This is a genomic window from Streptomyces glaucosporus (assembly GCF_039533345.1).
In the GTDB taxonomy this organism is placed as follows: Bacteria; Actinomycetota; Actinomycetes; order Streptomycetales; family Streptomycetaceae; genus Streptomyces; species Streptomyces glaucosporus.
In genome coordinates, this window is the sequence record NZ_BAAATJ010000001.1 from 1 (window position 1) to 229,826 (window position 229,826).

At 73.8% G+C, this 229,826-nt stretch carries 193 protein-coding genes, 7 tRNA genes, 1 other RNA gene and 3 pseudogenes (1 of these 204 running past the window's edge); 89 read left to right on the forward strand and 115 right to left on the reverse strand.

The genetic code is table 11. The annotated features are described in order from the left end of the window. Together ABD358_RS00005 and ABD358_RS00010 are read right to left on the reverse strand one after the other, a co-directional pair. Positions 1-456: carboxyl transferase domain-containing protein (locus ABD358_RS00005; protein WP_344628662.1), on the reverse strand; the 456-nt coding region annotated here is incomplete at its 3' end. 66 nt (positions 457-522) lie between these two features. Next, entirely contained in the window at positions 523-1,317 is a 795-nt protein-coding gene (locus ABD358_RS00010) for an AfsR/SARP family transcriptional regulator (protein ID WP_344628663.1), read from the reverse strand. Positions 1,318-1,557: 240 nt separating this feature from the next. On the opposite strand from ABD358_RS00010, the gene ABD358_RS00015 reads away from it, so the two are divergent. The 4 genes from ABD358_RS00015 (at position 1,558) to ABD358_RS00030 (ending at position 6,270) form a co-directional block, all read left to right on the forward strand. After that, positions 1,558-1,914, forward strand: coding sequence for a hypothetical protein (locus tag ABD358_RS00015; protein WP_344628664.1), 357 nt, complete (start codon positions 1,558-1,560; stop codon positions 1,912-1,914). Positions 1,915-1,918: 4 nt separating this feature from the next. Further along, a complete protein-coding gene (locus ABD358_RS00020) occupies positions 1,919-4,246 on the forward strand; it encodes a TOMM precursor leader peptide-binding protein (protein ID WP_344628665.1) in 2,328 nt (775 codons plus the stop codon). A gap of 218 nt (positions 4,247-4,464) precedes the next feature. Further along, complete coding sequence (locus ABD358_RS00025) at positions 4,465-5,607, forward strand: sensor histidine kinase (protein ID WP_344628666.1); 1,143 nt, start codon at positions 4,465-4,467, stop codon at positions 5,605-5,607. Between the two features lie 51 nt (positions 5,608-5,658). Next, on the forward strand, positions 5,659-6,270 hold the full coding sequence (locus ABD358_RS00030) for a response regulator transcription factor (protein WP_344629035.1): 612 nt from the start codon (positions 5,659-5,661) through the stop codon (positions 6,268-6,270). A 21-nt stretch (positions 6,271-6,291) separates the two neighbouring features. Here the strand turns inward: ABD358_RS00030 and ABD358_RS00035 are convergent, their stop codons facing one another. From ABD358_RS00035 to cimA, 9 genes are all read right to left on the reverse strand, one after another. Next, the gene (locus ABD358_RS00035; protein WP_344628667.1) at positions 6,292-7,140 is read right to left on the reverse strand and encodes a 4'-phosphopantetheinyl transferase family protein; all 849 of its coding nucleotides are present in this window, start codon (positions 7,138-7,140) and stop codon (positions 6,292-6,294) included. 1 nt (position 7,141) lies between these two features. Continuing rightward, positions 7,142-8,383, reverse strand: a complete 1,242-nt coding sequence (locus ABD358_RS00040) for an acyltransferase domain-containing protein (RefSeq protein WP_344628668.1) — start codon at positions 8,381-8,383, stop codon at positions 7,142-7,144. 45 nt (positions 8,384-8,428) lie between these two features. Further along, entirely contained in the window at positions 8,429-10,177 is a 1,749-nt protein-coding gene (locus tag ABD358_RS00045) for an acyl-CoA dehydrogenase family protein (protein ID WP_344628669.1), read from the reverse strand. Beyond that, positions 10,177-11,937, reverse strand: a complete 1,761-nt coding sequence (locus tag ABD358_RS00050) for a fatty acyl-AMP ligase (RefSeq protein WP_344628670.1) — start codon at positions 11,935-11,937, stop codon at positions 10,177-10,179. The genes ABD358_RS00045 and ABD358_RS00050 overlap by 1 nt, the downstream gene beginning before the upstream one ends. Positions 11,938-12,058: 121 nt before the next feature. Further along, the gene (locus tag ABD358_RS00055; RefSeq protein WP_344628671.1) at positions 12,059-12,277 is read right to left on the reverse strand and encodes an acyl-CoA carboxylase subunit epsilon; all 219 of its coding nucleotides are present in this window, start codon (positions 12,275-12,277) and stop codon (positions 12,059-12,061) included. Between the two features lie 133 nt (positions 12,278-12,410). Beyond that, positions 12,411-13,043 carry an antibiotic biosynthesis monooxygenase family protein gene (locus tag ABD358_RS00060; RefSeq protein WP_344628672.1) on the reverse strand — a complete coding sequence of 211 codons (633 nt, stop codon included), beginning with the start codon at positions 13,041-13,043 and terminating at the stop codon, positions 12,411-12,413. Continuing rightward, positions 13,030-14,034, reverse strand: a complete 1,005-nt coding sequence (locus ABD358_RS00065) for an aromatase/cyclase (protein ID WP_344628673.1) — start codon at positions 14,032-14,034, stop codon at positions 13,030-13,032. Before ABD358_RS00065 ends, ABD358_RS00060 begins: the two co-directional genes overlap by 14 nt. Positions 14,035-14,164: 130 nt before the next feature. Next, positions 14,165-15,193 carry a ketoacyl-ACP synthase III family protein gene (locus ABD358_RS00070; RefSeq protein WP_344628674.1) on the reverse strand — a complete coding sequence of 343 codons (1,029 nt, stop codon included), beginning with the start codon at positions 15,191-15,193 and terminating at the stop codon, positions 14,165-14,167. A gap of 70 nt (positions 15,194-15,263) precedes the next feature. Continuing rightward, positions 15,264-16,913 (reverse strand): citramalate synthase, encoded by a 1,650-nt coding sequence (cimA, locus tag ABD358_RS00075; protein ID WP_344628675.1) that lies wholly within the window; start codon positions 16,911-16,913, stop codon positions 15,264-15,266. A gap of 160 nt (positions 16,914-17,073) precedes the next feature. Between cimA and ABD358_RS00080 the strand changes: the two genes are divergently transcribed. The 3 genes from ABD358_RS00080 to ABD358_RS00090 all read left to right on the forward strand — a co-directional run bounded on the left by ABD358_RS00080 (position 17,074) and on the right by ABD358_RS00090 (position 20,787). After that, positions 17,074-18,198, forward strand: coding sequence for a winged helix DNA-binding domain-containing protein (locus tag ABD358_RS00080; protein ID WP_344628676.1), 1,125 nt, complete (start codon positions 17,074-17,076; stop codon positions 18,196-18,198). 97 nt (positions 18,199-18,295) lie between these two features. Then, a complete protein-coding gene (locus tag ABD358_RS00085) occupies positions 18,296-19,318 on the forward strand; it encodes a zinc-binding dehydrogenase (RefSeq protein WP_344628677.1) in 1,023 nt (340 codons plus the stop codon). Between the two features lie 17 nt (positions 19,319-19,335). Beyond that, positions 19,336-20,787, forward strand: coding sequence for an alpha/beta fold hydrolase (locus tag ABD358_RS00090; protein ID WP_344628678.1), 1,452 nt, complete (start codon positions 19,336-19,338; stop codon positions 20,785-20,787). A gap of 107 nt (positions 20,788-20,894) precedes the next feature. Here ABD358_RS00090 and ABD358_RS00095 read toward each other — a convergent pair whose 3' ends face one another. From ABD358_RS00095 to ABD358_RS00105, 3 genes are all read right to left on the reverse strand, one after another. After that, complete coding sequence (locus tag ABD358_RS00095) at positions 20,895-22,916, reverse strand: amino acid adenylation domain-containing protein (RefSeq protein ID WP_344628679.1); 2,022 nt, start codon at positions 22,914-22,916, stop codon at positions 20,895-20,897. A 64-nt stretch (positions 22,917-22,980) separates the two neighbouring features. Further along, positions 22,981-24,057: an ornithine cyclodeaminase family protein gene (locus tag ABD358_RS00100; RefSeq protein ID WP_344628680.1), complete on the reverse strand. Its 1,077-nt coding sequence runs from the start codon at positions 24,055-24,057 to the stop codon at positions 22,981-22,983. Positions 24,058-24,255: 198 nt separating this feature from the next. After that, complete coding sequence (locus tag ABD358_RS00105) at positions 24,256-25,815, reverse strand: MFS transporter (RefSeq protein ID WP_344628681.1); 1,560 nt, start codon at positions 25,813-25,815, stop codon at positions 24,256-24,258. Positions 25,816-25,968: 153 nt separating this feature from the next. On the opposite strand from ABD358_RS00105, the gene ABD358_RS00110 reads away from it, so the two are divergent. Then, positions 25,969-27,003, forward strand: coding sequence for a ketoacyl-ACP synthase III family protein (locus ABD358_RS00110; RefSeq protein WP_344628682.1), 1,035 nt, complete (start codon positions 25,969-25,971; stop codon positions 27,001-27,003). Between the two features lie 80 nt (positions 27,004-27,083). Then, entirely contained in the window at positions 27,084-27,908 is an 825-nt protein-coding gene (locus tag ABD358_RS00115) for a 2OG-Fe(II)-dependent halogenase WelO5 family protein (RefSeq protein ID WP_344628683.1), read from the forward strand. Between the two features lie 98 nt (positions 27,909-28,006). On the opposite strand, the gene ABD358_RS00120 is transcribed toward ABD358_RS00115, so the two are convergent. From ABD358_RS00120 to ABD358_RS00130, 3 genes are all read right to left on the reverse strand, one after another. Then, the gene (locus ABD358_RS00120) at positions 28,007-28,471 is read right to left on the reverse strand and encodes a hypothetical protein (RefSeq protein ID WP_344628684.1); all 465 of its coding nucleotides are present in this window, start codon (positions 28,469-28,471) and stop codon (positions 28,007-28,009) included. 115 nt (positions 28,472-28,586) lie between these two features. Next, positions 28,587-29,708, reverse strand: coding sequence for an epoxide hydrolase family protein (locus tag ABD358_RS00125; RefSeq protein ID WP_344628685.1), 1,122 nt, complete (start codon positions 29,706-29,708; stop codon positions 28,587-28,589). Positions 29,709-29,789: 81 nt separating this feature from the next. Next, positions 29,790-30,950, reverse strand: coding sequence for a CaiB/BaiF CoA transferase family protein (locus tag ABD358_RS00130; protein WP_344628686.1), 1,161 nt, complete (start codon positions 30,948-30,950; stop codon positions 29,790-29,792). A gap of 215 nt (positions 30,951-31,165) precedes the next feature. Here ABD358_RS00130 and ABD358_RS00135 point away from each other — a divergent pair, with 215 nt between their 5' ends. From ABD358_RS00135 to ABD358_RS00145, 3 genes are read left to right on the forward strand one after another with little or no spacing between them, the layout of a single operon-like run. Further along, positions 31,166-32,389 (forward strand): cytochrome P450, encoded by a 1,224-nt coding sequence (locus ABD358_RS00135; RefSeq protein WP_344628687.1) that lies wholly within the window; start codon positions 31,166-31,168, stop codon positions 32,387-32,389. Between the two features lie 54 nt (positions 32,390-32,443). Continuing rightward, positions 32,444-32,767, forward strand: coding sequence for a 2Fe-2S iron-sulfur cluster-binding protein (locus ABD358_RS00140; protein WP_344628688.1), 324 nt, complete (start codon positions 32,444-32,446; stop codon positions 32,765-32,767). Continuing rightward, a complete protein-coding gene (locus ABD358_RS00145; protein ID WP_344628689.1) occupies positions 32,767-34,017 on the forward strand; it encodes an NAD(P)/FAD-dependent oxidoreductase in 1,251 nt (416 codons plus the stop codon). The genes ABD358_RS00140 and ABD358_RS00145 overlap by 1 nt, the downstream gene beginning before the upstream one ends. 77 nt (positions 34,018-34,094) lie before the next feature. Here ABD358_RS00145 and ABD358_RS00150 read toward each other — a convergent pair whose 3' ends face one another. Both ABD358_RS00150 and ABD358_RS00155 read right to left on the reverse strand, forming a co-directional pair. Beyond that, the gene (locus ABD358_RS00150; RefSeq protein WP_344628690.1) at positions 34,095-35,219 is read right to left on the reverse strand and encodes an acyl-CoA dehydrogenase family protein; all 1,125 of its coding nucleotides are present in this window, start codon (positions 35,217-35,219) and stop codon (positions 34,095-34,097) included. Beyond that, entirely contained in the window at positions 35,216-35,698 is a 483-nt protein-coding gene (locus tag ABD358_RS00155) for an SRPBCC domain-containing protein (protein WP_344628691.1), read from the reverse strand. Before ABD358_RS00155 ends, ABD358_RS00150 begins: the two co-directional genes overlap by 4 nt. A 204-nt stretch (positions 35,699-35,902) precedes the next feature. Between ABD358_RS00155 and ABD358_RS00160 the strand changes: the two genes are divergently transcribed. The 4 genes from ABD358_RS00160 to ABD358_RS00175 all read left to right on the forward strand — a co-directional run bounded on the left by ABD358_RS00160 (position 35,903) and on the right by ABD358_RS00175 (position 38,449). Then, entirely contained in the window at positions 35,903-36,688 is a 786-nt protein-coding gene (locus tag ABD358_RS00160; protein ID WP_344628692.1) for an SDR family NAD(P)-dependent oxidoreductase, read from the forward strand. 81 nt (positions 36,689-36,769) lie between these two features. Next, positions 36,770-37,282, forward strand: coding sequence for a flavin reductase family protein (locus tag ABD358_RS00165; protein ID WP_344628693.1), 513 nt, complete (start codon positions 36,770-36,772; stop codon positions 37,280-37,282). A 34-nt stretch (positions 37,283-37,316) separates the two neighbouring features. Beyond that, on the forward strand, positions 37,317-38,273 hold the full coding sequence (locus tag ABD358_RS00170; RefSeq protein WP_344628694.1) for an MBL fold metallo-hydrolase: 957 nt from the start codon (positions 37,317-37,319) through the stop codon (positions 38,271-38,273). Positions 38,274-38,308: 35 nt separating this feature from the next. Then, positions 38,309-38,449, forward strand: coding sequence for a hypothetical protein (locus tag ABD358_RS00175; RefSeq protein WP_344628695.1), 141 nt, complete (start codon positions 38,309-38,311; stop codon positions 38,447-38,449). An 81-nt stretch (positions 38,450-38,530) separates the two neighbouring features. On the opposite strand, the gene ABD358_RS00180 is transcribed toward ABD358_RS00175, so the two are convergent. From ABD358_RS00180 to ABD358_RS00195, 4 genes are all read right to left on the reverse strand, one after another. Then, positions 38,531-38,989 (reverse strand): nuclear transport factor 2 family protein, encoded by a 459-nt coding sequence (locus ABD358_RS00180; protein ID WP_344628696.1) that lies wholly within the window; start codon positions 38,987-38,989, stop codon positions 38,531-38,533. Positions 38,990-39,062: 73 nt separating this feature from the next. Then, the gene (locus ABD358_RS00185) at positions 39,063-39,644 is read right to left on the reverse strand and encodes an SRPBCC family protein (RefSeq protein ID WP_344628697.1); all 582 of its coding nucleotides are present in this window, start codon (positions 39,642-39,644) and stop codon (positions 39,063-39,065) included. Between the two features lie 179 nt (positions 39,645-39,823). Beyond that, positions 39,824-42,610, reverse strand: coding sequence for a helix-turn-helix transcriptional regulator (locus ABD358_RS00190; protein WP_344628698.1), 2,787 nt, complete (start codon positions 42,608-42,610; stop codon positions 39,824-39,826). A gap of 212 nt (positions 42,611-42,822) precedes the next feature. Beyond that, positions 42,823-44,595, reverse strand: coding sequence for a S8 family peptidase (locus tag ABD358_RS00195; protein WP_425576216.1), 1,773 nt, complete (start codon positions 44,593-44,595; stop codon positions 42,823-42,825). Positions 44,596-45,234: 639 nt separating this feature from the next. Here ABD358_RS00195 and ABD358_RS00200 point away from each other — a divergent pair. The 4 genes from ABD358_RS00200 (at position 45,235) to ABD358_RS00215 (ending at position 48,384) form a co-directional block, all read left to right on the forward strand. Continuing rightward, complete coding sequence (locus ABD358_RS00200) at positions 45,235-45,420, forward strand: hypothetical protein (RefSeq protein ID WP_344628699.1); 186 nt, start codon at positions 45,235-45,237, stop codon at positions 45,418-45,420. A 116-nt stretch (positions 45,421-45,536) separates the two neighbouring features. Further along, a complete protein-coding gene (locus ABD358_RS00205) occupies positions 45,537-46,295 on the forward strand; it encodes a hypothetical protein (RefSeq protein WP_344628700.1) in 759 nt (252 codons plus the stop codon). Continuing rightward, positions 46,292-47,236 carry a DUF6895 family protein gene (locus ABD358_RS00210; RefSeq protein WP_344628701.1) on the forward strand — a complete coding sequence of 315 codons (945 nt, stop codon included), beginning with the start codon at positions 46,292-46,294 and terminating at the stop codon, positions 47,234-47,236. Before ABD358_RS00205 ends, ABD358_RS00210 begins: the two co-directional genes overlap by 4 nt. After that, positions 47,233-48,384: a serine hydrolase domain-containing protein gene (locus ABD358_RS00215; protein ID WP_344628702.1), complete on the forward strand. Its 1,152-nt coding sequence runs from the start codon at positions 47,233-47,235 to the stop codon at positions 48,382-48,384. Before ABD358_RS00210 ends, ABD358_RS00215 begins: the two co-directional genes overlap by 4 nt. Positions 48,385-49,029: 645 nt before the next feature. Here ABD358_RS00215 and lanKC read toward each other — a convergent pair. The 8 genes from lanKC to ABD358_RS00255 form a co-directional block, all read right to left on the reverse strand. Further along, complete coding sequence (lanKC, locus tag ABD358_RS00220; RefSeq protein WP_344628703.1) at positions 49,030-51,648, reverse strand: class III lanthionine synthetase LanKC; 2,619 nt, start codon at positions 51,646-51,648, stop codon at positions 49,030-49,032. A gap of 198 nt (positions 51,649-51,846) precedes the next feature. Continuing rightward, positions 51,847-52,518: a flavoprotein gene (locus ABD358_RS00225; protein WP_344628704.1), complete on the reverse strand. Its 672-nt coding sequence runs from the start codon at positions 52,516-52,518 to the stop codon at positions 51,847-51,849. Between the two features lie 15 nt (positions 52,519-52,533). Continuing rightward, positions 52,534-53,931, reverse strand: coding sequence for an MFS transporter (locus tag ABD358_RS00230; RefSeq protein ID WP_344628705.1), 1,398 nt, complete (start codon positions 53,929-53,931; stop codon positions 52,534-52,536). A gap of 51 nt (positions 53,932-53,982) precedes the next feature. Further along, entirely contained in the window at positions 53,983-54,546 is a 564-nt protein-coding gene (locus tag ABD358_RS00235) for a MaoC family dehydratase (RefSeq protein ID WP_344628706.1), read from the reverse strand. After that, a complete protein-coding gene (gene fabI, locus ABD358_RS00240) occupies positions 54,530-55,297 on the reverse strand; it encodes an enoyl-ACP reductase FabI (RefSeq protein WP_344628707.1) in 768 nt (255 codons plus the stop codon). The genes ABD358_RS00235 and fabI overlap by 17 nt, the downstream gene beginning before the upstream one ends. Further along, a complete protein-coding gene (locus ABD358_RS00245) occupies positions 55,294-55,995 on the reverse strand; it encodes a beta-ketoacyl-ACP reductase (protein ID WP_344628708.1) in 702 nt (233 codons plus the stop codon). The genes fabI and ABD358_RS00245 overlap by 4 nt, the downstream gene beginning before the upstream one ends. After that, positions 55,992-61,754, reverse strand: a complete 5,763-nt coding sequence (locus ABD358_RS00250) for an SDR family NAD(P)-dependent oxidoreductase (RefSeq protein WP_344628709.1) — start codon at positions 61,752-61,754, stop codon at positions 55,992-55,994. Before ABD358_RS00250 ends, ABD358_RS00245 begins: the two co-directional genes overlap by 4 nt. Continuing rightward, positions 61,735-62,394 carry a GNAT family N-acetyltransferase gene (locus tag ABD358_RS00255; RefSeq protein ID WP_344628710.1) on the reverse strand — a complete coding sequence of 220 codons (660 nt, stop codon included), beginning with the start codon at positions 62,392-62,394 and terminating at the stop codon, positions 61,735-61,737. The genes ABD358_RS00250 and ABD358_RS00255 overlap by 20 nt, the downstream gene beginning before the upstream one ends. Before the next feature lie 525 nt (positions 62,395-62,919). Here ABD358_RS00255 and ABD358_RS00260 point away from each other — a divergent pair. From ABD358_RS00260 to ABD358_RS00300, 9 genes are all read left to right on the forward strand, one after another. After that, positions 62,920-64,362: a class I adenylate-forming enzyme family protein gene (locus tag ABD358_RS00260; protein ID WP_344628711.1), complete on the forward strand. Its 1,443-nt coding sequence runs from the start codon at positions 62,920-62,922 to the stop codon at positions 64,360-64,362. Then, positions 64,359-65,651: a beta-ketoacyl-ACP synthase II gene (gene fabF / locus ABD358_RS00265; protein WP_344628712.1), complete on the forward strand. Its 1,293-nt coding sequence runs from the start codon at positions 64,359-64,361 to the stop codon at positions 65,649-65,651. The genes ABD358_RS00260 and fabF overlap by 4 nt, the downstream gene beginning before the upstream one ends. Positions 65,652-65,676: 25 nt before the next feature. Further along, entirely contained in the window at positions 65,677-66,621 is a 945-nt protein-coding gene (locus ABD358_RS00270) for a phytanoyl-CoA dioxygenase family protein (RefSeq protein WP_344628713.1), read from the forward strand. Between the two features lie 92 nt (positions 66,622-66,713). Beyond that, the gene (locus tag ABD358_RS00275; protein WP_344628714.1) at positions 66,714-68,000 is read left to right on the forward strand and encodes an aldehyde dehydrogenase family protein; all 1,287 of its coding nucleotides are present in this window, start codon (positions 66,714-66,716) and stop codon (positions 67,998-68,000) included. Beyond that, complete coding sequence (locus ABD358_RS00280; protein WP_344628715.1) at positions 67,997-69,703, forward strand: thiamine pyrophosphate-binding protein; 1,707 nt, start codon at positions 67,997-67,999, stop codon at positions 69,701-69,703. The genes ABD358_RS00275 and ABD358_RS00280 overlap by 4 nt, the downstream gene beginning before the upstream one ends. Positions 69,704-69,783: 80 nt before the next feature. Beyond that, complete coding sequence (locus ABD358_RS00285; protein WP_344628716.1) at positions 69,784-70,902, forward strand: glycoside hydrolase family 5 protein; 1,119 nt, start codon at positions 69,784-69,786, stop codon at positions 70,900-70,902. Positions 70,903-70,961: 59 nt separating this feature from the next. Beyond that, positions 70,962-72,743, forward strand: a complete 1,782-nt coding sequence (locus ABD358_RS00290; RefSeq protein WP_344628717.1) for a fatty acyl-AMP ligase — start codon at positions 70,962-70,964, stop codon at positions 72,741-72,743. Between the two features lie 109 nt (positions 72,744-72,852). Further along, entirely contained in the window at positions 72,853-73,092 is a 240-nt protein-coding gene (locus tag ABD358_RS00295) for an acyl carrier protein (RefSeq protein ID WP_344628718.1), read from the forward strand. 45 nt (positions 73,093-73,137) lie between these two features. Then, complete coding sequence (locus ABD358_RS00300; protein WP_344628719.1) at positions 73,138-75,306, forward strand: prolyl oligopeptidase family serine peptidase; 2,169 nt, start codon at positions 73,138-73,140, stop codon at positions 75,304-75,306. Between the two features lie 84 nt (positions 75,307-75,390). On the opposite strand, the gene ABD358_RS00305 is transcribed toward ABD358_RS00300, so the two are convergent. The 5 genes from ABD358_RS00305 to ABD358_RS00325 all read right to left on the reverse strand — a co-directional run bounded on the left by ABD358_RS00305 (position 75,391) and on the right by ABD358_RS00325 (position 80,138). Next, the gene (locus tag ABD358_RS00305; RefSeq protein ID WP_344628720.1) at positions 75,391-76,095 is read right to left on the reverse strand and encodes a GAP family protein; all 705 of its coding nucleotides are present in this window, start codon (positions 76,093-76,095) and stop codon (positions 75,391-75,393) included. Then, complete coding sequence (locus ABD358_RS00310; RefSeq protein ID WP_344628721.1) at positions 76,092-76,724, reverse strand: TetR/AcrR family transcriptional regulator; 633 nt, start codon at positions 76,722-76,724, stop codon at positions 76,092-76,094. The genes ABD358_RS00305 and ABD358_RS00310 overlap by 4 nt, the downstream gene beginning before the upstream one ends. 80 nt (positions 76,725-76,804) lie before the next feature. After that, on the reverse strand, positions 76,805-78,034 hold the full coding sequence (locus ABD358_RS00315) for a cytochrome P450 (RefSeq protein ID WP_344628722.1): 1,230 nt from the start codon (positions 78,032-78,034) through the stop codon (positions 76,805-76,807). Between the two features lie 44 nt (positions 78,035-78,078). Beyond that, on the reverse strand, positions 78,079-79,146 hold the full coding sequence (locus tag ABD358_RS00320; protein ID WP_344628723.1) for an IS701 family transposase: 1,068 nt from the start codon (positions 79,144-79,146) through the stop codon (positions 78,079-78,081). A gap of 326 nt (positions 79,147-79,472) precedes the next feature. After that, a complete protein-coding gene (locus tag ABD358_RS00325) occupies positions 79,473-80,138 on the reverse strand; it encodes a LuxR C-terminal-related transcriptional regulator (RefSeq protein ID WP_344628724.1) in 666 nt (221 codons plus the stop codon). Between the two features lie 178 nt (positions 80,139-80,316). Between ABD358_RS00325 and ABD358_RS00330 the strand changes: the two genes are divergently transcribed. After that, positions 80,317-80,586: a hypothetical protein gene (locus ABD358_RS00330; RefSeq protein ID WP_344628725.1), complete on the forward strand. Its 270-nt coding sequence runs from the start codon at positions 80,317-80,319 to the stop codon at positions 80,584-80,586. A gap of 10 nt (positions 80,587-80,596) precedes the next feature. Here ABD358_RS00330 and ABD358_RS00335 read toward each other — a convergent pair whose 3' ends face one another. From ABD358_RS00335 to ABD358_RS00345, 3 genes are all read right to left on the reverse strand, one after another. Further along, positions 80,597-83,596: an AfsR/SARP family transcriptional regulator gene (locus ABD358_RS00335; RefSeq protein WP_344628726.1), complete on the reverse strand. Its 3,000-nt coding sequence runs from the start codon at positions 83,594-83,596 to the stop codon at positions 80,597-80,599. A gap of 1,215 nt (positions 83,597-84,811) precedes the next feature. After that, positions 84,812-85,492, reverse strand: a complete 681-nt coding sequence (locus ABD358_RS00340) for an enoyl-CoA hydratase-related protein (RefSeq protein WP_344628727.1) — start codon at positions 85,490-85,492, stop codon at positions 84,812-84,814. Positions 85,493-85,577: 85 nt separating this feature from the next. Then, the gene (locus ABD358_RS00345) at positions 85,578-86,399 is read right to left on the reverse strand and encodes an MmyB family transcriptional regulator (protein ID WP_344628728.1); all 822 of its coding nucleotides are present in this window, start codon (positions 86,397-86,399) and stop codon (positions 85,578-85,580) included. A gap of 117 nt (positions 86,400-86,516) precedes the next feature. Here ABD358_RS00345 and ABD358_RS00350 point away from each other — a divergent pair, with 117 nt between their 5' ends. Then, positions 86,517-86,963, forward strand: coding sequence for a hypothetical protein (locus tag ABD358_RS00350; RefSeq protein WP_344628729.1), 447 nt, complete (start codon positions 86,517-86,519; stop codon positions 86,961-86,963). 152 nt (positions 86,964-87,115) lie between these two features. Beyond that, on the forward strand, positions 87,116-88,444 hold the full coding sequence (locus ABD358_RS00355) for a PP2C family protein-serine/threonine phosphatase (RefSeq protein ID WP_344628730.1): 1,329 nt from the start codon (positions 87,116-87,118) through the stop codon (positions 88,442-88,444). A 51-nt stretch (positions 88,445-88,495) separates the two neighbouring features. On the opposite strand, the gene ABD358_RS00360 is transcribed toward ABD358_RS00355, so the two are convergent. After that, positions 88,496-89,965 (reverse strand): DUF6882 domain-containing protein, encoded by a 1,470-nt coding sequence (locus tag ABD358_RS00360; RefSeq protein WP_344628731.1) that lies wholly within the window; start codon positions 89,963-89,965, stop codon positions 88,496-88,498. 165 nt (positions 89,966-90,130) lie between these two features. Between ABD358_RS00360 and ABD358_RS00365 the strand changes: the two genes are divergently transcribed. Continuing rightward, on the forward strand, positions 90,131-90,619 hold the full coding sequence (locus ABD358_RS00365) for a hypothetical protein (RefSeq protein WP_344628732.1): 489 nt from the start codon (positions 90,131-90,133) through the stop codon (positions 90,617-90,619). A 12-nt stretch (positions 90,620-90,631) separates the two neighbouring features. On the opposite strand, the gene ABD358_RS00370 is transcribed toward ABD358_RS00365, so the two are convergent. Together ABD358_RS00370 and ABD358_RS00375 are read right to left on the reverse strand one after the other, a co-directional pair. Further along, positions 90,632-91,240 (reverse strand): MarR family winged helix-turn-helix transcriptional regulator, encoded by a 609-nt coding sequence (locus tag ABD358_RS00370; RefSeq protein ID WP_425576201.1) that lies wholly within the window; start codon positions 91,238-91,240, stop codon positions 90,632-90,634. A gap of 29 nt (positions 91,241-91,269) precedes the next feature. Then, the gene (locus ABD358_RS00375; RefSeq protein ID WP_344628733.1) at positions 91,270-93,009 is read right to left on the reverse strand and encodes an FUSC family protein; all 1,740 of its coding nucleotides are present in this window, start codon (positions 93,007-93,009) and stop codon (positions 91,270-91,272) included. A gap of 67 nt (positions 93,010-93,076) precedes the next feature. Here ABD358_RS00375 and ABD358_RS00380 point away from each other — a divergent pair, with 67 nt between their 5' ends. Then, positions 93,077-93,736, forward strand: a complete 660-nt coding sequence (locus ABD358_RS00380) for a class I SAM-dependent methyltransferase (RefSeq protein WP_344628734.1) — start codon at positions 93,077-93,079, stop codon at positions 93,734-93,736. A gap of 23 nt (positions 93,737-93,759) precedes the next feature. Here ABD358_RS00380 and ABD358_RS00385 read toward each other — a convergent pair whose 3' ends face one another. From ABD358_RS00385 to ABD358_RS00395, 3 genes are all read right to left on the reverse strand, one after another. Further along, the gene (locus ABD358_RS00385; protein ID WP_344628735.1) at positions 93,760-94,428 is read right to left on the reverse strand and encodes a lytic polysaccharide monooxygenase auxiliary activity family 9 protein; all 669 of its coding nucleotides are present in this window, start codon (positions 94,426-94,428) and stop codon (positions 93,760-93,762) included. 181 nt (positions 94,429-94,609) lie between these two features. Beyond that, positions 94,610-94,927 (reverse strand): YciI family protein, encoded by a 318-nt coding sequence (locus ABD358_RS00390; RefSeq protein WP_344628736.1) that lies wholly within the window; start codon positions 94,925-94,927, stop codon positions 94,610-94,612. Between the two features lie 29 nt (positions 94,928-94,956). Then, positions 94,957-96,462 (reverse strand): AAA family ATPase, encoded by a 1,506-nt coding sequence (locus ABD358_RS00395; RefSeq protein ID WP_344628737.1) that lies wholly within the window; start codon positions 96,460-96,462, stop codon positions 94,957-94,959. 154 nt (positions 96,463-96,616) lie between these two features. Here ABD358_RS00395 and ABD358_RS00400 point away from each other — a divergent pair, with 154 nt between their 5' ends. The 3 genes from ABD358_RS00400 (at position 96,617) to ABD358_RS00410 (ending at position 99,185) form a co-directional block, all read left to right on the forward strand. Then, positions 96,617-97,054: an archease gene (locus tag ABD358_RS00400; RefSeq protein ID WP_344628738.1), complete on the forward strand. Its 438-nt coding sequence runs from the start codon at positions 96,617-96,619 to the stop codon at positions 97,052-97,054. A 230-nt stretch (positions 97,055-97,284) separates the two neighbouring features. Beyond that, positions 97,285-97,725 carry a DUF2267 domain-containing protein gene (locus tag ABD358_RS00405; RefSeq protein ID WP_344628739.1) on the forward strand — a complete coding sequence of 147 codons (441 nt, stop codon included), beginning with the start codon at positions 97,285-97,287 and terminating at the stop codon, positions 97,723-97,725. Between the two features lie 35 nt (positions 97,726-97,760). Then, positions 97,761-99,185 (forward strand): RtcB family protein, encoded by a 1,425-nt coding sequence (locus tag ABD358_RS00410; protein ID WP_344628740.1) that lies wholly within the window; start codon positions 97,761-97,763, stop codon positions 99,183-99,185. 112 nt (positions 99,186-99,297) lie between these two features. Here the strand turns inward: ABD358_RS00410 and ABD358_RS00415 are convergent. The 5 genes from ABD358_RS00415 to topA form a co-directional block, all read right to left on the reverse strand. Then, positions 99,298-99,371 (reverse strand) — tRNA-Thr (locus ABD358_RS00415). An 88-nt stretch (positions 99,372-99,459) separates the two neighbouring features. After that, a complete protein-coding gene (locus ABD358_RS00420) occupies positions 99,460-101,067 on the reverse strand; it encodes an alpha/beta hydrolase (RefSeq protein ID WP_344628741.1) in 1,608 nt (535 codons plus the stop codon). A 66-nt stretch (positions 101,068-101,133) separates the two neighbouring features. Next, positions 101,134-102,342, reverse strand: a complete 1,209-nt coding sequence (locus ABD358_RS00425) for a DNA polymerase III subunit delta' (protein ID WP_344628742.1) — start codon at positions 102,340-102,342, stop codon at positions 101,134-101,136. Positions 102,343-102,444: 102 nt separating this feature from the next. Next, positions 102,445-105,609, reverse strand: a complete 3,165-nt coding sequence (gene tmk, locus ABD358_RS00430; RefSeq protein WP_344628743.1) for a dTMP kinase — start codon at positions 105,607-105,609, stop codon at positions 102,445-102,447. Positions 105,610-105,725: 116 nt separating this feature from the next. Then, complete coding sequence (gene topA, locus ABD358_RS00435) at positions 105,726-108,554, reverse strand: type I DNA topoisomerase (RefSeq protein ID WP_344628744.1); 2,829 nt, start codon at positions 108,552-108,554, stop codon at positions 105,726-105,728. Positions 108,555-108,805: 251 nt separating this feature from the next. Here topA and ABD358_RS00440 point away from each other — a divergent pair, with 251 nt between their 5' ends. The 3 genes from ABD358_RS00440 (at position 108,806) to ABD358_RS00450 (ending at position 110,067) form a co-directional block, all read left to right on the forward strand. Next, a complete protein-coding gene (locus ABD358_RS00440) occupies positions 108,806-109,216 on the forward strand; it encodes a TM2 domain-containing protein (RefSeq protein WP_344628745.1) in 411 nt (136 codons plus the stop codon). A gap of 14 nt (positions 109,217-109,230) precedes the next feature. Continuing rightward, positions 109,231-109,635, forward strand: a complete 405-nt coding sequence (locus tag ABD358_RS00445) for a DUF2752 domain-containing protein (RefSeq protein WP_344629038.1) — start codon at positions 109,231-109,233, stop codon at positions 109,633-109,635. A gap of 186 nt (positions 109,636-109,821) precedes the next feature. Continuing rightward, positions 109,822-110,067 (forward strand): TM2 domain-containing protein, encoded by a 246-nt coding sequence (locus tag ABD358_RS00450; protein WP_344628746.1) that lies wholly within the window; start codon positions 109,822-109,824, stop codon positions 110,065-110,067. Positions 110,068-110,213: 146 nt separating this feature from the next. Here the strand turns inward: ABD358_RS00450 and ABD358_RS00455 are convergent, their stop codons facing one another. From ABD358_RS00455 to bldG, 6 genes are all read right to left on the reverse strand, one after another. Continuing rightward, a complete protein-coding gene (locus tag ABD358_RS00455; protein WP_344628747.1) occupies positions 110,214-110,411 on the reverse strand; it encodes a hypothetical protein in 198 nt (65 codons plus the stop codon). Positions 110,412-110,524: 113 nt separating this feature from the next. Then, positions 110,525-112,099, reverse strand: coding sequence for a DUF7059 domain-containing protein (locus ABD358_RS00460; RefSeq protein WP_344628748.1), 1,575 nt, complete (start codon positions 112,097-112,099; stop codon positions 110,525-110,527). Positions 112,100-112,159: 60 nt separating this feature from the next. Beyond that, positions 112,160-112,750 carry a small secreted protein gene (locus ABD358_RS00465; protein ID WP_344628749.1) on the reverse strand — a complete coding sequence of 197 codons (591 nt, stop codon included), beginning with the start codon at positions 112,748-112,750 and terminating at the stop codon, positions 112,160-112,162. A 200-nt stretch (positions 112,751-112,950) separates the two neighbouring features. Next, positions 112,951-115,389 (reverse strand): sodium-translocating pyrophosphatase, encoded by a 2,439-nt coding sequence (locus ABD358_RS00470; protein WP_344628750.1) that lies wholly within the window; start codon positions 115,387-115,389, stop codon positions 112,951-112,953. Positions 115,390-115,666: 277 nt separating this feature from the next. Beyond that, a complete protein-coding gene (locus tag ABD358_RS00475; RefSeq protein WP_344628751.1) occupies positions 115,667-116,101 on the reverse strand; it encodes an ATP-binding protein in 435 nt (144 codons plus the stop codon). A 146-nt stretch (positions 116,102-116,247) separates the two neighbouring features. Next, a complete protein-coding gene (gene bldG, locus ABD358_RS00480) occupies positions 116,248-116,589 on the reverse strand; it encodes an anti-sigma factor antagonist BldG (RefSeq protein ID WP_093657489.1) in 342 nt (113 codons plus the stop codon). Positions 116,590-116,820: 231 nt separating this feature from the next. On the opposite strand from bldG, the gene ABD358_RS00485 reads away from it, so the two are divergent. Beyond that, entirely contained in the window at positions 116,821-119,238 is a 2,418-nt protein-coding gene (locus ABD358_RS00485; protein ID WP_425576217.1) for a DEAD/DEAH box helicase, read from the forward strand. Here the strand turns inward: ABD358_RS00485 and ABD358_RS00490 are convergent. The 7 genes from ABD358_RS00490 to ssd form a co-directional block, all read right to left on the reverse strand. Then, positions 119,162-119,515, reverse strand: coding sequence for an Rv3654c family TadE-like protein (locus ABD358_RS00490; RefSeq protein WP_344628752.1), 354 nt, complete (start codon positions 119,513-119,515; stop codon positions 119,162-119,164). The genes ABD358_RS00485 and ABD358_RS00490 overlap by 77 nt on opposite strands. Then, positions 119,499-119,876: a TadE family type IV pilus minor pilin gene (locus ABD358_RS00495; RefSeq protein WP_344628753.1), complete on the reverse strand. Its 378-nt coding sequence runs from the start codon at positions 119,874-119,876 to the stop codon at positions 119,499-119,501. Before ABD358_RS00495 ends, ABD358_RS00490 begins: the two co-directional genes overlap by 17 nt. Next, positions 119,863-120,072, reverse strand: a complete 210-nt coding sequence (locus ABD358_RS00500) for a DUF4244 domain-containing protein (protein WP_425576202.1) — start codon at positions 120,070-120,072, stop codon at positions 119,863-119,865. The genes ABD358_RS00495 and ABD358_RS00500 overlap by 14 nt, the downstream gene beginning before the upstream one ends. 136 nt (positions 120,073-120,208) lie before the next feature. Beyond that, a complete protein-coding gene (locus ABD358_RS00505) occupies positions 120,209-120,823 on the reverse strand; it encodes a type II secretion system F family protein (RefSeq protein WP_344628754.1) in 615 nt (204 codons plus the stop codon). Between the two features lie 203 nt (positions 120,824-121,026). Next, the gene (locus ABD358_RS00510; protein ID WP_344628755.1) at positions 121,027-121,932 is read right to left on the reverse strand and encodes a type II secretion system F family protein; all 906 of its coding nucleotides are present in this window, start codon (positions 121,930-121,932) and stop codon (positions 121,027-121,029) included. Then, positions 121,929-123,143: a TadA family conjugal transfer-associated ATPase gene (locus tag ABD358_RS00515; RefSeq protein ID WP_344628756.1), complete on the reverse strand. Its 1,215-nt coding sequence runs from the start codon at positions 123,141-123,143 to the stop codon at positions 121,929-121,931. Before ABD358_RS00515 ends, ABD358_RS00510 begins: the two co-directional genes overlap by 4 nt. Next, complete coding sequence (ssd, locus tag ABD358_RS00520) at positions 123,140-124,243, reverse strand: septum site-determining protein Ssd (protein ID WP_344628757.1); 1,104 nt, start codon at positions 124,241-124,243, stop codon at positions 123,140-123,142. Before ssd ends, ABD358_RS00515 begins: the two co-directional genes overlap by 4 nt. A gap of 439 nt (positions 124,244-124,682) precedes the next feature. On the opposite strand from ssd, the gene ABD358_RS00525 reads away from it, so the two are divergent. Beyond that, complete coding sequence (locus tag ABD358_RS00525; protein ID WP_344628758.1) at positions 124,683-125,531, forward strand: HAD family hydrolase; 849 nt, start codon at positions 124,683-124,685, stop codon at positions 125,529-125,531. Positions 125,532-125,975: 444 nt separating this feature from the next. On the opposite strand, the gene ABD358_RS00530 is transcribed toward ABD358_RS00525, so the two are convergent. Continuing rightward, the gene (locus ABD358_RS00530; RefSeq protein ID WP_344628759.1) at positions 125,976-126,824 is read right to left on the reverse strand and encodes a Fic family protein; all 849 of its coding nucleotides are present in this window, start codon (positions 126,822-126,824) and stop codon (positions 125,976-125,978) included. 104 nt (positions 126,825-126,928) lie between these two features. Here ABD358_RS00530 and ABD358_RS00535 point away from each other — a divergent pair, with 104 nt between their 5' ends. Next, positions 126,929-127,933, forward strand: a complete 1,005-nt coding sequence (locus tag ABD358_RS00535) for an ATP-binding protein (RefSeq protein ID WP_344628760.1) — start codon at positions 126,929-126,931, stop codon at positions 127,931-127,933. A gap of 131 nt (positions 127,934-128,064) precedes the next feature. Here ABD358_RS00535 and ABD358_RS00540 read toward each other — a convergent pair whose 3' ends face one another. Beyond that, positions 128,065-129,333 (reverse strand): polysaccharide deacetylase family protein, encoded by a 1,269-nt coding sequence (locus ABD358_RS00540; RefSeq protein WP_344628761.1) that lies wholly within the window; start codon positions 129,331-129,333, stop codon positions 128,065-128,067. 250 nt (positions 129,334-129,583) lie between these two features. Here ABD358_RS00540 and ABD358_RS00545 point away from each other — a divergent pair, with 250 nt between their 5' ends. The 5 genes from ABD358_RS00545 to ABD358_RS00565 all read left to right on the forward strand — a co-directional run bounded on the left by ABD358_RS00545 (position 129,584) and on the right by ABD358_RS00565 (position 136,159). After that, positions 129,584-131,974 carry a SulP family inorganic anion transporter gene (locus ABD358_RS00545; protein ID WP_344628762.1) on the forward strand — a complete coding sequence of 797 codons (2,391 nt, stop codon included), beginning with the start codon at positions 129,584-129,586 and terminating at the stop codon, positions 131,972-131,974. Positions 131,975-132,175: 201 nt separating this feature from the next. Next, the gene (gene acs / locus ABD358_RS00550) at positions 132,176-134,140 is read left to right on the forward strand and encodes an acetate--CoA ligase (RefSeq protein ID WP_344628763.1); all 1,965 of its coding nucleotides are present in this window, start codon (positions 132,176-132,178) and stop codon (positions 134,138-134,140) included. Positions 134,141-134,461: 321 nt separating this feature from the next. After that, positions 134,462-134,923, forward strand: coding sequence for a phage holin family protein (locus ABD358_RS00555; RefSeq protein ID WP_344628764.1), 462 nt, complete (start codon positions 134,462-134,464; stop codon positions 134,921-134,923). Positions 134,924-134,946: 23 nt separating this feature from the next. Then, complete coding sequence (locus tag ABD358_RS00560; RefSeq protein WP_344629041.1) at positions 134,947-135,891, forward strand: alpha/beta fold hydrolase; 945 nt, start codon at positions 134,947-134,949, stop codon at positions 135,889-135,891. Positions 135,892-135,973: 82 nt separating this feature from the next. Next, entirely contained in the window at positions 135,974-136,159 is a 186-nt protein-coding gene (locus ABD358_RS00565; protein ID WP_344628765.1) for a hypothetical protein, read from the forward strand. A gap of 45 nt (positions 136,160-136,204) precedes the next feature. Here ABD358_RS00565 and ABD358_RS00570 read toward each other — a convergent pair whose 3' ends face one another. From ABD358_RS00570 to nth, 3 genes are read right to left on the reverse strand one after another with little or no spacing between them, the layout of a single operon-like run. Beyond that, a complete protein-coding gene (locus ABD358_RS00570; protein WP_344629042.1) occupies positions 136,205-137,404 on the reverse strand; it encodes a MarP family serine protease in 1,200 nt (399 codons plus the stop codon). 13 nt (positions 137,405-137,417) lie between these two features. Continuing rightward, a complete protein-coding gene (locus ABD358_RS00575; protein ID WP_344628766.1) occupies positions 137,418-138,137 on the reverse strand; it encodes an NUDIX hydrolase in 720 nt (239 codons plus the stop codon). Positions 138,138-138,142: 5 nt separating this feature from the next. Further along, positions 138,143-138,967: an endonuclease III gene (nth, locus tag ABD358_RS00580; protein WP_344629043.1), complete on the reverse strand. Its 825-nt coding sequence runs from the start codon at positions 138,965-138,967 to the stop codon at positions 138,143-138,145. A 262-nt stretch (positions 138,968-139,229) separates the two neighbouring features. On the opposite strand from nth, the gene ABD358_RS00585 reads away from it, so the two are divergent. After that, the gene (locus ABD358_RS00585; protein WP_031509240.1) at positions 139,230-139,904 is read left to right on the forward strand and encodes a Crp/Fnr family transcriptional regulator; all 675 of its coding nucleotides are present in this window, start codon (positions 139,230-139,232) and stop codon (positions 139,902-139,904) included. Positions 139,905-139,954: 50 nt separating this feature from the next. On the opposite strand, the gene ABD358_RS00590 is transcribed toward ABD358_RS00585, so the two are convergent. The 4 genes from ABD358_RS00590 to sp36 all read right to left on the reverse strand — a co-directional run bounded on the left by ABD358_RS00590 (position 139,955) and on the right by sp36 (position 142,474). Continuing rightward, complete coding sequence (locus ABD358_RS00590) at positions 139,955-140,785, reverse strand: MBL fold metallo-hydrolase (RefSeq protein ID WP_344628767.1); 831 nt, start codon at positions 140,783-140,785, stop codon at positions 139,955-139,957. Continuing rightward, positions 140,782-141,756, reverse strand: a complete 975-nt coding sequence (locus tag ABD358_RS00595) for an NUDIX hydrolase (protein WP_344628768.1) — start codon at positions 141,754-141,756, stop codon at positions 140,782-140,784. The genes ABD358_RS00590 and ABD358_RS00595 overlap by 4 nt, the downstream gene beginning before the upstream one ends. A gap of 101 nt (positions 141,757-141,857) precedes the next feature. Next, complete coding sequence (locus ABD358_RS00600; protein ID WP_344628769.1) at positions 141,858-142,322, reverse strand: RidA family protein; 465 nt, start codon at positions 142,320-142,322, stop codon at positions 141,858-141,860. Continuing rightward, complete coding sequence (sp36, locus tag ABD358_RS00605) at positions 142,319-142,474, reverse strand: Sp36 family protein (protein WP_344628770.1); 156 nt, start codon at positions 142,472-142,474, stop codon at positions 142,319-142,321. Before sp36 ends, ABD358_RS00600 begins: the two co-directional genes overlap by 4 nt. Before the next feature lie 114 nt (positions 142,475-142,588). On the opposite strand from sp36, the gene bagA reads away from it, so the two are divergent. Together bagA and bagB are read left to right on the forward strand one after the other, a co-directional pair. Continuing rightward, positions 142,589-143,566, forward strand: a complete 978-nt coding sequence (gene bagA, locus ABD358_RS00610; RefSeq protein WP_344628771.1) for an ATPase BagA — start codon at positions 142,589-142,591, stop codon at positions 143,564-143,566. Beyond that, positions 143,563-144,906 carry an ATPase BagB gene (gene bagB / locus ABD358_RS00615; RefSeq protein WP_425576203.1) on the forward strand — a complete coding sequence of 448 codons (1,344 nt, stop codon included), beginning with the start codon at positions 143,563-143,565 and terminating at the stop codon, positions 144,904-144,906. The genes bagA and bagB overlap by 4 nt, the downstream gene beginning before the upstream one ends. A gap of 238 nt (positions 144,907-145,144) precedes the next feature. On the opposite strand, the gene ABD358_RS00620 is transcribed toward bagB, so the two are convergent. Next, the gene (locus ABD358_RS00620) at positions 145,145-145,504 is read right to left on the reverse strand and encodes a WhiB family transcriptional regulator (RefSeq protein WP_344628772.1); all 360 of its coding nucleotides are present in this window, start codon (positions 145,502-145,504) and stop codon (positions 145,145-145,147) included. 395 nt (positions 145,505-145,899) lie between these two features. On the opposite strand from ABD358_RS00620, the gene ABD358_RS00625 reads away from it, so the two are divergent. Next, positions 145,900-148,293, forward strand: coding sequence for a transglycosylase domain-containing protein (locus ABD358_RS00625; protein WP_344628773.1), 2,394 nt, complete (start codon positions 145,900-145,902; stop codon positions 148,291-148,293). Between the two features lie 91 nt (positions 148,294-148,384). Here ABD358_RS00625 and ABD358_RS00630 read toward each other — a convergent pair whose 3' ends face one another. Further along, positions 148,385-148,849: a GatB/YqeY domain-containing protein gene (locus ABD358_RS00630; protein WP_344628774.1), complete on the reverse strand. Its 465-nt coding sequence runs from the start codon at positions 148,847-148,849 to the stop codon at positions 148,385-148,387. Positions 148,850-148,944: 95 nt separating this feature from the next. On the opposite strand from ABD358_RS00630, the gene ABD358_RS00635 reads away from it, so the two are divergent. After that, complete coding sequence (locus tag ABD358_RS00635; RefSeq protein WP_344628775.1) at positions 148,945-149,886, forward strand: metallophosphoesterase; 942 nt, start codon at positions 148,945-148,947, stop codon at positions 149,884-149,886. Between the two features lie 85 nt (positions 149,887-149,971). Then, a tRNA-Pro gene (locus ABD358_RS00640) sits at positions 149,972-150,045 on the forward strand. 366 nt (positions 150,046-150,411) lie between these two features. Here the strand turns inward: ABD358_RS00640 and ABD358_RS00645 are convergent. The 8 genes from ABD358_RS00645 to ABD358_RS00680 form a co-directional block, all read right to left on the reverse strand. Next, the gene (locus ABD358_RS00645; RefSeq protein ID WP_344628776.1) at positions 150,412-151,143 is read right to left on the reverse strand and encodes a hypothetical protein; all 732 of its coding nucleotides are present in this window, start codon (positions 151,141-151,143) and stop codon (positions 150,412-150,414) included. A 59-nt stretch (positions 151,144-151,202) separates the two neighbouring features. Continuing rightward, positions 151,203-151,742 (reverse strand): SigE family RNA polymerase sigma factor, encoded by a 540-nt coding sequence (locus ABD358_RS00650; protein WP_344628777.1) that lies wholly within the window; start codon positions 151,740-151,742, stop codon positions 151,203-151,205. Between the two features lie 88 nt (positions 151,743-151,830). Beyond that, positions 151,831-152,445, reverse strand: coding sequence for a hypothetical protein (locus ABD358_RS00655; protein ID WP_344628778.1), 615 nt, complete (start codon positions 152,443-152,445; stop codon positions 151,831-151,833). Positions 152,446-152,588: 143 nt separating this feature from the next. Next, positions 152,589-153,455 carry an SURF1 family protein gene (locus ABD358_RS00660; RefSeq protein WP_344628779.1) on the reverse strand — a complete coding sequence of 289 codons (867 nt, stop codon included), beginning with the start codon at positions 153,453-153,455 and terminating at the stop codon, positions 152,589-152,591. A gap of 144 nt (positions 153,456-153,599) precedes the next feature. Continuing rightward, positions 153,600-154,829 (reverse strand): hypothetical protein, encoded by a 1,230-nt coding sequence (locus ABD358_RS00665; RefSeq protein ID WP_344628780.1) that lies wholly within the window; start codon positions 154,827-154,829, stop codon positions 153,600-153,602. Beyond that, positions 154,826-155,401, reverse strand: a complete 576-nt coding sequence (locus ABD358_RS00670) for a SigE family RNA polymerase sigma factor (protein WP_344628781.1) — start codon at positions 155,399-155,401, stop codon at positions 154,826-154,828. Before ABD358_RS00670 ends, ABD358_RS00665 begins: the two co-directional genes overlap by 4 nt. A 460-nt stretch (positions 155,402-155,861) precedes the next feature. Beyond that, on the reverse strand, positions 155,862-156,962 hold the full coding sequence (locus ABD358_RS00675; protein ID WP_344628782.1) for an aspartate-semialdehyde dehydrogenase: 1,101 nt from the start codon (positions 156,960-156,962) through the stop codon (positions 155,862-155,864). Further along, positions 156,959-158,230 carry an aspartate kinase gene (locus tag ABD358_RS00680; RefSeq protein WP_344628783.1) on the reverse strand — a complete coding sequence of 424 codons (1,272 nt, stop codon included), beginning with the start codon at positions 158,228-158,230 and terminating at the stop codon, positions 156,959-156,961. Before ABD358_RS00680 ends, ABD358_RS00675 begins: the two co-directional genes overlap by 4 nt. A gap of 473 nt (positions 158,231-158,703) precedes the next feature. Between ABD358_RS00680 and ABD358_RS00685 the strand changes: the two genes are divergently transcribed. The 3 genes from ABD358_RS00685 (at position 158,704) to ABD358_RS00695 (ending at position 160,921) form a co-directional block, all read left to right on the forward strand. Then, positions 158,704-158,973: a WGxxGxxG family protein gene (locus ABD358_RS00685; protein WP_344628784.1), complete on the forward strand. Its 270-nt coding sequence runs from the start codon at positions 158,704-158,706 to the stop codon at positions 158,971-158,973. Between the two features lie 308 nt (positions 158,974-159,281). After that, positions 159,282-159,755 carry a hypothetical protein gene (locus tag ABD358_RS00690; RefSeq protein WP_344628785.1) on the forward strand — a complete coding sequence of 158 codons (474 nt, stop codon included), beginning with the start codon at positions 159,282-159,284 and terminating at the stop codon, positions 159,753-159,755. Beyond that, positions 159,752-160,921 (forward strand): zinc-dependent alcohol dehydrogenase, encoded by a 1,170-nt coding sequence (locus ABD358_RS00695; protein WP_344628786.1) that lies wholly within the window; start codon positions 159,752-159,754, stop codon positions 160,919-160,921. Before ABD358_RS00690 ends, ABD358_RS00695 begins: the two co-directional genes overlap by 4 nt. Positions 160,922-160,949: 28 nt before the next feature. Here the strand turns inward: ABD358_RS00695 and ABD358_RS00700 are convergent, their stop codons facing one another. Then, positions 160,950-161,396, reverse strand: coding sequence for an HGxxPAAW family protein (locus tag ABD358_RS00700; RefSeq protein WP_344628787.1), 447 nt, complete (start codon positions 161,394-161,396; stop codon positions 160,950-160,952). Positions 161,397-161,470: 74 nt separating this feature from the next. Here ABD358_RS00700 and ABD358_RS00705 point away from each other — a divergent pair, with 74 nt between their 5' ends. From ABD358_RS00705 to ABD358_RS00725, 5 genes are all read left to right on the forward strand, one after another. Then, a complete protein-coding gene (locus tag ABD358_RS00705) occupies positions 161,471-161,959 on the forward strand; it encodes a MarR family winged helix-turn-helix transcriptional regulator (protein WP_344628788.1) in 489 nt (162 codons plus the stop codon). 138 nt (positions 161,960-162,097) lie between these two features. Then, positions 162,098-162,463, forward strand: coding sequence for a YciI family protein (locus tag ABD358_RS00710; RefSeq protein ID WP_344628789.1), 366 nt, complete (start codon positions 162,098-162,100; stop codon positions 162,461-162,463). Further along, positions 162,460-163,731 carry an RNA polymerase sigma factor gene (locus ABD358_RS00715; RefSeq protein WP_344628790.1) on the forward strand — a complete coding sequence of 424 codons (1,272 nt, stop codon included), beginning with the start codon at positions 162,460-162,462 and terminating at the stop codon, positions 163,729-163,731. Before ABD358_RS00710 ends, ABD358_RS00715 begins: the two co-directional genes overlap by 4 nt. 463 nt (positions 163,732-164,194) lie before the next feature. Beyond that, positions 164,195-164,446, forward strand: a complete 252-nt coding sequence (locus ABD358_RS00720; protein ID WP_344628791.1) for a hypothetical protein — start codon at positions 164,195-164,197, stop codon at positions 164,444-164,446. 139 nt (positions 164,447-164,585) lie between these two features. Then, entirely contained in the window at positions 164,586-165,335 is a 750-nt protein-coding gene (locus tag ABD358_RS00725) for a phosphotransferase (protein ID WP_344628792.1), read from the forward strand. On the opposite strand, the gene ABD358_RS00730 is transcribed toward ABD358_RS00725, so the two are convergent. The 7 genes from ABD358_RS00730 to ffs form a co-directional block, all read right to left on the reverse strand. Then, the gene (locus ABD358_RS00730; RefSeq protein WP_344628793.1) at positions 165,299-165,649 is read right to left on the reverse strand and encodes a hypothetical protein; all 351 of its coding nucleotides are present in this window, start codon (positions 165,647-165,649) and stop codon (positions 165,299-165,301) included. The genes ABD358_RS00725 and ABD358_RS00730 overlap by 37 nt on opposite strands. Before the next feature lie 212 nt (positions 165,650-165,861). Then, complete coding sequence (locus tag ABD358_RS00735; protein WP_344628794.1) at positions 165,862-167,223, reverse strand: FG-GAP-like repeat-containing protein; 1,362 nt, start codon at positions 167,221-167,223, stop codon at positions 165,862-165,864. 248 nt (positions 167,224-167,471) lie between these two features. Continuing rightward, on the reverse strand, positions 167,472-168,143 hold the full coding sequence (locus ABD358_RS00740) for a DUF5063 domain-containing protein (protein WP_344628795.1): 672 nt from the start codon (positions 168,141-168,143) through the stop codon (positions 167,472-167,474). Continuing rightward, a complete protein-coding gene (gene recR / locus ABD358_RS00745) occupies positions 168,136-168,735 on the reverse strand; it encodes a recombination mediator RecR (protein WP_344628796.1) in 600 nt (199 codons plus the stop codon). The genes ABD358_RS00740 and recR overlap by 8 nt, the downstream gene beginning before the upstream one ends. Before the next feature lie 140 nt (positions 168,736-168,875). Continuing rightward, positions 168,876-169,211, reverse strand: coding sequence for a YbaB/EbfC family nucleoid-associated protein (locus tag ABD358_RS00750; protein ID WP_344628797.1), 336 nt, complete (start codon positions 169,209-169,211; stop codon positions 168,876-168,878). Positions 169,212-169,384: 173 nt separating this feature from the next. Beyond that, positions 169,385-171,529: a DNA polymerase III subunit gamma and tau gene (locus tag ABD358_RS00755; protein ID WP_344628798.1), complete on the reverse strand. Its 2,145-nt coding sequence runs from the start codon at positions 171,527-171,529 to the stop codon at positions 169,385-169,387. A 43-nt stretch (positions 171,530-171,572) separates the two neighbouring features. Beyond that, positions 171,573-171,669: signal recognition particle sRNA small type (gene ffs, locus ABD358_RS00760), an RNA gene on the reverse strand. A 107-nt stretch (positions 171,670-171,776) separates the two neighbouring features. Here ffs and ABD358_RS00765 point away from each other — a divergent pair. Beyond that, positions 171,777-171,864: transfer RNA gene (locus ABD358_RS00765), tRNA-Ser, on the forward strand. Between the two features lie 206 nt (positions 171,865-172,070). Here the strand turns inward: ABD358_RS00765 and ABD358_RS00770 are convergent. The 7 genes and pseudogenes from ABD358_RS00770 to ABD358_RS00805 all read right to left on the reverse strand — a co-directional run. Then, positions 172,071-172,379 (reverse strand): annotated as a pseudogene (locus ABD358_RS00770) (aminotransferase class IV); the annotation flags it as partial. A gap of 63 nt (positions 172,380-172,442) precedes the next feature. Next, positions 172,443-172,856: a PIN domain-containing protein gene (locus ABD358_RS00775; RefSeq protein ID WP_344628799.1), complete on the reverse strand. Its 414-nt coding sequence runs from the start codon at positions 172,854-172,856 to the stop codon at positions 172,443-172,445. After that, positions 172,838-173,122 (reverse strand): hypothetical protein, encoded by a 285-nt coding sequence (locus ABD358_RS00780; RefSeq protein WP_344628800.1) that lies wholly within the window; start codon positions 173,120-173,122, stop codon positions 172,838-172,840. The genes ABD358_RS00775 and ABD358_RS00780 overlap by 19 nt, the downstream gene beginning before the upstream one ends. 300 nt (positions 173,123-173,422) lie before the next feature. Then, positions 173,423-177,331: an FG-GAP-like repeat-containing protein gene (locus ABD358_RS00785; protein WP_344628801.1), complete on the reverse strand. Its 3,909-nt coding sequence runs from the start codon at positions 177,329-177,331 to the stop codon at positions 173,423-173,425. Positions 177,332-178,060: 729 nt separating this feature from the next. Next, on the reverse strand, positions 178,061-179,398 hold the full coding sequence (locus ABD358_RS00795; protein ID WP_344628802.1) for an FtsX-like permease family protein: 1,338 nt from the start codon (positions 179,396-179,398) through the stop codon (positions 178,061-178,063). 3 nt (positions 179,399-179,401) lie between these two features. Beyond that, positions 179,402-180,226, reverse strand: a complete 825-nt coding sequence (locus tag ABD358_RS00800) for an ABC transporter ATP-binding protein (protein ID WP_344628803.1) — start codon at positions 180,224-180,226, stop codon at positions 179,402-179,404. A gap of 190 nt (positions 180,227-180,416) precedes the next feature. Next, the gene (locus ABD358_RS00805) at positions 180,417-181,013 is read right to left on the reverse strand and encodes a TetR family transcriptional regulator C-terminal domain-containing protein (protein ID WP_344629045.1); all 597 of its coding nucleotides are present in this window, start codon (positions 181,011-181,013) and stop codon (positions 180,417-180,419) included. Between the two features lie 243 nt (positions 181,014-181,256). On the opposite strand from ABD358_RS00805, the gene ABD358_RS00810 reads away from it, so the two are divergent. Continuing rightward, positions 181,257-183,845 (forward strand): beta-glucosidase family protein, encoded by a 2,589-nt coding sequence (locus tag ABD358_RS00810; protein WP_344628804.1) that lies wholly within the window; start codon positions 181,257-181,259, stop codon positions 183,843-183,845. Positions 183,846-183,928: 83 nt separating this feature from the next. Continuing rightward, a complete protein-coding gene (locus tag ABD358_RS00815) occupies positions 183,929-185,848 on the forward strand; it encodes an RICIN domain-containing protein (protein ID WP_344628805.1) in 1,920 nt (639 codons plus the stop codon). A gap of 80 nt (positions 185,849-185,928) precedes the next feature. Here ABD358_RS00815 and ABD358_RS00820 read toward each other — a convergent pair whose 3' ends face one another. Both ABD358_RS00820 and ABD358_RS00825 read right to left on the reverse strand, forming a co-directional pair. Then, positions 185,929-187,566, reverse strand: a complete 1,638-nt coding sequence (locus ABD358_RS00820; RefSeq protein WP_344628806.1) for a cation:proton antiporter — start codon at positions 187,564-187,566, stop codon at positions 185,929-185,931. Between the two features lie 64 nt (positions 187,567-187,630). Further along, on the reverse strand, positions 187,631-188,482 hold the full coding sequence (locus ABD358_RS00825; RefSeq protein WP_344628807.1) for a universal stress protein: 852 nt from the start codon (positions 188,480-188,482) through the stop codon (positions 187,631-187,633). 228 nt (positions 188,483-188,710) lie between these two features. Between ABD358_RS00825 and ABD358_RS00830 the strand changes: the two genes are divergently transcribed. After that, the gene (locus ABD358_RS00830; RefSeq protein WP_344628808.1) at positions 188,711-189,850 is read left to right on the forward strand and encodes a glutathione-independent formaldehyde dehydrogenase; all 1,140 of its coding nucleotides are present in this window, start codon (positions 188,711-188,713) and stop codon (positions 189,848-189,850) included. A 273-nt stretch (positions 189,851-190,123) separates the two neighbouring features. Beyond that, a complete protein-coding gene (locus ABD358_RS00835) occupies positions 190,124-192,502 on the forward strand; it encodes a rhamnogalacturonan lyase (protein ID WP_344628809.1) in 2,379 nt (792 codons plus the stop codon). A 29-nt stretch (positions 192,503-192,531) separates the two neighbouring features. Here ABD358_RS00835 and ABD358_RS00840 read toward each other — a convergent pair whose 3' ends face one another. Further along, entirely contained in the window at positions 192,532-193,365 is an 834-nt protein-coding gene (locus tag ABD358_RS00840; RefSeq protein ID WP_344628810.1) for a patatin-like phospholipase family protein, read from the reverse strand. Positions 193,366-193,546: 181 nt separating this feature from the next. Between ABD358_RS00840 and ABD358_RS00845 the strand changes: the two genes are divergently transcribed. From ABD358_RS00845 to ABD358_RS00860, 4 genes are all read left to right on the forward strand, one after another. Continuing rightward, on the forward strand, positions 193,547-194,794 hold the full coding sequence (locus tag ABD358_RS00845) for an FAD-binding protein (protein WP_344628811.1): 1,248 nt from the start codon (positions 193,547-193,549) through the stop codon (positions 194,792-194,794). Positions 194,795-195,115: 321 nt separating this feature from the next. Beyond that, positions 195,116-196,687 (forward strand): M28 family metallopeptidase, encoded by a 1,572-nt coding sequence (locus ABD358_RS00850; protein WP_344628812.1) that lies wholly within the window; start codon positions 195,116-195,118, stop codon positions 196,685-196,687. Positions 196,688-196,944: 257 nt separating this feature from the next. After that, positions 196,945-197,241 (forward strand): type II toxin-antitoxin system VapB family antitoxin, encoded by a 297-nt coding sequence (locus ABD358_RS00855; protein WP_031508611.1) that lies wholly within the window; start codon positions 196,945-196,947, stop codon positions 197,239-197,241. A 114-nt stretch (positions 197,242-197,355) separates the two neighbouring features. Next, positions 197,356-198,036 carry a LytR C-terminal domain-containing protein gene (locus tag ABD358_RS00860; RefSeq protein ID WP_344628813.1) on the forward strand — a complete coding sequence of 227 codons (681 nt, stop codon included), beginning with the start codon at positions 197,356-197,358 and terminating at the stop codon, positions 198,034-198,036. 43 nt (positions 198,037-198,079) lie between these two features. On the opposite strand, the gene upp is transcribed toward ABD358_RS00860, so the two are convergent. Further along, a complete protein-coding gene (gene upp, locus ABD358_RS00865) occupies positions 198,080-198,715 on the reverse strand; it encodes a uracil phosphoribosyltransferase (RefSeq protein WP_344628814.1) in 636 nt (211 codons plus the stop codon). 95 nt (positions 198,716-198,810) lie between these two features. Here upp and ABD358_RS00870 point away from each other — a divergent pair, with 95 nt between their 5' ends. From ABD358_RS00870 to ABD358_RS00900, 7 genes are all read left to right on the forward strand, one after another. Beyond that, positions 198,811-199,125: a hypothetical protein gene (locus tag ABD358_RS00870; RefSeq protein ID WP_344628815.1), complete on the forward strand. Its 315-nt coding sequence runs from the start codon at positions 198,811-198,813 to the stop codon at positions 199,123-199,125. A gap of 129 nt (positions 199,126-199,254) precedes the next feature. Next, positions 199,255-199,797 (forward strand): tRNA adenosine deaminase-associated protein, encoded by a 543-nt coding sequence (locus tag ABD358_RS00875; RefSeq protein ID WP_344628816.1) that lies wholly within the window; start codon positions 199,255-199,257, stop codon positions 199,795-199,797. A 156-nt stretch (positions 199,798-199,953) separates the two neighbouring features. Then, the gene (gene tadA, locus ABD358_RS00880) at positions 199,954-200,451 is read left to right on the forward strand and encodes a tRNA adenosine(34) deaminase TadA (RefSeq protein WP_344629046.1); all 498 of its coding nucleotides are present in this window, start codon (positions 199,954-199,956) and stop codon (positions 200,449-200,451) included. Between the two features lie 10 nt (positions 200,452-200,461). Further along, positions 200,462-200,548: transfer RNA gene (locus ABD358_RS00885), tRNA-Ser, on the forward strand. Positions 200,549-200,762: 214 nt separating this feature from the next. Continuing rightward, entirely contained in the window at positions 200,763-200,948 is a 186-nt protein-coding gene (locus ABD358_RS00890; protein ID WP_344628817.1) for a hypothetical protein, read from the forward strand. Between the two features lie 194 nt (positions 200,949-201,142). Beyond that, complete coding sequence (locus ABD358_RS00895; RefSeq protein ID WP_344628818.1) at positions 201,143-201,961, forward strand: RNA polymerase sigma factor SigF; 819 nt, start codon at positions 201,143-201,145, stop codon at positions 201,959-201,961. Positions 201,962-202,163: 202 nt separating this feature from the next. After that, on the forward strand, positions 202,164-203,015 hold the full coding sequence (locus ABD358_RS00900) for an RNA polymerase sigma factor SigF (RefSeq protein WP_344628819.1): 852 nt from the start codon (positions 202,164-202,166) through the stop codon (positions 203,013-203,015). 176 nt (positions 203,016-203,191) lie between these two features. On the opposite strand, the gene ABD358_RS00905 is transcribed toward ABD358_RS00900, so the two are convergent. After that, positions 203,192-203,398 (reverse strand): hypothetical protein, encoded by a 207-nt coding sequence (locus ABD358_RS00905; RefSeq protein WP_344629047.1) that lies wholly within the window; start codon positions 203,396-203,398, stop codon positions 203,192-203,194. Positions 203,399-203,610: 212 nt separating this feature from the next. Here ABD358_RS00905 and ABD358_RS00910 point away from each other — a divergent pair, with 212 nt between their 5' ends. From ABD358_RS00910 to ABD358_RS00920, 3 genes and pseudogenes are all read left to right on the forward strand, one after another. Next, a complete protein-coding gene (locus ABD358_RS00910) occupies positions 203,611-204,108 on the forward strand; it encodes a MarR family winged helix-turn-helix transcriptional regulator (protein ID WP_344628820.1) in 498 nt (165 codons plus the stop codon). Between the two features lie 214 nt (positions 204,109-204,322). Continuing rightward, positions 204,323-205,861: pseudogene (locus ABD358_RS00915) on the forward strand (MDR family MFS transporter); the annotation flags it as partial. 200 nt (positions 205,862-206,061) lie between these two features. Then, positions 206,062-206,472, forward strand: coding sequence for a hypothetical protein (locus ABD358_RS00920; protein WP_344628822.1), 411 nt, complete (start codon positions 206,062-206,064; stop codon positions 206,470-206,472). A gap of 115 nt (positions 206,473-206,587) precedes the next feature. On the opposite strand, the gene ABD358_RS00925 is transcribed toward ABD358_RS00920, so the two are convergent. Together ABD358_RS00925 and ABD358_RS00930 are read right to left on the reverse strand one after the other, a co-directional pair. Beyond that, positions 206,588-206,660 (reverse strand) — tRNA-Arg (locus ABD358_RS00925). 285 nt (positions 206,661-206,945) lie between these two features. Then, positions 206,946-207,035 (reverse strand) — tRNA-Ser (locus ABD358_RS00930). 249 nt (positions 207,036-207,284) lie between these two features. Between ABD358_RS00930 and ABD358_RS00935 the strand changes: the two genes are divergently transcribed. Together ABD358_RS00935 and ABD358_RS00940 are read left to right on the forward strand one after the other, a co-directional pair. Further along, positions 207,285-207,743, forward strand: a complete 459-nt coding sequence (locus ABD358_RS00935; RefSeq protein WP_344628823.1) for an SSI family serine proteinase inhibitor — start codon at positions 207,285-207,287, stop codon at positions 207,741-207,743. 187 nt (positions 207,744-207,930) lie between these two features. Further along, entirely contained in the window at positions 207,931-211,713 is a 3,783-nt protein-coding gene (locus ABD358_RS00940) for a response regulator (RefSeq protein WP_344628824.1), read from the forward strand. 95 nt (positions 211,714-211,808) lie between these two features. On the opposite strand, the gene ABD358_RS00945 is transcribed toward ABD358_RS00940, so the two are convergent. The 7 genes and pseudogenes from ABD358_RS00945 to ABD358_RS00975 all read right to left on the reverse strand — a co-directional run bounded on the left by ABD358_RS00945 (position 211,809) and on the right by ABD358_RS00975 (position 219,946). Further along, positions 211,809-213,461 (reverse strand): long-chain fatty acid--CoA ligase, encoded by a 1,653-nt coding sequence (locus ABD358_RS00945; protein ID WP_344628825.1) that lies wholly within the window; start codon positions 213,459-213,461, stop codon positions 211,809-211,811. 309 nt (positions 213,462-213,770) lie between these two features. Further along, positions 213,771-214,283, reverse strand: a pseudogene (locus ABD358_RS00950) (SigE family RNA polymerase sigma factor); the annotation flags it as partial. Between the two features lie 602 nt (positions 214,284-214,885). Then, entirely contained in the window at positions 214,886-216,037 is a 1,152-nt protein-coding gene (locus tag ABD358_RS00955) for an LAETG motif-containing sortase-dependent surface protein (RefSeq protein WP_344628826.1), read from the reverse strand. Positions 216,038-216,844: 807 nt separating this feature from the next. Beyond that, complete coding sequence (locus ABD358_RS00960) at positions 216,845-218,023, reverse strand: tyrosine-type recombinase/integrase (protein ID WP_344628827.1); 1,179 nt, start codon at positions 218,021-218,023, stop codon at positions 216,845-216,847. Continuing rightward, complete coding sequence (locus tag ABD358_RS00965; protein WP_344628828.1) at positions 218,023-218,232, reverse strand: excisionase family DNA-binding protein; 210 nt, start codon at positions 218,230-218,232, stop codon at positions 218,023-218,025. The genes ABD358_RS00960 and ABD358_RS00965 overlap by 1 nt, the downstream gene beginning before the upstream one ends. Next, positions 218,217-219,620, reverse strand: coding sequence for a replication initiator protein RepSA (repSA, locus tag ABD358_RS00970; RefSeq protein ID WP_344628829.1), 1,404 nt, complete (start codon positions 219,618-219,620; stop codon positions 218,217-218,219). Before repSA ends, ABD358_RS00965 begins: the two co-directional genes overlap by 16 nt. Positions 219,621-219,646: 26 nt before the next feature. Continuing rightward, on the reverse strand, positions 219,647-219,946 hold the full coding sequence (locus ABD358_RS00975) for a hypothetical protein (RefSeq protein WP_344628830.1): 300 nt from the start codon (positions 219,944-219,946) through the stop codon (positions 219,647-219,649). A gap of 188 nt (positions 219,947-220,134) precedes the next feature. On the opposite strand from ABD358_RS00975, the gene ABD358_RS00980 reads away from it, so the two are divergent. Together ABD358_RS00980 and ABD358_RS00985 are read left to right on the forward strand one after the other, a co-directional pair. Next, positions 220,135-220,920 carry a GntR family transcriptional regulator gene (locus tag ABD358_RS00980; protein WP_344628831.1) on the forward strand — a complete coding sequence of 262 codons (786 nt, stop codon included), beginning with the start codon at positions 220,135-220,137 and terminating at the stop codon, positions 220,918-220,920. After that, positions 220,917-221,417: a GNAT family N-acetyltransferase gene (locus tag ABD358_RS00985; RefSeq protein ID WP_344628832.1), complete on the forward strand. Its 501-nt coding sequence runs from the start codon at positions 220,917-220,919 to the stop codon at positions 221,415-221,417. Before ABD358_RS00980 ends, ABD358_RS00985 begins: the two co-directional genes overlap by 4 nt. 461 nt (positions 221,418-221,878) lie before the next feature. Here the strand turns inward: ABD358_RS00985 and ABD358_RS00990 are convergent. Together ABD358_RS00990 and ABD358_RS00995 are read right to left on the reverse strand one after the other, a co-directional pair. Further along, positions 221,879-221,965 (reverse strand) — tRNA-Ser (locus ABD358_RS00990). 47 nt (positions 221,966-222,012) lie between these two features. Continuing rightward, complete coding sequence (locus tag ABD358_RS00995) at positions 222,013-223,728, reverse strand: S1C family serine protease (RefSeq protein ID WP_344628833.1); 1,716 nt, start codon at positions 223,726-223,728, stop codon at positions 222,013-222,015. A 189-nt stretch (positions 223,729-223,917) separates the two neighbouring features. Between ABD358_RS00995 and ABD358_RS01000 the strand changes: the two genes are divergently transcribed. From ABD358_RS01000 to ABD358_RS01010, 3 genes are all read left to right on the forward strand, one after another. After that, positions 223,918-224,766 carry a glycerophosphodiester phosphodiesterase family protein gene (locus ABD358_RS01000; protein WP_344628834.1) on the forward strand — a complete coding sequence of 283 codons (849 nt, stop codon included), beginning with the start codon at positions 223,918-223,920 and terminating at the stop codon, positions 224,764-224,766. Between the two features lie 47 nt (positions 224,767-224,813). After that, positions 224,814-225,392 carry an ATP-binding protein gene (locus ABD358_RS01005; RefSeq protein ID WP_344628835.1) on the forward strand — a complete coding sequence of 193 codons (579 nt, stop codon included), beginning with the start codon at positions 224,814-224,816 and terminating at the stop codon, positions 225,390-225,392. Positions 225,393-225,489: 97 nt separating this feature from the next. Continuing rightward, positions 225,490-226,455: a DUF5926 family protein gene (locus ABD358_RS01010; protein WP_344628836.1), complete on the forward strand. Its 966-nt coding sequence runs from the start codon at positions 225,490-225,492 to the stop codon at positions 226,453-226,455. Positions 226,456-226,683: 228 nt separating this feature from the next. On the opposite strand, the gene ABD358_RS01015 is transcribed toward ABD358_RS01010, so the two are convergent. After that, a complete protein-coding gene (locus ABD358_RS01015; RefSeq protein ID WP_344628837.1) occupies positions 226,684-227,256 on the reverse strand; it encodes a hypothetical protein in 573 nt (190 codons plus the stop codon). Positions 227,257-227,441: 185 nt separating this feature from the next. Continuing rightward, the gene (locus tag ABD358_RS01020; protein ID WP_344628838.1) at positions 227,442-228,125 is read right to left on the reverse strand and encodes a bifunctional DNA primase/polymerase; all 684 of its coding nucleotides are present in this window, start codon (positions 228,123-228,125) and stop codon (positions 227,442-227,444) included. A 583-nt stretch (positions 228,126-228,708) separates the two neighbouring features. On the opposite strand from ABD358_RS01020, the gene ABD358_RS01025 reads away from it, so the two are divergent. Continuing rightward, positions 228,709-229,826 carry the 5' portion of a PP2C family protein-serine/threonine phosphatase gene (locus tag ABD358_RS01025; protein ID WP_344628839.1) on the forward strand. It continues 514 nt past the right edge of the window, so the window shows 1,118 of its 1,632 coding nt (coding positions 1-1,118); it begins with the start codon at positions 228,709-228,711; the stop codon falls past the right edge of the window.

Genomic DNA, 229,826 nt, shown 5'->3' on the forward strand with positions numbered 1-229,826 from the left:
CGCGCCGGCCGCCAGGGCCATGTCCATGATCTTGTGGATCTTCTGCGCGTGGGCCTCGCCCAGCGCCCCGCCGAAGATCCGGAAGTCGTGGGCGTAGGCGAACACGGTGCGGCCGTGGACGGTTCCCCAGCCGGTGACCACGCCGTCACCGTGAGGCTTGCGGTCCTCCAGGCCGAAGCCGGTGGCGCGGTGCCGCCGCAGCGGCTCCACTTCGGTGAAGGTGCCCTCGTCGAAGAGGGAGTCCAGCCGCTCGCGGGCGGTGAGCTTGCCCTTGGCGTGCTGTCTGCGGGTGGCCTCCGGGTCCGGTCCCCGTCCCACCTCCTCCTTGAGCCGGTGCAGTTCGGCGGTGGCCCGGCGCAGATCGGGGCCGGGCAGCGGGGCCGCTGCCCCTTCCGGCACCGGTTCCCGTTCCGCTGCCGGCGTCTGTGTGCTCGTGAGGTCGTCGAGGATCGTCATCGGCCGAACGTAGGAACGGAACCTCGAAGTCGGCTGGAGGGCCGTACGACCCGGCCGGTCCTCCGGTCAGCGGCCCGCGCGCACCGCGGCGTCCAGTTGCGGGTCGCCGGAGAGCACGGCCTGGTGCAACCGCTGGAGTTTCGGCGAGGGCTCCATGCCCAGTTCCTCGATGAGCGTTCCACGCAGCCGCTGGTACGCCTCCAGGGCCCGCCAGGAGTTGCCCGAGCGGTGCAGGGCCACCATCAGCTGGGCGCAGAAGTTCTCGTGCATCGGGTGACGGGCGGACAGCACCCGCAGTTCGGGTACGAGTTCGGTGTGCCGGCCCAGCCGCAGGTCGGCGTCGATGCGCCGCTCCAGGGCGGCCATCCTGTCCTCCTCCATGCGCAGGACCTCCAGTTCGAGGACGCTGCCCACCCGGACGTCCACCAGGGCGGGCCCGTGCCACATGGCCAGGGCGCGGCCCAGCAGTTCGGAGGCGACGCGGTCGTCGCCGGCGTCGTAGGCGGCCCGGCCGGAGGCGGCGAGCTGCTCGAACTCCTGGACGTCCACCTGGCCGGGCTGGACCTGGAGGAGGTAGCCGCCGTGCTGGGTGACCAGGACGTCCTTGGCCTCGCGCGTCGGGTCGTCCTCCAGCGCCACCGCGATCCTGCGGCGCAGCTGGAGGATGTAGGTCTGCAGGGTGGTGGCGGCGCTGCGCGGGACGTTCTCCCCCCAGATCTCCTCCATCAGGGTGGGCACGGTCACCACGTGGTCGGCCTGGAGCGCGAGGAGGGCGAGGATCTGCCTCGGCTTGGCGGCGCTCGGAACGATCGACACTCCCCGTTCCACCGCGGTGAGCGGTCCCAGAACTCTGATCTCCATGGTGTGCTCTCCCCTTGTCGAGCCGTACCCGCCGGCGGTCCGGCCAGCGGTCCTTCCCGGAGCATTGAGCGAGGCTCGCACGGCACAGGAGCGGGGCACAGTGAACCGCTCACGAGCGCAATCGTGAAAATGTCATGCCCCGGTGATGACTTCCGCACTGGGCGCGGCGACGGCACGGCTCGCAGAATTCTGAACCACACGGATCGAACGCACAGTCGTTTGAGACAACAGGGGGTTCCCATGGGAAGCAACGCGTCCGCGGCCGCCGTCCGCCACGACACCGGGGAGGACCACAGATTCGCCGAACTGGCGGCACGGGCCGGCCTCGAGCCCGAGCTGGGCAGGCGCTACGCGGCCGACCCGGTCTCGGTCCTCTCCGAGTTCGGGCTGTCGGCGGCCGAGGCGCCCTACGGCGACGTTCCGGCCCCCTCCGCGGTCCTCGTGGATTTCGGCCCGTTCGCGTCCGAGCCGGTCTACATGGACGGTCCGGTGACGGTCGAGGACCTGGACGGCGTCGACGCGTACGGTTCCATGGTGCGGGCCTGCCTCACCTGCTGGCGCACCGAGTCCTCCTCCCTGCACGCGCAGGGTCGGTGAACGCGTGAGACGTTGCGAAGAGGCTGCCGGGGACGGCCCCTTCGTGGGTTTCCGCCAGCACCTCCGGGTCGAGGTGGTGCCCGGCGAAGCGGTGTACCTGCTCTCCCCTCGCGGGGTCAGGGCGCTGCACGGCAGGCAGGCGGAGGCCATCGCCCCGCTGCTGGACGGCACCCGCACCCTGAACGAGGTGCTGCGCGAGGTCCGGTCCCGGGTCTCCCCCGTGGAGGCCGGCCGGATCATCGGGGAACTGGCGCGGGTCAACCTCGTCGGTTACCGGCACGCCCCGCGGGAGGGGTCGGACGTGTCGGCGGCCGCCTACTGGGAGCTGGCCGGGCTGGACGGCGGCACCGCGGACGCGGCACTGGCCCGCACGACCGTGCGGCTGATCACCGTGGGCGGAGTGGACGGCCGTGAGGCGCGGGCGGCCTGCGAGGAGTCCGGCCTGCGGGTGCTGGGGCCGGCCGACGGCCCGGAGCCGGTCGGGCCGGGGGACGGGGGGAGCGGCGGGAACGTCTTCTCGCTGGTGCTCTGCGACGACTACCTGGCCCCGGACCTGGGGCCCGTGGACGCCTGGCACCGCGAGCGGCGGCTGCCCTGGCTGCTGGCCAGGCCGTACGGCGACGAGCCGTGGGCGGGCCCGGTGTTCCGGCCGGGCGAGGGGGCCTGCTGGTCCTGCCTGGCGCACCGGGTGCGCGCCCACCGCCGGGCGGAGATCCCGCTCCAGCGGGCCATCGGCACCAGCGCTCCCCTGCCCCGTCCGGTCGCCTCCCTGGCGGCCGGACGGGGGATGGGGCTGCGGATGGCCGTGCTGGAGGCGGCCAAGTGGCTGGCCGGGCTGCGCAACGCCGAGCAGGACTCCGTGTGCGTCCTGGACACCCTCAGCCTGCGCACCGGCCACCACCCGGTGCGCCGCCGCCCCCAGTGCCCCGAGTGCGGCGACCCGGGGCTGGTCGCCGAGCGCGGTCGGCGGCCGGTCGTCCTGGTCTCCCGGCCGAAGGCCGCGGGGGGCGGGAGCAACGATCGCGCCCTGACGCCGGAGCAGGTTCTGGAGCGGTACGGCCATCTGGTCGGCCCGGTCACGGGGGTGGTGCGGGAGGTCAGGCGGGACACCCGCCTGCCCGAGGGCGTCAACTGCTACGTGTCGGGCCACAACCTGGCCCTGGGCGCGCGTACGCTCGCCGAACTGCGCGGCGGCCTGCGCACGCTGAGCGGCGGCAAGGGCGTCACCCCGCTGGAGGCCGAGGTGGGGGCGCTGTGCGAGGCGGTGGAACGTTACTCCGCCACCCGGCAGGGCGACGAGCCGACGGTGTTCGACACCCTGGAGGGCCTCGGGGAGCAGGCGATCCACCCCAACGCGTGCCAGCTCTTCGACGAGCGGCAGTTCCGGGACCGGGAACGCTGGAACGCCTCCGTCTCCGCCTTCCACCAGGTGTGCGCGCCCTTCGCCGCCGACCGGCCGGTGGAGTGGACGCCGGTGTGGTCCCTGACCGCCGGAACGCACCGGCTGCTCCCCACCTCCATGCTGTACTTCGGTCACGACGCCGCCCCCGACGGGTCCCTGCCGTGCGCCGACTCCAACGGGAACGCCGCGGGAAGCAGCCTGGAGGACGCCGTCGTCCAGGGCTTCCTGGAACTGGTGGAGCGCGACGCGGTGGCCCTGTGGTGGTACAACCGCACCCGCCAGCCCGCCGTGGACCTGGACGCCTTCGACGAGCCGTGGCTCGCCGGTGTCCGGGACGCCTACGCCCGCATGCACCGCGAGCTGTGGGTCCTGGACCTCACCGCGGACTTCGGGATTCCCGTGATGGCGGCGGTGTCCCGGCGCACGGACAAACCGGCGGAGGACATCACCCTGGGGTTCGGCGCGCACTTCGACCCCCGGCTGGCGCTGCGCCGCGCCCTGACGGAGATGGGGCAGCTGACGGCCGCGGTGGCCGGCGTGGGGAGGGACGGGCCGGGGTACGGTGACGCACTCCCCGACCTGTTGTCCTGGTGGACCGGAGCCACCATAAGAAACCAGCCATATTTGGTCGCGGACCAGTCAACGCCCCCACTGGCTCCGGGAGATTACGGCCACACCCCCCGCCGCGACCTGCACGACGACGTGGAAGCGGCGCGGAAGCTCGTCGAGCAGCGGGGGATGGAACTCCTCGTACTCGATCAAACACGCCCTGACGTGGGAATTCCGGTGGTCCGGGCGATCGTGCCCGGTCTGCGCCACTTCTGGGCCCGTTTCGCCCCCGGGCGCCTGTTCGACATACCGGTGACACTCGGCCGCCTCGACCGCCCCACGCGCTACGAGAATCTGAATCCGATTCCGCTCTTCGTCTGATTTCGGACGCCGACCCTCTCCTGTGGCCACTCAGAACCGTTGGCCAATACGATGCGGACGATCCGCGGTCCACATCACGGTTTTCGTCGAGGAGCAGCCTGGTGCACAGCAAACCGGACAGCGCCTCCTCTCTCCGGGTTCCCGCGACCGCGGGAACCCGGACGCCGTCTCCCCCCGCGGGGGAGGGTCACGAACCGCCCGCACCGACCCTGGCCAGGGTGATCACCGTGGCCACCGTGGTGTACTACGCCGCGATCGTGGTGCTCAACGTCCTGTGGAGCAAGGCGGAGTCCGGTGAGGTGCTGGTCTGCGTCGCGTGTGTGGCCGTGCTCTTCGTCGTCCAGCTCCTGCACGTCTCCCCCCGCGCTCGTCGGTGGCCCATGCGCCGCCGCTGCGCGACGCTCACCGTACAGGCCGTCCTGACCTACCTGCCGTTCCTGCTGTTCGGCGTCAACTGGGGCACCATGGCCGGCCCGCTGGCCGGTTCGCTGCTCCTGCTGCTCCCCGGGAGGTTCGCCTGGCCGCTGTACGGGCTGATCGCGGGCAGCATGGTCGCCGTGACCGTCTCGTCCGGCCTCGACTGGGTGATGGTCTCCTACATGACGGCCGGGTCCATGATGGCCGGGCTGATCATCTACGGGATGGCCCGGCTGAGCGACCTCATCGCCGAAGTCCACGCGTCCCGCGCGGAGATGGCCCGGATGGCGGTCACCGAGGAGCGGCTGCGGTTCGCCCGGGACCTGCACGACCTGCTGGGGTACAGCCTCTCGGCCATCACGCTCAAGAGCGAGCTGACCTACCGCCTGGTGGCCACCCGGCCCGACCGGGCCCGTGAGGAGATCGCCTCCGTCCTGGAGGTGTCCCGGCAGGCCCTGGCGGACGTGCGGCTGGTCGCCAGCGGCTACCGCGACATGTCGCTGGAGGCCGAGGCGGAGTCGGCGGCCGCCATCCTCGCCGCGGCCGACATCCGGGCCGAGACGGCCGTCTCCTGCGGCCGGCTGCACCCGGTCACGGACACCGTGCTGGCGACCGCCCTGCGGGAGGGCGTCACCAACATCCTCCGCCACAGCAAGGCCCAGACGTGCCTGATCTCCGTGAGCGTGGAGGAGGAGACGGTACGGCTCCGCCTGGTGAACGACGGGGTGGCGGGCCAGCGGCCGGACCGCTCCTCGCACAGCGGCAGCGGACTGGGCAACCTCCGCACCCGGCTGACCTCGATAGGCGGCCGGGTGGACGCGGGCGTTCGGGGGGACGACCGCTTCGAACTCGTCGCGGAGGCTCCTGTACACCCGGCGGTGACCGAGAAGCAACAGCAGGGGAGCACCCTGGGGGCGGCGGACACGGCGAGATCCGCGGCCTGACGCGGAGGGCCCGGCACACGCGCCGGACATGACTTGGTTGGGGGGCCAGTGCTGTCGGTGAAGATCCTGCTCGCCGAAGACGTCCATATGATCAGGGGGGCGCTGATCGCACTGCTGGAGCTGGAGCCCGACTTCGAGGTCGTCGCCGCGGTCGACCGCGGCGACCGCATCGTGGACGCCGCTCTGCGGACCCGGCCCGACGTGGCCGTCATCGACGTGGACCTCCCCGGCATCGACGGCCTCACCGCGGCGGCCCGGCTGCACGAGGAACTCCCCGCCTGCCGGACGCTGATCCTCACCAGCCTCAGCCGTCCCGGCACCCTGCGCCGGGCGCTGGCCGCGCAGGTCACCGGGTTCCTCCTGAAGGACGCGCCCCCGGACCGGCTCGCCCACTCCGTCCGGGCCGTCGCGCAGGGGCAGCGCGTCATCGACCCCCAACTGGCCCTCTCCGCCTGGGACTCCCCCGAGAACCCGCTCTCGCCGCGGGAACTGGAGGTGCTGCGGCTCGCCGCGCGGGGCGCCGACGCCGCCGAGATCGCCGGCACCCTCTACCTGTCCAAGGGAACCGTCCGCAACTATCTGACGACCATCGTCGCCAAGCTCAACGCCCGCAACCGCATCGACGCCGTACGGATAGCCGAGGAGGCCGGCTGGATCCCCTGACCCGCCCCGGCCGGCCGCCCGTCACCCCGGGCCGCCGCCCGCCGTGCCGAGCAGCGCGTCCAGCAGGCCGGTGTCCAGCGTGGTCCGCACCGACAGGTCGGCGGTGTCGCCGAAACCCGCGTCGTACACGGCGGCGCTGACCACGTACCGGCCGTCCACCCCATGGGTGCCGAACGCCCATCCGGTGCCGTCGACCGGCGTGCCGTCGGGCCGCACCAGCCGGGCCCGGCCGGCGTCCAGGGCGAAGCCGAACTCGGTGAACCGGAACCGCAGTCCCTGGCCGAGCGCCTTGCTGTACGCCTCCTTCAGGGTCCACAGCCTCACCAGGGTGTCGTTGCGCGCGTCCGCCCCGTCCGCGTCCAGCCGGGCCAGCTCGTACGGGGTGTACGCCTGGGACTCCGAGCCGGTGCCCGCCATCCGCCGGTCCACCAGTTCCACGTCCACCCCGATCCGCCCCTTGCGGGTGACGCCGACGACCACCATCTCCTCGGTGTGGCTGAGGCTGACGTCGATCTGGTCGCAGCCGCGCACGTAGGGACGCCCGCCCGGCTGGTACGCCAGGTCCACCTGGTCGGCCGCCGTGTCGATCACCGCGGCGACGACGTGCCTCAGCAGGATCCGTGAGGCCGCGAACCGCTCCCGGGTGAGCGGGTGCGACAGCACCTGGTAGCGGCGCCAGTCCCGGCCCAGCAGCGGGGGCAGCTCCGCCTCCCCGCCAAGGAAGCGCCAGTCGGGCAGCCGTCCGGCCACCACCACGGTCCCCGTCCGCGACAGCTCCCCGCGCACACGCTCCCAGGGGCCCGCGGGACCCGGCACCGCCACGGGGGCGGGAACCGTCCCGGGGGCCTCCACCTCCGTGAAGTCCGCCACCTCAGTCCTCCGCCAGGGGGACGGAGAGCGGTCCGGCATCGAGAGCGGAGAGCACGCCGGCGAGGTCCACGGCGTTGGACTCCGGGCCCCGGCACGCGGCCAGGCACACCGGCCCCCGGTCTCCCCCCATGCGGCGCAGGAAGGGGGTGAGGACCACCTTGGGGCCGATCTCCACGACGTGGGAGGGGGTCTGCTGGGCGAGCATCTGGCGGGCGGCGTCGGCGAACCGCACCGTGGAGGTGATCTGCCGGGTCCAGTAGGGCTCGTAGAGGGGCTCGCCCGTGTACCCGCCGCGCACCGTGGAGTAGAAGGGCACCCGCGGCGCGCCGCCGGGCAGCCGCCGCACCACCGTCCCGAACCGGGGCAGGACCGGCTCCATCAGCGGGGAGTGGAAGGCGTGGGTGACGTTCAGCATCGCGGCGGCGATGCCGCGCGCGGCCAGCTTCTCCTGGACCCGCTCCAGCCCGGCGATCTCGCCGGACAGCACGGTGGCCTTCGCCGCGTTGACCGCCCCGATGCTCACCCCGGGCTCGTCGGACAGCAGGTCCGCCGCCTCGTACGCGGGGGCGCAGGTGGCCATCATCCCGCCGCCCGAGGGCAGGTACTGCATGAACGCACCGCGCAGGGACACCAGTTGGGCGGCGGCGGACAGCGGCAGCGCCCCGGCCGCGACGGCCGCGGCGAACTCGCCGATGCCGTGCCCCAGCACCGCCACCGGCCGCACCCCCGACTCCTCCAGCGTGCGGGTCAGCGCGTACTCGACGGCGAACAGCGCGGGCTGGGTGAACGCCGTCTGGTGGATCCGCGGGTCGCCGCTGAGGATCAGGTCGACGACCGACGTCCCCGTGTAGGGAAGCAGCGCGTCGGCCGCCTCGTCCAGGTGGGTGCGGTAGCCCGTGGAGTGCAGGTACAGCCCCGCGGTCATGCCGGGGTGCTGAGAGCCCTGGCCGGTGAACACGAAGGCCGCCCGCACCCGGCCGTCCCCGCCGGGCCTGGGGTCCCGCAGGGCGAGGTACCGGGCCAGCGCGCGCACGGTCGGGTACGCCCAGATGTCGGTGGGGTCGATCAGCGGGCCGAACTCCTCCTCGATGTCGCCGTAGAGGCTGAGCGCGGCCACGGAGTCCAGCCCGTGCTCGACGAACGACGCGGCCTCCTCGACCGGCCGGCCGAGGTAATGGGCCAGTCTTTCCGTCAGCCAGTCTGCGTACGCCTGCTCGCGTACCCTGCGAGGCAGTACGGACATCTCTCGCTCCTTTTCAGCGGCTCGGGGGAGGGGCGCGGCGGCGGGTCAGGCCAGGGCCGTGCCGTAGAGGTCGTAGCTGCGCCGCCCGTGCAGACGTGCCAGCACCTCGGCGAGCACCCGCCGCTCGCAGGCGACGGGACGGTCCGGCAGGGACAGGCCGAGGCGCCGGCACAGGCGGTACAGGGCGGCCGTGGGCCAGGCGGGGTCGGCGAGGAAGACGCCCGCGGCGGTGCCGTCCGGTCCGTCGGCGGCGCCGGACCGCTGCTCGCGCCACACGCCCAGGCAGGCGGCGGCGGCCAGCACCAGGGCGTACCGGTCCGCCAGCGCGAAGCTGCGCGGGTCGACCAGGGCCGCCCGGTCACCGGGCTCGATCCCCGCGAACACCCCGCGCAGTTCGTCCAGTTCCGCCACCAGGGCACGGATGAGGTGCCGCAGCGCCTCCCGGCACCCCGGCGTGTCGCCGGGCAGGTCCTCGGTGCCCAGCAGGCCGTCGGTGGCCACCAGGGTCGCGGCGAGCGGGTCGCCGTCGCCCAGCAGCGCCGGGCGGCCCAGGTCCAACGGCGGGAGGTCCTCGTGGAGCCGGAACAGCGCGGCCGGGGCCTCGGCGTCGGAGAACCAGGCGTTCCGGGCGAAGAACGGGAGCTGCGGCAGGAGGCTGATCTGGCGGCCGGCGCTGCCCGCGTGGCCCAGCGAGGTGACCGGCAGGTCGCGCAGCTGCTTGCCGAACATCGCGTACGCCCCGTCCGAGGCGAAGGTCTCCTCGCCCAGCACCGCGGACATCTCGTCCATCGACTCGGTGACGATCCTCGGGGCGAGGTAGGCGGCCGCGGCGGCGTACGCGCTGGTCTGCCGGGGCAGCAGATGCAGGCCGCGCGTGGCCACCAGGGCGAGGCAGTCGCTCAGCAGCAGGTCCAGGAAGGCCCCGGTGAGGACGTCCCGCACGTGCTGGACGTCCAGCGACGAGCGCCCGTCGGCGCGGCGGCGGACCGCGAACCGGGCCACGGTGCGCAGCGCGGTGTCCGCCCCGGCCAGCACGATGGACGGGATGAGGCCGCGGATGACCAGCGAGGAGCGCAGGGACACCTCGTAGCCGTCCCCGAGCCCGCCCACCAGCGCCCCGCCCGGCACCGGGCAGTCGACGGCCCGCAGGCCCCCGAACTCGGCGCTGCGCATCCCGTTGGTGGAGCGCCGGGCGAGATCGGTCAGCCTGCCGGGCGGCAGCGTCCTGCGGTCGAGCAGCAGCACCGAGTGGCTGCGTCCGCCGGGGTCCTCCGACGTCCGGGCGAAGACCACCAGCCCGTCGGCGCGGGAGGCGTTGGCGATCACCGCCTTCCTGCCGTCGAGGAGGAAGCCGCCGCCCGCGGGCCGGGCGGTGAACTCGTCGCGGACGAAGTCGTTGCCGTGGGCCATCTCGTGCCGCACGACGGCGACGCGGCGGCCGTCCAGCAGGTGGCCGGCCACCTCGGCGCGCTGCCCGGCGTCGCCGGCGATCCAGACGGGGGCCGCCGCGAAGAAGCAGTTGAGGCCGTGCCCGAAGCCGACCGAGGCGTCCCGGCGGAAGACGGGGCGCAGCACCCGGCCGAGGGTGTCCATCCGCGACAGCCTGCCGCCCAGCTCCACGGGGACGAACTCGGCGTTGAAGCCGTGGGCGTCGAGGACCTTCTCCGCCTCGGCGAGCACGTCGCCGGCCGCATCGGCGGCCAGCAGGGCGTCCTGCCCCAGCGGGTTGCCGGGATCCTCCAGCGGGCCGAAGGCGCGCTCCAGCGCGGCGGCGCGGTCCTCGGTCGTCTCCATCACCGCTCCCCGGCCGTCATCAGTTCCCTCACCTCGGGCAGGAGTTCCTGGTGCAGCGGGCGCAGCTCGCCGCGGAGGAACAGCCCGCGCATCGCGGAGCGCTCCACCTTGCCGCTGGTGGTGCGGCGCACCGTGCCGGGACGCACCAGCAGCACCCCGCCCGGCCGCACTTCGAACTCCTCGACCAGGCGGTTGCCCACGGCGGCCGCGAGCCGGGCCAGGTCGATGTCGTAGCGGCCCCGGGCGCGCAGCTCCTGGACGACGACGACCCGGTCCCGCTCGCCGGGCACCGCGAACGCCGTCGCGGCCCCGAACAGGCTGCTGACCTGCTGCACCGTGCGTTCCAGGTCCTGTGGGTAGAGGTTGCGGCCGGCCACCACGATCATGTCCTTGAGCCGTCCGGTGACGTACAGCCCGCCCTGGTCGACGGTGCCCAGGTCGCCGGTGCGCAGCCAGCCGCCCTCGCCGTCGGCGGTGCGGCCGTCGAAGGTCAGCGCGGTCTCCGCGGGCCGGCCCCAGTAGCCGCGGGCGACCCCGGGGCCGCGCAGCCAGATCTCCCCGATCCTTCCGTCGGGCAGTGCCTCTCCGCTGCCGGGGTCGGTGATCCGCAGCTCGCAGCCGGCGACGGACCCGCAGGAGACCAGGGTCCGCTCCGGTTTCCCGGGGGACGGCGGACGCAGCTCGTCGCGCTCCAGGGCCGCGGCGTCCACGGTCAGGTGCGCGGGCGCGTCCCCGTCCCCGCTCCGGCGGGCGGCGCCGGCCACCAGCAGGGTCGCCTCGGCGAGCCCGTAGCAGGGGGTGATCGCCTCGGGCCGCAGCCCGGCCGGGGCGAACCGCTCGGCGAAGGCGCGCAGGGTCTCGGCCCGCACCGGCTCGCCGCCGCTGACGGCGGTCTCCCAGCCGGACAGGTCCAGGCCCGCGATCTGCTCGTCGGTGATCCGGCGCAGGCACAGGTCGTACGCGAAGTCGGGGGCGCCGCTGACGCTGACTCCGTACCGGGAGATCGCCTCCAGCCAGCGGACCGGCCGCTTGACGAACGCGGTGGGGTCGAGCAGCACGGAGGTGCCGCCCAGCCACAGCGGGTGCAGGAGCTGGCCGACGAGTCCCATGTCGTGGTGGAAGGGCAGCCAGCCGCCGAGCCGGGCGCCGGGGCGGGTGCGCAGCGCGCGGCCGATCGCCTCCTGGTTGGCCAGGATGTTGCCGTGGGTGACCATCACGCCGCGGGGTTCGCGGGTGGAGCCGGAGGTGTACTGGAGGAGGGCCACGGTGTCGGCGTCCAGATCGGGCGGGGTCCAGTCCGGCGCTCCGGGGACGGCGTCCGCGGCCAGGCAGGGAATGCTCCCGTAACCGGTGCGGGCCAGCAGCCGGGAGACCTCCGGGGCCTCGGCGGAGTCGCTGACGACGATGCTCACGGCCGCGTCCCGGACGATGCCCGCCACCCGCTCCTCGTGGTGCCGCCGCCCCCCGACCGGCGGCACGGGGATCGCCACGGCACCCGCGTACAGGCAGCCCAGGAGGCTGACGGCGAACAGCCGGCGGGACGACTGGAGGATCAGCACCCGCTCGCCCGCGGCGCCGTGCGCCTGGAGCCATCCGGCGAGGCGCTTGGCGGCGCCGTCCAGCTCCCGGTAGGCGACCGTCTCCGCGGCGGGCACGCCGGCCGGCGTGCCCGTCCCGGACAGCAGGACGAGCGCCTCCCGGTCGGGCGATTCCGCGGCCCTGTCCAGAATGAGCTCGGTGAAGTTCCGGTAACCGCTCATCGCCTCCCCCTCGCGTGTCGTCGCGGCCGCCGGGTTCTCGGCGTCCGCTCCTGTGACTCCTCCGGGAAGGTACGAACACCCTCTCGAACCGGGCTCGACAACGTCCGGACCGTCTCCCGCCTCACGGGTGTGACCAGGCCCTGGGCGAGCGGTAGCCGGGCCGGCCGGCGCGCCAGCCGGCGCGCGGCGCGGGGCCTTCCGGGCCGGGCCCGCCGCCGGGGTCGTCGGCGGGGTCGTTCCGCAGCAGGGCCAGCAGCACGGCGGTGACCGCGGCCAGCTCCAGGTCGTCCGGTGCACCGCGGACCACGGTCAGCAGGGTGGGGCGCGTCTCGTCGGGCATGGGGCAAGGCTGTGCCCCGACGGTCGAGCCGCGCTCGCGCGCGGGACGCGGGAGGAGCACCGGGGCCCCGGGGGTGCGGGAACACCGTGCGGGGCGGGCCCCGTAGGGTCCCGCCCCGCCGTGGTCTCCGCGCTCAGCCGGCGATGCCCCGCTCGTAGGCGATGTGCCGGGTGCGCTCGACGCCGACCCTGGCGACCCGCCTCAGCGCTTCGAGGGCCTCGCGGTGGCCGCGGCCGGTGAGGGCGCGGTCGCAGGAGGAGGTGTCGCGCCACCACGCCAGGCCCAGGTAGCGCTGCGGCCGCAGGGTGGATCTCAGCAGGTCGAAGCCGCCGAAGCCCCCGGTGCCGGCGAAGTACCGGGAGAGCTCTTGGACGTTCTTCTCGAACTCCTGGCACCCGCCCAGGACCGTGCACGGCAGCAGCACCACGTTCTCGTGTCCCGTCAGGGCCTCCCCCACCAGCATCCGGTCCACGCTCACCGCCTGGTCGGCCTCGGTGTCCACCATCGGCTCCAGCGTCCGCACGTGGTCCAGGAACGTCTCGGTGTGGGCGGTCTCGATGAACCCCTTCAGGCTGCGCCAGTGCCCCACGTGGACGTAGGTGCGCGGGGGTTCCACCAGCCGTACGGTCACCAGGTACGCGAAGCCTTTCCGGCGGCGCAGGTACTGGGAGTGCGCGCGGAACTCCTGCTCGAAGTCCTCGGGGTCCCCCTTGACGGTGAACCGGTTGACGATCGTCAGGGGACCGCTGAGGTCACGGTCGGGCATGGAGGTTCTCCGCGAACTGCTTGGCGTGGCGCAGGGTCGTGGTGCTGTTGGCGCCCAGGGCCTGCCGGACCTTGGCGCGTGCCTCGGCGAGCGTGGCCCGGGGGCCGAGGAGCCGGCGGACGCCCTCCGGGTCGAGGGTGACGGTGTGCCAGGAGGTGGCGCGCACTCCCTTCCCATGGGGTTCTATCACCCACCGGCCGGTGTGTCCGCTCATCACCACCGGAACCCTGAGCTGCTTGTAGACGATGGTGTGCCGGTCGGGGAAGCACACCCGCACGGACATGGTGTTGTGGAGGGACCCGTCGGGGCTGCGGGTGTCCATGTCCATCCGCTGGACGGTGGATCCGCCCCCGTCGGAGGGGGCTTCGGCGAGGTCGATCCGGGCGACGTGCGGCAGTCGCGCGGGCCACAGGTCGGCGCGGTCGAGGAAGGCGAAGACGTCCTCGGCCGAGCCGTCGATGTCCACCGAGTCGCTGAAGGTGAAGCGGATCTCGTCCTCGCCGGGGCCGGCCTCGGCGGAGTTCCGCAGGGCCGCCAGCTCGGCGCGGCTGTTGCGGTCGATCGCCTGCTCGATCAGGGCGACCGCCTCGGGGTCGTCGTCCACGGCGGTGTAGTCGTGCAGCAGGACGACGCGGCTGCCGCCGTCGTCGTCGGACTCGATCCGCCACTCCCCGCCCATCGACGCCACCGGGTGGGCGGACACCACCTGGCGGAAGGAGACCGTGCGGGTGCGGGCGTTGAGGATGCGGTGCGAGGTCCAGGAGCGGACCTGGTCGCCCGCCGTGGCCCAGATCCGCAGGAGCTGCTCGTCGGACTCCTCCTTCAGCACCTCGACGTGGACGGTGGGCCCGAAGACCTGCGGCCACGCGGAGACGTCGGCGACCAGCCCGTAGACGGTGTCGGCGGGCGCGCCGACGACGACCGTGTGCTCCGTGACACGGGTCCGGGGGGCTTCGGCGGTTCCGGCGACGGCGGTAGCGGAGTTCGGCACCACAGCGGATCTTCCCTTCGGTCGCGCCGCTCGCACGGCGCCTGTTGTCAGGTTGTCGGAGAGCGCTCGAGCCGGACTGGAGCGCCGGACGAGGTGTTCGGTGCCCGTGGTCGGCGCACGGGCGGGACCGTCAGGCCGGGCCGGGACGGTCCAGGATCTCCACCACCGCCGAGCCCCAGCTGTAGCCGGCGCCGACGCCGATCAGGAGGCAGCGGTCGCCGGGCTTCGCCCGGCCCGAGACGATCAGGTGGTCCAGGCTCGCGAACTGGTCGCCCGCGCCCAGGTGTCCGACCGTGCGGCTCCAGTCCCAGACCGTGCGGGCCGGGTCGATGCCGAACGGCTGGTGGTAGATGGACCGCAGCCGGCGCCGTCCGAAGTGCGGCAGGACCACCCAGTCGGCGTCGGCCAGTTCCATGTCGGCGTCGGCCAGTGCTTGTTTGATCACGGTCTGCTGCCCGGCGTGGGCCCGGGTGACGGCGTACGACATGCCCACCCGGGCCACGAAGGACCGCTTGGCCTCCTCGAAGTCGACCGGGATGCGGTGCGAGAAGGGGGCCTTCCCGAACGGCTCGTCGCCCCGGTGCAGCGGTTCCAGTTCGGGGTCGGCGAACATCGCCAGGGAGCGCAGCCGGGCGTACCCGCCGCGCCGGGAGAGCACCAGCGCGGTGGCCCCGTCGGCGTACGGGGTGCCCGGGTCGGTGTGCCAGCGGTCGATGCCGGGTTCGCAGAACCGGTCGGCGGTGGTCAGCAGCGCGTCGCAGCGGCCGGGCACGGCCGTGAGGTAGGAGTGGGCGAGGTCCAGGGCGGCCATGCCGCCGTTGGACATCTGCCGGATCTCCAGGGCCGGGCAGGTGTTGCCGAGCGTCTCGCGCTGGATGTAGGAGGCGACGGGCCACAGGTCCTGGCCCTGGTGGTAGGTGTCGGCGTGGAGGATCAGGTCGATGTCCCCGCCGGCGCTGCCGGCCCGTTCCAGGGCGGTGCGGGCGGCGTGCACCGCCATCTCGGCGGCGGACTCGCCGGGCGAGTACGCCACCGAGACCATGTCCGTGGCCGCGGCGATCCGGGCCGGGCAGTCGCCCGCCTCCACGGCGTCGGCGATCCGCAGGGACGAGGGAAGCCGCACTCCGGTCCCCCGTATGAAGATGTCTTCCACTCGCACAGCCACTCCCTGTGTCGTCGCGGTGTCGTGGGCGGTGTCGTCGGCGGTGTCGTCGGCGGGGCGCTGAGGGTCAGCCCGCGGCCGCCGTCGCGGGGGCCGCGGCGCGCCGGCCGGTCCGGTGGTCGGCCCCGCGCTCGGTCAGCAGGACGTAGCGGACCGCGTCCAGCAGCGCCCGCCAGGACGCGGTGACGGTGTTGCCGTCCACGCCGACGGTGCCCCAGCGGCGGCGTCCGTCGGTGAAGGTGATCAGGACACGGGCGGCGGCCGCGCTGCCCGGTCCTCCGTCCGCACCGCTTCCCAGCACCCGGACCTGGTAGTCGACCAGTTCCAGCCGGGACAGCTCGGGGAAGAACGTGTCGAGCGCCTGGTGCAGCGCCCGGTCCAGGGCGTTGACGGGCCCGTTGCCGGTGCCGGTCGCGGAGAGCGGCGCCCCGTCGACCCGCAGCCGCACCGACCCCTCGGTGCGCACCCCGCCGCCGGCCCGCCGTTCGACGCCGACCTTCCACGCGTCCACCTCGAAGGGCTGGTCGAGGTCGCCGCCGGTCAGCTCCTCCAGCAGCAGCAGTTCGAAGGACGCGTCGGCGGACTCGAAGCTGTAGCCGCGGTTCTCCAGCTCCTTGACCCGGGCCGCGGCACGCGCCACCGGCTCGGACCCGGCCGAGACCTCGTAGCCCAGCTCGCGGGCCTTCAGCTCGATGGAGGACCGCCCGCCCATGTCGGAGACCAGGGTGCGCATGGCGTTGCCCACCCGCGCGGGGTCGATGTGCTGGTACAGGTCGGGGTCGACGCGCAGGGCGGACGCGTGCAGCCCGGCCTTGTGCGCGAAGGCGGAGGCGCCGACGTACGGGGCCGCCGGGTGGGCGTGGACCCCGGTCAGCTCGCCGATGGCGCGTCCGGTCTCCGCCATCCGCCCCAGCCGCTCGACGGGCACCACGTCGGTGCGGCCCCGCTTGAGGACCAGGTTGGCGGCGACGGTGAACAGGTTGGCGTTGCCGCACCTCTCCCCGTAGCCGTGGGCGGTGCCCTGGACGTGGTCGGCCCCGGCGTCCACCGCGGCCAGGGTGTTGGCGACCGCGCAGCCTGAGTCGTCGTGGCAGTGGATGCCCAGCCGCGCACCGGTCGCCGCGAGGGTGTCCGCGACGACGGCGCCGACCCCGTCCGGCAGCGAGCCGCCGTTGGTGTCGCACAGCACCACGGCCTCGGCGCCGGCCTCGGCGGCGGTGCGGACCACCTCCAGGGCGTACTCGCGGTTGAGCAGCCAGCCGTCGAAGTAGTGCTCGGCGTCCACGAACACCCGCCGCCCGGCCCGCACCAGGTGCCGCACGGTGCCGGCGATCATGGCGAGGTTCTCGGCGAGCGTGGTGCGCAGGGCGAGCTCCACGTGCCGGGTGTGGCTCTTGGCCACCAGGGTCACCACGGGCGTCTCGGCCTCCAGCAGCGCCCGCACCTGCGGGTCGGTGGTGACCAGGGTGTCCGGCTTGCGGGTGGCGCCGAAGGCCGCCAGCTCCGCGGTGCGCAGGTCCAGTTCCGTGCGCGCCCGGCGGAAGAACTCCGTGTCCCTGGGGATCGCGCCGGGCCAGCCGCCCTCGATGAAGCCCGCCCCGAACGCGTCCAGGTGGCGCGCGACGGCGAGCTTGTCCTCGACCGTCAGCACCAGGCCCTCCTGCTGCGTTCCGTCGCGCAGGGTCGTGTCGTAGAGCTGGAAGCGCCGCTCGGCCATCGTCCCTCCCTCCTTCGTGCCGCCGGTCGCCGGACGGCGCCGCGGGAGGTGCCACCGTCCGGCGACCGGCTGGAGGAACACTCGAGAACGGGTCGTCCTCGAGGAGCGGTCCGGTCCGGGCGGTGAGCGGGCGGGGCCGGTGCGGATAGGCTGGTCCGCCATGCCCACTCATACGACACCGCCCCCGGTGCTCGGCCGACGGGCGCTCAACCGCGCCCTGCTGGCACGTCAGTTACTGCTCGAACCGGCGGACCTGTCCGCCCTGGAGGCGATGGAGCACCTGGTCGGCCTGCAGGCGCAGTCCCCCAAGGCCCCCTACGTCGGCCTCTGGACACGACTGAGGGACTTCCGCCACGGCGAGCTGTCCGAGCTGCTGACCTCCCGGAAGGCGGTCCGCATCGCCCTGATGCGCGGAACGGTCCACCTGGTCAGCGCCCGTGACTGCCTGACGCTGCGTCCCCTGGTCCAGCCGCTGTTCGACCGCGATGTGCTCCCCGTCTACGGTCGGCAGCTCGCCGGCCTGGCGCCCCGCGAGGTCGCCGACGCGGGCCTGGCCCTGCTCGCGGACGGGCCGCGCAGCGCCGCGGAGCTGGGGAAGCTGCTGCAGGAGCGGTGGCCCGACCGGCCGCCGTCCGTACTGGCCAATGTGTTCCGCTTCGTGGAGGCCCTGGTGCAGACCCCGCCCCGCGGGGTCTGGGGATCCTCCGGGCAGCCCGTCTACGCCCGCGCCGAGGACTGGCTGGGCAGCCCCCTGGACGGCGGCGCGTCGCCGCGCTCCATGGTCCTGCGCTACCTGGCCGCCTTCGGTCCGGCCACCGTCCAGGACATCCAGGCCTGGTCGGGGCTCACCCAGCTGAGGGAGGTCACCGAGGAGCTCCGCCCCGGGCTGCGGATCGCGCGGACCGAGGAGGGCGCCGAACTCCTGGACGTCCCCGGCGCTCCGCTCCCCGATCCCGACACGCCCGTGCCGCCGCGCTTCGTCGCCGAGTTCGACAACCTGATCCTCTCCCACGCCGACCGGTCCAGGGTCATCAGCGACAGCGCCCGCAAGGCGATATACACCAAGAACGCCCAGATCCCGGGAACGTTCCTGGTGGACGGCTTCGTGCACGGCAAGTGGAAGATCACGCAGCAGCGGCGCGCCGCGACCCTGACCCTCACCCCCTTCGCGCCCCTGCGGAAGGAGGACGCGGACGCGCTGACCGCCGCCGGCGCCGAGCTGCTCGCCTTCGCCGCCGACCGGGCCGAGACCTTCGACGTCCGCATCGAACGGCCGCCGGCCTGATCCTCCGGCCGGGTCGCTCCCCCGCTGGTCGAGCGTCGCTCAAGCGCCTCGCGGAACACTCGGAACGCATCCTCATTCCGACCAGGAGGCCCGATCCATGACCACCGAAGCCATCCCCACCACTTCCCGGGAAGTACGGCTGGCGTCCCACCTCGACGGGGAGCTCTCGGAGAAGAACTTCGAGTTCGCCGAGGCGCCGGTCCGCGAGCCCGGGGACGGAGAGCTGGTCGTACGCAATGACTACCTCCAGGTCAGCGCGGTGATGCAGGACCTGATGAAGCAGGACGCCGAACTGCCCATGCCGCTGTTCCAGGTCGGCGAGGCCCTGTGGGGATCGGCCGTCGGCACCGTGGTGCGCTCCAACAGCCCGGACTTCGCGCCGGGTGACGTGGTGGCGAGCACCGACGGCTGGCGGGAGTTCTCCACCGGCCCGGCCGAGAACTTCTTCAAGCTCGACACCAGCCTCTACCCGAGCCCGGTGCACTACCTGTGCCAGGGCCCGACGGCCTACCACGGCATGGTGGACATCGCCGAGGTCGGCGAGGGCGACGTGGTCTTCGTCTCGGGCGCGGCCGGCGGTGTGGGCTCGCTCGCGGGCCAGATCGCCAAGTGCCGCGGCGCCAAGCGGGTCATCGGCAGCGCCGGCAGCAAGGCGAAGGTCGACTACCTGGTCAACGAGCTCGGCTACGACGCCGCCTTCGACTACCACGACGGCCCGGTCCTGGACCGGCTGCGCGAGCTGGCGCCCGAGGGGATCAACGTCTTCTTCGACGTGGTGGGCGGCGAGCAGTTCGAGGCGGCCGTCCAGGCGGCGGCGCATGGTGCCCGCTTCGCCCTCTGCGGCGCCCTCGCCGGCCAGGTCGGCGACAGCCTCGGCGGTTTCCCCCGCCTGGACATCATGACCTCCATCGTCCGGGAGATCTCCATCCGCCCGTTCGCCACGTACCACACCCCCGAGCAGATCTGGGCGTGGAACCAGCACTTCAGCACCTGGCTGCGGGAGGGGAAGTTCGTCTTCCCGCACACGGTCGTCGAGGGCGGTCTCGGCGAGGCCCCCAACGCCCTGATGGCGATGCTGGCCGGCAAGTACACCGGCAACGTCGTGGTCAAGATCTCCTAGGGCCGGAGGGGCTTGCCATGCCGACGCCACAGCCCACCGAAGAGCTGGACGCGTTCACGTCCCAGCCGCTCCAGTGGTCACCGAGCGACACCGGGGAGGGGCTCGAACTCGCTTCTGTCGAAGTGCCCCTGGACTACGCCGATCCCGGCGGCCGGCGCATCTCGATCGCGATCAGCAGGCGCCGGGCGGCGGACCCCGCCCGGCGGCGGGGCGTCCTGCTGTCGGTCCACGGCGGTCCGGGCGGCGACAACGGCCACGGCCGGATGATGCCGGTCGAGCTCCACCGGACCACCCCGCTGAACGAGGTCTACGACCTGATCGGTTTCGACCCGCGCGGCACCGGCGCCTCCACCCGGCTGGACGGCGAGGACACTCCCGCACGGGCCGTCTTCGACTCCCGGCCCCCGGACTCCGCGTTCGCCGTCCTCACCGAGGACATGCGGGCCCGCGAGGAGGGGTGCCGGCGTGCCGGGGGCGAGCTGCGCCCGCACATCAGCACCCGCAACACCGCTCGCGACATGGACCTGATCCGCGCCCTCCTCGGCGAGGAGCGGATCAGCTTCGTCGGCTACGCCTACGGCACGCTCGTCGGCGCGGTCTACGGGACCATGTTCCCCGCGCGTCTGGACCGCAGCGTGCTGGACTCCTCCGTCCACCCCGGCTGGGACTGGCGGCGGCAGTTCATGGCCCAGGCCCGCGCCGTGCGGGAGAGCGTCGACGCGTGGGCGGCGTGGGCCGGCGAGCGCAACAGCCGCTACGGCCTGGGCACCGACGCAGCGCAGGTGCTGGCCTCCGTCGAGGAGACCGCGGCGCTGCTGGCCGGCCGCACCCCGGACGCGTCGCTGCGCACCGCCTTCGACGGGATCATGGGCACCCTCGCCCCGCTGCGACCGCGCTGGGACGTACTGGCCCTGCTCGTCGGCGACCTGCACAAGGCCGCCGCCTCGGGAAGCACCGAGCAGGCGCGGCAGTTGCTCGCGGGGCAGTCGGCCTGGCGCCCCGGCTCGGCCGCCGGCCAGGTGCGGGAGGCCGTGCTGGAGGCGGTGACCTGCGAGACCGACTGGCCCTCGGACCTGGAGGTCTACTACCGGGACATGCGGCGCTTCCGGGACGAGTGCCCCTACGGCTACGGCGTGCTGCGCGCCCAGCCGTGGGTGGGGACGTTCCGCACGTTCACCCCGGCCGAGGAGGCCACCCGGGTGCGGCGCGAGGGGTATCCGGCCGGTCTGGTGGTCCAGGCCGACGGGGATCCGCTGGACCACCACGAGGGCGCCACCGCCATGGCCGAGCGGCTGGGGCACCGGCTGGTCCTCGTGGTCGACTCCGGAGCCCACGAGATCTACGGCTTCGGCGGCAACCCCGTCGTGGACGAGCACGTCAACCGCTACCTGCTGGACGGCGTCCTGCCCGACGGGCCGGTCCGCTGCCCGGGCGACCCGCGGCCGGACGTGCCGCCGGACGGCGCGTAGCCGGGCGGGACCGCCCCGCGGGGCACGGAGGAGACACCGGGGCCGCCACGCTTGAAGCGTGGCGGCCCCGGTGTCGTGCTGCCCGGCCCCCGGCGGGGGCACGGGCGTCAGGAGGGCGGTCCGTCCAGGAGGGCGGCGAGGGTCGCGGGGGTCGGCGACTCGTACACGCGCCGGATGGGGATCCGGCAGCCCAGCACCGCCCGGATGCGGGCGGTCAGCCGGCCGGCCATCAGCGAGTGCCCGCCGAGTTCGAAGAAGTGGTCGTCCACCCCGACGGCCCGTACCCTCAGCACCTCGGCGAACAGTTCGCACAGCACCCGCTCGCGGTCCGTCCGCGCCTCCCGGCCCGCGGACGCGCCGGCGGAGGGGGTGTCCTCGGGTGCCGGGAGGGCCCGGCGGTCCACCTTGCCGTTCGGGGCGAGCGGGAACTCCGGCAGGAGCACCACGGCGGAGGGGACCATGTACTCCGGCAGCGACCCGGCCGCGTGCCGCCGCACCGAGGCGGCGTCGGCCCCGCCGACCACGTAGGCCACCAGCCGCGGCCCCCCGGGGCGGTCGTTCCTGGCGACGACGGCCGCCTGGGCCACCTCCGGGTGGCTCACCAGCACCGCCTCGACCTCTCCCGGCTCGACGCGGAAACCGCGGATCTTCACCTGGTCGTCGGTGCGGCCGATGAACTCCGCGTGGCCGTCGGCGTTCCACCGTCCCAGGTCCCCGGTGCGGTACATGCGGCTGCCGGGCGGTCCCATGGGGTCCGCCACGAAACGGGCGGCGGTCAGATCGGGGCGGTTCCGGTATCCGCGCGACACCTGCGGCCCGGCGATGTACAGCTCCCCGGCCTCTCCGGGGGCGACGGGCCTCAGCTCCTCGTCCAGGACGCGGACGGGCACGTCCGGGATCGACGGTCCCAGCGGCGCGGAGGCCGGCCAGTCGGCCGGGTCGTCGGGGGCCGTGTGGAAAGTGGCGACGTGCACCTCGGCCGGCCCGTAGACGTTGTGCAGGCGGAAGGGCGAGCGCAGCGCGAAGTCCCTGATCTGTCCCTCGACGTTCAGGGCCTCGCCGCCCTGGTAGACGTCCGTCAGCGTGGCGAGGTCGCTGCCGCTCTCCTGCGCCGCCGCCAGCACGGCCTCGATCGCGGCCGTGGGTGCGTACAGCTCGTTCACCCGGTGGCGGTCGATCCACTCGACCAGCCCGGCCGGGTCGCGGCGCAGGTCGTCGGTGGGAATCACCAGGGTCTTGCCCGCGACGAGCGTGCCCAGGATCTCCTGCACCGAGAAGTCGAAGCCGATGGCGGTGAACTGGGCGGTGCGGGTCCCCGGTCCGCCGGGGAGCGCTGCCCGGTGCCAGACCAGCAGGTGGGTCAGGCCCCGGCAGGGCATGGCTATCCCTTTGGGGCGGCCGGTCGAACCGGAGGTGTAGACCACATAGGCCGGGTGCCCGGCCAGAAGGGGCCCCGTACGGTCCTCGTCCCGCGGGTCGTGGCCGGGCCGCTCCCCCACCTCCCGCCGCACGGCCGGGTCGTCCAGCAGGACCAGACCCGTGCCGGGCGAGTCCCCCGGCATCCCGGCGGCCGTTTCCGCCGTGGCGATCACGCAGGCCGGCCGCGCGTCCCGCAGCAGGTACTCGATCCGCTCGGCAGGGTACGCGGTGTCCACCGGCAGGTACGCGGCCCCGGCCTTCAGAACGGCGAGCAGCGCGACGATCAGGTCGGCCGACCTGGGCAGGACGAGGGCGACCACGCTCTCCGGGCCCACCCCGCGGGCGGCGAGGTGGTGCGCCAGCCGGTTGGCGGCGGTGTTGAGCTCGCCGTAGGTCAGCCGTGCGTCGGCGGACTCCAGGGCCGGGGCGCCGGGGGTGCGGGCCGCCTGCTCCTCGAACAGGCCGCACGGCAGTTCCCCGGGCGCGGGCGGAACCGTGCCCGCCGCACCGTCCGCCTCGCGGACCAGGCTCCGGGGCCGCGGGTCGCTCCACCGGTCCTCGACGTACCGCAGGCACGCGGCCCGGGTGTCCGGGCCGAAGGCCGTCCGCCATCCGGCGGGAACGGCGAACCCCGCCGGCCACAGCGAGTACTGGCCCTCCTCGTTGACCAGCGCCCGGTGCGGCGCGGCGGTGTCGTCGAACGGATTCATCTCATCTCCCCCTGTGGGGGCCCGAAACACAGGCCGGGGGCCCGCCGGGCCCCCGGCCCGGGAGTCAGACCGTGATTGCGATCCTGTCGCCGCCGAAGGCGGGGACGGCCTGGGACGAGTAAGGGTTCAGCGCGTCCTCGGGGTGGTACTCCAGGTCGACGCCGGTGCCCGCGCCGGTCTCCGCCGCGGCCTCCAGCAGCACGTCGAGCACCAGGTGGTCCTCCAGTGCGATGCCGGTGGAGTCGAAGACGGTCGTGGTGTCCCGCAGGGCCGCGGCCGTCCCGGGCTCCGCGCACAGCCGGGCGAGGCTCGGTCCCAGCGCGTCGGCGGCCAGGCGCTGGCACTCGCCCTCGCGCAGGGCCTGCTCCGGGTGGTCGGGGCAGACCACGGCGCGTTCCAGCAGGCCCTGCGGGAGTTCCGTCTTGCCCACCAGGTCGGCGCCGACGGCGTTGACGTGCAGGTGCTCGCGCCCGGGGACGTCGGGGAGCACCGGGCCCCGGCCCACGCCGACCGAGGTCGCCGTGGTGATGACGTCCGCCCGCGCGGCGATGTCCGCCGGGGTGGCGGGCTCGACGTCGAGGCCGAGGAAGGACACGCGCCGGGCGAAGGACCGCAGGTGCTCCGGCTCGGTGTCCCAGGCCAGGACCCGCTCCACCGGCAGGACCAGGCTCAGCGCGTGGAGCTGGGTGACGGCCTGGGCTCCGGTGCCGACGAGGCCGACCGTACGGCTGTCCGGGCGGGCCAGGGCACGGGTGGCGACCGCCGATGCCGCGCCCGTGCGGATCGCCGTGGGCAGCACGCCGTCGGCGACGGCGACCAGGCGCCCGGTGGTGTCGTCGAAGCGGGTGAGCGTCCCCAGGATCGTCGGCAGCCCGAACAGCCGGGGATTGCCCGGGCTGTAGGCGACCGTCTTGATCGTGACGCTCTCCCCCTCGGCCCGGTGGGGCATCCACTCGATGATGCCGGGCGCCGGCACGGGTCTCAGGAAACCGTCCCGCAGCGGTGACAGCTCCCCTCCCTCCAGATGCACCTGGCGGAATCCCTCGGTCAACCGGTCGATGACCCTGTTCATGATCTCGGACCGGCCGATCTCGTCGAGTATCCGGCGTATGTCGGCCTGGGTTATCAGGAGCGTTTCCATCGGGTTCCCCTCGTTGATCGTGCCCGGTCGTCGTGTGAGTGGTCGTGTGAGTGGCCGTGCGGGGGCGGGTGGCCGTGTGCTGACCGTGTTCCGCCCGGCCGGTGCCACTGCGCCGCCGGGCCCGTGTGCGGGCCCGGCGGCCGGATGCCGGTGTACGGCGGCCGGATGCCTGTGTACGGCTCCGTGGTTCCGGTGGGGTCAGTGCTTCTCCAGGACGGCGGCCCTGCCGACGGGCCCGCCCTCGCCGTCCTCTCGGTCCCCTCCGTCCCCCTCGCCGGACGGGGCCTCCTCCGCGGGGACGCCGTGCCCGCCCTCGCCGCGGATGCCGCGCGGCAGCGCGAAGGCGGCGAGGAGACTGGCGACCAGCACGAAGGCGCAGGTCAGGAAGGCCAGCCCGAAGCCGGAGGCCAGGGCGCTCTCGGTCAGCTCCCGCGTCGGCGCCCGTCCGGCCATCTCCTCCTCGGTACGGGAGTTGGCCACCGCCACCAGGACGGCCAGGCCGGCGGCGCCGCCGAGCGTCTCGGTCGTGGTGAGCAGCCCGGAGGACAGCCCCTGCTGGTGGGAGGGGAGGTCGGAGGTCGCCGCGGTCGTCACCGAGGTCATCACCATGCCCACGCCGAAGCCGAACAGCAGGCTCGGGCCGAGCAGGTCCGCGGCGAACGCGGCGTTCTCGTCGGCGCGAGAGAACCACAGCAGGCCGGCGACGGCCAGCGACAGGCCGGTCAGCAGCACGGGCCGGGGGCCGATGCGGCCCACCAGGACGGAGATGCCGCCGGCGCCGACGAACACGCTGAGCGACAGGGGCAGGTAGGCGACGCCCGTCTCCAGCGGCGTGTAGCCGAGGACCATCTGGAACAGCAGGGTGAGGAAGTAGAAGGTGCCGGCGAGCGCGGCGCCGACGCCCAGCATCACCAGGTTCGCCAGTGACAGGGAGCGGTGACGGAACACCCCCAGGGGGATCAGCGGCTGCCGTGCGATCCTCGCCTGGTCGTACAGGAAGAAGGCGATCAGTGCCGCGGAGAGGCCCAGGACGGTGACGATCCGCGCCGATCCCCAACCGTAGCTCTCGCCCTCTGCGATGCCGTACACCAGGGTCACCAGGCCGAACGTCACCGACAGGGCTCCCAGGACGTCCAGCTTCCGCTCACCGGGAGCGCGGGTCTCGGGCACGGACCGGGCGATCATCAGGTAGAGGGCGATGCCGACCGGCACGTTGATCAGCAGGACCCAGCGCCAGCTCGTCCACTCGGTGATGATGCCGCCGAGGATGACGCCCAGAGCGCCGCCGCCGCCGGCCACCGCGCCCCACAGGCCGAAGGCCCGGGCCCGGGCCTCCGGCTCGGTGAAGGTCGTGCCCAGCACGGTCAGGGTCGCCGGGGCCATGATCGCGGCGCCCAGCCCCTGGAGAGCGCGGGCCAGGATCAGGGTGGTGGCGTCGTAGGAGAGACCGCCGGCCAGGCTGGCCGCGGTGAACAGGACGACGCCGACCAGGAAGAGCCTGCGCCGTCCGAACAGGTCGGCCATCCGGCCCGCCAGGAGCAGGAACCCGGCCGTCGGGATCATGAAGGCGTTGATCACCCACTGCAGCGAGTGCTGGTCGAATTCGAGGGCCTCGCTGATGACCGGGAGCGCGACGTTCAGGATCGAGGCGTCCAGCATCACCATGAGCTGGCCCAGGCAACACGCCGTCAGGATCATTCCCGTACGCAGCGGAACCGGCTCGCCGGACGGCCCGTCCTGCGCCGTTCGAAAACTCATGGTGGCTTCCCCTTCGTCATGTCGGCGGCCAAATGCTCCCGAAAGCTCCTGGACTGCCGCTGGAGGCCGGCTCGACCTGCTCCGTCAAGCGGGACTTGAGGGGGAGGCGGGTTAATCGCACGGGTACGGACACGCCGAGCAGAGGAGATATCCGTGCGTTGGGAGAGCCTGTACGTGGCGGGCCTGGCGGCCCACCTTCCACGGCGGGTGGAGACCGCCGCGAAAGCCGTGGCCGAGGGCCGCTACGACGAGCGGGAGTGCGCGGCCAACGGGATCAGGCAGGTCAGGGTCTCGGACGACGGCGAGACGGGCCCGGTGATGGCCGCCGCGGCCGGCCGGGAGGCGGTGCGGCGCTCCGGGCGCCGGCCCGGTGACTTCGGCCCGGTGTTCCACGCCTACGTCGGCCACCAGGGGCAGGACCTGTGGACCCCGGCCAGCTACGTGCGCGGCGAGACCGTCGGCGGCCACGGCCTGGCCCTGGAGGTGCGCCAGGGGTCGAACGGCGGGCTGGCCTCGGTCGAGCTGGCCGCCGCCCACCTGGCCGTCCACCCGGACACCGATGCGCTGGTCACCACCGGCGACGCCTTCCGGCTGCCGTACTTCGACCGCTGGACGTCGGACCGGCAGCAGCCGCACGGGGACGGGGCCGGGGCTCTCGTGCTCTCCTCCCGCGGCGGATTCGCCCGGCTCCGGGCGACCGCGTCCTACGGCGACCCGTCCCTGGAGGTCCTCTACCGCGGCGGGCGGTGGACCGACGCTCCCTTCGAGGACGGCAAGCCGCTGCGGTTGGGGGAGCGCCAGGAGGAGTACCTCATGCGGGAGGAGGACGCGTTCGACAGGGTCGGGCAGCGCATCGCCGAGGGGTCCCGGAAAGTGCTCGCGACAGCCCTGGACGACGCGGGGATCGAACTCTCCGACGCACGCTTCTTCGTCCACCCCAACATCGCGGAGTCGGTCGTCGAGTACTCCTTCTACGAGTACGGCCTGGGGGTCGAGAGGTCCCGTACGACCTACGACTGGGGCCAGGACTTCGGGCACATGGGCGCCGGCGACGAGTTGATCGGCATGAACCACGTCGTGGAGGAGCGCGACCCCCGTCCCGGGGACTTCCTGGTGGCCATGGGAGTGGGCGCCGGATTCGTGTGGACGGTCGCGGTCCTGGAGTTCCTGGAGACACCCCGCTGGTGACCGGGTCCCGGCGGGCTGTGCCCCGCCGGGCCGGGGAGCGGAACGGGAAGCGGAGACAACGGAGAGCAGGGAGTACCAGCATGCAGACAGCACTGCGCGAGCGCTACGTCTACGACGGCAGCACGGAGGCCATGACGGTCCACACGCTGTTCGAGCCGGTGGTCACCGGAGAACTCACCCGCGGCGATCTGGTCCGGCTGGCCGCGGGAGTCGCGGGAGCGGTCCAGGTGAAGGGCTTCTTCACCCCCGAGGAGTGCCGGGCGATCGTCGAGGCCGCCGAGAACCACGAGATGGGCAGCTACAACTTCACCCCCCGGATGGCCAAGCTCGGGCCCGCCGCCTACGACTACTACAAGACCGGTTCCCTGGGCGACGCCTACTTCGCGCAGGTGGCCGAGGACACCGTGGTCCGCGCCACGCTGATGGACGGACGCGACCCGCTCGCGGCGGCCCTGGAGCGGCTCTCGCGGGCCTGGGGCGGCCCGGTCGCCCCGGCCAGGTCCGGTGGCCGCGAGCTGTTCGCCGGCATCATCCGGGAGATCAACAACGGCGCCCGTACGCACTTCGACGAGATCGCCCGCGAGTGCCCCGCCGCGCTCGACCTCCCGCCGGTGGCCCAGCTCGCCTTCAACTGCCACCTCACCGTTCCCGAGGGGGGCGGCGAGCCGGTGGTCCACCGCCGCCGGTGGCGGCCCTCCGACGAGGAGCACCGCGACGGCTACGGCTACCGGGCCGAGCTGGCGGAGGGCGAGCCGTCCGTCCGGCTCCAGCCGGAGGTGGGGGACGCCGTCCTGTTCGATCCCCGCAACTTCCACAGTGTCGGCCCCATCACGGGCGGGCGCCGCGTCACCCTGTCCTTCTTCATCGGCGTGACGGGTGACGGTTCGCTGTCCGTGTGGTCCTGACCCTTCCCCGGCCGCGCGGACCGCGCGGCCGGGACGCCGAAGGGGGCCGGCCCGGGAGTTCCGCACTCCCGGGCCGGCCCCTTTTCCCGGTCGGCCCGTCAGCAGCGGGGGGTGGTGCTCACGCGCTTGACCGAGACCTTGGCCTCCACACTCGCGAGGTAGGTGCCCGCCCCGTCGTACACCCGGGAGGTGCCGGAGCTGTCGACCGCATCGCTCTGCTGGATGGCCTTCTGGTTGACGTCCACGTAGCCCACGGTGGTGCCGTCGGACTCGTACAGCCTCTCCACGATGCGGTAGGTGAAGGTGCCGTCGCCCGTCTGGTTCCATATGCCCAGACCCTGGCCACCGCCGCCCGATCCGTCGCCGGAGGACAGGCACACCAGACCGCCCTTGTGGAAGGACAAGGTGACCTGGCCGGACCCGTCGCCGTGATTGACGGTCCCCTCCCAGGTGCCGACCGGGGTGGTGGCGGTGGCGCCGGCGGTTGCGGCCCCCGGGGCCATCATGCCGACGGTCGCTGCCAGTCCCAGGACCGACAACACGTTCCGGACCTTCCTGTTCATGCTGCTCCCCGTTCTCTCTTTTCGGCGGCGCCGGTTCTCTCCCGGCACCTGTTTCACATGGGGGTCGGCCGCGGCGGGAGCCGCGGTGTGGGGCATTGGTGTCCTGCGCCGTCCCTCAGCGCAGGGCGCGGCGGAACGTGCGCAGTTCGGCGGCCAGGACCTCGGGCCTCTCCAGGGCCGGGAAGTGGCCGCCGTCCTCCAGGTCGCGCCAGTAGCGCAGGTCGGTGAAGCGCTCGCGGGCCCATGCCCGGGGCAGCCAGGCGTCCTTGGGGAACACCGAGCACCCGGTGGGCACGTCCGTCGGGCGCATCGGCTCCTTGTCGAAGCTCTCCCAGAACAGCCGGGCCGACGAGGTGCCGGTGCCGGTGAGCCAGTACGTGGTGACGATGTCCAGCAGCCGGTCGCGCGGCACCGCCTTCTCCAGGTCGCCGTCGTGGTCGGCCCACTCCCAGAACCTGTCGACGATCCAGGCGAGCTGGGCGGCCGGCGAGTCGGCCAGCCCGTAGCCCAGGGTCTGCGGGCGTGTTCCCTGGATGGCGGCGTAGCCGGACCGGTTCTTCCCGAACCCGGCCATGCGCGCCATGGCCGCCCGGTCCCGCTCGTCCAGCTCGACCTCCCTCTCCGGCGGCCTGGCCAGGGGCATGGTGAGGTGGATGCCCGCCAGGTGCTCGGCGTCGGTGCTGCCCAGCGCGGCCGAGACCCACGATCCCCAGTCGCCGCCGTGGGCGATGTACCGGTCGTGGCCGAGGCGGGCCATCAGCTCGGCCCAGGCCTCGGCGGTGCGCTGCACCGTCCAGCCGACGGCGTCCGGACGGTCGCTGAATCCGTGGCCGGGCAGCGAGGGGCACACGACGTCGAAGGCGTCCGCCGGGTCCTCGGGGTCGGTGAGCGCGGTGATGACGTCGAGGAACTCCACGACCGAGCTGGGCCAGCCGTGGGTCAGCAGCAGCGGCGTACTCCCCGGGTGGGGGGAACGCACGTGCAGGAAGTGGATGCCCACGCCGCCGATCACGGTGCGGAACTGCGGCAGCGCGTTCAGCCGTGCCTCGGTGGCCCGCCAGTCGTACTCCTCGGCCCAGTACCGGCACAGCTCGCGCATCCGGTCCAGCGGGACCCCCTGGGACCAGTCGTCCACGGTCTCCGCGTCCGGCCAGCGAGTTCCGGCCAGTCGTCGCCTCAGGTCGTCGAGGTCCTCCTGCGGGACCTCCACCCGGTAGGGCTCGAGCACTGCGCTCACTCCTCCCACCTCCTTCCTGCCGCGGCCTTCCCGCTGCGGCCCTCTCGCGGCGTCTCGTCACGGGGAAGCTAGAAGGGGTGGCTACAGCCCCGGTCGAGTCGCCCAGGACGGCAGCAGCCGCGCGATCTCGTCCTCGGACAGTCCGGTTTCGGCCAGGACCTCCCGGGTGTGCTCCCCGCAGCACGGCGCCGGGCCCGGCGGGCGGGCCTCCGTCCGGCCGAACCGGGGCGCGGGCGCGGCCTGGAGCAGCCCGCCGTCCGCGCGGTACGTGCCCCGCTCCCGGTTGTGGGGGTGCCCGGCCGCCTCCGCCAGGCTCAGCACGGGGGTCACACACGCCTCGGTGCCGTCGAAGACCTCCGTCCACTCCTCCCGCGTCCTGGTCGCGAAGCGGCGTGCGAACTCCCTCCGCAGCACGGGCCAGTTGCCCGGGTCCCCGCGGTCGGGAAGGTCCTGCTGATCCAGTCCGAGCCCTGCCAGGAAAGCCAGGTAGAAACGCTCCTCCAGGGCTCCGACCGCCATGTGGCCGCCGCCGGCGCACGCGTACACGTCGTAGAAGGGGGCGCCCGTGTCGAGCAGGTTGCCGCCCCGCTCCGGACGCCACTGCCCGGCGCCGGCCATCGCGGCCAGCATGCCGAGCAGCGAGGCGGTGCCGTCCACGATGGCGGCGTCCACGACCTGGCCGAGCCCGGACCGCTGCCGCTCGTACAGTGCGGCCAGGACGCCCACCGCCAGCGGCAGTCCGCCGCCGGCGAAGTCGCCGAGGAGGTTCAGGGGCGGTACGGGCGGGCCGCCGGCCCGCCCGACGGCGTGCAGCGCGCCGGTCAGCGCGATGTAGTTGATGTCGTGCCCGGGGGCGGAGGCCAGCGGACCGGTCTGCCCCCAGCCGGTCATCCTGGCGTACACCAGGCGCGGATTGCGGGCGCGGCACTCCTCCGGCCCGACGCCCAGCCGCTCGGCGACCCCCGGGCGGAAACCCTCCACCAGGACGTCGGACCGCTCCACGAGCCGCAGCAGCGCCTCGACGGCCGAGGGGTCCTTCAGGTCCAGGGCCACCGAGCGGCGGCCCCGGTCGAGCACTCTGTGCCAGCTCCCGAACGAGCGGGTGCCGTCGGGCCGGTCGACCCGGACCACCTCGGCTCCCAGGTCGGCCAGCATCATGCAGGCGAAGGGCGCGGGGCCGATGGCGGCCAGTTCCAGGACCCGCAGCCCGCTCAGCGGTCCGCCGCCGGTTTCCGTCGTCATGGCCGGGACGCTAGGAACCGTTTCTGCAGCAATCCTTGAGCCGGCCTCGCACCCCCGCCGCGGCGAGCACGGCGCGCGGAGACCGTCCGCCGGAATTCGACCTGTGCCCTAGCCGCCGTTCCTAGCCTCGGCCCACCCGTCTTCACGCCGCCGCCCGTCACCGCGACGGGACAGCGAGAAGGCCGTCAGCCAGCTGATCAGCAGGAGGAACACGGATGACCACCAGCGCGATCGAAACCGGCGGCGAAGCCGAGACCAAGACCTTCCCGTACCAGCGCGCCTGCCCCTTCAGCCCGCCGCCCGAGTACGCCGAGATGACCCAGGAGGACGTCTCCCAGGTCACTCTGACGGGCTCCGGCCTGCGCATCTGGACGGTCACCGGCTACCACACCATTCGCCAGCTGCTGACCGATCCCAGGGTCAGCGCCTCGCGCAAGCACGCGAACTTCCCCTTCTACTTCATCGCCCCGCCCGAGTTCCGCACCGAGACGTCGTTCATCGGCTACGACGGCCAGGACCACGTCAACACCCGCCGCAAGGCCGCCCTCACCTTCACCAACCGGCAGGTGCAGAAGCTGCGTCCGCGGATCGAGGAGATCGTCGACGAGCACATCGACAAGATGCTCGCGATGTCCCCGCCCGTCGACATGCACCGGGTGTTCTCGCTGGCCGTGCCGATGACCGTCATCTGCGAACTCCTGGGCATCCCGCAGGACAAGCACGACTTCTTCATCAAGCACGGCACCGCCCTGCTGGGCGGCCACAGCACGGCCGAGGAGCGCAAGGCGGCCATCGTCGAGGTCAACGCCTATGTCCACGACCTCATCCAGCTCAAGAAGCGCGAGCCGGGTCAGGACCTGCTCAGCAGGGCGATGGCCGACTACGCCTCCTCGGGCGAGGAGTACACCGACCGCGACCTGTTCAACATGGTCCGGCTGCTGATGAACGGCGGCCACGAGACGACCGCGAGCCAGATATCCCTGGGCACCGCGTGCCTCCTGGAGAACCCGGACCAGCTCGAGCAGCTCAAGGCCGACCCGGCCCTGGTCAAGCCCGCCGTCGAAGAACTGATCCGGATCGCCACCATCGGCGACACCGCCGTTCCCCGCGTCGCCATGGAGGACATCGAGATCGGCGGCAAGGTCATCCGCAAGGGCGACGGCATCCTCTGCCTGGGCATGGCGGCCAACCGGGACCCGGAGGTCTTCCCGGAGCCCGACAAGGTCATCCTCAGCCGCGGCAGCCGCAAGCACATGGGGTTCGGCCACGGCGTGCACCACTGCATCGGTGCGGACCTGGCCCGCCTGGAGCTGGAGATCGTGTGGAGCAAGCTGTTCCGCCGCATCCCGACGCTCCGGCTGGCCAAGCCCTTCCTGGAGATCCCCCGCAAGGAGGGCGCGGTCATCTACGGCCTGTGGGAGCTGCCGGTCACCTGGTGACCCGCGGCGGTCCCGTCCCGTCAGCGACAGTCCGACGACTCCGAGGAGAGCGCCATGGCCAAGATCACCTACAAACACCCCGACGGCACCGAAACCGTGGTCGACGTCCCGTCCCCGAACACGGTGATGCGCGGGGCGAAGACGAACAACATCGCCGGCATCGAGGCCCAGTGCGGCGGGTCGGCCCAGTGCGGCACCTGCCACGTCTACATCGACGAGGCCAACACCCTGCCGCTGCCGCCGATGCACGAATCCGAGGACGACGTGCTGTACGGGACGGCGTGCCCCCGCCGTCCCAACAGCCGGCTGAGCTGCCAGCTGCCGGTCACCGACGAGATCGACGGCTTGGTGGTGCACCTGCCGGAGGCTCAGTCCTGATGGCCGCGCCGTCCGTCGTCATCGTCGGAGCGGGACAGGCCGGCGCGGACACGGCCGCGGCTCTGCGGAGCCGCGGCTTCTCCGGCCGCATCGCCCTGGTGGGTGAGGAGGAGGCACTCCCCTACCGGCGCCCTCCCCTGTCCAAGGGCTACCTCGGCGGCACCGCGGAGGCCGGGGACCTGGAGTTGCTGCCCCTCTCCTCCTACGGGGACCAGGGGATCGACCTGGTGCTCGGCGACCGTGCCGTGCGGATCGATCCCGAGGAGCGGTCCGTCGTGCTGGACTCGGGCTCCCGGCTGTCCTACGACCGGCTCGTCCTGGCCACCGGCGCCCGCCCCCGCCGGCTCCCGGTGCCCGGCGCCGGCCTGGCCGGAGTCATGACCCTGCGCGGCCTGGCCGACGCCGCCGCCCTGCGGGAGGCCCTGCGGGAGGGAGGGCACCTGCTGGTCGTCGGCGGCGGCTTCGTCGGACTCGAACTGGCCGCCACCGCGCGCAAGCTGGGACTGGACGCCACGGTTGTCGAGGTGGGGCCGCGGCTGATGGCCCGCGCCCTGAGTCCCGGGATGTCGGACCACCTGCGCGCGGAGCACGTCCGGCAGGGCGTCCGGATCCTCCTCCGCCGCGAGGTGGCGGCCCTCCACGGCGACGCCTCCGGGCACGTGCGGGTGGCGGAGCTGGACGGCGGGGAGCGCGTTCCGGCAGACCTGGTGGTGTTCGGTGTCGGGGTGCGGCCCAACGTCGAGCTCGCCGCCGCGGCCGGCCTGGAGGTCGGCGGCGGGATCCTCGTCGACCGGTGGCTGCGCACCAGCGACCCGGCGATCCACGCGATCGGGGACTGCGCCCGCTTCCCCAGTGCGCGCTACGGCCGGCAACTGCGGCTGGAATCGGTGCAGAACGCGTCCGACCAGGCCCGCTGCGCGGCCGCGGCGATCTGCGGGGACCCCGAGCCGTACGAGGCCGTTCCGTGGTTCTGGACGGAGCAGTACGCGCTCAGGCTGCAGATCGCGGGAATCACCGGCGGTCACGACCTCGCGGTGACCGTGGGGGATCCCGGCGGGGGCCGCTTCTCGGTGCTGTGCTTCCGTGAGGGGAGGCTGCTGGGCGCCGAGTCGGTCAACCGGCCGGCGGACCACATGATCGTCCGCCGTCTCCTCTCGGCGGAGGGCGTCCCTTCCCTCTCCCCCGAGGAGGCGGCACGGCCCGGCTTCGACCTGAAGGAGTACCGGAGCAGGCAGGAACAGCCCGTCTGAGGCCGCCGGGCGGCCCGCCGGAACGCGGAGGGGCCGGGATCCGATCGGATCCCGGCCCCTCCGCGTTCCGCCCGCGCCTACGCCTCCGCCGGGCCGAGCAGCGCCGTCGCGAAGCTGCCGCGCGCCGAGGTGTCGTACTGCAGCGCCACGTGGCTCGCCGCCACGGTCACGTCCCGCCAGAAGCGCTGGAGGGGCTGCGCCGGCGCCAGGCCGCCGGTTCCGGCCCCGTGGACCAGCAGGTCCGCGGCCTCGGTGAGGAGTTCGGCGGCAGTGGCGGCGTTCCGCTCGCTGTGCGCCAGCACCTCCCGGGTGAAGGCGTTCCCGTCGGCGACGGCGGCGTTCCGCTCGACGAGGAGTCTGGCGGCGTCGATCCGTCCGGAGGCGCGGACCAGTCTCGTCTCCGCCGTCGGTGTGCGCCGCCTGCCGGTCAGCGTGGCGGCGAAGGCGTCCAGCGCCCCGGTCGCGGCGCCCGCCGCCGGGGCGACGAAGGCCAGCCCCGCGGCGGCCGGCAGCGGAACGTTGTGAACGGCCCCGGTGGAGTGGGCGTTGCGCCCGGAGAGCACCTCCGCGCGGTCGAAGGACAGGTGCGCGGGCACCGGGACGTCCTCGACCACCACGGTGTGGCTGCCGGTGGCGCGCATGCCGATGCTGTCCCAGGTGGGGTGCACCGTGCACGCCTCCCTGCGCACCGCGAAGAAGCGCATCGCGGGCGGCCCCCCGGCGGCGGGCACCGCCCCGCACAGCAGGACCCAGTCGGCGTGCTCGACGCCGCTGACGTAGCCCCAGCTGCCGCTCAGCCGCCAGCCGCCCTCCACGGCCACGGCCCGGCCCATGGGGGGCAGTCCGGCGGCGACGACCGCGTCGGGACCGTCCCCCCAGACCTCCAGCTGGCCCTCCCGCGGGAGGTGGGCGGCGAGCCGCGCCGAGTGGGCGGTGAGCGAGGCGATCCAGGCGGTGGCCGGGCATCCCCGGCCGACCGTGAGGACGGCCCGGGTCAGCTCGCCGAACGACCCCTCGGTCCCGCCCCACACGGCGGGCACGAAGTGGCGGGCGAACCCGTGCGAGCGCACCGCGGCGACGACCTCGGGCGCGAGTCCGCCCCTGCGGTCCGCCTCGGCCGCGTGCCCGGCCGCGAGTTCGCGCAGTTCCTCCGCTCCCGCCGCCACCCCGGCGGTGGTGCGGGTCCCGGTCCCGGCGGTCACCGCTCGACGGCCTTCGCGAACAGCTCGAGCGTCTCACCCGGGCTGGGGCCGTCCAGCGCACGGTGGATCGCCTGCGCGTCCGGGCCGTGCTTGTGCAGCTTCACATGGGCCAGCTCGACCCTGGTGGAGGTCCCGTCGACGGGGGTGATCGTCACCTCGATCTCACTGGCGCGCTCGTCGTCGGGAATGGACCGCCAGCGGCCGTCGATCCGCCAGGTCATGGAGAGCCGGTAGGGGGGCTCCCAGGTGAGGACGCGACCCCAGTCGATCTCGTTCCCCTCGGCGTCCCACTCGTAGTAGCGCCCGCCCACGCCCGGCTCGAAGGCGAGCCCGACGCGCTCGTTCTCCAGCAGGACGTGCGTGGGCGGCCACCAGTCCGCGGGCCGCTCGGTGAAGACCTTGAAGCAGTGCTCGGGCGTGGCCGCCACCGTCACCGACTTCCGTACGTCCGGGACTGACTGCTCGGGCTGCTCGGGCATGAGGCCTCCTCGCTGCGTGTCTTGCTCACATCGGACGTCCATCACCGTCGCGGCCCGGCCTCGACAAGATGTCGAGCCCGGCTCGAAGTGCCGTGCGGGGACGCCGGAGTCGCGGGACGGATTCGAGGGGGAATCGAGATCCCCGCAAGGAGCAGCGGTCACGGTCGTCGGCACCCAAGCCCCTCACGGAGACGGGAGAGCACGATGACAGACGCGGAACGACGGGTCGCCTTCGTCACCGGCGCCACCAGCGGTATCGGCCTGGCCGTGACCGAGCTGCTGGCCCGGCAGGGCGTGGCGGTATTCGGCGTGGCACGCTCCGAGGAGAGCGTGAAGGCCCTGGTGAAGCGGCTCCGCGCGGAGGGCGCGGAGGTGTCCGGCACGGTGTGCGACGTCTCCTCGACCGAGCAGGTGCGCGAGGCCGTGGCGGCGGCGGTGCGGGAGTACGGCCGCATCGACATCCTGGTCAACAACGCCGGCCGGGGCGGCGGCGGGGTCACCGCCGAGATCGACGACGCCCTCTGGCTCGACGTGATCGACACCAACCTCAACGGCACCTTCCGCGTCACCCGCGAGGTCCTCGCGAGCGGACGGATGCGGGAGAACGGCTGGGGCCGGATCGTCAACATCGCCTCCACCGGCGGCAAGCAGGGAGTGGAGCTCGCCGCGCCGTACTCCGCCTCCAAGCACGGCGTCGTGGGCTTCACCAAGGCCGTGGGCAAGGAGCTGGCCAGGAGCGGCATCACCGTGAACGCCGTCTGCCCCGGCTACGTCGAGACCCCCATGGCCCAGCGCGTCCGCCAGGGCTACGCGGGCCACTGGGGCGTGACGGAGGAGGAGGTCCTGGAGAAGTTCCAGGCCAAGATCCCGCTGGGCCGCTACTCGACGCCCGAGGAGGTCGCCGGTCTGGTCGGCTACCTCGTCTCCGACACCGCCGCGTCCATCACCGCGCAGGCGCTCAACGTCTGCGGCGGCCTCGGCAACTACTGACCCGGCCGCCGCAGCCCATCCGCCGACCAGCCAACGACAGCGCGCACCGGACACCGGGCGCAGAGACGGAGCCGGGAGACCATGACGAACACGGGCACCACACTGCTTGCCGAGCCCGACGCCGACTCCTTCCGCACGGCGATGGGGTGCCTCCCCACCGGCGTCGCGTTGCTGACGCAGGGCAGCGGGGACACCGCGTCCGTGATGACCCTCAACAGCCTGACGTCGGTGTCCCTCGACCCCCTGCTGCTGCTCGTCTCCGTCGGGAAGGACGGCAGGATGCGGTCGCTGGTGCCCGCGGGCGGCGGTTTCGCCGTGAACGTGCTGGCCGAGGAGCACCGGGAGCTCTCCGGGGAGTTCGCCCGGGCGGACCGGCCGGCGGGCGAGGAGGCGATGCGGCGCATCGGCGCGGTCGAGGGGATCACGGGCAACGCGGTCGTCCCCTCGGCCGCGGCCTCCTTCGAGTGCCTGCTGCACGCCGAGCACGAGGCGGGCGACCACGTGCTGTTCGTCGGGCGGGTCGTGGCGGTGCGCCACTCCTCCTGCGCCCGCCCGCTGCTGTTCCACCGCGGCCGGTACACCTCGCTCGGCTGAGCCCCGGCCCCCGACACGTACGGACGGAGAACCGATGACCACGCCCACGACAACGCCTCCGAGCGCCGTCTCCCCCGCCGCCCCGCCGTCCCTGGAGGAGGTCGCCGGCGGCGTGTACGCCTTCGTCCAGCCGCCGGGCGGCTGGTGCCTGAACAACGCCGGGCTCATAACGGGCCGGCGCGGCGGCGAGGGCCCGCCCGTGCTGGTCGACACCGCCGCCACCGAGGCCCGCGCCCGGCGGCTGCGCGAGGAGGTCGAGCGGATCGTCCCGGGCGGTCCGGGCGTGGTCGTCAACACGCACTTCCACGGCGACCACACCTTCGGCAACGGCCAGTTCGCGCCGCGTGCGGTGGTCGTCGCGCACGAGGGCACCCGCGCCGACAGCGCCGAGGCGGGACACGGCCTGTGCGGGCTGTGGCCGGACGTGGAGTGGGGCGAGGTCCCGCTGGTCCTGCCGACGCTGACGTTCCGCGACGGACTCGTCCTCCACGCGGGCGGGCTGCGGGTGGAGCTGCTCCACCTGGGGCCCGCGCACACCGCGAACGACGTGGTGGCCTGGGTGCCGGAGCGCGGTGTGCTGTTCACCGGCGACCTGGTCTGGTCGGGGGTGACCCCGTTCGTGCTGATGGGTTCGGTCTCCGGCTCGCTGCGGGCCCTGGAGGAGATGCGGGCCCTCGCCCCCCGTGTGGTGGTTCCCGGCCACGGCCCGGTGGGCGGCCCGGAGCTGCTGGACCGCACCGGGGCGTACCTGCGCCGGCTGGCGCGGGTGGCCGAGGAGGGCGTGCGGGACGGCCTGACGCCGCTGGAGACGGCCCTGCGCGCCGGTCCGGGCGAGTTCGCCGGCCTGCTCGATCCGGAACGCCTGGCCGCCAACCTCCACCGGGCCTTCGCCGAGCTGCGCGGGCTGCCGCCCGGGGAGCGGATCGACGTGGCCGCCGCCTTCGGGGACATGGTCGGGTACCACGGAGGACTGCCGGACTGCCATGCCTGAACCGGCGTGCCCGGTCCGGAGGGGAGGAGAGCACGATGATCACCGATGTGCGGGAGCGTGAGCCCCTGGAGCACGACCTGTGGAACCTGTGGAGGCTGTGGAGTCTGCCGGTTCCCCTGCTGGCCGGAGAGGAGGACGACCCGTCGGAGCCGCACATCTGGCGGGGTATCGACTGACGGCCACGGTGCACCGGCACGGCGGCGCCGGCCCCCCCGGAACCGGTTCCGGGGGGGCCGGCGCCGCCGTGCCGGGCGCGGTCAGGACGCGGGGGGCGCGACGGGGGTGTCGCGGTGGATGACCCGCTCCCGGGTGAGCAGTTCGCCGTCGCGCCGCACCAGCACGTCCTCGACGGTGAAGGTCGGCTGGAAGGACACCCTGCCCTCCCGGTCCGTCTGGGTGACGAGCGTGTAGTACGACACCCGCAGGGTGTCCTCGTCGCGGGGGTCGGTCTCGATCAGGAGGTGGTCGAACCAGTGGCGGACGGCGATGTCCCGGTAGCGCGGGAGGTTCGCCCGCATGCCCGCGACCATCGCCTCACGGCCCTGCGCCCTCTCCCCGTTGGCGTGCACCACCACGCCGTCGTCGGTGAAGGTGTCCGCGAAGCCCTCGATGTCCAGGGCGTCCACGCGCCGCATCTGCCGCGCGTAGAACGTCTGCACCTCCGCGTAGAGGTCCCCGGTGACCTTGTTCCTCGTTGCCTGGACCGCCTGAGACACGGTGACTCCCTTCGGTGACGGCCTGCCGCCGGTGGCCGGCGGCACGATCGCGTCAACGGTGCCGTGCCGGGCTTCAGCCCTGCTGGAGACCGGCTCGTACGGCGTCCCGTCCCCGGGGGGAGGGCGGGGCGCCGTACGGGCGGTCGGCGGCGCAGAGCCGGGGGGCGGGGGCGTCCGCGGGCTGCCGGACCGGGCCCGGCGGCGTCCCCGCCGGCCGTCCGGCGCCGGTCAGCGTCTCGTACAGCGCCTGCGCGTCGGCCGGCAGGTCCCGCCGCCAGCCGCAGGCCACCACCGGCCACAGCAGCAGCAGCGCCCCGGACAGGTACGAGGTCACCCCCACCTCCACCCGGCAGGCGTCTCCCAGAGGCCGCAGCCGGAAGTCGAACCGCGGCACCTGCGTGCCCAGCGGCGTCCACATCCGCTGCCCGGTGAACCCCACCCGCACCGGCGGCTCGTACACCGTCCGGACCAGCCGGTGCTCGCGCCGCCGTCCGGGGAAACGGTAGCGGTACGCGTGTCCGGCGGGGGCGTCGCCGTCCGGGCGGATTGACATCACCCCCGAGTGCCAGGCGGCCAGGTTGCGTCCGTCCGCGAGGAAGGGGAACACCTCCTCGGCCGGCAGCGGCATGGACACGTGCACCTGCACCTGCGGCATCCGGCACCTCCAGCGAGCGCGAGCACGGCACCGGCCGCACGGCCGGCCAGGCGTCCGCGTCCCGTCCGGGCGTACCTCCTGGGAACCAGCCTGGTGCCGTCGGCTGCCGCTGTCCTGCCGGCGTGGGCCGTACGGCCCATCCGCCACCCGCCCGGTCCTGCGGGCGCGTCGGCGGGACGTCAGCGGGAGCGGAGCGCCACCGCGAGCTGTGCGCGGCCCCGGATGTCGAGCTTCTGGTAGATGCGGGTCAGCCGCGCCTCGACGGTCTTCACGCTGATGAACAGCTTGGCGGCCGCCTCCTGGTTGCTCGCCCCCTCGCCGACGAGCAGGGCGAGCTGCCGCTCCGCCTCGGTGAGCGCGGCGATCCCCTCTCCCCCGGGGGAGGCGGCGGCGCCCCGGACCGGCGTCTCCGAGGCCAGCCGGTGCCAGGGCCTGGCTCCCGTGCGGGTGAAGATCTCCGCCGCCTCGCGCAGGGCCGCCTGCGCCGCCGCGCGGCGACGGCGGCGGCGTTCGACCCGTGCCAGCGCCAGCAGGGCGCGGCCGGCCTCCAGGGGCAGCCCGTGGCCGGTGAAGCGTCCGGCGACCTCCCGCAGCAGCTCCGCCCCGGCCGCCAGGTCCCCGGCGGCCGCCAGGTACTGGGCGTGGACGCGGTCCAGGCCCGTCAGGACGGTGGTGCGGTTCAGCCGCCGCGCCACCGGCCTCACCCGTTCCAGGAGTTCGGCGGCCTTCTCGGGGGCGCCCGCGGCCACGTACGCCTCGGCGAGTTCCTCGTGCCAGCGCAGCACGGACGGGTCGGTGGTGACGGCGGTGACCGGCAGGGCCAGGATGCGTTCGAGCGTCTCGACGGCCCCGGCCGCCTCGCCAGTGACCAGCTGCACCCGGCCCAGGGCGTAGAGGCCGCAGTGGAGGAAGACCTGGTCGCCCTCCTCCTCGGAGGCCCGGATGCTGCGGCGGGCGTAGTCGGCGGCGCTCAGGAAGCTGCCGCCGGCGGTCTCGGCCAGCGCGGAGCAGTACCACAGCGGGCCGGGCGAGATGCCCGCGCCCAGGGCGATGCCCACCGCGCGGCGGGCGTGGCCGAGGGCCGCGGTGCACTGGCCCCGGCGGATCTCCACCTCGGCCAGGGTGCGCAGCGTGTCCACCAGGTCCTCGGTGCGGCCGAAGCGCTCCACGTCGGGCAGGAGCCTCAGCAGTCCGGCGTGGGCCTCGTCGAGCCGGTCGTCGAACAGGGCGTGGCGCAGGGCGAGCAGCCGGGGGGCGTTGCGCAGCGCGGGCGGGAGCCCGGTGACGTCCAGGGCGGCGGCCTGCTCGGTGTGGTGCGCGGCGTCGGGCTCCCCGAGGATGCGGCTGGTGCGGGCCCGGGCCGTCATCGCCAGGACGACGGCCTCCTGGTCGCCGGCGGCCACGGCCAGGCGGTGGGCCTCCTCGGCGGTGGTGCGGGCGGCGGTGGCGTCGCCGTCCGCCAGCAGCTGCTTCCACAGCAGCCGGACCAGCACGCACGCGCGCAGCGCCGGGTCGTCGCCGGCGTCGGCCAGGGCGTGGGCGTAGGTCTCGTCGAGGTCGGTGAGTCCCTGGAAGGCGGTGTCGAGGATGGCGAGCCGGGCCTGGAGGCGGGCGCCGGTCGGGGCGTCGCGGGCGAGGATGGCGTCGGCGGCCCGTTTGGACAGGTCGGGGCGGGCGGCTCGGGCGGCGTCGGCGGCGGCCTCGACGAGCCGGTCCAGTTCCTCCCGGGGCCGGTCGGCGGGGGTGTGCTCGGCGGCGAGGAGGCCGAGTTCGGCGGCGAGGGCGTGGTCTCCGCGGCGCCGGCAGGTCTCCGCGGCCCCGGCGAGCTCGCCGGCGAGCGGGGCCGCGGCCGTGCCGGGGGCGGAGGGGTCGGCGGCCAGCGCCCGGTGGCGTACGGCCTGGACGGGGTCGCCGACCGCCGAGGCGAGGGCGGTGTGGCAGGCGGCCCGCTCGGACCAGTCGGCCTCGGCCGCCAGGGTGGCGGCCACCACGCCGGCGGTGAAGGCGACGGCGCCGTCCTCGCCCACGGTGACCAGCCCGGCCCGCTCGGCCGCGGCGAGGTCTGCCTCGGCCGAGGGACGGCCGGCCCTGCGCAGGACGGTCGTGGTGGGCCGGGCCGCGAGGGCGGCGAGCAGCAGGGTGGGGTGCGCCTCCTCGGGCACGCCGGCCAGCATGTGCCGGGCGGCGGCCCGTGCCTCGCCGCCGAGCGGCAGCGCGTCGGCGTGGTGGACGAAGGTGCGGGTGCCGGCCAGGGAGCGGCCGATGGCCAGGGCGAGGCGCGGGTTGCCGCCGCTGGCCCGGTGGATGCGGCCGGCGAGCCGGGCGGGGAGTCCGTGGTCGACCATGAGCGCGGCGATGTCGCCGGATCTGAGCGGGGGGACCGGGACGACGCGGGGGCCGAGGTGCCCGAAGAGCGTCTCCGCGTGGAGGGGGCTGGTGTGCTGCCGCTCGGCGGCCAGGGCGCGGACGCCGGGCGGCGCCTTGTGGAGGGCGAAGCGGAGCAGGGCGGCGCTGTCGGGGTCCAGCCACTGGGCGTTGTCCACCACGACCAGGACGGGTCCGGCGGCGGCGAGGACGCGCAGGACCTGGGCCACGGCCAGTCGGAGGGCGACGAGGTCCGGTCCGGTTCCGGGGGGCTCGGTCTCGCGGCGGGCCACGGCGACCGCGGCGCGCTGCGGGCGGGACAGGTCCCGCACGGCCTCCTCGGGGACGTCGTCCAGCAGGGCGGCGGCGCCCGCGCCGGGGATCGCGCGGTCCGCCTCCTCGGGGGCCAGCCACAGGACGGTCTCCCCGCGGGCGCGGCGGTCGTCCTGCCGTGCCACGGCGGCCACCAGGGCCGTCTTGCCGATGCCCGGGGGGCCGGTGAGGGCGATCCTGCCGTGGTCGCGCAGCGCGTCCTCCAGCTGGTCCAGCAGATCGCCGCGCCCGACCAGCGCCGGGTGGGGGACTCCTCTCTCCAGGCCCATACACCGCCTCCGGTCGTGTACCTGCCCCGCTCCGGCGAGGATACGGACGGGTAGCCCCGTGGTCGACGGCCGTCCGGTACGCGGTCGGTTCCCCCGGCGGCGGTCCGCCGGGAAAGCCGGCCGGGCCCGCCGGCGGGTGCAGCGCCGGCGGGCCCGGGCCCGGCCGCGGTGTGGGGGGCGGCCGGGGGATCCCCGGTGGGGGCGGGGACCGGTCAGAAGGTCAGGCTCCAGGAGTCGATGTATCCGGTGTCGCCGGCCTGGACGTCCTTGACGCGGAGCTTCCAGGTGCCGTTCGCCGCCACCGAGGAGGCGTCGACGGTGTAGGTGGCGATCACGTTGTCGGCGCTGTCCCAGCCCGACCCCTTGAGGTTGGCGGTGCGGCCGTCGGGGGCGATCAGGTCGATCACCAGGTCGCCGCGGTAGGTGTGCTTGATGTCGACGGAGACCTTCAGGTCCGCCGGGGCGTTGCCGCTGCGGCCGCTCACCGTGATCGGGGAGGTGACGCCGGTGGTGTTGTCGTCCGGGATGGAGACGTTGGCGCTGTTGGTGTAGGTGCCGCCGGCCGGGGGCTCCTCGCCGCTGTCGCCGCCGGCCGCGGCCGTGACCGTCGCGGTGGCGTCGGCCAGGCCGGCGCCGCAGCCGCCGCTGCACGTGCCGGGCAGGGTGCGGGCGTTCGACTTGATCAGCTGCTCGATCCGGGCGGGGGTGAGCGCGGGGTCCTGGGAGACCATCAGCGCGGCCAGGCCGGCGATGTGCGGGGCGGCCATGCTGGTGCCCTGGTAGTACCCGTAGCTCTCGCCGCTCGGCACGGTGGTGCCGCTGTCGATCGTGGAGAGGATGCCGTTGGTCCGGGTCGCGGTCTCGCCGCCGGGGGCGGCGATGTCGACGACCGTGCCGTAGTTGGAGTAGCTCGCCCGGTTGCCCTGGCGGTCGCTCGCGGCCACGGTGATGACGTTGTTGCAGCTCGCCGGAACGAAGTTGGCGGCGTTGGCGTTGCTGTTGCCCGCCGCGACGACGACCGCGGTGCCGCGCCCCACCGCGCCGTTGATGGCGTTCTGGTAGGTGCTGGAGCAGGTGCCGCTGCCGCCCAGGCTCATGTTGATGACGTCGGCGGGCGTGGGGTTGGCCGGGACGCCGGGGACGGTGCCGCCGGAGGCCCAGGTGATGGCGTCGGCGATGTCGGCGGTGGTGCCGCCGCACTTGGCGAGCACGCGGACGGGCTGGATCCGGGCGTCGTACGCGATGCCCGCGATGCCCTTGCCGTTGTTCGTCGCGGCGGCGATGGTGCCCGCGACGTGGGTGCCGTGCCAGGAGGACGGGCTGTCGTAACTGACGCCGCACTCACCGGCGTTGAACCAGTCGCCCTCGTCGGCCGGGTTGCTGTCGCGGCCGTTGCCGTCGCGGGCCTCGGCGGCGCTGGAGACGAAGTCGTAGCCGGGGACGATGTTGGCGGCCAGGTCGGAGTGGGCGACGTAGCCGGTGTCGAGGACGGCCACGACGGCGCCCCGGCCGGTGGACTTGTCCCAGGCGCCGGGGACGCGCATGCCGGCGGTGGACTCGAAGAGGTCCCACTGGCTGCCGTAGTGGGTGTCGTTCGGCGTGGCCATCGCGTACACGCGGGTGTTGGGCTCGGCGTAGGCGACGTCCGGGTCGGCCTCGAAGGCCTTCACGATCTCGTCGATCTCGGCCCGGGTGGTCCTGCCCTCCACCTCGTACAGGGCCGCTCCCGTGGCCAGGCGGCGCTCGAACCGCAGTTCCTGGCCGGTCTTCTTCCCCTTGGCGCCGGCTTCGGCCTTGGCCGCGGTCTTGGAGTCGGCGGCCTCGGCCCGCTCCTTGTAGGCGACGATCACGCCGTCGGCGGGCATCTCGGGCAGTTCGCCGGTCTTCTGCTGCCCGGCCCCGGGAGCGGTCTCCCCGGCCGGGGGCGCGGCGACCGCCACGGTGGCGGTGGCGGCTCCGGCCACCAGGGTGGCGGTCGCCGTCAGCACGGTTATCAGTCTTCGCCTCGAGGACTTCAAGGGTGGTCCTTTCACGGACTGCCCGGGCGGAGCCGGGCAGTGGGGGGTCTTGCACCGCAGTGGGGTCGCGGGGCCGGTGTCCCCGGGGGACCGAGCACGACTTCAGGTCCGCCCCGGGAACACCGGTGCGCCGACCATAGGAATCCGCCGACCGCCCCCGATACCGGGAAAACCCTTGTCTGCCCTCTCCCGTGCGCGGCCGCCCCCCGTGTCGCGGCGGGGAACGGGGGGTGAGCGCCGGGGGAAACCGGGAGGAATCCCCGGGGCGCCGCGTCCCTGCCCCCGGCCGGTTCCGGACCGTCCCGGGCCGGCCGGGACGGCCCCCGCCCCGACCACCGGGCAGGCAAGGCAAAAGAGTGACCGTACTGGCACATACGGGTTAATTCGTGCATGATTTTTTCGCTTCCGGCGCGGACGCGGCGGCCCTCCCCGGCCCCATTTCTCCGGCTTCCCCGGGCCCCGAACCGGCACAGCACAGATTCCCGGGATGCGCAAACGCGAACAAATGATCACGTGCGGGCCCGCAGACCCTTCCGTAGCGTCGATCACGAAGCCGCTCGCACGGGCGGTGCCAACGCACCGAGCAGCCATTTCAGGAGGACTCTGATGCTCGCTTACGCAACCACCGGAACCACTCTCGCTCCCGCCGACATGGCCGAGCGGCACGCGGTCACCGACCTGATGACCGTCCAGGAGGCCCCGATCAGCGACGCCCCGGTGTGGGCGCCCGAGGCGATCGGCATCCTGCTGCTCGCGCTCCTGCTCTCCCCCAGGGAGCCCAAGGAGAAGTAGGCCCGCCACGGCCTCGCCGCGGAAGCGCGGCGGACCACGGCAGAACGCATCAGTAAGCAACAGAACACGACAGAACGGCATGTCATGACAGACCGATCCAGAGAGGTGGGTCGCTGATGCCGGCTCCGGACGTCTCGCCGCGCACGGCATACGCCGCGGCGGTGGAGAGTCTGGCCGTCCGCGTCCTCGGTGCCCTGCGGGGCACCGGGGACGCGGTGGCGGTGGCCGCCCATGTGGACGGCGCCCCCGACCCCAAGGCGGCCCTGGCCGCCGTCCGGGTGCTGGGGCCCGATCTCTTCGCCCCCGCCCTGTTCGGCCCGGGCTCCCTCGGACCCGCCGACGTCCGGGCGGTGGCCGAGTCCTTCCGGGTCTTCCCTCCCGCACCGGACGCCACCCCCGAGGCGGCATGGCGCGACCGGACCACCTCCCTGCTCCTGGCCCGGTACGGCGGCGACGACCTGCCGGCGGTTCCCGCTCCGGAGGAGTCCGCGGAGGACCGAGGCGACGGGCACGACGGGCGCGGCGGGAGAACGGACGCCTCCTGGCGGGCCTGGTCCCTGCGCATGGCGCAGCTCTCCCCCCTCGCCCTGCCGGACGTCGACGGCCCCGTCCACGAGGCGGCGGTCCGGCGGTCCCGTGCCCTGGCGCGGGGCGCGGCCCGTGCGATGCTGCGCCGCGACTACCCGGTCGCGGCCTGCCTGGCGCGCTGGCTCGCCTGGGCCCGGTGGCGCGGGGCGCGGCCGGACCTCGACGTGGCGGCCATGGTGCGGCACATCGAACTGCACGGCGCGGGCGGGGCGCGCACCGCCCTGGACACCGCGATCGCCCGTCGCCTGCTGGAGGACACGAAGCGGCCGGGAGGCCCGACACCATGACCGCATTCCCCGCGGGATCCCCCGCGAACGCCCCGGCGCCGGCCCCCGTGCGGGAGTCGGCGCGCCTGGTCGCCACCCGCGCCCTCGGCTGGCTGCGCGGCCACTGCGAGCTGGGCACCCTGCCCCCCGGCACCACGGCGGAGCTCGCCCACCCCGACAGCATCTACAAGCCGCTGGGCGAGACGGCCCTCGCCGCCTCCCTGGTGCTGCGCGACGGCACCCCTCCCGGGGAGGCCAGAACCGCCCGCGAACTGCTCGACTTCGCCTGGTGGGAGCTGCGCGGCGGCGACATGCTCTACGAGCGCCAGCTCCGGTACATGATGATGACCGACCCGCTGGAGCTGTACACGCACTTCGTCCGCGCGGGCTACCGGCACGAGCGCCTGGACGCGCTGCTGGAGCACCTGGCCGGGCTGGTCACGGTGTACGCCGTCGAGCAGGTGCCCAACCGGCGGCTGGCCATCGCCAACGCCTCCCGTCTGATGGGCATCGACCGCGGCATCGACTGGGAGCGCCTCGTCGGCGCCACCTGGCTGGGCAACACCCCCGAGCCCTGGGTCATCGACTGGATGACGGCCTACTCCGTGACCCACACGGTCTTCCACATCACCGACTGGGGCGCCCGGCCCGGGGACCTGCCGCCGCACATCGAGGACCACCTCCAGCTGTGGCTGCCGGTGTGGCTGGACGTGTGGCGGGAGGTCGAGGAGTGGGACCTCTTCGCCGAGCTGCTGATCGTCGGCGCCTGCCTGCGGGAGCCGTACCTCGACCCGGACGCGTGGGACGCGCTGGCGTCCGCGCAGCACGGGGACGGGCTGCTGCCCAGGGACGGCAAGGAGGTCGGCGAGGACCCGGCCCAGCGGTTCCGGGACCACCACCACCCCACCGTCGTCGCCGCCGTCGCCGGCACCCTGGCGCTCTCCCGCGCCGCCGGACGGTGACCGCCCCCACCGCCGCCGGGCCGGAATCCGGTTCCGGGTCGGCGGCGCCGGGAATCGACGGCATCCTGGAGACGGTCGCCACCGCCGCGCCTGGCCCGGCGGTGGCGGTCGTCGTGCTGCGGGGGGACGAGTCGGCGGTGCTGTGCCGCGGCGCGTCCCCCGGCACCCGCTTCGAGCTCGGCTCGGTGACCAAGACGTTCACCGCCCTGCTGCTGGCCGAGATGGCGGCGCGGGGCGAGGTGCGCCTCGACGCCCCGATCGGCGAGCACCTTCCCGCGGACCTCCTGCCGGAGGGCCACGGCGACCGGATCACCCTCACGCACCTGGCCACCCACACCTCGGGGCTGCCCAGGCTGCCGCCGGGGCTGATGCGCATGGCCCTGCCCCGCTGGTACACCAACCCCTACGAGACCTTCACCCCCGACCACCTGCTGCGCGCGCTCCCCCGCACCCGGGTGCGCCGCCCGCCCGGCACGCGGGTGCGCTACTCCAACTTCGGGGTCGGGCTGCTGGGCCGCCTGCTGGCCGACGCCGCGGGGGCGGACTACGGCGACGTCCTCGCCGCCCGGGTGCTGGAGCCGCTGGGGCTGGAGGACACCACCTGCGATCCCGCGCTCCCCCAGGCCACCGGCCACCTGCGCGGACGTCCCCGCCCGCCCTGGCTCATCCCCGGCCTGCCCGGCGCGGGCGCGCTGCGCTCCAGCGCCCGCGACATGGGCCGCTGCCTGGCGGCCCTCCTCTCCCCTCCCGCGGACGCCGGCGACACGCTGCGCGCCGCGCTGCACGAGGTCACCCGGCCGCGCGTCACCGAGCCCGGCGGCGACCAGGTGTGCCTGGTGTGGAAGCGGCGCACGGTCCCCGCGGACGACGGCGGCACCCACGGGCTGCTGTTCCACTCGGGCGGCACGCGCGGCTTCACCTCGTTCGCCGGGTTCTCCCCCTCCGCCCGCACGGCCCTGGCCGCCCTCGGCAACGGGTCGCCCACCCTGCGCGGCACGTTCATCCGCGCCGCGTACCGCGCCCTGCGCGGGCTGACGGCCGCGGCGCCCTCGCGCCGTCCGGCCGGTCCCTCGGACGGTGGTTCCGCGGACGGTGGTTCCGCGGCGGGGTCCCGGCGGCCGGCCGGACGCGCCGGCCCCGCCTCGTAGGCGAAGGCCGCGGCCCGGACGCGGTCGCGCCGCCCCCGCCGGGGAGCGCGCCTCCGGCGCGGTTCCCGGGGGCCGTCCGCCGGGAGGGCCCCGGCGCCGGTTCGGACGGCGGTGGCTGCGGAACAATGAAAGGAGCGGGTGTGAGGCGGTACTGGCGCCTCACACCCGCGGCCTTTCCTGCTCACACAGGGCTTCAGCAAGTGGCGCTGAGGGTGCTCGCCGGGAGCTCCGTCTCGTCACCGGAGGTCTCCAGGCCCTGCAGGTCCAGGATCTGGTCCATGTCGCACCTCCTCTCACTGTGGCTCTGCGTGCCGGGGCGGCACTGTGGGCAAGGGGCTCAGCAGGTCAGGCTCGCGGTGGACGCCGGGAGCTCCGTCTCGTCACCCGAGGTCTCCAGGCCCTGCAGGTCCAGGATCTGGTCCATGTCGCACCTCCTTCCGCGGTGTGCTCGTGTGGTGCGCGGTGACACCGGTGGTCAGGGGATTCAGCAGGTCAGGCTCGCGGTGGACGCCGGGAGCTCCGTCTCGTCACCCGAGGTCTCCAGGCCCTGCAGGTCCAGGATCTGGTCCATGTCGCACCTCCTTCCGTCGTTCCGCGGTGAACCGGGCGAGAACCGGGCGCCCCGAGGGGGCCCGGACCCACGGTCTAGGGATCCGTGGGGGTCGTGGGACCGCCGGCCGCCGACGGCCGGTCGGTGAAGAAGGGCAGGAAGGCGCCCTGGGGGCCCATCACCGCCCGGGTGGTGAGGAGGACGCCCGCCGTGCCGGTGGCGAGGTCCATGGAGAGCTTCAGCGAGAAGTGGCCGGGGAAGGCCAGGTGGCCCTCGTAGGAGAGCGCGTACCAGTCGAGCCGGTCCAGGTGGCGCCGCACGGCTCCGTCCCTGGCCAGGGACGGGTCCCGGCGTGCCGGGCGTTCCAGGGCCGCGACGAGTCCGGCGCGGCCGTTGAACAGCTGCGGCTGCAGGACCAGTTCCGGCGCGCAGGCGGCCAGGAGGGCGGGCAGTTGCTCCCGCAGCCGGGCGTCCTCCCGCACGGCCAGCACCTCGTCCGCGACCAGGGCTATGCCGGCGCTTCCGACGTCGAGGTAGGCGAGGGTCCGCACCTTCGGGTCCTCCACCTGGAGGGAGCCGGAGGCGGTGGTGACGCAGTGGTCGAGGTCCCGGTGGAGGGCGGAGACGGCCAGGTCGAGGTGGGCCGGGTCCCGCCGCGCCCGGTACAGGCGGAGGAAGAACAGCGCCGCTCCGGACCAGCCGCGCATCAGCCCCGCCTTGACCGGGGGCGTCTTCCCGCCGGTGCCGGCGGCGCCGGGCGAGGCGTGCCACGGCCCGGCGAGCGGGCGGCCCGCGCGGAGCGCCTCGTCGAGCAGTTCGGCGATGCGGGCGATGTCCTCGTCGAAGTCGGAGGTCGCCCAGCGGTCCGCCAGGTGGAGGTAGTTGAGGCCGATGCCGGCCAGGCCGTCGTACAGCCCGATGCCGCGCACCCCGCGCGAGGGTTCCACGGCCCGCTCGACCGCCTCCCGGGCGGCGTCGGTGTGTCCGAGGTGGTCCAGGACGTGGGCGACGCCGTGCGCGCCGTCGTAGAAGCCCTGTCGGGGCCCGGGGGTGCGGGCCGCCTCCAGCAGCCACTCCCGGTGCTCGTCGCGGATCGGGAAACCGGTGGTGGACAGGGCCCACAGCACGCCCGCCGCACCGTGGGCGAAGGTCGCGCCGCCGAGCGTGAACTGCTCGGAGTCGCCGGGGAAGAGCCGGTCGGTGCGGCTCGGGTCGGCGGAGGCGACGATGCCCGCGGCCATCGACTCGGCGGCTTCCGGGCCGTACGCGGCGGGCAGGTCCGGCGTTCCGGAGTCCGCACCCGCGTCCGCGAGCAGGATCTCCCGCACCGGGTCGAGGTAGCCCTCCGGGAGCGGGAAGCGCTCGGCGACGAAGTCCAGTTGCCGGCCGGTCTTGGAGCGGTCGAGGGCGCGCAGCTTCTCGAAGGGGAAGAAGAGGGCGAGCTTGAGGGAGGCCATGCAGTAGTGGTCGATGGCGACGCCGCGCCGGCCGCACCGGGCCGAGAAGCCCATGGTGCCGAGCGCCGGCACGTGTTCGTCGTCCGAGGCGTCGAAGGACGCCTCGTAGTCGATCAGGGTGACGTCGCCGTCCGGGAGGACGATGACGTTGCCGTAGTGCAGGTCGCCGAAGGCGAGGCCGCGGGCGTGGAATCCGGCCAGGATCCGCTCGACGCGGTCGAGGATGGCCACGGCCTTCCCGGCGTACGCGGCGTAGTCGGCCGGAGCGGGGTCCTCGGAGACGAGCATGGGGTGGTTGCGGGCCATCCACACCCACAGACTCGTCCCCTCGACGTGTTCCATCACCATGAACTCGTGGCCGTCCACGGTGAGGTGGTCCAGCAGCTCGGGAACGCCCTCCGCGCCGGCCAGGAGCTCCAGGGCCCACTTCTCCCTGCGCAGCCGCCGCACCGCGTCCTCGGACTTCATGTCGAGGGCCGCGTGGGGGCGCGCCTCCTTGAGCACACAGGTCCTCCCGTCGCTGTTCCGCTCCGCCAGGTAGACGCCTCCGGCATTGGAGAAGTGCAGCGCCCTGAGAACCCGGTAAGGGAATTCCGTCCGCGTTTTCCTCCGCTCCATCGCCTCCTTGACGAAAGGCGGGACCGGGGCCCATTCGGGGACGGTGAAGACCGGGCGGCGCAGATCCGGGGCCAGGGTCCCGTCGGGTTTCACCAGGGCGGGTACGACGGCCCCCTCGTCGTCGACGCAGAAACGCTCGACGAAGGCCCCGTACCGCAGGTACAGCGGGCTGTCCGGCCACTGGAGGTCGCTCAGGATCCGAGGGCCGGTGATGCCGTCGAGTTCCTTCGACAGATCCCGCAGGACCGTCAGCAGCCGGTCGTCGTCCTCGGGGTAGACGGTGATCAGCTTCCCGCTGGCGGACCGCGGCGCGTACTTGCTGTTGTGCGCCAGGTACACCTCGGGGCCGGCGAGGTGCTTGAAGCGGACCCCCTCGCGGACGCAGTAGTCCCACACGATGCCGCAGGCCCGGTCGGCCTGGTCGGAGCGGGCCGAGACGTGGATCTTCCAGCCCTGCTCGGGCAGGGTGTGCGCGGGGGGCGTCAGATGGGTCCAGCTCCCCCGCACCGTCCGGGTCCAGCCGGCCGGCACGGGGCGGAGGGCGACCTCGAAGGGCGCCGAGCCACGGTCCCAGCGGCCGGGCACCTCGAAGAAGAGAGGGTCGGCGTAACAGTAGACCTGGCGATCTCCGGTGGCCACGAAATCCCCCGTTTGTCCAGTGGGTTCCGACAGGGCAACAGATTGGAAAGAGCCGAGAAGACTCCCGCGGAATTACCCCGGATTCATCACCGGATAATTCCCCCGGCGGGATCTCCTGGCAAATCATTGCTTACCCGATGGCGACGGTCAACACCTTTCCAGGGTTTTCCCGAGCCTTTTCACCGCCTATTACGGCACTTATTCGAGCGCCTCTTCCGAGGGTTCTTCCGACACCTCTCCCGACACATCTTCCGGGGCTCCCCGCGACGCCTCGTCCGGAAGTGTCCGGCGTATGCGCTCCAGCTCGCCCAGCACCGTCCACAGGGGCGCCGACGCACGGGCCTCCCGCCGTCCGGTCGTCACGCTGCGCGCGGCCTGTGTGGGCGCGACGGAGACGTTCGGCCGCTCGGCGAGCGTCCCGAGGTGCCGCGTGTAGACCGGGTTCTCCTCCACCCGCGGCGGCAGGGACGGCGCCAGCACCACGGGCGCGGCGGTGCTGTGCACCGTCAGCAGGCTGGGACTGTCCGCCAGGCCCAGCGCGGCGCGCGACACGTAGTGCAGGGAGGCCGGGTAGACGGCCACCGAGTCGGCCCACTCGGCGAGTTCGGCGTGGAGCGCGGTGGGGCGCGGCTCGGCCGGCCACTCGTCGGTGATCGCCTGGTGGGAGGTGAGTGCCGACAGCGCCTGGAGCGTGGTGAAGCGCTGGGCGCTCCGGGTGGCCACGACCCTGGTCTCCACCCGGGGGTAGTGGGTGCGCAGCCAGGTCAGCCAGTAGGGCAGGTGGACGGCGTTGACGGCTCCGGTGACGATCATCAGCAGCCTGCGGCCGCCGAACTCCGGCCTCGTGTCCACGGCCGGTTCTCCGGTCATGTGCGCTCTCCTCTCTCACCGGCTTCCCCGACGGGCTGTGTCATCGGTGTCATCGGGTGCCGTCGGGTGCCGTCGGGTCTCATCGGGTGCCGTACGGCCCCGGCCGGTCCGCTCCCCGGGGCGTGGGGCGCGGTGCGGACCGGCCGGGGGGTCGGGGGTGTCCAGGCCCCGCAGGGAGGGGGCCACGAGGGCGGCGACGGAGACCGGGACCAGCGTCGAGGCGAAGACGGCCATGGCCGGTCCGGCCCCCAGGCGGTCGATCAGCGGTCCGCCCAGGAGGTAGCCGACCGGGCCGGCCGCGCAGGTCGCCGCCGTGAGGACGCTGAGCACCCGGCCGAGCGCCTCGGACGGCACCCGGTTCTGGATCGCGGTGTTGGCGACGGGCGTGATCGGCCCGGCGACCAGGCCGATCGCGGTGCCCAGCAGCAGCAGGGGCACCGTGGACGGCAGCGTCGCCAGCGCCAGCAGCAGGACGGTCGAGGCGACGACCGCGCCCGCGAAGGCCCTGCGCCTGCTCAGCCGGTCGCCCAGCGCCCCGTAGGCCAGGGAGCCCAGGATCCCCCCGGCGGACATGCACAGCAGCAGAAGGCCCAGGACCTCGGGCTCGCCCCGCACCTGGAAGTACCGCGGGAGCGCGATGTTCTGCGTCGGCAGCGATCCGACGCTGAAGCCGAAGGTCAGCAGGACCAGCAGGCGCAGCAGCGGGTCGCGTCCGACGACGACGAACCCCTCCACCGCGTACCGCAATCCGCCGGCGGGTCCCGCCGTGCTCCCCGGCGCCGGCTCCTCCCCTTCCCGCCCGGCGTCCGCGGACCGCAGGAAGGACATGACGACCGCGGCCAGCCCGGACAGGACCGTGGCCGCGCACAGCGTCCAGCCGACCCCCGCCGTGCCCAGCAGCAGCCCGGCGAGCCCCGGTCCGCAGGTGACCGCCAGTCCGACCGCGGCCGAGTAGAGGGCGTTGGCCCGTTGGGCCGGGACGCCCCCCTCCCGCGCGCACCGGTTCACCAGCGCCAGCTTCGCGGTGATCCCGGACTGGTCGAGGGCGGCGCCTGCGACGACCAGCGCCACCAGCAACGGCAGCGGGAGCCGCTGCTGGAGGTGGAGCACGGCGACCAGGAGCACCGAACCGGCGGAGAGGGCGTCCGAGACGATCGAGGACGGGCGGCGGCCCATCCGGTCGACGACGATCCCGCCGAAGGCGATGCCGGCCAGCAGCGGGAGGGAACCGGCGGCGGCCACCAGCCCCGCGGACGAGGCCCGGCCGGTCTCCTCCAGGACGAGCCAGGGCATGGCGACCGCCGTCACGGCGTTCCCCGCCCCCGAGCACAGCGCGGCCGTCAGCAGGAGGGCGAGACCGCCGGGGCGCCGGGCGGAGCGCACGCGGGTCCCGCGTGACGTCTCTGCGGCCATGGCAACCTCGGGTTGTCTCGGTGGCGGTACGGGCGGGAAGGGGCGGTGGGCTCAGGGCACGGGTTCGGGCCGGGGGTCCGGCGGGGCCTCCACCGGGCCGTCCTCGGGCAGCCTCGCGTCGGGAGCCGCCTGGTAGAGACGGGCGTGGTCGACGGTGCAGGCGGGCCGGCTCTCGCCCTCGACCATCACGGACACCGCGAGGACGGCCTCCAGGAAGTCGCGCGGCCGGGTGCGGACGCTCTTGATGTGCGCCAGGGCCCGGACCCGCGAGCCGACCGGCACCGGCGTGTGGAAGCGGACCCGGTCGACCCGGTAGTTCAGGCCGAGGGCCGTCCAGCGCAGGTCGAGCAGGGTGGACGTGAGGTGCGGGACGAGCGCCAGGGTGTAGAAGCCGTGGGCCACCGGAACCCCGTACGGTCCCGAGGCGGCCCGCTCCTCGTCCAGGTGGATCCACTGCCAGTCGTGGGTGGCGTCCGCGAAGCGGCGCACGTCCTCGGCCGTCACCTCGTGCCAGGGGCTCGGGCCGAGTTCCCGGCCGATCCTCTCCTCGTACCAGCGGGCGATGTCGGGCAGCGTCGCGGGGGGACGCCCCTCCGGTTCAGAAGCCCATCGCATGGACGCCTCCGTCGACGTGGACGATCTCGCCGGTCGTGGCGGTGAACCAGTCGGACAGCAGGGCCACGCACGCCCTCGCCACCGGCGTGACGTCGTTCTCGTTCCAGCCCAGCGGCGCCCGGTCGGCCCAGGAGCCGTCCTGCTCGTCCGGGGCGTCGGAGATCCGGCTCGCCGCGAGGGTGTTCAGCGGTCCGGCGGCGACCAGGTTCACCCTGATCCCCCGGGGACCCAGGTAGCGGGCGAGGTAGCGGGCCGTGGACTCCAGCCCGGCCTTGGCGACGCCCATCCAGTCGTAGTCCGGCCAGGAGACGGAGGCGTCGAAGTCGAGCCCGACCACCGAGCCCCCGTCCCTCATCATCGGGAGCACCGCGCCCACCAGCGCCTTGAGGGAGTAGGCGGAGGTGTGCACCGCGGTGGCGACGTCCTCCCAGGGCGTCTCCATGAACCGGCCGCCGAGCGCGGTGGGCGGGGCGTAGGCGATGGAGTGCAGCACTCCGTCGAAGTGGTCGCCGTGCTCCGCGAGGCGGTCCGCCAGGGTCCGCAGGTGTTCGGCGTCCGTCACGTCCAGCTCCACGACGGGAGGGGGGTCGGGCAGCCGTTCCGCGATCCGGCGCACCAGGCGCGGCCGGTAGCCCGTCAGGACCACCTCGGCACCGGCCAGTTGGGCCTCCCGGGCGGTGTGGAAGGCGATGGACGAGGTGGTGATCACCCCGGTGACCAGGATCCTCTTTCCCGCGAGCAGCATCGTCACCCTCCCAGGCAGAGGCCGCCGTCGACGGGCAGGACCGTGCCGGTCACGTAGCTCGCCGCGTCCGATGCCAGGAAGGCCACCACCTCGGCGACCTCCTCGGGGGTGCCCTGGCGCCCGAGCGGCACCTGGGAGGGCATGGCCTCGCGCACCTTCTCGGGCAGCGCGGCGGTCATGTCGGTGTCGATCCAGCCCGGCGCCACGGTGTTGACCGTGATCCCGCGCGAACTCAGCTCCAGCGCCAGCGAGCGGGCCAGGCCCACCAGTCCGGCCTTGGCCGAGGCGTAGTTGGTCTGCCCGGCCGAGCCGGTCAGGCCGGACACCGAGGACACCATGACGATCCGCCCGTGGCGCCCGCGCATCATGTCGCGCACGACGTGGCGCGTGACGCGGTAGACGCCCGTCAGGTTGGTGTCCAGCACGTCCGTGAAGTCCGGCTCGGACATGACGGCGAAGGCGCGGTCGCGGGTGATGCCGGCGTTGGCCACCAGCACCTCGATCGGGCCCAGTTCCTCCCGGACCCTCTTGACGGCGAGGTCCACCGACTCCGGGTCGCGGACGTCGCACGGTACGGCGAGGAATCCGGCGGGCGGTTCGCTGCGGTAGGTGACGGCCACCCGCATGCCCGCCGCGGCCAGGCGCCTCGCCACGGCCAGGCCGATTCCGCGGTTGCCGCCGGTCACCAGTGCCACACGGCTCATGACGCGGCCTCCTCCTTCTCCGCTCGCTCCGGGGTCCGGGACGGGTTGGTCTGCAGGAACGCGGCCAGCGAGGCCACGGTGGGGTGCCGGTGGAGATCGCGCGGGCCGAGGTCGAGGGCGAGCGCCGTGCGCAGCCGGCGCAGGACGACCAGGCTCATCAGCGAGTCCATGCCGGCCGCGAACAGGTTCTGCCGGGTGCGCACCGCCTCCGGTTCGCAGCCCATGGCCGCGGCCACCTCGCGTCGGACGAGGTCCTCCAGTTCACGGCGGGTGCGCGGGGCGGGGCGGTCCGCGGGGGCCGGCGCCCGGCCCGTCTCCCGTCCCCGGCCGGGGGCGGGGGCGGGGTCCGGTCCGGTGTGCGCCGCGCGGCCGTCCGCCGGGGGCGTGCCGCCGTCCCGCAGGAGGTCGTCCAGGAGCGGCGAGCGGACCGCCGTGGAGAGCGCGTCGTCCACCGCGGGCCAGTCGGCGTCGGCGACGACGTGGTACTCCCGGCCGTCCGCCAGCAGCGGGCGGACGGCGGCCAGCGCCCTTCGGCCCGGCATCAGCCGCAGCCCCGAGGCACGCACGGTGTCCTCCTCGGGCGTTCCGGCGAGGCCCTCCCCGCAGGGACCGAGGACGAGCACCCGCACCGGCAGCCCTCGCCGGTTCCACGCCCGGCCGAGCGCGTCCAGGTAGCAGCTTCCCGCCGCGTAGTGCGCCAGTCCGCCGGAGCCGAGCAGGCCGGTGGTGGAGGAGACGCAGACGACGTCCTCCGCCCCGTGGTCGGCGGCCAGCCGGGTCAGCAGGGCGGTTCCCGCGACCTTGGCGCGGAACATCCCGTCGATGTGCGCACGCGTCATCTCCCGGACCGGGACGACGCTGCGCGCGAACGCGGCGTGGTGGACGGCCCGCAGCGGGGGCAGGTCGTTCCCGAACCGCGCGAACAGCTCCTCCATGGCCTCCTGGTCGGCCACGTCGGCGGTGACGCGGACGACCCTCACCCCCGCCGGCAGACCGGCCGCCCCGGCCCCGTCCGGCGCCCCGGGGGCGGGGCGGCGGGAGAGGAGGACCAGGCAGCGGGCGCCCATCGCGACGAGCTGCCGGACCAGATGCGGGCCGAGCGCCCCGGTGGCCCCCACCACGAGGTGGCTGCCCTCGCCGATGCCGGGCGCGGCCCGGCGCGGGGCGGGCGCCGCGTCCGGTTCCGGGGCGTGGCGCACCAGGCGCGGTACGAGGCGCTCCCCGGCCCGGTAGGCGCTCTGGTCGCCCGGCGGGGCGCCGCGCACGGCCGCGTGCACCGCGCCGGCCCACGCGCCGGGGTCCGCGGGGTCGAGGTCGACCAGTGAGCCCCACAGGCCGGGGTGTTCCAGGGCCACGCTCCGGCCCAGACCCCACAGCACGGCCTGCGCCGGGTGCAGCGTGTCCTCCCGGCCGGTGTGCTGGGCGCCGCAGGTGAGGAAGTGGAGCCGCGCGGACCGCGTCCCGGACGGGTCGAACGAGTCGAGGGCGCGGACGACGGTGACGGCGGAGGCGGTCAGCGCGGTCGCGGCGCCGGCGGAGCTGCCCCTGACGGCGAGTCCGGCGGCGAACAGCACGCGGTCGGCGGGGCCGGCGTCCAGCGCGTTCCCCAGCCGCCGCGTCCACTCCTCGACGGCTCCGTCGCCGCCGTCGTGCGGAGGGGCGGGGACCACGCGGCAGGTCACGCCCCGGTCCCGCAATCCGGCGATCAGGGCCGGGTGCTCCCCGACGACGACCCAGTCCTCCCCGTCCTGCGGGGCCCCGGCCCCGGCCGTGGCTCCGTCCCGGGGGCCGGCGGGACGCCAGACGAGGTCCAGCGACCACTCGGGCGGCGGGGCCGCGAGGTCGTCGGACCCGGCGGCGTTCCTGTTGGCGTCCCCGGCGGCGTTCCCGTTGGCGACGCGGGCCAGCCGCACCCCGGCGAGTTCCGCCACCGGGGTGTCGTCGCACCACAGCACGCAGTCCCCCTCGACGCCGTCGGCCGCGCACCGGTCCGGGACGACCGTGGCCGTCGCCCGGGTGACGGGCCCGGCGCCGGCGACGGTCCGCAGCGATCCGATGCCGGCCACCGTGAAGGACGTGTGGGGGAAGAGGCCGGCGGCGGCCGCTCCCAGCGTCTCCAGGGCGCCGGTGAGCAGCGCCGGGTGCACCGTGAACCGCGGGTCGCCGCCGCCCCCGGGCAGGCGCAGGACGGCCTCGGCCCTTCCGGAACCGGCGCGCAGCTCCCGTACGGTGCGCAGTCCGCCGCCGAACACCACCCCGTCGCGTTCGGCGGCCGCGTAGTGCTCCTCGGCGGTGACCGTGGTCGCGGCGAGGGGCTCGGCCGCCCCCGGGGCGGGGGACGACGGGGCGGCGTGGATCCGGGCGGAGGCGCACTGCTGCCACTCGCCGGCGCCGGCCGTGCGGGCGAACACCTGAACCGTCGCGGCGGGGGCGCCCGCATCGGTCCGGCACACGGTCTGCAGGAGGAGCGGTTCCCCGGCGGGCGGGGCCACGGGGGTGTGGAGGGCCAGGTCGCGGACCACGGGGTGGCGGAACCCCGTGGCGCGGCCGGCCGCCAGCGCCAGTTCGGCGTGGACGCCCGCGGGCAGCGTGCGCTCCCCGGCCACCTCGTGGTCGGCGAGCCAGGGGAGGTCCGCCGTGGTGAGCGCGGCCTCCCAGACGACCGTGCCGGGGCGGTCCGCCGGTTCGGTCCGCCGCCCCAGCAGGGGGTGTTCGTGGGGGGCGGCGGAAGCGGGGGCGGGGGCGGGGGTCCGGTCGAGCCAGTACGAGCGGTCGTGGTCCCAGTGGCGCGGCGGCAGCGACAGCAGCTCACCGCCGATCCACACCCGGTCCCAGTCGATGCGGTGTCCGTGGCAGTGGAGCAGCGCCGCGCCCTCGGCGAGGACGTCCACGGGGTGTTCGTCGCGCCGGAGCGTCGGCCGGACCACCGCGTCCGTGAGGTCGAGGGAGTTCAGCGTGTCCCGGACCGGTCTGACGAGCACCGGGTGCGGGCTCACCTCGACGAAGACCTCGTGCCCGTCCTCGGCCGCCGCGCGGACGGCGTCGGCCAGCATCACCGGCTGCCGGAGGTTGTCGACCCAGTACCGGGCGTCCATGCGTTCCTCCCGGCCGGCGGCGACCGTGGAGTACAGGGGGATCCTCGGCGGGCGGGGGCGCAGGTCGGCCAGTTCTGCGGCCAGTTCGCCGAGGATGCCGTCGACCTGCGGGGAGTGCGAGGCGACGTCGACCTTGACGGGCATCCCGTCGACCCCTCGCTCCTCCCACTCCGCCAGCAGGGACTCCACGGCCCCGCGGTCGCCGGAGACGACGGTGTCGCCGGGGCTCAGCCGCACGGCCACCGTCACCGCGGAGGCCAGCCCCCGCTCGGCGACGAACTCCTCGACCTCCTCGGACGGGGCCGCGACCACCGCCATGGCCCCCCGCCCCGCCAGGCGCCTCATCAGCCGGGAGCGCCGGCAGGTCACCCGCGCGCCGTCCTCAGGAGACAGCGCGCCGCTGACGACGGCGGCGGCGGCCTCCCCCATGGAGTGGCCGATCACCGCCACGGGTTCGACGCCGCGCGCCCGCCAGGCGGCGGCCAGCGCCACCTGGACGGCGAACAGCACCGGCTGCACCACGTCGATCGCCTCCAGCGCGCCCTCGTCCGGGTCGGCCAGCAGCTCCCGCACGGAGAAGCCGGCCTCCTTCCGCACGAACGCGTCCAGCTCGTCCAGCGCCTCCGCGAACGCGGGGTCGCCGGTGAGCAGTTCACGTGCCATCCCGGCCCACTGGGAGCCCTGGCCGGAGAAGACGAAGACCGGGCGGGCGGTGTCGCGGACCGCGCCGGTGACGACGCCCGGCCCCTCCTCCCCGGCGGCCAGCAGGCCGAGGCGCTCCAGCAGCCGGTCGGTGTCGCGGGCGACGACGGCGCCGCGCAGCGGGCCGTGCGAGCGGCGGACCGTGGTGGTGTGCGCCAGGCTCGCCGGCGACACCTCCTCGCGGTGCTCGGCCAGCCAGTCGCGGAGCCGCCCGGCCTCGGCGCGGTACGCCCGGGGGGAGCTGCCGTCCACGGTGACGACGACGCACCGGTCGTCCGGTCCGTCCCCGTCCGCCGCGGCCCGCGGGCACGCCGGCTCCGGCGCGGGCCCGGTGCGCGGCGCCTCCTCCAGGACGACGTGCGCGTTGGCGCCGCCGAAGCCGAAGGCGCTCACACCGGCCGTGCGGCGTCCGGGGCCGGAGGGCCAGGGCGTCCGCTCCGTCACCACGCGGATCGGCGCGTCGGCGGGTACGGCCGGGTTGAGCGAGGCGAAGTTGAGGTTTGGCGGTATCTCGCCGTGGTGCAGGGCGAGCGCGGTCTTGATGAACCCGGCGATCCCGGCCGCCGCCTCCAGGTGGCCGAGGTTCGTCTTGACCGCGCCGAGCAGCAGCGGGCGGTCCGGGTCGCGTCCGGCGCCGGTGACGGTGGTGACCGCGCCGATCTCGATGGGATCGCCGACCGCGGTGCCGGTGCCGTGCGCCTCCAGGTAGTCCACGGCGCCGGGGTCGACGCCCGCGTTCTCGTAGGCGACGCGGAGCAGTTCGGCCTGCGCGACCGGGCTCGGCGCCATCAGGCCGTTGGAGCGGCCGTTGTGGTTGACGGCGCTGCCGCGGACCACCGCCAGGACGCGGTCGCCGTCCCGCAGGGCGTCGGAGAGCCGTTTGAGCACCACGATGCCGCTGCCCTCGGCCCGCCCGTACCCGTGCGCCCCGGCGTCGAAGGTGCGGCAGCGGCCGTCCGGGGAGAGGACGCCCGCCTCCTCGAAGGCGACGGACACGGCGGGGGTGAGGAGGGCGTTCACCCCTCCCGCCAGGGCGATCTCGCACTCCCCGGCACGCAGGCTCTGGCAGGCGAGGTGGACGGCGACCAGCGAGGCGGAGCAGGCGGTGTCGACCAGCATGCTCGGCCCCCGGGAGCCGAGCAGGTACGAGAGCCGACTGGCGATGACGCCCATGGAGGCGCCGGTGGCGCTCCAGCCGCCCATGTCGTGGAGGTCCTCGGGGGCGTAGTCGGCGCCGGCCGCGCCGAGGAAGACGCCGGCCCGGCGTCCCTCCAGCGTGTGCGGGGGGACACCGGCGTGTTCCAGGGCCTCCCAGGCGACCTCCAGCACGAGGCGCTGCTGGGGGTCGGTCGTCTCCGCCTCTCGGGGGGAGACGCCGAAGAAGGCCGCGTCGAACCGGTCGATCCCGTCCAGGAAACCGCCCAGGCCCGCCGCGCCGGCCCTGATCCGGTCCCCGTCCGGCACGTCGGCCCAGCGTCCTTCGGGGACGCGGCGGATGCCGTCGCCGCCGTCGAGGAGGAACCGCCAGAACTCGTCCGGTCCGCGCACCCCGCCGGGGAAGCGGCATCCGACCCCGACGACGGCGACGGGTTCCGGGTCGGAGCCGTCGCCCGCGGCGGGCCCGGGGACGGTTTCCGCGTCGGAGGCGGGCCCGGGGGCGGTTTCCGCGTCGGAGGCGGGCCCGGGGGCGGTTTCCGCGTCGGAGGCGTCGTCGGCCTCGGAGGCCTCGGCGGCCAGCCGGCCCGCCAGCGCCGAGACGGTCGGGAAGCCGTAGGCGATGTCGACCGGCAGGTCCAGACCGAGGAGTTCGCCGAGCTCCCCGGACAGGGAGACCAGCTTCACCGAGGAGAGCCCGTATTCCCCGAAAGGCCGGTCGGTGTCCACCGAATTCCTGGGGACGTCCGCGTTCCGGGCCACCCAGTCGATGACCCAGTCGCGCAGCTCACGCTCCCGCGTTCCCATGGCGGCCACCTCCCGCGAACACGGACGAAGGGTCGGCGGAGAGTTCCGCGACCCGCTTTTCGAGCATCTCTCTGGCGGCTTTCTTGTCGTCTCCGGGAACAAGGTCGCGGGGCTGGACTCCCAGACCGTCGAGAAGCTCGTAGTACTCGTGCCGGAGTATCGATCCGACCAATGCGTCATGGTATTCGCCGTCGATGAAGAAGAAGTCCCGCAGAACTCCTTCCAACCGGATCGGGCCGTTGACGAATATCTGCACCATCTGCTTGTTGAACAGCCCCGTCATCAGGTGCACGCGGTGCGCGTTGCGCTGGTGGAAGAGGAGCTCCAGCAGCAGGTTCACGGATTCCACGCCGTAGCCCAGGCCCCACAGGTCGGGGGAGCCGACGACGTTGCCGACCTCGTAGCTGCCGGGGTAGGCGAGCTGCTGCCAGCTCACCCCGCCCACCGGCTCTCCGGAACCGTCCACGACCATCAGGTAGTTGAGGCCGTGCTTGGCCACGAGAGCCTCCATGTCCTCGGCGGTCAGGAACATCTGCCCGCCGGAGGAGTAGGTTGCCGCGACCGAGGACGACCACCGGGCGATGAGCTCGTAATCCTGCCTGCCCCTTATCGGGCGCAGCGAGACAAACTCTCCTTGCATTTCCCCACCCTTGTGATGCGGGAGCGGCGATGGCTCAGGCCGGAAATCCGTGTGTTTTCGGATGGCGCGTCTCCGTGGAGCCGCCGCCGGCCGGTCTTCGGGGAGCCGACGGGCAGCAGCGGTTCGGGGCACAGGAAAGCACGCCGGTCCGGTGGCCTGTCAAGCGGCGGGGAGCGCGGCGTACACGGATTCCCGGCAAGTGCCGTACTATCCGCACCGCGGAAGCGGATACCCACCCCCCGAGGCGCCCGTATTCACGGGTTCGGGGCTTTCTCCCGCCCTCAAGTGCCGTAGTCTCCGCGAATTCCCGTCACGAGTGTCGATGAATTGCGACCGGATCCGTTAGCGTCCCGGCCCAGGGACCGGCCGCGCACCGACAGGGCCGGTTTCCCGAATCGAACCGACGCTCCGGGGCGCCCCTGCCGCGCTCCGTCGAGCCGCTCCCGCAGACAGGGGCGTTGATCGCCGAGATGGAGATGACGTGCTGCCAGTGACGCGATGCGCCGCACCGGTCGGGTGCCACCCATGAGCTCCCTCGCCGAACACACCGCGCGGCCGACCGGGGCGCCGATCCGCCCGGACGCGTACGCCCGGCGGGCGGCCGAGGTCCTCCACGGCCTGGGGGTCCGGCCGGAGCACCGCGTGGCCCTCCACGCGGGCAACTCCGCCGAGTACGTGTGGGCCCTGCTGGGCCTGATGCGGCTGGGCGCGGGCGTGGTCCTCCTCGACCACCTCAGGTCCGCCCGGTCCGCCCAGGAGGCGGCGGCCCGGGTCCGCGCCGACCGGCTGCTCCGCGCGGACGTGTCGCCCGGGGACCCGGCGGGCCCGGTTCCCGTGCTCTCCCTCGCCGAGGTGGCGGACCGGGTGTACGAGCGGGACCCGGCGCCCCCGGCCGCCCCGCTCCCCCTCGACGCCTGGGAGGCCCGCGAGGACGCGCTGATCGCCTGGTCGTCCGGTTCCACCGGGGAGCCGAAGGCGATCGTGCGGTCCGGCCGCTCCGTCCTGGAGAACACCCGCCGCACGGTGGCGCGCATGGGCTACCGCGACTCGGACGTGCTGGCCCCCCTGCTGCCCTTCTCCCACCAGTACGGGTTCTCCCTCGTGCTGATCGCGCAGGTGACGGGGTGCGGCCTGCTGACGGCCCCCTACACCCGGCTCGACCGGGCCCTGGAGGCGGTCGGCGCGTACGCGGCGACGGTCGTGGACGCCACCCCCTCGGCCTTCCGCTCGCTGCTGAGGCTGCTGGAGCGGCGGCCCGCGCTGGCGGACGGGCTGCGCGGCGTGCGGATGTGGTGCACCGGCGGAGCGCCGCTGGACGACCGCCTGGCCCGCGACTTCCGCGCCGCGGTGGGCCTGCCGCTGCTGGACGGGTACGGCAGCACCGAACTCGGCAACGTGGCGCTGGCCGGCCCCGGCGCGCCCGGGGACTGCCTGCCGCTGGACGGCGTGGAGGTGTCGGTGCGCGACGAGGCCGGCCGCGCGCTCCCGCCCGGCCGGCCCGGCGAGGTGTGGGTCCGCACCCCCGATGTGATGCGGGGGCTCCTGGGGCCGGACGGGACGCTGTCGGAGCCGGCGGCCCCCGGTGAGTTCCGCACCCGCGACCTGGGCGTCCTCGACGCCCGGGGCGGCCTGCGGGTGCTGGGCCGGATGTCGGCGACGACCCGTCACGGCTACACGCTCTACCCCGCCCACCTGGCCCGCAAGGCCGAGCGGTGCGGCAGACCGGTCCACGTGGTGCCGGTCCGCGACGTGCGCGGCGGCTCCCGGCTGGTCTTCCTGGTGGAGGACCCGCGGCAGCGCCCCGCGAGCACCTGGTTCGCCGAGTTCGGGAAGGTCCTGGAGCCCTACGAGATGCCCAACCTCGTCCTGGTGCTCCCGGGCTTCCCGACGAACGGCAACAGCAAGACCGACGTGCCGGCGCTCGAGGAGCGGGCCCGACGGGCCCTGGCGAAAGGAGTTCACCAGTGAGCAGTGGGACGCCCCCGCGGGGCGGGGAGAGAGACGGGAGCCGGGGCCGGACCCGGGTCGTCGTCACCGGCCGCGGGGTCGTCTCCCCGCTCGGCGGAAGCTGGTCCGAGACCTGGGCCGCCCTGCTGGAGGGGCGCAGCGGCATCGGCCCGCTCACCGGGATGGAGACGGACGACCTCCCGGTGCGCATCGGCGGCGAGATCAAGGACTTCGACCCCGAGGCGTACCTCCCGCGCAAGACCGCCCGCCGGCTGGACCGCTCGGTGCAGCTGGCCATCGCCGCCGCCGACCAGGCCGTCCGGGACTCGGGGCTGGAGGTCACCCCGGAGTCGGCGACCCGTACGGCCGTGGTGCTCGGCTCCGCCAGCGGGCCGACGCGCACGGCCACGGCGGCGCACGAGGCGATGGTCACGCGCGGGCCGCGCGCGGTCAGCCCGTTCTTCTTCGCCGTCAGCGGCGTCGACAGCGCGGCGGGCGAGGTGTCCTTGCGCTTCGGCCTCCAGGGTCCGTCGACGTGCATGACCACCGCCTGCGCCACCGGCAGCACCTGCCTGGGCGAGGCGATGCGGATGATCCGCTTCGGTCTCGCGGACGTCGTGATCGCCGGCGGGGTCGACGACTCCCTCACCCGCATCGACGTCAACGGGGCGGCGATGACCCAGGCGCTCTCCCGCCGCAACGACGACCCCCAGAGGGCCTGCCGGCCCTTCGACACGGCACGCGACGGCTTCGTCATGAGCGCCGGCGCCGGTGTCGTGGTGTTGGAGAGCGAGGAGCACGCCCTGCGCCGGGGCGCCACGATCCACGGCGAGCTGGCGGGCTACGGCGCCACCACCGACGCCTTCCACGTGACCGCCCCGCACCCGGAGGGCATGCCGGCGCAGCGCGCCGCGCTCCAGGCCCTGGCGGAGGCGGGCCTGACCCCCGAGGACGTCGACTACGTCAACGCGCACGGCACCGGCACGCCGAAGAACGACAGCACCGAGATCAAGGTGATCCGGGGCGTCTTCGGCGACCGCGCCACGGAGATCCCGATCAGCTCGATCAAGAGCATGACGGGTCACATGCTCGGCGCGTCCGGCGCCGTCGAGGCCATCACCGCGCTGGAAGTGATCAAGACCGGCGAGGTCCCCCCGACCATCAACTGCGACGACCCGGAGGACCCCGAACTGGACTTCGTGCCGCACAAGGCGCGGACGCACCACGTGGACGTGGCCGTGAGCAACTCCTTCGGCTTCGGAGGGCACAACGCCGTGCTCGTGCTGCGGCGTTGGCAGCCGGCCGACTGATCAGCGACTGGATGGGATGGAAACAGTGGAGACAGTCCCCGCGGACACGGACGTGACCACCGCCGACCGCACGGCGCCGGGCGGCGCCGCCGGCGCCGGACCGGGTTCCGCCCCGGCCGTACCCGTCTTCCGGGCGCCCTACGACTGGCCCGCCATCGAGGAGTGCGTGCGCACCACGGGGGCGGCCATCGTGCCGGGGCTCGTCGACCGCTCCCTCGTCGACGCCTTCAACCGGGAACTCGACGAGTGGCTGGAGCGCAACCCCCGGCAGGCCGGTTCCAACACCGGCTCCGAGCTGTACGACAAGTTCCTCGGCCGCAAGACGCTGCGGGTGCACGGCGTCCCCGGCAAGATCAGGGCGTCCCACCCCCTGATCACGCACCCCGAGATCGTCGCCTGCATGCGGCGGATGATGAGCCACTGGTCCAACGAGATCCTGCTGAGCGTCGCCGAGCTGATCCAGATCGGTCCGCGGGAGTCGGCGCAGCTGATCCACCGCGACACCGGCTCCTGGTGGCCCCACCTGCCGCGGGAGGAGCACCCGTGGAACGTCAGCGCGATGGTGGCGCTGACGCCCTTCACCCACGAGACCGGGGCGACCCGCGTGGTGCCCGGGAGCTGCCGCTGGCCGCTGGACCGGCGTCCGCGCGGCGAGCAGATCGCGCGGGCGGTCATGGACCCGGGCGACGCCCTGATCTTCCGCGGCGACGTGCTGCACGGCGGCGGCGCGAACAAGACCAGGGACCAGGCCCGCCGCGGGCTGGCGCTGAGCTACTGCGCGGGCTGGCTGCGCCCGGTGGACAACAACATGCTGGCGGTCCCGCCGCGCATGGCCGCGGACCTCGACGACGAGCTGCTGGCCCTCCTGGGCTACGTCGCCCACGACGCGACCCACGTCGACGGCGGTCTGGTCGGCATGTACGACAACGGGGACCCGCTGGGCGCCCTGCGCCGCGGCGAACTCGGCTAGCGGTCCGGGCCCGTCGCGCCCGCCGGCCCGGGCCCGCGCGCCGTTCCCCGAGACGCCGTCCGACAGCAGGTGATCCGAGTTGAGGAGGAGACGTGTCCGAATCACCGGCAGACATGCCGCCGCCGCGCGGAACCGCGGCCGCGGTGATGGGACCGCCGGAAGGCGGTGAGGCCCCGCTCCGCGTCCGGGACGACCGGTTCGCGGAGGACTCCGCCGAGGTGCTGTGGCGCAACCGCGGGGAACTGGTCGACACACTGGTGACGATCGCCACGAGAACCGCGGCCGTCGACGAGATCGGGAACTCGCTGTCCGCGCTGCGCGGGGCCGGGCGGGAACTCGCCGCCCACCGGCCGCGCGCCATCGGCGAGTTGGGGGTCTTCCTGCCCTCGAACAACATCCTCTACTCGTACGTGCTGTTCGGGCTGATCCCGGCCCTGTACTCCGAGCGGATCGTGATGCGGCCGTCCCAGCGGGTCGCGGAGCAGGCCCGGGAGATCCACCGGATCATCGCCTCCGACCCCCTCTTCCGGGGGCGGCTGCCCGTCGAGATGGTCTCCGTGACCCAGCGGCAGTTCCTCGACCGGTGCGCCCGGTCCGAGGCGGTGGTCTTCAACGGACGCCCCGAGAACGCCTTCGACGTGGGGGGCCGGTTGTCGGACCGCACGCTCTTCCTGGCCTTCGGCTCCGGGCCCAACCCGGTCGTCGCGGGGCCGGAGTGCGACGTCAAGCGCGTCGCCGAGGACGTCCTGCGCACCCGCATGTACAACTCCGGCCAGGACTGCCTCTGCCCCGACGTCGTCTTCGCCCACGACGACGTGGCCGACGACCTGGTGACGGCGCTGCGGGAGGGTCTGGCCGCCGTGTCCGTCGGCCCCCTCGACGACCCGCGGACCACGGTGGCCCCGCTGAGCTACCCGGACGCGGTGGAGCAGACGGCCGGGTTCCTCGGCGCCCACGCCGGCCGGGTGGTCGCCGGCGGCCGGGTGGACCTCGCGACCGGGCTGGTCGAGCCCACCGTGCTGGACCTGCCCTGGGACCCGTCGTTCTCCCCGCCGGAGTTCTTCGCTCCTGTCGTCTGCGTGATGCGGTACTCCGCCGGGGAGGACGTCGCCCGCTGGCTGGACTCCCCGGCCGAGCGCCGACGCGGGATGTACGTCTCGGTGTACGGCGAGGACGCGGTGCGCGGTGCCCGCGCGGGCACCAGCGTGGTGCTGGAGGAGCGGACCGCGCTGGACGCGGAGAACGGCAACGAGCCCCTGGGCGGGTACGGGCCGGAGGCCAGTCACGTCCGGACGGGCGGGGCCACGGTGGCCCGGCCGCTGCTGCTGTCGGCGGAGCTCGGACCGGGCCGGGACCGGATCGCGGGGGAGCGCTGGTGAACGCGGTGAACCAGGCGGGCCCGGCGGCCCCCCGCACCCCGGGCCGTCCCGCCCGGGCCGGCTGCTGGCAGGCGGTGGCGCACACCCTCGCGGACGCCGGCGTGCGCATGGTGCTGGGCCTGCCCTCCGACGATCCCGGTCTGGTGGACGCCGCCTGCGCCCTGCCCGACCTGGAGGTGCGGATCGTCGGCGACCAGCGGATCGCCTCCTGCGCCGCCGCCGGATACGCGGTGGCCCGGCGGGAGCCGGTCGTCCTGGCCCTGAACTCGGGCCCCTCGTTCGCCAACGCCGTGGCCGGCCTGCTGGAGGCGGCGTCGCTGTCCGTCCCGCTGGTGGTGATCACCACCCGCGTCCCGGCGGAGCACATCGGGCAGGGCGCGTTCCAGTACCTGGAGCAGCGGCGCATGGTGGAGTCCCTGGCCGGCTGGACCCACCTGGTCGAGCGGCCGGAGCAGCTCGTGTGGGCCGTCCGCCGCGCCGTCCGGCTGGCCGTGGACGGCGGCCCCGCCCTGACCGTGCTGGAGATCGCCGACGAGGTGACGCGCTGCGAGGTGGAGCTGCCCCCGGCCGGTCCCCCGGTGCTCCCCCTGCGTTCGCTGCCGCCGGCGGCCGACCTCGACGCCGCGGCGTCCGCGCTGCGCGCCGCGCGCCGTCCCCTCGTCGTGGCGGGCGGGGGCACCCGCTGGTCGGACGTGCGCGGCCTGGGGGCCCTCGCCGACCTGCTCGCCTGCCCGGTGTTCACCACCGCCGCCGGACGCGGCGCCCTCGACGAGAACCACGAGCGGGCCTTCGGTCTCCTCGGCCTCTACACCACCCCGCCGGCCGGTGAACTCCTGGACGGCGCGGACACCCTGCTGCTCCTCGGCAGCCGGCTGGAGGAGACGGCCCGGATGGGCTGGGACTCCTGGCGGACCGCGCGGGTCGTCCAGGTCGATCCGCGGGCCGCCGCCTTCGGGGAGGGCTGCCCGGTGGAGTTCCCCCTGCTGGGCGACGCGGGCCTGGTCGTCGACGAACTCGTGGCCCGGCTCGCCGCCGAGCCGCCCGAGCCGGACGCCGCGTGGTCCGCGCTCCAGCGGCGCGTCGCCGGCGCCCAGTTCGAGCACGCCGCCGCGGACTTCGCGGCCTCCCCGGTGCGCGCGGTGCTGCGCGCCGCGGGGCGGGAACTGGGCGACGGGTTCACCCTGGTCCAGGAGAACGGGCTGCACGACATCTGGAGCTACCACTACCCGGTGCTCGCCCTCGGCCGGGAGTCCGCGGTGGTCTGCCCCGGCGAGCAGACCCTGATGGGTTTCGGTCTCGGCGCCGCGCTCGGTGCCGCGCTGGCCCGCCCGGACCGGCCGACGCTGCTGGTCACCGGCGACAGCGCCTTCCGGATGAGCGTGGGGGCGCTCGACGCCCTGCGCCGGCACGGCCTGGGCGTGATCGTGGTGGTCCTCGACAACGGGGGCTTCGGCTGGCCCCGGCGGCTGCGCGCCGGGCGGCCGGACGGCGTCCTGGCCACCACCGTCTGGGAGGCCGCCGCGCCCCCGGAGGAGATCGCGACCGCCTTCGGCGGCACGGGGGCCGTCGTCGACGGTCCGGAAGCACTGGCCGGGACGCTGCGGCAGGCCGCCGAACAGGCCCGGAAGGGGCGGTTCTCGGTCGTCCGCGTGCCGGTGCCGGACGACGACGTGCCGCTGGGGATCCGGGCCGCCGGCCACTGACCGCGCGGTTCCCCGCGGGACGGCCCGTTCGGTCGCCGGCGGCGGGAGGACCGGGAGATTCGAAGACCAGGAGGGACGCGATGGCGACAGGCCGCACCGCTCTGCCCCGGTGGCGGGGCTTCAACCTTCACCAGATGTTCTCGACCAGCTCCCGCTGGAACGAGCTGATGCCCATGGACGACCACCGGGTCAGCGAGGACGACTTCCGCTGGATGAGCGAGTGGGGGTTCGACTTCGCCCGGGTTCCGTTCTCCTACCTCCTCTTCGTCGGGGACGGGGAGCGCCGGCACTACCCCGAGGAGCGGCTGGCCATCCTGGACCGCGTCGTGGAGTACGGCGAGACCCACGGCGTGCACGTCTCGCTGAACCTGTGGCGGGCCCCGGGCCACACCAACTTCGGGTACCCGTACAACGAGCCGGAGCCCGGCACCCTGTGGGCGGACGACCCCTTCCGCTCCCGCGACCTGTTCGTCCACCTCTGGAAGGTCCTGGCCGAGCGCTACCGGGGCGTGCCCTCCGAGCGGCTGAGCTTCGACATCGTCAACGAGCCGCCGGCCACCGCGCTCGTGCCGGCCCTCGGGGACGACGACATCCTCGCGGTGTACGCCGCGGCGGTCGACGCGATCCGGGCCGTGGACCCCGACCGGCTGGTCCTCGTGGAGGGCCTGGACTGGGCCTACACCCCGGTCCCCGCCCAGTGGTGCGCCGAGCGCGGCGTGGCGCAGAGCCTCCACGCGTTCGCGCCGCTCGCCCTGTCCCACCACCGCTGCGAGTACTCCCCCCAGGGGCTGGACCTGACCGGCAATCCGCCCGCCTGGCCGATGGACCTGCCGCCCGCCCCCGGCGGGGCGGACGGGGCCGCCGAGCGGCTGATGCGGGAGCGGGGCGTCATCGGCGAGGCGCGCTGGGACCGCGACCGGCTCGCCGCCTCGCTCCGGCCCTGGCTCGACCTCGCCGACGCCGGGATCGGGGTGCACGCGGGCGAGACCGGCGCCCACAACAAGGTGCCGCACCACGTGGTGCTGCCCTGGCTGGACGACCTGCTGGGCCTGCTGACCGACCACGGCATCGGCTACGCGCTGTGGAACCTCCGCGGCCCGTTCGGAGTGCTCGACTCCGGCCGCTCCGACGTCGCGTACGAGGACTGGCACGGCCGGCTGCTGGACCGCGAGATGCTCCGCCTCCTGCAGAAGCACTGACACCGGCGCCGGCCGGCACCGACACAGACCACCGCACGGGAACCGAGAGGAGTTCAGCAGTGCAGACCGACACCGACCCGGCCGCCGTCGACGTGCGCGCGGACGGACTGGTGGCAAGGGTCCGGGAACTGGCCCGCACCTCCGGAGACGATCCGGCCGTCTCCTTCGCGGACTACGCGCGGGACCCCGACGGCCGGATCCGGACGATGACCTACGCCGAACTGGACCGCCGGGCCCGCGCGGTGGCCGCCGCCCTGCAGGCACGGGCCCCGGAGGGGTCCCGGGTCGCGGTGGTGTGCCCGCACGAGATCTCGTACGTGCTGGCCTTCCTGGGGTGCCTCTACGCGGGGCTGGTGGCCGTGCCGCTGCCCGCGCCCGACGTCCACCGCACCCGCGACCGGATCGGCTCCGTCCTGGCGGACGCCGAACCGGCGCTGGTGCTCACCACGGAGCGGACCGCGGACCGCGTCACCCCGCTGCTGGACGCGCTCCCCGAACGCCCCCGGCTCCTGGTCATCGACGAGCTCGCCGAGGAGGACGCCCGGCACTGGCGGGAGCCGCGGATCTCCGCCGGCTCCCTGGCGTACCTGCAGTACACCTCGGGGTCCACCGGCGCTCCCAGCGGGGTCCGCGTCACCCACGGCAATCTGGCCGCCAACGTGTGGCAGATCGCGAACGTCACCGTCTACCTCAAGCCGCGCAGCGCCATCGTCAGCTGGGTCCCGTTCTTCCACGACATGGGTCTGGTCATGGGGCTGGCCGTGCCGCTGGCCGCGGGCGTCCACTCGGTGCACCTGGGCCCGACCGACTTCATCCAGTCGCCCTACCGCTGGCTGCGGCTCGTCAGCGACTTCCGGGCGGTCTGGACCGGAGGGCCCAACTTCGCCTACGAGCTGTGCGTCGACCGGGTCTCCGAGGCGCAGAAGCGCACCCTGGACCTGAGCTGCCTGGAGGGCCTGGTCAACGGCAGCGAGACGGTGCGGCCGCACAGCATGGACCGGTTCAACCGGGCCTTCGCCTCCTGCGGGCTCCGCGAGGGGCTCGACGGCCCGTCCTACGGACTGGCGGAGGCGACGCTGGGCGTCACCGGACCGCCCGCCGAGAACAAGCCCGACCTGGTGCACTCCTTCGACCGCGCGGCGCTCGCGGACGGCAGGGTCGAGCCCCGCCCGGACGGCGCCCCGGCGAGCCGCCGGATGGTGGCCTGCGGGGTGCCCCTGGAGGACGTCCACATCAGGATCGTCGACCCGAACAGCCGCGTGGAGGCCGGGGAGGGCAGGGTCGGCGAGATCTGGGTCCAGGGCCCCAACGTCGCCGACGGCTACTGGCGCCGCCCCGAGCGCACCGAGGAGGTCTTCCGGGCCCGCTGCACCGGGCGCGACGGGGAGCCGGTGCTGGGGGAGTGGCTGCGCACCGGCGACCTGGGCTTCCTCCACGAGGGCCAGCTGTTCATCGCCGGGCGGCTGAAGGACCTGGTCATCGTCGGCGGCGGGAACCACGATCCCGCCGATGTGGAGGCCACCGTGCAGTCCGCGCTGGAGCCGCACGGCCTGGGCTCCGGGGGGACGGCGGTCTTCTCCGTCGACGCCGACGGCGGCGAGCGGGTCGTCGCGGTCGTCGAGATCAGGCGCCAGGAGGGCGTCGACGCGGACCGGGTCCGGGCCGACGTGCGCCGCGCGGTCTCCGACGGGCACGGCATCGCGCTGAGCGACGTCGTGCTGACCCCCTGGGGGGGCATCCCCCGCACCAGCAGCCGAAAGGTCCAGCGCGGCCTGTGCCGCGACCACTACGTGCGCGGCGAGTTGACCGCCCTCGGCGCGCAGCCCGTCGCAGCCCCGTGACGGGCCCCACCGCGCGGTCGTCCGGCAGTTCCGGCGCTCGAGGAACCTCGAAGCCGCCCACGTCCACGCAACCGTCCACATCCACGAAACCGTCGAGGAGAGAGTCGTCATGACCAACGAAGAAGTCTTCCGGAACCTCGCCATCGTCATCTCGGACGTGGCCTCCGTCGACCTGGAGGACATCGCTCCGGAGAAGTCCTTCATGGAGGACCTGGACATCGACTCCCTGGAGCTGGTGGAGCTCGGGGTGACGGTGGAGGAGAAGTTCTCCGTGAAGATCCCGGACGACGCGCTCGGCAGCCTGAAGACGGTCGGCGCCATGGCGGACTTCATCGCCGGGCAGCTGTAGGGGCCGCACGGGACCGCGGCCGGCACACGAGGGACGGGAGAGAGGATGGGAGAACCGATTCGTCCGGCGGAACCCCTCGCCCCGCGGGAGGACACGGTGGACCGCCTGTTCGGGCACCTGGTCGCGGACCCCTACCGCTGGCTGGAGGACGCATCCTCCGAGCGGACCGCGAAGTGGCTCCGCTTCCAGGAGGAGCGGTTCGACGCCGCCGTGCGCTCGCGCGGCGAGCGCCGGTCCTGGGAGAGGCTGGTGCGGTCGCTGGCCGGCGCGGGGGCGACCGACAGTCCCGTCTGGCGGGCGGACCGCTGCTTCTTCGAGGACCTGCGTCCCGGCCGGGAGCATCCGGTGCTGTGCGTCGCCGGCCCGGACGGGACGGCGCGGATCCTGGTCGACCCGGCGCGGCTCGCCCCCTCCGGCCGCACCGTCCTCGGTGCCTGGTCGCCGTCCCCCGACGGCTCCCTGCTGGCCTGCCAGCTGTCCTCCGACGGCCTGGAGGAGCCCCGTCTCCACGTGTTCGACGTGGAGACGGGGGACCTCGTCGAGGACCCGGTGGACCGCACCCGCGGCCCGGCGCCCGTCTGGGTGCCGGGCCGGTCCGGCTACTACTACGTGCGGCGGCCCGCGTCCGCCGGCGGGCCCGGGCTCCGGCGGCGGGTGCACTGGCACCGGCTCGGCACCGACCCGGACACGGACCCCGTCGTCTTCGAGGAGGAGACGGAGGGGAGCGTGTCGTACGGGCTGTCGGTCGACGAGCGCGGACACCGGCTGGCCCTCAGCGTCCGCTCCGGCGACCGGCCGGGCACCCGGCTGTGGCTCGCGGACCTGGCCCGCGGCCCGCTGGAGGCGCCCTCCTTCCGCCCGGTGCGGGCCGGCGAGGGCGCCGACTCCTCCCTGTGGGTCGACAGGGAGGGGACGGCCTGGGTGCTGACCGGCCACGGCGCCGACGGGCGGCGCCTGTGCGTCCTCGACCCCCGCGACCCCGACTCCGGCCTGCGCCAGGTGATCGGCGAGCGGGCCGGCGCGGTGCTCCAGGAGGTGGTGCCGGTCGACGGCCCGGACGACCGTCCGCTGCTCCTCGTCCTCTGGTCGCGGGAGGCGTGCGGCGAACTCACGCTGCACGACCGCGTGACGGGCAGCCTCGTGGACCGGGTCGCGCTGCCGGGGGCCGGGACGGTCTCCCGGCTGTCCGTGCGGCCCGGCGGCGGCCGGGAGGCCTGGTTCTGCTACACGGACTACGTCACGCCCCGGCACGTCCTGCGGTACGACGCGTCCGACGGCACGGTGGCCCCGTGGCCGGTTCCCGGCCGCGGCACCGGCCCGGTGCCGGACGGGGCGGCGGACGGCCGGGCGGCGGGGGTGACCACCCTGCGCGTCGAGTACCCCTCGAACGACGGGGTGCTGGTGACCATGGCCCTGGTCGTCCCGGACGACGCGCCGGACGGCACGGGCACGGGGGACGCCGTCCCGGGCCGGCCCCGCCCCGTGCTGATGCGCGGCTACGGCGGGTTCGGCGTCCAGGCGCGTCCGTACCACGGGCCGGAGGTCCTGGCCTGGGTCCGGTCGGGCGGCGTCTTCGCCGAGCCGCACATCCGCGGCGGCGGCGAGCGGGGGGAGAGCTGGCACCGCGCGGGCGCGCGGGAGTCCAAGCAGCAGTCCATCGACGACTTCCACGCGGCGGCCCGGTGGCTGGTCCGGCACGGTTGGACGACGCCCGACCGGCTGGCCGTCACCGGCACCTCCAACGGCGGTCTGCTGGTGTGCGCCGCCGCGGTGCAGCACCCGGAGCTGTACGGGGCGGTGAGCAGCGCGGCCCCGCTGCTCGACATGGTCCGCTACGAGCGGTTCGGGCTGGGCCCGGCCTGGGTGCACGAGTACGGCAGCGCGAGCGTCCCGGAGGAGTTGGACTGGCTGCTGGCCTACTCGCCGTACCACAACGTGTGCGAGGGCCTGCGGTACCCGGCCGTGCTCCTCTCGGCCTTCGACAACGACACCCGGGTCGATCCGCTGCACGCCCGCAAGATGTGCGCGGCCCTCCAGCACGCCGCCGTGAACCCCGGCGACGTGCTGCTGCGCCGGGAGGACCTGGGGCACGGCGCGCGGTCGCAGAGCAGCGCGATCGGGTTCGCCGCCGACGTGCTGACCTTCCTCGCGGCCGTCACCGGGCTGGAGCCCGCGACGCCGCCGGAGGCCGGACCCGGGGGCGCCGGGGGCTGAGGCGCCGCCTTCGGGGCCGCGCGCCGGACACGGCGACGGGCACCGGCCGGATCGGCCGGTGCCCGTCGCCGTGTCCGGCGCGCGTCAGACGCCGAACGCCTCCGGGAACCACAGCCGCGCGGCCGCGTCCCGCGCGACGAGGAACCCGACGATGGCCAGCACCCAGCCCGTGGCGCCGCCCGCCTTCTTCGAGACCCAGGCGTTCATGCGCTCCAGCAGCGGCTCCACCCGCGCCCGGGCCATCACCCGGGCGCCCAGCAGCGCCAGGGCCGGCACCACCATGACGGCGCAGTAGCCGGCCAGCAGCGCCACGACCGCGGCGCCGTCGAGACCGGAGGTGGTCAGCATGCCGATGGCGCCGAGGTACGGGAGCATGGTCGCCACCTCGACCAGCCCGGCCAGCAGCGCCAGCCCCACCATCCACCGGGCGGAGGAGCGGGCGCCGGCGCGCTCCTTCCACCGTCCGACGCCGCCGTCGCCCTTGCGCCGCTTGGGGTCGAAGCGGAAGCTCAGCGCGAACAGGCCGATGCCGAGGACGAGTTGGACCCACAGGGCGGCCTCGCCGTCCAGCGCCTCGCCGGCCGCGGAGAACAGCGTGCCGGCGCCGAGCACGACGAGCAGGCCGACGCCGAAGTAGAAGACCGCGATGGTGGTCAGGTAGACGAGGACCTTGCCGGCGTTGAACCGTGAGGGCGACAGCAGCAGCCACACGGGGATGAACAGGGTCCCCAGGCTGGTGCTGTCCAGCAGGGCCAGGCCGGCCAGCGACAGCAGCAACGCAGTGCTCAACGGTGTTCTCCTTGGTGGGGGTCGGGCTCGTCGTCGATGAGGCGGTCGAGGTACCGACGCAGCAGGTCCCGCACCCGCTCGGCGCTCATCAGCTCCGGCTCGACGGCACGCTGGACGGCCAGGCCGTCGGCGAAGGCGGCGAGCGCGAGCGCCTCGGCCTCGACGTCCCGGTCCGGGGGGAGCAGGCCGAGGCGCCGGGCGTGGGCGAGGGTCTCCCGGCACCGGTCGCGGATCTCGCGGGCGCCGGCCGCGTGGAGCTCCCGCAGCGCCGGGTGGAAAGCGGCACGGGCGAGGAAGGCCAGCCAGATCCTGGCTTCGGAGCCGGTCCCCTCGTCCGCTCCGGTGAGCACACCGAGCGCGAGCAGGAGCTGTTCCTTGAGACCGGCCCGGCGGTGGTCCTCCAGCACGGCCGCGATCCGGGCGTTCGTCAGCTCGCCGAGGTGGCGCACGGCGAAGAGCAGCAGTTCGTCCTTGCTGCGGAAGTACGTCTGCACCAGTCCGGTGGTGGCGCCGAGTTCGCGTGCGATGCGCGGGATGCTCGCGGCCTCCAGCCCCTCGGCCTCCACCACGCGCAGCAGGGCCCCGGCCACCTGACGACGTCGTTCCGCAGGGTCGGCATGACGTGGCACTCCGTTAGATTAAAGTCTTAATCCAACGGGGGTCAACGGCGTGGTCCCCGGCTCCGGGCGCCCCCTTCCGGGCCCGTCCCTCACGCCTCTCCACCGGTCCGCCCCTTCTCGAAGACCACGGGCAGGCTCCGCAGCGAGAGGATCCCGCCGAAGGGGTCGTACGCCTCGCGGGGAGCACCGTCCCCCTGCACGGTGACGCGCACACCGCGGTCCAGGAGCGCGTTCAGCGCGACGCGCGCCTCCATCCGGGCCAGCGGAGCGCCCAGGCAGAAGTGCACCCCGTGCCCGTATCCGAGGTGGGGGTTGGGTGTGCGCGTGATGTCGAACCGCTCCGGGGAGGCGAACACCGCCCCGTCGAAGTTGGCCGACGTCAGCCACACCACGACCACCGCGTCGGCCGGTATCCGATGCCCGGCCAGCTCGGTGTCGACGGCGCACCTGCGCACCACCCGCGAGAAGGGCGGCCGGTAGCGGACGACCTCCTCGATCGCCGAGGGCAGCAGGGACCGGTCGGCCGCCAGCCGCCCGACCACGTCGGGGAACTCGTCGAGGCACTGCGCCGCGCTGGTCAGCAGCGAGGTGGTGGTCACGTGGCCGCCCATCACGAAGAGCGTCACCACGCCGACGATCTCCTCGTCGCTCAGCCGCTCGCCGTCCACCTCCGCCCCGACCAGGCCGCTGATCAGGTCCGTGCCGGGCGTCTCGCGCCGCCGGCGCATCTCCGCGCGGAGGAAGCCGTCCACCTCCCCGGCGGTCCGGCCGATCTCCGCGAGGACCTCCGGCGACACGTCCAGGCCCGTGCGGTTCTGCGACAGCAGCCGGTCGGACCAGGTCCGCAGCTTCTCCCGGTGCTCCGGCTCCATGCCCAGCAGCTCGGCGATGACCTGCGTGGTCAGCCGGGACGCGAAGACCTCCATGTAGTCCACCACCTCGCCGGCCGGGACCTCGTCGAGGATCTCCTCCGCCAGCCGCGCGACCCTGGGCTCCAGGAGCGCGACGCTGCGCGGGGTGAACGCCCTGCCCACCAGGTTGCGGAACTTCCGGTGCCGTGGCGGGTCCATCAGCGCGAAGTTGCCGGTGGAGAAGATGGACAGCTCCTCCTCCGGCGCGGGGAACTCGCTGGAGAAGGTCTCGTGCGCGGTGACGACGTGCTTGGCCTCCTCGTACCCGAAGACGTGCCACACGCCCACCGCCTCGTCGAAGACCACCGTCTCGCCGGCCGCTCTCATCCGGTCGCCCCAGGCGAACAGTTCGTCGAACGGGCCCGTGGGCGGTGCGGTGGGGGCGGGGGACGGGGAGGGTCCGGACATGTCGGTCTCCTTGGGTCGCGTGGGGTGGACTGGACCGGCGCGGGTCAGGCGGGCACGTCGACGGCCCGGGGGCGCCCTCCCGGCGCGAACGACCGGAAGGCGTGGGCGAGGAGCGACAGGGTCGTGTGCCGGTACCAGCCGGTGACCGTGCGCACCTGGTACTCGTGCAGCCCGGCGTCGCTTCTGAGCGCGTCGAGGCACCGCCGTGCCGTCGCCTGCGCCCGCACCGCGCGGATGAATTCCGGGATGGCCGTGCCGGCCGGCCCGGAGCAGAGGAAGGACGCGGGCCGCTCGGACGGCGCCGGGTGGTGCGTCAGCAGCCACAGGGCGCGTTCGCCGGACGTCCTGCGCAGCCGTACGGTCTGCCAGGGAAGCGTGTTCAGGCCGGGCCCGGAGCCCCTCCGCCCCGGGGCGCGGAGGGGCTCGCCCGCCGTCCCCCGCGGCGCCAGCGCCGCCGCGTCGTCCGGCCGCAGTCTCAGGACGTAGGGCACGTTCAGGCCGTCCAGCCAGGTCCGCAGCTCCTCGTCCCACAGGTCGTCGTCGGGGACGGACACCCAGGGGGACCGCAGGCCGGACTCGAGCGCCCGGGCGATCATCCGCCGGCTCAGTCCCGCCTTCGCGGTGTACCCGGACCCCTCCGGGACCCCGTGGACTATGCCGGGGGTCCCACGGTCCAGCCATTCCCGGGGGAGATAGAGCTCCCGGTCGACGATTCCGGCGCCGCGTGCCGAGACGTGCCCGAGGAAGAGGCCGATCTGGCAGTTCTGCATGCGCCCGTGGCGGCTGGAGTACTGCCAGGCGACGCCCGCCGAGTGCCTGCCCTTCTTGACGAAGACCTCAGGGGAGACGACGAGCACTCCGTCACTCCCCTCCTCCCGGGTGTGCCGCATGACGTAGGTGCGCAGGTCGTCCCGGACGGCGTGCGGGTCCCACTTCGCGGTGCGCAGCAGCCGCTGCATCCCGTCGGGCCCCACCTCGCGCGCGTGGGAGGCGAGGGCGAAGGCGTTCTTGCGCTGGGCGTGGGACAGCAGTCCCTCCATGTACGCCACCACGCGCCGGCGCGGTTCCGCCCGGACGAACCGGTGCGAGATCAGTTCCGCTATCTCCTCCACACGCGCTCGCCTCCATTCCGCTCTCACTGGTCGGCCACAGGAATCACACCAGCGGAGGGGGGCCCACGCGATACGGAGGAAGAGGGAAAGGGGGGTAACCCTTGGGACTACGCCGGATCACCCCTCCCGACGACTCCGGCGGGTCCCGCGCGGTGCCCGCGGCGCGTTCCGGTTCGGGTCCGGTGCCCTCCGGGCCGGGCGGGCCCGCCCGGTGCGAGGGCGTCCGCGCGGGCGCCGGGACACGAAAGGGCCGCCGGTCACGGGGACCGGCGGCCGGCCCGGGAACCCCCGGGAGGGCTTCCCCGGGGCTTCCGGGGGACCGGGGCTCAGCCGGGCAGGGTGGCCCGGCCGTTCCAGCCGTCCCTGACGGCGAGGGCGGCCTCCACCCGGCTGTGCAGCCCGAGTTTCGCGAGCAACCGGCTGACGTGCGTCTTCACCGTGTTCTCGGACACCATGAGCTGCTGCGCGATCCGCGCGTTCGGCAGCCCCTGGCCGATGAAGGCGAGCACCTGCCGCTCACGGGGGGTCAGCAGGGCGGAGATCCGGTCGTCGGACGGTTCCGCCTCCCGGGCCGTCCGACGGCTGATCACCCGGGTGAGCGGTCTGATGATGGTCGGGTCCATGAACCCGTTCCCGCCGGCGATGAGCCGCACGGCGTTGTGCAGTTCCCGTGCCGTCGAGTCCATCGGCACGAACCCGACCGCTCCCGCCTCCAGCGCGCGCAGCAGCCTGCCGTCGAGCCGGGGCGGGGTGAGCAGGAGGACGTCGGCGGGTGTCCCGATCGTTTCCCTGATCGCCTCCGGTTCGCAGAACTCCCCGCTGCCGCCGTCCATCACCACGATGTCGGGACGGCAGAGCGCGGTGAGCCTCGTCATCTGGTGGCGGGTGGCCGCCTGCGCCACAACGGCCATGTCGCCCGCCGTCTGAAGGATCTGCACGATTCCCGTACGCGTGAGCCCCTCGGCATGCGCGACCAGCAGCTTGATCGTCATCCCCCGGTACCGCCTCTGCACATCGAACCTCAGATCGACACGGCCCAGACCCTAGCGACCGTCGATTTTCGGCCTCTTTTCGCGGCCTCCGGAAATCGAAAGCGAAGCAAAACAGGGCCGAAAGAGGACTTCGCTAGATTGCCGATCAAGGCCCGGCACCACCCACGAGGAGGACGTGATGCGCAGAACATGCGCCGCATTGGCCGTCGTCGGCAGCACCGTACTGCTGAGTCTGTCGCTCTCCGCCGGTTCCGCCGCCGCCCACGGCGGCGAGCCGGAACGTCCGCACGACCTGCCCTGGACCCTGCCGCTCCCCGACCTGCCCGCGCTCCCCCTGCCGGATCTTCCGGACATCGGCCCGGTGGACGTGGACGTCGACCTGGATCTGGACGTGGAGCTGGAGCCGGGCCCGGGGAAGGGGCTCGACGACCTTCCCTGGACGCGCTGAGCGCCGGGCCTCACCCGTCGAGCGCACCCGCCAGCAGGCTCGGGGGGACGGGCTCCCCCGGGCCGAATCCGCGGAGCACCTCCAGGAGCCGGCCGGTGCGCTCCGCCCACAGGCAGGCGGCCAGCGCGCGGAACTCCGCCCCGGCCGCCTCCAGCCGCTCCCGCGCCCCCTCCCCGCCCCGGACGGCCAGCGCGCAGGCCAGGTCCACGGTGACGCGGGCCTGCAGGAACCTGTCCTCCACGTCCCGCGCCGCCGACAGCGCCTCGGCGAGGGACGCCTCCGCCTCCACGGGGAGGCTCCGTCGCCACCGCGCCTCGCCCAGCACCCGCAGCCCGTGCGCCTCTCCGAGGCGATCCCCCTGCGCACGGGTCAGTTCGACCACCCGGTGGCCGGTCCGCTCGGCGTCCGACCACTCGCCCGCCCTGAGCAGCGCCTCGGAGAGCCGGTAGAGGTTCTGCGTCTCGCCGCGCAGCGAGTCGGCCTCGCGGCTGATCACGATGGCCTCGCGGGTCAGTGTGATGCTCAACTGCACGTCGCCGCGCTCCAGTTCGATCTGGGCGAGCAGTCCCAGGGCGTGCGCGCGCCCGGCGAGGTCCTCGGTGCCGGCGAACAGGCCGAGGGCCTCGCGGCAGTGCCGCGCCGCCCGGTCGAGATCGCCCGTGAACCGGGCGCACAGGGCGAGGTTGCGCAGCGTGATGGCACAGCCGTGCGTGTCGCCGGTCTTCTCCAGGGCGACCATCGCGTCCCGCAGGAACGATTCCGCCTCCTGGTGCCGCCGCTGGTAGAGCGCAGCCGCGCCCAGTGAGCGCAGCATGGTCCCGATGCCCGCCACGTCATCGGCCTCGCGGGCCGCCTCCAGCGCGCACTCGGCCACTCCCCGCCAGTCCTCGGGGTGGTCGCGCATCTCGTAGAGCGGTATGGCGCGGACCGCCAGGGCCCAGGCGGTCGCGGTGCGTCCGGACTGTGCGCACTGCCGGACCACGTCGGTGATGGCGAGCCGTTCGGACTCGAACCACTCGATGGGGTCGGGCACCAGCGCCTCGACGCGGTGGTCGGGGAGCTTCGCCACGAGGGTGTCCCGGAGCGGGGCGAGGTGCCCCCGTCCGCTCAGCCGCTCGTGCGCGTGGTCGGCCAGGGCGAGCCACATGCCGAACGCGCGGTCCAGGGCCGCCTCCCGCTCGGCCGGTGAGTCCTCCTCCTGGGCCCGCTCCCAGGCGAACAGCCGCAGCAGGTTCTGGAAGCGGAAGCGGGGCAGAGCGCTCGGAGGTCCGGGCTCCACTTCCAGCAGCTGCGCGTTGACCAGTTGTTCCATCAGGTCCTCGGCCTGCTCGACGTCCATGTCGAGCACCGCGGCCCCCACCCAGGCGGAGAAATCGGGTACGGCGAGGAGTCCGAGGCGGCGGTACATCCGGGCGGCGGCGAGCGGCAGTTCCCGGTAGCTGAGCCGGAAACCGGCCCGTACACCGCCGTGGTTGGGGCTCAGCAGGTCCAGCCGCCGGTGCCGGTCCTCCAGCCGGCTCACCAGCTGGGCCAGGGAGCGGTGCGGTTTGGTGGCCAGCTGCGCGCCGGCGATGCGCAGGGCGAGCGGCAGCCGGCCGCACAGGGTGACGAGGCGTTCCGCCATGTCGGGGTCCGCCGTGATGCGTCCGTGTCCGATGGTCGCGGCGAGCATCCGGACCGCCTCGTCGGGGGCGAGGGGCTTGAGGCCGATCCGCACCACCGCGTAGTCCCCGCAGAGGTACTCGAGCGAGTCCCTGCTGGTGACGAGCACGCAGCAGTCGCCGTCGCCCGGCAGCAGCGGCAGCACCTGGGCGAGCGACCGCACGTTGTCCAGCACGATCAGCGCCCGTCTGCCGTCCAGCACGCTGCGGTAGTAGGCGGCCCTCTCCTGGAGGTCGTCCGGGATCTGGGAGCTGGGCACGCCCAGGGCGCGCAGGAACCGCTCCAGGGCGCTCATCGGCGAGACGGGCTCCTCGTGCTCGTGGTAGCCGCGCATGTCGATGAAGAGGTTGCCGTCCGGGAAGTTCTGCGCGACGCGGTTGGCCCAGTGCACGGCCAGCGCCGTCTTGCCCACGCCGCTCACCCCGCTGAGCACCGCGATGGCCGGCGGCCGCTGCCCCTCCAGGACGTGCAGGAGCCGGTCCAGGGTGGCGATCTCCTCGGCGCGTCCGGTGAACGAGGCGGGCGAGGCCGGGAGCTGGGCGGGCGCGGCGGTGACGGTCGCCGCCGTACCGGTCCCGGGGTGCTGCCATCCGCTCGCGTCGGTCTCGTCGGACTCCTGCAGGATGCGGCGGTGGAGTTCCTGGAGCGCCTGTCCGAGCTCGATCCCCAGTTCCTCGATGAACACCCGGCGGCCCTCCCGGTAGGTCTCCAGGGCGTCGCCGCGCCGGCCGGAGCGCCTCTGGGCCTCCATGAGGTGGAGCCGGGCCTGTTCCCGCAGGGGGTACTTCTTGACGAGGTCGGTGAGCCTGGACACCACGGGGCGGTACTGGCCGAGCTGCAGTTGCAGCGCCGCGTACTCCTCGCTCACGTCGAGCCACGTCTCCGTCAGCCGGGCGGTGGCCTGTTCGACGCGGCCTCCGGAGAGACCGTCGAGGGCCGGGCCGTACCACATGGCGAGGGCCTGCTCGAAGGTCTGCGCCGCCTCGCCGAGCCGTCCCTCCCGCGCCTGGCGCCTGGCCTCGGCGGCCAGCGTCTCCATCTCCAGCAGGTCGAGCCGGTGGTCGCCCAGGTGGAGGATGTATCCGTTGGGCACGGTCTCTATCAGGGTGCCGGTGACGCCCGCGTCCCGGAAGATCCGGCGGAGCGCGGTCATGCAGATCGCTATCTGGTTACGGGCGGTCGCCGGCGGGGCGCCCTGCCAGACGGCCTCCGTCAGGGCCTCCACGGACACGGCCCGGTCCGGTGCGAGCAGCAGCATCGCCAGTACGGTGCGCTGCCGCGTGCCGCCCAGCCGGATGCGCTCTCCGTCCACCTCTGCCTGAAGCGGTCCGAGCACCTTGAAGGACAAGCGACACAACAGAAGTCCCCCCTGCCTCCAGCGGTCCACCGACCTCCACGGGTTCGAGACCCTGAGGGCTCCCCGAGGGACCGCATAGAGTTCGTCAAGAAATGGTCATGAATCGCCGACTTTCCGCATGACTTGACCAGGGGTCATGGACAATGCGCCGCCTGATCGCGCCAATCTTCACATGCACCGACGTCTCCCGCTTCACACGCTCCACACAACCTGCCAGATGACTGGCCCTGAGCCAATCATCGTTTTGTAAACGGATGATCACAGTCCGTGTGCACGCCGCGTGATTCCGGGTCCACTCCCCGGTTCTCCCTTGCACTTGCCGCTCTCCAAGTGCCGTGAATTCAACGGGAGTTCACTTGGGCGGACGTCCTGACGCCCCGTTGTCCGCCGCCGCCGTCCGGTTCCGCCGCGCCCCCGCTCCGGAGCTCCCCGGCACCCGGTGGCCGAAAGTCGACGTCCTGTCAACTTGCTTGCGTACTAGGGAAGTTGCTCCGGCTACCCGCCGGCCCCGGCACGGTGCCCGGCCTTCGCTTCGAGCGGACGGACCGACGGTCCACGGCCACGTCGGCCCGGAGCCGGCGCCCGGAGTCCGGACGCCGGCCCGGTGGCGCCCATCCGCCCGGCCGCGCGCCGATGTCCGCGGGGGAGATCCGGGCCAGGTGGTAGTCCAGCACCGCCTGCGCGTCCGCCGGTGAGCGGCGTCCGCGGAGGATGTCCACGCCCAGCCCCGTGACCCCCGCCACCAGCGGGTCGGCTCGTGCCGCCGGTCGATGCCCGGCGCCGTGCGCCCGGCCGCCCGGCCCGCCTCGACGATGTCCGCGACGAGCCGCTCCAGCGGCTGCCCGGCGGAGAGGAGGACCGCCGCGAGCGACGGACCGGTCAGGCTGCGGGCGTGGTACGCCTCGAACACCCGGAGGGCGAAGGTCTCCGCGGGCGCGGGACGGCGGCGACCGTCCCCGCCGGTCCGCCGGCCGAAGCGGACGCTGTGGAACCCGCCCTCCTGCCTCGCGGTTCCGCCCTCCGCGACCCGGTCGCCGCACAGCGCGCCGACCGTGTACCGCGCCGGGGGCCCCGGCCGCCGAGCGGCCGGCACGCTGGGCGGGCGGCAAGCGGACCGCCCGGGCGCGGCGGCCCGGACCACCCGAGCCGCCGCGCAACGGAACACACCGGGTGCCGGGCCGCCGGGCCTCCCGGCGGCCCGGCGGCTCAGCCGCCGAAGGAGAGCGGGATGTCCTTGTCGCGCAGCGCCTCGACGGCCGGCCCGTACATCCGGGTCTTGATCGTGCCGAGGGTGGCGCTCGCCTTGGACGTCAGCGATCCGGCGATCTCCAGGGCCGTGGCGCGGACGGCGTCCTCGGCCACCGCGCGGTCCACGATCCCCGCGGCGAGGGCGTCCCGGCCGCCGTAGCGGCGGGCGGTGACCATGGCCTCGTGGGCGGTCTGCGGGGCCAGGCGGGCCTGGATGAGCGCGGACATGCCCGGCGTGAAGGGGATGTGGATGTCGGCCTCGGGCAGGCACCAGTAGCCGCGGTCCTCGCGCATCACGCGGAAGTCGTGGGCCAGGGAGAACATCGCGCCGGCCGCGAAGGTGTGCCCCTGGAGGGCGGCCACGGTGACCACGGGCAGGGTCAGCGTCCGCGCCAGCAGCTCGTGGACGCTCGCGGCGTAGTCGTGGGCCCGGTCGGCGTGGGCGAAGAGCCAGTCGAGGTCGAGACCGTTGGAGTAGAACTTGCCGGTCGCCGTCGTGACCAGGGCGCGGGCGCCCTCGGCCCGCTCCACCTCGTCCAGGTGGGCGTTGACCGCGGCGATCCAGTCCGGGTGGAAGCGGTTCTCGCTGTCTCCGAGGTCGAGGACGAAGACGTCGTCCTGGCGCTCCAGTGTGGGCATGAGCAGCTCCTTCGGGCGGGGGGACGGCACCCGTCCGCTCGCCGCGGACAAGAACCTACCGGACAGTAACCATACGGGCGGCATCCTACCCAGCGGCCCCGGACTCCGCCCCCAGTGCGCGGAGGGACCGCTCGGTGAACTCGTCCAGGGGGTAGAACAGCTCGATCGCCAGCTCCGAGAGCGTCACATCGGCCGGGGCTCCGAACGTGGCCATGGTGCTGAACATCGACAGCTCGCCCAGCGGGGTGCGGACCCGCAGCGGCACCTGCACCGGACCCGGCGGGGCCGCCGGGTCCCCGCCGGTTCCCTCCTCGCCGGGAAGGGCCGGGTACCGGCGCACCTCCTCGTACAGGGCGCGCAGCTCCGCGTCGCCGGTGGCGTTGACCTGGCGGAGCAGCCGCTCCAGGAACAGGGACCGGACCTGGGCGAGGTTGGCCAGGCGCGGCGCCAGCCCCTCGGGGTGGAGCGTCAGGCGGAACACGTTCGGCCGCGGCTCCAGCAGGCGGGGCGGGACGCCCGTCATGAGGACGGACATGGCCCGGTTGCCGGTCACCACGTCCCAGCGGCGGTCGACCACCACCGCCGGGTACGGCTCGTGGGCGGTCAGCATCGTCTCCAGCGCGGCGCGGACCGACGCCATGCCCTCGTCGTCCAGGCCGCTCTCCCGGTACTCCGGCGCGTGGCCGGCGGCCAGCAGCAGGGTGTTGCGCTCGCGCAGGGGGACGTCCAGGGCCGCGGACAGGCGGAGCACCATCGCCCGGCTCGGGCGGGCGCGGCCGGTCTCCACGCAGGACAGGTGGCGCGGCGAGGTGTCCGCCAGGTGGGCCAGGTCGAGCTGGCTGAGCCTGCGGCGGCGGCGCCACTCCCGCAGCAGGGCCCCCACGCGCGACGTCCGTTCCGCGTCCATGGCCGGGAGGGTAGCCGTCCGGCGGTCGCGGCGGCCATGACCCCGGAGGTCATTGAGTCCATGCCCCCGGCGGTGCCACCGTGGCCGCGACCGCCCCCACGGAGCGAGGAGACCCGTATGAGCGCCCGTACGACCACCGCACCCGCCGCCCGGCGTCCGGCCGGGGAAGGCCCCGCACCGGACGCCCTGCTGCGCACCGTCCTGCGGGTCGACGGGTGGAGCACCGCCCTCTTCGGCGTCGTCCTGCTGGCCGGGGGCGGGCTGCTGGACGGCCCGCTGGGCCTGCCCCTCGCCTGGTCCGTCCCGTTCGGGGTCGCCATGCTGGGCGGGGCCGCCGCGCTGGGTCTGATCGCCGGATACCCGCGGATCCCGCCGCGCCTGTCCGCGGCCGTCGTCGCGGGCAACGCGCTGTCCTGCGCGGCCCTGCTGATCCTCACGTTCTCGGGCGCGCTGCCGCTCACCGGCCCGGGCACCGCGTTCATGCTGACCGGAGCGGCGGTGGTCGCGGTCTACGCCGGGCTGGAGTACGCGGGACGGCGCCGGCTGGAGGACGCCGGGCTCTGACGCGCGGCCGGCGAGGGGACGCGCACACCCCGGCGGGACGCGCGCACCCCGGCTGGAGGTGCATAGCCCCGCCCGGACGAGGAACCGGTCCACTCGACCCTCCGGCACACCACGCCGGGCAGCCGCCCGGCCGGCAGGAACGAGGAGACCCCATGGGGCGGAGCCAGGATCCGGCGGAGGAGCGGCGCCTGCCCGACACCCGCCCGGACGCCGGGACGGAGGCGGTCGACGACCGGCTCCGCACGCTGGTGCGCGCCCAGGAACGGCTGCGGAGCCTGCTGGACGCCGTCATGTCCATCAGCCGGGAACTGGAGCTCCCCGTGGTGCTGCGCCGCATCGTCGCCGCCGCGATGGAGCTGGTCGACGCCCGCTACGGGGCGCTCGGCGTGCTGGACGAGGAGAAGAGGGAGCTGGCGCAGTTCATCCCCGTGGGGCTGGGCGAGGACGAGGAGGCGGCGCTGGAGGGCGTCGAACTGCCCCGGGGGCACGGCCTGCTCGGACACCTGATCCGCAACCCCGAGCCCCTGCGGGTGGAGAGCATCTCCGCCCACCCCCACTCGACCGGCTTCCCACCCGGACACCCGCCCATGCGCACCCTGCTCGGCGTCGCGATCAGCGTGCGGGGCGAGATCTACGGGGACCTGTACCTGTCGGACAAGCGGAGCGGACGGCCCTTCGACGCGCTGGACGAGGACATCGTCGTCGCCCTGGCCGGCGCCGCGGGGGTGGCCATCGAGAACGCGCGGCTGTTCGAGCAGGTCCGCGCCGGCGCCGAGAACTTCCAGCGCATGCTGCTCCCCCGGCTGCCCGACCTGCGCCCGTTCACCGGCGCCGCCGTCTACCGTCCGGCGGCCGCCCCCGCGCAGCTCGGCGGCGACTGGTACGACGCCATCCTGCTGCCCGACGACGCCTGCGCCGCCGTCATCGGCGACGTCGTCGGGCACGACCTGAGGGCCGCGGCCACCATGGCCCAGACCCGCAACATGCTCCGCGCGCTGCTCTACGACCGGCGCAGCCCGCCCAGCCTGGTCCTCGCCCGGCTCGACCAGACCCTCCACGCGGTCGCCGACAGCTCCGTGACCACCGCCTGCCTCACCCGTGTCGAACCCGGCGACGGGGGCTGGACGCTGCGCTGGAGCACCGCCGGGCACCTGCCGCCCCTGCTGGTCAGTCCGGACGGCCGGGCGGAGTACCTCCACGCCGACCCCGGCCTCCCCCTCGGCGTCGACCCCGGGCAGCCCCGGCCCGACCACACCCGCCCCCTGCCGGAGGACAGCACCGTGGTCCTCTTCACCGACGGGCTGGTCGAGCACCCCGCCCGGCCCATCGACGCGTGCATGGACGAGCTCGCCCGGACCGCCGCCGCCCACGCCGGCCTGCCCCCGGACGAGCTGTGCCGCGCCCTGGCCGACAACCACACCGGCGACGGCCACGACGACATCGCCGTCCTCGCCCTGCGCGTCCCCGCCCGCCGGCCCTGACCCCGCGCGGCGGGACCGGGGACGCACCGGGGGCACACCGGGGACACGCGGTCACGGCTGCGGCGCCGCCAGCATCCCCCAGGAGGTGTCCGTGACGGTGCCGTCCGGCGCGAAGAACACCCGCACCTCGTACAGGCCCGCCACACCGCTGAGGAAGTCCGGCTCGCCGTGGTGCCACACCTGCATGCCCGCCCGCTCGAAGTAGGCCGCGGCCGCCTCGCGCATCACCCGGGGACGGTCCTCCGGCGGGGTGAGACCCTGGAGCCAGCCCGCGCCCGCCCGGATCTCCTCGGCGGCGGCCTCGGGATCGACGGCCGGAACGGGCAGGCGCGGGTCCGCGACGGCCAGGAACCGGTTGCCGAGCGAGGTGAGGACCAGGCCGGAGACGCGGGCGCCGGCGCGGGCCAGGGACACCGCGACGGACTCGGGCGCCGCGTACGGGGACAGGTCGAAGCGGTCGGTCAGCTCGGGCAGGACGGCGCCGTCCGGCAGCCCGGCCGCCCGGCGCAGCGCCTCGCGGACGTCCTCGGTCCCCGGAGCCCACTCGAACCAGCGCTCCTCCAGGTCGTACCGGGCCAGCGGACGGCATGCCAGCCCGCCGCCGGGGAAGAGCAGCTGCCCCGTCGCCCCGTCCCACGCCGGGGCGCGGCCGTCGAAGGCCAGGTACCGGCCGGCGTACTCGACCATCCCCCGCGTCTCACGGAGCGAGAAGGCGATCTCGCGCGCCACCACCGGCAGCAGCGCCGCCGGGAACAGCAGGCTGGGGGCCCGGGGATCGGGCCTCGGGTCGACCAGCCGCTGCTCGGGCCCGGCCGCGGAGACCGGGACCCCGCCGTCCGGGCCGGTGACCTCCACCGCCGTGACCCCGCCGCCGTCCAGCCACACCGTGACGCGGTCGCCGTGGGGCAGCGTCCCCACCACCGTTCCCGGCCCGTACTCGGGCTCGACGCCGTGCCGGGCGAACCAGCCCTCCACCGCCTTCAGCGGCGGGCCGGGCAGCATCGCGGGCCCGCTCCGCAGCGCGTGGGCCAGACGCGCGGGACGCGGCTCGGCCCGCGGCACGGCGGGGTCGTCGACGACGAGGAAGGCCCAGCCCCGCTCGTTGACGGCCGTCACCGCGGCGCCGCGCCCGTCGAGCAGCCCCATGCAGATCAGCAGCAGGTGGTCGGCGGCCAGCCGGGCGTCGGGGAAGCCGTTGAGGTCCAGCAGGGGCTTGGTGAGTTCGGGGATCCCCTGGCGCTCGCCGATCGCCCGCAGTTCGCGCGAGGCGACGGCGCCCGGGGTGTCGGCTATGCCGTTGTTGGCCCAGGCCCACAGCCAGGTGCCATCGGCGGCGTAGCTGGCGACGAGCTGACCGGACAGGGCCAGGCCGGCCCGCCCGACCATGGGGACCTCCAGGTCGAACCGGGTCGGACCGCGCGGTACGAGCCGGTCGAACAGGTCGATCTGTTCGACGGTCCAGGCGAGGTTGGGGCGGGCCAGCGCGAGCAGTTCACCGCTGAAGGAGTCGGGGAGCGTCATGGTGGCAATCATGGTCGGGTACCGGTGTACAAAGATCGGGACTCGTCCACAACTATCGCCGGTTCCACGCGGATCGGGCTCCTCCGGCCGGTCCCGCGCCGGTTCCGCGCCGGTCCCGCGGCCTCCGGCGGAAGACCCGGGCGGCGCACCGGTAGGGTGCGCGGCGTGGAGCGTCTGTACGAGGCCGCCGTCCGGCTGGCGCTCGGCGAGCAGCCCGCCGAGGAGCTGCCCATGGTGGCGGCCGGGGCCCTGGCGCGCGGTGTGGACGGTCCCGCGCTGCGCGCCCTGGCCGGGCTGTCGCGGCACGACCCGTCGGTCGAGCTCTTCCGGGAGGCGATGGACGAGCTGGGCGCACCCGTCCCCGCACCCCGGGAGGCCCGGCTGTGGCGGATGCGGCGGACCGCGGAGGCCGCCGTCGCGGGGCGGCGCGGCCCGCGTCCGGCGAGCGACGAGATCTACTGGAGCGCCTGCCGGCTGGACCGCTCCCCCTTCGCCGTGGAGGTGACCGACCGCTTCCTCGGCCTGTGCCTCGCGTGGGACGAGCACCCCGCGGAGAGACCCGCCGTCGAGGAGGCCATGCGGGAGGCGTTCCGCGACCTCCTGCGCCGCCTCCCGCCCGGCCCGGGGCCCGGGCACGGCAGGGCGGCCGGGTGACCGGGCGGGCCGTCAGCCCCGCAGTCCGCCGAGCCGTCCCTCCAGCAGCACCAGCAGCTCGGAGAGGATGGCCGAGAGCTCGGACCGCTGCGCGTCGGTGAGGCCGGACAGCAGCTCGGCCTCGTACGCGAGCTGCGCGGGCAGCAGCCGGTCGATGAGTTCACGGCCCCCGGCGGTGAGCGAGAGCTCGGAGACGCGGCGGTCCCGGGCGCTGGTGCGGCGCGCCACGAGTCCCCGCTCCTCCAGCAGGCGGAGCCGCTTGGTGACCGCCGCGCCCGACGCGAACGTCTCGCGGGCGATCTGCCCCGGCGTCATCTCGCGGTCCTCCCGCCGCAGCGTGACGAGGACGTCGAACTCCGGCCGCGTCAGCCCCTCCCGGACCAGCGGCGCCTCCTCCGCCTGCTGGAGGAGGGCGACACAGCGGTTGAGGCGGCCGACCACGGCCATGGGCGCCGTGTCGAAATCGGGGCGGACCCGCCGCCACTGCGCCAGGACACGCGCGACGATGTCCCCGGCGCCCGCCCCGGCCTCCGCTCCGGCGCCGTCCCTCGCACCGTCCCCCGCACCCTCCCCGGCGCCGTGCCTCGCGTCCCCGGCGTCCCTGCCGTCCTCCGCCGCCACGTGGTGCTCCTCCCGGTCCGTGTCCGCGGTCAATTCTGCCGCCCGGCCGGGACCGGCACGCGGGGAGCGTCCAGCCGGCGCCGCAGCTCCGCGAGCGCCAGGTGCCCCTCCCGCTCGGCGGCTGCGACCCGCTCCCGGGGCAGGGGGCGCAGCCACCACTCGCCCGAGGCGGTCTCCGCCGCGTCGCGCAGCTCCACCAGTGCGGTCGCGAGCCGGCCGGCGGCCCGGACCGCCTCCCGCCTCGCCCCGGGGGCGCCGGTGATCGGGCGGCGGGCGTCCTCGCACGCCCGCTCCACCTGCCGCACGGCCTCCTCCAGCCGCCCGCCGGTACGGCGGTTGGCCACCGCCAGGCACACCAGCAGCCCCAGGGCCGCGCCCAGCAGGGTGTCGACCAGCCGGTCGCCGATCAGCTCCCCGGCCGGGCGCCTCTGCCCGAACTCGGTCAGCAGCAGCGCCAGGGAGGTGACGCAGACGGTGCCGAGCCAGTAGTTCCGGGGGATGAGGGCCTCGGCCCCGACCTGCGCCAGGGCCACCAGCAGGATCAGGGCCAGGTCGCCGGTCCGCAACAGCGGCAGCACCAGGGCGAAGACCAGCAGCCCGGGAAGGGTGCCGAGGACGCGCTGCGCGGCGCGCTGCCAGGACAGGACGGTGTTCGCCTGGAAGACGGACGCCGCCACCACCACCGCCCAGTACGGGTGGCCGACGCCCAGCGCCAGCGACGCCCAGCCCGCCAGGGCGCAGCCGACGGCCACCCGCAGGCCGATCGGCAGCAGCGGGGAACCGGGGCGCAGCCGCCCCAGCACGGCCCGCGCGCCGCGCGGCCGGTGCGCGGCCCGCTCGACGGCGGCGCGGGCCGGCTCGCCGTCCCGCACGGGGGCGAGCGCCGCCCGGGGCAGCGGCCGGTTCCTGCGCAGGTCGTGCGCCCAGACGGCCAGACGTCCGGCCTCCGCCTCGGCCGCCGGGCCCGCCGGGTCGTCCACCGTCAACGACTCGGCGTGCGCCAGGAGGCGTTCGAGGCCGGCGCGGGACGCGGCCGGGGACCGTCCGCCGGCCAGGAAGAGCGTGTGCCACGCGGCGTCGGCCGCGGCGGCGGCCTGCCGGCGGGCCCGCCGCCGGGCCGCGGCGTCCCCGGCGGGCGTGCGCAGCAGCGCGGCCGCGGCCTCCAGCGCCCGCGCGGTGGCGATGCGCTCCGGCCCGTGGGGCCGCACCAGGCCGGGCGCCATGCCGACCAGCCAGGCCACCACGCCGCCGGCCAGCGCCAGCGCCAGGTGGAACGGCACGTCGGGCAGCCGCTCGGGGAGGAAGAAGCCGGATGCGGCGACGAAGGTGAAAATCAGGTTGCCGGGCGGCCCGATGCGCGTGGCGTCGCAGAGCACCTTGTGCACGGCGGCGACCAGCGCGGCGCCCAGCACCAGCAGCGGGCCCGAGTCGGTCAGCGCCGCGGCGGTCAGCGCCGTGCCGAAGCCCGCGAGCATGCCGGCGACCACCCACGCCAGCGTCCTCGCCCGGGCGGCGTACGGGAGGCCGTGGGCGTACAGCGCGCACATCGAGCCGGCGGAGACGTAGAGGGCCAGGTCGAGGTGGCCGACGGCGAGCAGCACGAGCTGGGGGACGGCCAGGGCGGTGGCCGCGCTGAACGCCGGTTTGTGCCAGACGTCGCTCCCCTTGTTCAGCCGTAGGACGCCGCGTACGGGCAGGGGGCGTATGCGCCCGCCGGACGGGACCGGCGCCCCCGCGGGCGCTTCCAGGACGGCCTCACAGTACTTCACCCGTAAAATGTTAACGCATGTTTTACCAGTAAAATGAGTGCGCGGGCCCATGTGCCACGATCGCGCCATGCCGTTCGACCACAACGACCACTACCACCGGCTGCTGCTGCGCCAACTGCCCCACGGCTGCCGCACGGCCCTGGACGTCGGCTGCGGCACCGGGCGCTTCGCGCGGCGGCTCGCGGAGCGGGGCATCGAGGTCGACGCGATCGACCCCTCGGCGGAGGTGATCGACGCCGCCCGCGCGCTGTCGCCCGGCCCCGGCGGCGGCCGTCCCGCGCCGCGCTTCCGCCGGGCGGACGTCACCCGCACCGTCCTGCCCCGGGAGCACTACGACTTCGTGTCCTGCCTGGCGAGCCTCCACCACATGCCGTTCGGCACGGTCGCCGCGCTCCGGGACGCCCTGGCGCCCGGCGGCGTCCTGGCCGTCCTGGGGTGCTATCCGGAGGTCTCCGCCGCGGACCGGGCCTGGAGTCTGGCCGCCGTGCCGGCCAACGCGGCGGCCAGACTCGCGGTCGCGGTCGGCGAGCGGGTCCGGCCGTCCCGCGGCGGACCCGGCCGTTTCACCGGCGTCCGGACGCCTTCCGTCCGGGCGCCGGTGAAGCGGCCGGAGATGCCGCTGGAGGAGGTGCGGCGGGAGGCCGCCGCCCTGCTTCCCGGCTCGACCCTGCGCAGGCTCCTCTTCTGGAGGTACCTGCTGGTCTACCGCAAGCCCGGCGGCCGCTGAGACGGGCCGCCGGGCGCGGCGGCTCAGGAGAAGTTCACGTCGCTGCAGATGTAGTACACCTGGTCCGCGTGCGAGGCCTTCCAGATCGTGTACACGACGTGGTGGCCACTGCGGCCGGGAGCGCTGACGGGCACCTTGATGTCGGAGGCGGGCGCGTAGCGGCCGGTCGTCTTGATCAGCTCCAGGTCGCCCCAGCCCAGCCGCTGGGTGGTGGGGTCGAAGCCCTGCCGGGTGACGTAGATCTGGAGGTAGTCCGCGCCGTGGAGGGCCTGGTCGCGCAGGTGCACGGTGAAGTCGCGGCCGACGTTCGTCTTCTTCCACGGGCCGGGGACGTCCATCGACTTGTAGCGGCCGTCCGCGGTGTGGCCCGCGCTGCAGAGCTGCCCGTCCGGGACGAACGCCCGGTGGTTGCCGCCGACGTTGTCCCGGTACAGGCCGTTCCAGTTCCACATGGCGTTGGTGTCGTCCTGCCACGCCTGCCAGCACATGGGGTCCTGCTCCCGCATGGCCGGGTTCTGGAAGTCGCTGCCCCAGCGGGCCCAGCAGCCGTAGTTCCGGGACGCGGGGTCGATGACCGACCCGTGGGCGGACGCGGTGTCGGTCCAGGGCATCAGCCCGACCACGACGGCGGCCAGCACGGCGAGCGCCCGGAGCGCCCACCGGGGCGCTAAGGCATGATCATGACAATACATGGGGGGATCTCCTGCTCGTCCAAGAATGCGGGGGGACACCTGGGAGCGCTCCCAGGTACTACGGGCGCGTTACCCGCACCCATACCGCCTAAACACATTCGACAGGAATTCGACAGAAATCCACGCCACGGATCACTCCGGTGCCACCGGAAGCCGCACCCGGAGCGGACGGGCGCGGCCCTCACCCCCGAACGCGGCTCGCGTCCGCTCCCAGTAGGTCCGCCAGGGCCGGGTGGACGCGGCCCGGGTCGATCGTCGTGATCACGTAACGCGCGACGCCCGCCACCGTGAACGGGTCCTCGGCGGCGATCCGCTCGGCCGTCGCCCGGTCGACGCCGCACGCCACGATCGCGCCCCCTCGGTCGGCGGGCACCGTCTGCCCGGAGGCCAGGAACACGCCCTTCCCGTGCCAGTGCTCCAGGTACTCCACGTGCGCGGCGACGAACGGCGCCGCCGCCTCCTCCGACTCCGTGTACTCCACTGTCATCAGGTGCAGCATCCGCCCACCTTAAGCAGGCGATTCCCGCCCTACCGCCCCCGGTAGAGACGGTCGGGGCCGACGAGCACCACGTCCCCCCTCGCCTCCGCCTCCCGGAGCGCGGGGGTGAAGCCCGCGCCGCCGTAGCAGGCGGGCCGGGCGCGGGCGGTGTCCTCTCCGCGGGCGGCGAGGAGGTCGAGGAGCCGGCGGAGCCGCTCCAGGTGGGGCAGGTCCATGGTCTCGTTCCAGCATGCCGAGCCGACCGACAGCAGCGCCCCGGGCCGGTCGCCCGTACGGGCACCGCGCACCACGACCTCCGCGTCGGCGGCGGCGCCCGGCTCCGGGCGGGACAGCGAGCCGTGGGACGCCGTGAAGGGCTCCGCGCCGAAGGTGTCCGGGGCCGCGAACCCCACGGCCCACTCGCGGCAGACCTGGGCGAAGTGCGGTGCCGCCACCGCCGTGTCGAAGAGGGCGCGCGCCCGCCGCCAGACGTCGGCGGCGTCCTCCTGCTCCAGCTCCGAGCGCCGCGGCCAGACGACCGCGTGCTCGAAGGCGAGCAGCGGCTCGGCGATCCGGAGCCGGGTCAGGCCGGGGCGGAAGGCGTCGGGTTCGCAGCTCAGCAGGGCGCGTGCCCGCAGCAGTTCCAGGCAGCGGGAGACGTCGGCCAGGCCGGTGTCCAGGTGGCCGGCGACGCCGCCGGCGGTGGTGCGGCCCAGGGCCACGGCCGCGAGCGCGGAGTGGCACAGCGCGCGGTCCGGGTGGTCCGTCTCCTCCTGGAGGAGGTGCTGCGCCTCCCAGAAGACCGGTGTGCGGGGATCCAGGACCGTCCTGCACACCCAGGCGTCGAAGTCGTCCGGACCGGCCGGCGCGTCGCCCCGGACGAGGTCCCGCCGGTACGCGGGGGTGCCTCCCGCGATCGCGTGGACGCGGAGCGCCAGGCGGGGGTCGCCGATGCCCCAGAACTCCGCGGCCCGCCGGAAGTCCAGCGGGCGCACCTCCAGTTCCAGGTCCGCGAGCCCGTGCAGCGGCGAGGGACGGCTGAACAGCCGGCGCATCACCGGCAGGTCGCTGCCGCACAGCAGCAGGCGCGCGCGGTTGCCACGCCCCTCGTCGCGTAGGCGCCGGTAGGCGCCGTGGACGGCGGAGGGCAGCGCGGGGCACTGCCGCACCAGGTGCGGGAACTCGTCGACGACGACCGGCAGCGGGCGCCGGTCCCCCAGTGCCAGCAGGGCGTCGACGGCCTCCTCCCAGGTCCGGGGGCGGTCCGTCGAGGCCGTGCCGGTGTGGAGGGCGAGCCGGTCGCCCAGGCGGTTCAGGGACTCCGCGCCGGCCGCCTCCTGCGCACCGAAGTAGAAGCCGTCCAGGGACCTGGTGAGCGCTTCCAGCAGGTACGTCTTCCCCTGCCGGAGCCGTCCCGTCACGACGCCGAGGCCGGGCGCGGGCCGGGGGTCGCGGGTGAACACGGTGAGGGCCTCCCACTCGGTGTCGCGGTCGAAGACCGCGGCCGGTTTCGCCGTGTCCGGCCCGGTGCGCCGGAGGACGTCGGTTCGCGACATGGGCCGCTCCCCTCGCTCGGTGTCCCTTCCCCGTGTCCCTCTCCTTCCACCATCGCACCGCAGCGCGCCGCACGGCGCGCTGCGCGGACGGCCCCGCGGGGCGACGATGGGGGCACGGGCCGCAGAGGCGGGAGTCCCGCGGAGGTGCTGGACCATGACGCGACCGGAACGCGCTGCTCCGCGCGGCGGGCACCGCGGTGTGCCGCACACCGCCGACGTCCGGGTGGAGGCGTGGGCCCCGACCCGCGAGGAGTGCCTGGCGCAGGCCCTGCGCGGGGCCTGCGAGACGTTCCTGGACCTGGCGGACGCGCGGGCCGTCCGCCGACGGGACGTCGAGGTGCGGGCGGACACGGACGAGGACCTGCTGGTGGCCCTGCTCGACGAGGTCGTGTACCGGCTCGACGCCGACGGGGAGGTGCCGGTCGGCGTGGATCTGGAGCCCGTTCCCGGCGGCCTGCGGGCCGGGCTGGACATGGCCGACGCCGACACGCTCCCGGTGACGGGGGCCGCGCCGAAGGCGGTCACGCTGCACGGGCTGCGCTTCGCGGGCGGCCCGGAGGGTTGGGCGTGTTCGGTGACGCTCGACGTCTGAGACCTCCGGCAGGCAGCCGGTGCCGTGACCGGCGGAGCGGTCGGCCCCGGCACTTCGCGGACGGCCGGGACCTCGCGGACCGCTCCGGCTGCCGCTCTCCCCCGCCCGCAATACCCTGGACAGCAGAGCGGGGCAAAAGTCTGCATTCCACGCATACGGAACATGCGGGCCGTGTTCCCGGTGCGCCGGCCGCTCGACGTCCCACAACCTCATCCCGCGGGGGAGACACCATGTCCACCACGCACACGGCCGAGTTCGAGCACGTCATCCACACGGCGAACATCTGGGTGAAGGCGGTGGCGGAAGCCCTGGGAACGGAGGACCGGCACCTCGCCCACCGGGCCCTGCGCGCCTGGCTGCACACCCTCCGCGACCGGCTCACCGTCGACGTCGCGGCACATTTCGCCGCACAGCTCCCCGAGCTGATGCGCGGCATCTACTACGACGGCTGGGTCCCCAGCAACGCGCCGGTCAAGTACGACCGCGAAGCCTATGTGAACCGCTTCGCCCACGAGGCGAAGATCGACGCCGGGGACGTCCCCCGGGTCGTCCCGGCGGTCACCGCCGTCGTCCGCGAGCACGTCTCGCCCGGCCAGCTCGAAAGGGCCCTCGACCAACTGCCGCACGACGTCCGCGCCCTGCACGAGCGGGCCCCGGTCCCGGCGGGCTGAACAAGCCCGCCCGACGGACCGGGTGGAGGGACACCGTGGACATCTCCCTGGTGGAGGAGACCCCGTTCCGCTTCCGCATCGAGCCGCGCGGCCCGATGCGGGTGCCCGGAGTGGTGTTCGCGACGTCCGCCCTGCTGCCGCAGGCGGCGAGCGGTGAGGCGCTGGAGCAGGTGGCGAACGTGGCCACCCTGCCCGGCGTCGTCCGCGCGTCCTACGCCATGCCCGACGTCCACTGGGGGTACGGCTTCCCCATCGGCGGGGTGGCGGCCACGGACGCCGACGACGGCGGCGTGGTCTCGCCCGGCGGGGTGGGCTTCGACATCTCCTGCGGCGTCCGGCTGCTCGCCGCCGACATCGACCGCGACGGGCTCGGCCCCCATCTGCGGAAACTGATGGACGTCCTCGGCGACACCATCCCGCGCGGCATGGGCCGCGGCGGCCTGTGGAAGCTCTCCGGCCCCGCGGAGATGGAGGAGCTGCTGGTGGGCGGCGCCCGGTACGCCGTCGAGCACGGCCACGGCGTACCGCGCGACCTGGCCTTCTGCGAGGACGAGGGGACGCTGGAGGACGCCGACCCGTCCCAGGTCGGGGAACGCGCCGTGGAGCGGGGACTCCAGCAGGTGGGCAGCCTGGGCTCGGGCAACCACTTCCTGGAGGTGCAGGCCGTGGACCGGGTCCACGACGAGAGGGTCGCGTCCGCCTTCGGCCTCCGCCCCGGCCGGGTGTGCGTGATGATCCACTGCGGCTCGCGGGGCCTGGGCCATCAGGTGTGCACCGACCACGTCCGCGTCATGGACCGCTCACTGCACCGGTACGGCATCTCCCTGCCCGACCGGCAGCTCGCCTGCGCCCCGGTCGACTCCCCCGAGGGGCGGGCGTACCTGGGCGCGATGGCCGCCGCCGCCAACTACGGCCGCGCCAACCGGCAGTTGCTCACCGAAGCCGTGCGCCGGGCGTTCGCCACCGCGACGGGCGCGGGGGTGGACCTGGTCTACGACGTCTCCCACAACATGGCGAAGATCGAGACCCACCGGGTGGACGGCGCGTCGCGCAGGCTCTGCGTCCACCGCAAGGGCGCCACCCTGGCCCTGCCGCCCGGCGACCCGGACCTGCCGGAGGAGCTCTCCGAGGCCGGGCAGCCGGTCCTGGTCCCCGGCACCATGGGCACCGCCTCGTACGTACTGGTCGGCGAGAGGGAGAACGACGCGTTCCACTCCGCCTGCCACGGCGCGGGGCGGGTCTGGAGCCGCCACCAGGCCCTGCGCGAGGTCCGCGGGGAAGCCCTCCGCGACGCCCTGGAGTCCCGGGGCATCGCCGTCCGCCCCTCCTCCTGGCGCGGTCTCGCCGAGGAGACGCCCGAGGCGTACAAGGACGTCGACGCCGTCGCCGCCGCCACCGAGGGCGCCGGCCTGGCCCGCCTGGTCGCCCGTCTGGTGCCGGTCGGCGTCGTCAAGGGCTGACGACCACCGGCCCCGCCGCTTCCGGCACCGCCCCCGTCGGGGCGGCATCCACCGATCAGCTTCCGGAAACGGCGAAACCCCGTTGACCTGGGTCAACGGGGTTTCCGTACCGAGCCGCCTGAGGGAATCGAACCCTCGACCTACGCATTACGAGTGCGTCGCTCTGGCCGACTGAGCTAAGGCGGCAGTGCGTGCGGCGAGCCGCAGCGCGGTTAAGTCTACACAGTGCGCGGGGGTGCGCCGTACCGGATTCGGGTCCGGGCCCGCGCCCGGGTCAGGAGCACTTCGTTCCGTCCTTCGGCACCACGCCCCGGAGCAGGTAGCCGTTGACCGCCGAGTCGATGCAGTCGCTGCCGCGCACGTACGCCGTGTGGCCGTCGCCGTCGTACGTCAGGAGGGTCGCCGAGGAGAGCTGGGCGGCCAGGCCCTCGGACCACTTGTAGGGGGTGGCCGGGTCGCGGGTGGTGCCGACGACCAGGATGGGGGCCGCGCCCTTCGCCTCGATGCGGCGGGGTTCGCCGGTGGGCTCCTGCTGCCAGTAGGTGCAGTTCAGGGCGGCCCAGGCGAAGTTGCGGCCGAAGACCGGGGAGGCCCGCCGGAAGTCGGCGACGGCCCTCTTCGCCTCGGCCGGCCCCTCGAAGGGGGCGGGGAGGTCGAGGCAGTTCACGGCGGCGTTGGCGTACATGATGTTGCCGTAGGAGCCGTTAGCGTCCCGCTGGTAGTAGTCGTCGGCCAGCGAGAGGAGTTCCGCCCCGTCGCCGTCCTCCATGGCGGCGGTGAGGGCCGAGCGCAGCTTCGGCCAGTAGTACTCCGTGTACATGGCGTTCAGCACGCCCACGGTGCCCAGCGACTCGGTCAGTTCGCGCGGCTGGCCGGTCTTCAGCGGCCGGGTGTCCAGCCGTTCCAGGAAGTCGCCCAGGCGCCGTCCGGCGTCCTTGGCGTTCTCGGTGCCCAGCGGGCAGTCCCGCCGTTCCACGCAGTCCTCGGCGAAGGCGGTGAAGGCGGTGTCGAAGCCCTCGGTCTGCTCGCGGTTGAGCTGTTCGGAGGTGAGGGAGGGGTCCATCGCGCCGTCCAGGACGAGCCGGCCGACGCGGGACGGGAAGAGCCCGGCGTAGGTGGCGCCGAGGTAGGTGCCGTAGGAGGCCCCGACGTAGGTGAGCCTGTCGTCGCCGAGCACCTCCCGCAGGACGTCCATGTCGCGGGCGGCCTCGACGGTCGAGACGTGGCCGAGCAGTTCGCCCGCCCTCTTCTCGCAACCCTTGGCGAACTCCTCGAACGCGGTGGTCAGCTTCTTGATCTCGCCCTGGTCGTCCGGGGTGACGTCGGTCCGGGTGTAGGAGTCCATCTCCTTGTCGCTCAGGCACTCGATGGGCTCGCTGCGCCCCACCCCGCGCGGGTCCATGCCCACGATGTCGTACCGGGCGCGCACCGGGGCCGGGTAGCCGACGCCCGCCGAGAGCTGGACGTACTCGACCGCGGAACTGCCGGGGCCGCCCGGATTGACGTGGAGGGAGCCCAGTCTCCCGCCCGGCCCGGAGGCCCTCTTCCGGGTGACGGCCAGATGGAGGTCCTCGTCCCGGTCCGGGGCGGCGTAGTCCAGCGGCACCCTCAGCCTGCCGCACTGGAAACCGGGGACACCGCAGTCCTTCCAGGTCAGCTTCTGCTCGTAGTACGGCTTGAGGTTCGCCGGGATCTTCTCCGGCAGCGGCTCCAGCGGCGCCACGTCCCGGGCCGCGCGGTCGTCCGAGAGCCTCGGCGACGGATCGGCGGCGCCGGTGCTGCTTCCCGGGTCCGGCTCGTCCGGACCGGAGCAGCCCGACAGCAACAGCGCGACCGTCGCGAGCGCGACGCCGCCGGTACGGAGCAGACGCCTGGTGTCCATGTCCCGGAGCGTATACGGACCGGGCCCGCGGGGACGCGAGCCTCCGCCGAAGGGGAGACCGGCGCGTCAGCCCGCGCGGAGCGCCACCGCCATCGCCTCCACGGCCAGCAGCGGCGCCACGTTGCGCTCGATGGCGCGGCGGCATTCCAGCACGGCCTCCATGCGCCGCAGCGTCTGCTCCGGCCTGGTGGTGGCGGCGATCCGCTCCACCGCGTCCCGGACGTCCTCGTTGGCGATGGCGACCGAGGAGCCGAGCTGCCGGGCCAGCACGTCCCGGTAGAAGGCGGTGAGATCGATCAGGGCGAGGTCGAGGGAGTCGCGCTGGGCACGGGTGGCGCGGCTCTTCTGCCGCTTCTCCAGCTCCTTCATCACGCCCGCCGTGCCGCGCGGCAGGCGGCCGCCCTCGGACGCGCCGAGCGCGGCGCGCATCTCCTCCGTCTCCTTGGCGTCCACCTCCTCGACGGCCTCCCTGGCGTCCTCGCCCGCGGCGTCGATCAGCTCCTGCGCGGCCCGCAGCGCGTCCCCGACCTGCTCGATGCGGGTGGGGAGCTTCAGCACGGCGGCGCGGCGGGCGCGGGCCCGCTCGTCGGTGGCCAGGCGGCGGGCACGGTCGATGTGGCCCTGGGTGGCGCGGGCGGCGGTGGCGGCCACGTCCGGCTCGATCCCGTCGCGGCGGATCAGCATGTCGGCGACGGCGTCCACCGGCGGGGTGCGCAGGACGAGGTGGCGGCAGCGGGAGCGGATCGTCGGCAGGACGTCGTCGGCGGAGGGCGCGCACAGCAGCCACACCGTGCGGGGGGCGGGCTCCTCGACGGTCTTGAGGAGGACGTTCGCCGCGCTCTCGGTGAGCCGGTCGGCCTCCTCCAGAACGACCACCTGCCAGCGTCCCCCGGACGGGGAGAGCTGGGTGCGGCGCACCAGGTCGCGGGTGACGTCGGCGCCGAGACTGAGCTGGTTGGTGCGGACGATCTCGACGTCGGCGTGCGTGCCGATCAGGGCCGTGTGGCAGCCGTCGCAGAAGCCGCAGCCGGGCGCGCCGCCCAGCGCGCGGTCGGGGCTGACGCACTGCAGGGCGGCGGCGAAGGCGCGGGCGGCCGTGTCCAGACCGGAGCCGGGGGGGCCGGTGAACAGCCAGGCGTGGGTCATCGCCGAGCCGGACAGTGCGGGCTCGGCGCCGGACGCGGCGGCCGTGACGTAGGCGTCCGCGTCACGGGCGGCGGCCATGAGCTGCTCCACGACCCTGTCCTGCCCGATCAGGTCGTCCCACACGGCCATGGCTCCACCGCCCTTCCCTCCGCGTCGTGCCGGTGCCGTTCATTGTTCCGCACGCCACCGACAGCCTCCGGCCGAGGCGGGTTCCGGGGCGCCCGTCCGGGGTCAGCCCCGGTGCCCGCGCCGGTCCTCGTCCTCGTCCCCGGTCTCGTCCCCCGCCCACTCGGCGCGGGGGCCGAGCAGCTCGTCGGCGAGGGTGGGCAGGTCGTCCATCGGCGTCTCCTCCGCCCACTCGGGGCGGCGCCGGGGACGGCCCCGCTCGTCGACCTGCGGCAGCTCGCGCGTCTTCTCCTCGTCGCCCGGCACGTCCGCGCCGGCGCCGGGCTCCTCCGGGCGGTACAGCCACGGCATCCGGTTCGCCGGATCGTCGTCCCGGACGGGGCCGCCGGGCGCCGCGGGCCGGGCCTGCGGCAGGACGGCCGTCTCCTCGGCGTCCGGGTCGGACGGCGGGACGGGCGGCTGGGGGTGCGGGAGGACGACCGTGTCCTCCGCGTCCGGCGAGACCTGCGGCAGGACGGCGGTCTCCTCCTCGTCGCCCGGGTGCTCGTCCTTGCGGAGGGAGTAGCGCGGGTCGGGCCGGCCGCCCGCCTGGTCGCCGGGGTGCTCGTCCTTGCGGAGCGAGAGCCTGCGCTGCTGCTGCTCCTCCTCGGCCACCCTGCGGGCCTGCTCGGCCCGGAGCAGCGCCTCCTCGGCCCTGCGCTGCTTCTCCAGGCGGCGTTCCTCGGCCTCGGCCCGCAGCCGGGCCTCCTCCTCGGCGAGGCGGCGCCGGCGCTCCTCCTCCTCACGGCGGGCCCGTTCCTCGGCCTCACGGCGGGCGCGCTCCTCCTCCGCCATCCTGCGCGCCTCCTCGGCGCGGCGGCGGGCCTCCTCGGCCTGGCGCAGCTCCTCGCGGCGGCGGGCCTCTTCCTCCTCGCGCCGGCGGCGCTCCTCCTCCTCGGCGCGGAGCCGGGCCAGCTGCTCCTGGCGCTCGCGCTCCAGGCGCTCCTCCTCGGCCTTGCGCGCGGCCTCCTCCTCCGCGCGGCGGCGGGCCTCCTCCTCGGCGCGGCGGCGGGCCTCCTCGCGGGCGGCGATCTCGGCCTCGGACAGCGGCAGCATCTGGTCGAGCCGGTGGCGCACGACCGTGGTGATCGCCTCGGGCTCCAGGCCGGCGTCCACCACCAGGTAGCGGGTGGGGTCGGAGGCGGCCAGGGCGAGGAAGCCCGCGCGGACCCGCCGGTGGAACTCGGCGGACTCCGACTCCAGCCGGTCGGGCGCCTCGGTGAACCGCTCGCGGGCGGTCTCGGGCGAGATGTCCAGCAGCACGGTCAGGTGCGGGACGAGCCCCTCGGTGGCCCAGCGGGAGATGCGGGCGACCTCCGTCGGCGACAGGTCGCGTCCGGCGCCCTGGTAGGCGACGGAGGAGTCGATGTAGCGGTCGGAGATGACGACCGCGCCGCGTTCCAGGGCGGGCCGCACCACCGACTCGACGTGCTCGGCGCGGTCGGCCGCGTAGAGCAGGGCCTCGGCGCGGTGCGACAGCCCGGCCGAGGAGACGTCGAGCAGGATCGAGCGCAGCCGCTTGCCGATGGGGGTGGCGCCCGGCTCGCGGGTGACCACGACCTCGTGGCCCTTGGCGCGGATCCACTCCGCCAGCGCCTCCACCTGCGTGGACTTGCCCGCGCCGTCGCCGCCCTCCAGGGCGATGAAGAAACCGTTCGGCGCCGGGGCGGGACGTGGCTCGGAACCGCCGCCCAGCGCCTCGCGCAGGTCGCGCCGGAGCGGCACGCCCTGCCGGTCGTCGAGACGGACCAGGACCAGGGCCGCCACCGGCAGCAGCAGCGCGCCCACGAGCATCAGGGTGAAGGCCGCGCCGCCGTGGGCGAAGACGAAGTCGCCGCTGACGACGCGGTGCGGGCCGATGAGGGCCGCCAGCACGGGCGCGACGACGGCGGCGAGCGCGATGCCGACCCGGACGACCGCATGCAGGTGGTCGGTCATCCGGGCGCGGCGGGCCTCCTCGGTCTCCTCGTCCAGCAGGGTGTGCCCGGTGTTCGCGGCGGCCCCCGCGGCCAGGCCCGTGAGGAGGAACAGCAGCAGGACGGTCGTGGTGTCGGGGGTCAGCCCGGCCGCGAGCAGCGCCAGGCCGGTCAGCGCCGTGGCCAGGGCGAGCATGCGGCGCCGGGAGAAGGCGGGCAGTATGCGCGGCGCCCGGCGGACGCCGGCGGCGGTGCCGCCGGTGAGCGCGAGGACGAACAGGCCGAACAGGACCGGCCCGCCGCCGAGGTCGGCGGCGTGCAGCACGGCCAGCGCCACGGCCGCGGCGACGGCGGCGGCGACGCAGGCGCAGGTGAGGACGAGCAGCGGGACGGCCCCGGTGCGCCCCTTGTCCACCGCCTTGCGGGCGCCCTTGTCACCCGTCTCCGCCGGGGAGGCGCCGGTGCGTGGCCGGCGCAGCCCCTCCAGCGGGGAGCGGGGGCGCGGGGTGTCGCCGCCGGGTAGACGCATGAAGTACAGCAGGCAGGCCGACGCGGCGAACAGTCCCGCGGACGCGTACGACGCCAGGGCCGCCTGGTGGGTGGTGAACCACTCGACGCCCGTGCCCAGCAGGTTGCTCACCAGGGTGACCGCGACCAGCGCCGCGGCGGCCAGCGGGACGGCGGCGAAGCCCGTCCGCAGCCACAGGCGGCGCAGCGCGTCGTGGTGGTCCGGCAGGGGGCGCACGGCGGCGCCCTCGGGCGGCGGGGCGGGGAGGAGGGTGGGTGCGGCGCTGTCCTTGGCCACGGCCCGGAAGCGTTCGGCGACGCCGACGAGGAAGACGGTGACCAGCAGGAACGCGAACGCCTTGTCCGGGGTCCAGTCGATCCACAGCGGCGCGACGGCCATCAGCGCCAGCCGGACCCCGTCCGTTCCGATCATGGTCCAGCGGCGGTCGAGCGCGCCGGAGGAATCGGCGGTGAGGGAGGACAGCGGACCCAGCAGGACGGCGCCGAACAGGAGGGTGGCCAGCAGCCGGACGCCGAGGACGGCGGCCACGGCGAGGGCCACGCCGCGGTAGCCGCCGCCGAGGACGGGGTCGCCTCCGGTGGCGGGCACGACGACGGCCGTCTGGAGCACCAGGAGGACCAGGACGAGCAGGGCGAGGGCGTCACCGACGCCGGCGGTGAGCTGTGCGCCCCACAGCCTCCGCAGGGGGGCATGCCTCAGCAGGGCCCGTACGGCGCGCTCGCGGGAGTCCGCGGCCAGGGCGTCGGAGGTGGGGGTCACGACCGGTGGCTGCTCTGCACGCGTCATTCCGCCAGCCTAGCGGGCAGGACCACGGGAACGGCGGACCGCTCCGAACAGGCGAGCGATGTCGCCGCGCGGAGCGGTCCGCCGTGTTCACTTCCTCACGGTGCGTTCTCCGCGGCTCACTCCGCGGTCTTCCTGGCGGTGGTCTTCGCCGCGGTCTTCTTCGCGGCTGTCTTTGCGGCGGTCTTCTTGGCCGCGGTCTTGGCGGTGGCCTTCGCGGCGGTCTTCTTCGCCGCCGTCTTCTTGGCCGCCGCCTTCTTCGCGGTCTTCTTCGCCGGGCCCTTGGCGCGCTTCTCCGCGAGCAGCTCGTACCCGCGCTCCGGCGTGATCGTCTCCACGTCGTCGTCGCGGCGCAGCGTCGCGTTGGTCTCCCCGTCGGTGACGTACGGGCCGAAGCGTCCGTCCTTCACCACCACCGGGCGTCCGCTGACGGGGTCGGTGCCCAGTTCCTTCAGCGGCGGCTTGGCCGCGGCCCGGCCGCGCTGCTTGGGCTGCGCGTAGACGGCCAGCGCCTCGTCGAGGGTGATCGTGAAGATCTGGTCCTCGCTCTGCAGCGACCGCGAGTCGGCGCCCTTCTTCAGATAGGGGCCGTAGCGGCCGTTCTGCGCGGTGATCTCCTCACCGGTCTGCGGGTCGGCGCCGACCACGCGCGGCAGGGAGAGCAGCTTCAGGGCCTCGTCGAGGGTGACGGTCTCCAGGGACATCGACTTGAACAGGGAGGCCGTGCGCGGCTTGACCGCGTTCTTCCCCGTCTTCGGCGTCCCCTCGGGCAGCACCTCGGTGACATAGGGCCCGTAGCGGCCCGCCTTGGCGACGATGGTGCGGCCCGTCTCCGGGTCGGCGCCCAGCTCGACCTCGCCGCTGGGCTTGGCCAGCAGCTCCTTGGCGTACTCCACCGTCAGCTCGTCCGGCGGCAGGTCGCCGGGCACGTCGGCGCGGCGGCCGGGCTCGCCGTCGGAGCCGACCTCCTCCACGTAGGGCCCGTAGCGGCCGACGCGCAGCACGATGCCGTCCCCGACGGGGAAGGAGGAGACGCCGCGGGCGTCGATCGCGCCGAGGTCGGAGACCAGGTCCTTCAGGCCGCCGAGGTGGTCGCCGTCGCCGTTCCCGGCCGCGGCGGCGTCGCCGGAGCGCGGGTCGTCGGTGCCGAAGTAGAAGCGGCGCAGCCACGGCACGGCCTCGGCCTCGCCGGCGGCGATGCGGTCGAGGTCGTCCTCCATCTTCGCGGTGAAGTCGTAGTCGACCAGGCGGCCGAAGTGCTTCTCCAGCAGGCCGACGACGGCGAAGGAGAGGAAGGACGGGACGAGCGCCGTGCCCTTCTTGAAGACGTAGCCGCGGTCGAGGATGGTGCTGATGATCGACGCGTACGTCGAGGGGCGCCCGATCTCGCGCTCCTCCAGCTCCTTGACCAGGGTGGCCTCGGTGTAGCGGGCCGGGGGCTTGGTGGCGTGGCCGTCCACCGAGATCTCGGTGGCGGACAGCGGGTCGCCCTCGGCGACCTGCGGCAGCCTGCGCTCGCGGTCGTCGAGGTCGGCGCCGGGGTCGTCGACGGACTCGACGTACGCCTTGAGGAAACCGTGGAAGTCGATGATCTTGCCGGAGGCGCTGAACTCCGCGTCCCGGCCGTCCGCGCCGCGGCCCCCGACCTTCACGGTGACGGACTTGCCGGTGGCGTCCTTCATCTGGGAGGCCACCGTCCGCTTCCAGATCAGTTCGTACAGCTTGAACTGGTCGCCGGTCAGCCCCGTCTCCGCGGGGGTGCGGAAGCGGTCGCCGGAGGGGCGGATCGCCTCGTGCGCCTCCTGCGCGTTCTTGACCTTGCTCGCGTAGACGCGGGGGCGGTCGGGCAGGTAGTCGGCGCCGTAGAGCTGGGCGACCTGGGCCCGGGCGGCGGCGACCGCCGTGTCGGAGAGGGTGGTGGAGTCGGTGCGCATGTAGGTGATGAAGCCGTTCTCGTACAGCTTCTGCGCCACCTGCATGGTCACCTTCGCGCTGAAGCCGAGCTTGCGGCTCGCCTCCTGCTGGAGGGTGGTCGTACGGAAGGGCGCGTAGGGCGACCGACGGTAGGGCTTGGACTCCACCGAGCGGACGGCGAAGTCGGCGCCCTCCAGCGCGGCGGCCAGCGCGCGGGCCGCGGCCTCGTCCAGGTGGAGCGTCTGCCCCCTGCCGCCGTCCTTGAGCCGCCCGTCCGGGCCGAAGTCGCGGCCCTGCGCGACACGGCGGCCGTCCACCGCGGTCAGCCGGGCGGCGAAGGAGGACGGATCGGCGCCGGCGGTCCCGCGGCCGGTGGAGAACGTGCCGGTCAGGTCCCAGTACTCGGCGGTCCGGAACGCGATGCGCTCGCGCTCGCGCTCGACGACCAGCCGGGTGGCGACGGACTGCACGCGGCCCGCCGAGAGCCTGGGCATGACCTTCTTCCACAGCACCGGCGAGACCTCGTAGCCGTAGAGCCGGTCGAGGATGCGACGGGTCTCCTGGGCGTCGACCAGCCGCTGGTTCAGCTCGCGGGTGTTGGAGACGGCCGCGCGGATGGCGTCCTTGGTGATCTCGTTGAAGACCATCCGGCGGACCGGGACCTTGGGTTTGAGCACCTCCTGGAGGTGCCAGGCGATGGCCTCGCCCTCGCGGTCCTCGTCGGTGGCCAGGTAGAGCTCGTCGGACTCCGCCAGAAGCTGCTTGAGCTTCTTCACCTGGTCCTTCTTGTCGCTGTTGACGACGTACAGCGGCTCGAAATCGTGGTCGACGTTGACGCCGAGCCGGGCCCACGGCTCGCCCTTGTACTTGGCCGGGACCTCGGCGGCCCCGTTCGGCAGGTCGCGGATGTGCCCGACACTGGCCTCGACCACGTAGCCAGGACCGAGGTAGCCCTTGATCGTCTTGGCCTTGGCCGGCGACTCGACGATCACGAGTCGGCGCCCGCCGTGTGTGGTCTTGCTGGTCGGGGACAACTTCTTCTCGCTCTTCTCTCCGGTTCCGTGGCTTCCTGGTTCCGGTCCGTGGTCGGCTGTGCGGTCGGATGGTGCTCTGTTCGGCTCCCGCTGCGGAGTGTGACGGTACCTCCCGCCCCCGTGTCAAACGGGAAAAGTCCACAACGCCACTCGAACGGTAACCCGACAACCACCATTCCTGCCGCCCGGTGGCGACTGGCAAGATGTGGGCGATCCGTCCGTTCCGGCCATGCACACCCGGGGGAGTCCTGATGTCCGATCCGTACCAGCAGAATCCGTACGGCCAGCCGCAGCAGCCGCAGCACAATCCCTACGCCCAGCCGTCCGGCCAGCCCGGTCAGCCCGGTCAGCCCGCGTACGGGTACCCGCAGCAGGTGCCGCCGCCCGTCGCCCCGGGCGTCTACACCGGGGACCCGAACGCCCCGTACGGGTACGACCCCTACGGCCGCCCCTACTCCGACAAGTCCAAGACCACCGCGGGCCTGCTCTCCCTCTTCCTGGGGAGCTTCGGCATCGGGCGCTTCTACACCGGTCACACCGGCCTGGCCCTCGGCCAGCTCTTCACCTGCGGCGGCTGCGGCATCTGGGCGCTGATCGACGCGATCATCCTCTTCACCCAGGACGGCGCCACGGACGCGCAGGGCCGCGTACTGCGGAGCTGACCTCGGTGGCCGAGATGCCCGCCCGGCTCCGCGCGCTGCGCTCCCACCCGGCCGCGCCCCCGCTGACGGCGCTCGCGGCCGGGCTCGCCGCGGCCGTCTACCTGTGGGGCACCAACCCCCACGAGCCCGGGCAGCTCCTGCCGCGCTGCCCGTTCAACCTGGTGACCGGGCTGCTGTGCCCGGCGTGCGGCGGCACGCGCATGGCGTACGACCTGATGCACGGGGACGTCGCCGCCGCCTTCCACGACAACGCCCTGATGCTGACGCTGGGCGTCCCGGCGGCCCTGTACCTCGGCGGGCGGTGGCTCGTGGAAGGGCTGCGGGGACGCCGCTACCGGCCGTCGCCGGGGAAGGCGGGCACGGCGGTGGTGCTGGGACTGGCCGTGGGGTGGGCGGTCCTGCGGAACGTGATCGGCTGATTCCTTTCCCCGTTCCCGCTCCCGTCCTCCGCGCACCCCACCGACCGCATCGCATAACCGTTCGATCACAGAGCCGGGAAGGCCACAACCCCCGGGTGCTCCCGATTGTCAGGGAAGTCGCCGCGGCGTCACGGACGCATGCCGGGAAGCCGCGGCCGTAACCGACGAAGCACGAAGGAGCCACCCATGGCGTTCACCGGCACCGCGCCCAACGGGCAGCCGTACTCCGACAAGTCCAAGATCGCCGCGGGTCTGCTGCAGATCTTCCTGGGTACCCTGGGCATCGGACGCTTCTACACCGGCCACACCGGTATGGCGATAGCCCAGCTCCTGACCTGCGGCGGTCTGGGCTTCTGGGCGCTGATCGACGGCATCCTCTTCCTCACCAGCAGCACCCGCACCGACAAGCAGGGCCGCGTCCTGCGCGGCTGACGCCCACGGCCGGCGGCCCGCGTTCCCCGTGTCATCGGGGGCGCGGGCCGTCCGCGTTCGCCGGGCCGTCCGCGTTCGCCGGGCCTCCGCGTTCGCCGGGCCTCCGCGTTCGCCGGGCCGGGCAACGGCACACCGGCCGGAGCGGATCAGGGACGTGTGAACGCCCAGAGGCCGAAGGCCAGGAAGACCACCCCGAACAGCGAGGTCAGCACGGCTGCCACGGCCGGGCTCGCCCCCTCCGCCACGGGCTCGCGCAGCCGTACGCGCAGCGAGGTCCACAGCAGGAGTCCGACACCGAACAGCGTGAAGGCCGCCCCGGCGAAGACAGCGGGTCCACTCTCCATGCGGAGCACGGTGACACCCGCGGGGAACCTGCCGGAGAACGCCGGGTGAACGCCGTCGGCCGGCCGGCGGATGAACTCCGCGCCCCGCCCGTCCGCACGTTCCGCGCCGTCCGTCACCCGTCCCGCAGGGGCAGCAGGAAGCCCTGCTCGACCAGCAGCCGGATCGACTCGGGGGTGCGGTCGCGCAGCCCGGCGGGGTCCTCGCCGAGGAGCTGGGCGATGGCGTCGACGATGCGGCCCGCCGGGAGCGTGCCGTCGCACACGCCCGCGAAGCCCGCGCCGACCGTGTCCACCCTCGTCGCCCGGCGCATCCCGCGGTTCTGGCGCAGCACCACGTACTCCGGGTCGTCGGCCCCGGGCCTGCCGATCTGCTCCTGCACCACCTCGTCGGCGAGGCGGAAACGGGTGGCGAGCAGATCCGCGTCGTCCATGGCGCGCAGCAGGTCCCGGCGCTCGAAGTGGGCCCGCACCTCCTCGCCGAGCGGCTGCTCGACCGGGTGCGGCCACTCCTCGACGGTGATCGACGGCCGCTCGGCGCCCGACTTGCGCAGGGTGATCCAGCCGAAGCCGACGGCCGTGGTCCCGCGGGCCTCGAACTCGTCCAGCCAGGCGTCGTACTTCGCCGCGTACACCGCCGGGTCGCCCAGGTGGTCGCCGCCGTCGCGCAGCCACAGCTCGGCGTACTGGGCGACGTCCTGGACCTCGCGCTGCACGATCCAGGCGTCGCAGCCGCGCGGCACCCAGGACGCCAGCCGCTCGCGCCAGTCCTGGCCGCCGACGTGCTGCCAGTTGGCCAGGAGCTGGCAGTGGCCGCCGTCGGCGAGGTGGTCCGCGGCCCTCTCGACGAGGGTGCGGCACAGGTCGTCGCCGCCCATGCCGCCGTCCCGGTAGGTGAGGCGGGTCCCGTCGGCGGCGCGGGGGGAGATGACGAAGGGCGGGTTGGAGACGATCAGGTCGTAGGGGGCCTCGCCCTCGACCGGCTCGAACAGGGACCCCTCGCGCAGGTCGGCCTCGGGCGCCCCGGAGAGGGCCAGGGTGAGGCGGGTGAAGCGCAGGGCGCGGGGGTTGAGGTCGGTGGCGGTGACGTGCCCGGCGTGCCGGGCCGCGTGCAGCGCCTGGATGCCCGAGCCGCAGCCGAGGTCCAGGGCCCGGGCGACGGGGGTCCGCACCGTGATGCCCGCCAGGGTCGTCGAGGCGCCGCCGACCCCGAGGACGAGCCGCGAGCGGTCGTCCGCCCCCGGCGCCGCGGCCGTGCCCGTGTCCTTGGCGGTGCGGATGCCGCCGGCGCCGCCGACCGCGCAGCCCAGGTCGGAGACGATCCACCAGTTCTGCCCCTCGGGGCCGCCGTAGGGCCGTACGTCCACCGTCGCCCGCACACCGTCCGCTCCCCCGCCGTCCCCGCCGCGGCTCAGCCAGCCGTCGGCGAGCGCGTCGTCGACCGGAAGCGCGGCGCGGGCGGCGTCGTACGGCACCGGGCGCTGGAGCAGGAACAGCCGCACCAGCGTCTCCAGCGGCCCGCCGCCGCGCGTGGCGCGCAGCGCGGGCACGGTCTCGCTGCGGGCCAGGGCGGCGTAGGCGGTGGCGCCGAGCAGGTCCAGCAGTCCGTCGGGGGTGAAGCCGGCGGCGAGGAACGCGTCGCGCAGTCGGGGAAGGGCGGGGCCGGGGGCGGGGAGGCGGTCCGTACTCACCTCCCCATTGTCACGTGGACCGTCCCGGGGAGGGCACCCGGCGTACCGGACGCCCGTCCGTCACGCCGCCGAGGCGGACGCGGACGGCGACGAGCCCACCTTCCGGCACCCCGGCTCCCCGGCCATGGCCGCCTGGAGCTCGCCCTGCCGGAGGTCGCCCAGCGCCTTCTCCACGGCCTCGAACTGGCCGGGCACCTCCTTCATGTCGTCGGTGATGTCCTGGAGGCCGTCGGCGAACTCCGCCTGGTCCCCGGTGTTCAGCTTCTCGGCCTGCTGCTGCAGCCCGGCGTACGAGGCGGACAGCCTGTCGAGCGCCCCGGTGGCGTTCTTCCGGAGCCGGGCGCCGTTCTCGACCGGCGGGACGCCCGCCTTCTTCAGGGCGCGGGACAGGTTGTCGAACGCGGCGGAGAGGTCCCGGAAGGCCTTCACGTCGGTCTTCTTTATCTCCTCCGGGCTCTTGTCGCCCTCGGAGATCCGGGCCAGGGCCTCGTTGGCGTCGTCGATGGTCGCGTTCTGGGTGCGCAGCGCACCGCAGTACGTCTTGGCCCACCGCGCGGCCTTGTCCTCGCCCTCGTCCCCGTCGTCGCACCCGCCGAGCGCGAGGACGAGCACCGCACCGCCGGCCAGGATGGTCGCAAGCTTCTTGTTCACTCCGGATCGGTCCCTTCGTGGCTGTCCGGGCCGGAACATACACGCAGACGGCCCGGCGGCCGGTGCGCACGCCACACCTTTCGCACGGTTCTGTACGGTTATGGGACCTCATGTTCCCGGCGCATCTCACATGGCTCCCCGGCCTCGTCCGGTCCGCGCGGCCGGGGACGACCGTGCCCCCGAGCGCCCTGCCGCGCGTCCTACGGGGCCGTCACCGGAGTTCCCGGCTCCGAGCCCGACTCCCCTCCCTGCGTGCCGGAGGCCCGGCCGGCCCTCCCGTCGTCCTCCCCGCTCCCGCCGCTCCCGTCGCCGACCGCGATGCCGCGCCGCTTGGAGGCGTAGACCGCGCCGACGACGACGGCCAGGGCGACGGCCGCGATCAGGATCCGCGTCCCGACACCGGCGTCGTCCCCGTGGCCGAGCTGCACCACGGCGGGGGCGATCAGCAGCGCCACCAGGTTCATCACCTTCAGCAGCGGGTTGATCGCGGGGCCTGCGGTGTCCTTGAACGGGTCGCCGACCGTGTCGCCGATGACGGTGGCGGCATGGGCCTCGCTGCCCTTCCCGCCGTGCCGGCCGTCCTCGACGAGCTTCTTGGCGTTGTCCCAGGCCCCTCCGGAGTTGGCGAGGAAGACCGCCATCAGCGTGCCCACCCCGATGGCACCGGCGAGGAAGGAGCCGAGCGCGCCCACGCCGAGGGCGAAACCGACGGCGATGGGCGCCATCACGGCCAGCAGACCGGGGGTGGCCAGCTCGCGCAGCGCGTCCTTGGTGCAGATGTCCACGACCCGGCCGTACTCGGGTTTCTCGGTGCGGTCCATGATCCCGGGCCGCTCGCGGAACTGGCGCCGCACCTCGAAGACGACCGAGCCCGCCGACCGGGAGACCGCGTTGATCGCCAGCCCGGAGAAGAGGAACACCACGGAGGCGCCCAGCATGAGGCCGACCAGGTTGTTCGGCTGGGAGATGTCCAGGCTCAGGGTCGGCTCCCCCGCCCTGGCGTTCACCTCCTCCACGGCGTTGGCGATCGCGTCGCGGTAGGAGCCGAAGAGGGCGGAGGCGGCCAGCACCGCGGTGGCGATGGCGATGCCCTTGGTGATGGCCTTGGTGGTGTTGCCCACGGCGTCGAGGTCGGTGAGCACCTGGGCGCCCGCACCCTCGACGTCGCCGGACATCTCGGCGATGCCCTGGGCGTTGTCGGACACCGGGCCGAAGGTGTCCATGGCGACGATCACGCCGACGGTGGTGAGCAGACCGGTGCCCGCCAGGGCGACGGCGAACAGCGCCAGCACGACGGAGGCGCCGCCCAGCAGGAAGGCGCCGTAGACGCCGAGACCGATCAGGAGGGTCGTGTAGACCGCGGACTCCAGACCGACGGAGACGCCGGAGAGGATCACGGTGGCGGGACCGGTCAGCGACGTCCTGCCGATGTCGCGGACGGGCCTGCGGCCGGTCTCGGTGAAGTAGCCGGTGAGCTGCTGGATCAGCGCCGCCAGGACGATGCCGATGGCGACCGCGACCAGCGCCAGGACCCGCGGATCGCCGTCGTGGCCGGCGATGCCGGGATCGGTGACCCCGCCGAGCTCGCCGTAGCTCGACGGCAGGCAGACGAACGCGGCGACCGCCACGAGGACCAGCGAGATCACCGCGGAGACGAAGAAGCCTCGGTTGATGGCGCTCATGCCGCTGCGGTCGGCGCGGCGCGGCGCGACCGCGAGGACGCCGATCATGGCGGTGACGACACCGATCGCCGGAACGAGCAGGGGGAAGACCAGTCCCAGATCGCCGAAGGCGGCCGTGCCCAGGATGAGAGCGGCCACCAGGGTGACGGCGTAGGACTCGAAGAGGTCGGCGGCCATGCCCGCGCAGTCGCCCACGTTGTCGCCCACGTTGTCCGCGATGGTGGCGGCGTTGCGCGGATCGTCCTCGGGGATGCCCTTCTCCACCTTGCCGACGAGATCGGCTCCCACGTCGGCGGCCTTGGTGAAGATGCCGCCGCCGACCCGCATGAACATCGCGATCAGGGCGGCGCCCAGGCCGAAGCCCTCCAGCACCTTCGGGGCGTCGGCCGCGTAGACGAGCACCACGACGGCGGCGCCCAGCAGACCGAGGCCGACGGTGAACATGCCGACGACCCCGCCCGTGCGGAAGGCGAGCTTCATCGCCCGGTGGGACACCTCGGTCAGGTCCTTCCCGGGCTCGCCCTCGGCCGGAGTCGCCTCCCGCGCGGCGGCGGCGACCCGTACGTTGCTGCGCACCGCGAGCCACATGCCGATGTAGCCGGTCGCCGCGGAGAACCCGGCGCCGACCAGGAAGAACACCGAGCGGCCGACCCGCTCGCCCGTACCGTCCGCCGGGAGCAGCATCAGCAGGAAGAAGACCACGGCTGCGAACACGCCGAGGGTGCGCAACTGCCGCGCGAGGTAGGCGTTGGCGCCCTCCTGGACGGCGGCGGCGATCCTCTTCATGCCGTCGGTGCCCTCGCCGGCCGCGAGCACCTGGCGCACCAGCACCACGGCGACGACCAGGGCCGCCACGGCGACGAGTGCGATGACCAGGACAAGACCCCGGTTGCCGCTGGTGAGCACGGCTTCGGCCAGGTGCAGCCGACTCTGTGAGGGGGTGTGTTGCCGCGCCATTCGTCCTCCTCGACGTCTGGCACACGGACGCGCGAGCACGCTCGGGCGTCCTGTGGCGGGCCCGCAGCGGGGATGTGGGCGGACCGCGGAAAGCGCTCCGTTTCACCACCAGGGTGCGGTATCCGTTATGGGTCCGCACCCGCAGAGCCCGGTCGAATCGGATGAAGGCGGCAGAAAAACTCCCCCGGGCGGCGGTGGACACCGGTCTTCCGCGCCGCGGGGGAACGGTCTTCGCGTGTGGCTGCCCGTGTGAACACCGGGCGGTTCCGGGCCGGTGTCAGGAGCCGGTGGGCGCCGGGACGGTCGGCCAGCTCATCCTGACGAGGCCGCCGCGCCCGTCGGCGGTCACCTCGAGGTCGTCCACCAGGCCGCTGATCACGGCGAGCCCCATGTCGACCTCGTCGTCGGCGTCGGTTCCGTCTCCGTCGGGGGAGGCGCCGTACGCCGGGCCGTGCACCGCCTGCGGGGCGTCGTCGCCCACCTCGATGCGGAACGCCTTCTCGTCCTCGGTCAGCGCCACCCTGACGGGCGTCTCGAGGCCGTGGCCGGTGTGGAGACCGACCGCCCTGCTGCACGCCTCGCCCACCGCGAGCCGCACCTCGTCGAGTACGGCCTCGTCGACACCGGCCCGGCGTGCCACGGCGGCCGCCACCAGACGCGCCGTCCTGACGTGCTCGGGCAGCGGGCTGAAACGCAGTTCGACGGTGGCCATGCCATCCCCCTCGGTGAGTACGTGCGGTCGCCTGGCGAGCCGGTGCCCGTGGTGGCCGAGGGGTGCCGGCCCGGCACACGTGTGCCGGGCCGGCACCCCTGGTCGCTGCCTTGTGCGGGTTGTTCCGGCTCGACTTCTCGGTCGGCTCAGTCGGTGGCAGCCACGGCCTCGTCCACCGAGGTGTGGATGGGGAACACCTTGGTCAGGCCGGTGATACGGAAGATCTTGAGAATGCGCTCCTGGTTGCAGACCAGACGCAGCGACCCCTCGTGGGCGCGCACGCGCTTGAGCCCGCCGACGAGCACACCCAGGCCGGTGGAGTCGAGGAAGTCAACGCCCTCCATGTCCACGACCAGGTGGTAGCTGCCGTCGTTAACCAGCTCGACCAGTTGCTCACGCAATTTGGGCGCGGTGTATACATCGATCTCGCCACCCACCGAGACGATCGTGCGATCGCCGACGGTACGGGTCGACAGGGACAGGTCCACGGATCCTCCAGCACCTTGCTATCGAGCGGTCCGCCCCCTGGGATTCCCCGCCGAGGACGGGAAGGGGGCCTCCCCACCGGTGGCGGAGAGCGTCTCCCCGCCGAGGGTGGGGCTGGGGCCTCCCCACCGAAGGTAGGGGACGGATCGGCAGCCGCAGAAGCATTCAATCACTTACCCAGGGGCCTGCACGACGCCTTGCGACCATTGTCCGTCGCGCCGGTGACACACTCGATGCCGATGGCCAACGACCACCACGCGACGTCTGCAGACGCACGCCCCTCGCCCCTGTCTCCCCGAGCGGTTCTCCAGAGTCTCGCCGCCGGGGCGGACCGGGCCATGCGCATCACCCATACGGAGCACTTGCCCCCGCGGAACGGTCGTCATGCGGACTGGCCTGGCCGGATTCGGCCGGAAGTGATCGACGCGATCCGGGCGGCGGGCATCGACCGTCCCTGGGAGCACCAGGCCCGCACCGCCGAGCACGCCCTGCGCGGCGAATCGGTGGTCATCGCCACCGGCACGGCGTCGGGCAAGTCGCTCGCCTATCTGACCCCGGTGCTCAGCGCCCTGCTGGACGGTTCCGAGGCTCCCAACGGGCGCGGCGCGACCGCCCTCTACCTCGCCCCGACCAAGGCGCTCGCCGCCGACCAGCGGCGGGCCGTGGGCGAACTGGCCGCACCGCTGGGCACCGCCGTCCGTCCCGCCGTGTACGACGGCGACACCCCCGTCGAGGAGCGCGAGTGGGTGCGGCAGTACGCCAACCTCGTGCTCACCAACCCCGACATGCTGCACCGCGGGATACTCCCCGCCCATCCCCGCTGGTCCTCCTTCCTCCGCTCCCTGCGCTACGTGGTGGTCGACGAGTGCCACGTCTACCGCGGCGTGTTCGGCTCCCACGTCGCCCAGGTGCTGCGCCGCCTGCGACGTGTGTGCGCCCGCTACGGCAGCGCTCCCGTCTTCCTCCTGGCCTCCGCCACGGCGGCCGAGCCGGGCGAGGCCGCCGCGCGGCTCACCGGGCTGCCCGTCGCCGAGGTCACCGAGGACGCCTCCCCCCGCGGCGAACTGGTCTTCGCCCTGTGGGAGCCGCCGTTGACGGAGATGCGCGGCGAGCGCGGCGCTCCCGTGCGGCGGACGGCCACCGCCGAGACCGCCGACCTCCTCACCGACCTGGCCGTGCGGGGCGTGCGGACCGTCGCCTTCGTCCGCTCCCGGCGCGGCGCCGAACTGATCTCGGTGATCGCCCGGGAACGGCTGGCCGAGGCGGACCGCTCCCTGGCCGGGCGGGTCGCCGCCTACCGCGGCGGCTACCTGCCCGAGGAGCGCCGCGCCCTGGAGCAGGCCCTGCACTCCGGCGACCTCCTCGGCCTGTCCGCCACCACGGCCCTGGAACTGGGCATCGACGTCTCCGGCCTCGACGCCGTCCTGCTGGCCGGCTGGCCCGGCACGCGGGCCTCGCTGTGGCAGCAGGCCGGCCGCGCCGGACGGGCGGGCCAGGGCGCCCTGGCCGTGCTCGTCGCCCGGGACGACCCGCTGGACACATACCTCGTCCACCACCCCGACGCGATCTTCCGCAGGCCCGTGGAGTCCACCGTCCTGGACCCGGACAACCCCTACGTCCTCGCCCCCCACCTGTGCGCCGCCGCGGCCGAGATCCCCCTCACCGAGGAGGACTTCGCACTGTTCGGTCCGGCCGTGCCCGAACTGATGCCGCAGATGGAGCGGCGCGGGCTGCTGCGCCGCCGGGGCACGGGCTGGTACTGGACCCGCCGGGAGCGGGCCGCCGACCTGGCCGACATCCGCGGCCGGGGCGGCAGGCCCGTCCAGGTGGTGGAGGCCGGCACCGGGCGGCTGCTGGGCACGGTCGACGCCGCGGCCGCCCACACCACCGTCCACGACGGCGCGGTCCATCTCCACCAGGGCCGCACCTACGTCGTCAGGCGCCTCGACCTGGACGACGCGGTCGCCCTGGTGGACGAGGCCGCTCCGCCCTGGACGACGATGGCCAGGGACACCACCGCGATCTCCGTCCTGGAGACCGACGCCGAGGTCCCGTGGGGCGAGGCCCGGCTGTGCTTCGGATCGGTCGAGGTCACCAACCAGGTCGTCTCCTACCTGCGCCGCAAGCTCGTCACCGGCGAAGTGCTCGGCGAATCCAAGCTCGACCTGCCGCCGCGCACCCTGCGCACCCGCGCGGTGTGGTGGACGGTCACCGAGGAACAGCTCGACGCCGCCCGGGTGGGCCCGGAGGTGCTGCCCGGAGCCCTGCACGCCGCCGAGCACGCCTCCATCGGCATGCTGCCCCTGTTCGCCACCTGCGACCGCTGGGACATCGGCGGCGTCTCCGTCCCCCTCCATCCCGACACCCTCCTGCCGACCGTCTTCGTCTACGACGGGCACCCCGGCGGCGCCGGCTTCGCCGAGCGCGCCTTCCGCACCGCCCGCGACTGGCTGACCTCGACCCGGCAGGCCATCGCCGCGTGCGAGTGCGACAGCGGCTGTCCGTCGTGCATCCAGTCGCCCAAGTGCGGCAACGGCAACGATCCCCTGCACAAGCGCGGCGCCGTCCGGCTGCTCACCGAACTGCTCCGGCAGGCCCCGCCCGGGCCCGGACCCCGGCCGCGTACGGACCCGCCCGCACCCGTACCGTGAGATCGGCGACGAGATCCCGTACCTGGCAGCGCACCACCCTGGCCCGCTGCGCGTCGGCCACCTCCCGGGCGGCGGAGCATGCCTCCTCCGCGCCCAGGACGGCGTGGTCGGCCGCCGCGAGCGCCGCCGCGTCCGCCGCCGCCCCCGCTCGGTGCCGTACGGCGACGGCCTGCCCCAGGCCCAGTACGACCGCCGCCACCACGCACAGCGTGACTCCGCACAGGGCCGCCCACACCGTGGCCGATCCCCGATCGCGGTGGTCACCCCGGTTCCGCATGCGCCACCGCCTCGGCCGCCACCTCCACGCCCAGCGGCCCCGGACCGGCCGCCCGGGCCGTCACCCGCACCCGCACCAGCTCGCCCTCCCGCGCCATCTCCACTCCCGCTCCGCGCGGCGCGACGGACCTCACCGCCTGCCGGATCCTCTCCGGCGGCTCGTCCCGGGCCGCCGCGCGTGCCCCGGCACCCGCCGCGTCCACGCACCGGACCTGCGCGACCATCGCCGTCACCCCCCACATCAGCATCCCGAGCAGAGCCACCAGGGACGGCACCACCACCGCCGTCTCTGCGGTGACGTAGCCGCGTTCCCGCGCTCCCGCCCCGCCCTTTCCGGGGAGACGCTTCTCAGAAGCCCGCATCGAGCGCCCGTTCGATCAGCCCCTGCATCGCCGTGCTCACCGGACCGCTGGTGACGATCTTGTAGAGCACCGCCGCGAAACCCGCCGCCGCGATCGTGCCCACCGCGTACTCCGCGGTGCTCATCCCGGCCTGCGCGTCCCGGCTCCGCGCCCTGCGCACGACCCGGCCGGCCTGCTCCCTCATCCGTCCCCACATGGCTCTCTCCTCGCGTTCCTCGTCGTTCCGTTGTCTTCCGATGTGCTGCTCTTCGGTGTGCCGTTCCTCGGTCCGCCGACTCCGGTCGGCTCCGGTCGGCTCCGCCGCGGCCTGTCGCCGCGGTCGTCCGCCCGGGTCACATCAGCGCCCCGGCCAGGCCGATGACCACCGGGACCACGCCCGCCAGCAGGAAGGCCGGCAGGAAGCACAGCCCCAGCGGGCCCGTCACCAGGACCGCCGCCCGCCGGGCCCGTTCCGTGGCCGCCCTCGCCCGGCGGGCCCGGCACTCGGCGGCCAGCCGTCCCATGGGCTCCACCGCGGGCACTCCCGTCGTCCCCGCCCGCTCCAGGCAGCGCGCCAGCCCCCCGGCCCCGGGCACCTCGCCCAACCGCTTCCAGACCGCGGCCGGGTCGCCCCCGAGCCTGAGCTCGGCCGAGGCCCTCACCAGCCGTTCACCGAGCGGACCGCCGACCGAGCCGCCCACCGCGCCGGCGGCCTCGCACGGCCCCGATCCCGCCGCCAGACAAGCGGCCAGCAGTTCCGCGATGATCGGCAGTTGCCCGCTCTGCCGCGACTCGGCGCCTCTACCGCCCTGCCCGGGCGTTTCACCGAGATATGCTCGCTTTGCCCTATTTGTCCATATGTCGCGCTCCCGCAGAAAGCGCCGGAGTCCATACGCCGCGACCACCCCCACCAGGCCGCCGACCGGGCCGCCGACCAGCGCGAACCCCAGCCCCACGACCCCGGACACCAGCACCGCGTCCCGCACCGGAAGTCGCCGCCACGCCCCGGCCGCCCGCAGAGGCCCCCGCGGACGGGGTCCGCCTTCCAGCAGGTCCGCCAACCGCCGCCTGCGCGTCCTCCGCGCCGACGACGCCACGCCCGCCAGGCGCACGGCAGCCGATGCGAGGGGGCCGGGAAAATTTGTCCACACCCTGTGGACAGTCCCTCCGTTCATTCCCTGCCGCCTTCCTCGGCCGTCCGGACGATCCGGGAGACCCAGGCCAGCCCGGCCCACTCCAGCAGTCCCGCCGCCACCAGGCAGGCCCATCCGGCCGGAGTGTGCAGCAGCACCCGCAGCGGTTGCGCCCCCATGGCACCGCCCAGCAGCAGCCCGAAGGCGGGCAGCAGCGCCAGCACCAGCGCGGTGGATCTCGGGCCCGCCAACTGAGCCCTCAGCTCCAGCCGTTGATCACGCTCCGAGCGCAGCGCCCCGGCCACCCGGTCCAGGCCGTCCGCGAGCCCCGCGCCTCCGTCCACCGCCACCTGCCAGCACGCGGCCATCCCGGTCAGTCCTTCCGCGCCTTCCTGCCGAGCCGCCTGGCGCAGCGCCCCGGCCACGTCCCCGCCGAAGCGCGCCGCCGCCAGCACCGACCCGCCGCCGTCCTCGAACGCCGGCATCCCGACCGCCAGCAGGGCCCGCTCCGGCGTACGGCCGGCCCGCAATTCCCCGGCGACCGCCGAGCACAGCTCGATGACGGCCTCCTCCCGCGCCTCCCGGGCGCGCCGCCGCTGCCCCCGCCGCAGACGGCGGCCGAGCACCGGGACCGCCGCGGCACCGGCCAGCAGCGGCAGCACCGACTCCCCCAGTAGCGCCAGCACCGCACCGCCCGCCAGACACCATCCCCGGCGTCCCGCCCGGGCGCCGAGCCGTCTCCAGGCCCGGGCGACATCCGCCGCCGGCCCGCCGACACCCCGTCCCCGCGCCACCGGTCCGGCACCGTCCGCGCGCAGCAGACGTGCCCGGCGCACCCCCTCGCGGGAACCGCCCGTCAGCCGGCTCAGCACACCCGCGCACAGCACCGCCGCGCACACCGATCCCGCGTACACCGCTTCCGGCTGCGCTCCCACCGCCGTCACAGCACACCTCCGCCCCGCGCGCACAGCCGCTCCAACCGCGGCCAGCCCCGCTCCCGGACGAATCCGTCCGGGTCCCACACCACGGCGGGCACGGTCGTCACCAGGCCGTACCGGTCCTGCTCCAGCACGTGGACCTCGGCGATCCGCCGCCGCCCGTGGCGGTCCCGCGAAAGGTGGAGCACCACCGACAGCGCCGCCGCGAGCTGGCTGTGCAGTGCGGCCCTGTCCAGCCCCGCCGTGGTGCCCAGCGCCTCCAGCCGGGCCGGCACGTCGGCAGCCGCATTGGCGTGGACCGTTCCGCACCCGCCTTCGTGGCCGGTGTTCAGGGCGGCCAGCAGATCGGTGACCTCCGCGCCGCGCACCTCGCCGACCACGAGCCGGTCCGGCCTCATCCGCAGCGCCTGCCGCACCAGATCCCGCAGGGACACCCGGCCCGCGCCCTCCTGGTTGGCCGGTCTGCTCTCCAGCCGGACCACGTGCGGATGGTCGGGTCGCAACTCGGCGGAGTCCTCGGCCAGGACGATCCGCTCCCGCGGGCCGACCAGCCCCAGCAACGTCGACAGCAGAGTGGTCTTGCCGGAGCCCGTCCCCCCGCTGATCAGGAACGACAGCCGGGCATCCAGGATCGCCCGCAGCAGCCGGTCGCCGCCGGGCGGTACTGTCCCGGCCGCCACCAGTTCCGGCAGGGCGAAGGCGCGCGGCCTGACCACCCGCAAGGACAGGCACGTGCAGCCGACCGCCACCGGCGGCAGCACCGCGTGCAGCCGTGTGCCGTCCGGGAGCCGGGCGTCCACCCACGGACGCGCGTCGTCCAGCCTCCGTCCCGCCGAGGTCGCCAGCCGCTGGGCCAGCCGGCGGACCGCCGCGGCGTCCGGGAAGCGGACTCCGGTGCGTTCCACCCCGCTCCCCCGGTCCACCCAGACCTCGTCCGGCGCGGTCACCAGCACGTCCGTCACGTCCGGTTCGGCCAGCAGCGGTTCCAGCGGCCCGGCTCCGATCATCTCCGACCGGAGGGCCTCCACCACGCCCAGCACCGCGCTGTCGCCGAGCAGCCGCCCCTGGGCCCGCAGCGCCGCCGCGACCCGGGCGGGTGTGGGTTCGGCGCCGGTCTCCGCCAGCCGCAACCGCACCGCGTCCACCAGCGTCCGCGGAGCCCCGGTCCCGGACGCCCCTGTCTCCGCTCCCGCGCGGATGTCCGTGCGCACGCTCATACGGCCACGCTCCCCGGCCCGCCGACGGGCGGCACTCCGCTGCCCTCGGGCACCGCACGCGCCCAGAACTCCGAGCAGAACCGGGCCAGCGGTCCGCGCGCGTCCGCACCGGGCGGCCGACCGCCGTCCACCGCCGACGACAACCCGCCCTCGGTGGGCACCTCGCCGGCCAGCCGCAGTCCGAGCAGCCCGGCGATCTCCTCGCCGTCCAGACCGCTTCCGGCGGAACCGCGCACCACCACCCGCAGATCCCGCAGCACCATGTCCGCCCTGGAGGCCACCCGCTGCGCCGCCGCGACCGCCCGCAGCTCGGCGGGGACCACCAGCAGCCCCAGGTCGAGCTGGACCAGCGCTTCGGCGACCCCCTCGTCCAGCCGCCGGGGCAGGTCCACCACGACCACCCCGCCGCGCCGTCTGGCCGCGCCCAGTACCGCGCGCACCGCCTCGGGCGGGACGGTCACGCTGTCCCCCCGGTCCCAGCTGAGCACACGCAGCCCGTGGAGCCTCGGCAGGGACTCCTCCAGCGCCACACCGCCCACCCTGCCGCGCGACTCGGCGAACGCCGGCCAGCGCAGGCCCTCCGTCCTCTCTCCCCCGAGGAGGATGTCCAGTCCACCGCCGAGCGGATCACCGTCGACGAGCATCGTGCGGTGTCCGGCCCGCGCCGCCGTGACCGCCAGCGCGCAGGCCAGGGTGGAGGCTCCGGCGCCGCCCCGTCCGCCCATCACCCCGACGGTCAGCGCCTGTCGGCCGACGCCTTCGGCGGCGTCGGCGATCCGCCCCGTGAGCCAGGACTCCCCGTCCGGCAGGAAGACCACGTGCTCCGCACCGATCCCCACTCCGCGCCGCCAGACGCCGGAATCGTCCAGATCGCGGCCGACGAGCAGCACTCCGGTCCGGCGTGCGGGGGCGCGCGCCGAGCGGGACAGGGGTCCGGCCCGGTCGTCCCCGACCAGCACCAGCGGAGCGCTCTCCCACTTCCCCGGGCCCGGCAGGGCCCCGTGCGCCACTTCCGCTTCCGCTCCCGCCGCCGCGCACAGTCTCAGCAGATCGTCCAGCAGTTTCTCGTCCTCGGTGACGATCAGGATGCTCCCGGTCACTGTCGCAGTCCCCTTCCGGATTCGTCCTCTCCAGTTCGCGGGCAGCCGCGAACGTTGTGCTCAATGACAGTGCCGGGGACCGGAAAAACGAGATGATCTTGGTCTAAATACGGGGACAACTCGGCAGTTGTGAATAACTTGCTCACTCAAACAGGTGGCGCCGGTGAGCAGCCTGACGAACACGGAGAGTAGCGGATCACGAGAGTCCGGATGTCCGCGCTCCGGAGAGCCGCAGAGGGCGGAAGGAGGGCGCCTCAGGGCGCAAAATGCCCCCGGACATGCGACGACCCCCGCCGGGGGGGAGAGCGGGGGTCGTCTCCACGGCCGACTCGGGGGGGGAGGAGCCGGACCGGGGTAGCACGGTCGCGAACGATCCGTGACTTCCATGGTGTACCCGAGAGCCTTCTCAGGCAAACCCACGCACCCCACCTTACGCCGAATGGCGGGCGCATATGCTCACCCCGTGGAAAACCACTCGCTGCCGCGTACCGCAGCCTTCTTCGACCTGGACAAGACGGTCATTGCGAAGTCGAGCACACTCACCTTCGGCAAGTCCTTCTACCAGGGCGGCCTGATCAATCGGCGTGCCGCTCTCCGCACCGCCTACACGCAGTTCGTGTATCTCGTGGGCGGCGCCGATCACGAGCAGACGGAGCGGATGCGCGCCTACCTGTCCGAGTTGTGCCGCGGCTGGAACGTCCAGCAGGTGAAGGAGATCGTCGCCGAGACGATCCACGACCTCATCGATCCGATCATCTACGACGAGGCCGCATCCCTCATCGAGGAGCACCACCTCGCCGGCCGCGACGTCGTGATCGTGAGCACCTCCGGCTCGGAGGTGGTCGAGCCGATCGGCAAGCTGATCGGCGCGGACCGCGTCGTGGCGACCCGCATGGTCGTCGAGGACGGCTGCTACACGGGCGAGGTGGAGTACTACGCCTACGGCCCGACCAAGGCCGAGGCGGTGCGTGAACTGGCCGCCTCCGAGGGATACGACCTCTCCCGCTGCTACGCCTACAGCGACTCGATCACCGACATACCGATGCTGGAGACGGTCGGCCACCCGCACGCCGTCAACCCGGACCGGGCGCTGCGCCGGGAGGCGATGGCGCGGGACTGGCCGATCCTCACCTTCCAGCGCCCGGTCCGCCTCAAGCAGCGGCTGTCCGGATTCTCCATGCCCCAACGGCCCGCGCTGGCCGCCGCGGTGGCGGTCGGCGCGGCGGCGGCCACCGCCGGGCTGGTGTGGTACGCGAACCGGAGACGCGCCCGATTCGGCACCACGTGAGGGCATTTGAAGGGGAAAGTAAATTCTGAGGCGAACAGTTCCGCTTCGCCCCCTGATGGAGTACAAAGGAACCAGAAGGCCCGCGAGACCTGAACCGAATCGAAATCCGAGAGGAAGTCCGGTACAGACAAAGGCCCCACGGACCTGTACATGGAAACCGGGAACCCACGCGCAGCAGACCCGCGATAGGGCCAGCCGCATCGGGGTCGGGCAGAGTCCCCCCTGATGTTCCGGCAGGAACCGTGCACGCCTGGTACCCCGGTGGACATGCCAGCGGCGACACCGACTCCACGCCGGTGTCGCCGCATCCTTGTGCAGTGGCCGCGGAGCCGGGGCCCCGCACCCGACGGCGACTCGTGCACCGCCGCACGGCCGTGACGTCCGCTCCCCGCCCGGTCCGTAAGGGCCGGGCGGGCCGGGAAAGGCCCACAAGGGGAACGGGAGTCAGGCGGCCCCCCGCTGCAGGGCCTCGCAGACCGCCGTGCTCTCACGCGCCCCCAGTTCCACCGCCCGTCCGCAGTGCGCGATCCACGCCGCCATGCCCTCCGGAGTGCCCGAGACGTACCCCTCGAGGGCCCGGACGTAGGCCTCTCCGCCCTGTTCGGCGTGGCCCACCTCCGCCGGACAGATGGACTTCGGGTCCAGACCGCTGGCGATCAGGACGATCCGTTCCGCCGCCCGGGCCACCGGACCGTTGTACGTGCCGAAGGGGCGCAGGGCCATCAACTCGCCGTGCACCACGGCCGCCGCCACCAGCGCGGGTGCGGAGGATCCCGCCACGACGAGCTGGGCCAGGGCGTCCAGCCGGGCCGAGACCTCGTCGGCGTCCAGCAGCGGGAACCCCTCGAGCAGCGGCTCCGTCACCGGCTCCCCCGCCAGCCGCGGCCGGCCCACCGGTTCGCCGCCGGACCGCACCGAGTCCGCGTCCCGCACGTCCCCGCCCGCCGCCACCAGGTGCAGCCGGGCCAGCACCCGCAACGGCGACTGCCGCCACACGTCAAGCAGTTGACCGGCCTCCGCCGTCACCCGCAGCGCCGCGCCGACCGTGCGCGCCTCGGGGTCCGCCCCGAAGTCGCTGCGGCGGCGGACCTCCTCCAACGGCCAGTCGGCTCCGCCGAGTGCCGCGGAGGCGCGGGCTCCGCGCAGCACCGCCTCGGCGGTGACCTCGCTGCTGCGGCGCCGCATCACCCGGTGGCCGTACACCCGGTCCACGGCTTTGCGCACCGAGTCGACGGATTCGGCGACGCCGGGCAGCGCGCCCAGGGCGGCGAGGGGATCAGCAGTCGTAGGCATGCCTAGACCCTACGCACCCCCGGAGGACGGCCATGCCCCACGTTCGAGTGGTCTTCTTCACGTGGGACCGTCCCGCTCCCCGGACCCCGACTAACCTTCCGGTTATGAAAATCGCTTTCGTCGGAAAGGGCGGCAGCGGCAAGACGACGCTGTCCTCGCTGTTCGTCCGTCATCTCGCCGCCCACCGGGTTCCCGTCGTGGCCGTGGACGCCGACATCAACCAGCACCTGGGCGTCGCGCTGGGGCTGGACGAGGCGGAGGCCGCCGCCCTGCCCGCGATGGGCGCCCATCTGCCGCTGATCAAGGAGTACCTGCGCGGCACCAATCCGCGGATCGCCTCCGCCGAGACGATGATCAAGACGACTCCGCCGGGTGCGGGCTCCCGGCTGCTGCGGATCACCGAGGACAACCCCGTCCACGAAGCCTGCGCCCGCCCCGTCCGGCTCGACGGGGGCGAGGCGCGGCTGATGGTCACCGGCCCCTTCACCGAGGCCGACCTGGGCGTGGCCTGCTACCACTCCAAGGTCGGCGCCGTGGAGATGTACCTGAACCACCTGGTGGACGGGCGGGAGGAGTTCGTGGTCGTCGACATGACGGCGGGCTCGGACTCCTTCGCCTCCGGGATGTTCACACGCTTCGACATGACGTTCCTGGTGGCCGAGCCGACCCGCAAGGGCGTGGCGGTCTACCGGCAGTACAAGGAGTACGCCCGCGACTGGGGCGTCTCCCTGCGGGTCGTCGGCAACAAGGTGCGCGGCGAGGACGACCTGGACTTCCTGCGCGCCGAGGTCGGCGACGACCTGCTGGTGACCGTCGGGGACTCCGACTGGGTGCGCGCGATGGAGAGGGGACGCCACCGGCCCTTCACCGAACTGGAGGGGGCCGTCCGCGAGGCGCTGCGCACGATGTACGAGACGGCTGACGCGTCGTACGAACTGCGCGACTGGGAGCGGTACACGCGTCAGATGGTGCACTTCCACCTGAAGAACGCCGAGAGCTGGGGGAACGCCAGGACGGGAACCGACCTGGCCGCCCAGGTCGACCCCTCCTTCGTGCTGGGCGAGTTCGCACCGGGCGGGGAGCCGGTCCCCGCGCCTCAGCCCGCCTGATCGCGTACACCGGTTCCGTACGCCGCGCCGGGATCCCTCCATGGCTCCGGCGCGGCGTACGGCGGTGGCCTGCCCGCCCCATGAGCCGAACGGCCCGGACGAACCGGGCGGTTCCGGCCGGGCGGCCGGAGTCACGCGGGGCGCCGCGTGCCCGGGTCGGGGGAGGAAGGAGGCGGGGCGGCCCGCCGTACCGTCAGGAAGTCCTTCCAGCCGCCCTTCGGGGCCTGCCCCACCTCCAGGGTGCGCAGCTTTTCCAGGACGGCGGGGTCCTGTGCGTCGAGCCAGTCCACGAGTTGCCGGAAAGAGACGCAGTGGACGTCTTCCTTCGGGCAGATCTCCTTGATGACGTCCTCGACGGCCTTCATGTAGACGCCGCCGTTCCAGTCCTCGAAGTGGTTCCCGACGATCATCGGCGCCCGGTTCCCGTGGTAGGCCCGCTCGAAGCCCCGGAGTAGGCCGTCGCGCATCTGGCGCCCCCATGCGGCGCGCTGCGAGGGGTCACCGTTGACGGTTCCCGATTGGTTGGCGAGGAAGTTGTAGTCCATCGCGAGCGTCTCGAACGAGCGGCCGGGCACCGGGACCTGTTGGAGGGGGAGGTTCCACAGCCCGCCCTCCTTGTCGGGCCAGACCTGGGTTCCGCTGCCCGAGGAGTCGTAGCGGAAACCCATCTCCCGCGCGGCCGGCAGCAGGTTCGCCCGGCCCTCCAGGCAGGGGGTGCGGCCGCCGACCAGTTCCCGGTCGTAGTCGAAGGGGAGCGGCTCCTCGTCCGTCCAGCCGGTGGTGGTCTTCCAGTTCTTCACGAACCACTTGGCCTGCTCGATCTCGCTCTTCCACTGCTCGGCCGTCCAGGTGCCGACGCCGCCCGGCCCGCAGAAGTGGCCGTTGAAGTGGGTGCCTATCTCGCTGCCGTCGAGCCAGGCGCCGCGCAGCTGTTCCAGGGTGGCTCTGACGTTCTCGTCCTTGAGGTAGCCGATGTCGGAGGCGCCGGGCGAGCGGCCGGGCGGTTGGTAGCGGTCGGCCTCCGACTCGGGGAGGACGTAGACGCCGCTGAGGAAGTACGTCATATGGGCGTCGTACTCCCTGCCCACCTCGCGGAAGCGGGAGAAGAGCCGCTTGTCGTCCTCGCCGGCGCCGTCCCAGGAGAAGACGACGAACTGGGGGGGTTTCCGGCCGGGCTCGAGCCTTCCGAACTCGGGCTGGTTGGGCTGGGCGCCTATGTAGGCGGTGGAACCGTCGCCTATCAGCTCCGTCCCGGCGACGCGGCCTTCCTCCCGGCCGTCCTTGTTCGCCCTGTCCCCGCCGCTCCCCGGCGTGCCCGGAGCTCCGGAGCAACCGGCTGCCAGCACGGCCAGCACGGCCGCTCCCGCGACGCCCCTGGCCGACCTTCTCGTGGCTCCCATGGATCCACCTCACCGCTTCTGTGCTCGTATGGCCGACATGTCCGGCCTGCGACCAACCTCACACGCACGGTGAGAGACGCAAGCGCGGCCGGTGGCTCCCTCCGCCTTCTTCACCCCCAGGCGTGAATAACGGACCCGTTTGCCCGACTCCCCTCCCAAGATCCTTTACGCGACATTACGATTCGTTTACCAAAACTTTTAGTAGTCAGCCCTGTTCATACAGTGACGGATCTCTGTGACGGAGACGGATATGTCCGCCTGCGCCCCCTCCCGCTCCTCCGACGCCGACCCCACCGGCCCCACCGGCCGGTCCGCCCACTCGTCCCGCGCCTCCCGGCGAGGAGGCCTTCTGCACCGCTCCCCGTACGGGAACGGCCCCGAAGGGGCCCTGCCCGCCGATCTCTCGGCCTCCGTGGCCGTCTTCCTCATCGCCCTGCCGCTCTCCCTGGGCATCGCGCTGGCCACCGGCGCGCCCCTGCAGGCGGGGCTGGTCGCCGCGGCCGTCGGCGGCATCGTCGCCGGGCGGTTCGGCGGCGCGCCCCTGCAGATCAGCGGACCTGCGGCGGGCCTGACGGTGGTCGTCGCCGAACTGATCCAGCGCTACGGCTGGCGCACCACGTGCGCCATCACGGTGCTCGCCGGTCTGGCCCAGCTCGGCCTGTCCGCGCTGCGCACGGCCCGCTCCGCGCTGATGGTCAGCCCCGCGATCGTGCACGGGATGGTCGCGGGCATCGGCGTGACGATCGCCCTCGCCCAGCTGCACATCGTGCTCGGCGGGGATCCGGAGAGCTCCGCCGTCGCCAACGTGCTGGCCCTGCCCGGGCAGCTGGCCGACCCGCATCCCGCCGCCCTGTCGGTCGGCGCCCTCACGGTGGTCGTCGCCCTGCTGTGGCCGCGGCTGCCCGGCCGGGCGGGCGTCATGGCCCGCACGGTGTTCCCTCCCGCATTGGCGGCGGTGGCGCTGGCGACCGCGGTGGCGGTCCTCTCGGATCTGCGGCTGTCCCGTGTGGACCTGCCGTCCTGGCACAGCCACGCCCTGCCCTCGCTGCCCGAGGGGCCGGTCCTGGGGCTGTTCGCCGCCGTGCTCACCGTCACCCTGGTCGCCAGCGTGGAATCGCTGCTGTCCGCGGTGGCGTCCGACAAGCTGGCCGTCGCCCGCACCCTCCCGGACCACCTGTCGGGCGTCCGGATCCCGCGTGCCGACCTGGACAGGGAACTGCGCGGCCAGGGCCTGGCCAACATGGTCTCCGGCGCCCTGGGCGGGCTTCCCGTCACCGGAGTGGCCGTGCGCACCGCGGCGAACATCCAGGCCGGCGCGGTCAGCCGCAGATCGGCCGTCCTCCATGGGGTGTGGGTGCTGCTCGCCGCCGGGCTGCTGGTGGGCGTGCTGGAGCTGATCCCGCTGGCCGCTCTCGCCGCCCTGGTGATGGTGGTCGGCGTGCAGATGGTCAAGATCGTCCATATCCGCAGCGTCACCCGGCACCGCGAGATCCTGGTGTACGCCGCGACGGCGGCCGGCGTGGTGCTGCTCGGCGTCCTCGAAGGGGTGGGGATCGGCATCGCCGTCGCCGTCGCCCTCGCCCTGCACCGCCTGGCCCACACCCGTGTCACCCACGAGACCGACGAAGAGAGCGGAACCCACCGGGTACGGGTCCGCGGCCAGCTGACGTTCCTCGCGGTGCCGCGGCTGAGCCGGGCCCTGGGCCGGGTGCCCGAGGGGAGCCGGGCGGTGGTCGAGCTGGGAGGCTCCTTCATGGACCATGCCGCGTACGAGGCCCTGCGGGACTGGGAGGCCTCCCACACGGCCCACGGCGGCAGTGTGGAGGTCACCGGCCGGTCGGCGCCCTGCGTGCGGGAGCCCTCGTCCTCGCACGGCTGCACCCCGTGGACCCCCTGGCGCAACCACCAGTGCACCAGGCCGCGCACCGCCTCCGGTGAGAACCCCGACCACGGCCAGCTCCTCGGCGGTGTGCGCAACTTCCAGCGCACCACCGCGCCGCTGGTCCGCACGGAACTGGCACGGCTGGCCCGGGAGGGGCAGCGGCCCTCACACCTCTTCCTCACCTGCGCCGACTCACGCCTGGTCACCAGCATGATCACGTCGAGCGGCCCCGGGGACCTCTTCACCGTGCGCAACGTGGGCAACCTGGTCCCGCCGCCCGGCGCCGAGGTGAACGACGACTCGGTGGCGGCTGCGATCGAGTACGCCGTCGAGGTGCTGCGCGTGAAGTCGATCACCGTCTGCGGACACTCCGGTTGCGGCGCGATGCAGGCCCTGTACGAGTCCGGCCCCAAGGACCCCACCACGCCTCTGAACCGCTGGCTGAGCCACGGCCGTTTCAGCCTGGATCGACTGGCCACCCGGCACGGCGCGGGGCCGCGCATCGCGGACCGCGACACCGTACCGCGCGGGACCGACGGGCTGGAGGCACTGTGCCTGGCCAACGTGGTGCAGCAACTGGAGAACCTGCGGGCCCATCCGTGTGTGGCCCGGCGCCTGGCCGAGGGGTCATTGGAACTGCACGGAATGTACTTCCACGTCGGCGAGGCGCAGACGTACGTCCTGGACGGATCGGGCGGTGGCGGTACCGGGGAGGACCCGGTCTTCACTCCCGTACGTCCCGGCGTGGCGGCGGCCTGACCGGCTGCCGGGTGATCGGGCGGCCCCGCTCCGGAGGGGCGGGACCATACCGTTCGACCGCTTGCCGCCCGCTCACCGGCGTACGCGAACCCCTGGTCGCAAGAGGTCTACACCACTTGGCAGACAAGTCTTGTCAGGCGGCACACAGGCTGGTGAGCTATGACCTGGGACACAGCAGACACCCTGGGAAAGGGAGATGTCGTGAGCAACGAAAGCCTGGCCAACCTGCTCAAGGAGGAACGGAGGTTCGCGCCGCCCGCCGAGCTGGCAGCGAACGCCAACGTCACGGCGGAGGCGTACGAACGGGCGAAAGCGGACCGGCTGGGCTTCTGGGCCGAGCAGGCCCGTCGGCTGACCTGGGAGACGGAGCCGACCGAGACGCTGGACTGGTCGAACCCGCCGTTCGCCAAGTGGTTCAAGGACGGCCGCCTCAACGTGGCCTACAACTGCGTCGACCGCCATGTCGAGGCGGGCCTCGGCGACCGGGTCGCCATCCACTTCGAGGGCGAACCCGGCGACACCCGCTCCATCACCTACGCCGACCTGCAGCGCGAGGTCTCCAAGGCCGCCAACGCCCTCGTCGAACTGGGCGTCCAGGCCGGCGACCGGGTCGCCATCTACATGCCGATGATCCCCGAGACGGTCGTGGCGATGCTGGCCTGCGCCCGCATCGGCGCCCCGCACTCGCTGGTCTTCGGGGGCTTCTCCGCCGACGCGCTGGCCGCCCGCATCCAGGACGCGGACGCCCGGGTCGTCATCACCGCCGACGGCGGCTACCGGCGCGGCAAGCCCAGCGGGCTCAAGCCCGCCGTGGACGAGGCCCTCACCCAGCCGGGCACCGAGAACGTGCGCACCGTCCTGGTCGTGCGCCGCACCGGCGAGGAGACCGCCTGGACCGAGGGCCGCGACGTGTGGTGGCACGAGCTGGTGGACCGCCAGTCCGAGCAGCACACCCCGCAGGCGTTCGAGGCCGAGCACCCGCTGTTCATCCTCTACACCTCCGGCACCACGGGTAAGCCCAAGGGCATCCTCCACACCTCCGGCGGCTACCTCACCCAGGCGTCCTACACCCACCACGCCGTCTTCGACCTCAAGCCCGAGACGGACGTCTACTGGTGCACGGCCGATGTCGGCTGGGTCACCGGCCACTCGTACATCGTCTACGGACCGCTGGCCAACGGCGCCACCCAGGTGATGTACGAGGGCACCCCCGACACCCCGCACAAGGGCCGCTGGTGGGAGATCGTCGAGAAGTACAAGGTGACGATCCTCTACACCGCCCCGACGGCCATCCGCACCTGCATGAAGTGGGGCGACGACATCCCGGCGAAGTTCGACCTGTCCTCGCTGCGCGTGCTGGGCTCGGTCGGCGAGCCGATCAACCCCGAGGCGTGGGTCTGGTACCGCCACCACATCGGCGGCGACCGCACCCCCGTGGTGGACACCTGGTGGCAGACCGAGACCGGCTCCATCATGATCAGCCCGCTGCCGGGCGTCACCGAGGCCAAGCCCGGCTCGGCGCAGGTGCCGCTGCCCGGCATCTCCGCGACCGTCGTGGACGACGAGGGGAACGAGGTCCCCAACGGCTCGGGCGGCTACCTCGTCCTGACCGAGCCGTGGCCGTCGATGCTGCGGACGGTCTGGGGCGACGACCAGCGGTACCTGGACACCTACTGGTCGCGCTTCAAGGACCGCTACTTCGCGGGTGACGGCGCCAAGAAGGACGACGACGGCGACATCTGGCTGCTGGGCCGGGTGGACGACGTGATGCTGGTCTCCGGGCACAACATCTCCACCACCGAGGTCGAGTCCGCGCTCGTCTCCCACCCGAAGGTCGCCGAGGCGGCGGTGGTCGGCGCCACCGACCCGCAGACCACCCAGGCCATCTGCGCCTTCGTCATCCTGCGCGGCAACGCCGCCGAGGACGAGGGCCTGGTGGAGGAGTTGCGCGCCCACGTCGCCAAGCACCTCGGTCCGATCGCCAAGCCGAAGCGCATCCTGCCGGTGGACGAGCTGCCCAAGACCCGCTCCGGCAAGATCATGCGGCGTCTGCTGCGTGACGTCGCCGAGAACCGGGCGCTGGGCGACGTCACCACCCTCACCGACTCCGCGGTCATGGACCTCATCCAGGCCAAGCTGCCGGGCGCCGCCTCCAGCGAGGACTGAGCGCGGCCCGGCACGGAGCACGACGAGGAAGAGGAGGGAGCGCCCGGCACAGCCGGCAGCGCACGACGGACGCAGGGGCGTCCGGCCGCCGTGGACACGGTGGCCGGACGCCCCTGCCCGTTGCGGTGCCGCCGCGGCCGGCCCCGGGGGCGCCACCGCGGGGGAAGGGGAGGAAAGGGACGTGCGGCGCTCCCAACCGGTCCTCAACCGGTCCTCAGCCGGTTCCCGGCCCGTCTCCGACGGCTCGCCGCCGCGACGCCGGGCACCGCGGTCCGGCATGATCTGACCCATTCGGTAGCCCACGACTGGAGGAAGCAAACGATGAGCGCAGCCGACGACGGCCGCAGCATCGGTCAGTTGGTCGCCGCGGCCACGACCGAGCTGTCCGCGCTGGTCCACGAGGAGATCGCGCTGGCCAAGGCCGAACTGCGGCAGGACGTCAAGCGGGGCGTGATCGGCAGCGGGGCCGCCATCGCGGCGGGGGCGCTGCTGCTCTTCTCGCTGCCCGTGTTCAGCTTCGCCGCGGCGTACGGCATCCACAACCTGGGGCTCGGACTCGCCTGGTCCTTCACCGTCGTGGGCGCCGTCTACCTGGTGCTCGCCGCCGTGCTCCTGCTGCTGGCCAAGGCCAAGCTGTCCAAGGTCGAACCGCCGCGGCGCACGATCGCCTCGGCCAAGGAGTCGGCGGCCCTGCTGTCGAACGTCAAACCGCACCCGCGGGCCGTCCCGAAGGGGAGGGGGGAGGCCCGGCCCGTCGAGCACGTGTCACGCTCTTCTGCATGACCGACAAGACGGGCACGACAGGCATGGCAGGCACCCCGGGGGCACCCTCGCCCGGCTCCCCCTCGTCCGTCGTCCGGATGGACGGCCCCTGGACGCACCGGGACGTCGCGGCCAACGGCGCTCGCTTCCACATCGCCGAGATGGGCGACGGCCCGCTGGTGCTGCTGCTGCACGGCTTCCCCCAGTTCTGGTGGACCTGGCGGCACCAGCTCCCCGCCCTGGCCGAAGCGGGTTACCGCGCGGTCGCGATGGACCTGCGGGGGGTGGGCGGCAGCGACCGCACGCCCCGGGGATACGACCCGGCGAACCTCGCGCTCGACGTCACCGGTGTGATCCGCTCGCTGGGGGAGCCCGACGCGGCGCTGGTGGGACACGACCTGGGCGGCTATCTGGCGTGGACGGCGGCGGTGATGCGTCCGAAGCTGATCCGGCGCCTGGCCGTGGCCTCGATGCCGCACCCGCGCCGCTGGCGCGCGGCGATGCTGGGCGATCCGCGGCAGACGACGGCCGGGTCGCACGTCTGGGGCTTCCAGAGCCCCTGGGTCCCCGAGCGCCGGCTGGTGGCGGACGACGGGGCACTGGTCGGCCGCCTGCTGCGGGAGTGGTCCGGGCCGCGGATGCCGGAGGACGACGCGGTCGAGGTCTACCGCCGGGCGATGTGCATCCCCTCCACCGCGCACTGCTCGATCGAGCCGTACCGCTGGATGGTCCGGTCGCTGGCGCGGCTCGACGGCTTCCAGTTCAACCGGCGCATGAGGCGCCCGGTCCGTGTCCCCACCCTCCACCTGCACGGTTCCCTCGACCCGGTGATGCGCACCCGCAGCGCGGCGGGCTCGGGCGAGTACGTGGAGGCCCCGTACCGCTGGCGCCTGTTCGACGGGCTCGGCCACTTCCCGCACGAGGAGGACCCGGAGGCGTTCACCAAGGAACTGATCGACTGGCTCAAGGACCCCGAGCCGGACCGGTGATGTGAGCACGTGACATACGCATACGCCAATTGACGGGCCATTGGGCGATTACCGACCTTGGGCACCGGGCAGAGTCCGGGGTATGGGCTGGACGCACGACTACCGTGACGTGTCACGCGACATCCGGGAGCAGAGCGGCGCGCGGGGCACTCCCCCGCGCTCCCCGCGGGACCACAGCGATCTCCGTGATCCCCGCCTCGGCATCCCCCACATCCTTCGCCGCCGCGCCCGTTGGGTGGGCGCGCGGTTGCGGCATACGCGCCACTGACCGCGGCCGGGGCCGTACCGCCGCGGCGCCGCACTTCCTTCCGCGTCACATCGCGCAGCCCCGGCTGTCCACCGGCCCCTGGGCGGCGCGTCCTCGCTGGATGTCCTGGAGCACCTCGTCGTTGGTGAGGGCGTAGCCGGTGCTGTCGTCCTTCAGGGACTTGGCGAAGATGACGCCGTACACCCTGCCGTCGGGCGTGAGCAGCGGGCCGCCGGAGTTGCCCTGCCGGACGGTGGTGTGGAGGGAGTAGACGTCGCGGCGTACCGTGCCGTGGTGGTAGATGTCCGGGCCGGTGGCCTGGATGCGTCCGCGCACCCGTGCGGAGCGGACGTCGAATCCTCCGTTCTCCGGGAAGCCCGCGACGATCGCGTCGTCGCCGGTCTCCGCGTCCTCCTGCGCGAACCGCAGCGCCGGCGCGTCGAGTGACGGCACGTCGAGCACGGCGATGTCGCGTTCCCAGTCGTAGAGGACGACCGTGGCGTCGTGGAGCCTGCCCTCGCCGCCGACCTGCACGGTCGGTTCGTCGACGCCGCCGACCACGTGCGCGTTGGTCATCACGCGCCCATCGCCGAAGACGAATCCCGTGCCCTCCAGCACCTTGGCGCAGCTTGTCGCCGTGCCCATCACCTTGACGATGGACCGCTTGGCGCGGGCGACGGCCGGACTGTCGACGAGCGCCGGGTCCGGGGGCTCCACGGAGGTGATGGGTTCGTTGGCGAACGGGGAGAAGACCTGCGGGAAGCCGTTCTGCGCGAGGACGGACGTGAAGTCCGCGAACCAGGTGTCGGAGTTGTTCGGCAGCACCCCGGAGACGCCCTGGAGCACCGCGGAGTCGCGTGCCTCCCGGGCGAGGACGGGCAGGGTCGTACGGGCCAGCGCCGAGCCGATCAGCCAGGCGACGAGCAGCATGGCCAGGACGTTCACCAGTGCGCCGCCGGTCGCGTCGAGGGCCCGGGCCGGGGACCAGGTGATGCGGCCGCGGAGCCGGTTGCCCAGGTGGGTGGTGAGGGCCTGGCCCACCGAGGCGAACACGATCACCACGATCACCGCCGCGACCGCGCCCAGCGTTCCGGGCGACGCCCCGTCGGTGACCTCGTTCCAGACGACCGGCAGCAGTTGGACCGCGACGAGGCCGCCGCCGAGGAACCCGGCCACCGACAGCACACCCACCACGAAACCCTGGCGGTAGCCGACGACCGCGAACCACACGGCGGCGAGCAGCAGCAGTACGTCCAGCACGTTCACGTCGCCCACCGTCTCATGCGTGCCGGTCGAGAGGGACGAGCCTCCCGGTGTCCCACGGCCGTTCCCATCCGGAGAAGTGCAGTACCCGGTCGATGATCCCGGCCGTGAACCCCCACACCAGGGCTCCTCCGACGAGGAAGCACGGGCCGCGGTAGCCGCTGGGGTGCACCACGGTGGCCCGGTTCGCCGGGTCGGTGAGGTCGGCCACGGAGACGGTGAACACCCGGGCCGTCTCGGCCGGGTCCACCGGCGCCACCGGGCTCGGCTCCCGCCACCAGCCCAGTACGGGCGTGACGACGAATCCGCTCACCGGGATGTAGACGCGCGGCAGCCGGGCGAAGACCTGCACCCCCGCGGGGTCGAGCCCGGTCTCCTCCTCGGCTTCGCGCAGCGCGGCCCGCAGCGGCCCGTCGCCCTCCGGGTCCCCGTCCTCCGGGTCGAGGGCGCCTCCGGGGAAGGACGGCTGCCCTGCGTGGGAGCGCAGGCTGGAGGCCCGTTCCATCAGCAGCAGCTCGGGCCGGGGCCGGTCGCTTCCCGGCGGCCCGCCGTCGCCGAAGAGGACCAGGACGGCCGACTGCCGTCCGCCCTCCCTGGGCGGCAGGAAGCGGCTGAGCTGTGCCGCCCGCACGGTCGCGGCGGCGTCGGCGACCGGGCGGAGCCAGTCTGGCAGCCCCTGGCCGGTGACGGTGACGGGGTCGGCGGGACGGCTGTGCGTCCTGTGTGCGTCCCTCATGCGCCTCACTCCGCGCCCAGCGGCGGCGCGGGCTGTCCGGGGTAGTCCGCCGGGGGCTTGAGCCGCTGGCCCGGCGCGCCCCCCATCTCGTACTTCAGCAGTTTCCTCGCCTTCTCCGGGTCCGTCTCGCCCTCTCCGTAGGAGGGGCAGAGGTGGGCGATCGGGCAGGCGCCGCAGGCGGGTTTGCGGGAGTGGCAGATGCGGCGGCCGTGGAAGATCACCCGGTGCGAGAACATCGTCCACTCGCTCTTGGGGATGATCCCGGCGATCTCGGCCTCGACCTTCTCCGGGTCCGTCTGCTCGGTCAGCTTCCAGCGGCGCACCAGCCGGCCGAAGTGGGTGTCCACCGTGATGCCGGGCCTGCCGAAGGCGTTGCCCAGCACCACGTGGGCCGTCTTCCGGCCGACGCCGGGCAGGGAGACCAGGTCCTCCAGGCTGTTCGGAACCTCGCCGCCGAAGCGGTCGCGCAGGGCCGCGGAGAGCCCGAGCAGCGACCTGGCCTTGTTGCGGAAGAACCCGGTGGGCCGGATCAGCTCCTCCAGCCGCTGGGGATCGGCCGCGGCCATCTCCTCGGGGGTGGGGTAGGCGGCGAAGAGGGCGGGGGTGGTCTGGTTGACCCGCAGGTCGGTGGTCTGGGCGGAGAGGACGGTGGCCACCAGCAGCTGGAAGGGGTTCTCGAAGTCCAGTTCGGGGTGGGCGTAGTAGTACACCTCGGCCAGCTCGCGGTTGATGCGCCGGGCGCGGCGGACCATGGCGAGCCGGGACTCCGGCTTGCCGCCTCTCGTCCTTCTCGCCGCCGCGGCCTGTTCGGCGGGCCCTTGTTCGCCCAGAGCTGAACCACGGGAAGAGCCACGGGACACCGTCACCCGTACGCCCCCTTTCCATCCGGCCTCACCGGCGTGTCGGACACCCGGCCAGCGTACGGGGGAGCGCCGACATTCGCCCCGTTCACCGCCGATTCGGGGCCCGATCGGCCCCCTGACTCATCTGTCGGGCCCCGGGTGCGTCAAACTTGTGATTGATCGCACTGTTTTACCGTCCGGCATCATGGGGGGCGACAGTCCCGTGGGCAGGTCGACAAGGAGAGAACTCGTGGACGACGTTCTGCGGCGCGCCCCGCTTTTCGCGGCGCTTGACGACGAGCAGGCTGCCGAACTGCGTGCCTCCATGACAGAGGTGACCCTCGCCCGGGGCGAGGCCCTCTTCCACGAGGGCGAGCCCGGCGACCGGCTCTACGTGGTGATCGAGGGCAAGGTCAAGCTCCACCGGGCCTCCCCCGACGGCCGCGAGAACATGCTGGCCGTCCTCGGCCCCGGCGAGCTCATCGGCGAGCTGTCCCTGTTCGACCCGGGCCCCCGTACCGCCACGGCCACGGCACTGACCGAGGTCAAGCTCCTCGGCCTGGGCCACGGCGACCTCCAGCCCTGGCTGAACGCCCGCCCCGAGGTCGCCACCGCGCTGCTGCGCGCCGTCGCCCGGCGGCTGCGCCGCACCAACGACTCGATGTCCGACCTGGTCTTCTCCGACGTCCCCGGCCGTGTCGCCAAGGCGCTGCTGGACCTGTCGCGCCGCTTCGGCGTGCAGTCGGAGGAGGGCATCCACGTGGTGCACGACCTCACCCAGGAGGAGCTGGCCCAGCTCGTCGGGGCATCCCGCGAGACGGTCAACAAGGCCCTCGCCGACTTCGCCAGCCGCGGCTGGCTCCGTCTGGAGGCCCGCGCCGTCATCCTCCTCGACGTGGAGCGCCTGGCGAAGCGCTCGCGCTGAGCCCCGCCGCGCCCGGCGTCCGACGTCCCGCGTTCGGCACACGGCCGCCGTCACACCAGGCCGTGCTCCTCCAGGTACTCCAGCTGCGCCCGCACCGACAGCTCGGCGGCGGGCCACAGCGTGCGGTCCACGTCCGCGTAGACGTGCGCCACCACCTCCGGGGCCGTGCGGTAGCCGTTCTCGACGGCCGTCTCCACCTGCGCGAGCCGCTTGGCGCGGTGCGCCAGGTAGTACTCGACGGCCCCCTGCGCGTCGTCCAGCACCGGCCCGTGCCCCGGCAGCACCGTGTGCACGCCGTCGTCCACGGTCAGTGAGCGCAGCCGCCGCAGCGAGTCCAGGTAGTCGCCCAGCCGCCCGTCGGGGTGGGCGACCATCGTCGTGCCGCGGCCCAGCACGGTGTCGCCGGTGAGGATCGCGGCGTCGGCCGGCAGGTGGAAGCTGAGCGAGTCGGCGGTGTGCCCCGGCGTCGGGACCACCCGCAGCTCCAGGCCCCCGGCGGTGACCACGTCCCCGGCCGACAGGCCCTCGTCCCCCAGCCGCAGCGCCGGATCGAGCGCCCGGACGGCCGTGCCGGTCAGCTCCGCGAAGCGGGCGGCTCCCTCGGCGTGGTCGGCGTGGCCGTGGGTCAGGAGCGTCAGCGCCACCCGCCTGCCCGCCCGTTCCACGGTGTCGATCACCCTGCGCAGGTGCCCCTCGTCCAGCGGCCCGGGGTCGACGACGACCGCCAGGGACGAGTCCGGCTCGGCGACGATCCAGGTGTTGGTGCCGTCCAGCGTCATCGGCGAGGCGTTCGGCGCGAGCACGCACACCGCGCGGGCGGTGCCCGTGCCGTCGATCGCGCCGCCGCGCGGCTGCCCGGGAAGGGCCGCTGCGTCCGTCATGCCCTGACTCCCCCGTCCTCTTCCGCGGCCCGCTTCCCCGCGGGCACGTGCTTGGTGAACTCCTCGTGCCCCGGCCAGCTCAGGACCACCCGTCGCCCGCCGGACCCGTCGTCCTCCAGCGTCGCCCGGGCCAGCACGGGCGTCAGGTCGCGTCCGGCGGACGCGGCCAGGGCCGCGGACGCGTCCGGGTACGGCTGGAGCTGCCGCAGGGTGGCGATGGTCGGGGGCATCATCGTCAGCTCACCGCGGTCGTAGGCGGCGGCCGCGTCCGCCGGGCGGATCCACACCGTGCGGTCCGCCTCGGTGGAGGCGTTGCGGGTGCGCTGTCCCTCGGGCAGGGCCGCGACGAAGAACCAGGTGTCGTAGCGTCGCGCCTCGAACTCCGGGGTGATCCAGCGGGCCCAGGCGCCCAGCAGGTCGCTGCGGAGCACCAGCTCGCGGCGGGTGAGGAAGTCGGCGAAGGACAGCTCGCGGGCCACCAGCGCCGCCCGGTCCGCCTCCCAGTCCTCGCCCGTGGTGTCGGCGACGACGGTGTCCGGGTCCGGGCCCGCCAGCAGGACGCCCGCCTCCTCGAAGGTCTCGCGCACGGCCGCGCACACCACGGCCTGCGCGACCCGCTCGTCCACCCCGAGCCGCCGCGCCCACTCCTCGCGCGTCGGGCCGGCCCAGGCCGGCAGGTGCCGGTCGCTCTCGTCGCGCGGATCGACGCCGCCGCCCGGGTAGGCGTACGCGCCCCCGGCGAAGGCCATGGAGGCGCGGCGGCGCAGCATGTGGACGGCCGGGCCGCCGTCGGCGTCCCTCAGCAGCATCACGGTCGCCGCCCGGCGGGGCTCCACGGGCGTGAGCCGTCCCTCGGCCAGGGCGCGGATGCGATCGGGCCACTCGGGCGGGTACCACTGCCCGTTCCCGGCCGGGGACGGCTGGGACGACTGCGGCGGCTGGGACGGGGAGCTCGGCGGCGTTGACGGCATGGCCGGATCGTACGGCCGCGAGCTGCGATGTTCGAGGGTTGATCTCGAACATCACAGCCGTCCGGCACGCCCGGCGCCCCGTCCGCCGGTCAGTCCGCCGGTCAGTCCGCCAGCTCGACCAGGACCTCCAGCTCGACCGGCGCGTCGATCGGCAGCACCGCGACGCCCACCGCGCTGCGGGCGTGGACGCCCTTGTCGCCGAAGACCTCGCCGAACAGCTCGCTGGCGCCGTTGATCACCCCGGGCTGGCCGGTGAAGTCCGGAGCGGAGGCGACGAACCCGGTGACCTTGACGATCCGGGCGATCCGGTCCAGGTCGCCGGCGACGGACTTCACCGCCGCCAGGGCGTTCAGCGCGCAGGTCCGGGCGAGGTCCTTGGCCTCCTCCGCCGTCACCTCGGCGCCGACCTTCCCGCTCACCGGCAGCTTGCCGTCGACCAGCGGCAGCTGGCCGGAGGTCTGCACGTAGGAACCGGACCGTACGGCCGGGACGTACGCCGCCAGCGGGGCGGCCACCTCCGGCAGCGTCAGGCCCAGCTCCTCCAGACGCGCCTGGACGGAGCTCACTGCTTCTCCCGCTTGAGGTAGGCCACGAGCTGTTCGGGGTTCGGTCCCGGCACGACCTGGACCAGTTCCCAGCCGTCCTCGCCCCAGGTGTCCAGGATCTGCTTGGTCGCGTGCACGAGCAGCGGCACGGTGGCGTATTCCCATTTCCTCATGGGGGTGACCTTAGCCGCTCGCCCCACCGCCCCGGGGCCTCCCCCGCCCCCTCCCGCACCGCCATGGCCCATCCCCAGGCGTAGCCCGCCCGGCCGGTGGTTAGGCTCCGAAGGGTGAGCAGGCTCCATGTGGTGACCGGCAAGGGCGGGACCGGCAAGACGACGGTCGCCGCCGCACTCGCACTCGCGCTGGCGGAGGAGGGCAGGCGCGTCCTCCTGGTGGAAGTGGAGGGCAGGCAGGGCATCGCCCAGCTCTTCGAGACCGAGCCCCTCCCGTACGAGGAACGGAAGATCGCGGTCGGACCGGGCGGCGGCGAGGTGTACGCGCTCGCCGTCGACGCCGAGAAGGCCCTGCTGGACTACCTGCAGATGTTCTACAAGCTGGGCGGCGCCGGGCGGGCCCTGAAGAGGATGGGGGCGATCGACTTCGCCACCACCATCGCCCCGGGCGTGCGCGACGTCCTGCTCACCGGAAAGGTCTGCGAGGCGGTGCGCCGCCGTACCCGCAGCGGCGGCTTCGTCTACGACGCGGTCGTCATGGACGCGCCGCCCACCGGCCGGATAACGCGCTTCCTCGCCGTCAACGACCAGGTGGCCGGGCTGGCCCGGGTCGGTCCGATCCACAACCAGGCCCAGGCCGTGATGCGGGTCATCAAGTCGCCCGAGACCGCCGTGCACCTGGTGAGCCTGCTGGAGGAGATGCCCGTCCAGGAGACCGTGGACGGCGTCGCCGAACTGCGCGCGGCGGACCTGCCGGTGGGCCGCGTGTTCGTCAACATGACGCGCCCGGCGCTGCTGGACCGGGAGTCCGTACGGGCCGCCGAGGAGTCCCGCACCGAGATCGCCAAGGCGCTCTCCCGGGCGGGCCTGGGGGGCGCGCGGCGCGGCGGACGCGCGGAGCAGCTCGTCGGTCCGCTGCTCCGCCAGGCCCATGAGCATGCCGAGCGGGTGGCGCTGGAGGACGAGTTGCGCGCGGAGATAGCCGGGCTGGGACTGCCCGTGTACGAGTTGGAGCTCCTGCCCGAGGGCGCCGACCTGCCGGGCGTCTACCGGCTGGCCGGGGAGCTGCGGGAACAGGGGGTGGCGGAGTGACGGCGCGGACGGTGCGGACGGCCGACCCGGGAGGGGGGCTCGGCGAGCTGCCGGTGCTGGACGTCGATCCGCTGATCGACGACCCCGGGACCCGGATCGTGGTCTGCTGCGGCGCGGGCGGCGTCGGCAAGACGACGACGGCCGCGGCCCTGGGTGTGCGGGCGGCCGAGCGCGGCCGGAAGGTGGTCGTCCTCACCATCGACCCGGCGCGCCGGCTGGCCCAGTCGATGGGCCTGACCGAGCTGGACAACACGCCGCGCCGGGTGGAGGGCGTCGGCGAGGCGGCGGGCGGCGAACTCCACGCGATGATGCTGGACATGAAGCGGACCTTCGACGAGATCGTCGAGTCCCACGCCGATCCCCAGCGGGCCCGCGCCATCCTGGAGAACCCCTTCTACCAGTCGCTGTCGGCGGGGTTCGCGGGGACGCAGGAGTACATGGCGATGGAGAAGCTGGGCCAGCTCCGCGCCGAGGACGAGTGGGACCTCATCGTCGTCGACACCCCGCCGAGCAGGTCCGCGCTGGACTTCCTGGACGCGCCCAAGCGCCTGGGGTCGTTCCTGGACGGCAGGTTCATCAGGCTGCTGACGGCCCCCGCGAAGGTCGGCGGCCGGGCGGGGCTGAAGTTCGTGAACCTGGGGGTCTCCGGACTCTCGCTCTTCACCGGTCTGCTCAACAAGCTGCTGGGCACGGGGCTGCTCCGCGACATGCAGACGTTCGTGGCGGCGATGGACACGATGTTCGGCGGTTTCCGCGCCCGCGCCGACGCCACGTACCGGCTGCTCCAGGCCCCGGGTACGGCGTTCCTGGTGGTGGCGGCGCCGGAGCGGGACGCGCTGCGCGAGGCGGCGTACTTCGTCGAGCGGCTGGCCGCGGACCGGATGCCGCTGGCCGGCCTGGTGCTGAACCGGATGCACGGCAGCGAGGCCGCCCACCTCGGCGCGGAGCGGGCGCTGGCCGCCGCGGAGAATCTTGAAGACGAGGGCATTGTCGATCATCACACCGGGAAGGGTGGTGGAGGACGCACTTCGCGGTCCGCCTCCGACGACGGCTCCCCCGCCGGCGCCTCCCCCGAGGACTTTCCCGAGGAACTCCGCGAAGGCTCCGTGAACGGCTCCCCCACGACGGCCGAGCGGCTGGCCTCCGGGCTGCTGAGGCTGCACGCCGAACGCATGCACGTGCTCGCCCGTGAACGGCGCACGCTGGACCGCTTCGCCGCGCTGCACCCCGAGGTGCCGGTGGCGGAGGTCGCCGCGCTGCCCGGTGACGTCCACGACCTGGAGGGGTTGCGGGCGATCGGTGAACGGCTCGCGACGCAGCCCGCGCGCGAGCGCGAATGAGCGGACGCGCGCCCTGACACGGCGGGCGTCGCGCCCGAGCACACGTCAGGCTCCGAGCAACTCCGAGCACACGTCCGGACGCGGCGGCACGACCGTACGGACCCGACGGCCGGATGACGCGGCCGTCACGGTGCACCGGCGGCACGGCCGACGGCGTACCGGTCGGTGCCGACGCCGCCGTACCGGGTCCCGCTCCTCGGCGGGCCGGCCGCGGGCCGGGCCGCGAGTCGGTCCGGGGTCAGCCCGCCGCGGCGTAGTCGCCCTTGTACCGGCGGACCTCGTACCGCCGTCCGTCGACCTCCGCGGGCAGCAGACCCGCGCTGCGCTCGTACTCGGTGCGTGCGGTCTCCAGGAGCCGCCGCCAGGAGGTGACCGTCGGTCGGCGGCGCAGCAGCGCCCTCCGCTCCCGCTCGGTCATGCCGCCCCAGACGCCGAACTCCACGCGGTTGTCGAGGGCGTCGGCCAGGCACTCCGTACGCACCGGGCATCCGGTGCAGACCGCCTTGGCGCGGTTCTGGGCCGCCCCTTGTACGAACAGTTCATCCGGATCGGTAGTGCGGCAGGCCGCCTGCGCACTCCAGTCGGTTACCCAGCTCATGCCGGCGCCGTCCTCTCCCGAATCGAGGCTCCCCCACGGCGGCAACGGCATATTCACCGCTGCCAGTGCAGGACGTTACGGAAGGCGAGCAGGGCACAACACCCCCGACGGGCCCAATCTCAAATGGCCCGAACGGACTATGGGTAAGCCACAGATCACCCAACGGAGTGACCCGGGAACGAAACGGACTTACTTCTCGCAAGCGATGTTTTCGCCCGCCGTTCAATATCCCTTGGAAGGAAGTTTCCTGACACAAGGTTGCAATTCGGTCACATCTCAACACCCAATGGAGTGATCTGAGAGTTGACAAGGAACCGCACAGCCATGTCAGACGTGATACAGCGTAGGCGAACACATGCTCACCTGTCCGGCGATTGAGAACGTAGGCTGCCTGTATGGCTAACAAGCGCTCGGGTGGCGGGCTGACCGGGCCCCAACAAGCCGCCAAGTTCCTCGGCGTCAGCGTGCTCGCGGGAGCCGTGCTGGCGGGCCTCGCGCTGCCCGTCGCCGGGGGCCTCGGCCTCGCCGCCAAGGGGACGGTCGAGAGCTTCGACGAGATACCCATCGACTTCAAGCGTCCCCCGCTGAGCCAGAAGAACCGGATCCTCGACTCCGAGGGCAATCTGATCGCCACCGACTACTACCGCGACCGCACGGTGGTGCCGCTGGAGAAGATGGCCCCGGTCATGCGGAAGGCCATCGTCGCCATCGAGGACTCGCGGTTCTACGAGCACGGGGCGATCGACCTCAAGAGCGTGCTGCGCGCCCTCAACAAGAACGCCCAGCAGGGCGAGGTCGCCGAGGGCGGGTCCACCCTCACCCAGCAGTACGTCAAGAACGTCTTCGTGGAGCAGGCCGGCGACGACCAGAAGAAGGTCGCCGAGGCCACCCAGCAGACCCTCGGCCGCAAGATCCAGGAACTGAAGTACGCGATCAAGGTCGAGGAGGAGCTGAGCAAGGACCAGATCCTGGAGAACTACCTCAACATCACGTTCTTCGGGCAGCAGGCCTACGGAATCGAGGCCGCGGCACGGCGCTACTTCTCCAAGAACGCCGCCGACCTGGAGCTCCACGAGGCCGCCCTCCTCGCCGGCCTCGTCCAGTCCCCCACCTACTACGACCCGGTCAACTACCCCGACCGGGCCGTCAAGCGCCGCAACGTCGTGCTCAACCGGATGGCCGAGACGGGAGCAGCCTCGAAGGAGGACGTCGCGGCGGCCAAGAAGCAGGAGCTGGGCCTCAAGGTCAGCCGCCCCAGGAGCGGCTGCATCACCGCCACCGACAAGGCGGGCTTCTTCTGCGATTACGTCCGCCGGATCCTCCTGACCGACCCGGTCTTCGGCAAGACCGAGGAGGAGCGCAGGGAGCGCTGGAAGCAGGGCGGTCTGACGATCCGCACCACCCTCTCGCCCAAGGCGCAGAAGGCCGCCGCCGAGGCCGCCACCAGCAGGGTCTACAAGGACGACCCGGTGGCCGCCTCCGTGGTCCAGGTGGAGCCCGGCACCGGGAAGATCCTCTCGATGGCCCAGAGCCGCCCCTACGGCCTGGACAACAACAAGAACGAGACGCTCATCAACCTGGCGGTCGGCAGCGAGATGGGCGGCAGCACCTACGGCTTCCAGGTCGGCTCCACCTTCAAGCCGATCACGGCCGCCGCCGCCCTGGAGAAGGGCATCAGCCCCGCGCACTCCTACTCCAGCGGCTGGAAGACCCCGTTCAAGGAGAGCGACTTCACCACCTGTGAGGGCAAGCCCTACGGCAGCGGCGAGTGGTCCGTCCAGAACGAGCTGGAGTCCGAGGCCGGCACCTGGGACATGACCAGCGCGCTCGGGAAGTCGATCAACACCTACTTCGTCCACCTGGGGCAGAAGGCCGGCCTGTGCGACGTCGTGACCCTGGCGGAGAAGATGGGCATCGAACGCGGCACCGGCCAGCCGCTGGAGCGGAAGCCCGCCATCTTCCTGGGCGGCCAGAACATCAGCCCCCTGGACATGGCCGCCGCGTACGCCACCTTCGCCAACCGCGGCACCTACTGCTCCCCGGTCGCGATCGAGAAGGTCACGGACGCCGACGGCAAGCGGCTGCCGGTGCCCCGCACCACCTGCGACCGGGTGATGAAGGAGCACACCGCGGACAGCATCAACAAGATGCTCAAGGGCGTGGTCGAGGACGGCACCGGCACGCGGGCCGGTCTCTCCGACCGCGACAACGCGGGCAAGACCGGTACGACGGACGGCCGCAAGGACGCCTGGTTCGTCGGTTACACCCCGAACCTCTCCACCGCCGTGTGGGTCGGCGACGACATCGGCGAGCAGTCCGAGATGTACAACCTCACCATCGGCGGCCGGTACTACGACAAGGTCTGCGGCGGCTGCCTGCCCGGCCCCATCTGGAGGACGGCGATGACCGGGGCCCTGGCGGGCGAGCCGGCCGAGTCCTTCAACGACGTCCAGGTGCCGCGCGGCGACAGCGGCGAGGGCAAGGACCGGGACCGCGGCGGTGACGGCGACGACGACAAGCCGGGCGACGGCCGGCCCGGGTTCCGCCTGCCGGGCCTGCCGGACATCACCGTCCCGCCCGGCCTGATCAGCGGAGGCGGCGACGGGGACACCGGAGGCACCGCCACAGGCGGGGACACCGGCGGCACCTCGGCCGCTGGCACCTCGACCGGAGGCACCGCCACCGGAGGGGACACCGTCGGCGCCACCGCCGGAGGGCTCCCCAACGGGGGGAACGCCAACGGCGGCTGGCGCACCGAGGGCCAGGACGGCGGCTGGGGTCCGAGGTAGCCGGACGGATCCGAGGACACCGCGAAAGCACCGAAGGGGTGCCCCGCCGATCGCCGGCCGGGCACCCCTTCCCCGTTCTCGCGTGCCGCGGTCAGCCCGCCAGGCGCCTCTTGACGGCGGCGGCCACCCGGCTGCCCTCCGCCCGGCCCGCCACCTTCGGGTTCACGATCTTCATCACGGCGCCCATGGCCTTGGGCCCCTCGGCGCCTGCGGCCTTCGCCTCCGCCACGGCCTCGGCCACCAGCACGTCCAGCTCCTCGTCGGTGAGCTGCTGGGGCAGGTACTCGGCGAGCACCTCGCCCTCGGCCTTCTCCCGCTCGGCCTGCTCGGCACGCCCGCCCTTGGCGAAGGCGTCCGCCGCCTCCCGCCGCTTCTTGGCCTCACGGGCGATGATCTGCTCGACCTCCGCATCGGACAGCTCGCGGGCGGTCTCGCCCGCCACCTCCTCCTTCTGGATCGCGGTCAGCGTGAGGCGGAGGGTGGAGGAGCGCAGCTCGTCGCGCGCCTTGATCGCCGCGGTGAGGTCGTCCTTGAGCCGGGTCTTGAGCGTGGTCATGCCCGAAGTGTGCCAGGACGTACGGCCGAACGCCCACTGGATTGCGGGCCGCCGTCCCGTCCGCGGGCCGCCGGGGCATCTGCGACCATGTCCCCATGCTTGCGCGATACCCGCTCTCCCTCAGGATTCCCCTCGGCATCACGGCGGTAGGCGCGGCCTGCGTCGCCTACTCGGCGGGCATCGAGGCCCGCTCGTTCCGCCTCCGGCGCGTCACCGTCCCCGTCCTGCCGCACGGGATGAGGCCGCTGCGGCTGCTCCAGGTGTCCGACATCCACATGGTCGGCGGCCAGCGCAAGAAGCAGCGCTGGCTCCAGTCGCTGGCCGGGCTCCGCCCCGACTTCGTGATCAACACCGGCGACAACCTCTCCGATCCGGAGGCCGTCCCCGAGCTCCTGGACGCACTCGGCCCGCTGATGGAGTACCCCGGCGCGTACGTCTTCGGCTCCAACGACTACTACGGCCCCCGGCTGCGCAACCCCGCCCGCTACCTGGTGGAGAAGGCCACCGGCCGCCACGGACTCAACGGCAACCCGCCGGCCGTCGGCGCCGTTCACAACCCGTGGGAGGGCATGCGCGACACCTTCGACGCCGCGGGCTGGATCGGCCTGTCCAACACGCGCGGCCGCCTCAAGCTCGACAACGGCCGGGAGATCGCCCTCACCGGTCTGGACGACCCGCACATCAAGCGCGACCGCTACGAGGAGGTGGCCGGCGGCCCCGAGCCCGGCGCGGACCTCTCCCTCGCCGTGGTCCACGCCCCCTACCTGCGGGTCCTGGACGCCTTCACCGCCGACGGCTACCCGCTCATCCTGGCCGGCCACACCCACGGCGGCCAGCTCCGCGTGCCCTTCTACGGCGCCCTGGTCACCAACTGCGACCTGGACACCGACCGCGCCCGGGGCCTGTCCTTCCACCAGGCGGAGGGCCGCCGCTCCTACCTCCACGTCTCCGCGGGCTGCGGCGCCAACCGCTACACGCCGTTCCGCTTCGCCTGCCCCCCGGAGGCCACCCTCCTCACCCTGATCGAACGTCCCTGACCCCGGGGCCCGCCACCCCCTGCCGCACCGGGGAAACCGGATTTCGTCTCAGCGCGGGCGTGGGCTAAAGTAGTCCTCGTTGCAACGGGGTGTGGCGCAGCTTGGCAGCGCGCTTCGTTCGGGACGAAGAGGTCGTGGGTTCAAATCCCGCCACCCCGACGCAGGTCAGATGCCCTGCCGGAGAGATCCGGCAGGGCATCTGGTTTTCCGATGCCCGGTGGAGCGGCGGCGGTCGGCGGTACCGCCGTGCCGCGGAGCGCCCGGCCCGGGCGGGTGCCCGGGCCGGGTGTGCCCGGGTGTGGACGGCGCGGATCCCGTGCCCGCCTCGCCGGAGTGCGCGCCCAACCGCGCCGCGGGTCGGGCGGGTTGCCTTCCGTCCGGCGCGTGAGCTGCGGTCCCCGCGAGCCGAACAGCCGTCCTCCGGCAGCGTTCTGCCGGGTGCGGACGTCAAGTCGGGTGCGGCGGGGTTCTCGTGGGGGTGCCCTCTCCCCGGCCGTCCCCGTGTGCGGCCGGGGAGAGGGCGGGTCAGGGTGCCGGGGACGTGGTGTCGAGGCGGGCGAGGACCGTGCCGTCGGGGCCGTACACGGTGACCGTGGCCGAGGTCTCGTCGGGGCCGAGGCGGCCCGCGTCCACGTGGTACACGCCCCAGCCCGGGTCGTCCGGCAGGCTCACCAGGCCCGCCTCCCAGGTGCGGCCGGCCGCGGTCACCGTGATCCGTGCCGGTTCGGTGTCGGTGCGCCAGGCGCCGGTGTAGAGCACGCCGCGGTCCGGGGAGAAGCTGATGCCGCCGCTGAGGCTGTTGGGACGGATGCCGTCGCCGACGGCCTTCCTGGCTTGCCGGACGGATTCCCGGAAGCCCTCCGGGCTCCAGTCGACGACGTAGTTCTGCCGCCCCTCCGGCAGCAGCCCCAGCAGCGCGCCCTGGCCGATCTCCACCGGCTCGTACGGCCGCACCACCCGTACGCCCGGCACGGGTGCGGGCGGGGGCGAGGGCGCCGGGGACACGGTGGACGCCGCCGGGGGCGCGGCGGGTCCGGCGGGCGGGCCGGACGGCAGGAGCAGGGCGCCGGCGAGGCAGCCCAGGACGGCCGCGGCCGCCGTGCCCGCCAGGGCCCGGTGGCGCTGCCGTCTCCTGCGCCGCCCTTCACGCAGGACGGCGTCCACGGGCGGCGGGCCCGGACGCAGGGCGTCGGCCTCCCGTCGCAGGGCCTCCGCCAGGCGGGCGGTCTCCGCCGGCCGGCCGGTCTCGTGGTCCATCGGCGCCGTCCCCTCCCGTCCCGCTCGTGCGCCCCTCGCGTTCCGCGACCGGTGCCCGTTCACCGCCGTGCCCCCGCTCCGGACGGGGCAGGCGTCCTGCCGTCCCCCAGTCCCAGGACGGCGCCGTCGCGGCGCAGCTTCGCCAGGGCCCGGGCCGTGTGGCTCCTGACCGTGCCCACCCGGGTGCCGAGCACCTTCGCGACCTCGCTCTCGCTGCGGTCCTCCAGGAAGCGCAGGACCACCACCGCCCGCTGCCGTGCGGGGAGGCGTCCGAGGGCCTCCAGCAGCAGGCTGCGGTCGACGACCTGGTCCGTCCGGTCGGCGGCCTGCGAGTCCGGGAAGCGGGTGGTCGGCCACTCCCGGACCCGCAGGCCGCGGAGCCGGTCCACATTCGAGTTGATCATGATGCGCCAGACGTAGGCGTCCGGATCGTCGGCACGCTGCACACGCTCCCATCTGGTGTAGGCCTTGGCCAGGGCGGCCTGCACCAAGTCCTCGGCGTCGTGGTGGTTGCCGGTGAGGAGGTACGCGGTCCGGAGCATGCGCGGCCACCGGCCGGTCACGTACTCGCGGAAGTCCGCCTCCGCGCTCGTCTTCAAACGGGGCCTCGGTTCGCCGTGGGTCCGCCGCCGCGCCGGGCTCGGCGCCCGGCGCGGCAGCGTGCGTCCGTGGTCGGGGTGGGTGGGTCTACCGGGTGGGGAAGTCCATCACCAGGTCGTCGATGACGGTTCCGTCGGGCGCGTAGGCGGTGACGGTGACGGGGGCCTTCCGGGCGTCCGTGCGGCCCGCGTCCAGGTGGTAGGCGCCCCAGCCGGGGTTGCCGGGCAGGCGGAGGATCCCGGCGTCGAAGGTGCCGTCGGCGGTCCGGACGGTGATCCGGGCGGGCACGGTGTCCGAGCGCCAGGCGCCGGTGAACAGGCTGCCGCGCTCCGGCGAGTAGTGGAGGCCGCCGCTGAGGCTGTTGGGACGGATGTCGTCCCCGACGTACCCCTTCGCCCGCCGGACGGATTCCCGGAAGCCCTCCGGGCTCCAGTCGACGACGTAGTTCTGCCGCCCCTCCGGCAGCAGCCCCAGCAGCGCGCCCTGGCCGATCTCCACCGGCTCGTACGGCCGCACCACCCGCACGCCGGGCGCCGTGGCGGCCTCGGCCGGAGCGGCGTGGCTCCGGTCCTCGTGGACGGTGACGGCCGTGCGCTCCGGACCCCGGTCCCCGGCCTGCCCCCGTGCGAGGGCGGCGGTGCTTCCCAGTCCCGTCAGCACGGCGGCGGCGATCAAGGCCGCGGCGAGCCGCTGCTTGCCCATGTGTCTCTGTGTCCTCCGCGTCGTGGCGTGCGCGGTCGCACGCCGTCGGCCGGGGCCGGTCCGGGCGGCGCCCGGTGGCCCCTTTCGCTGTCACGACTCAGACGGGAGGAGGCGGCGGGATCTATGTCCGGCCGCCGGAGAAATCAGCGGGCGGTCTTCTCCGCGGTCTCCGGGGTCTCCGGGGACGCCTCCGGGCCGGAGATGCCGGGGACTCCGGAGGTTCCGGGGGCGTCGGGGGCCGGGGCGGGGTCCGGTTCGATGCCGAGGGCGAGGTCGCGGGCGATCTCCACCTCGCGGCGGAACAGCCGGTACCACATGAAGAGCGCGAAGCCGGCGAAGACGAACCACTGGGCGGTGTAGCCCAGGTTCTGGAAGGCCTTGACGTCCAGCCCGGAGCCCTCCGGCGTGGTCGGCGGCACCGCCTCCATCGGCTCCTGCGGCTCCTGGACGGCGATCCACACGTTGTGGACGTCGTAGGGCACCTCGTTGACGAGGGTGGCCGCGCTGATGATGCCGAGCTGCCCGTCCGGCAGGGCTCCGGCGCGGGCGCCCTGGGAGCTCTGGCTCTCGGGCGCCTGGAGCACGCCGGTCACGGTCACCTCGCCGTCCGGCGCCTCGGGCACCCGGGAGGGGTCCGCCTTCCCGGGCAGCCAGCCGCGGACGACGGGGAGGGCCGGGTCGCCGTCGATGCGCAGCATGGACAGGACGTAGAAGCCGTCGCGGTCGCCGATGCCGCGCCCCGGCACCAGGAACTCGTGGTCGTCGTAGCGGCCGGTGGCCCGGGCCGGTTCCCCGACGGTGTCCTCGGTGAGGGGCAGCAGGTCGTCCAGGGGCCGGGTCTCGGCGTCCGAGATCCCGTCGACGGTGCGTTCCCGCCGGTCCTGGTGCGAGTCCACGCGGTCCTCGAAGCGGCCGAGCTGCCAGCTCCCCATGAAGACGCAGACGGGAATCGACAGCAGCAGGAAGAGGTTGATCGCCCACCAGCGCGGGGTCAGCAGGAACCGGTACACGCCCTCAACGGTACGGCGGCGCCCCGGGCCCGTCCCACTCGCCCCCTCCACCCGGTGCGTCCGGCCCCCGGCCGTTCCGTCCGGCCGGCCCCGGGCGTCCCGGCCCTCTGCCGGGCGGGACGCGCCGGGGCCGCGCCGGCCGGATCACTCGGACGGGAGGGGGCCGGTGCGGTACACCGTCCCCGCGCAGGCGTTCGCGATCTGGACGTTGCCCAGCCGGGGCTCCCCGGCCGCCGGTACGTAGCGGAGGATCACCGCGGGCGAGGCGGTGCCGCCCGTGCCGCCGGGGGTGTCGTACCCGAGCTGGGGGCTGACCTCGTTGCCGGGTTCCGGCACGGTGTCGCCGTCCTCGCCGCTGCTGGGGCTGCCGCCGCCTCCCCCGGTGTCGCCGCCTCCGCCGGCGCCGCCGTCACCGCCGGTGCCGGGGGTGTCGCCGCCTCCGCCGGTGGTGGTGTCGCCGCCGGTGCCGGGGGTCGTGACCGGGTCGGGCGCCCGGCACCCGGTGGTGCCGCCCCCCTCGCTCGGCACCCAGGCGAACCGCACCACGTACGCCTGTCCCGGCGCCAGGATGATCGAGGCGGGTTCGGTCGCCGGGTCGGGCAGCAGGGACGCCCTGTCCCCGGGGGTGTGGTGGACGACGCTGACGCCGGAGGGGTCGGCTCCGCCCGAGGTGGTCGCGCTGACCGTGTCGGGGCCCTCGACGCGGCAGGGGGCGTCCGAGACGTTGACGATCCGGAACGATCCGTACACCTGGCCGCCGGCGTCGGCGGGGCCCACCTGGGAACCGCCGTCGCCGAGCTGGGAGCGCAGGCAGCTGGGCGAGGTGGGGCCGAGGGTGTCGTTGGCGTCGGGGCCGGCCGGGCGGTCGGTCCCGGAGGAGTCCCGGGGCTTCTCCGGGCCGTTCGCGCCGCCGTCCTCCCCGGACCGCCGGCCTGATTCGCGGCCGGCGGCGCCGGAGCCGTCGCCGCCGCCCTCGGTCGCCCTCTCGTGGTGGCTGCTGGCGGTGTTGGCGGTGTCGCCGTCCAGGACCCGGGAGACCACGTCGCTCTGTGTCAGGACGGGAGTGGCGATGCCGACGACCAGGGCTGCCGCGACCGCGCCGATCCGCATCTGCCGGCGGCGGGCGCGGCGGGCGGGCACGGCCCGGTGGAGGCGGTCGAGGGCGTCGGGGGACGGCTCGACCTCCCGCACCACGTCGCGCATCAGCAGCCGCAGGGCCTGCTCGTCCACGCCCAGCGGGTCCGGACCGGTATCCCCTTCGGGGTCGTCCCGCTCGGCCGGCTCGCGCCCGGGCGTGTCCGCCCCGCGGTCGCCGTGCGGGTCGCGGTCGCCGTGCGGGTCGCGCCGTTCCTCGTTCTGCCTGTCGCCGCTCATACGGGTGCCTCCATGGCGACGCGCAGGGCCGCGATGCCCCGCGAACCGTAGGCCTTCACCGAACCCAGCGATATGCCGAGCGCCTCGGCCACCTGGGCCTCGGTCATGTCCGCGAAGTACCGCAGGACGAGTACCTCGCGCTGGCGGCGCTGGAGCTTGCGCAGCGCCCTCTTCAGCTCGTCCTGCTCGATGCGCGCGTACGCGCCCTCCTCCGCGCTGGCCATGTCGGGCATCGGCTTGGAGAGCAGCTTGAGCCCGAGGATGCGCCGGCGCAGCGTGGAGCGGGAGAGGTTGACGACGGTCTGCCGCAGGTACGCCAGCGTCTTCTCGGGTTCCCGCACGCGGCTGCGCGCCGAGTGCACACGGATGAACGCCTCCTGGACGACGTCCTCGCAGGAGGCGGTGTCGTCGAGCAGCAGGGCGGCGAGTCCGAGCAGGGAACGGTAGTGGGCGCGGTAGGTCTCGGTGAGGTGGTCGACTGTGGTGCCCGCTGCCATGGCGTCGTCAGCGTCCCTCGGCTGCGCGGGGATCGATGCCTGCCGGGACGCCGACCAGGGGGCGATCACCGGCACACCTCTGTCCGGCGTGCCGCCACGCCCGGGTGCCCGTACGGGCGCTGTCGCGATTCCGAGTGCCTCTGCCACGCCTGTTGGACACGCTGCCCCCCGTCAGGGTTGTACGCGCGGGCCATCGTTCTTGACGACGTGCCGAAGGGCCACATGCGTACCACCTCTTCCTCTGCGCCGCCGTGTGGGCGTCATCGAGCTCCGGCAGTGGAAAAGAGACGCCAGCGCCCGGGTCTTGGTTCCGGGACACGCGGAGGCAAAATCCTCACGCAGGAGTTCGGCCGGGATCAAGGGATTACGGGGACCGACTTCATCACAAGTCCTTCACGATGCGTGAGCGACCTGCGGCGTTCCCCCTCGGGGCGGATGCTTTGCGGTGGTTCGCCCCGTTCGCTCCCGGGTCCGGCCGGTCCTGTCCCTCTTCCGTGCCCGTCCGGCGCGGAGGCGGTTCAGGAGCGGAGGCGGTTCAGGGCCGGTTCGCGGTGAGTTCGGCGGCGATCAGCTCGCCGATCTGCGCGGTGTTGAGCGCGGCGCCCTTGCGCAGGTTGTCGCCGCACACGAACAGCTCCAGTTCCCGCGGGTCGTCCAGCGAGCGCCTGATCCTCCCCACCCAGGCCGGATCGGTCCCGACGGCGTCGGCGGGGGTGGGGAACTCCCCGGCGGCCGGGTCGTCGCACACCACCACGCCCGGCGCGTTCGCCAGGATCTCGTGCGCCTTCTCCACCGAGACCTCGTTCTCGAAGCGGGCGTGCACGGCCAGCGAGTGGGTGGTGATCACGGGGACGTGGACGCAGGTGGCGGTGACGCGCAGGCGCGGCAGGCCCAGGACCTTCCGCGACTCCTCGCGGACCCTCAGCTCCTCCGTCGTCCAGCCGTCCTCCGCCGGCGTCCCGGCGAAGGGCACCACGTTGAGCGCGATGGGCGCCGGGTAGGGGCCGGTGTCGCCCACCGTCCGCCTCAGGTCGCCGGGCTGGATGCCCGCCTCGGTGCCGGCGACGGCGGCGAGCTGCTCGCGCAGGGTGCCCACGCCCCGCCTGCCGGAGGCGGAGGCGGCCTGGTAGGAGGCGACGACCAGCTCCTCCAGCCCCCACTCCGCGTGGAGGGCGCCCAGCGCGACGATCATCGGCAGGGCGGTGCAGCCGGGGCCCGCGACGATGCCGCGCGGACGGACCCGTGCGGCGTGGGCGTTCACCTCGGGCACCACCAGCGGGACGTCCGGGTCCGTCCGGAACGCGGCGGAGCCGTCCACCACCACCGCGCCCTTGGACACCGCCACGGGCGCCCACCGGGCCGAGACCTCGTCGGGCACGTGGAACACGGCGACGTCGGCCCCGTCGAAGACCTCCTCGTCCAGGGCCAGGACCTCGGTCTTCTCGCCGCGCACGGTCAGTTTGCGGCCCGCCGAGCGCGGCGAGGCGGCGAGGCGGATCTCGCCCCAGACGTCCGCGCGCTCGGAGAGCAGCCCCAGCAGCACGGCTCCGGCGGCGCCGGTCGCGCCGACGACGGCCAGCGTGGGCCGGTCGGCGCGGCCGGCGCCGGTACGGGGGAGACCCCCGCCGGGGCTCATCGCCCGGTGCCTCCGTAGACGACCGCCTCGTCGCTCTCGCTGTCCAGGCCGAACGCGGTGTGCACGGCCCGGACCGCCTCGTTGACGTCGTCCTTGCGGGTCACGACCGAGATGCGGATCTCGGAGGTGGAGATCAGCTCGATGTTGACCCCGGCGCCCGACAGCGCCTCGAAGAAGGTCGCGGTGACGCCCGGGTTGGTCTTCATTCCCGCGCCGACCAGCGAGATCTTGGCGATCTGGTCGTCGTAGCGCAGGGAGTCGAAACCGATGGAGCCCTTGGTCTTCTCCAGGGCCTCGATGGCGCCGCGCCCGTCGTCCTTGGGGAGGGTGAAGGAGATGTCGGTCAGACCGGTGGACGCCGCGGAGACGTTCTGCACCACCATGTCGATGTTCAGCTCGGCGTCCGCGAGCACACGGAAGATCTTCGCGGCCTCGCCCGGCTTGTCCGGCACCCCGACGACCGTGATCTTGGCCTGGGACGTGTCGTGCGCGACGCCCGAGATGATCGCCTGCTCCATCGGCTGGTCCCCTTGCGGTTCGTTGCTGACCCACGTGCCCCGCAGCCCGGAGAAGGACGAGCGGACGTGGATCGGGATGTTGTAACGGCGTGCGTACTCGACGCAGCGGTGCAGCAGCACCTTGGAACCGGAGCTGGCCAGTTCCAGCATGTCCTCGAACGAGATCCAGTCGATCTTGCGGGCCTTCTTCACGACCCGCGGGTCGGCGGTGAAGACGCCGTCCACGTCGGTGTAGATCTCGCAGACCTCGGCGTTCAGCGCGGCGGCCAGCGCCACCGCGGTGGTGTCCGAGCCTCCCCGGCCCAGGGTGGTGATGTCCTTCTTGTCCTGCGAGACGCCCTGGAAGCCGGCGACGATGGCGATGTTGCCCTCGTCCAGCGCGGTCTGGATCCGGCCCGGCGTGACGTCGATGATGCGGGCCCTGTTGTGGACGGAGTCGGTGATGACGCCGGCCTGGCTGCCGGTGAACGACTGCGCCTCGTGGCCCAGGGCTTTGATCGCCATCGCCAGCAGGGCCATGGAGATCCGCTCTCCGGCGGTCAGCAGCATGTCGAACTCGCGCCCCGACGCGATCGGGGACACCTCTCCCGCGAGGTCGATCAGCTCGTCCGTCGTGTCGCCCATCGCGGAAACCACGACGACCACCTGGTGGCCGTTCTTCTTGGCTTCGACGACTCGCTTGGCGACGCGCTTGATGCCCTCGGCATCGGCAACGGAGGAGCCGCCGTACTTCTGCACGACAAGGCCCACGTGCGCTCCTCGAACTTTCGTCTTCCGCGGGCCCCGTCCGGGAACCCACCGGTCAGTTCAGTCTAACGAGCAGGCCTTCCCGACCCCGCCCTTACCACATCGTGAGACACCTTTCTCACGGGCAGTGTGGCGCAGCGCCCCGTCGCACCGGCTCAGCGACGACCCCTGCCCGGTCGTACGCCCTTCACACGGAAGTGTCGGGCAGGTCACACCTCCCGCGCGGACGGCGGCGGAAGGAGGCTCTCCGCGCACGGACGGCCGCGCACCGTTTCCCCGTCACCCGAACGGAGGCGGGTGCGCCGCCTCCGGTGGACGCCCGTGGGGGCGCGTGCGTCGATGGACGGTGGGACCCGAGGCCGTTCGGGTGCCCGCGGTGGCGGCGCCACTGCGCTCACCGGCCTCCGGCCGGGCCCCGTCCGCCGGAGGAACGGGTCGGGAACCGTCGGAGAAACCAGCAGGAAGGCACAGGACACATGCGCAAGATCGTCACAGCCACAGCGGCAGCCGTCGTCCTCGCCCTCGCCCCGGCGACGTCGGCGGTGGCCCAGTCCCCGGCCGACTCGGCCGCCTCGCCCGTACCGGCGGCGACGGCGACCCTCGCCCAGGAGAACCAGGAGGACGAAGGCGGCGGCAACGGCGGGCTGTGGGGCCTGCTCGGGCTCCTCGGTCTGCTCGGCCTGATTCCCCGGAAGCAGAAGGAGCGCCACACCGCCGGCTACCAGTCGGGGGGCGGCAGGATGTGAGCCGCGGTCCCGCCACGCGTCCCGCCGGTCCGGCCCGGAACCGGTTCCTGGCCGGACCACCGCCGGTGGACGGAGTGCCGCCCACCGGGGACGCGGACGGGCCCGGGGCACGCACCCGGCCCCGCCGCCGCTCCCGTGAGCACCGGCCCCGCCGCACCGCCGGCCGGCCCCCTCACCCATCACCCATCACCCGCACGAACGAGCGCGTGCCCGCCGACCGCACCGGACGACGGGCGCATGGCCGTGCCCTGCCGCGGGTACAGCGAACACCTCAAAAGCGTCAGAGAGTGACGAGAGGCAGGAATGCGATGAAACACGCGGCGCGCACGGCGCTGGTCCTCGCGGGTGCCGGGGCCGGTGCCGCGGCCCTGCGCAAGCTCGCCTCCCCGCCGTCGGACGCGCGGAGCGGCGAGCGGTGGATGGCGGTCACCGTCAACTGTCCGCCGACGGACGTGCTGCCCGAGGGCAGGCCTCCGCGGCCCCTGGACGAGTTCGGCGACGCCCTGGAGATCACCGTGCGGCCCGCCCCCGGCGACCGCGGCACCGAGCTGGCGGCTCGGTTGCGCGGGGGCGTCTCGCCGACCGAGACCTCCCTGCCGTCCCGGCTGGCCGGCAAGGACCCGCGCCAGGAGGTGCGGCGTGCCCTGCGCGAGGCCAAGTCCCTGCTGGAGACCGGCGAGGTGATGCAGCCCGACGCGCCGCCCACCTCGCGGGAGGAGACCGTCGGCGGCAGGCTCGTCGGGCTGGCGTCCCGGCGCGCCGGAGGGGAGGGCGTGCTGTGAGGGCCGTGTGCTGGGAGGGCGTCAACAAGCTGTCCGTCGAGCAGATCCCCGACCCGGAGATCCGCAACGACCAGGACGTCGTCGTGCGGCTGCTGGCGGGCACCACCTGCGGTTCCGACCTCCATCTGATCGGCGGTTACATTCCGGCGATGAAGGCCGGGGACGTGATCGGACACGAGTTCGTCGGCGAGGTCGTCGAGGTCGGTTCGGGAGTCCGCCGCCACAAGGCCGGCGACCGGGTCGTGGTGAGCTCCTTCATCGGCTGCGGCCGCTGCTGGTACTGCCGGAACGACCTGTGGTCGCTGTGCGACAACACCAACACCAATCCCGGTTTCGGCCAGGCGCTGTTCGGCTACGAGACCGCGGGGATCTTCGGCTACTCGCACGCCATGGGCGGCATCCGCGGCAGCCACGCCGAGTACGTCCGCGTGCCCTTCGCCGACTACGGGGCCTTCACCGTCCCCGAGGGCGTGGACGACGTCAGCGCGCTGTTCGCCTCCGACTCCGTCCCCACCGGCTGGATGGGCGCCGACCTGGGCGGGGTGAAGCCCGGCGACGTGGTGGCGGTGTGGGGGTGCGGCGCGGTCGGGCAGATGGCGGCGCGGGCGGCGATCCTGCTGGGCGCCGAGCGCGTCATCTGCGTGGACCGCATCCCCGAGCGGCTGGCGATGACCGAGGAGCACATCGGCGCCGAGGTGATCGACTACACCACCACCGACGTCGCCGCCGAACTGCGGGAGCGCACCGGGGGCCGGGGTCCCGACGTGTGCATCGAGGCCGTCGGCATGGAGGCCCACAGCACCGGACCGGACTACCTGTACGACCAGGTCAAGCAGCAGCTCCGGCTCCAGACGGACCGTCCCACCGCCGTGCGCCAGGCCATCCACGCCTGCCGCAAGGGCGGTTCGGTCTTCGTCCTGGGCGTCTTCGGCGGAGCGGTCGACAAGTTCCCGCTGGGCATGGTGGTCAACAAGGGCCTGACCCTGCGCGGCGCCCAGCAGCACGGCCAGCGGTACATCCCGATGCTGCTGGACCGCATCGCGAAGGGCGAGATCAGCACCGCCCACCTGGCCACCCACACCATGTCCCTGGACGACGCGCCCCAGGGCTACGACATGTTCAAGCACAAGAAGGACGGCTGCGTGCGGGCGGTCTTCCGTCCGTAGCGCCCCTTCGGGCGCCAGGACGTACGGGTCACGCGCCCGTGCGCGAGGGCAGCGGCCCCGGAAGCCCCGGCTCGGCGGCTTCCGGGGCGTCCGCCGTCATGAGGGCCGCCGTCGCGGGGGCCGCTGTTGCGGGGGCCGCCGCAGGGGCCGTGACGACGGGCGGCCGGACGGCCCGCGTCCTCCTGCCGGCCAGCCGGCAGCCCAGGCACTCACCGTGGCCCGTCATGGGATCCTTGACCCGCCAGTCCCACTGGTCCGCCGGGCGGGGGCCGCTCGGCTTGCCCCAACCCGTCAGGTGCAGCACCCAGGTGACCAGTCCGCCGGCGACGACCACCGCCAGACCGAGCCCGATGCCCAGGGGCCAGGCCGCGCACAGGGCGGCTCCCGCCCCGGCGAACCCGATCAGCGCGACGGTGGTGCCCGTCCACCCGGCGACGGTGTGACCCATGTCGTAGTTGCCGTGCAGGCCGCTCATGGCTCTCCTCGGTGGTCCGGCGGAAAGTAGCTTAGCTCGCTTACTAATTATCTTAGATGCTAAGGAGAATGTGGATGGAGGGCAAGGCCCGCCCCGAGGCGACGGCCGAGCAGGCACTGGCCGCCATGGACCGGCTCATCGCGCTCAGCCTGGTGGGGCAGCACGACATCGCCCAGCGGCTGGGGATGAACGTCACCGACCTGACCTGCTTCGGCCACATCCTCGGAGCGGCGGAGGAGGGCCGCCCCCTCTTCGCCAGGGACCTCGCGGCTCTCGCGAACCTCACCAGCGGCGCGGTCACCGGCGTCCTCGACCGCTTGGAGCGGGCCGGGTACGCCCGCCGGGAGCCGGACCCGGGGGACCGCCGGCGCGTCCGGATCGTCCCCGAGGAGTCCGCCGTCGAACGCGCCATGACGGTGTACGGGCCCTTCTACCAGGGCCTTTCGGAGCTGTTCGCCGACTACACGCCGGACGAGGTCGCCGTGCTCAACGACTGGTTCACCCGTGCCACCGAGCTGATGCGGAAGCATCTGGAGGAGATCCGGCAGGGCGTCGCCGGCTGACCGGAGCCAGCCGTTCCGGCTGCGGCCGGAAAAAGTCCGGGAAAAGTCGTCGCCGGATGTCGAGGGCGCGTTCCCGGCTCCGACCCATGGGTGACGGCGCGCCGGCGGAGCGCGCGAGGCAAGGGGAGGACACCCGAGATGAAGTACCTGCTGATGGTCTACGGCAACCAGGAGAAGTGGGACTCCTGCCCCGCCGAGGAGTGGCCCGGGATCGTCGCCAGGCAGGAGGCGTTCAACGCCAGGTACCGCGGGACCGGCGAACTCCTGGGCGCCTACGGCCTGGCCGACGCCGCCGCCGCCAGGCTGGTGCGGCGCGGCGGGGACGGCGCCCCGGCCGTCACCGACGGGCCGTACCTGGAGACCAAGGAGTACATGGCCAGCTTCTACCTGCTGGACTGCGAGAGCGAGGAACGCGCCCTGGAGATCGCGGCGGACATGCCCCTCGCCGGCACCGACCCGGTCGAGGTGTGGCCGATCCTCCACGAGTCCGCGGGGGACGTGTGAGCGCGGCCCCCACGGCGGACCGCCGCGTCGAGGACCTGCTGCGCGAGCTGGCGCCGCGGGTCCTCGGCGCGCTCGTCCGCCGCCACGGCGACTTCGACACCTGCGAGGACGCCGTCCAGGAGGCCCTCCTCGCCGCCGCCCTCCAGTGGCCGGACGAGGGGGTACCGGACAACCCCGGGGGCTGGCTGCTCACCGTCGCCTCCCGCAGGGTGGTGGACCGGATCCGCGGCGAGCGGGCGCGGCGGCTGCGCGAGGAGCGCATCGCCCTGGCCACCCCGCAGTCCGAACTCCTCGCCCGGCCCGCCGACACCGTCCCCGAGACGGACCGGGACGACTCCCTCGTCCTGCTCTTCCTCTGCTGCCACCCGGCACTGTCCGCTCCGAGCCGCGTCGCCCTGACCCTCCGCGCCGTCGGCGGCCTGACCACCGCACAGATCGCCGCGGCCTTCCTGGTCCCGGAGGCGACGATGGCGCAGAGGATCAGCCGGGCCAAACAGACCATCAGGAAGTCCGGCGTCCCCTTCGCCATGCCGGAGCCCGCCGACCGCGCCGAACGGCTGGACGCGGTGCTGCACGTCCTCTACCTCGTCTTCAACGAGGGCTACACCGCCACCGGCGGCCCCGACCTCACCGCTCCCGAGCTCTCCGCGGAGGCCGTCCGCCTCACCCGCATGCTGCACCGCCTGCTGCCCGACGACACCGAGGTGGCGGGACTGCTGGCCCTGATGCTCCTCACCGACGCCCGCCGCCCCGCCCGCACCGGGCCCGGCGGCGAACTCGTCCCCCTCGCCGAACAGGACCGCGGCCTGTGGAACCGCGACCTCATCGCCGAGGGAACCGCGCTCCTCGGCCGCACCCTGCCCCGCGGCCGGGTCGGCCCCTACCAGCTCCAGGCCGCCATCGCCGCCGTCCACGACGAGGCCGACCGCGTCGAGGCCACGGACTGGGCGCAGATCCTCGGCCTGTACGGCCTGCTGGAGCAGGTCGCTCCGGGCCCGGTGGTCACCCTCAACCGCGCGGTCGCCGTCGCCATGGTGCACGGGCCGGCCGCCGGGCTGGAACTGCTGGACGAGCTGGAGTCCGACAAGCGCATGGCCCGCCACCACCGCCTGTTCGCCACCCGCGCCCACCTGCTGGAGCTCATCGGCGACCACGGCGGCGCGGCCGACGCCTACCGGGAGGCGGCCCGCCGCACCGCCAGCGCGCCCGAGCGCCGCCACCTCACCGCACGCGCTGCCCGTCTGGACGCGGCGTACCGCGGCGCGTGACCGGGTCCTCCGGCGGGCGCCGGGGCCCGGCCCGCGCGGCATGCCCGGCCCGCACGGCACGCCAACTCCGTTACACAGGAGGGTGATCGGCGAACGACTGATCAACTCTTCGCGCTTCCGGGCGAAGAAGCCGTCCCTCCCCGGCCCCTCCCCGACACGTCGCACGGTACGTCCCGCGGCGGCGGGCGGCCGCACCGGACGACCGCCGCCCACCGGGGGCCGGAAGCCCCGTTCGCCCAACTCCCGCTGCGTACAGCCCGCTTCCCGGCCGCCCCCACCGCGGGGAAGCGGCCGTCCGGAAGGGCCGCTTCCGTCCCCGCCGCCCCGTCCGGCCCCGGGTGCGGCCCAACTCCCCCTATACCAGGAGATGTACGTCCTGTGCTCCGGATCTGGCGAGCCCGGCCGACATCCACCACTCTTTGTGTCGGTCCGGAAACACTCGGCACAAACAGGAGGTCAGTCCATGGGCACGGACAGGCGGCACGCCGGCGGCGAGCGGCTCACGGTCGCGGAGGAGGCCGCGGACGAACTGCGGAAGGCACTGCACGGCGTGGGCGTCACCCTGCCGTCGCTCCGCGTCGACCTCGTCTCGTACGCGGGCGAGGTGACCGATCCGCCGCTGGTGGAGCTGGGACGCTGCACGCCCGACACGGCACTGCGCCTGGCCGAGGCCCTCACCCGGGCCGGCCGGAACCCCGGGGACGAGGGACGGTAGCGCCGCCGGGGATCCGCTCCCCGGTGTTCCCGCACGGCCCTCGGGCCGACCCGGCGGCCTTCCGCGCGCCGCGCCCGTCCCCCTCGTGCCGCCGTCTCCGCGGCGGCTCCGGGTGCGGCCGCCCGGGTAGGTTCACACCATGTGGAGGACGGGGAAGCCGCTGGGCTCCGGTCGCAGCGCGGACGTGTACGCGATCGACGACCACTGGGTACTGCGGCGTCACCGGAACGGTCTCGACGCCACCGCCGAGGCGGCCGTGATGACCCACCTGGCGGAACACGGCTGTCCGGTGCCGGACGTCCGGCTCACCGTCGACGGCCGTCCGCTTCCCCGAACGGACCTGGTGATGCGACGGCTGTACGGCCCGTCCATGCTCCAGGCCCTGGTACAGGGCACGATCACGGCGACGGAGGCGGGAAGGATCCTCGCCGGACTGCTGAAGCGGCTCCACACGGTACCGGCGCGGACCTCCACCGACCCCTCCCACCGGATCCTCCACCTCGACCTGCACCCGGACAACGTGATGCTCACACCGGACGGGCCCATGGTGATCGACTGGAGCAACGCCGACGAGGGGCCGCCGGCGCTGGACTGGGCGATGTCGGCGCTGATCATCGCCCAGGTCGCCGAGAGCGGGCCGTTCGAGGGGGCCGGGGCGGAGGACGTCCGCGAGGTGCTCGCCTCCCTCCTCCGCCACCGGGCCCCGGCGATCACCCTGGACGGTTCCGGCACCGGGCACCTCGCCCTGGCCAGGGCCCGCCGGGCCGCCGACCCGGCCATGAGCGAGGCCGAGACGGCCGTCCTGGGCCCCGCCGTCACGCTGGTCCTCGGCCTCCTGGCCGCCGAGGAGGCTCAGGGCCAGTCGACCAGGGAGAGGAACGCCAGGTAGAGCAGGACCACGGAGCACGGTGCGAGGAGGGAGGCGGTCTTCCGCCAGGGGGTGTCGTGCTTCTTCCCCGCCAGGCCCCAGCCCAGGAGAAGCAGGGCCGGCGGAATCAGGAGTCCGTACCGGAAGACGGCGAACCCGGTCTCGAAGCTGGGCTGGAACCTCGCGTTCTGCGCATCGTCACAGGAGTCGCAGGCCATCGGGGAGAGCGCGACGAAGAAGAAGGCGACGTAGGCCAGCAGAAGGGTCACGAGCGTGGACACGAGCGGCGCGACCCACAGACGCGGAGCCCGGACACCCGGGGTGTTTTCAGCCATGTCGTCATCCAATTCCACCATGGCCAGGGGGACATGAGTTCCCCTACTCAGCCGGGAACCGAGCGATTCGCCCCGCCCGGCCCGGCAGGGTGCCGGGCCGGGCGGGTTCCGTCACATACCGCCCTGCCCGGCGGCGCCCCGCACGGCGGCGATGCCCGAACCGGTGCCTGCGGACGGCGGGCTCCCGGGCGCCGGGGCGGAGGGCCGCCCGCTCACTGGGCGAAGTCGGCGCGCAGGGACTTCGTCACGCCGGTGGTGGTGATGCCCGAGGCCGTGCCCTTGAACAGCAGGTCGTTCGGGCTGCTGTAGGCGAAGAGGTCGGCCTTCCCGTCCCGGTCGACGTCCCTCAGGCGCAGCCACCAGCCGAAGTGGGTGTCGGCGCCCATCGCGCCCGGCACCCCGGAGGTGCCGAGGGTGAAGGCCTGGGACTTGGCGCCGGTCAGGCCGGACGAGCCGCCGCGCAGGACGTGCACCATGCCCGCGTTCTCGTGGCCGCTGACGTCCTCCTCGTTGGCGCCGATCGCCAGGTCCGGGTAGCCGTCGCCGTTGACGTCGCCGGCGGAGACGTCGACCCCGAAGCAGTCGCCGCTCTCGGGGGAGCCGCTGACGCCGGCGGTGCCCTGGGTGAGCCGGTACGTGGTGCCGGGACCGGTCGAGCCGCCCCGCCAGACGGTGACGGCTCCCTTGGTGCCGCCGTGGTACGGGTCCTCGATCGCGATGTCGCCGTAGCCGTTCTTGTCGAAGTCGGCGATGACGCCCTCGGCGGCCCAGTTCGGGCGCGTGGTGTTGTAGTGCAGGAGTCTGCCGCGGGCGATGGTGGAGCCGCCGCGCAGGAACAGGGCTGCGGAGGTCTGCCTGTCGTTCGCGTAGCCCTGGCCGAGGACGACGAGGTCGGTGGCCTTGTCGCCGGTCACCCTGCCCGCGATGAGGGAGACCGGCTGCAGGACGTCCGTCACGGCGGGGCCGTGGCGGGTGACGGAGCCGGTGGTGCCGGACTTGGTGAATCCGCCCCGGTAGACGTACGCGGCCTGGTTGCCGACGGCCGCGAGGTCGGCCTTGCCGTCCCCGTTGAAGTCCCCGGTGGCGACGTCCCTGCCGAAGTTGAGGAACTCGCCCGTCTCCTTGCCGCGCACGGTGGTGCCGCCGCTCAGCCCGGACGCCGATCCCCACAGGATGGTGACGCCGCCCTGGTTCTCGCGGCCGTTCACGTCCTCCCACGGGCTGCCCACGACCAGGTCCGCGTATCCGTCGGAGTTGAGATCGGCATGGGCGAGCGACCCGCCGAAGTTGTCGCCGCTCTCGTCCGCGCCCGGTACGCCGGGGGAGCCCTGGTAGACGTACTGGACTTTGGTCCCCGGCCCGGTGGCGGTGCCGTAGGTCACCCGGACGGCGCCGCCGGGCCTCCCGTACATGCCGTTGTCCTGCTGCGCGTAGTCGCGGTGGCCGTCGCCGTTGAAGTCGTCGGCGTAGCGGGCGGGAGCGGCACTCGCCGGGGCGGCCACCGCGGTCAGGAGGCCACCGGCGAGGGCGGCCGCGACGGCGGAGGACAGGGCGGTGCGGAGACGGTGGTGCAAGCGGGACTCTCCTGAGGCACGGGGACGCGTCGCGGCCCGGGGGCACGGCGGGGGTGCGGACCGCCCGTGCCGGTCGGGAGGCGTCCTGCCGGGCACGGGGCGATGGCCTGTCGAAGACCTTCACCGGCCGCGAAAGGTTGTACGGGAACCGCTGCCGGTCCGCGCCTGCCGCCGGACGCGGACCGGCCCTGTGGCCGGGCGGTGCGCCGCCCGGCCACAGGGCCGGTCTCCGTCCGATGGGGACGGGTTCAGTCCAGGGTCGGCTTGAGGCCCAGCGGGGCGGCGATCTCCGCCGCCATCACCGCGCCCGCCTCGCGCTCCAGCTCGGAGTCGTCGGCCGCCGCCCCGCTGTCGGTGTCCAGGCCGTCCAGCTCGTCCAGCGGGGTGTCCAGCCGGACGTGCGCCACCAGCGACTGGAGGGCGCGCAGGGCCGCCGAGGCGGTGGGCCCCCAGTTGGACAGGTAGGAGAACTGCCACCACCACAGCGCCTCGCCGACCCGGCCCGCCCGGTAGTGGGCCATGCCGTGCCGCAGGTCCGTGATCACGTCGGCGAGGTCGTCGGAGATGCGGCAGGCCACGGGGGCGCTGCGCGCGTACGGGTCGAAGACCTCCGAGTAGACGTCCACCGGGTCCAGCAGCCGCGCGAGCCGCAGCCGCAGGTCGTCGACGTCCGGCTCGGGACCGGTGTCCGGCTCGTACCGCTCCTCCGGGACGATGTCCTCGTGCGCGCCCAGGCGTCCGCCCGCGAGGAGCAGCTGGGAGACCTCGAGCAGGAGGTAGGGGACGGCGCTGGCGGGCTCGTCCCCCTTCGCCACCTCGTTCACCGCGACGATGAAGCTCTCGATCTGGTCCGCGATCTGTACCGCGAAGTCGTCCGGATCCTGGTTCGGGTTCCTCGTTTCCAGCATGGCGTCAGACATCGAGCAGTCTTCTCCCCTCGAAGGCACGTCCCAGCGTGACCTCGTCGGCGTACTCCAGGTCTCCTCCGACGGGAAGGCCGCTGGCCAGACGCGTCACGCGCAGGCCCATGGAGGACACCATGCGCGCGAGGTAGGTGGCCGTCGCCTCCCCTTCGAGGTTGGGGTCCGTGGCCAGGATCAGCTCGGTGACCGAGCCGTCGGCGAGCCGGGCCAGCAGTTCCCGTATCCGCAGATCGTCCGGGCCCACGCCCTCGATCGGACTGATCGCACCGCCGAGCACGTGGTAGCGCCCGCGGAACTCACGCGTCCGCTCGATCGCGACGACGTCCTTGGGCTCCTCCACGACGCAGATGACCGACGGATCGCGGCGCGGGTCGAGGCAGACCCTGCACCGCTCGGCCTCGGCGACGTTCCCGCAGACCTCGCAGAACCGGACTTTCTCCTTCACCTCGGTCAGCGCGTGGGCGAGCCGACGGACGTCGGCCGGTTCCGCCTGGAGGATGTGGAAGGCGATCCGCTGCGCGCTCTTGGGACCGACGCCGGGCAGCCTGCCCAGCTCGTCGATCAGGTCCTGAACCACGCCTTCGTACACGGCCGCCTACTCCACTCTTCCTGCTCTTGCTGTTGTCGCCCTCCGTGCGGTGCCCCGCGCCGACCGTTCGCTCGTATCCGGTTTTCCCAGGGGCATGCCCACCGGGAAACGCCGGCCGAACGGGCCTGCCGGGTGGTCCCTCAGAAGGGCAGGCCCGGCATGCCGCCCAGCCCCTGGGCGAGGGGGCCGAGCTTCTGCTGCTGGAGCTGCTGCGCCGCCCCGTTCGCGTCGCGTACGGCGGCGAGCACCAGGTCGGCGAGGGTCTCGGTGTCCTCCGGGTCCACCGCCTTGGGGTCGATGGTGAGGCCCTTGAGCTCACCGGCGCCGGACACGGTGGCCTTCACCAGACCACCTCCCGCGGACCCCTCGACAGTCGCTTCGGCCAGCTCCTGCTGGGCCGCGGCGAGGTCCTGCTGCATCTTCTGGGCCTGCTGAAGCAGCTGCTGCATGTTGGGCTGGCCACCACCGGGAATCACGGCTTCGCTCCTGGCTCGTCGACGACGTGTGCGCACGTGTACGTGCCTCCGTACTCCGTACCCCCTGAGCCTACGCGCTCCTCCGGCATCTTGGCCGTGCCGTGCCGCCGGTCGCCCGGTTCCCGCACCCGGGCGGGAACCGGGAGACGGCGAGAGGCCGCGAGAGGCGGCGGTCACTCGTGGTAGAGCTCCTCCAGCACCGTCGCGCCCAGTTCGCGCACGATCAGGTCGTGGCCGGACAGGGCCGCCTCGTCCAGGTCCGGGTCGTCCTCGGCGGGCATGTCGTCCTCCGGCGCGACCGGAGGCGGAGGCGGCGGGGCGGCCACCGGTGGCGCGGTCTGCCGGGGAGGCTGCGGCGTCCGGGGGCTCGGCTGCGGGGCGGCCGACGGGGCGGTGGCCGGCGGCGCGGCGGGAGGCGGCCGGGCCGCGGGAGCGGCCGGCGGCCGGGCGGCGGCCGGGGCGGTCTGCGGGGGCGCCGAGCCCCCGGAGGGATCGACGAGGGCCTCGATCCGCCACTGGACTCCGAAGGTGTCGGCCAGCGCGCCGCGCAGCACGTCCTCGCTGCCGCTGTTGAGGAAGCGGTCGCGGGCGCCCGCGTTGGGGAAGCCGAGCTGGAGCGTGGTGCCGTCGAACGCCACGACGTGGGCGTTCTGGCTGAGCAGGGCCCAGGTGAACCGGCGGCGGCCCTTGACGGCCTCCATGATGTCGGGCCACATCTGCCGCACCTGCGCGGCTCCCTGCCCGCCGGCCTGGGGGGCCGGCTGCGCGGACGCGGACGCCGGGGCGGGGGCCTCCGGGGCGGGTGCGGGAGCCGCCGGCTGCGGGCCGCCCCCGGGGGACGCGGCGGTGGGCCAGGCGCCGGGACGCCGGCCGCCGGCCTCCGTACCGCCCTGCTGTCCGGGCTGTCCGGTCTGTCCGGGCCATGCACCGGGGCGGGACGCCGGGGCGCCCGCGTTCGCGCCGCCCGGCGCGGCGGTGGGCCAGGCGCCGGGGCGCCGGCCGGAGTCGGACGGCCCGGCCTGCTGCTCCGGGGCCGCCGGAGGCGGGGCCACCGGAGCGGGGGCGGAGGGCGGAGGGGCCATGGGGGCCGGTGCGGCCATGGGGGCCGCGGGGGCGGGAGCCGGGGCCGCCGGGCCGCCTCCGAAGCCGCCCGCCAGGGCGGCTCCCCTCTCCAGCCTGTCCAGCCTGGCCTGGAGCGAGCGCTCGTCGCCGTACGCCGCGGGCAGCAGCACCCGGGCGCAGATCAGTTCCAGTTGCAGCCGCGGCGAGGTCGCGCCGCGCATGGCCGTCAGGCCCTCGTTGACGATGTCCGCGGCCCGGCTCAGTTCGGCCGGGCCGAAGACCGACGCCTGGGCCGCCATCTTCTCCACCACGTCGGCGGGGGCGTCGATCAGGCCCTTCTCCGCCGCGTCGGGCACGGCCGCCAGGATCACCAGGTCCCGCAGCCGCTCCAGCAGGTCGGCGACGAAGCGCCGCGGGTCGTGCCCGCCCTCGATCACCCGGTCGACCACCTCGAAGGCCGCCGCCCCGTCGCCCGCCGCGAAGGCGTCCACCACGTCGTCCAGGAGCGCGGCGTCGGTGTAGCCCAGCAGCGCCGTGGCCATGGCGTACGTCACGCCGTCCTGGCCGGCGCCCGCCAGGAGCTGGTCCATCACGGACATCGAGTCGCGGACGGACCCGGCACCGGCGCGGACCACCAGCGGCAGCACCCCGTCCTCCACGGGGATCGCCTCGCGCTCGCACACCTCGGCCAGGTAGTCGCGCAGGGTGCCCGGCGGCACCAGGCGGAACGGGTAGTGGTGGGTGCGCGACCGGATCGTGCCGATGACCTTCTCGGGCTCGGTGGTCGCGAAGATGAACTTCAGGTGCTCCGGAGGCTCCTCGACCACCTTCAGCAGGGCGTTGAAGCCCGCCGAGGTGACCATGTGCGCCTCGTCGATGATGTAGATCTTGTAACGGCTGGAGGCGGGACCGAAGAACGCCTTCTCCCGCAGGTCGCGGGCGTCGTCCACACCACCGTGCGATGCGGCGTCGATCTCGATGACGTCGATCGAGCCCGGCCCGTTGCGGGCCAGGTCCCGGCAGGACCGGCACTCGCCGCACGGCTCCGGCGTCGGGCCCTTCTCGCAGTTGAGGCAGCGGGCCAGGATGCGCGCGCTGGTCGTCTTGCCGCAGCCGCGCGGGCCGCTGAACAGGTACGCGTGGTTGACCCGGTTGTTGCGGAGCGCCTGTTGGAGGGGGTCGGTGACGTGTTCCTGCCCGATGACCTCGGCGAAGGTCTCGGGTCGGTAGCGGCGGTACAGCGCGAGGGACGACACGCCTATGACGATATAGGCCCCCACCGACAACCGCGCCGGGGAAAGCAGGCGCCCCCCACGCACCCGCCAGAGCTCACCTACCCTTGCTGCCTTCCGGCCCTGGGGGGGTTCAGCGAGATGGCGCCACGTGAGGGGCTGCACCCAGCCTACCGGATGCCGGAGACGACCCGCGCCAGGGGGAGGGCCGGGGGAGGTCGCGGAGGGACGGGTTCGCAACCACTCCCCCGCGTCATGTAATGTTTCCGGCGGAGGATTCGCCTAGAGGCCTAGGGCGCACGCTTGGAAAGCGTGTTGGGGGCAACCCCTCACGAGTTCGAATCTCGTATCCTCCGCCACGGCTTACCAGCCGGAACGAAGGCCCCGACCGCTCAGCGGCCGGGGCCTTCGTCGTGCACCGGTCTCAGTTCTGGCCGCGGTCGACGCGAAGCGATGCGCGCGGCAGCGGACGGCTCCTCGGTCACGAACGAAGCCGGCGACCACCGAGCGACCGCCGGCTCACAGCCACCGACCGAGGCGTTTACACCCCCCGGAGCCGTCCAGCGACGTGCGGGGGCGCGTCCGCCCCGATGCGGCCCAGATCCAGCGCCGGGTCGAAGACGGTCACCCGGACGACACGGGGTCCGGTCCCAGGAGTGGCCCTGCGGACGAGCTCCAGGACGCGCTCGGGGTCGAGGTCGGTGTCGAACACCGCCCGGCAGTCGCGCACCAGCCGGTCCAGGTGCAGGGACAGTCCCCGTACCCGGCCCTGCTCGACGCGCATCGACGTGAAGTGGCCGTAGTTGGTCAGCGCCAGGGCCCGAAGGGCGTCAGGGCCGACCGGCTTGCCGTTGGGTTCCGCCGTGCTCCCCAGCCTGGCACCCGTGGTCAGTGGTCACAGGGGGATGAGGCGGGACGAGCGGGTTCTGGGTGTCGGCTACACGGCAACGAGGCGCACTCTGTCGCCGCAGAGCTTCGCCATGTCGTCGACATCCGATGTGAGCATGACAACCGGGCGGCGCTGTCGCAGCGCCGTCTCGGCCACAGCGGCGTCGATGGCGTACTTGTGACCGTGAAGTCCGGCGCTGATCAGCATGGCCGAGGCGGCCTTGGCCTCCTCGTCACCGACGGGCACGATCCGCATGCCGGACAGGACCCGGGCGAGCCGCGCCCTGTCGGTCCGGCGATGCACCGCTTCGATGATGGTGAGCGCGCTGATGACCACCTCCATGCCCCGCTTGCGGGCTTCGGCGACGAGGGCGACGACGGGCTCGTGATCACTGACGAACTTCGACAGGCCCTCGCAGTCGAGGACGAGGGTGCCTTCGTGGCTCAGCTTGCGGCGGGCCACTGCCCCTCCTCGGCGAACACCTCGTCGAAGACCCGGCGTGCCCGCTCCTGCTCGTGCTCGGAGACCCGCCCCTGACGACGTTCGTAGTCGGCCAGGTACTCGTCCAGGATCTGACCGCGCAGCTCGCGCTCCACCGCTTCGGTGATGAACGCGGAGAACTCACGCTTGCCGACCCGTCGGCGGATCGCCTCAGCCGTTCCCTCGGGAAGGGAGAGGCTGACCCTGGTGGCCGGCCCCTCGCCGATGCCGTAAGGGGTCTCACTCACGGGACCGACATTATTAAATAAGTAGGAATTCGGCCCGGGTGCGGCACCCGCCGAACGACGCGAGCCGCCCGCCCGTCACCTCGTGGTCCCGGTCCCGGTCGCGTCCGCCTCCGGCCGGCGCCGTCGCAGGCCGGGGCGGACGGAAGGCCCCGACCGTGGCCGGTCGGGGCCTTCGTCGTCGTTCCGTCCCGGCCGGCTCCGCCGGACCGGGCCCGTGAACGGCGGGAGGGGGCGGGAGGCGCCGTACGCCTCCCGCCCCCTCGCCGGGCCGGGCTCAGAAGCCGGTCCCGGAAGCCGGGCTCAGAAGAGGCCCTTGTAGCCTCCCCACCCGGTGCCGATCTTCGTCCGGCCGGAGAAGGAGCCCTTCCCGTCGCCGGTGTTGCGGTAGAGGTTGCCGGAGGTGTCCCGCGCGACCAGGTCGGCCTTGCCGTCGCCGGTGATGTCGCCGGCCCCGACGATGGCGTTGTAGCTGCCGCCCCACTTGGTGAAGACCACCACCCGGCTCCCGAACTGCCCCGACGCCGTGCCGTCGTAGCGGTACAGGGTGCCGTCCTTGGTGCGGGCCAGCAGGTCGCCGTGGCCGTCGCCGTCGAGGTCGCCGGCGCCGACGATGTGCGTGTAGGTCCACTTGGAGCGGATCTTCACGCCCGCCTTCAGCTTCCCGGTGCTCGTCGCCGCGAACAGGTACACGTCCCCGGTGGAGCTCTTCCGCGCGATCAGGTCGGCGCGGCCGTCGCCGGTGATGTCACCGGGCGAGGTGAGCACGTTGTACGCGCCCCAGCCGCTGCCCAGCGAGGTGTACGGCGTCGACGTGGTCAGCGCCTTCCCGCAGCCCGGCTGGTAGCCGCGCAGCGTTCCGTCCGCCATCCGCACCAGCACGTCGTTGCAGCCGTCGCCGTTCAGGTCCCCGAACGGCACCGCCGTGACCTTCGGGGACCAGCCCGAGGCGCTGGTCTTCCCGGAGAACGTCCCCTTCCCGGAACCCTGCTGGAACGTCATCCAGCCGCCCGAGCTCAGCGTCAGCAGGTCGCCCAGGCCGTCCGGCCGGGAGTCCGCCCCGGCGTGGTCCCGGGGCGCCGCCGCGATGGTGCGGGCCGGGGACTCGGCCGTCGCGTCCTGCCTGCCGCTCCGGTGGGCGGTGACGGCGACGGTCACCTTCTTGCCCCGCAGCGACGCGGGGACCAGGTAGGTGGAGCCGGTCGCCCCCGGGATCGCCTGGCCGTCGGCCTTCCACTGGTGGGTGTACGAGTCCGGGGCGGCGTCCCAGGTGCCGGGGCTCACGGCGAGCCTGGACCCGACCCGCGCGGTTCCGGTGATCTTCGGTGCCGCGGTGCTCCTCAGCGGTGCCGCTTCGACGGTGAAGGTCCCCTTGGCGTGCTCCCAGCCGTTGTGGGTGATGACGCTGAGATTCCAGGCGCCCGCGGCGGCTCCGGTGAGGTCCAGGGCGGCCGTCAGGGTCTTCCGGTCGGCCGAGACCGAGGTGCCGGTGGACTCCACGGTCGTGCCGGAGCGGGTGATCCGGACCTTGTCGTCCTCGTGGAGGGCGGTGCCCGTGACCGTCACCTTCACCGTGCCGCCGCTCACGCCGCCGGCCGGGGTGACCTGGCCGACGGTGATCTTCTCCATGCCGCAGAGGGAGGAGAAGCAGGTGAACTCGGCGCTGTAGGCGGTCCGCGACGCCTTCTCGGGCAGTCCCAGGACCAGGATGCTCGGGCTGACCTCCCTGCTGTACGGCTCGTACACGCCGCACCTCCAGCCGGCGGTGGACCACGTGCAGCCGTCCTCCAGGCCGGCGTCGTACAGCGCGGGCACGGCCGTCTCGGTGCCGCCCTCGGTGTCGGTGATCCTGGTCTCGAAGGAGTCCCGGTACGCGGTGGGGAACGCCGCGCAGACGGCGGTGTGCTCCTCGTCCAGGACGCCGGTGACCGGGCCGTACCCGTAGCTGATGTCCGGCACCTTCTCGCACTCCTCGGCCGGGCCGTCGGCCGTGGCGATGCGCAGGGCGTCGAAGCGGTACGTCCCGGCCGCCTCCTTCCCCGACGGGACGGCGACGAGGACCTGGTAGGAGGTGGAGCCGGTGACCGCGCAGGACTTGTTGCTCTTCGAGCAGACGGCCTCGCCGTCCGCGCCGTGGACCGTGATGCCCGCGGTGCCCAGCGGGTCGCGCACGTCGAGGTGCAGGACGTCGCCGGCGTCGCCGGTGGTCACCTGGCGGCAGAGCAGTTCGCCCGGTGCGCCGAGCGGGCCGCCGGTGGACGGGCCGCCCACCGGGGTGGCCGGGTTCGCGGCGCAGCCCTCGGCGTCCTCGGTGACGTCGCGGCGGGTCAGGGTGTACTCGGCGGTGGCGTCCCGGCCGGTGACCAGCACGGTGTGCGCGTCGCCCGGCGTGAGGGGGCAGGTGGTCCAGGCGGACAGGGCCGCGTAGGTGAAGCAGACCTGCTTCCCGCCCCCGTCCAGGACCGAGAACCGTGCGGTGGAGTTGCCGGAGACCGTCCGGAGCTGGAGGACCTCCGCGGCGGCGTGGTCGTCGGCGGGAACGGTCAGGCAGTGCGAGAAGACGCCGTCACCGGTGGCGAACCGGGCCGAGGCGCTCGCGTCGGTGAAGTCGCCGGCCGGGACGGCCGGGCAGTCGCCCGCCGCGTCCGTGCGGTGCAGCGCGACGCGGTACGCGCCGGTCGGCCGGTCGTCGTCGTCGGTGGAGGCCAGGAGGCGGAACGGGGCGGTGCCGGAGAGGTCGCAGGTGCCCTCGGAGAGCCGCGAGCCGCCGCACTGGTAGGCGCCGCCGGCGTCGACCACGGTCATCTCGGGAGCCGGCCGGGAGCCGCTCAGGGACGTGAGGGCGGCCATCCGGGAGCCCTCGGGCAGCGGCAGCCGCAGGCAGTCGATCTCGCCCGCCACGGCGAAGGAGCCCTGGTGGACGCCGAGTCCGACCGTCTCGCAGCCTTCGGTGGAGGTCCGGTCGAGGACGAGGACCGCCTGGTCGGTGAGCAGGGTGTAGTCGCCGGCGGCGGGCAGGGAGCAGGGGGAGTCCCAGGTCTCGCAGACGGTCTTCCCGGCGCGGTCGTACACGCCGACGGGGGACCGGGATCCGGACTCGTGGACCTGGTGCACCTCGTACGTCCCGGCGGCCGGGGCGGTGAAGACCTTGCAGCCGGTGGCCGGGTCCACCGTGGTGGGCGCGGAGCCGTACGCGTTCACGGGGACGCGCGCGCAGCCCTCCGGGTCGGAGAGGCGGCGGACCTTCAGGGTGTAGTCGGCGGGGAAACCGCCCTCCGCCTCGGTCACCCGGAGCAGGACCCGGTAGGGGCCGTCACCGGGCAGCACGCAGCCCGTGCCGCCGTCCTCGGCGGTGCGCGGGCAGATCCGGGCGCCGGTCCCGTCGGTGATCCAGCGCTCGGCCTGGCCGTACCTGACGGTGCGGGCGTCGAGGGTGATCCGCTCGCCGGACTTCCCGGTGAACGGGTGGCACAGCAGGCCGACCGGGGAGGCCGAGGTGCCGGTGACCGGGTCGAGGTCCCAGGACGTGCCGGTCTCCGGCTCGCACCCCTCGGTGGAGGCGAGGGGGACGACGGTGACGGACGTCTCCTCCGGCTCCCACCCGCCGTTGACGAGCTTCAGGGTGAAGGCGCCCGCGCGGGGGAGGTCGCACCATCCGGCGCTGCTCCACTCGGCGTCGTAGCACTCCAGCTGGGTCTCGCCGTCGAAGACCTGGACGTAGGTCTCGTTGTGCCGGTCGTCCAGGAGGACGCGGTGGAGGCCGGGCCGTTCGGCGGTGAAGGTGTGGCAGACGCTCCCGTCGGCCGGGATCGACGCCCTGCCCACCGCGTCGCCCGGGTCGCCGAAGGAGGCGAGCGGCAGGGCGGCGCACTCGTCGGCCGAGGCCGGCGCGGTGCCGGGCTCCGGCTCGGGGTCGGGCTCCGGCGCGGGCTCGGGGTCCGTGCCGGACGTGGGCTCGGGGTCGGGCGCGGGGTCGGGTTCGTCGTCGGACGCCGACTCGGTGCCGGGCTCGGTGCCGGACGAGGCGCCGGACGTGGTGCCGGACGAGGTGCCGGGCTCGGTGCCGGACGAGGCGCCGGACGTGGTGCCGCTCTGCGTGCCGGACGCCTGCGCGGCGCTCACCGGAAGCAGCACGGACAACAGCACCGACAGTGTGAGCAGCAGTGCGGTGCACGCCGCGGATCTCGCGCGCGTGCACAGGCGATGGTGCATCGGGTTCCCCCCGGGAACGGTGAGCGGAAGAGACGGACGCCTGCGTTCCCTGAAAGGGCGGCACGGCGGACATGCAGAGAAGTGACGCGATGATCGCACACGAGTCCGACAACGGAACACGCGATTACCCGTCACCGGCCCCCCTCCGCCGGTTCGGTGGAGCCGCCGGGGTGGTCCGGCGGCCCGGGAGCCGCCGGACACCCCACCGTCCTGCGGTCCTCCGCCCGCCGCCCGGGTGCGGGCCCTGGACGTCCACGCTCTCGCCGACCGCCTGCACGACCGCTTCCGGCTGCTCGGCCGGGCGTGCCGGGACGCCCCGGCACGGCAGCGCACCCTGTGCGCGGTGATCGGCTGGAGCCGGGAGACGCTGTCCCCGCCGGAGCGGACCGTCCCGCGCCGGCTGTCCGTGCTCGCCGGGGCCCTCCGCCGGGACGGGTACGCGGTGGCCCGGACGACCGCGACCCCCGTGCCGTGGCGCTCGCCGTCGAGGGGGTCGCCGGGGCGCGTCCGCCCGGGCGCGCGGCGCGCCGGGCGAGGACGGTTCCGCGGCGGCCTTCGCCCACGGCCGCACCCTCACCGCCGACGACCAGGTGCGCCGCCTCGGCGTAGCCGTGTCCCCCGCTCCCGTGCCGGGGAGGTGACGGCTGCCGGGAGGTGACGGCCCGGCCATGCCCCGGGCCCCGGTTCCGCGGGGACGGAACCGGGGCCCGGGTGCGTGCCGGATCCGGCTCAGGCGGTCACCGCCGCCGCCCGGACGGCCGGGACGCGCAGCGCCCGGCGGGCCGTGGCCAGGCTCGTGGCCAGCGTCGCCGCGGCGGCGACCGCCGCGACGCCCAGCCAGATCGCCGGGCCCCGGTCCGGAAGGACCTCGTCGGTGCGGACCACGGTGAACGCCAGGGTCCCGGCGAGGCCCGCGACCGTCCCGAGGAGCACCCCGGCCGCCGTCAGGACGACTCCCTCGGCGCCGACCGTCCCCAGCACCTGCGCCGGGGTGGCGCCCGCCAGCCGCTGCCGGCCGAACTCCCCGCGCCGGTGAGAGGTCGCCGCGTACAGGCTGTTGACCAGCATCACGCAGGCGAAGACCACGATGATGCCGACGATCGTGAGGTTCAGCGTCTCCAGGGTCCTGTCGTCGGCCGTCCTGGCGACACCGGAGGCCCTCATCGCGTCGTTCTCGGCCGCCTGTATGGAGAGCGTCGCCGTGGCGATGCCGGTGAAGAGGACCATCGGCATCAGGATCCCGGACAGCCGCGCGGCGTTCCGCCGCAGGTTGTGCACGGCCAGGTGGACGCTCGCCCCGCCGGGCGTCCCGCCCGCGCGCTCCACCGGGCCCAGCAGGGCCCGCAGCAGCGCCGGGGAGAGGAGCGCGAGGCCGGTGGCCAGCAGGATGGAGCCGTACGCCGGGGCCGCCATCAGCGCGGGGGCCGCGGGGTCCAGCGCGAAGGTGGTGGCCACCCCTCCCGCGCCGGCCACCAGAGCGGCGCAGCCCATGACGGTGCGCGCCCTGCCGCGGGACCTGCGCGCCCCCGCCGCGTCCCGCGCCGCCCGGTGCACCGCGAGGAGCGCGGCGCCCGCCGATGCCAGCAGGGTGGTGGCGGCGCCCGCGCCCAGCGCGATGGGCCCGAAGACGTGCTCCACGTCCCTCGCGACCTGCCCGCCGTCCTGGAACAGCCCCAGCAGCAGCCGCCCGCCGAGCGCGGCGGGGACGGCTGCGAGCAGCGTCCCGGCGAGGGCCACCACGACCGCCTCGCCGACGACCGTCGACCGGAGCTGCGCCGGGGTGGCGCCGGCGCTGCGCAGCAGGGCGATCTCCGCGGCGCGCTGCCGGACGTTCACGGTCAGCGCGGAGGCGACGGCGAAGAACACCAGGAGGGTTCCGTAGCCGCCGACCACTCCCGCGGCTATGCCGAGCATCTCGGCGCCGGCGGGGTCGACGTCCCCGAACACCACGGTGTCGTGGAGCGAGTTGAACACCATGACGACCACGGCGCCCAGGAAGGCGGAGAGCAGGGTGGCGGCGAAGCGTCCGGGACGCTTCCGGACGGAGCGCAGGGCCAGTGCGAACACCGCTCACACCTCCGTCCGGGCGTCGCCGGGAACGGCGTCCGCGCCGTCGCCCAGGTGCGCCAGCCGCTCGGCGACGGCGTCCGCGGTGGGGCGGGCCATCTCCCCCGCCAGCCGCCCGTCGGCGAGGAACCGGACGGAGTCGGCGTACGAGGCGGCGACGGGGTCGTGCGTCACCATCACCACCGTCCGGCCGTGGACCTCCACGGCCTCCCGCAGCAGCCGCAGGACGTCCCGCGCGCTGCGGGTGTCCAGGGCTCCGGTCGGTTCGTCCGCGAAGACCACGGCGGGCTCGGCGACCAGGGCCCGGGCGATGGCGACGCGCTGCCGCTGCCCGCCGGAGAGCTCGTCGGGGAGGTGGCCGAGACGGTCCCCGAGGCCGACCCGGGCGAGGACCGCGCGGGCCCGCTCCCGGTCGATCCGCCGCTTGGCGAGCCGCAGCGGCAGGACGGTGTTCTCCTCCACGGTGAGCGTGGGCAGCAGGTTGTACTGCTGGAAGACGAAGCCGATCCGCCGCCGCCGGAACTTCGTCAGCGCGGTCTCGTCGCGGCCCGTCATCTCCTCGCCGGCCACCACGACCCGGCCCCGGTCCGGCCGGTCGAGGCCCGCCGCGCACTGCAGCAGGGTGGACTTCCCCGAGCCCGAGGGCCCCATGACGGCGGTGAAGGTGCCGGCGCGCAGGCCCAGGCTCACCCCGTCCAGCGCTCTCACGGCGCTCTCCCCGGTCCCGTAGGTCCTGACGAGCCCCTCCAGGCGCAGCGCCTCGGCGCCTCCGGCGGTCCCTCCCCCGCCGGTGCCGCCGCCCGTGCGACCGCCCGTAAGACTCCGCATGGCCATCCCCTCCGTCCCTCGTCGGCGCTCCCTGCGCCGCACCTTTGACGCTACGGACGGTGACGGGAGGGCACACGGGCGCTACGACCCGAGTCGGGGGTGTCGTCAGGTACACCCCCGTGGGGCGGGTCCCGGAACCGGCAGCCGCGGGGATCGCGCTCGCCTCCGGTGGCGCCGCCCGCGCCGGAGGTCACTCCGCGCCGGACGCGGGCGTCCCGCCCGGGGCCCCGGGGAGCGGACCGGCGCCGAACCCGGTGAGCAGGGCCGAGATGGCGCGCTCGGTGGAGGCGGCCATGTCCACGGACTCCGGGGAGAGCAGCCACTGGACCTGGAGGCCGTCCATCACGGCGATGATCGCGTTGGCCGCGTCCCGCACGTCCAGGTCCTCGCGGACCTCGCCCCGTTCGCACGCCTCGGCCAGCGCCTCGGCCACGAGGGCGCGCAGTCCGGCGTAGCGGTCGCGGAAGTACTCCTGGGCGGGGTGGTCGTCGGTGACGCTCTCCGCCGACAGCACGGCGTACAGCCGCACGATGCCCTCCCGCTCGGTGTTGCGGCGGACGGTGTCGACCAGGTGGCGCAGGAAGGCCAGACCGCGGGGGCGTTCGGGGCCCTGCTGCTCGATGCCGGTCCGGTCGCGCAGTTCCAGGACGCCGGCGAGCAGGAGCGCCTTGGAGCGGAAGTAGTGCAGCACACCGGCCTGGGTGAGTCCGGCGCGGTCGGCGATCTCGGCCAGTGACGCGTTGTTGTAACCGCGGGCGGCGAACGTCTCCATGGCGATGCGCAGGATCTCCTGGCTCCGCTGCCGGGCCTCCGGGCTCTTCGGGACGCGGGGCCGCCGCGCCCCGCCAGCCTTCTTCGCGTTCACCGGCCGCAGTCTACGGGCCCCGGCCGTCTTCCCCCGGCCCGTCCGGGGCCCGGCGAAGTTCCCGCACGGCAACTTACCAAGTACTCGGTAAGTGTGCTTTCATGCTCCCGTTCCGCCTCCCGTTCCGCCCGCTTCACGCCTCGTCGAAGGCCCGGAAGGACGCGTATGAACCCCCTCTCCCCTCCCGCCCCCGGCCGGCCCGCGGACGACGCCGGGCTGCGGCGGCGGATACGGGCCCTGGACCTGGAGTCCAAGGTCCGGCTGCTGACCGGGGCGTCCCTGTGGGAGCTGCCCTGCGAACCCCGGCTCGGGCTGCGCCCGGTGGTGATGTCGGACGGCCCGCAGGGCGTGCGCGGCACCGGCGAGGACCCCGGCGCCACCGGGCTGCTCGCCCCCGCCCCCAGCGCCGTGGGCGCGACCTGGGACCCGGAGGCGGCCGAGCGGCTGGGGCGGCTCTTCGCCGCCGAGGCCCGCCGCAAGGGCGTCGACGTGGTGCTGGCCCCGCTGCTGAACCTCCAGCGCACCCCCGTGGCCGGGCGGCACTTCGAGTACTTCTCCGAGGACCCCCTGCTCACCGCCGTCCTCGCCGCCGCCGTCGTCCGCGGTCTCCAGGACGCCGGGGTGGCGGCGTGCCCGAAGCACTTCGTGGCCAACGACTCGGAGACCGACCGCACCCGCTACCGCTCCCGGATCGACGAGCGCACCCTGCGGGAGGTCTACCTGGCCCCCTTCGAGCAGGTCGTCGCCGAGGCCGGCCCGTGGAGCGTCATGGCGGCCTACTCGGGCACGGACGACGGCACCGAGTCGGCCCCGATGACCGAGCACCGGCGGCTGCTGCGCGGGGTCCTCAAGGAGGAGTGGGGCTTCGACGGCCCGGTGGTCAGCGACTGGGCGGCCACCCGTTCCACCGTCGCGTCCGCCGTCGGCGGCCTCGACCTGGTGATGCCGGGCCCCGACGGTCCGTGGGGCGCGGCGCTCACGGCGGCGGTGCGCGCCGGCGAGGTGCCCGCGGAACTCGTGGACGACAAGGTGCTGCGACTGCTGCGGCTGGCCCGGCGCACCGGACGGCTCGGCGACCCGTGGGAGCCCGGCACGCCCCCGCCGCCGCTCCCGGCGCGCGGGACCGGGGCCGGGGACGGGACCGGAGTCGGGGACGGGCCGTCCGGGGAGGAGTTCGCCCTGCTGCGGGAGATCGCCGCGCACGGCACCGTCCTGCTCCGCGACGAGGCCGGACTGCTGCCGCTGGACCCGGACGCCCTCGGCGGCACCGCCGGTGTCGCCCTGATCGGCCCGAACGCCGTGGACCCCTACCTCCAGGGCGGCGGCAGCGCCTTCGTCCCGGCCGTCCGCACCGTCTCCTTCGCCGAGGGACTGCGCGCGGCGCTGCCCGAACGCGTACGGCTCACCGTGCACCGCGGCGGCGATTCCCGCCGCAGGCCGCCCTTCGTCCCCGCCTCCCTCCTCACCGACCCCGACGGCGGCGGACCGGGCGTCCGCGCGGACCACCTGGACGCCGACGGGCGGCGGCTCGGCGGGGAGGTCCGCGCCACCGGGGACTGGGGCGGCTACGGGGACTTCCCGTCCGCCACCCACCGGGTCGTGCTGCGCACCGTCCTCACCCTGGACGAACCCGGCACCCACCACCTGGAGTTCGGCTGCGTGGGCCGGTTCCGGGTGGACGTGGACGGCGGGACGGTCTTCCGGGGGGACGACGACCGGGGCGTCGGCCTGGTCCTGGACTCCAGCCACAACCACCCCCGCACCCACGGCGTCGACCTGACCGTCGACGGGACCGGGCCGCGCCGCGTGGAGGTGACCGCCGACCTGACCGTCGTGGACGCCGACGGGTACGGCCGCTTCGTCACCGCCCACCTGCGCCTGCGTCCGCCGGGGCCCTCGCCGGAGGAGGAGATCGCCGAGGCGGTCGCCGCGGCCCGGCGGGCCGACGTCGCCGTCGTGGTGGTGGGCACCAACGAGGAGGTCGAGTCGGAGGGCTGGGACCGCACCGGTCTGGAACTGCCCGCGCCGCAGGACGAGTTGGTGCGGCGGGTGGCCGCCGCCAACCCCCGGACCGTCGTGGTGGTCAACGCGGGCGCGCCCGTCCTGCTGCCCTGGGCCGGCGAGGTGCCCGCGCTGCTGTGGGCCTGGCTGCCGGGCCAGGAGGCCGGACACGCGCTGGCCGACGTGCTGCTGGGCCGCGCCGAGCCCGCCGGACGCCTCCCGTGGACCCTGCCGGCCCGCGCCGAGGACGTGCCGGTGCCCGACGCCCTGCCGGCCGACGGGACCGTGGACTACACCGAGGGCGTCCACATCGGGCACCGCGCCTGGGACCGGGCCGGCCTGACGCCCGCCTTCCCCTTCGGGCACGGCCTGGGCTGGACGACCTGGGCCTACGAGTCCGCCCGCGCCGTCCCCGCGGAACGGGAGGGGACCGGCGGGTTCAGGGTGACGGTGGAGCTGGTCAACACCGGCCCCCGCGGGGGGCGGGAGACCGTCCAGGTCTATCTGGAGGCTCCCCCGGACGGTCCCGAGCGCCCCCCGCGCACGCTCGCCGGGTTCACCACCGTCCGGGCCGCTGCCGGCGAGCGCGTCCGGGCCGACGTGGACGTCCCCGCGCGCGCCTTCCGCGTCTGGGACCCGGGCTCGGGCGGCTGGAAGGTCCCGCCCGGCCGGTACCGGCTGCGCGTCGGGCGGTCCAGCCGCGACCTGCGGCTCTCCGCCGACGTCGAGGCCGGCGCCGGGACGGGCGCCTGAACCGGGGGCCGCCGCACCCCTCCCCGCACGCCCCCACGCACCCCCGCATCCCCCCACATCCCCCCACGGAAGGAGCCGCACCGATGGCACTCACCCTCCGAAGAGGCGCGTCCGGGCATCCGGTCCGCCGGGCCGCCCTCGCGGCGCTCGGCGCCCTGCTCCTCGCCGGCGGCGGCCTGACGGCCGCCGGCACCGACACCGCGCGGGCTGCCGACCCCACCGCGCGGGTGTGGATCACCACCCCCGACGGCGGCAGGAAACTGGCGGACGGCGGCGCCGTCCCCTTCACCTCCGCACCGCAGCCGGTCGACATCCGCGTCGACGCGGGCAGCACCGCGCAGCGGTTCACCGGGGCCGGCGCCTCCGTCACCGAGGCGTCCGCGCACCTGATCCGGCGGCTCCCCCGGGAGCGGCGGGACTCCCTGATGGAGTCGCTGTTCTCCGAGGAGAGCGGTATCGGCCTCAACTACCTGCGCCAGCCGCTCGGCAGCACCGACTTCGACGCCGACGCGAGCCACTCCACCTACGAGGACACGCGCGGGGACTTCACCATCGCCCGCGACCTGCCGGAGATCGTCCCCGTCCTGAAGCAGGCCGTCTCGATCAACCCGGACATCCGCTTCATGGGCTCCCCCTGGTCGCCGCCCGCGTGGATGAAGACCGGCGGATCGCTGAACGGCGGCAGCCTGAAGCCCGAGCACCACCAGGACTACGCCGACTACCTGGTCAAGGCCGTCCGCGCGTACGGGCGGCAGGGCATCACCCTCACCGACCTGACGGTGCAGAACGAGCCCCTGTTCGCCACCACCTACCCGTCCATGAGCATGAGCGCGGCCGAGCAGGCCGCGTTCCTGAAGGTCCTGGACCGTGCCCTGACCGCCGCGGGCCTGCCCGTCAACGTCCTCGCCCACGACCACAACTGGGACCGTCCCGACTACCCGCTGGAGGTCCTCGACGCCACCCGCGGCATCGACCGGGTCATCGGCGCCGCCTTCCACTGCTACGGCGGCGCCCCCGAGGCGCAGGACCGGATCCGCCGGGCGGGCAAGCGTGTCTTCTTCACCGAGTGCTCCGGCACGGACAGCGCCGACCCCGCCGCGACCTTCGCCGACACCCTCCGCTGGCACGCGGAGAACCTCGTCGTCCGCAACATGCGCAACGGCGGCGAGACCGTGATCACCTGGAACCTCGCCCTCGACGCGAACGGCGGCCCCCACCAGGGCCACTGCGGCACCCGGTGCAACGGCGTGGTGGAGATCGCGGGCGACCGCGTGACCCGGGGCGCCGAGTACTACGTCCTCGGCCACGTCACGAAGTTCGTCGAGCCCGGGGCCGTCCGCATCGGCTCCACCAGCCAGGGACCGGGCGGCGTGCAGAACGTCGTCTTCCGCAACCCCGACGGCTCGCGGGCCGCGTACGTGGTGAACACCGCCTCCTCCGCCCAACGGTTCTCGATCACCGAGAACGGGCGCTCGCTCTCCCACGAACTGCCCGCCGGCGCCGTGGCCACCTTCGTCTGGGGCGACGGCGCCACCCCGCCGCCCATCGACGGCATCGACCCGGACCGCTGGTACCAGGTGGTCAACACGGGCAGCGGCCGCTGCCTGGACGCGGCGGACTGGGGCACGGCCGACGGCACCCGGCTCCAGCAGTGGACGTGCGGCGCCCCCGGCCAGGCCAACCAGAACTGGCGGCTGCGGCCCGTCGGCGACGGCCGCCTCCAGGCGGTCAACCGGCACAACTCCAGGGTGTGGGACGTCGACGGGGGCACCGGGGCGACCGCCGACGGCACCCGGGTCCACCTGTGGAGCGACACGGGCGGCGCCAACCAGCACTGGAGCGCGGAGCCGGTGGGCGCCGGCGCCTACCGGTTCATCGCCCGGCACAGCGGCAGGTGCCTCACCGTCGAGGGCGGCTCCACCGCGGACGGCGCCGGCCTGTCCCAGCGGACGTGCAACGGCTCGGCGGCCCAGTCCTTCCGCCTGGCGGCCGTCCCCCTCTGATCCCTCTGATCCCGGATCCCCAGGCCCCTCCGTCCCGGGTCCGGCCGCCGGCGCGCGGCCGGACCCGGCGGCCTCCGCCGTCACCGGCGCAGCAGGTCCTCCAGGGACTCCGTCACCGCCGACGCGGCGGAGCCGAAGGGCTCGATGACCAGGTCCACCCCCTCGGACCGCAACTGCCTGGCGGTGCGCCGGGTGTGGGCGGTGAGCGCGATCACCCCCCGGTACTCGTGGTGCCGCAGGCCGTGCAGCAGGGCCCTGTTGGTCTCCGGCAGGGAGATGGTGCTGATCACGCAGCGGGCCCGGCCCAGCGGCAGCGCCTCCAGGAAGTGCACGTCCTCGGCGCTGCCGTAGACGGCGGTCACCCCGTACCGGTCGTTGCGCCGCACGCGGTGCGGGTCGAAGTCCACCGCCAGCACCCGGTGCCCCGCCTCGCCGAGCCGGTCGGCCAGGGGGCCGCCGAACCGGCCCAGTCCGTACAGGATGACGTCGACGTCCCGGTGGTCGTCGGAGAGTTCCGGCCGGTGGCCGCGGCCCCGCTCGAACCTGGCCAGACCGCGTTCCAGGGACCGGTACAGCCGGTGGGAGTCGAGCACCAGGTAGGTGGAGCCGCCGATGGTGACCAGCCCGACCACGGTGATCAGGCTGACGGCGGCGGCGGTGATGTGGCCGAGGCTGTGTCCGAGGGCGGCGAGGATGAGGGAGAACTCCGAGATCTGGGCGGCCGTGATCCCGGTCAGGAATCCCACCCGCACCGGGTAGCGCATGGCGGTCATGACGGCGACGACGATCAGCGGCTTGCCCGCCAGCACGAACGCGGAGAACACCAGCGCCTCGGCGATCTGCGCGCCGGCGTCGGAGAACTCCAGTCCCGCGCCCAGTTCCAGGAAGAAGAACAGCAGGAGGAAGTCGCGCAGGCTGACCAGCCGGGCCCCCATGGCGTCGCGGTAGGGGGTGGTCGCCAGGGAGACGCCCGCCAGGAACGCCCCGACCTCGGAGCTGAAGCCCAGCCACTCGCTCAGCGCGGCCACCGACACGGCGTACGCCACGCCGAAGAGCAGCAGCAGCTCCTGGGACCGGGCGACGTGGTGGAGCAGGCCGGGCAGGACGTGGCGCATCAGCAGGGCGATCCCGGCCAGCAGCCCCAGCCCCTTGGCGACGACCAGCGCCATCTCCGCCGCCATGCCGCCTCCGGTGCCCCCGGTGCGCCGGCCGAACGCGGTCAGCCCGATCATCACCAGCACCACGGCGATGTCCTGGACGATCAGGTAGCCCACCGCGATGCGGCCGTGGAGCTGCTCCAGTTCGCGTTTGTCGGAGAGCAGCTTCACGATGATGATCGTGGAGGAGAAGGTGAGCGCGACCGCGACGTAGAGCGCCGTCACGGTGTCCATGCCCAGCGCGAGGGCGATCAGGTAGCCGATCACCGAGGTGAACAGCACCTGGCCGAGGCCGGTGGCCAGCGCCACCGGCCCGGTGGTGCGGACCAGGTGGAGGTCCAGCCGCAGTCCCACCAGGAACAGCAGCACCGCGATGCCCAGCCGGGCGAGCAGTTCGACGGTGCCCTCCGACTCCACCCAGCCGGTGCCCGCCGGGCCGACGAGGATGCCGACGCCGATGAAGGCGACGATCAGCGGCTGGCGCAGTTTGACGGCCAGCAGCCCCACCGCGGCGGAGACGGCGAGGACCGCGGCGACGAGGGAGAAGTCGTGCGCTTGCATGGCATCCGCTCGATCACGGTGAGGGCGGGCGCGGGGCGGTGCCGGCGTCCGCGGCGGACGGCGGTCACCGCTCGGCGTCCGGGACGACGAGCACGTCGCACGGCGCCCAGGCCATCACGTGCTGGGCGACGCTGCCGAGGAGGGCGTAGCCGAGGCCGGAGCGCGTCCCCGTGCCGACCACGACCAGGTCGGCGTCCAGGTTCCCGGCCTGTTCCGGGACGGTGTCCTGCGCGCGTCCCGGCACGACCAGGACGCGGTCCGGCCGCGGTGCGAGGGCGTCCGCCAGCCGTTCGACGCCCGGCCGGTCCTGCTCGGTGACCGCGCGCCGCAGCTGCTCCAGCCCGGCGTCGTCCACGCCCTGCTGGAGCATCAGGCGTTCGCCGAGCACGATGCTCACGCGCAGTGCGAGGTGCTCCGCCGAGGGGGTCAGCGCGGTGCCGGCGCGGGCCGCCGCCAGGGAGACCTCCGAGTCGTCTACGGCGAGCAGGACCCTGCGGTACGGGGCCCCGGCGGGTCTCCTGACGATCAGGACCGGGATCCGGCTCGCCCGCACCAGGTTCTCCGGGGTGCCGCCGATGGGGGCGCCGGGCCGCAGGTGCGCGCCGTGGGCGCCCGCCACCAGCAGGTCCGCGTCCGCCTCCCGCGCCTCGTCCAGGAGGGCGGCGCCGGGCCGGCCGGAGCGCAGCCCGGTCTCGACGCCCTCCCCGGAGTCCTCCGCGTACCGTCCGGCCTGGGAGCGCAGCAGCTCTCCGGCGAACTCCGCCAGCTCGGGGTCGATGCCCGGCGGGAGGACGTGCACCACCCTGACCCGCGCGCCGTGGGAGGCGGCGAGCGCGGCGGCACGGCCGACGGCCTGCCCCGCGTACTCGGAGAGGTCGGTGGCCGCCAGTACGCGCCGGGGTGGCACTGAGTACACCGGTATCACCCCCGGTCCATGGTCTTGAATGTCAGATTAGTGGCTTTTCCGGAAGTCCACAGCGTCATGGACCCGGCGGAGGTTTCGCTCCCCACCGCCCGGACACCCGCACACCCGACCAGCGGAACATCCCTTATGCCCTGAAATGTGCGGCACATGTCCCGGCGTGCGACCTCCGCCGCGCACCGCGGAGAGCCCGGATGCCGCACCCCACCCAGGGAGGCACCAGTGAAAGCCGTCGTCTACAAGGAACCGTTCAAGGTGGCCGTGGAGGAGGTCCCCGACCCCCGGATCGAGCAGCCCACCGACGTGATCATCAAGATCACCACATCGGCGATCTGCGGCTCCGACCTGCACATGTACGAGGGACGCACCGGAGCCGAGCCGGGGATCGTCTTCGGCCACGAGAACATGGGCATCGTGGAGGAGACCGGTCCGGGCGTCACCTCCGTCCACAAGGGGGACCGGGTCGTCCTCCCGTTCAACGTGGCCTGCGGCTTCTGCAAGAACTGCCTGGCCGGGAGGACCGGCTTCTGCCTGACCGTCAACGAGGGCTTCGCGGGCGGCGCCTACGGCTACGTGTCGATGGGGCCGTTCACCGGCGGTCAGGCGCAGTACCTGCGGGTGCCGTTCGCCGACTTCAACTGCCTGAAGCTGCCCCCGGGCGAGGAGCACGAGGACGACTTCGCGCTGCTGGCCGACATCTTCCCCACCGGCTACCACGCCACGGAGCTGGCGCAGGTGTCCCCCGGCGAGAGCGTGTGCGTGTTCGGCGCCGGGCCGGTCGGACTGATGGCGGCCTACTCCGCGATGCTGCGCGGCGCGTCCCGCGTCTTCGTCGTCGACCGGCAGCCGGACCGCCTGCGCGTCGCGCACGAGATCGGCGCGGTCCCGATCGACTACAGCAAGGGCGACGCCGCCGGGCAGATCAAGGAGCAGACGGACGGCGAGGGCACCGACAAGGGCATCGACGCCGTGGGCTACCAGGCCACGGTGGCCGAGGGCGAGGAGCAGCCGGCGATGGTGCTCAACACCCTGGTCGAGTCCGTGCGCCCCACCGGGATGCTCGGCGTCGTCGGCCTGTACGTCCCCTCGGACCCCGGCGGCCCCAGCGACAGCGCCAAGAAGGGCGAACTGCTCTTCAAGATCGGCCGGTTCTTCGAGAAGGGCCTGCGCATGGGCACCGGCCAGGCGAACGTCAAGGCGTACAACCGCCAGCTGCGCGACATGATCATCGCAGGGCGGGCCAACCCCAGCTTCGTGGTCTCCCACCGGCTCCCGCTGACCGAGGCCCCCGAGGCCTACGAGCACTTCGACAAGCGGGACAACGGCTGGACGAAGGTCCTGCTCAAGCCCCAGATGGCCTGACGCGCCCGAGCGTCCGGCACCCCCGCGCCCGGTGGGGCGCGGGGGCACGGCCGCCCCGCGCGTCCGGCCGGACGCGTCCGCCGCTGCCGGCGGGGGGCGCGGGAGAAACGGAACGCTTTCTTCCCTGGTCACCGGGGACTCATGACGCGAAGTATTGACGGGGCACCCCCGTGGGCCTACTGTCGCGCCCGCTCTTTGAAACGATCGATTGAAACGTATCAACCCACCGCCCCGGCCTCCGGGCACGGGCCGGGACGGGAGAAGGGCCGCACCGTGACACCCCCGACACCCCCGACACCCCCGACATCCCCGGCACCCCCGACGGCGTCCCCGGCCGCGCGGGGCCGGACCCCCTCGGCCCGGCGGCGCAGACCCGCCGCCCTGACCGCCGCGGCGCTGGCCGGACTGCTGGCACTCGGCGCCCCGCCCGCCCAGGCCGACGACGGACTCCCCCGCGGCGACCGCGGGAAGCCCTCGTCCGGCGTCCGGCTCGAACGCCTCGACCGCGGCCTCGTGGCCGTCTCCACCGGCGAGGGCGTGTTCCTGAGCTGGCGGCTGCTCGGCCACGAGGTCACCGGCCACACCGACAGCGGCATGGCCGGCGCGGACTTCCGCGTCTACCGCGACGGCAAGCGGATCGCCACCGTCACCGACAGCACCAACTACCTCGACCGGGACGCCCCCGCCGGCGCCGAGTACCGTGTCGCCGCCGTCGTCCGCGGGAAGGAGACCGGCCGCAGCGCCGCCGTCACCCCCCGGTCCGAGGCGTACGTCGAACTGCCGCTGAAGAAGCCCGCGGACGGCGTCACCCCGGCGGGCGAGACGTACACCTACAGCGCCAACGACATGAGCGTCGGCGACGTCGACGGCGACGGGCGGTACGAGTACGTCGTCAAGTGGGACCCGTCCAACTCCAAGGACGTCTCGCAGGTGGGCTACACCGGCAACGTCTACATCGACACCTACCGCCTCGACGGCACCCTCCTCCACCGCGTCGACCTGGGCGTCAACATCCGCGCGGGCGCCCACTACACGCAGTTCCTCGTCTACGACTTCGACGGCGACGGCCGCTCGGAGATGATGTTCAAGACCGCGCCCGGCACGAAGACCGTCCGCTACGACGAGCGGGGCCGCGTCGTCTCCGAGCGGTACGTCACCATGCCGCGCGCGGACGTGAAGGCCGGGTACTCCCACCGCGACGACTACCGGATGAGCGCCGCGGACTACCGGGAGCACCTCGTGGAGACGTTCCTCGGCTGGCACGAGCACCCCGAGGTGGCGGCGGGCAGGTGGCCCGCCACCCTGGAGGAGGCGTTCGGCATCGAGCGGCGCCACGCGTACCCGCTCTCCCGCGCCGCCGCCGAGGACCTCGCCGACCACTTCCTCGACGTCTACGCCCCGAGCCGCAGCGCCCGCAACAACCTGCGCGCCTTCGAGGGCTTCGTCCTCTCCGGCCCCGAGTACCTGACGGTGTTCGACGGCGCCACCGGCCGCGAGCTCCAGACCGTCCGCTACGAGCCCGGACGGCACGACGACGGCCTGATGTGGGGCGACTACGCCATGAGCCGCATCGAGCCGGGCAACCGCGTCGACCGCTTCCTGTCCGGCGTTGCCCACCTGGACGGGAAGCACCCCTCGGCGGTCTTCGCCCGCGGCTACTACACGCGCGCCACCCTCGTCGCCTACCGCTGGGACGGGAGGCGCCTGAAGCGCGACTGGTCCGTCGACAGCGGCTGGACGCCGATGGACAACCCCTTCGACGACTCCCCCCACGGCGTCGACGGCACCGACCCGGAGTACGGCACCCTCACCACCCAGGGCTTCCACTCGCTCAGCGCGGCGGACGTGGACGGCGACGGCCGCCAGGAGATCGTCTACGGCGCGGCCACCATCGACGACGACGGCGACCTGCTGTACAGCTCGTTCGCCGAGGCCCCGACCGGAAGCGCGGAGCCCGGGCGGACCGTGCGCCTCGGCCACGGCGACGCCATGCACGTCACCGACATCGACCCGGCCCGCCCCGGGCTGGAGGTCTTCACCGTCCACGAGGGCGGCCGCTCGGCGCCCTACGGCCACGCGCTGCGCGACGCCGCGACCGGCGAGGTGCTGTACGGCGGCTACACGGGTGTCGACACCGGACGCGGCATGGTCGGCGACGTCGATCCCGCCCGGCCCGGACTGGAGACCTGGGCGTCCAACGGCGTCGGCCTGTGGAGCGCGGACGGGCAGCGGCTCGGGAACGCCACGCCCGGCACCAACATGAGCATCCGCTGGTCCGGCGACCTGACCACGCAGATCGTCAACGGCACGGGCGAGACGGCGCCGACCGTCGACGACTGGCGGCGCGGCAGGCTGCTGACCGCCGAGGGCGCCCGCGCCAACAACGGCACCAAGGGCAACCCCTCCCTGGTCGCCGACGTCCTGGGCGACTGGCGCGAGGAGCTGCTGGTGCGGACGGCGGACAGCTCGGCGGTGCGGATGTACGTCAGCACCGAGGTCACCGGCCACAAGCTGTACACGCTGATGCACGACCCCCAGTACCGGGCCGAGGTGGCGCGGCAGCAGACCACGTACAACCAGCCCGCCCACCCGTCCTTCCACCTGGGCGCGGGCACCGACTGGTCGGAGGTGCCCGTCCCGGGCCGCCGGTGACGGACGGCCGTACGGCCGGGGTGCGGCGCTCAGCCGTGCCACACCCCGGCCACGGCCCCGGCGAGAGCGGCGGCCTGCGCGCGTCCCGCACGCGCGCAGGCCGCTCTGCGCGCCGGGTCGAGGGCGTCGCGGCCGAACGCGCGGCGCGCGGCGGCGTCCGGGGTGAGGAGGGCGACCTCCGCGCCGTCCGCCCTCAGCTCCTCGGCGTGCCGGGCGGCGGCCACGCCCGGCCCCTTCGGGACGGGTGCCAGGATCACGATCCGCCGGTGGCCGCGGGCCAGGTCGGCGTTGGTGGTGGAGCGCACGCCTCCGTCGATCCACCGCCTCCCGCCGATGGCGACCGGCGGCCACACCCCCGGCAGCGTGCCGCTGGCGGTGACCGCCCTGAGCAGGTCGGCGCCGCTGCCGGAGTGGAGGGCCGCCACCTCGCCGGTGTGCGCGTCCGCGGCGGCCAGGTGCAGCGGGCGCGAGGGCCACTCCCGCACCGGCATGAGCGCGCCGACCGCCTCCAGCGCCTCCTCCTGCGGGACGGTCCGGGCGGCGAGCGCCATCCGTCCCAGGCGGCGCGCCGTCGCCTCCGGGGTGCGGGAGAGGAGCATCGCCCACAGGAACCGCAGGGTCACGGCGGGCGGAACCCTGATGGCGGGTTCGTCCCCGCGGAGGACCAGCTGGCTCTCGTAGAGCTCCTCCAGGGGTGTCCCGGCCGCGATCCGCGCCCCCATGATCGCGCCCGCCGATGTGCCGACCACCAGGTCGGCATCGGTGAGGTCCACGCCGGCGCCGGCCAGTCCGGCCAGCACGCCGACCTCCCACGCCCCGCCGGTGAACCCCCCGCCGCCCAGTACCAGGGCCCTGCCCGCCATACCGCCTCCGTTCCCCGCCGCACCGGAACCTTGAAACGGGGAGCATTCCCCGCTTGGCGCCGCAACGGTAGCACCACAAACGGGGAAGGGTCCACGTTTCACTGGGGGGACGGCCGGCGGGCGCCGCCGCACCGGTGGCGTACGCTCACACGACCGGGGGACCGGGACCGAGGGAGGAACCATGACCGCCAAGCCGACCAACTGGGCGGGGAACGTCGAGTTCGCCGCACGGACCCTGCACCGGCCGGCGTCGGCCGAGCACCTCCGGGAGATCGTCGCGGGGAGCGACCGCGTCCGGGTGCTGGGCTCGGGGCACTCCTTCAACCGGATCGCCGACACCACCGGCGACCTGATATCCCTCGACGACCTGCCCCGCACGGTCGAGGCCGACTCCGCGGACGGAACGGTCCGGGCCGGCGCCGCCACCCGGTTCGCCGAGCTGTCCCCGGTGCTGCGGCGGCACGGACTGGCCCTGCCGAACCTGCCGTCCACCCCGCACTTCACCCTCGCCGGCGCGTACGCCACCGGCACCCACGGCTCGGGGCGCACCGGCGGCAGCCTGGCCGCCGCCGTACGGTCCGTGGAGCTGGTCACCGCGGACGGGGAGACGGTCACCGTCTCGCGCGGCGCCGACGGCCACTTCGAGGGGACCGTGGTCTCGCTCGGCGCCCTGGGGGTGGTCACCGCCCTCACCCTGGAGGCGTGCCCGGCGTTCGAGATCGAGCAGTACGTCCACGAGGGGCTGCCGTGGCCGGTGCTCGCCGAGGGCCTGGGGGAGATCCTCGGCGCCGCGTACAGCGTCAGCGTCTTCACCGACTGGTCCGGCCCGGCGCGGGTGTGGGTCAAGCACCGGGTCGGCGACCCGCTGCCCGACCTGTCCTGGACCGGCGCCCGTCCCGCCGACGGACCGCGTCACCCGATCGAGGGGATGCCCACGGACAACGCCACCGAGCAGCAGGGCGTGCCCGGACCGTGGGACGAGCGGCTTCCGCACTTCCGCGCCGGTTTCCTGCCCAGCGCCGGGAACGAGCTCCAGTCGGAGTACTTCGTGCCCGCCGGACGGGCCGCCGAGGCCGCCGGAGCGCTGCGGGAGCTCGGGCCGCTGCTGGCCCCCGTCCTCCAGGTGTCCGAGATCCGCACCGTGGCCGCCGACCCGCACTGGCTCAGCCCCGCCCACGGCCGGGACAGCGTCGCCTTCCACTTCACCTGGACCTCCGACGCCCGCGCCGTCGCCCCCGTGCTGCTCCGCGTCGAGGAGGCGCTGGCGCCCTTCGACCCGCGCCCCCACTGGGGGAAGCTGGCCTCCGCGGCGCCGGAGGCGCTGAGCGCCTCCTACGGCCGCTGGGAGGACTTCCGCGCCCTGCTGCGCCGGTTCGACCCGGAGGGCGTGTTCCGCAACGAGACGATCGACCGGTACTTCCCCCGGTAGAGGCCGGCGGAGGAACGCCGGGCGGCCCCGGCACCCCGGCCCCCCGCACCGCGGCGCCGGGGACAGGGCGGGCGGGCGCGGGCGGGCACCGCCCCCGGTCCGGACGAACACCCCTGACAGGACCGCGAGTTACCGGAAAGAAGGGGTTTGACCTCCCCGTGCGGGGGGATCGCCTGAGCCAAATCGGGCCAGTTGCCGCTCCCGTATTCCCTAGGTCACGCCGAGTCGCTACCTTCCCTTGCACCGCGTCCGCAGGCCGGACACGCAATCCCCCACGCCGAACAGCTCCGTCCCCGCTGTCCGCACCGGAAGGAACATCCCGTGCACGCACCTCTCCGCAGAGGCAGGAAGCGCAGACTCACCGCGGCCGCAGCGGCCGCCTCCCTCGCCGCCCCGCTGCTGGTCCTCGCGTCCGCCGCGCCGGCCGCGGCGACCCCCGCCCCGGGCGCACAGGGGGAGCGGCTGGCGAGGAAGCTGGTCGGGCAGACCGGCGCCGAGGGCGCCATGAGACACCTGCGGGCGTTCCAGCAGATCGCGAAGCTCAACGAAGGCAACCGCGCCGCCGGCGCCGAGGGACACACCTGGTCCGCCAAGTACGCGGGCACGCTGCTCAAGCTCGCCGGCTACGAGGTCACCTACCAGAACTTCGACTTCGTCTACACCGAGACCCTCGCGGAGAGGCTGACCGTCCTCACCCCCGAGCGCGCCGACGTGCCGATCAAGGTGATGACGTACACCAAGAGCACCCCCGAGGGCGGCATCGAGGCGTCCGTCGCGGCCGTACCGGTGGACGCGGACGGCACCACCGGCTGCACCGCCGAGGACTTCGCGTCCGGCGACTTCACCGGGAAGATCGCGCTGATCCAGCGCGGCGGCTGCACCTTCGCCGAGAAGCAGGCGGCCGCCGCCGACGCCGGCGCGGTGGGCGCCATCGTCTACAACAACGTCGACGGGGAGCTCAACGGCACCCTCGGCGACGCCTCCGCGGGCCGCATCCCCACCGGCGGGCTCAGCAAGGAGGACGGCGAGGAGCTGGCCGCCAGGGCCGCCCGGGGCACCGTCACGGTCAGCATGGAGATCCGCGAGCTCCAGGAGACCCGCACCACGCCCAACGTCATCGCCGAGACGCGCGGCGGCGACCCGGACAACGTCGTGATGTTCGGCGCCCACCTGGACTCCGTCACCGCCGGCCCCGGCATCAACGACAACGCCTCCGGCTCCGCGGGCATCCTGGAGACCGCCCTCCAGCTCGCCAAGGCCGACAGGAAGGGCAAGCACGCCAACAAGGTGCGCTTCGCCCTGTGGTCCGCCGAGGAGCTCGGCCTCCAGGGCGCCGAGCACTACGTCAGGAACCTCTCCCAGGCCGAGCGCGACAGGATCGCCCTCTACCTGAACTTCGACATGATCGCCTCGCCGAACTACGGCCTGTTCGTCTACGACGGCGACGACTCCGACGGGGTCGGCGCCGGACCGGGCCCCGAGGGATCGGCGCAGCTCGAGCACGCGATCAACACCTTCATGCGGTCGCGGGGCCACGAGCCGCGCGGCACCGACTTCACCGGACGCTCCGACTACGGCCCGTTCATCGAGGCCGGCATCCCCTCCGGCGGCACCTTCACCGGTGCCGAGGGCGTCAAGTCGGAGGAGGAGGCCGCCCTGTGGGGCGGCAGGGCCGGGGTCGCGTACGACGAGTGCTACCACCTGGAGTGCGACGACCTGGGCAACGTCAGCGAGAAGGCGCTCGGCATCAACGTCGACGTGATCGCCCACGCCGTCGGCACGTACGCCTGGGACACCGGCTCCCTCGACGACGAGGTGCCGTTCGAGCCCACGAAGGGCACGGCGGGCAGCGGCGGCGGTCTGCACGACCACGACCACGAGCTCACCTCCTGACCCGTCCGGCAGGCCCGGTCCGCCGAACGGGCCGAACGGGCCGAACGGGCCGGAGGGCATCCGCGGGCGCCGGGGGAGCACACCTCCGGCGCCCGCGGCGCATCCCGAGGCGCGCGGCGCCCGCCGCCGCGCGCCCTTCCGCCCGGAGCACCCGCCGGGTGTTCCCCCGCGTTCCGCCCGCCGCGGAGCCGGAGCCTCCGGCCCTGTCCGCCGGCGGAAGGCTGCGCCCCGAGGCGCCGGACCGGTAGGCTTTCCGTGTGATCTTCAAGCGAATCGGAAACGGGCGGCCGTACCCCGACCACGGCCGGGAGAGCACCCGCCAGTGGGCGGATGTCGCGCCACGGCCGGTGCGCCTTGACCAGCTCGTCACCACCAAGGGACAGCTCGACCTGGAGACCCTCCTCGCCGAGGACTCCACCTTCTACGGCGATCTGTTCGCACACGTCGTGAAGTGGAACGGCGACCTCTACCTGGAGGACGGCCTGCACCGCGCCGTACGGGCGGCCCTCCAGCAGCGGCAGGTGCTCCACGCCCGCGTGCTCGAACTCGACTGACGCCGCGGCCCCGCACGGCCCTCCCGAGGCCCTGTTGGCCCTTTCGGGGCGGACTGCGGGACGAGCATTGATCATTTAGTAGGCATTGCGGCTTTACCGCACTACGCTGCGCCCATGAGCATGCTCACTCCCCCCGGCATGGGCGGAAAGTACCGCATCACGGGTGACAGCTACCCGCGCATGCGCCGCCCGCGCAGGCGCCGCAGGATCGTCGTCACCACCCTCGCGGTGACCGCCGGCCTCGGAGTCCTCTCCTGGGGGACGGTCCAGCTCGTCGACGTCTTCACGGGCGGCGGCACCTCGGTGCGCGCGGCCGGCGAGGGACGGGCCTGCGAGCGCGACGACGCGGCGGAGGCGCAGTCCGCCAAGGCCCCCGCCGCCTCCGGGAAGCCGTCCGGGAAGCCCGCGCCCGGCGCGCTCCCCGAGCCCTCCGCCATCACGGTCAACGTCTACAACGCCACCACCCGCAGCGGCCTGGCCAAGAACACCGCGGACGCGCTGAAGAAGCGCGGCTTCAAGGTCGGCGAGGTGGCCAACGCCCCGGCGTCCCTGGACAAGAAGGTGAAGGAGGCCGGGCTGCTGATGGGCCCGCCCGCCGCGCACCGCACCGGCGCGTTCGACGTCCTGCACGCCCAACTCCCCCAGGCGCGGATCAGGGAGGTCGACCGCAAGGGCCGCGAGATCGACCTGGTGATCGGCAAGGCGTTCAAGGGCCTGGCGAAGGAGAAGGACGTGCGCGAGGCCATGGCGGCCCTCGCCAGTCCGTCCCCCTCGCCGTCCCCCTCCGGCTGCTGAGCGGGCGTTCCGGGCCCGCTCCGGGCCCGGAACGCCCCCGGGTCTAGCCCGCCGTCCCGTACATGCGGTCGCCCGCGTCGCCCAGTCCGGGGACGATGTAGCCGTCCTCGTTGAGCCGCTCGTCGACCGAGGCGGTCACCACGGTGACCGGCCTGCCCTCCAGCTCGCGCTCCATCAGCTCCACGCCCTCGGGCGCCGCCAGCAGGCAGAGCGCCGTGACGTCGTCGGCGCCGCGCCGGATCAGCTCCCTGATCGCCGCCACCAGCGTGCCCCCGGTGGCCAGCATCGGGTCCAGGACGTACACCTGGCGTCCGGAGAGGTCGTCCGGCATCCGGGTGGCGTAGGTGGACGCCTGGAGCGTCCGCTCGTCGCGGATCATCCCGAGGAACCCGACCTCCGCGGTCGGCAGCAGCCGCACCATCCCGTCGAGCATGCCCAGCCCGGCCCGCAGGATCGGCACCACCAGCGGACGCGGGTGGGAGAGCCGGACGCCCGTCGTCGCCGTCACCGGGGTGGTGATGTCCACCGGCTCGATGCGCACGTCCCGGGTGGCCTCGTAGGCGAGCAGGGTCACCAGCTCGTCGGCGAGCCGCCGGAAGGTCGGGGAGTCGGTGCGCTCGTCGCGCAGCGTGGTGAGTTTGTGCGCCACCAGCGGGTGGTCGACGACGTGAATCCGCATGTCACGACAGTATCCGAGGCCGGCATCGGGCCCGCACTGGCGTACCGGCGTCTTTTCGGGGGACAGTGGACAGGTAAGACCGGAGGTGTGGCCGCATGCCCGAACCGAGGGACCAGCACGACGACAGCCCCGACCCCCGTCGGACGTCCATACGCCGGGAGAGGCGGAAACGCCCGGCCCGCGGGCGCCGCGAGTCCCCGGAGCAGTACGACGAGTCCGGAGAGGCCGGGAGTGCCGGAAGTGCCGGGGATTCCGGGGACGCCGAGAGCGACATGGACCGGCGCCGCCGCCGGGCGGTCTTCCTGCGCGAACTGAACGAGGCGAAAGCGCTGCGCGAACGGGTCCAGCCACGCCGCGCCCGCGCCGCGCGCATGCGGCAGGCCATGCGAATGAGGACATTCCGCTGGTAGTCCGCCGCAACACCCGCACGACGCACAGCCGAAGACCTCTCGCCGAGCGCCGGTTTCTGCCACGATTCCGCTTGGGCGGGGCGTGGTCCCGTCAGCACTCGGGCACCTGAAACCAGTGGGAGAGTCACGGTGTACTTCGCCGCACTGCTCGCGCGCACCGAAGACGGGTGGGAAGCGAGCGACACGGAACTCGACGAGGTCGAGACCCTGACCGACCTCGCCGACCTGGCCCGGGAGGCCGCGGAGGACGACGAGCCGGTCCTGGTCTGCATCGAGCAGGAGGGCGCCTGGTTCGGCGTCGTCCGCGTGGAGGGCGAGGACGACCCTCGCATCTTCGTCTCGGACGCCGCCGCGGCCGCGCGCAACTCGTACGGGGAGATCCTGCTCACCGACGAGCTCCTCGGCCGGGAGCCGGACGACGGGAAGGACCTCGACCTGCTCGTGGACCTCGACGGCACGGAGGACGGCGAGCCGGTTCCGGACGACGACGAGGAGGACGAGGACGGCGTGGCCGGCGGCGACGCGCTGCCGGCGGGGCCGGTCGGCGACGCCGGGCTGCTGGCCGACTTCGGCCTGGACGAGAAGGCGCTGCTCTCGCTGACCCCGGAGGACGCGCTGAGCGAGATCGCCGAGGCGCTCGGCTGCACGGACATGCTGGAGGCCGTGCGGTAACCCGTGCGGCGGGACGTGCCGGCGGGCGGGGAGACTGGCCCCATGAACGAGTCACCGTCCGCCGGGCAGACCGAGCAGACCGGACAGGCCGGGCGGGCCCGGCGAGCCGGCGAGAACGAACGGACCGACCCGCTGCGCGACCCGTGGCGGGCGGCGATGCGACGTGCCCTGGGGGAGGCCGCACGGGCCCCGGAGACCGGCGACGTCCCCGTCGGCGCGGTCGTCCTCGGTCCGGACGGCGCGGTCCTGGGCCGTGGCCGGAACGAGCGCGAGGCGACCGGGGACCCGACGGCGCACGCGGAGGTCGTCGCGATCCGCGAGGCGGCCCGCGCCGTCGGGGAGTGGCGGCTCTCCGGGTGCACGCTGGTGGTGACGCTGGAGCCGTGCACGATGTGCGCGGGCGCGATCGTGCTGTCCCGCCTGGAGCGGGTGGTGTACGGGGCGGTGGACGAGAAGGCGGGCGCGGCCGGCTCGCTCTGGGACGTCGTACGGGACCGCCGGCTGAACCACCGTCCCGAGGTGATCTCCGGGGTGCTGGCACGGGAGTGCGGGGAGCTCCTGACGGACTTCTTCCGCACGCCCCGGCGGCCTTCCGCGGGCCGGGACGCCCCCCGGCCGCATATCGATTTCGGAGCACGCCCTCCCGTGGGCTAAGCTTCCTCCCGGTAGCGTGTCCGAGCGGCCGAAGGAGCTCGCCTCGAAAGCGAGTGTGGGGGCAACTCCACCGTGGGTTCAAATCCCACCGCTACCGCAGCGGACGAAGGGCCTCCTCGTGATCGAGAGTGATCGAGGGGGCCCTTGGTCGTCCTCCGCCCCGTCCCGCCCCTCCGCCCGTCTCCGGTGCCCGTGCGCCCGCCCCGTCCGCGTCCCGGCCCCGGCACGGCCCCGGGCCCTCGCCGAACCCCTGGGACCGCCGGACCGCTCCGGATAGACTCTCGCGACCGCGTGAACGGTCTTGTTCGGGAATGTGCGGGGAGAGGCAGGACTACGTGGACGTCAAGAAGGTCGCGCTCTACACCCTCCTCGTCTTCATCCTGTACACGATCATCACCTCCCCCGAGCGTTCCGCCGAACTCGTGGGCGTCGGCTTCGAGGGCATATCCAGCGCCGCGAAGGGCGTCGGCGCCTTCATGACCGAACTGGTGAACTGAGCCCTCCCCACGAACGCCCGCCCCTCCGCGGAGGCCGCCGGTGCCGGACGCCCGCCGCCCCCCGGACGGGCGTCGGCCACCTACCTGCCCGCAACAACACGGGGCCCCATGTGCTTGCGCACGGTGCATATAACTTGTGATGCTATGACCGCTTTTGCCGGACGAGTCTCGACCACGAAGGGGTTGGACGAACGGTGGCGGCCACGCAGACCCTTCCCCAGCCCCCCACCGGGGCAGCCCCCAGCCGTCGGAGTGCGGAGACCCGTGCCCTGACCCAGGTGCTCTTCGAGCGGCTGTCCGGCCTGGAGTCCGGCAGTCCCGAGTACGAACGGGTGCGCGGGGCCCTCATCGAGGCCAACATCCCCCTCGTCCGCTACGTCGCCGCGCGGTTCCGCAGCCGCAACGAGCCGATGGAGGACATCGTCCAGGTCGGCACCATCGGCCTGATCAACGCGATCGACCGCTTCGACCCCGGCCGGGGGGTGCAGTTCCCCACCTTCGCGATGCCGACGATCATCGGCGAGATCCGGCGCTACTTCCGCGACAACGTCCGCACCGTGCACGTCCCGCGCCGGCTGCACGAGATGTGGGTGCAGGTCAGCGGTGCGACCGAGGACCTGACCGTGCTCCACGGCCGCTCGCCCACCACCGCCGAGATCGCCGAGCGGCTGCGGATCAGCGAGGAGGACGTCCTCGCCTGCCTGGAGGCCGGCCGCGCCTACCGCGCCACCTCACTGGAGGCCGCCCAGGAGCGGGAGGACGGCCTGCCCGGCCTGATCGACCGGCTCGGCTACGAGGACCCGGCGCTGGACGGCGTCGAGCACCGCGACCTCGTACGGCACCTGCTGGTCCAGCTCCCCGAGAGGGAGCAGCGCATCCTGCTGCTGCGGTACTACCGGAACCTCACCCAGTCGCAGATCAGCGCGGAGCTGGGCGTCTCCCAGATGCACGTCTCCCGGTTGCTGTCACGGAGCTTCGCCCGACTGCGTGCCGCAAACCCCATCGACTCGTAACCCCGGCGAGTGACACTCTTTCAGGCGCACCACCATCGCGAGCTGTGCGGTTTTATCGACATGGGGCTACGTCGTGTTGCCTCCTTGTGACATTCTGCGAGAAGTGCGTTTGCCGCGACGGCGCCGCCGGTATCCACCGAGAGGTGCTTCCCTCGGGTCCGAGGGTGCCGCCGCGACCCGTCCGCGACCTCAAGGGGGTGGCATGTCCGTAGAACTGGGCAGCTCGAAGGTGCTCGCCGAGCCCGAGCCCAAGGCCGACGACGCACCGTACGTTCCCTCAGACTGCGACGCCATCGACACCCGCACCCTCTCCCGCTCCCTGTTCCAGCGGCTCGCCTCCCTCGACGAGGACAGCCCGGAACGCGCCTACGTCCGAGACACCCTCATCGAGCTGAACCTCCCTCTGGTGCGTTACGCGGCGGCCCGGTTCCGCAGCCGCAACGAGCCGATGGAGGACATCGTCCAGGTCGGCACCATCGGCCTCATCAAGGCCATCGACCGCTTCGACTGCGAGCGCGGGGTGGAGTTCCCCACCTTCGCGATGCCGACCGTCGTCGGCGAGATCAAGCGCTTCTTCCGGGACACCTCCTGGTCCGTGCGCGTCCCCCGGCGGCTCCAGGAGCTGCGGCTGGCGCTCACCAAGGCCGGCGACGAACTGTCGCAGAAGCTCGACCGCTCCCCGACCGTGGCCGAACTGGCCGCCTGTCTGGGGGTGTCCGAGGAGGACGTGGTGGACGGGCTCGCCGTGGGCAACGCCTACACGGCCAGCTCGCTGGACTCCCCCACCCCCGAGGAGGAGGGCGGCGAGGGCTCCCTGGCGGACCGGCTGGGGTACGAGGACAGCGCGCTGGAGGGCGTGGAGTACCGCGAGTCGCTCAAGCCGCTGCTCGCCAAACTCCCGCCGCGCGAGCGGCAGATCATCATGCTGCGGTTCTTCGGGAACATGACGCAGTCGCAGATCGGCGAGCGGGTCGGCATCTCGCAGATGCACGTCTCCCGGCTGCTCACCCGTACGCTCGCGCAGTTGAGAGAGGGCCTGGTCGCGGAGGAGTGACCTGCGGCCCGGCGGAGAGCGGAGGGCCGGCGGGCGCTCCGGAGGACGGACGGGTCACCGGCTGATCCCGGACGACCCACGGGACGAGGCAGCCGCCGGACGGTGTACACCGTCCGGCGGCTGCCTCGTTCGCCGTGTGCTCGTCTCCCGGTACGGGCGCCCCGCCTCCGGTGCCGTCAGGAGAGCGCCAGCCAGGCGACCGCGGCGATGACCGCGACCACCGCGACGATCCCGACGATCAGACCGATCCTGGGGCCGGAGGAGGACGTCGCGGCCGTGGGGCGCGGCCCCTCCTCGTCGACGAACGCGCGGAACATCTGGGTGCTTCCGGCCGGGTCGTGGTTGCCGGCCGGGCCCTGGGGTGCATGGGGGTTGTGAGCCATGGCCATGGACCCTAGCGAACAGTGCGTCCGCCGGTCACGCCGGTCTTCCCCCGCGCATCCCCGGGCCGGCCCTCCCCTCCGCCCCGCCGCCGGCGCATCCGATTTTGGTGAACTGTTTGCCCTTCCGCGTCCGGTTTCACTTGCTTGTCATGCCCAAGGAAACATATGCTTGCCCTAAGCAACGATCCTTTCAGGGTGTGAGGAGGCGCCGGGTGCCCCAGACCGATCCGCACTCAGACCCGTACTCCGATCCGTACGAGGAACTCGCCCGGCAACTCGGTTCCATCGGAGCCGTCCGGCGCGAACTGGCCCGCTCCCTCCCCTCCGACTGCCCGCCCGCGGTGGCGGTCGTGCTGATGATCCTGGGCCGGTACGGCGAGATGCGGATGAGCCGGCTCGCCGACCGGATGGCCGTCGACATGTCCGTCGCCAGCCGCCACGTCGCCCACACCGTCGACCGCGGCTGGGTCGACCGCCGGCCCGACCCCGTCGACGGCCGGGGGCGGCTGCTGCGGCTCACCGGGGACGGCGAGCGGCTGCTGGCGGAGATGCACCGGCGGACCACCGAGGCCCTCGCACACCGCCTCCGCAACTGGTCCGAGGAGGACGTGGTCCGCCTCACCGAGCTGCTGGCCCGGCTGCGCGCCGACTTCGGCGAGTACGAACAGCACGGCGTCCCGGAGCCCGACGACACCACCACGCACCCCTGAGAGACACGGCCGTCCGGCCGCTTCGCCGGACGGCGCCACCACCGGGGACCGTCCGGAATCCCGGGCGCTCCGGAAGTACTCCCACGGGACTCGGCACCACACGACGTCCGCCGGAAGAGAGCAGGGAAACAAGCACCGCATGGCAACGTCCACACCACCGAACCCGCGGAACGACGGTCGATCCCGCGCCGCGGATGACGCCGACACGGCGACCATGACGCACCGGCAGATCATGGAGGCGCTGTCCGGGCTGTTGCTCGGCATGTTCGTCTCGGTCCTGTCCTCGACGGTCGTCTCCAACGCCCTGCCCGAGATCATCTCGGAACTGGGGGGCGGCCAGAGCGCGTACACCTGGGTGGTGACGGCCTCACTGCTGACCATGACCGCCTCCACCCCGCTGTGGGGCAAGCTCGCCGACCTCTACAGCAAGAAGGTCCTGGTCCAGGCGGCCCTGGTCCTCTTCGTCCTGGCCTCCGCCGGCGCGGGCCTGTCCCAGGACACCGGCACGCTGATCGCCTTCCGCGCCGTGCAGGGCCTGGGAGCGGGCGGTCTGGCCGCGCTGTCCCAGATCATCATCGCCGCCATGATCCCCCCGCGTGAGCGCGGCCGGTACAGCGGCTACATCGGCGCGACCTTCGCCGTCGCCACCGTCGGCGGACCCCTGCTCGGCGGCGTCATCACCGACACCCCCTGGCTCGGCTGGCGCTGGTGCTTCTACGTCGGGGTGCCGTTCGCACTCGTCGCCCTCCTCGTCCTGCAGAAGACACTGCACCTGCCGGTGATCAGGCGGGAGAACGTCAGGGTGGACTGGCCGGGCGCCGCGCTCATCACCGCGTCCGTCTCCCTGCTGCTGATATGGGTGACGCTGGCCGGGGACAGTTACGCCTGGCTGTCCTGGCAGACGTACGCGATGGTGGGCGCCTCCCTCCTCCTCGGCGCGGTCTTCGTCCTCGTCGAGGCGCGCGCCGCCGAGCCGATCGTCCCGCTGCGGCTGTTCCGCAACCGCACGATCACCCTCACCGCGCTGGCCTCGCTCTTCGTCGGCATCGCCATGTTCGGCGCGACCGTCTTCCTCAGTCAGTACTTCCAGCTCGCCCGGGGCCAGTCGCCGACGATGTCCGGTGTGATGACGATCCCGATGATCGTCGGCCTGTTCGTCTCCTCCACCCTCTCGGGCTGGGTCATCACCCGGACCGGCAAGTGGAAGGCGTGGCTGGTCGCCGGCGGCGTGCTGCTGACCGCCGGACTCGGTCTGCTGGGCACCATGCGGCACGACACCCCGTACTGGAAGGTCGGCCTCTTCATGGCGCTGCTGGGCACGGGCGTCGGCATGATGATGCAGAACCTGGTCCTGGCCACCCAGAATCAGGTGGCCCTCTCCGAGCTGGGCGCCGCCAGTTCCGTGCTCGCCTTCTTCCGCACGCTCGGCGGCGCGGTCGGCGTCTCCGCCCTGGGCGCGGTCCTGGCCCACCGCATCACCGGCTACATCGACGACGGCATGGCCGGGCTCGGTCTGCCGTCCGGCGGAGCGACCGGCGGCGACGGCAGCGCCATCCCGGACCTGGACGCGCTCCCGGCCCCGGTCCGCACGGTCGTGGAGAGTGCGTACGGCCACGGTGTCGCCGACATCTACCTCTATGCCGCTCCGATCGCCGTGATCGCGCTGGTGCTGGTGGTCCTCGTCAAGGAGGTGCCGCTCCGGACGGCGGTCGACCTGCGGCAGGACGCGGACGGCGCGGCGGACGCCACGGAGAAGTCGGCGGTCTGACCCGCCCGCCGATCACTCCGACCGACAGGGAAGGCCCCGGCGCCCGCCGGGGCCTTCCCCCGCCCCCGCCTCCGGGTCCGGACCGGACTTCACCGGACAGAGGCGATGTTTCACGGGAAACATCGCAGTACGACAAGCTGCCGATACCGGTGAACAGCCGCCGCTCGGTGGGCTACCGTCATCCCGTGGACGCCTCCGAAGCCACGACGTTCCCGCCCCGCCCGATCCGCGGCGTCCGGGCGAAGTACGTGCGTCAGGCCGGCTGTCCCTGCGACTTCGCGGACGTCACGGTGGACTTCGAGCCGTGGGAGGAAGGCTTCGCGTTCGAAGTGGCCGGCAACGCCACCGTCGACGGCACCTGCCTCCCCGGGGAACTGGTCTCCTTCCACGCGGCGCTCGCCGAGGGCATCCGCGAGGAACTGACCCGCCTTCCGGACGGAACCACGGTGGCGGTGGCCGTCGTCCTGCGGAACATCCGCATCCATGAGATCGACTCCCATGAGGGATCCTTCCGGGAGGCCGGCCGTGTCGCGGTCCGCGAGGCCCTCGTCCGCCTCCACGGCCCTCCGCCCCGCCCCAAGCGCCGCCGCACCTGAGCCCGACCCCCGTTCACCCTCGGGCGGCGCCCTGATAAGGAAGGGCCGGAGGTGCCATCGCCTCACACATACGACGGAGGCCCTGCCGGTCTCCCGGCAGGGCCTCCACCTGCTGCGCGCTCGGCAGGATTCGAACCTGCAACCTTCTGATCCGTAGTCAGATGCTCTATCCGTTAAGCTACGAGCGCTTGACCTCCCGGCCCTTTCGGCCCGGTCGTCGTTGCGGGAACAACATTACATGACCTTCGCCCAGAGGCGAAATCCATTTGGCAGACACGCTCTGACCTGCGGAAACACCCCGGAGATACCCCGACACCGCCTCACCGGCGCCCTCTCGCGGAACCCCCGCCGCCCAGCCGCGGTCCTGAACCGTCCGGACACGGGAGGCGAGCACGGAAACTGGGACACGGGAGCCGGGCACGAAAGAAGCCCCGGCCCTGCGGGCCGGGGCTTCAACGATCGTGAAGACCGAGCGGAGGCTCCGGGATTTGAACCCGGGATCGGGGGTAACCCGAAACCGCATTAGCAGTGCGGCGCCATAGACCAGACTAGGCGAAGCCTCCCCACGCACCATGGTGTTGCAGTGCGTGTGCAGATGATGGCACAGCCTGGGGGCTGTCTCCAATCGGCACCTACGTTACCCGGCCGACGGTCTCCCGGGCAAAGTCCTTTCCCCCTGGTGGCGGGCCGGTGATTGGGACGGGCGGGTGGAGGTGCGCAACGGCGCGCGCGGTGGCGCGTTGAAGGGGGGTGGGGGAGGAAGAGATCCGCACTCCCGCGGATCCGCCCGTGCACCACTTCCAGGAGTCGCCATGCTGCGCCGTACCGCCGCCGTCCTCGCCGGAGCCGCCGCGCTGACCGCCGTCGCCATGCCCGCCGCCGCCCGCCCCTGGCCCTGGCCGAAGCCGATCGTGCCGCCCGCCCACCAGGACCAGCTCGTCATCACCGTCACCGGGGACGGGGCGGCCGCCGAGGGAGTGGGGCAGTCCCGCCGGACGTACACCCTCGAATGCCGTCCGGCCGGCGGCAGCCACCCCGACCCCCTCGCCGCCTGCGGCGCCCTCGACCGGGCGTCCCGGGGACCGGGCGACCCGTGGGCGCCCGTCCCGGGGGATTCCGTGTGCGCCCAGGTGTACGGCGGTCCCGCGACCGCGCGGGTCACCGGAAGGTGGCGCGGCAGCCCGGTGGAGGCCGTCTTCGACCGGACGGACGGCTGCGAGATCGCGCGCTGGGACGCGCTCGTGCCGGCTCTCCCCGGCCTGGGCACGTGACGGATCTCATACGCCCGGCACGGGCTCGGCCCCACGTTCTCCCCACCGTCCCCACGCATCCGCCGCCGCTTCCCCCACCGCTGCCCGTAGACTCCCCTCTGGTGGCACGCACAGGAGAACGGCACACCGACCGCGTCCCTGGTGCTGTCACGGAGCACCAGATGGTCAGCAGGGAGGATGCGTCGTCGTGAGCAGCAGGCCATCCCGAGGCGCTGCTCGCCTCGCCGCCATACTCGACGCCCTGCCGGACGCGCTGCTGCTGGTGAACTGCAACGGCACGGTCGTCAACGCCAACAGCATCGCGCTGGAACTGTTCGAGACGCCGGGCACGGCCCTGGTCGGACGCGGGCTCCTGGACCTGCTGCCGGACTTCGACTCCAAGCTCATCCCCGGCTCGATGCGCCGGCCCGACGACGTCCCCCACCCCCGCACCAGGCCGACGCGGATGGTGGCGCGGCGCACCGACGGCACCCAGTTCATGGCCGAGGTGACCAGCGCCAACCTGGAGGACGGGCGCACCCCCTACGAGTCCCCCTTCGAGGCCGCCTACGCCGACCACGGCAACAGCTACACCGGCGACGAACTGCTCATGCTCGTCGTCCGCGACCTCACCGGCACCATCGACACCGAGGCCGAGCTGGCGAGGCAGCAGCGCCAGACCGAGATGATCCTGCGCGCCGCCGCCGAGGGCGTGGTGGGCGTGGACACCGAGGGCCGGGTCGTCCTGGTCAACCCGGCCGCCGCCCAGATCCTGGGCTACCGGGCGAGCGACCTGGGCGGGAAGAAGCTGCACCCGCTGGTGCACCACTCGCGGCCCGACGGCAGCCCCCTGCCCTACGAGGAGACGCCGCTCGCGGACACCCTCCGCTCGGGCCGCAAGCACCGGGTGCGCGGGCAGGTGCTGTGGGCCAAGGACGGGCGCGCGATCCCGGTCGACCTGACGACCGCGCCCGTGCGGGACGGCGACCAGCTCGTCGGCGCGGTGCTCGCCTTCACCGACCGCACCGCCTACGACGCTCTCGCGGCCCGGCACCGGCAGCTCGTCTCCCTGCTGGAGAACGGGCTGCGCGGACCGCTGGAGCAGCTCCGCGGCGAGCTGGCCGGGCTGGCGTCCGACCCGGCCGGCCAGCTCTGGCCGGAGGCGAACCAGATCCTGCACTACCTGGCGGCGGGCTACGCGCGGATGACCACGCTGGTGGACAACGTGCTGGGCTACCAGCGGCTGGACTCCGGCGGCGAGAAGCTCCGCCTCGAATCGGTCTCCCTGGAGGAGGTCGTCTCGGCCGGCGTCGAGGGCGCGGTCGAGCTGATCGGCCCCGGACGCGTGCAGTTCGCCGTGCACGCCCCGCCGGTCGCGGTGGAGGTCGACCCGGCGCGGCTGGCGCAGGCCCTGGCCCACCTGGTGGCGGACGTCGCGGGCGTGGACGTCACCGGCAGCGCCCAGGGGGCCGCCACCGGCGACTCCACGATCGTGGTGGCCGCGGCCCAGCGCGGGGACGTCGTGCGGATCGAGGTGCGCGGCCCGTACGGCGGCGGCAGTCCGGTGCACGAGCCGCTGGTGCGCGGCATCGTGAAGCGGCACGGCGGTGTCCTCCAGACCCACGAGGTGCCGGGGGCGGGGGGCGCCAGCGCCTACGTCCTGGAGGTGCCGGTGGGCTCCCCGGACCCGTCGGTCGTGAAGCGGCCCGCCCGCGGCGCGGGGAACACGGGAAACACGGGGAACACCGACGCCGCGGGGGAGGCCGCCGCGGCGGGCGCCCCGGCGGCCGGTACGGACGGTTCCGCCCCCGGGGACGCCGGGGCGCGCGTCGGCGGCGCGATCGCCCTGCCCGCGGGTCCCGCCGCCGGTGCTCCCGCGGGTGTTCCGGCGAACGCGGTGGCCCCTCCCACGGGTGTTCCGGCGGACACGCCCGCACAGCAGGCGTCCGCGCAGCAGACACCCGCGCAGCAGACACCCGCGCAGCAGGCGCCCGTCCCGGAGCAGGCGCCCGCGCACGCACCCGCGGCGCCGGAGGGCGACAGCGGTGCCGTGCCGGTCCCGGCCGGCACGGGACGCCGCCGGGCGCGGCGTGCGCTGGCACCGGTCGAGGAGCGCGCGGACGGCGGCGCGGACACCGGCGAGCACGCGGTGGCGCAGCAGCCGGTGAACGGGACGGGCGTTCACCCCTTCCCCCAGCAGCAGACCAGGCCGAGCGGCCGGCGCGCGCGGCGGGTCGCCGAGGCCGAGGCCGCCCAGGCCCAGGCCCAGGCCCGGACCCAGGCTCCGGAGCGCACGGCGTTCGCGATGCCGCCCGTTCCCGCACCGGCCCCGCCGCAGCAGGCCCCCGCACAGGCTCCGGAACCCGTCCAGGCTCCGGAGCAGGGCCAGGCTCCGGAGCAGGGCCAGGCCGCGCCTCCCGCTCCCGCGGGGCTCACGGTCCCCGAGGCCGCCGTCCCGCCCCGGACGGACCGGCCGACGGGGCGCCGCCGCCGCGTCCCGCCCGCCGAGGAGGTGCCGCAGCACTCCCCCGGACCGGACGCGTCCTCCCCCGAGCCCGCGGGCTCGGTCGCGCCCGCGGAGGAGTCCGCCGAGCACGGCCGCGCCGACAGCGCCGAGCAGCCCGGCCCGGACCTCACCGTGGTCGCGGCCAGCCCCATCCTGGGCGGCGCCGTGCCGCCCGCCGCCCCGCCCCGGCAGCGTGCGCTGCCCATGCCGGGCAGCGAGGCGGCCCCGGAACGCTCGTCCGGCGTCAGCGTGCGCACGCTGGGGCAGGGTGTGCCCTTCGCCCGGCAGGCGAACGGGGCGCCCTCGGGGCAGTACCCCGTCCCGCAGCAGGCACAGCACGGGCAGCAGCACTCCGGCCAGCACGCGCTTCCGCCGCAGCCCGCCGCCCAGACCCCCGCTCCCGCCCAGGCGCCCGCGCCCGCTTCCACCCAGACTCCCGCGCCCGCACCCGCACCCGCTCCCGGCACCGCGGCCCCTCCGTCCGCCGGACCGGGCCGCCGACGCAAGCTCGCGGCCCCTCCGGCCGAGGGCGAGCGTGCGACCGGTGCCACCGCCGCGCCTCCGCCCCCGCACACCCCCCAGCCGCAGCTCCCCCACGTCCCGGCCGCGCCGCACACCGCCACGTCCGGCGGGCGCGAGTTCGCGATCGGCGCGCCCGAGGCCGGGGCCGAGGGTCCGGAGCCGCTGGACGGGCCGGGCGGCGCGGTCGAGGTCACCGGCCGCCACGGGTCGTCGGTTCCGGCGCCCGCCGACGACGAGCTGCCGCCCGAGCCGCTGGACAACCCGCGCCGGCTGCTGGTGTGGCCCGAGCCGGACGTCTCCACGCAGCAGGCCCTGACCGACCGCGGCTACCGTCCCGTCATCGTCCACTCCCGCGAGGAGGTGGACGCCCAGATCGCGGCGTACCCGGCGGCCCTCTTCGTGGACCCGCTGACCGGTCCCATCACCCGGACCGCCCTGCAGTCGCTGCGCCAGGCCGCCGTCGCCGCCGAGGTGCCGGTACTGGTGACGGCCGGGCTGGGACAGGCGACGCGGGAGGCGGCGTACGGCGCCGATCCGGCCGTCCTCCTCAAGGCACTGGCACCGCGCGACAGCGAGCAGCACCCGCCGCGGGTGCTGCTGGTGGAGGAGCGCGCCGAGGTCGCGGAGGCCTTCGCGGCGACGCTGGAGCGGCGCGGCATGCAGGTCGCCCACGCCCCCTCGGACGCGGACGCGGTGCAGGTCGCCGCCCAGGTCCGGCCGAACCTGGTGGTGATGGACCTGATGCAGGTACGCCGCCGCCGGGCCGGGATCATCGACTGGCTGCGGGTGAACGGCATGCTCAACCGCACCCCGTTCGTCGTCTACACCTCGGCCGGGATCGACCCGGACGAGCTGCACCTCCTGGCGTCCGGCGAGACGGTCCTCTTCCTCGCGGAGAGGTCCACGAGCGCGGAGGTGCAGTCGCGCATCGTGGATCTGCTCGCCAAGATCGGGGCCAACTAGAGAGCCGGCGGGAAAGCCGAACGGAACGGGCCGGTCCGGGATTCCGGACCGGCCCGCCGCCGTCGCGGCGGCGCCTCGCCGCCCGCTCCGGGCGCTCAGATCCTGGTGACGTCCAGCTCGCCCTTGGCGTACTGCGCCCGGAGCACCTTCTTGTCGAACTTGCCGACGCTGGTCTTGGGCACCGCCGGGATCACCGCCCAGCGCTCGGGGAGCTGCCAGCGGGCGACCCTGTCCGCGAGGAACTCGCGCAGCTCCTCGTAGGAGATGTCGCCCGCGCCCTCCTTCAGGACGACCGTGGCCAGCGGGCGCTCGCCCCACTTCTCGTCGGGCACGGCCACGACGGCGGCCTCGGCGACGGCCGGGTGGCCCATGAGGTGGTTCTCCAGTTCCACGGACGAGATCCACTCGCCGCCGGACTTGATGACGTCCTTGGCGCGGTCGGTCAGCGTCAGGTAGCCGTCCGGGGTGATCACGCCGACGTCGCCGGTGCGCAGCCAGCCGTCCGGGCTGAACTTGTCGTCGGGGCGGACGGGTTCGGCGTCCGCGCCCCCGTAGTACGCCCCCGCGATCCAGGGCCCGCGCACCTCCAGCTCACCGGCGGACTCACCGTCCCACGGCATCTCGGACCCGTCCGGGCCGATCAGTCTGGCCTCGACGGAGGCGGGGAAGCGGCCCTGGCTGATGCGGTACGGCCGTGCCTCCTCGGCGCTCAGTCCGGCCGGCGGGTGGGCGACGGTGCCCAGCGGGGAGGTCTCGGTCATGCCCCAGGCGTGGACGACCGTCACGCCGTACTTCTCCTCGAACGTCTCCATGAGGGAGGGCGGGCAGGCCGAGCCGCCGATGGTGACGTGCTTGAGGGAGGAGATGTCGCGCGGCTTGGCGGCCAGCTCGGCCAGCAGCCCCTGCCAGATGGTGGGGACGGCCGCCGAGTGCGTGGGGCGCTCGGACTCGATCATCTCGGCGAGCGGGGCGGGCTGGAGGAAGCGGTCCGGCATCAGCAGGTTGACGCCGGTCATGAAGACGGCGTGCGGCAGGCCCCAGGCGTTGACGTGGAACATCGGCACCACGGGCAGGGTGGTGTCGGCGTCGGTCAGGCCCATGGACTCGCCCATGTTGACCTGCATCGAGTGCAGGTAGATGGAGCGGTGGGAGTAGACGACGCCCTTGGGGTCGCCGGTGGTTCCGGAGGTGTAGCACATGGCGGCGGCCGTGCGCTCGTCCAGCTCCGGCCAGTCGTAGGCGGTGGGCCGCCCGGCGATCAGCGCCTCGTACTCGTGGACGGCGGGCCGGCAGCCCTCCAGGACGGAGGTGTCGCCGGGGCCGACGACCACGACGTGCTCGACCGTCTCCATCCTCGGCAGCAGCGGGGCCAGCAGCGGCAGCAGCGAGCCGTTGACCAGGATGACGCGGTCGGCGGCGTGGCCCACGATCCACGCGAGCTGCTCGCCGGGGAGCCGGAGGTTGAGGGTGTGGAGGACCGAACCCATGGCCGGAATGGCGAAGTACGCCTCGACGTGCTCGGCGTTGTTCCACATCAGGGTGGCCACGCGGTCGTCGCGGGCCACGCCGAGCTCGTCGCGCAGGGCGTGGGCGAGCTGGGCGGCGCGGGCGCCGACCTCCGCGAACGTGCGGCGCTGCGGTTCGCCTTCCCCGGTCCAGGTCGTGATCCGCGATTTTCCGTGGACCGTGCTTCCGTGGCGCAGGATGCGCGAGACGGTCAGCGGTACGTCTTGCATCGTGCTCAGCACCGGGGCCTCCCGAGTTATGCGGGCGCTACGTGTGGGTAACGCTGGCGTTCCCTGGGAAGACTGCCACCGACCGGTCGGTATGTCACTAGGCGGGGAGCCGGTATGTCGGCCCGGTGCGCCGACCCTGTGCTCCGGTCCTGTGCTCCGGCGTCCCGCGGACGCCCCCTCTCAGGCGGCGGCGCTCAGCCCGTACCGCTGCCCGGTTCCGGTGCGTCCCCGGCGCGGCGCGGTCTCCCCGCCCTGCGTGGGCCCGCCGTTCCCCGCGATCTCCCCGTTCCGCCCGTCCTCCATGCCCCCGGACAGGTCCGCCGCGAGCCGCAGGTCGTCGCGGAGCTTGGCCAGCGCCCGCGACACCGCGCTCTTGACGGTGCCGACCGAGACCCCCAGCACCTCGGCGGTCCGTGCCTCGCTCAGGTCCTCGTAGTACCGCAGGACGACCATGGCCCGCTGCCGCTCCGGAAGCCTCAGCACCGCCCGCCACACCGCGTCGCGCACGGTCTGCTGCTCGGCGGGGTCGGCCACGGGCGCCGGCTCCGGCTCCGGCACCTCCTCGCAGGAGTACTCGTCCACCCGGCGCCTGCGCCACTGCGAGGTGCGCGTGTTGACCAGGGCACGGCGCACGTAGCCGTCGAGCGCGCGCTGGTCCTCGATCCTCTCCCACGCCAGGAAGGTCTTGGTCAGAGCGGTCTGGAGCAGGTCCTCGGCGTCGCACGGATCGGGGGTGAGCGAGCGCGCCGCGCGCAGCAGTACGGGCCTGCGCGCCCGGACGTACGAGGTGAACGTCAGCGGCGTCACGGTCGCGGTGGTGCCATGCGTCGTCATGGCACCACGCTATGAGCCGGTGGACTCCCCCCGGATCGGCCACAGGTGCCGATACCGGCTCCCCCTCAGGTTGGAGGCGCCACCCGTTCCGCACCTCCCCCAGGGGGAGGGAGGAGCGCTCCGGATCAGGGTTTCCCCGTCCACCCCTCCCCGCGCGCACGGCGGTGCGGCCGTACTCCCCGAGTACGGCCGCACCACCCATCCCTTCTCCCATCGGGCGCCGGCCGGTTCCCCGCCCGGCCCGCGCCCCCGGCTCACCGGAGCCGGTGAAGCGAACGCACCTCCGCGGCGAGGCGGACGGTGCGGGTAGCTGCCATGTTTGCCCTCCTGTGCCGTGCGCTTCCGGTCAACGACGTCGCGCAGCAAGGCTGCCCCACCCGGAAACCGGCGAAGCATCACCAAAGCCCCATTCGCTCGCACGAATGACGATGTGTCGATAAACCTCCCGTGCAACCACAAGACCCCCTGCGTTCACGGCGAGGCGACACCGGGAGCCCCAGCGGGCGGACCGCTCCCGTGTTCCCGCAGGCCGCGGAGGCAGAGAGACGGGCCGCGCCCGGTGTGGGCGCGGCCCGTCTCCCTCCTGCACGGTGCGCCGGCGGTCAGAGAGCCGCCCGCGTGCCCGTGGTCTGGCGACGGCGGACGAGGAAGACCGCGCCGGCGCCCACCGCCATGGCGACACCGCCGATCACGGCGATCGTCGGCAGCGCGGAGGACGAACCGGTCTCGGCGAGGGTGCCCTTCGGCTCGATCCTGTTGTCGCCCGCGGGCTTGACGGGCGGGATCGGCTTCTTGGCGCCGCCCTGCGGCTTGGCGTCGGGGACCTGGCCGCTCTGGGAGCCGGACTTGAGGACCTCGAACTCGTAGTAGCTGTCGTCCCCGGAGTAGACGCACTCGCCCGCGTCGTTGGCGTACATGCCGATCGTGACGGCGAATCCCAGACCGGCGGGGGCCGAGGCGTCCACGCTCAGGCGCAGGTTGACGCTGTAGGTGGTGTGGGCCTTGACCTCGGTGTAGCCGATGTGGCCGGAGCCCTCGTCGTTCTCGTCGAGGGAGATGTTCTTCCAGGCTCCGGTGGCCGGGTCCTGGTACTGCACCGTCAGGTGGCCGGTGGTGACGTCCCAGTTTCCCTCGTCGATCTGGGCGGTGAACACACCGAGGTCGACACGCCGGTAGTCGTTGTCCGACTTGTTGGTGACGTTGAGCTTGAAGTTGTGGAAGCCGCTGCCCGCGACGACCTTGGAGGGCAGGCCGGAGAGGCCGGTGAGCAGGTCCTCGTCGATGTGGAACTCCTCCCCGTCGACGCACTCCAGGGGACCCTCGTCCTGGGACGGGTCATCTGCGGGAGGCTGCGTGGACTCCTCTTCCTCTTCCTGCTCCTGTTCCTCCTTCTCTTCTTCCTCCTGCTCCGTCTCCCCCTTCTCCGTCTCCTCCTGCCCCTCCGGCGAGTCGTTGCCGGCCTTCTCCTCCTCGCCGGTGGTCTCCCCGGGCTCCGAGGCCTCCCCGTTCTCCCCGGTCTTCGGGGCCTCCCCGGTCCCCTTCCCGTTCTCTTCGGTCCCCGGCGCCTCCCCGGCCTCCGGGGCGCCCTCGGTCCCCTCGGCCGGGTCCCCGGTGGTGGCTTCGGTCGCGGTGTTCCCGGTGGAGGCTTCCGAGGGCGGTGCCTCGTTCGCGTAGGCGGCGGGCGCGGCGAGCAGCGCGGTGGGGGCGATGACGGCCGAGGCGACGGCGGTCGCCAGCACGTGGCGAAGCTTCATGAAAACCCCTTCAGGGCCAAGTGCCATGAGCGGTGCCGACGGGCAGCGAACAGGCACGATCAGAGACGACGGCGCGGCACAGTCGCGCGAGTCGTTCTGTTCGACCCATGAGCGGCATCAGTGGTTGTACGCGCACGTCCATCCCCGATGTGGCATTGTTCACCCCGCCTTCCCGCCCCGGCGGCTCCAGCCCCGTGCGACGGTCACAACCGATCCAGAAGCCGTGCCACTCGGACCGTCCGGAAGAACTTCCAACGGTGCGTCCGCGAGCACTAGTTCCGCCGCCGACGAGGCCGCTTGACCCGCTCCTCGCACCACGCACACACGTCTCCGCGCACGCCGCGACCCTGACGGCAACCTCCCCGCTCGACCGCCGAGCCCGGCGGGCGGAGGCCGAGCAACGAACGGAGCGACGGGCCCGGACCACTGCGGCACAACGAACGGTGCCCGGTGGCCGCTGTCCGCCGGGCCGGCCAGAGCATCGCCGTGCCCCAGCGCTACTGCGCCAAGGTGCTCGACGGCCAGGAGGAGCGCATGAACGAGCTGATCGACCGAGGATTCGCCGAGCACGCGCAAGCCCTGGCCCGCACATGGCCCACACGCGCTGGTCGACGGCGGGATACGGGCGGTCCGGGGTGAGACAGGGCGAACGCAAAAGGGGTGCCCCCTGAGGAGGGGCACCCCTTCTGACCTGCTGGTTCGTTCACCTCGGCGGAGGCTGTGGGATTTGAACCCACGGTGGTGTCGCCACCACGACGGTTTTCAAGATCTCTCGCCGAAGGTCGGCGGAGTGACCGTTGACGCTGGTCAGGAGCCCGAGGAGGGGCCATCCTCGCCCGCTGGATCGCTGTCGTGCCCTTCCCGTGCCCCTCGTGTCGAGTCATGCCCCATGAGCCAGGAGTCCGACGCGGTGGCGACCTCGGCATCACGACCGGCGATCGGCCGGGCGTAGTGGCGAGTGGTCACGCTCGCGTTGGAGTGGCCGAGGCGGTGAGCCGCGGTCATCACGCCGTACCGGTCGGCAACCCAGCTCCCGTGCGAGGCCCGAAGGTCGTGTGGAGTGACATCGGTCAGCCCGGCCGCCGAGACCGCCGGATCGAAGTGCGCCTTGCGCCACTGGTTGTAGCGCAGCGGCCGGCCGAACCGGTTGGTGAACAGCAGCGCGTCATCGCCGCCGGGTAGTCCGTCGAGGTACGCGGCGAGCCGCTTCACCAGCGAGGGAGCCAGCGTCACCGCCCGCTTCTGATGGGACTTGGGCGTGTCGAAGACGAGCGCGCCGTTCGCTTCGGCCAGGTTCTCGTCAACGAGGACCAGGCGGCCGGAAACGTCGATGTCTCCCCGCCGGAGCGCGAACGCCTCACCGACCCGCAGACCGGCGAACGCCAGGAGCGCGATCAGCAGGTCATGCGGTGCGGCGGCGTGCCGGACGATGCGTGACGCCTCCAGCGGCGTCAGAATGTGCGGTTCGGTCTGTGGCATCCGAGGAAGGCGCACGCCCCGGCACGGCGAGGCCGGGATCAGCCCGTTGTCCACCGCCGACGCCATGATCTGCGACAGCACCCGGTACGCCTGGCGGATGCGCGAGGCGCTGAGTCCGTCCCGCTTCATCTGGGCAACCCACTCGGCAACCGTGATCGGCCGGAGGCTGGACAGCTCCCGGCCGCCCAGCGCCGGATTGATCCGCGAGTTGATCAGCGACCGGTACGACGCCTGGGTCTTGTGCTTGAGCTGAGGAGCCACCGAGGCCAGCCAGCGAGCGCCCCAGTCCTCCACAGTCGTCCGCCCCTGCTCCGGATCGAGCCAGCGCCCTTCCTCGATCTCAACCCGCTTTCGGGCGAGCCAGAGGTCTGCATCGGCCACTGTGGCGAACGTCCGGTCCGCCGGGCGGAGGACGCCGTCAGGCCCCGGATACCGCGCCTGGTAGCGCCCCGAGGGGAGCTTGCGTACCCGCCCGAATCCACGACGCCGCTTGCGCTTCGGAGGCATCAGGCCACCGCCCCTAGACGGCGCCCGTACCGCTGCACCGGCCGTACGGTGTTCTCCTCCACGAAGGCCCGCACGGCACTCTCAGGGATGCGGACGTGTCGGCCGACCTTCACGAAGGTGATCCGGCGTTCCTCGACCAGCCGACGAGGGAAACGCACGGTCGTGCCAAGCAGCTCGGCGACCTGCTCCACGGTCAGCAGTCGGTCCATGTCTTGTCCTCCCCCTGTGCTTCGAGTTCTGCGAGTGCTTCGCGGGCGATCTCCCGGTTGAGCCGGATGTCCTGTGCAATGGAGGCCGCCAACCACGATTCACCCGGCGTGTGGCCGTGCCCGGCGTAAGTCCAGTGCGCGAGGACCAGCGTGGATCCCTCCGCATCGTCGCCGGATTCGGGCAGACCCCTCTCTTGCCGTTCCTGGCGGGCGCGGAAGTCGGCGCGGACCTTGCGGCGCTCGGCGAAGGTCGAGGAGTAACGCGGGGACTTGGTCAGAAAGTGGCCGCGGAAGCCGAGCATGTGCGCCCACTCCCGCAGCTTGCGATCCGGGTAGTCCTCTGCCAGCCCCCAGCACGCTTCGATCAGGCACCGGGTGTGGGCGGGCAGGCCGGGCACCCGGTCCAGTTCGCCCAGCTCCCCGATCCGGCGATCCACGGTGCCGGTGGTCTCGGCGGCCTTGGTGGCGTACTTGGCCACGTAGGCGGCGACAGCCGCTTCGGTCAGCTCCTGGCCGTCGGTGCCGATCGGCTGCACGTCCACCTGTCGGCCCCAGCGCAGGACGCGGGCCGGATGGGCGCCGGCGGGCGGAACCTCCAGCCGTACCCGGGCAGCCGCCGCCCGGATCGCCGCGTCCAGCAGCTCGACCGTGGCCCAGGCCGGAGGAGCCGAGCCGGGGCCACCAGGGCCGTCGAGGCGGACGATGGCATGGAAGTGCACCGCCCCGCGCTTCTGGAACTCCGCGACCTTGCCGAAGGAGACCCGGCACACATCCCGCATCGCCGCCTGGGTGATTCCGGCGAGCTTGGCAACCTGGCGGCGCAGGTAGATGGTGAAGTACCGCCACAACTGCCCGGCGTGGTTGTTCCACAGCACCGCGCCCGCGTAGTCGTACCGCTCGGCATCCAGCGGCGTGCCCAGGGCCGGATCATCCGAGCCATGAACAGCGCCACAGCGGCACCGGCCGGAGTCCGGGCGGTTGTGCACCGGCCCGAAGCTGGGAGCCGTCAGCGTGGCGAAGACCCCCGGATGCGTCGAGACGGTAGCGGGGATGCCCATGCGCTCATCCCCCGCCAGCCCGGCCCGGATCAGACGGTAGGCGTCCCCGGCGTAGGTCCAGGCGCACGAGGGGCAGCGCGAAGCCCGCCGGTTGCCGCACGCCACCCGCAGCCGACCACCCGGCTCGTCCTCGGTCGAGTAGGAGTACAGCGTTTGGCCGGTGGCTCGATCCTTGGTGACCGTCCACCCTTGCAAGTGGATCGGGTTGGAGCAGCCGCCAGTACGGCGTACCTGCTCCTGCCAGCGGTCGAAGCCGGGCGTGTTGACCACCCGCAGCAGGTCGGCCAGGGTGACCGGGTCGGTACCACAAGAGGCCGCGACATCAGCCACGGCCTCAGGGGCGACAGGAAAGACCGTCACGCAGCACCGCCCACGCAGCAGCACAGCACCGGGGTACCGGCCGTGCCGGTCAGCGACCCGTCCGTGTCGATCTCCACTCCGGTGCCGGAACAGTCGGCGCAGATACCCAACCGCTCGGCGTTCCGGCCCAGTTCCAGGCCGCCCGAGCAGGCGCACAGCACCAGCGTGCCGACTGTCCCAGTCAGCGACCCATCAACGTCAGCGGCGATACCGATCCCGGAGCAGTCCGAGCAGCGGTCGTCATCGGCCGGGACCCACGCGGGTGAGACATGCGACGCAACCGGGGCAGCAGGCATGATGGAACCTCCCGTAAGGGGCGAAGGAGGGCGGCGGTCTGCTTGGCGGTAGGTGCGCCGCCCTCTGGAACAGAACAACGTCTGCATTGTTTGAACAATGCGAACAGTTCAGATGTTGACGCCCCGAGTGGTCCACGTCAAGACCTTTGGCCACATTGACTGGACAATGCAGACTGCGCGGCGGTTACATGGGAGGCATGGCAGTCAAGAAGGTCGGACGCGGCACTTACAAGCAGCAGATCTCTGACGACCTGCGCCAGCAGATCGCAGACGGCACGCTCGCGCCCGGTGCCAAGCTGCCGACAGAGGCCCAGCTCACCGACGAGTACGGCGTAACCCGCGGCACGGTCCGCGCGGCGCTGGACATCCTCGTCAACGAGGGGCTGATCGTCTCCAAGCGGCCCGTTGGGTACTTCGTCCGCGAGCGGAAGCCGATGGTCTTCCGGCCTCAGGCAGAGTTCCGTCCCCGGCCGTACACGCCGGAGATGGACGCCTTCATGACCGAGCACCAGGGCCGCGACCCCGAGCAGACCATAGAGGTCAGCATTGCCGAGCCGACTGCCGAAGTCGCCAAGCGGCTCCAGCTCAAAGCCGGGCAGCTCGTCGTAGCCCGCCGCAGAGTCCGGTACCTGGACGGCGAACCGTTCAACATCAACGACAGTTTTTTCCCGCTGGACTTGGTCCGGGATACCCCGATCATGCGGCCCGAGAGCATCGCCGAGGGCGCGAACGAGGTGCTGGCCAGCCTCGGCTACCGCCAGGTGCGGGCGATCGATGAGCTGTACGTCCGCATGCCCACCCCCGACGAGGTGCGGCGCCTAGAGCTGGCGCCGGGAACGCCGATCGGCTACCACGTGTGCACCGGGTACACCGAGGAGGGCAAGCCGGTCCGGGTGGCGATCACCGTTCTGCCCGGCGACCGGCACGTGATCTCCTACGAGCGGCGCCGCGAGACGCCCGCCGACGAGTCATGAGCGGAGTTCGCATCCGGCCCGCGACAGCCCAGGAGCTGCCGACCGTCGAGGCACTTCTCACCGAGGCGTCCGAGTGGCTTGCCTCACGCGGGATTGATCAATGGCAGTTCCCGCCGCACCGCGATCGCATCCGGAAGGCCATCCGGCACGGTGAGTGCTTCCTGGCAGTCGACGAGGAGGGCCGCCCGGTCGGCACGATCACCGTGGACGACTACGCCGACCCCGAGTTCTGGACCGAGGCCGACGACCCTGACAGCGCGCTCTACGTCCACCGCATGGCGACGAGCCGAGCAGCGGCAGGGAAGAACCTCGGAGCCACCATGCTCGACTGGGCCGCCAAGCGAGCCGCCCAGCAAGGCAAGGCGTGGCTACGCCTGGACGCCTGGAAGACCAACCCTGAACTCCACCGCTACTACGAGAGCCAGGGCTTCACCCTCGTCAGGATGGTCGACCTGGAGCACCGTCGGTCAGGCGCCCTGTTCCAGAGGGCCACATAGCTCTGTTACGGATTTCTCTACGTCATCAAGGCGGCTCGCTCACGCTCGCCGCGCGCGGCCCGGCTCCCCGCCGGGCCTGCGCTCCTGTCTTCGCCCCGCTCCGCCCCGGCGCCCGCCGGCCGCGCGGCTGAGCGACCACCAACGAGAGAACCGCGGTGGCTGGGCCCGGTCGGCTCCGACGACTTTAGGCAGCCACCTTGGGGCGAGCCTCGAAGATCGGGGGCCCAGATCGGGCACTTGCGGGCAGGCCAGGAGCCAGCCCGATTCGCGGGCCAGCGTAAGGGCCCCCGATCTCTCGCCCCAAGGCAGCTCCCGCCCAAAGTCGCTCCGCCGACCTCGTATAGCCCGTGCCCCTTCCGTGCCCCATCGGACGGGGAACCACGGGGAACGGCGGTCACCGACGGGCAGCGGGCACAGCAACGGCCCCCGACCATATGCGCTGGTCAGAGGCCGTTTACCTGCGGAGGCTGTGGGATTTGAACCCACGGTGGTGTCGCCACCACGACGGTTTTCAAGACCGTTCCCTTAGGCCGCTCGGGCAAGCCTCCCCACGCCGCACCGCACGGTGCGGCGTGGGGATAGCGTAGCCGGTTCGTCAGTCGCCCCGGCGGGAGCCCAGAGTGAGTTCGACGGTGTTCTCCCTGCCGCCGCGCTCGTAGGTGACCGAGACCTTCTCACCCGGCTTGTGGGTCCAGATCTCACTGATCAGGGTGGGACCGCTGTCGATCACCACGTCGTCGAACTTGGTGATCACGTCGCCCGGCCGCAGGCCGGCCTTGTCGGCCGGGCCGCCCGGGGTGACGGGTTCGCTGCCGTCGCCGGTTTCCTCGATGACGCGGGCGCCGTCGCCCAGGTCCCGGAGGTCCACCTGGACGCCGATCACCGGGTAGACCGGCTCGCCGGTCTCGATCAGGGTCTTGCCGACGCGCTGGGCCTGGTTGATCGGGATGGCGAAGCCGAGGCCGATGCTGCCCGCCCCGCCCTGGCCCAGCCCGTTGCCCGCCGACTGGATGGCGGAGTTGATGCCGATCACCGCGCCCTCTGCGTTGAGGAGGGGGCCGCCGGAGTTGCCCGGGTTGATGGAGGCGTCCGTCTGGATGGCGCTCATGTAGGAGGCCTGGGAGCCCTGCCCGTCGCTGGAGGCCACCGGGCGGTTCTTGGCGCTGACGATGCCGGTGGTGACCGTGCCGGACAGGCCGTACGGGGCGCCGATCGCGATCGTCGAGTCGCCGACCTGGACCTTGTCGGAGTTGCCGAGGGGAAGCGGGGTGAGCTTGGCGCCGGAGGCGTTCTTGAGCTTGATGACGGCGACGTCGTAGCCCTGGGCGCTGCCGACGACCTCGGCCTCGTACTTCCGGCCGTCGGAGAAGGTCGCGGTCAGCCGGCCGCCGTCGACGGCGCTGGCCACCACGTGGTTGTTGGTCATGATGTGGCCCTGCTTGTCGTAGACGAAGCCGGTGCCCGTGCCGCTCTCGTCGCCGCCCTCGGCCTCGATCGTCACCACGCTGGGCAGGGCCCTGGCGGCGATCCCCGCCACGGAGTCGGGGGCGCGGTCGGCCTGTTCGAGGTCTCCGTCGGAGGAGATGGTCGTCGAGGTGCCGCTGCTGACGCGGTCGGCGGCCCAGTAGCCGACGCCCGTGCCGACGCCGCCCGCCAGCAGGGCCGCCGCGGCCACGGCCGCGATGAGGCCGCCGAACCTCCGCTTCTTCTCCGGCTGCGGGGGCACGGGCGGGAAGCCCCACGGGGAGGCGGGGCCGGCGGGTGCTCCGGGGACGGGGGGCGGCGTGGTGCCGTGGCCGTCGTAGCCGCCCGGCGTGCCCCACTGCCCGGTGTACTGCTGGACGGGCGGAGCGGGGGGGTGCGGGGCGGCGGACGGCGGGGCGGCAGGGGGCTGGGACGGCAGTTCCCGCGTCGCCGCCTCCTGCGCCGTCCGGGCCTGGTCCTGCTGCGGGGAATGCTGGGCGGGCTGCTGAGCGGGTTGCTGCGGGGGCTGCTGCGCGGGCGCCTCCGACGCAGGCTCCGGCTCCGAGGACGGCGGGGCGGGCGGGGCGGGCGGGGCCGGCTGCTGTGCGGAAGGCGGCTCCGCGGCCTCGGGGTCGACCTTCCTCAGGTAGGCGGTCGCCCTGTCCCCGGACGCCGGTGCGGTGGCGGTGGCCGGGGCGGGGGCCTGGAGGTCGTAGTCCTCCGGGGAGTCGTCGGTCGGTGTCCTGGGCGCGGCGGCGTCGTTCGCGCCGGACCGCTCGGCCGGCGGGGGCGGCACGGGGGCGTCGGCCGCGGGCTTCTCGGCGGCGCCCTCGTTCTCGGTGCTCACAGCTATCTCCTCAGGTACACGACAGTCGCGCGCCGGTGGGGGCGGCGCGTATTCAGGTGTATGCCAGATGTATGGCGTCAGCTTCTCCCGCGGCACGTCAGAGCGGCGTAAGCACGTCCGTCCGGACGGCGTGGCGCCCGGGCGGTACGACGGTCCACGGCGTGGGGGACGAGGTGGCACCATAACGCGGTGAGCTACGAGGTCCACCGCGGGTCGCCCGGATCACGGCGCCCCATCTCCGTCATCGCCCACCGCGGGGCCTCCGAGGACGCCCCGGAGCACACCCTGGCCGCCTACCGCAGGGCCATCGAGGACGGCGCCGACGGGCTGGAGTGCGACGTGCGGCTCACCGCCGACGGCCATCTGGTGTGCGTGCACGACCGCCGGGTCAACCGTACCTCCAACGGACGCGGCGCCGTCTCCGCGCTGGAGCTGGCCGACCTGGCCGCCCTGGACTTCGGCTCCTGGAAGGGCTGGAGCGATCCGCAGGAGTCCCCGGAGACGGAGAGCCGCGAGCACACGTCCGTCCTCACCCTGGAGCGGCTGCTGCGCCTGGTGGAGGAGCAGGCCTCCGCCGGCCGCCGCGTGGAGCTGGCCATCGAGACCAAGCATCCCACCCGCTGGGCGGGGCAGGTCGAGGAGGAGCTGCTGCGGGTGCTCGCCCGTCATGATCCGGCCATTCCCGTGCGCGTGATGAGTTTCTCCGCCCGGTCGCTGCACCGGGTGCGGGCCGCGGCGCCGTGGATTCCCACCGTCTACCTGATGCAGTTCCTGCTGCCGCGCCACCGCGACGGGCGGCTGCCGCCGGGGGTGGCGATCGCCGGCCCGAGCATCCGGATCCTGCGCAGCCACCCCGAGTACGTGGCACATGCGCACAGCATGGGCCATCAGGTGCACGTGTGGACGGTGGACGATCCGGCGGACGTCGAACTGTGCGCCCTGCTCGGCGTGGACGCGATCATCACCAATCGCCCCAGGCGCGTCCTGTCCCAACTGGCCCTCCTGGAACGGGAGCGGCCGGACCGGGAGCGCCCGTAGGGAGTGCTCCGGCGCATTCGCGTCCCGCGGGTCGTGCACGGAGTGCGATGGCTGCGCCACGGAGACGTGCCGTACGGTTTCCGCACGTGGACAAAGGGGCATCCATCACGTGGCGTGGGGTGAAGAAGGAGGTCTCGGGGGTGGCGTTGGTGGTTGCACAGAAAGCGCCGACGTCGTCGACGATGGCCGTACCCCACGGCCCCGCGGGCGTGGGGGCGGCACGGCGGCGGATGCGCGAGGAGCTTCTCGGCTCCGGAACGCCGGAAGCGGTCGTCGACGACGCGGCTCTGGTCCTTTCCGAACTGCTCAGCAACGCGTACCGGCACGCCAGACCGCTCGGCGCGGGGAACTTCGTGTACGCCGCCTGGGGCCGTACCGAGGACGGCGGGGTGCGCGTCTCCGTCACGGACGGCGGGGGCCCGACCCGCCCGCGCCAGGCCAGTCCGTCCGTGACCGCGCGGGGCGGCAGAGGGCTGTCGATCATCACCTCCCTCGCCCGTGACTGGGGTGTGCGCGACGGCGACGACCCCTGCGAGGTGACGGTCTGGGCGGTGGTGCCCCCCGGCGACGGAGGGTTCTCCGCCGCGATGGACTTCGACCTGGTGGACCTGGACGACTTCGCGTAGGCGTTTCGGGTGGCGTGCTCCGCGTACGCGGACGACCCCGGCCCCACGGACTAGGCTCGCGCCGACAGCGTCCGTACGACCGGGAGATCCGCACGCCATGGCCAAGAAGCGCCTCCAGACAAAGGCCGCCAAGCCGCAGCTCGTCGACGGGGAGGTCCCCGTCGTCGGCGCCCGCGAGCCCTGCCCCTGTGGATCGGGCCGCCGCTACAAGGCCTGCCACGGCCGGGCCGCCGCCCAGGCGGTGACCGAGCTGGTCCGGCGGCCGTTCGAGGGGCTGCCCGGGGAGTGCGACTGGGTCGCGCTGCGCGAGCTGGTGCCCGCCGCGACCGTGCCGCTGAAGCTGAGGGACGGCCTCCCCGAGGACGTCCCCTCCCTGACCCTCGCCACCGTCCTGCCCATGGCCTGGCCCGCGCTGCGCCGCGACAACGGCGCCGTGCTGGTCGGGCTGCAGAACGACACGCCCTCCGGTGACGTCAGCCGGGACCTCGCCGACGTGCTGCGGCGGGCCCTGACCGCACAACCGGGCACTCCGGTGACCGCCGGACGTCCCTCGGCCGACGCCCCGAGGCTGCAGGACCTGCTGGACCTCGACGCGCCCTTCGTGCCCCAGGTGCACGACGGCTTCGAGTTCTGGCTGGAGGACGCCGGGAACCAGAGCCCCGAGGTGGCCGCCTCGCTGGAACGGGCCAACTCCGCCGCCCTGCCGACCGCGCGCCTGGAGGGGGTGGAGGCCGCGTACTGGTGCGAGACCCCGGAGAAGAACCACCTGCGCTGGGTCATGCCGCACCCCGAGGAGCGGCTGCTCGACGCGCTCGCCCGGCTGCACGCCGCCGGTTCCTCGTCGCTCGGGGAGGGCACGCGCCTGGTCGGCTCGTTCCGCGCGCACGGGCTGGTGGTACCGGTCTGGGACCTGCCGGGCACGATGGGCGCGGAGGAGTGCGAGAAGCCCGCGGCGGCCTTCGCGGAACGGCTCGCGGAGGCTCTGGCGGCCACCGCTCCGCTGACGGCTGAGGAGCGCCGGGCCCGCAGTGGATTCACCAATCGGCAGGTGACTCTCAACTGAGGGATGAATTACGGAGGGAGAATGCGGGCATTCGCACGGTGATTCGCGTCACAGCAAGCCGTACTCGCAGGTAAACGGACGGCTTGAAGAGATCCATGGAATTTGCGAACGGCCCATTGCTTGTTACCGTTTAAGGGCCCGGTCGCTGGTGCATCCCCCGTCGCCAGCGACCGGGTCTTTTCATGTCCGGACGCCTCCGCGTCCCGCTCCCGGGCATCGGTTCACGGCTCAACTTCCGTTCTCTTCAAGGGAGTTGCTGCCGGACCGCAGCAGCAGCCCCTCCCCGTCCGGAGCGCCGATCTCCGCCACCGCCGTATGGGCGTCCCCGCCCGGCCGCATTTCCGCCGTCTTCCTGGGCGGGGTGTCGCACGTACCCGGCCGGTCCGTCGCGGGCAGGGTGCAGGGCATGTGCACACTCTCCCCGTCGGGACCCATCAGACTCAGCGCCCCCCGCAGCGATTCACCGGTGGTATTCCGGTAGTACATCCGTCCCCAAGTCGTTTCGTTCCGGGTCAGGACGCAGGTCTGGGCCCGCACTCCTTCCGGTGACGAGGCCTGGGGTCCGCAGACGGCGGTGACCTCCGGCGGACCGGCCTCCCGCCGGGGCGCCGGGAGGAACGCGGGCGCGGAGGGTTCCGGGGCGGAGGCCCGCGAGGGGGAGGAGGCGGGACGTCCGCCGGACGCGTCCGGCACGTCCGGCCCGGCGGTCGCGGCGGCCAGCGGCAGGGTCACCGCGAGCGCCACCGTGCCGGCGAGTGCGATCACGCGGAGGTTCGAGGCACGCTGCTGCGGCTCATACATGGGGGATCCACCTGCAACTCGCTGGAGAGGGAAGGGTTTTCCGAGATCCCCGAACATATCGGGAGGAAGACGGCGCTCAGGGGGACAGAGCGCCTGTTTCCCTCCAACTCCGGCTCGCTGCTACCCGTACGAGTGAACCGCCCCCGAAGCCCCGGCCGCGCGCCGTACGCGCGGCCGTCAGGTCGTCAGTACGCCAGTCGGCTGCCGGTGTCCGGGGCTCCCGCACTGGCTCGCACCAGCACGTCCACCAGGGGTTCCATCCGGGGCAGCCACGGGGCGCCGCCGTCCCCCGCGGACGGCGGCCTCTCCCAGCGCACCTCCCCGGTGCCGATGCGCGACGGCGGCAGCGGAACGTAACCGCCCTCGCCGTGGAACCGCAGCGAACTGGGCACCCGGTCCTGGGCGTAGAGCAGTTCGCCCAGCTCCTCCAGGTCGTACGGCGCGACCAGCAGCGCGAAGCGGGTCGGGGTGGCGATCACCGGGCCGGTGCGCAGGCCGAGCCGGTCGAACTCCGCCAGCGCCCTCTCCCCCGCGGACGCCGGAAGGCTCAGCGCGCACGGCGCGCGCCCCCCGGTGGCCAGCAGGATCGGGGCGCCGGGGCGGTTGGTCCACCACCAGCGCACCATGCGGGCGTCGGTGGTGGCGGCCAGCAGTTCCGGATCGAAGGGGTGCGCGCCGGGCACGGCGCAGTCGGGCCGCGGACAGGAGCAGAGCCCCCCGGGCTGCCCGGACCGGCGTGCGGCCGGGCGCCTGGAATCCCGCGGCGCCACACCGGGCAGCACGGGCCACCTCCACCGCGTGGCGCAGGTGAGCGCCGCGTTCCGCAGCGCCCAGCGGGTCATGCGTCGCCTTCCGAGGATCTCGCGCATCAGCGCTCGTTCCTTTCCCTAACGCCAAGGATCGACAAGGACCTATCAGGACCGGAAACCGACGACGGCCGTCCGGCCCCTCACACCTGTACACCTGTGGATCTCGCGTGACCGCGCGCATGCGCGGCCGGGCAGTGCGCCACCGCGTTCCGCTTCCCGCGGCCCGTCGCCACGGGCCTCCGCGGGACGGGCGGGGAACGCGGCGGTGCGGCGCGCCCGGTGGCCGCGCTCGTGCCGTCCGCGATACCGGTGACCGCCCGGTGGCCGTGCCTGATCTTCCGCCACGTACGAGGGCGCGCCTTCGACTCTGCTCCGTGAGACGCGCGGACCGGCGCACCGGGTTCCGGCTGAACCCGACCGCTCGGTCCCTCCTGCCGTACGTACCACGTACCCACGACGACCGTGATGACGCGCTGCCGTACCGACGCCAGTCGACCGCGAACCACCGGACTGAAGGTATGTTTTCGGCCAAGCTTACGGTCGGTCTTCCGCCCCTCCGAGTCCACCCCGCGACTCACACGTCACTCCTGCGACACCCCACGTCAAAAGCCGCCGACAGGGACACCCGCGGCCCGCTGGGACAATGCTGGACATCTCGTTATCAGGGCGTGTACATCTGGAGGCACTGGTAGCGGAGCAGCACGACATGGGGGTTTGCGATGCCATTGCGGATGCCGATCCGCGGCGGGGTACGCCGTCCATGAGCGCCCAGCAGCCGCCGAAACTGGCCGGAATCAACTCGACAGCACCGCCTCCCCAGCACACTGTCCCGCCCGCCGCCGGCGTCCCGCAGCGGCAGTCCGCCCCCTGCCGGCCCACCCCCGGGGACCCCGCCCTCACCCGCCCCGTCGAACGGCTCGCCGCCGCCCAGGACCGGCTCGCCGGGTGGATCTCCGACCTCACCACCCTCCACGACCTCACCGAACGCCTGGCCCGCACCGACACCCTGGACGCGGCGGTGCGCGAGGCCCTGGACGCCGGAGCCGCCCTCGTGGGCGCCCGGCGCGGACTGATCACCCTGGAACCGCCCTCCCGGACCCACCCCCACGGCCCCACCGCCACCTTCGGGCTCGGCCTGGGCGTCGCGGACCTGGGGCACATCGAGACCGTCCCGCACGGCTCCCCCCACGACCCCGCGCACGGCTCCGCCTCCCACGCCCGCCTCCTGGGCGGACTGCCGGGGACCGGCGCCCGGCCGCGCGAGATCGCCCATCCCCACATCGCCGAGGAGACCGGCATCGACCCGCGCCACCGCGAGGTCGCCGCCCGGCTCGGCTACGCCGCCAGCTACGCCGTGCCGCTGGTGGCCGAGACCGCCGGCCGGGTGGGCGCCGCCGTCTGGCTGTACGACGAGCCGGCCCAGCCGACCGAGCGCCAGCGCCACCTGCTCGGGCTGTACGTCCGGCACGCCGCCGAGCACATCGCCCGACGGCTCGACCTCGCCCGCGCCCGCGCCGACCTGGCCACCGTCCGCGAGGAACTGCTGCCCGCCCGGCTGCCCCGGGTGCCGGGCGTGCGGCTGGCGGTGCGGCACCGCACCGGACCGCGCGGCGGCGGCGACTGGTACGACGTCCTGCCGCTGCCCGAGGGGGCGCTCGGCCTGTCCGTCGGCGGCGTCACCGGATCGGGGCCCGGCGCGGTGGCCGCGATGGGACGCATGCGGGCCTCGCTGCGGGCGTACGCGGTGATGGAGGGCGAGGA

Excerpts from the sequence above, each read along its gene's own strand:
- ABD358_RS00085 (WP_344628677.1), top strand. The coding sequence starts at position 18,296 with ATGACCACCGAAGCCATCCCCACCACTTCCCGGGAAGTACGGCTGGCG.
- ABD358_RS00385 (WP_344628735.1), bottom strand. The coding sequence starts at position 94,428 with ATGTATTGTCATGATCATGCCTTAGCGCCCCGGTGGGCGCTCCGGGCG.
- ABD358_RS00740 (WP_344628795.1), bottom strand. The coding sequence starts at position 168,143 with ATGTCTGACGCCATGCTGGAAACGAGGAACCCGAACCAGGATCCGGAC.
- ABD358_RS00495 (WP_344628753.1), bottom strand. The coding sequence starts at position 119,876 with ATGCGGGCTTCTGAGAAGCGTCTCCCCGGAAAGGGCGGGGCGGGAGCG.
- ABD358_RS00300 (WP_344628719.1), top strand. The coding sequence starts at position 73,138 with ATGGGAGAACCGATTCGTCCGGCGGAACCCCTCGCCCCGCGGGAGGAC.
- ABD358_RS00105 (WP_344628681.1), bottom strand. The coding sequence starts at position 25,815 with ATGAGTTTTCGAACGGCGCAGGACGGGCCGTCCGGCGAGCCGGTTCCG.
- ABD358_RS01015 (WP_344628837.1), bottom strand. The coding sequence starts at position 227,256 with ATGTATGAGCCGCAGCAGCGTGCCTCGAACCTCCGCGTGATCGCACTC.
- sp36 (WP_344628770.1), bottom strand. The coding sequence starts at position 142,474 with ATGAGGAAATGGGAATACGCCACCGTGCCGCTGCTCGTGCACGCGACC.
- ABD358_RS00255 (WP_344628710.1), bottom strand. The coding sequence starts at position 62,394 with ATGCAAGGAGAGTTTGTCTCGCTGCGCCCGATAAGGGGCAGGCAGGAT.
- ABD358_RS00625 (WP_344628773.1), top strand. The coding sequence starts at position 145,900 with ATGGCTAACAAGCGCTCGGGTGGCGGGCTGACCGGGCCCCAACAAGCC.
- ABD358_RS00905 (WP_344629047.1), bottom strand. The coding sequence starts at position 203,398 with ATGGCTCACAACCCCCATGCACCCCAGGGCCCGGCCGGCAACCACGAC.
- ABD358_RS00135 (WP_344628687.1), top strand. The coding sequence starts at position 31,166 with ATGACCACCAGCGCGATCGAAACCGGCGGCGAAGCCGAGACCAAGACC.
- ABD358_RS00250 (WP_344628709.1), bottom strand. The coding sequence starts at position 61,754 with ATGGGAACGCGGGAGCGTGAGCTGCGCGACTGGGTCATCGACTGGGTG.
- ABD358_RS00390 (WP_344628736.1), bottom strand. The coding sequence starts at position 94,927 with ATGCTGCACCTGATGACAGTGGAGTACACGGAGTCGGAGGAGGCGGCG.
- ABD358_RS00405 (WP_344628739.1), top strand. The coding sequence starts at position 97,285 with ATGTCCACCACGCACACGGCCGAGTTCGAGCACGTCATCCACACGGCG.
- ABD358_RS00360 (WP_344628731.1), bottom strand. The coding sequence starts at position 89,965 with ATGACGCTCCCCGACTCCTTCAGCGGTGAACTGCTCGCGCTGGCCCGC.
- ABD358_RS00565 (WP_344628765.1), top strand. The coding sequence starts at position 135,974 with ATGGGCTGGACGCACGACTACCGTGACGTGTCACGCGACATCCGGGAG.
- upp (WP_344628814.1), bottom strand. The coding sequence starts at position 198,715 with ATGCGGATTCACGTCGTCGACCACCCGCTGGTGGCGCACAAACTCACC.
- ABD358_RS00810 (WP_344628804.1), top strand. The coding sequence starts at position 181,257 with ATGAACCCCCTCTCCCCTCCCGCCCCCGGCCGGCCCGCGGACGACGCC.
- ABD358_RS00685 (WP_344628784.1), top strand. The coding sequence starts at position 158,704 with ATGCGCAAGATCGTCACAGCCACAGCGGCAGCCGTCGTCCTCGCCCTC.
- ABD358_RS00975 (WP_344628830.1), bottom strand. The coding sequence starts at position 219,946 with ATGCCTGCTGCCCCGGTTGCGTCGCATGTCTCACCCGCGTGGGTCCCG.
- ABD358_RS00440 (WP_344628745.1), top strand. The coding sequence starts at position 108,806 with ATGTCCGATCCGTACCAGCAGAATCCGTACGGCCAGCCGCAGCAGCCG.
- ABD358_RS00820 (WP_344628806.1), bottom strand. The coding sequence starts at position 187,566 with ATGCAAGCGCACGACTTCTCCCTCGTCGCCGCGGTCCTCGCCGTCTCC.
- ABD358_RS00935 (WP_344628823.1), top strand. The coding sequence starts at position 207,285 with ATGCTGCGCCGTACCGCCGCCGTCCTCGCCGGAGCCGCCGCGCTGACC.
- ABD358_RS00590 (WP_344628767.1), bottom strand. The coding sequence starts at position 140,785 with ATGACGGACGCAGCGGCCCTTCCCGGGCAGCCGCGCGGCGGCGCGATC.
- ABD358_RS00530 (WP_344628759.1), bottom strand. The coding sequence starts at position 126,824 with ATGCCTACGACTGCTGATCCCCTCGCCGCCCTGGGCGCGCTGCCCGGC.
- ABD358_RS00190 (WP_344628698.1), bottom strand. The coding sequence starts at position 42,610 with ATGGGCCTGGAGAGAGGAGTCCCCCACCCGGCGCTGGTCGGGCGCGGC.
- ABD358_RS00720 (WP_344628791.1), top strand. The coding sequence starts at position 164,195 with ATGGGCACGGACAGGCGGCACGCCGGCGGCGAGCGGCTCACGGTCGCG.
- ABD358_RS00710 (WP_344628789.1), top strand. The coding sequence starts at position 162,098 with ATGAAGTACCTGCTGATGGTCTACGGCAACCAGGAGAAGTGGGACTCC.
- ABD358_RS00980 (WP_344628831.1), top strand. The coding sequence starts at position 220,135 with ATGGGAGGCATGGCAGTCAAGAAGGTCGGACGCGGCACTTACAAGCAG.
- ABD358_RS00355 (WP_344628730.1), top strand. The coding sequence starts at position 87,116 with ATGGGGCGGAGCCAGGATCCGGCGGAGGAGCGGCGCCTGCCCGACACC.
- ABD358_RS00730 (WP_344628793.1), bottom strand. The coding sequence starts at position 165,649 with ATGGCTGAAAACACCCCGGGTGTCCGGGCTCCGCGTCTGTGGGTCGCG.
- ABD358_RS00645 (WP_344628776.1), bottom strand. The coding sequence starts at position 151,143 with ATGGACCACGAGACCGGCCGGCCGGCGGAGACCGCCCGCCTGGCGGAG.
- ABD358_RS00665 (WP_344628780.1), bottom strand. The coding sequence starts at position 154,829 with ATGAGCGGCGACAGGCAGAACGAGGAACGGCGCGACCCGCACGGCGAC.
- ABD358_RS00485 (WP_425576217.1), top strand. The coding sequence starts at position 116,821 with ATGCCGATGGCCAACGACCACCACGCGACGTCTGCAGACGCACGCCCC.
- ABD358_RS00800 (WP_344628803.1), bottom strand. The coding sequence starts at position 180,226 with ATGCGGAGTCTTACGGGCGGTCGCACGGGCGGCGGCACCGGCGGGGGA.
- ABD358_RS00120 (WP_344628684.1), bottom strand. The coding sequence starts at position 28,471 with ATGAACAGGAAGGTCCGGAACGTGTTGTCGGTCCTGGGACTGGCAGCG.
- ABD358_RS00205 (WP_344628700.1), top strand. The coding sequence starts at position 45,537 with ATGCCGGCTCCGGACGTCTCGCCGCGCACGGCATACGCCGCGGCGGTG.
- ABD358_RS00960 (WP_344628827.1), bottom strand. The coding sequence starts at position 218,023 with ATGCCTCCGAAGCGCAAGCGGCGTCGTGGATTCGGGCGGGTACGCAAG.
- ABD358_RS00170 (WP_344628694.1), top strand. The coding sequence starts at position 37,317 with ATGACCACGCCCACGACAACGCCTCCGAGCGCCGTCTCCCCCGCCGCC.
- ABD358_RS00285 (WP_344628716.1), top strand. The coding sequence starts at position 69,784 with ATGGCGACAGGCCGCACCGCTCTGCCCCGGTGGCGGGGCTTCAACCTT.
- ABD358_RS00235 (WP_344628706.1), bottom strand. The coding sequence starts at position 54,546 with ATGCGATGGGCTTCTGAACCGGAGGGGCGTCCCCCCGCGACGCTGCCC.
- ABD358_RS00160 (WP_344628692.1), top strand. The coding sequence starts at position 35,903 with ATGACAGACGCGGAACGACGGGTCGCCTTCGTCACCGGCGCCACCAGC.
- ABD358_RS00060 (WP_344628672.1), bottom strand. The coding sequence starts at position 13,043 with ATGCCCGACCGTGACCTCAGCGGTCCCCTGACGATCGTCAACCGGTTC.
- ABD358_RS00145 (WP_344628689.1), top strand. The coding sequence starts at position 32,767 with ATGGCCGCGCCGTCCGTCGTCATCGTCGGAGCGGGACAGGCCGGCGCG.
- tadA (WP_344629046.1), top strand. The coding sequence starts at position 199,954 with ATGCGACGTGCCCTGGGGGAGGCCGCACGGGCCCCGGAGACCGGCGAC.
- ABD358_RS00455 (WP_344628747.1), bottom strand. The coding sequence starts at position 110,411 with ATGGAGAGTGGACCCGCTGTCTTCGCCGGGGCGGCCTTCACGCTGTTC.
- ABD358_RS00230 (WP_344628705.1), bottom strand. The coding sequence starts at position 53,931 with ATGGCCGCAGAGACGTCACGCGGGACCCGCGTGCGCTCCGCCCGGCGC.
- ABD358_RS00115 (WP_344628683.1), top strand. The coding sequence starts at position 27,084 with ATGCAGACAGCACTGCGCGAGCGCTACGTCTACGACGGCAGCACGGAG.
- ABD358_RS01020 (WP_344628838.1), bottom strand. The coding sequence starts at position 228,125 with ATGCGCGAGATCCTCGGAAGGCGACGCATGACCCGCTGGGCGCTGCGG.
- ABD358_RS00425 (WP_344628742.1), bottom strand. The coding sequence starts at position 102,342 with ATGGCCGTGTGGGACGACCTGATCGGGCAGGACAGGGTCGTGGAGCAG.
- ABD358_RS00350 (WP_344628729.1), top strand. The coding sequence starts at position 86,517 with ATGAGCGCCCGTACGACCACCGCACCCGCCGCCCGGCGTCCGGCCGGG.
- ABD358_RS00015 (WP_344628664.1), top strand. The coding sequence starts at position 1,558 with ATGGGAAGCAACGCGTCCGCGGCCGCCGTCCGCCACGACACCGGGGAG.
- ABD358_RS00330 (WP_344628725.1), top strand. The coding sequence starts at position 80,317 with ATGCGCAGAACATGCGCCGCATTGGCCGTCGTCGGCAGCACCGTACTG.
- ABD358_RS00840 (WP_344628810.1), bottom strand. The coding sequence starts at position 193,365 with ATGGCGGGCAGGGCCCTGGTACTGGGCGGCGGGGGGTTCACCGGCGGG.
- ABD358_RS00260 (WP_344628711.1), top strand. The coding sequence starts at position 62,920 with ATGAGCTCCCTCGCCGAACACACCGCGCGGCCGACCGGGGCGCCGATC.
- ABD358_RS00475 (WP_344628751.1), bottom strand. The coding sequence starts at position 116,101 with ATGGCCACCGTCGAACTGCGTTTCAGCCCGCTGCCCGAGCACGTCAGG.
- ABD358_RS00325 (WP_344628724.1), bottom strand. The coding sequence starts at position 80,138 with ATGACGATCAAGCTGCTGGTCGCGCATGCCGAGGGGCTCACGCGTACG.
- ABD358_RS00295 (WP_344628718.1), top strand. The coding sequence starts at position 72,853 with ATGACCAACGAAGAAGTCTTCCGGAACCTCGCCATCGTCATCTCGGAC.
- ABD358_RS00560 (WP_344629041.1), top strand. The coding sequence starts at position 134,947 with ATGGCAGGCACCCCGGGGGCACCCTCGCCCGGCTCCCCCTCGTCCGTC.
- ABD358_RS00400 (WP_344628738.1), top strand. The coding sequence starts at position 96,617 with ATGACGCGACCGGAACGCGCTGCTCCGCGCGGCGGGCACCGCGGTGTG.
- ABD358_RS00525 (WP_344628758.1), top strand. The coding sequence starts at position 124,683 with ATGGCGGGCGCATATGCTCACCCCGTGGAAAACCACTCGCTGCCGCGT.
- ABD358_RS00340 (WP_344628727.1), bottom strand. The coding sequence starts at position 85,492 with ATGCCCACACTGGAGCGCCAGGACGACGTCTTCGTCCTCGACCTCGGA.
- ABD358_RS00860 (WP_344628813.1), top strand. The coding sequence starts at position 197,356 with ATGAGCATGCTCACTCCCCCCGGCATGGGCGGAAAGTACCGCATCACG.
- ABD358_RS00575 (WP_344628766.1), bottom strand. The coding sequence starts at position 138,137 with ATGAGGGACGCACACAGGACGCACAGCCGTCCCGCCGACCCCGTCACC.
- ABD358_RS00870 (WP_344628815.1), top strand. The coding sequence starts at position 198,811 with ATGCCCGAACCGAGGGACCAGCACGACGACAGCCCCGACCCCCGTCGG.
- ABD358_RS00130 (WP_344628686.1), bottom strand. The coding sequence starts at position 30,950 with ATGACGACGGAAACCGGCGGCGGACCGCTGAGCGGGCTGCGGGTCCTG.
- ABD358_RS00540 (WP_344628761.1), bottom strand. The coding sequence starts at position 129,333 with ATGGGAGCCACGAGAAGGTCGGCCAGGGGCGTCGCGGGAGCGGCCGTG.
- ABD358_RS00010 (WP_344628663.1), bottom strand. The coding sequence starts at position 1,317 with ATGGAGATCAGAGTTCTGGGACCGCTCACCGCGGTGGAACGGGGAGTG.
- ABD358_RS00175 (WP_344628695.1), top strand. The coding sequence starts at position 38,309 with ATGATCACCGATGTGCGGGAGCGTGAGCCCCTGGAGCACGACCTGTGG.
- ABD358_RS00445 (WP_344629038.1), top strand. The coding sequence starts at position 109,231 with ATGCCCGCCCGGCTCCGCGCGCTGCGCTCCCACCCGGCCGCGCCCCCG.
- ABD358_RS00470 (WP_344628750.1), bottom strand. The coding sequence starts at position 115,389 with ATGGCGCGGCAACACACCCCCTCACAGAGTCGGCTGCACCTGGCCGAA.
- ABD358_RS00090 (WP_344628678.1), top strand. The coding sequence starts at position 19,336 with ATGCCGACGCCACAGCCCACCGAAGAGCTGGACGCGTTCACGTCCCAG.
- ABD358_RS00985 (WP_344628832.1), top strand. The coding sequence starts at position 220,917 with ATGAGCGGAGTTCGCATCCGGCCCGCGACAGCCCAGGAGCTGCCGACC.
- ABD358_RS00045 (WP_344628669.1), bottom strand. The coding sequence starts at position 10,177 with ATGGAGACGACCGAGGACCGCGCCGCCGCGCTGGAGCGCGCCTTCGGC.
- ABD358_RS00140 (WP_344628688.1), top strand. The coding sequence starts at position 32,444 with ATGGCCAAGATCACCTACAAACACCCCGACGGCACCGAAACCGTGGTC.
- ABD358_RS00040 (WP_344628668.1), bottom strand. The coding sequence starts at position 8,383 with ATGTCCGTACTGCCTCGCAGGGTACGCGAGCAGGCGTACGCAGACTGG.
- ABD358_RS00630 (WP_344628774.1), bottom strand. The coding sequence starts at position 148,849 with ATGACCACGCTCAAGACCCGGCTCAAGGACGACCTCACCGCGGCGATC.
- ABD358_RS00155 (WP_344628691.1), bottom strand. The coding sequence starts at position 35,698 with ATGCCCGAGCAGCCCGAGCAGTCAGTCCCGGACGTACGGAAGTCGGTG.
- ABD358_RS00345 (WP_344628728.1), bottom strand. The coding sequence starts at position 86,399 with ATGGACGCGGAACGGACGTCGCGCGTGGGGGCCCTGCTGCGGGAGTGG.
- ABD358_RS00545 (WP_344628762.1), top strand. The coding sequence starts at position 129,584 with ATGTCCGCCTGCGCCCCCTCCCGCTCCTCCGACGCCGACCCCACCGGC.
- ABD358_RS00785 (WP_344628801.1), bottom strand. The coding sequence starts at position 177,331 with ATGCACCATCGCCTGTGCACGCGCGCGAGATCCGCGGCGTGCACCGCA.
- ABD358_RS00890 (WP_344628817.1), top strand. The coding sequence starts at position 200,763 with ATGTGCGGGGAGAGGCAGGACTACGTGGACGTCAAGAAGGTCGCGCTC.
- ABD358_RS00095 (WP_344628679.1), bottom strand. The coding sequence starts at position 22,916 with ATGAATCCGTTCGACGACACCGCCGCGCCGCACCGGGCGCTGGTCAAC.
- ABD358_RS01005 (WP_344628835.1), top strand. The coding sequence starts at position 224,814 with ATGGCTGCGCCACGGAGACGTGCCGTACGGTTTCCGCACGTGGACAAA.
- ABD358_RS00620 (WP_344628772.1), bottom strand. The coding sequence starts at position 145,504 with ATGAGCTGGGTAACCGACTGGAGTGCGCAGGCGGCCTGCCGCACTACC.
- ABD358_RS00080 (WP_344628676.1), top strand. The coding sequence starts at position 17,074 with ATGCCCACTCATACGACACCGCCCCCGGTGCTCGGCCGACGGGCGCTC.
- tmk (WP_344628743.1), bottom strand. The coding sequence starts at position 105,609 with ATGACGCGTGCAGAGCAGCCACCGGTCGTGACCCCCACCTCCGACGCC.
- ABD358_RS00395 (WP_344628737.1), bottom strand. The coding sequence starts at position 96,462 with ATGTCGCGAACCGACGTCCTCCGGCGCACCGGGCCGGACACGGCGAAA.
- ABD358_RS00700 (WP_344628787.1), bottom strand. The coding sequence starts at position 161,396 with ATGAGCGGCCTGCACGGCAACTACGACATGGGTCACACCGTCGCCGGG.
- ABD358_RS01010 (WP_344628836.1), top strand. The coding sequence starts at position 225,490 with ATGGCCAAGAAGCGCCTCCAGACAAAGGCCGCCAAGCCGCAGCTCGTC.
- ABD358_RS00210 (WP_344628701.1), top strand. The coding sequence starts at position 46,292 with ATGACCGCATTCCCCGCGGGATCCCCCGCGAACGCCCCGGCGCCGGCC.
- ABD358_RS00245 (WP_344628708.1), bottom strand. The coding sequence starts at position 55,995 with ATGAGCCGTGTGGCACTGGTGACCGGCGGCAACCGCGGAATCGGCCTG.
- ABD358_RS00420 (WP_344628741.1), bottom strand. The coding sequence starts at position 101,067 with ATGGACACCAGGCGTCTGCTCCGTACCGGCGGCGTCGCGCTCGCGACG.
- ABD358_RS00675 (WP_344628782.1), bottom strand. The coding sequence starts at position 156,962 with ATGAGCCCCGGCGGGGGTCTCCCCCGTACCGGCGCCGGCCGCGCCGAC.
- ABD358_RS00490 (WP_344628752.1), bottom strand. The coding sequence starts at position 119,515 with ATGCGGAACCGGGGTGACCACCGCGATCGGGGATCGGCCACGGTGTGG.
- cimA (WP_344628675.1), bottom strand. The coding sequence starts at position 16,913 with ATGGCCGAGCGGCGCTTCCAGCTCTACGACACGACCCTGCGCGACGGA.
- ABD358_RS00165 (WP_344628693.1), top strand. The coding sequence starts at position 36,770 with ATGACGAACACGGGCACCACACTGCTTGCCGAGCCCGACGCCGACTCC.
- ABD358_RS00655 (WP_344628778.1), bottom strand. The coding sequence starts at position 152,445 with ATGGGCAAGCAGCGGCTCGCCGCGGCCTTGATCGCCGCCGCCGTGCTG.
- ABD358_RS00500 (WP_425576202.1), bottom strand. The coding sequence starts at position 120,072 with ATGTGGGGACGGATGAGGGAGCAGGCCGGCCGGGTCGTGCGCAGGGCG.
- ABD358_RS00200 (WP_344628699.1), top strand. The coding sequence starts at position 45,235 with ATGCTCGCTTACGCAACCACCGGAACCACTCTCGCTCCCGCCGACATG.
- ABD358_RS00635 (WP_344628775.1), top strand. The coding sequence starts at position 148,945 with ATGCTTGCGCGATACCCGCTCTCCCTCAGGATTCCCCTCGGCATCACG.
- ABD358_RS00185 (WP_344628697.1), bottom strand. The coding sequence starts at position 39,644 with ATGCCGCAGGTGCAGGTGCACGTGTCCATGCCGCTGCCGGCCGAGGAG.
- ABD358_RS00050 (WP_344628670.1), bottom strand. The coding sequence starts at position 11,937 with ATGAGCGGTTACCGGAACTTCACCGAGCTCATTCTGGACAGGGCCGCG.
- ABD358_RS00555 (WP_344628764.1), top strand. The coding sequence starts at position 134,462 with ATGAGCGCAGCCGACGACGGCCGCAGCATCGGTCAGTTGGTCGCCGCG.
- ABD358_RS00845 (WP_344628811.1), top strand. The coding sequence starts at position 193,547 with ATGACCGCCAAGCCGACCAACTGGGCGGGGAACGTCGAGTTCGCCGCA.
- ABD358_RS00055 (WP_344628671.1), bottom strand. The coding sequence starts at position 12,277 with ATGCCCGACGAGACGCGCCCCACCCTGCTGACCGTGGTCCGCGGTGCA.
- ABD358_RS00725 (WP_344628792.1), top strand. The coding sequence starts at position 164,586 with ATGTGGAGGACGGGGAAGCCGCTGGGCTCCGGTCGCAGCGCGGACGTG.
- ABD358_RS00450 (WP_344628746.1), top strand. The coding sequence starts at position 109,822 with ATGGCGTTCACCGGCACCGCGCCCAACGGGCAGCCGTACTCCGACAAG.
- ABD358_RS00315 (WP_344628722.1), bottom strand. The coding sequence starts at position 78,034 with ATGTCCGGACCCTCCCCGTCCCCCGCCCCCACCGCACCGCCCACGGGC.
- ABD358_RS00225 (WP_344628704.1), bottom strand. The coding sequence starts at position 52,518 with ATGACCGGAGAACCGGCCGTGGACACGAGGCCGGAGTTCGGCGGCCGC.
- ABD358_RS00955 (WP_344628826.1), bottom strand. The coding sequence starts at position 216,037 with ATGAAGCTTCGCCACGTGCTGGCGACCGCCGTCGCCTCGGCCGTCATC.
- ABD358_RS00535 (WP_344628760.1), top strand. The coding sequence starts at position 126,929 with ATGAAAATCGCTTTCGTCGGAAAGGGCGGCAGCGGCAAGACGACGCTG.
- ABD358_RS00965 (WP_344628828.1), bottom strand. The coding sequence starts at position 218,232 with ATGGACCGACTGCTGACCGTGGAGCAGGTCGCCGAGCTGCTTGGCACG.
- ABD358_RS00900 (WP_344628819.1), top strand. The coding sequence starts at position 202,164 with ATGTCCGTAGAACTGGGCAGCTCGAAGGTGCTCGCCGAGCCCGAGCCC.
- ABD358_RS00705 (WP_344628788.1), top strand. The coding sequence starts at position 161,471 with ATGGAGGGCAAGGCCCGCCCCGAGGCGACGGCCGAGCAGGCACTGGCC.
- ABD358_RS00100 (WP_344628680.1), bottom strand. The coding sequence starts at position 24,057 with ATGGAAACGCTCCTGATAACCCAGGCCGACATACGCCGGATACTCGAC.
- ABD358_RS00595 (WP_344628768.1), bottom strand. The coding sequence starts at position 141,756 with ATGCCGTCAACGCCGCCGAGCTCCCCGTCCCAGCCGCCGCAGTCGTCC.
- ABD358_RS00690 (WP_344628785.1), top strand. The coding sequence starts at position 159,282 with ATGAAACACGCGGCGCGCACGGCGCTGGTCCTCGCGGGTGCCGGGGCC.
- ABD358_RS00380 (WP_344628734.1), top strand. The coding sequence starts at position 93,077 with ATGCCGTTCGACCACAACGACCACTACCACCGGCTGCTGCTGCGCCAA.
- ABD358_RS00515 (WP_344628756.1), bottom strand. The coding sequence starts at position 123,143 with ATGAGCGTGCGCACGGACATCCGCGCGGGAGCGGAGACAGGGGCGTCC.
- ABD358_RS00815 (WP_344628805.1), top strand. The coding sequence starts at position 183,929 with ATGGCACTCACCCTCCGAAGAGGCGCGTCCGGGCATCCGGTCCGCCGG.